Consider the following 216,190-nt stretch of genomic DNA (forward strand, 5'->3'; position numbering starts at 1 on the left):
CGCCGAGAAGCATCCGTTTCATGGGTCCGTCCTTTCGTCCCTAAAGAATATGGGGACTTTCTGGACCCGGTAGCGCGCGGGTTGAACTGCGCGTTTCGCCGCGCGTCAGCCTGCCGCGCGGCAGGCTGACGCAGGACGTTTTCAGGCTAGAAGTCGAGGACGAGCGCGGCCCGGAAATTCCGGCCCGGAAGCGGCAACTGGTCTTTCAGGAAGGAGGTGTGCAGACGCGCCTCCTCATCCGTCAGATTGCGGGCTTCCAGGATCAGGCGCAGGCCCCGGTCTTCGAACGGCTCCACCGAATAACGGGCATTGAAGAGCACATAGCTTTGCGTCTTGAACTCTTCCGCCGCGGTATCGTTCTGCACATCGGCCCATTCGGCGCCGAGATAGACGGACTGGCGCTCCGTGCTGGCAGTCAGGCCGGCCGACAGGGTCAGCGGGGGCAGGCGCGGCAAGTTGGATCCGTCATCCAGTTCACCCTGGACATATTCGCCCGTGAACTCGGCATCGAGATCCCAGTCCCCGAAAGTCCCTATCGGGCCTTCCACCCGGCCTTCGAAGCCGGACAGGGTCGCGTCATTCTGGCTGTATTGATAGACCGGCTGACCATCCTCTTCCGCACCGGTGGCAAACGCACCGATGAAGCCGTCATACTCGGCCCGGAAGACCGAAGCCTCCACGCCCCAGTCGGACACTGTCGTCCGGGCGGTCAGCTCGACGGATACGGCCCGTTCGATATCCATGGTGGCATCGCCGCGCTCATAGGAACTCGTCGCGACGTGCACACCGTCGGCAAACAGTTCCACATCGGTCGGCGCCCGCTCTGCACTGGACACGGTCACGGCCAGGAAGGTGTCGCGGACCGGACGGAAGAACACGGATCCGGACAGGCTTTGCGTGTCGAAATCACGGGAGTCCGTCGCCGTATCGAGTTCGCGGCGCTCCAGGCGCAGACCGCCTTCCAGACCCCAATTGTCGGCATCCCACCGCTCGACCACGAAGACACCCCAATCGGACGTCTCCGAAGGCGGCACATAGGCTTCATCACCGATGGCGGCGAAGTCACGACTGAAGGCCTGGAGACCGACCGCCCCTTCCCAGAGACCGCCCCAGATATCGCGCGGCGTGTGACGGGCTTCCAGGCGGCCTTCCCAGCCATCATTGGTGAATCGGGTCCCCACTTCATCGCCTTCCAGCTCGACATGCTCATAGCTGCCCGTGCCGAAGGAAAAACGGAGGCGTTCGATGTGCTCGCCCAGATCACGCCATTCACCGCGCAGATCATAACGGGTCTGTTCCAGATCGATGCGGACGCCCGCATGGCCGTGCGCGTCCTCCTCGTGATCCTCGTCCCCGTGTTCGTCGTGATCCTCTTCTTCGCCGCCATGCTCATGGCCGCCAGGCACACCGTAGAGCGAGGTGGAACGCCGGACACTGATGCCGATGAAGCCGTTCTCGCCGACCCAGGAGACCCCGCCCGACATCATGTCGAAGGTGAGGCCGGAATTCTCGACACTGCCGGAGGGGTGTTCGTCTTCCTCGTGACCGTCCTCCTCATGGCCCTCGTCCTCATGCGCCTCATGCTCGGCTTCCTCGAACATGCGGTAGAGGTCGGACTCGGCGTATCCGGGAATGTCGTAATCATCCGCCGTACGCGTCAGGGCTTGCAGGTTGAACACGAAGGCACCCGCATTGAAGCGGACCTGGCCGGCGGCGGTCTCGCCCGCATCGACCGATGTCAGCGCGGTGTAGAAACGTCCATCCAGGCCCTCTTCGGCCCGCTCTTCCGGGATACGCCCGTCGATCACATTGACCACACCGCCAATGGCGCCGCCGCCATAGGCAATGGCCGCCGGTCCCCGCAGGATTTCCACCTGCTCGGCTTCGAGCGCTTCGGAGGCCACGGCGTGGTCGGGTGAATTGGTCGAGGCGTCGATCAGGCCGACACCATTAGACAGGACCCGGACCCGGTCGGCGCCGAGGCCGCGAATGACGGGGCGGCTGGCCGCGGGACCGAAATAGGTCGTGGACACGCCCGGCTCATGGGCAATCGTGTCGGCCAGGGAGCCGGCCAGATTGTCTTCCAGATGACGGCGATCCACGACTTCGACCGCGCCGGCGATCTCGTCCGCGGCCACGCCGAGCGGTGCCGACGTGACCCTGATGACATCCACCGTTTCGTCTTCGGACGTCTGATTTGTCTGGGCCAGAGCGGCCGGGCCAAAACCGGCCAGCGCCCCGGCCATCGCCGTCGTCATGATCAATCCCGCACGCATGGGCATCCCCGTTATGAAATAACAAAACATTCACGGCGGGTGATATTATAACGTTTCCGGGCCCGCAAGCCCCCAAGGGTGTGAAATTCCGGAATCTCGGATTAAATAACCGTCAGATGCGACATGATTCTCTGAACCGGGCCCTCGAGGCCGCCGAAGCCCACTGCGTCGAACGCGGTGAGAAGCTGACCCCTGTGCGCAAGCGTGTTCTGGAACTCGTGCTGACCGCTGAAGGTCCGGTGAAGGCCTACGACCTGCTCGAAGCCCTCAAACCCGGACCCGGCGCCGCCAAACCGCCCACGGTCTACCGGGCCCTGGATTTCCTCATGGGGGCCGGTCTCGTCCACAAGGTGGAAGCGCTCAATGCCTTCGTCGGCTGCTCGCACGCCCATGATGATGGCGGAGCGGAACTCTACATCTGCACCGATTGCGGTAATGTGGAAGAGCGCCATGGCGTCCCCTCCCCGATCAACACACCGGAAGGCTTCGTGATCGAACGATCCGTGGTTGAGCATTTCGGCCATTGCGGTAAATGCCGTCACTGACCGGGACACACGGGGGACGGACATCATGATCGAACTCTGGCGCGGCAATGTGAATGCCTGGGAATGTGACGAGCTGGGCCATTTCAATGTCCGCTTCTATCTGGCCCGCCTGTCCGAGGCCGTTGCCAATCTGGCCGAAGCCGCCGGGCTCAATCCGATCCAGCGGCCCGACGCCTCCGCCACGCTGATCCCGCGGGACATCCATGTCCGCTTCCTCGCCGAGGCCCATCCCGGCGCGCCGCTCTATATCGAGGGCGGATTGCTGGGCCATGACGAGCGCACCGCCAACGCCATTTTCGTGATGCGCCATTCCGGCACCGGCAAGCCGGCCGCCAGTTTCCGCGTCTTGCTGGCGCATGCCGCTCCGCAGACCACGACGGATTTCCCCTGGCCGCAGCGTTTTCATGCGCGCGCCGAGACCCTGAAAGTCGACTTGCCTGGCTTCGCCGCTCCCCGTGGACTGAAGCTCGATGGTGTACCGGCCTCACCCGGCCTCGCGCGGGCCGACGAAATGGGACTGGAAACCATCGGCCGGGGCCGGTTCGGTCAGGCCGAGATGGACGGGTTCGGATCCATGCGGGCCGAATTCCTGCTGGGACGCGTCTCCGACAGTGTGACCAATTTCGCCGCGGCCTTCCCCGAGGAATGGGAGCAGCATGCCGGCGGATCCCCCGGCCAGGTCGCTTCGGCCCTGCTGGAATGCCATATCCGTCCGCGCGCCTGGCCGCGCTGCGGGGATGGGTATGTCATCCGCTCCGGGCTGAAATCGGTCAGCCCCAAGGTGCGCAATATCGTGCACTGGGTGATGGAACCGGCGACGGGTCGAGTCTGGTGGACGATGGAAGGCGTCGCCGCGCCCATGGACCTCACCGCCCGCAAACTCCTGGATGTCCCGGACGCGGTGCAGGCCCGGGTCCGCGCCGCCTGTGTCGACGGGCTGCGCGCCTGACATCGCCCAACGCCCTCCCCTGACCATCAGAATCGCCGCACTGATGACGCATGGCTCGCGCACGTGCCGTTGATCGACGGCTTTTCCTCCTGCTGGAAATCGCAGCCCGGCGGCTCGACCGGGAGGCCGATGCGCGTCTGCGCAAGGCTGTCGGCGTGTCGACGGCCCAGGCTGCGCTGCTCTTCCTGCTCGCCCGCCGCGGCGAGCGCCGGATGAGCGATATCGGCGACATGCTCTCCCTCAACCCGCCGGCCGTGACGGGACTGGTCAGCCGGATGGAGGCCCTGGGCCTGGTGGTGAAGACAGCGTCGCGGACCGACAAGCGCTCGGCCGTGGTTTCCTTGACCGAGAAGGGCCGCGCCCTGGGCGATACGGCGGACCATATCCTGCGCGACATGAATACCGACCTGGAAGCCCGGCTGGGCGAGGCGGACAGTGATGCGCTGTACCGCGTCCTGACCCGTCTCGCCACGGAATCCTGAGCCTGCGCTTACGTTTACGTCAACTGACGCAGGGTTTCCGTCCCGCCAGAACCGCGCTAGCATACCCCAAAATCAAAAATGGGAGGCTCGCGTGAGCGAACTGGTTCTGGTCGAAACGGCGGATCGCATCCGCACCATCACTTTCAATCGCCCCGAGAAGAAGAATGCCCTGACCCAGGACATGTATTCCGCGGCCGCCGACGCGCTCAACAGCGCCAATGAGGACCCGTCCGTTCGGGTCTGCATCCTGACAGGCACGCAGGGCGTATTCACTGCCGGCAATGACATTGTCGACTTCACCCAGCGCCCGCCGGAATTTGGCGAGCACGACACGCCGCCCGTGCGCCAGTTCATGATGGCCCTGCTCAATTGCCGCAAGCCGGTGATCGCCGCCGTGGACGGGCTGGCGATCGGCATCGGCGTCACCCTGCTCCTGCATTGCGATCTGGTCGTGGCTTCGGACCGGGCCGTGTTCAAGACGCCCTTCGTGGATCTGGCCCTGGCCCCGGAATATGCCTCCTCGCAGCTCATGCCGCGCATTTTCGGGCATGCCGTGGCCGCCGAACTCCTTCTTCTGGGCGACACCTGGGACGCCAACCGCGCCCGCGAGACCGGGCTGGTGAACCGCGTCACCCCGGCCGACAAGCTGGCCGAGACGGCGCAATTCATGGCCGGCATCCTGGCGGCCAAGGCGCCCAGCTCACTACAGGCCTCCAAGGCGCTGATGCGCCAGCCGGTGGAAAGCATCGAGGACCGGATGGACCGCGAAAACACGATCTTCGCCAACCAGCTACAATCGCCGGAATTCGCTGAAGCCGCCGCCGCCTTCCTGGAACGCCGCGCGCCGGATTTCGACAAGCTCGGCTAGACAACACGACAGCCCGGAACGGGTGGGGGGAAATGGCATGATCAAACGTCTGCTGGCGGGAACGGCCGCCGTGATCCTGGTCGGCGGCCTGGCCGCCCTCAATCTGTCACCGGTGGGGCGGGTCTACCTGCCCTCCGGCACCGGGATTGTCGCCAAACAGACCTGCTCCCTCACCTGGGTGTCCGGACTGGACAGTGAGTTCGCCCGCTCGGTCTATCTGGATCCGCTGCTGGGCGCTGCCGGTGCCTTGATCACCTCGGAGGTCGATGAAGAGGCTCGCACGGTAAGCGCCGGTGTTCTGGGTATTTTCTGGAAACAGACCGCGGTCTGGCGCGACGGGCTGGGCTGCACGCTGGTGCATGATTCCGACGCCTTTGATGCGGATCTGACCGTGCCCGCAGCACAGGATTTCCAGCCCATGGAGATCGACCCGGCCTTCCGGGATGCGCATTTCGACGGCACCGCCCTGGACGCGGCGATTGATGCGGCCTTCGGGGATCCGGAGACGGATGACCGCAATACGCTGGGTGTGGCAGTGCTCTATCAGGGCCAGCTGGTGGCGGAGCGCTATGCGCCACAAGCCAGCCGCGAGACGCGCTTCCATGGCTGGTCCATGACCAAGAGTGCCATGACGACGCTGGCCGGGCGTCTGCAATATCAAGGCGTTCTGGACATTGAAGCCGAGGGCGCCGTGCCCTCCCTGTCGGCGGTCAGTGCCGATTATGAGGATGTCACGATCGAGGCCCTGCTGCGCATGGCGGGCGGTTTTGCCATTGCCGAAACCAATACCGGTTTCGACCCGAACTCGGAAATGCTCTTCACCCAGTCTGACATGACGCAATACGCCGCAACGCGTGACCGCCTGCATGCGCCGCTGGAACACTGGCAATACATGAGCGGCAATACGATCATGGCCACCCACACCATGCAGCAAGAATTGGGTGACGATATTCCCTCACGGGTTCAAGGCCTTCGCGAGATCCTGTTCGAACCGCTGGGCATGTATTCGCCGATCCTGGAGATGGACGAGACCGGAACCTTCCAGGGCTCCTCCTACATGTATGCCACGGCTCAGGACTGGGCGCGGATGGGCTGGCTTTATGCCAATGAGGGTGTGTTCGACGGCGAACGTCTTCTTCCGGAGGACTGGAATGCCATCGTGTCGACGCCGACAGACGGGTCGAACCGGGCCTATGGCATGGGTTTCTGGCTGCCGGGTGAGCATGATGGCGTGCCCGAAGGCACCTTCATGATGAGCGGATTCCAGTCGCAATGGGGCTTCATCATGCCCGAACAGGACCTGGTTGTGGTCCGTTTCGGAGCCACCAATCGCGCCTCATCGCGCTCTTACGAACTCGCCGCCGCGGTCGTGAGTGCACTGCGACAGGATCAGGACGGTATCGAAACGGACCCGGCTACGCAGCCTGAATGAGACGCGGCGAGGTCGCCAGGCAGTTCTCACCGATGATGGAACGGATCAGGGCGCGCACCTCGCCGGCGGTCAGGGCATCGAGCCCCGCTCCCGCCTGCCCCGCACGCCGGCCGACAGACCAGGTCTCGAACTCGCGCCGGTCGACCGGACCGAATTCCAGCCGACGCAGACCGGTCAGGCGTGCATCCTGCCGGGCCGAGGCGAGATAGCGCAGAAGCGGCTGACGATCGCCTTCCAGAACCAGGAAGAAATGATCCCCCTGCCAGGCCATCTCACCGGTCAGGCAATCCTCGATACTGGCCTTCATGCATGCCGTGAGGAGAGAGCCCAGCGGACCACTGAGCGAGCCTGCGCCCAGATCGATGGCCGACCGGGCGGAGAGAACCATTCTGTGCAACATGAAGGGGTTTCCGGATACGCATCTACAAAGTCTGGACAGGCCAATAACCGACAACCCTGAAATCGGTTTCAAAACTGCGCGATAAATTTTCAGCAGTTTTGTCTCAAATACCGGGCATTGCCGGGCCTGTGTGACACGTCGTCCGCTGGACTTTCCGTCGCAAACTTGCAGTTTCTCCCCCACAGATATTCGGAGTGCCCGCATGGCGTACAAATCCCTGCGCGATTTCATCGACCAGCTCGAAGCCGAGGGCGATCTCGTCCGCATCACCACGCCGGTCTCGACCGACCGCGAAATGACGGAGATCCACCGCCGCACGCTGGAAGCCGGCGGGCCGGCCCTCTTGTTCGAGAATGTCCTCAATGAAAAGGGCGAGCCGAGCGAGATGCCCTGCCTGGTCAATCTGTTCGGCACGGTGAAACGCGTCGCCCAGGCGGTCACGCTGGGCGGGGAAGCCCGCACCACGGGCGAAGAACTGCGCGAAGTGGGTGAACTCCTGGCCTTCCTGCGCCAGCCGGAACCGCCGCGCGGCGTGAAGGATGCGCTCGACATGCTGCCCCTGGCCAAGACGGTCATGTCGATGCGGCCCAAGACCGTGAAGACCGCTCCCTGCCAGGAGGTGGTGCTGACCGGCGATGACATCGACCTCGACCGCCTGCCGATCCAGACCTGCTGGCCCGGCGAGCCGGCCCCGCTGATCACCTGGCCGCTGGTCGTCACCAAGGGCCCGGGCAAGGACCGCACGGATGATTTCAATCTGGGCATTTACCGCATGCAGAAGCTGGGCAAGACGCGCACCCTGATGCGCTGGCTCAAGCATCGCGGCGGGGCGCAGCACTATCAGCGCTGGAAGAAGGAAAAGCCGGAACCCCTGCCCGCCGCCGCGGTATTGGGTGCCGATCCGGGAACGATCCTGGCCGCCGTCACCCCGGTGCCGGACACGCTGTCGGAATACCAGTTCGCCGGCATTCTGCGCGGCAAGAAGGCGGAACTGGTCGACTGCAAGACCGTGCCCTTGCAAGTCCCTGCCGAAGCCGAGATCGTGCTGGAAGGCCATGTCCTGCTGGACGAGTACGGACCGGAAGGCCCCTATGGCGACCACACCGGCTATTACAATTCCGTCGAGCATTTCCCGGTCTTCGAGATTTCCGCCATCACCATGCGGAAGAAGCCGATCTATCTGACCACCTATACCGGTCGGCCGCCGGATGAGCCTTCCGTACTGGGCGAGGCGCTCAACGAGGTCTTCATCCCGCTGATCCAGCAGCAATTCCCGGAGATCGTCGATTTCTGGCTGCCGCCGGAAGGCTGCTCCTACCGCATCGCCGTGATCTCGATGAAGAAGGCCTATGCCGGCCATGCCAAGCGCGTGATGATGGGTGCCTGGTCCTATCTGCGCCAGTTCATGTACACGAAATGGATCATCGTCGTGGACGAGGACGTGAATGCGCGCGACTGGAAGGATGTGATGTGGGCGGTCTCCACCCGCATGGACCCGGCCCGCGACATCGTCACCGTCGAGAACACGCCCATCGACTATCTCGACTTCGCCTCCCCCGTCTCCGGCCTGGGTTCCAAGATCGGCCTCGATGCCACCAACAAGGTGGACGGGGAAACCCATCGCGAATGGGGCGAAAAGCTCGACATGGACGCCGAGACGAAGGCGAAGGTGGATGCGGTCTGGGGTGAGTTGGGAATTGAGCTGGGTTGACCTCCAAGGCCACCATCAACGGGCAATGATTTCCAGAGCGTCGTATTTGACCGCCGTCTCACGATCGACCGACCGTGTGCTGACACGGCTATCGACCCGGACAACACTTTCCCCCGGCGCCAGAACGACGGTTGCATAGCAGGTCTCTCCAAAGAGCTGCCGTCCATCCCGCTCGGCGATGAACCGACCGATGCCGAGAATGTTTTCACCATCAAATGCGCCGACATCTCTCAACTGTACGTATTGCTGATCGATGAGCTCGCCCAATTTGCCCTGGATGCTGGTCCCGACATCCTTCGAGTTCACCAGGAAACTGTCCATATCGGTGAAGGCACTCAATGCGTCGAGCCACACCTCTCCCTCCTTGACCCGCAGAAGGCCCGCAATGTTGGGGCATCGCTGGACGCTGAGGCGTTGGGCGCGAAGCGTAAGCTGGCGCTGAGACAGGCCGAAGCGTTCCTCGATCAGCGCCTGCATCGCCGGCTTGGGCACCGCAGCACCGCGCTCCCATTGCGACACCAGGCCCTGGCTAACCCCCAGCTGCGCCGCGAGGACGTCTTGCTTGAGATTCTCGGAGAACCGGATTTCCCGTATCCTGTCAGCCCAATTCATGCTCTTCCCCAAAAGCAGCAGATAATTCGAATTTTTCCGGAAACCGCAGGAGGCAACTCCTCATTACCCGGATTATCAAAAACATAGCTCGGACTGGCGCGCCGCCAAGTTCACAATCTGCCGACCCTTCTTCCCCAAACGCAGAGAACGCGAACATCTCGTAATTTGGACCCGAATCTAAATCATGCCAGTCTCGAGCCATGACCGAGCTCCTTACCCTCTCCCCCCGCGCCCGGGCCAACCGGGAGAAAATTTACCAGGCCGCCATCACCCTGATCGAGCGACAGGGGCTGGAGGCGACGACGATGGACGGGATCGCGGCGGAGGCCGGAATGGCGCGGGCGAGTGTGTTCAATCATTTCCCGTCCAAGCTTCTCTTTCTGGCGGAGTTCTTTCAGCGTTTCACGGATGATGTGATCCGCGCGGCGCGCTCGGCCCGGCTGACCGGTTTCCGCAACCGGCTGGAAGCCCTGTTCGCGGCGATTGGTCCGATTGCCCATGCCAACAAGGCCATGGTGCGCGAGTTTGCGTCGCTGGCCATGGGGCATGGCCCGCTGGCGGACGCGGAGAGCGAGGCGGATGACATCATGCGGACCTTCTTCCGGGAGCTGGTGGATGAAGGTCAGGCATCCGGCGAGTTGCGGGCAGATGTCGACCCGGATGTGCTGACCGACTTCCTGGTGGGCATTTTGACGGTCACGACCCATGACTGGGTGAATTCCGGTCAGAAGACCCCGTTACAGGCCGATTTGAGCGCGCGATTTGATTTGCTTTTTCAAGGCATTGAAAAAAGTTCAGCCTGACTCGCATCCAAACAGTCAGGCCTACGCATCTCAGGATCATCAAAATTTGGACTTAAGTCCATATAGGAGATGGAATGAGACGCAGGCTTTCAAACCGATGGACGCTGGCCACGGCGTCGGCCCTGGCGCTGGCCTGGGCCGTGCCCGCCCTGGCCCAGCCGGACGACGCTGACGCCTGGCGCGCCGATGCTGATGCACTGGTGGCCGTGCTGGAGGCAGAGCACGAGAACCCCTTCTTCCACACGCCGGAAGCGGAATTCCGGGCAGCCATAGAGGCCTACAAGGCTGACATACCGCAGATGGACCGGGCCGAGCGGATTGCCGGCCTGGCGCATATCCTGGCCCTGGTGGGTGACGGGCATTCCTGGATGCCCATGCACGCCCTGCCGTTTGACGGCCTGCCGCCGGGACCTGGCTTCCGCTCCCTGCCCGTGCGTTTCGAGCTCTTTGATGACGGGCTCTACATTGTCGGTGCCACGGGTGAGTGGGCCGGACTGGCCGGCGCGCGCGTCACCGCGATCGGCCATGTCGACACGGAACAGGCCGTGGCCCGCGCCATGACGCTTCTGCCGACCGATGCGGTGAATTTCGCCCGCGAATTTGTCGCCGAGTGGCTGATGCAGGCGGAGCTCCTGACCGCGCTGGACCTCGCCCTGAACGCCGGCAACATCTCGGTGACGGTGGAGCAGGATGGCCACGCCGCCACGGTGGTGATGCACCCGCTTCCGGCGGATGCGGTCTATGACTGGATCTTCTCCATGGACAGCGGTCCGTCCGGGATCGACGACTGGGTCACGGCTGCCGCACAGCAACCTCTCTGGCAACGCCCGGCCGCGGAACCCTTCACCGTGCAGCGGCTGCCCGAAGCCGCCTATCTGCGTATCGACCAGATCCAGAACGGGACCGAACTGAGTTATGCGGAAGCCGCGCAAGCGGCTGTCGAAGCCGCCGAAGAGCTGGACCGCCCGGCCCTGGTCCTCGACTTGCGCCGCTGCCTGGGCGGAGATGGGTCGCTGAACGCGGCCTTCATGGCGGTGATCACGGCCAGTGATGTCCTGATGCAGGAAGGCCGGATCCAGGTTCTAACCAGCCGCCAGACGCACTCCGCCGCCATCATGCTGGTCTCCGACCTGGAACAGCAGACCCCGGCCCGCTTCTACGGCCAGGCGACCGCCGACCGGCCCAATCATCATGGCGAGACGAATATCTTCGTGACGCCGAACAGCCTCCTGCCGGTCATCCACGCCAGCGAATACTACCGGACCTCTAACGCGGATGATGACCGCCGCTTCGTCACGCCGGACGTCGTCATTCCCTACCTGTTTTCCGATTACCAGACCGGCACGGACCCCGTCCTGGCTACCGCGCTGGCTGACCTTGAAGGACAAGACCCATGACCCGCCTCAATGCCTTGCTGGGCGCTGCCCTGACCCTCATCGCCACGACCGCCTGTGCCACGGCCCGTGTCCAGGCTGATGACAGCCAATGGGACTACCAGTCCGAAAACGCCGCGATCGGCCGCATCTACTATTATGAGCGGACCAATACGGATGGCTCGATGGATGAACGCGTCACCGTCTTCCAGCGCTCGGAAACCGAGCTGGAAGTCTACAAGGAGAACGGGTTGTGCAGGAATGCCGCCCTGGTGACCGCCGAGCTGGACCCGGAGACGCTGAGCACGACACGCCTGGTGGGCGGCCAGCTGCAACCGGAGGCCCGGCACATGGAGTTCGCCTTCATCGCGTGGGACGCCGCCACGGATGCGCTGAGCCTGGACGTCCGCCTGCCGAATGTCACCATCACGGATGAAGCCCGCACCGAAAGCCGGCCCTGGCATCTCTATGATTTCGACCTGGCCAGCCTGACCGTGATGACGCCGCACCTGGCCGACCCGGACGCGGTTTTCGGGTTCGGCATGGCCCTGCTTTGGGCCGATCCGTCCAATCCCGACCCGATGTTCTGGATGGGCAATGTCACCGCCACGCCGGATGCCCGTGAAACCCATCTGGGTCACCGGACCCGCCGCTATGCGCTCACCGGCTCAGCCCTGACCGGCGAGCGTGCCACAGGTGGCGAGGCCGTGCTGTGGCTGGATGCGGATGAGGGCTACATCGTCGATGCCGTTTTCCCGACACCGAACCATCCCGGCTATACGGATTTCCGCCTGCGCCTCGATCACGTCTCTGATGGGGGGCTGGCCGAATGGGACTCCCTGCTGACCGCGCATTTCGCCGATTGCGAGGAATAGCGCCTAGGTCTGCCCCGTCTTGATCCGGACATCGGCGGGCGGGGCGTCATAAGCCGCGAACATGTCGAGCAGGGCTTCGGCGTCATCGGAGACCAACAGCGCGCTGCGATGTTCAGGGGTCAGGAAGCCCTGTTCCGTCATCGTGTCGAGGAAAGCGACCAGGGCGTCGTAATAGCCATCGACATTGAGCAGGCCGACCGGATTGCGGTGCTGGCCCAGCTGGCCCCAGGTCCAGATCTCAAACAATTCCTCCATCGTGCCGATCCCGCCCGGCATGGCAATGAAGCCGTCGGAGAGGCTTTCCATCATCGCCTTGCGGGCATGCATGGATTTCACGACGTGGAGCCGGGTCAGGCTCATATGCGCGATCTCCTTCAGGGCGAGGAATTCGGGGATGACGCCTTCCACCTTGCCCCCCGCGGACAGGACCGCGTCTGCCAGCGTGCCCATCAGCCCCACCTGGCCGCCGCCATAGACCAGCTTCACCCCGCGTTCGGCGAGCAGGCGCCCGAGTGACTCCGCCGCCATCGTGAAGGCCGGCGACCGGCCCGAATTGGACCCGCAATAGACACAAATCGATTTCATGCTAACCCTGAACTCTCGGAAATGGATCGGAACGCCCCGCACCCGGCGCGGCTCCGGCAAGCAATGGGCGACCGGATGATGCGTTGGTTAAACCTCTTAGTCGCAGCCTGGCTGGCGGGCAATATTCCAGCCGCCGCGGACGCCCAGGACCCGCCCCGCGTCCATGACATTCCCACACAGATCTGCCGCGACTATTTCTTTGTTCCCATCACCCTGTCCGAACAGCCGGGCCGGCCGGACGACCGGACCCTGTGGTTCGTCTACGACACGGGCGCCTCATCCAGCATCATGGATCCTGACAGCCTGGAACGGGTCACCGGCCAGGTCTTCGATGCCGGCCAGCGGGTCAGCATCCGGGATGCCACGCTGGGCCCGGTCACCTATAACCGGCTCCCGACCCGCTTGCGGGAGCTCGACCATCTATCCATGGCCCTGGGTCGCGAGATCGACGGCATCCTGGCCTATGACTCATTTGGGGACTTCCTGGTCACGCTGGATTACCAGGCCGGCCAGATCCGCCTGGAGTCCGGCGAACTGCCACGTCCGGACGGTATCACCGTCTTCGATACGGACGGGCCCGACAGCCGTCCCTGGCTGGAGATCGGCTTTCCCGGCCGCACCCGCCGCATGCTGATCGACAGCGGCGCGGGCGGCACGGTGCTCGCCGTGAACGGGCTGCACCGGTATGACACGGTGACAGCGCCGCGGCCGACCGGCGCATCGATGCGGATCAACCGGATCGAGCGGCGCCAGGGGGCTCGTCTGAACGGCGTGGCCCGGCTGGGCCCGCACACCCTGTCGGCTCCCGTCCTGCAATCCACGCCGGGTACGGAACTGATCGGCGGTGTGGTGATGCGGCATTTCCGGTGGACCTTTGACGCGGACCGCGAACGCGTCCGGATCGAGCGGGTCACCGAGGGGGACATCAGTTTCGATCCCATGATCGCCCACGGCATGGTGCTTCGGGCAGACGGTGACGGCCTGCGGGTCGAGGGCGTGCTGGAGCAGACGCCCGCCGCCGATGCCGGGGTGCTGGAAGGGGATCTGGTCACCCATTTCAACGGACTGCCCATGCGGGACCGCAATTGCGACCCGGACGGCACGCGGACGGAACTCGTCCTGACGCTCTTGCGGGACGGACAGGTCATGGACCTGGCCCTGGCGCTCTATCCGCTGGTGGACTGAGCCTCCGCCGCGACAGCACCCATCACCCGGATGGCCTCGATGATGCGGTCCGGGTCTGCCGCCAGGGCCCGCTCCCCGATGGCAATCTCAAGCGCCGGCACCGGGTCCTGTTCGAAATGCCAGAACCGGTTGCCCAGCCAGACACGGGTTGCCTCGGCGGCCGCATCGCGGGCAGCCTCGGCGGTCTCCACATCGCAGTCCAGCCGGACATGCATCATGTTCACCTGTGGCGGGTTCGGCGTGATCGTCAGCCCGGCCAGCTCGCCGACGCCGGCCGCGATCTGCCGGGCGCGGGCGACGAAATCGGGCACCAGATCCAGTCTCGCATCCAGAACCCGCAAAGCGTCCGGCACCATCGGCCAGGCCGAAACCAGGCGGCCGCCCATGCGGGCCAGCCAGAGACGGGCTTCGACGACGAAGTCTTCCCCGCCGGCCAGAATCGCCCCGCCGGAGGCCCCCAAATCCTTGTAGAAGGAGGCATAGACCGAAGCGAATCCGTCACAGATCTCCGCAAGGTCGTGACCGGACCAGGCCGAGGGCAGCGCCCACAGGCGCGCACCATCCATGTGCAGGGTGAGGCCGGCATCCCGGGCGCGGGCCTTGATGGCGACCAGCGTGTCCCAGTCCGGCAAGGCGCCGCCATTATGGCGCTGCGGCAGTTCGATGAAGCAGCAGCCCGCCTGTTCGGGCAGGTCGTCCGGACGCATCGGACGGGACCAATCGCCGCAACTCACCGGCTCCAGCCCGTGCAAATGCGTGTGCCCGTCTTCCTCATGCAGGGCGAGATGCGAGGTCGGGTGCAGGCCCAGACGGGTATCACCGGCCTCGGCACAATGGATGCGCGCGGCCACGCCCTGGGCCATGGTCCCGGTCGGGAACCAGACGGCTGCCGGCTTGCCCAGCAGCTCTGCCATGCGCGCTTCCAGCCGCGTCACGCTCTCGCCGGTCAGATAGGCTTCCGGCCCCAGACCCTGCGCGCGCATATAGGCTGCCACGCGCTCCAGCCGGTCGGCCGGATCACCATCCGTGTGGAAAGGAAAACCCAGATCGAGATCACACTGTGCCCGGATCGAGGTGCTCATTCCGCAGCGACGGATTTGAGATCCTCGAGCGTCGCGGCATTCCAGCCGACGCGGACATCGCCGCCGGCTTCGATCACCGGACGCTTGATCAGGGTGGGCGAGGAAATCAGGGCCCCGGCCGGATCCTCTTCCGCCATGGCGCGCTCTTCCGCCGTCAGATTGCGCCAGGTCGTCGAGCGGGTATTCACCAGCGCCTTGGCCCCGACCGCATCCAGCCATTTGGGGACCTGAACGACATTGTCGGCCTCTTCGCGAATATCCACGAAACGATGTTTCAGACCGGCCGTTTCCAGCTCTTTCACCGCCTTGCGGCACGTGTCGCAATTCTTCAGTCCGTAGATCGTCACAGTCATGGTTCGCGTCCGCTCTCCCTCAGCGCGTGGCGGATTGGAAGGGCTTCTCCTCCGCTTTGCAAGAGGCCGTGCAGCATACTCTTATTCAGGTGTTACTCGGCCGCTTCGTCAGCCGCGCGCTCGGCCTGCAGCAGGGCGGCACGGGCCTCCACCATCTCGACGATATGGTCGATCATCTCAGCGTTGGACACATTGTGATCCGGCCGTCCGGAGACATACATCTTGCCGCGTCCGGCACCCCCGCCAGTAAAGCCCAGATCGGTCATCAGCGCCTCACCCGGCCCGTTCACCACACAGCCGATGATGGACAGGGAGATCGGTTCGGAGATGTGGGAGAGCCGGTTCTCCAGCGTCTCGACCGTGCGGATCACGTCAAAGCCCTGACGGGCACAGGACGGGCAGGCAATGATGTTCACACCGCGCGTGCGCAGGCCGAGGGATTTGAGAATGTCGAAACCGACCTTCACCTCTTCCTCCGGCTCGGCGGAGAGGGAGACACGGATCGTGTCGCCGATCCCGGCCCACAGGAGGGAGCCGATCCCGATGGCGGATTTCACCGTGCCGATGCGCTGGCCACCGGCTTCGGTCACGCCGAGATGCAGCGGCGCATCCGTCGCTTCCGAAAGCGCCTGGTAGGCCGCGGCCGTCAGGAAGGGGTCGGAGGCCTTCACCGAAATCTTGTAATCGCGGAAGTCCAGATCCTCGAGGATGCGCGCATGTTCCAGCGCGCTTTCCACCATGGCTTCCGGACAGGGCTCGCCATACTTCTCCAGCAAATGGCGCTCCAGTGAGCCGGCATTGACGCCGATCCGGATGGCGCAGCCATGATCGCGGGCCGCCTGAACGACATCCTTCACCCGGTCCATCGAACCGATATTGCCCGGATTGATCCGCAGGCAGGCGGCGCCCGCTTGGGCCGCTTCGATACCGCGCTTGTAGTGGAAATGGATGTCCGCGATCAGCGGCACGGTCGCGGCCTTCGCGATCTCGCGGAAAGCGGCGGTGGAGTCCTCGTCCGGACAGGAGACCCGGACCAGATCGGCGCCGGCCTCTTCACAACGCCGGATCTGGTCGATCGTCGCGCCGGCATCGGCGGTCGGCGTGTTCGTCATGGTCTGGACCGTGATCGGCGCATCGCCGCCCACCTCCAGGCTCCCGACCTTGATGGTGCGGCTCTTGCGACGTTCGATCATGCGCCAGGGGCGCACGGTGCGGGGGTCAGGACCGGTCTGCGACATGGGGGTCTCACTCCGTCAACGATGCCATCCACCGTTACCGGGCGGATATAGCGTTTTCGGGGCGATCTTGCGACCGGGGTGCGACAGTTTATTGCGGCTTATTGCGGCGAATTGGCCGGGTCTTCGGCGGGAAGATCCGCCGAGGCCAGGACCGGCAGGTTCTCGACCGGCGTGCCCGACGCGCCCAGCAGGCCCAGCGTCTCGCCGTTCCGTTCCAGACGGATCGCCCCGGCATTGGCCGCCGAGACGGTCAGGCCCGGTTCCAGCGCATGGAAAGTCTCACCCGCGCCCAGTTCACGGGCGAACAGGATGCGGCCGGAGGCATCACGCACTTCCAGCCAGGTGGGAATGATGGCGCGCATCACCACGGCCGAAGACAGGGTCGTGGCCTGGTTGAGCGGCAGATTGGTCCAGATGTCCTCAACGCTGGGCGCGCGGGCGGCGAGGTCGAAATCGGCGCGGGCCCATTCCGGTGCCGCATCCGGCGGGGATGGCGGATTGGACAGGAGGCCGCCCGAACCGGTCTGGCCGGAATACCACCAGGCCACGGCGGCAACGATGATCAGGATGAAGGCCACACCGAACACGCCCCGCGGCAGCTGGATCGGGTCCCGGCTCTTGGCCGCGGCGGTCGGCTGGGCGCGACCGGTCTCGGTATCGACCTCGCGCTTGAACTGTTCGACCAGGCCATGCGGTTCGATGGACAGGAAGCTGGCATAGGTGCGCAGATAGCCGATGGCATAGGCCCGGGCCGGCAGGCCGCGGGAGTCCATGGCTTCAAGCGCTTCCAGATAATCGGCACGGATCCGCGTCGCGTCGGCGGCCTGCTTCAGCGACAGGCTCATCTTCGCGCGCGCCTCGCGGAGCCGCTCACCCGCCGTCATGCTGACATAGCCAACGCCGTCATCGGCGTAGACGGCGTCAACGGGGACAAAAGAAGACCCTGACACTTGACCCGACATAACCACCTACCGCTCTCGCTATCGGAGCGACATTCCCCCAAGAACACGAATACAGGAATTAACCCTGACCGTCTCCCTATAAGATCAAATCGCTCGTCCGTTTTCAACTGCCTCGCGGGGCAATCCGGCGTCTTCTCCCGCTTCCAGCAGGAGCGGACGCAAGCTGTCCGCAGGGCTCTCGAGACGGCTCGCAAGCCAGGTGCCAAGTTTCTCCGCATCGAGTCCGGAGATGAGTTTCTTAACCGGCCCTATACTCCCCGACGCCATGGAAAGACTTCGGTAACCCAAGGCGATAAGGACCGCCGCCTCCAGCGGTTTGGCCGCAACCTCACCGCAAACGGAGACCGGTGTATCGTGCGCGACGCAGACATCATTGATCCGTTTCAGGAGGTCGAGTGCCGACGGAGACAGGACATCGTACCGATCCGAGACACGTGTGTTCTGGCGATCGGCGGCGAAGAAATACTGCATCAGGTCATTGGCGCCGACGGAGACGAAATCGACCGTATCGATGACATGTTCCAGCGCCCAAGCCATGCCCGGCGTCTCCAGCATCATGCCGACCTTCAGCTCTGACGGGATCGGATGACCGGCATGTTTGGCGTGGCGGATTTCCCGGTCCAGCATCTCGCGGGCCGCCCGCATTTCCCAGGGCGCGGCGATCATCGGGAACATGAGCTGCAGCGGCCGCCCCTCGGCCGCCTGGATCAGGGCCCGCATCTGGTAGCGCAGCAGGCCGGGACGATCGAGACCCATGCGGATGGCACGCCAGCCAAGGGCCGGATTGGGCTCTTTGGTCGAGGGCGCAAAGGGCGCCACCTTGTCGCCGCCCAGATCGAGCGTGCGGAACACGACCGGCTTGTCGCCCGCAGCGTCGAGCACGGACTTGTAGACCGCCGCCTGCGCCGACAGGCGCGGCAGGGTTTCCGACACCATGAACTGGAATTCGGTCCGGAACAGGCCGACCCCGTCCGCCCCGATCTCGTCCAGCCCCATCAATTCGATCAGCAGGCCCGCATTCATGTGCACGCCAACCCGGACCCCATCCTTCGTGACAGCGGGTCCACGCAGCTCGGCATAGGAGAGACGGCGTTCCGACAGGAGGCGGATGCGTTCCTCGTAAGTCTCGACCACATCCGGTTGCGGCCGGATGTGCAGGATGCCGAACTCGCCATCGAGGATGACCGGGTCGCCATTCTCCGCCCGGTCCAGCGCGCCTTCCAGACGGCCGACCAGCGGAATGCGCAGCGCCTTGGCCACAATGGCGGCATGGGAAGAGGCCGAGCCTTCCTCCAGCGCGATCCCCTTGAGCTTCTCACGGTCGAATTCGAGCAGTTCCGCCGGACCGATATTGCGCGCGATGATGATGGCATTGTCCGGCAGGTCGGACATGTGCACGCCATCGCCTTCCAGGTGACGCAGGAGGCGGTTGGCCAGGTCTTCCAGGTCGTGCAGGCGCTCGCGGAAGGTCGGGTCACTGGCCTTCATCAGTCGGGCGCGGTTCTCGTTCCGGACGCGTTCGACAGCCGCTTCGGCGGTCAGGCCCCGGCGGACGGCTTCACGGAGGCGTTCCATCCAGCCGCGGTCATGGGCGAACATGCGATAGGCTTGCAGCACATCCCGGGTCGGCCCACCGAAGGGGATGCGGCCACTGTCCAGCATCTCGTCGATCGAGGCACGCAGGGAATTGATCGCCGTGTCGAGGCGCTCCTCTTCCGCGCCGGAATCTTCCGCGATCAGCCGGGTGGATTCGACATGCGGTTCGAAAAGGACGGCCACGCCCTGGACCACACCACCGGAATAGGCCCCGCCCTGGAAGCGTTCCGGACGCGACTGGCGCACGTCCAGGCCCGCCATTTCCTCGGCTTCGACAATGTCACCGGAGGCGACAATCTCGGCCAGGACCATGGCCACCGTCTGCAGGGTCTCGATCTCGTCGACCCCGACCTGGCGTTCCTGTGAGGTCTGGGCGGTGAGCACCCCGACCATGCGGCCACCGCGCAGGATGGGCACACCGACGAAGGTGTTGAAGGGTTCTTCCCCGGTCTCCGGCTTGTAGGAGAAGGCCGGGTGGGCCCGTGCATTGGATGTGGAGAGCGGCCGGGCGCGGCGGGCGACCAGACCGACCAGGCCTTCACCGGGCTGCAGCCGCACCGAGTGGACCGATTCCGGCTTCAGGCCGAAGGTCGCGCAGAGCTCCAGCGCATTGGACTGACGGGCCAGATAGATGGAACAGACATCCCAGCCGGCCTCCTGGGCGATCATCGCGGTCAGGTGATCCAGGCGGGCCTGGGCGTTTTCCTGGACCGCCATGAGCTCGCGCATGCGCTTGAGCAAGCGGCGCGGATCGCGCGCTGAGGGAGTCTTCACGTCATCCATGCCTATACCTGATCCAATCCATAGGCCGCGTGCAAGGCTCGCACAGCACGTTCCACCGCATCATTCTCGATCAGTGCTGAAATCTTGATCTCCGATGTCGCAAGAACGCGCACGGGGATGGAGTGTTCCCCCAGAACCGCGAACAGGGAACGCGCAATATCAGCCCGCTGGCGCAATCCTGAACCCACGACAGAAACCTTTGCCAGACCGGTTTCACTGGTCATGTCGACCCCCGGCAACGCGGTTTCGAGCGCCGACAGGGCGCGTTCCAGATCCCGGTGGGCAACAGAGAATTCCAGTGTCACGGTGCCGGCAACCCGGGCCTGGGCCTGTACGATCATGTCGACCCCGATCCCGGCCTCGGCCAGGGCGGCGAAGGCGCGGGCCGGCAGATCGGACCGGCTGGACGTGCCGACCAGGGCCAGACGGGCCTGGTCGCGGGCATAGGCAACGCCGGACACGATGCGGCGCTCGGCGACATCCCGGGTGGCGACCACATCCGTGCCGCGGCTCTGCCCCGCCTCCAGGAAGGAGGACAGGACGCGCATGGGCACGCCGCGTGCCTTGGCGAATTCGACGGACCGGGTCTGCAGCACCTTGGCGCCCTGGGCTGCCAGTTCGAGCATTTCATCATGGCTGATCGCATCGAGCCGCCCGGCCCCGGGCTCGATACGCGGATCGGTCGTGTAGACCCCGTCGACATCGGTATAGATATCACAACGTGCGCCCAGCGCCGCCGCCAGGGCGGCCGCTGACAGATCCGTACCGCCACGCCCCAGCGTGCGCACATCCCCGTCCTGGGTAATGCCCTGGAAGCCGGCAAGAACCGGGATCACGCCCGCCTCCATCACGGTTTCAAGGGCGGCCACATCCATGCCGGCGATGCGGGAGGCCCCCGCCGGGCCGTCCGTGATGACCGGCAATTGCCAGCCCAGGAAGGAGCGGGACTGCAGGCCGGATTCGCGCAGGGCCAGTGCCATCAGGGCCGAGGAGACCTGCTCGCCGGCGGCCAGGGCGACATCGGTCTCGGCATCGCCCAGACCGGCGCCCAATTCCTGGGTCAGGCCGAGAATGCGATCGGTCTCGCCGGCCATGGCCGAGACCACGACCGCCATGACCTCGCCGCGCCGGACCGCGTCGGCCACCAGGCTCGCGGAATGGCGGATCCGCTCGATCGATCCGACCGAGGTGCCACCGAATTTGGCCACAACCCGTGTGCTCAAACCTGTCCCCCGCAGTTTTACTCTGGCCCGGTCCGGCCTAGATCATGTGCGCACAGTGTCGCACCGGGCTCGATTAGCGCGGCAGCCGGAGCCATATTATGGCCGGGCCGCCGGCGGTTAGGTAAGCGGACACGGACCGGCGCGCAACGCTTGAACGCAATCACAGGCGCACTCGCCTGCAGGGAGAATTCGCATGGCAACGGCATCTGCCCCGGAAACCTTGACCCGGCCGTCCATTGATCCGCTGGAAGTGGAGAAGTTCTCGCGCACTGCGGCGGAGTGGTGGGATCCGGAGTCCAAATTCAAGCCGCTGCACAAGTTCAACCCGGTGCGCCTGGGCTATATCCGCGAGGTGATCTGCGAGCATTTCAACCGCTCCGGCGACACGCCGCTGGAGGGTCTGCGCATCCTGGACATCGGCTGTGGCGGCGGACTGGTCTGCGAACCCATGGCACGCCTCGGTGCCAGCGTGACCGGGGTCGACGCTGCCGAAGCCAATGTGAAGACGGCCAGCGTCCATGCCGAAGAACAGGGTCTGGACATCGACTACCGTCACGGCGTGGCGGAGCAATTGCTCGAGAATGACGAACCGAAATTCGACGTCGTGCTCAATCTGGAAGTGATGGAGCATGTCGCCAACCCCCACACCTTCCTGGTCGATTGTGCCCAGCTGGTGAAACCGGGCGGGCTGATGATCTGCGCCACGATCAACCGGACATCCAAGGCCTTCGCCCTGGCCATTGTCGGGGCCGAATGGGTGATGGGCTGGCTGCCGCGCGGCACGCACCGTTTCGGCAAGCTGGTCAAGCCGGGTGAAATCCGCGCCGCCCTGCGCGAAGGCGGGATGAGCCTGCGGTCTCCGGTGGGCGTCGGATACAATCCGCTGACGGACCAATTCTCGCTGAATGAGGATGTCTCAGTGAACTATATGGTAGTCGCAGACAAAGCCTAGAACCGGCAAGCAACCGGATGCGGGCCCGGCATTAAAATATACGGACAAACGCCTGTAGAAACCCGCGTATTTTAAGAATTCATATACCAGGATGCGACCAATTGGCCTTGACTTGAAGCCAGGAGATCAAGGCCATGAGCGGAGCCGTTGCGCGCAAGGAAACCAGCCCGGCCACAAAGGGTATCTCGACGGAACTGCTGGAGCGTATCCAGGGCTTCCTGAACCCAAAGGATATCCCGGCTGCCGATTGCCTGGATGCCTGGAAGGCCATCGAACCGGCGCTGGACCCCATTCTCGACGACTTCTACGCTTCGCTCCTCAAGGATCCGGAACTGTCGGAGATTTTCTCCGGCTATGAGGGTCAGACCAAGGCGATCGCGGCCAAGCAGGTCAAGCACTGGCAGGGCCTGCTGACCCAGAAGCCCGGCATTGAATTCCAGGGGCGTTCGGTGCGGATCGCCGAAGCCCATGTCCGGATCGGCCTGCCCTCGCACTGGTATATCGCCGCCTATGGCCGGGTTCTCACCAGCGCCGTACCGGCCATTTTCGCCAAATACCGCCTCAACCCCAAAAAGGCCGAACGGGTCCTGTCCGCGCTGATCTCGCGGGCCTTCCTGGATATCTGCTCGGCCCAGGAAGGGTATGAGAACGGCATCCGCCTGCGGGTCGAGGAAGACAATCGCCGCGACACCAATCTGGCCAGCCTGCGCAGCGTCGCGGAGACGATTGCCTCCATCAATGACCTGTCCCTGAACATGGCCATGCTGCAATCGGCCACGGATGACGCCACCGACAACAGCCAGTCGATCTCGGCTGCTGCCGAACAATTGCTGACCTCGGTGCAGCAGATCGCCGAGAACTCCGACGGAGCCGCCGAACGGGCCCGAAGCACGAATACCACCGTGCATGAAAGCATTGACGCCATGGACAGTGTCGCGACCTCCATCGCCGACATTGCCCGGACGGCTGATGAAAGCGCCCAGAGTCTGAAGGAGCTCAACGAAGCGTCCGAACAGATCAGCGATTTCCTCTCGGTGATCCAGACGATCTCCGACCAGACCAATCTGTTGGCCCTCAACGCCACCATCGAGGCCGCCCGCGCCGGCGAGGCCGGGAAAGGCTTTGCCGTGGTCGCATCGGAAGTGAAATCGCTGGCGACCCAGGCCGCCAAGGCCACCGAGGACATCTCCACCCGGATTTCCGCGCTCAAGAACGGCATGGCCGTGATCGAGAATTCGCTCGCCGGTTCCCGCACGGCCGTGGAGAACGGACAAAGCACGATCGAGGGCGCCAGCTCCCTGATCCGCTCGGTCGGCGACCAGGTGTCGGACGTGACCGGCCGGATGGAAGAAATCTCCTCGATCCTGAACCAGCAGGAAGCCACGACGGCCGAGATCTCGACCAATATCACAGGCGTGGCCGACCGGGCCGGCGAGAACCGGACCCGTCTGGGTGAAATGGCGGCCTCGCTGCACAATTCCAACAATGGTTTCCTGGAAAGCGCCCAGTCCTGGTTTGTTGCGGACTCGCACCGCTCCTTGGTTCAGATGGCCAAGATCGACCACGTCGTCTTCAAGAAGAAGATCGTCGACACGGTGTCCGGCTATGCCCAGTGCCGGTCCGACGAGATCACCGATCACCATGATTGTCGCCTGGGCCAATGGTATGACAGCCTGAACGTGCCGGAAATCCGCAATCATCGCGCCTATCGGGAACTCGTGGAGCCGCACAAGCGCGTTCACGCCTCTGGTCGCGCCGCACTGGAAGCGCTGGAAGCCGGCGACCGCCGCACGGCCTTCGCCCAGCTGGCGGAACTGGAAGACGCCTCCAAACAAGTCCTCACCCTGCTCGACCAGATGGCCGAGGCCCTGGATGCGGAACTCAAGCATGCCGACAATCGCAGCCTGACACGCCGAAACATCGACAAGGTCAGCGCAACCGGCCGCAATGACCGCCAGCACTCGGCCATCCAGATCGAGAACATCTCCGAAGGCGGGCTGGGCATTGCCGCAGCCGACGCGGGCGAGGTCGGGGAAACCATCCAGGTCGAGCTCAATGGCGAGGTCGTGTTGGGCGAGATTGTCTGGAAGAAGAATGGCAAGGCCGGCATCCGCCTGCTCAAGGGCAAGCTGACGCTCTAGGCCGGCCTTCACAGGTCCTCACGAACAAGGCGGTCCTTTCGGGGCCGCCTTTTTCATGTCCGCTCAGTTCGCCTTCTTGGGCGGAGTGGGCGCGAAAGCGTCCGGCAGGGGTGTGACTTCGACCCCGTCCTCGAGCAGTTGACGCGTCTCGTCGGCGGAGGTCTCGCCATAGATCAGGCGGGCTTCCTTGCGGCCTTCATGCATGTCGCGGGCTTCGCGGGCGAAATCCTCACCGACATAGTCGAAATTCTGGCGGATATGGGCGCGGACCTTGCCGGCCATCTCGGCCAGCTGTTGCTGCTCCGAGCGCGCTTCCTTCGACCGAGAGGTCGACACGGCGGGCGCAGCCAGCGCCTTGCGGACCCGGGTGGAGCCGCAATGCGGACATTCCACCAAGCCTTTGGCCGCCTGCGCGTCATAACTGTCCGAGCTGGAGAACCAGGCCTCGAAGTCATGATCGGCGTCACACAGAAGGGCGTAGCGGATCATGCCGGCCTCACATCCCCGGTCCGGTCAGCTCGCGGTCATGGGTCAGGGCCGGCACACGCGTGCGGGCCTCATCCACGCGCGACAGGTCGAGCTGTGCCGTCAGGATGCCGGGTTCGTCATGGTCGAGTTCGGCCACCACCTTGCCCCAGGGGTCGACCACCATGGAATGGCCCCAGGTGCGGCGGCCATCGGCATGCAGTCCGCCTTGGGCCGGGGCGAGGACATAGCTGCCGGTCTCGATCGCGCGGGCCCGCAGCAGTACCTCCCAGTGCGCCTTGCCGGTGGTGCGGGTGAAGGCGGCGGGAACCGTTAGCACCTGCGCGCCGGCCTGGGCGAGACGGCGGTAGAGATAGGCGAAGCGGACATCATAGCAGATCGACAGGCCCAGCTTGGCGCCCTCGGCCTCGGCCAGGACCAGGCGCTCACCGGCCTGGTAATTGTCGCTCTCGCGATAGCTCTCGCCCTGTCCCAGTCCGACATCGAACATGTGGGCCTTGTCATACCAGGCCGTCAGCGACCCATCAGGGCCGAACAGGAAGGAGCGGTTCAGCGCCTTGCGGCCCGTCTCCTGTTTCAGCGCCATGGAGCCGATCAGGAGGGAAATGCCCAGCTCTGCCGCCAGGCCGGCAAAGGCCGGGATCACCGGATCCGCCTCGGGCGTGTGCATGAGCGGGACAGCCGCCGCCCAGTCCTTCTGGACAAGATGGGTGACTTCCGGGGTCAGGACCAGGCGCGCGCCCTCGCCCGCCGCCTGCCGGATCAGGTCCGAGGCGTCGGCCAGATTGGTCTCGGGGTCGATCCCCGAGCGCATCTGGATGAGGGCGATATCGAGCTTGGACATCAGGCCGACAGCAGGGCGTCCAGCTTGCCGGCGCGTTCCAGCGCCATCATGTCATCACAGCCGCCGACATGCATGTCACCGATGAAGATTTGCGGGAAGGTGCGGGCGCCGTTCGAGCGCGCGATCATTTCCTGCTTCTTGGTGACGTCGAAACCGGCATCGATCTCGTTGAAAGCGACGCCCTTGGATTTGAGCAGGGAAACGGCGCGGGCGCAGTAGCCGCACATGGGACGGGTATAAAGGGTGACTTCAGCCATGATCTTCAACTCCAAAACTGCGCTCTAGATAGTCGCATCACTCGTCCTGACAACGCGGCACAGTGTCATAAGGTATACCGATTTTGCACCGGCCCGCTTCAACTGGCGTGCACAGGCATTCGCCGTCGCCCCCGTGGTCAGCACATCATCGATCAGGATCAGTTGCCGATCCCTGACGGATTCCGGCCGGGCGACAAAGAAGGCCCCGGCCACATTGCGCCGCCGCGCCCCCGCCGACTGACCGGCCTGGCTGGGCGTCGGCTTGCGGCGCAACAGGCTGTCTGCCTCGACCGGCACGCCCGTCCGCTGTCCCAGCGCCCGGGCCAGCAGGAGGGACTGGTTATAGCGCCGCGACCAGAGCCGCCGCCAGTGCAGCGGCACCGGCACCAGCGCATCGGCTTCAGCCAGCCAGTCCGGGGCACACATCGCCATCCAGGCGGCAAACCGGTCCACCCATTCCGGCCGCCCGCCATGCTTGAAGCCCAGCACCAGGCCCCGGGAATGGTCGTCATAGGCCAGCGGTGCCCGGGCGCCGTCATGCAGCGGCGGGCGGGCCAGGCAGGGCGCGCAGGCATGCAGGGAGTCCGACCCGCTGGCACCGGGATAGGCAAAGGGCAGCCCGCAGACATGACAACAGGGCGCGTCCAGGAAGGTCAGGGCCGACCAGCCCGGCTCTGACAAAAGCCCGTGCCCGCTCACCCGCGTGCCGGTCAGCGGGCAGACCGGCGGCCAGATCAGGTCGGCCAGCCCGCTCCAGATGCCATCCATGCCGCCTCCCCTCTTTTCCTGACGCCGCCGAGGGGGCATATCCCGGCCATGACCGACACACCGCCCCGCCTGTTCGACCGCCAGCTCCTGGCCCGCCGCCGCAACCGGGCCGCGCCGAAATTGGCAGACTACAACTTTTTGGTGCGTCGCGCATTCGAGGATATGTGCGATCGTGTCGACAGCATCACGCGGGATTTCGACCGCGCCGCCATTCTCGGCGGCGGTCCCGGCTTGGTGGACGAGCTGGGCACGCACCCCGCCGCCGCCAAGATCGGCTGGCTGACCCAATCCGATCTGGCCGCCGATGTCGCCGCCTCACTGGAAGCGCCGGCTCTGTGCCTGGACGAGGAAGCCCTGCCCTTCGCCGAGGAAAGCCTGGACTTGGTCCTGGCACCCTGGGGCCTGCACTGGACCAATGACCTGCCCGGCGCACTGGTCCAGATCAACCACGCGCTCAAGCCGGACGGCTTCTTCGCCGCCGCCCTGCTCGGCGGCAACACGCTGACCGAGCTGCGCCAATGCCTGATGACGGCGGAGAGCGAACTGACCGGCGGCGCCGCGGCGCGGGTCTCGCCCTATGCCGGAACCTTCGACATGGCCGCCCTGTTGCAGCGCGCCGGCTTTGCCATGCCCGTGGCCGATGTCGACCGCGTCACCGTGCGCTATGACAATGCCTTCGCCCTGATGAATGATCTGCGCGGCATGGGGGAAACCTCCATCCTCGCCGACCGGCCGCAAAAACCGGCCAGCCGCGCCCTCTTCGTGCGCACCGCCCAGCTCTACGCCGAAAAATTCGCCGACCCCAATGGCCGCATCCGCGCCAGCTTCGACATCATCCACGCCGCCGGCTGGGCCCCACACCCGGACCAGCCCAAGCCCAAGCGCCCGGGGTCTGCCACGCACCGGCTGGCGGATGCTCTGGGCGTGAAAGAGAAGTCGCTGGGCGAGAAGGCAGGGAAGTAGGGGCTCAAGCTGAACCGCCCTCCTTCTCCCTGGGGAGAAGGTGCCGCGAAGCGGCGGATGAGGGGGGATGGCGAGGTCTTCGCGATTACTGGCGAGCACCGGGATTTCCCCTCTCCCGGCGCATGCGCGCCACCCTCTCCCCAGGGAGAGGGAGGATCGCGACGAGCCAAGAATTACGGAAAAACCGCCGCCCCTAAAACGCCGAACCCGCCTCATTGAACATGCCCATGACGGCCGGGCCGATGATGGAGAGGCCGGCGATGGCGGCGATGGAGACGATGACGCCGATCATGGCGTATTCGATGGCCGTGGCGCCGCGCTCGTCGCGGGCGAATGTGTTCAGCAATCCCATCATACCAGTCGATCCCTCAATTCGGCCGCCAGCGGGCGGTCGGCCGCCGGCATGGTGTAGTCGCCGAGGCGCTCCTTGCGGACCCAGGTGATCTCCTGGCCCTCGCGCGGTTGCGGGAAACCGTCCCAGGTGCGGCACAGGAAGAGCGGCATGACGATGTGGAAGTCGTCATAGGGGTGGGAGACGAAGGCAAAGGGGTGCAGGCACCGTTCACACGGTTCCACGCCCAGCTCCTCGCGCAGTTCTCGCACCACAGCCTGCTCCGGTGTTTCACCCGGCTCGATCTTGCCGCCGGGAAACTCCCAAAGCCCCGCCATCGGTTTGCCCTCGGGACGCTTGGCGATGAGGATACGGCCGTCCGTATCGATCAGCGCACAGGCTGCCACATGGATCACCGGTTTGGGGCCACGAGCCGTCATTATGCCTATACTCCCTTAAGGACGCGTGCAGAAAGCCAGTGAATGGCGGCTTAACCCGGTGAGTCCAAATTGTCCGATTCCGGCTGCAGTTCCAGCTCGGCCTCCGGACTGTCCTGGTCGGTCTCGACCTGCGGGACGGGTGGCAGTTCCGGACGCTCGATCTCGGCCTCCTGGCGCAGCTCGTCCACCAGGGCGGCCAATTGGTCATACATGTAGAATTCGGAGATCACCGGCCGCATCTGTTCCAGCGAGGGCGGCGGCTGCCGGCGGCGGTCGACCACTTGCAGGATGTGCCAGCCCGACTCGGTCTGGAAGGGCGCGGAAATCCCGCCCTCCGGCGTGGAAAAGGCGACCGCCCCGAAACTGGGCAGGATGCCCTGGCGGGTGAAATAGCCCAGATCACCGCCCTCCAGCCGGGTCGCCGGGTCCTGGCTCATGGCCACGGCCAGTTCGGCAAACTCCCGCCCATCGGCCAGCAATTGTGCGATCGCGTCGGCTTCCTCGCGCGTATCGACCAGGATGTGGCGGGCGCGGATTTCCTCATCCAGCGGGATCAGCCGCACCTGTTCGCGATAGATGCGCTCGATCGTGTCGTCCGAGACGGCATCGGCCAGCGCGGTCTCCAGCAGGACATTGCCCAGGATCCGCTCCTCCGCCTGGGCCAGTCGGCGGCGGGCCACTTCGGACTGGTGCAGGCCGCGGCGGCGCGCCTCCAGGGCCAGGAGGCGCTGGTCGATCAGTTCTTCCAGCAGGCTCTGGAAATGCGGGTCTCCCGGAGCCAGACCGGTATTGTTGTCCGGGTCCTGGGCCAGGGCCTCGCGCTCGACATCGGAGCGGCGGATCACCGTGCCATCCACCCGGGCCACCACCGGATCGGCTTCGTCCGGGGACAGGACCGGTGCGGAATCACCCGTGTCCGGGCTGGTTTGCCGCGGCGCAGGGCCGCAGGCCGCCACACTGCCAAACACCAAGAACAGTAGGGTCAAAGTGCGCAGATTCATCACGCCAACAATCCTTTAGGGGGTGATGCCGCGAACTGCATACGGTGCGGCTTGATTGACACCCATACTCCCCATCCTTAAGTCACCTAAACGTTTCAAAGCAATGCTGGCGTCCTTGGCAATCGGGACGGACCCGATGCCGGTGGCGTCGTAGTCGTACAAAAGCCAGAGCACATGCTGTCCATAGCCCGCAAGATTTTCGGTACCGATAACGATCGCAAACTCCGCCGCATGCGGCCCGTGATCGAAAAGATCAACGCGCTGGAGCCGGATTTCGAAGCGCTCAGCGACGCCGCGCTCAAGGCCAAGACCGACGAGTTCCGCGACCGGATCAAGCAGGGCGAGAAAGTCGACAATCTCCTGCCGGAAGCCTTCGCCGCCGTGCGCGAAGCCGCCAAGCGCGCCCTGGGCCTGCGTCCCTATGACGTGCAGCTGATGGGCGGCATGGTGCTGCATGAAGGCTCCATCGCGGAAATGAAGACGGGTGAAGGTAAAACCCTCGTCGCCACCCTGCCCTCCTATCTCAATGCGCTGACCGGCAAGGCCGTCCACGTCGTGACGGTGAACGACTATCTCGCCACGCGCGACAGTGAATGGATGGGCAAGGTCTTCGCCCAGCTGGGCATGAAGACCGGCGTGATCGCCCACGGCATGACCGATCCGGAACGCCGCGAAGCCTATGCCTGCGACGTCACCTATGCGACGAACAATGAGCTCGGCTTCGACTATCTGCGCGACAACATGAAATACTCCGTCGAGGAGATGGTGCAGCGCGGCCATGGCTTTGCCATCGTCGACGAGGTCGACTCCATCCTGATCGACGAAGCCCGCACACCGCTGATCATTTCCGGCCGCACCGAAGACCGTACGGAATTCTACCAGGCGATCGACAAGCTGATCCCGCTCCTGGACGAGGATTGCTACGAGATCGACGAGAAGGCGCGCTCCATCCTTCTCACCGAAGAGGGCAATGAGAAGATCGAGGAACTCCTGCGCGAGCGGGACATGATCAAGGAAGACGGCGACCTGTATGATGTCGAGAACATCTCGGTCGTGCACCACGTCAACCAGGCCCTCAAGGCGCACAAGCTTTTCGTCAAGGACAAGGACTACATCCTCAAGGACAATGCCGTTGTCCTGATCGATGAATTCACCGGCCGCATGATGCCGGGCCGCCGCCTGTCGGACGGCCTGCACCAGGCCATCGAGGCCAAGGAAGGCGCGGAGATCCAGCCGGAGAACCAGACGCTCGCCTCGGTCACCTTCCAGAATTATTTCCGTCTTTATGACCGTCTCGCCGGCATGACCGGTACGGCGCTCACCGAGGCCGACGAATTCTTCGACATCTACAAGCTGGGCGTGGTCGAGATCCCGACCAACCGGCCGATCGCGCGGATCGATGAGGAAGACAGCGTCTATCGCACGGCCCAGGAAAAATACGACGCCGTCATCGCCGAGATCAAAGACGCCGTGAAACGGGGCCAGCCGGTCCTGGTCGGCACGGCCTCGATCGAGAAGTCTGAACTCCTGTCAGACCTGCTGACCAAGGCGAAGATCAAGCACCAGGTGCTCAACGCCCGCTATCACGAGCAGGAAGCCTTCATCATTGCCGAAGCCGGTGTGCCGGGCGCCGTGACGATCGCCACCAACATGGCCGGCCGCGGCACCGACATCCAGCTGGGCGGCAATCTGGAAATGCGTCTGGACGCCTGGAAGGATGCGCAGTCGGAAAAGGGCAAGGAACCGACCGAAGTCGAGATTGCCAAACAAACCGAGAAGCTGAAGGCGGAAATCGCCGAGAAGAAGAAGCAGGCCCTGGATGCCGGCGGCCTCTTCGTGCTCGGCACGGAACGCCATGAAAGCCGCCGGATCGACAACCAGCTGCGCGGCCGGACCGGCCGCCAGGGTGATCCGGGCCGCTCCAAATTCTACATCTCCGTCCAGGACGACCTGCTGCGCGTGTTCGCGCCGGAACGTCTGGACGGCATCATGCGCACGCTGGGCATGAAAGAGGGCGAGGCCATCGAGCACCCCTGGATGTCCAAGGCCCTGGAGACCTCGCAGAAGAAGGTCGAACAGCGCAATTTCGACATCCGCAAGAACGTCCTCAAATACGATGACGTCATGAATGACCAGCGCAAGGCCGTGTTCGAGCAGCGCATCGACTTCATGACCTCCGACGATGTCTCCGATGTCATCAAGGACATGCGCCAGCAGACCGTCGAGGATCTGGTGGAAGCGCACATCCCGCCCAAGGCCTATGCCGACCAATGGGATGTGGACGGCCTGACGACCGAGGTGAAGGAACAGCTGGGTCTGGACCTGCCGATCGCCGACTGGGCCGCCGAAGAGGGCATTGCCGACGAGGAAATCCTGGAACGGATCACCTCGGCGGCCGACCGCGCCTTTGCCGAAAAGGCTGCCACGGCCGGACCGGAACTGATGCGCCGGATCGAGAAATCCATCCTGCTGCAGGCGATCGACATCAATTGGCGCGAGCATCTGCAAAATCTGGACGCCATGCGCTCCATGATCGGCCTGCGCTCCTACGCCCAGCGCAATCCGCTGAACGAGTTCAAGAGCGAGGCGTTCGCCCTGTTCGAACACATGATGGACAGCCTGCGCGGCGAAGTGACCCGCCAGCTCATGCTGATCCGCTTCGAGCGCCCGCCGGCCCCGCCGCAGCAGCCCGAAGGCATGAAGGAAACCCATATCGACCCGAGCACGGGCCGCAATGAGATGGCGCCGCCGACCGGCACGGCCCCGCGTCCGGGTGCCCCGCGCCTGGCACCGTCGCGCGCAGCGACGCCCGCTCAGAAGGTCGATCCGGCCAATCCGGAGACCTGGGGCCGCGTTTCGCGCAACCAGGCCTGCCCGTGCGGCTCCGGCAAGAAGTACAAGCATTGCCACGGCGCGGTCGGCGAGGCCTCGGCCTAGGCATGACCGGACCTGTCCTTCGCCCTGCCCGGCCGGGCGAGGAAGAAGCCCTGTCGCAGCTTTGCCTGAAGTCCAAGGCCTATTGGGGCTATGACGCTGCCTTCATGGCAGCCGTCTCGCCCTATTTGAAGATCACCTCCGAGGCGATTGCCGCCGGTTACACGACCGTGGCCGAGCGTAAAGACGGGACCCTGCTCGGCGTCTGCCAGATCGAACCGGGCAGCACCAAGGGCAATCTCGACCTCCTCTTCGTGTCGCCCGATGCCATCGGCACGGGTGCCGGCCGGGCCCTGTTCGACGACGCCGCCGACAAGCTCCGCGCCGCTGGCGACAAGGTGATGACCATCCTGTCCGACCCCTATGCCGAGCCGGCCTATATCCATATGGGTGCGCGCCGTGTCGCGATGCGGCCCTCCGACGTGTTCAAGGGGCGCGAACTGCCCTGGCTGGAAATGGACCTCTAGGCCATGGGGCGGCCGACGCTTCACCTGTTGTGCGGGAAGATCGCCTCCGGCAAATCCACCCTGGCCCGGGAACTGGCGGCGGGGCCGGAGACGCTCCTGGTCAGTGAAGACGCCTTCATGGCCGCCCTGTTTCCGGACGAAATCCATACGCTGGAGGATTTCCGCATCCGCTCCGCGCGGCTGGAGACGGCGCTGAAACCGCATATCGCCGCCATCCTGCAGGAAGGCCTCAGCGTGGTGCTCGACTTTCACGCCAATACCCGGGCCCGCCGGGACTGGGCGCGCACGATTGTCGAGGCGGCCGGGGCGGACGCGATCCTGCACTGGATTGATGTCCCCGATGCGGTCTGCAAGGCGCGACTGCGCGCCCGCAATGCGGCCGGCACGCATGAATACGCGGCCTCCGACGCCCAGTTCGACCAGTTCACCGCCCACTTCCTGCCGCCGCAGCCGGAGGAGAACTGGGTCGTGGATCATATCCGGGTCTCGAACGGCTAGCCCACCATCTCCACCAGTTTTCGGATCGTGTTGAGATTGCGGGCCGTGCCGGACCGTGCTGCCGGAATGACCAGTCTGGACTGGCCCATCCCGTCGCCATAATGGATGTAAATCTCCCGACCGATGGCCGCGATCTCCTCATCTTTGAGGTGCCGGATCTCGCTCTGCCAACCTTCGGGCGGCGGGGCATCGAGGAAGGTCACCAGACAGCGATTGCCCGGCGCATCGGGAAATGGGTTCGCGGCCAGAATATCGTCCAGCTCGGCCGGGGTTCGCAGGAAGACGGGAACCGGCTTTCCCGCCCAGGCGGCCAGTTCCGCCTCCAGCGCAACGCGCGCACCATCCGCCGTCGTGTCTGTCCGGAAAACCAGATTGCCGGACGCGATATAGGTCCTGGCATCGGCAAAGCCGCAGCGTTCCGCCATCGCCCGCAGCTCGGCCATGGGCAATTTGCCGGTCCCGCCGACATTGACGGCCCGCAGGAAGGCGATGAGCGTGGTCAGCGCTCCAGCTCGATATCCCAGTAGAGATAGTCCAGCCAGCTCTCATGGAGGAATTTCGGCGGGAATTTTCGGCCCTGGGATTGCAACTCATACATGGAGGGGCGTTGCGGCGGCCGGCGCAGGGGCATGCCCGCCTCGCGCGGCGTGCGCCCGCCCTTCTTGAGATTGCAGGGCCCGCAGGCGGCCACGATATTGTCCCAGCTCGTCTTGCCGCCGGCCCTGCGCGGAATGACATGGTCGAAGGTCAGCTGGTCGACCCCGTCCTTGCCGCAATAGGCGCACTGGAACCCGTCGCGGAGCCAGACATTGTATCGGGTGAAGGCGGGGGACCGGTCCTGGTGGATGTATTCGCGCAGCGCGACCACCGAGGGCACATGCATCTCGAAACTGGGTGAATGCACGACCTCGTCATAATGCGAGATCACCGCCACCCGTTCCAGGAAGACATTCTTGATCGCCTCCTGCCAGGGCCAGGTGGAAAGCGGCCAATAGCTCAGGGGCTGAAAGTCCGCATTCAGGACCAGACAGGGCATTCCCTGCGGTGCACGTTCAAGCACCTGCATGGCGACCTCCCTCATCAAGACCGGCCCGAACCGGTCGGTTGGGCCAGATCGAGAGGGGGTGTGTCTTTTGGACCAGCGTCCTGAAAGCGCACCTCCTGTCGCACGCAAGAGACGGATTCGCTTGTCCGAATCGATTCGCCTCCCGCGCTTGAAAGAAGGTTACTCCTGTTCGCGTGTCAGTCCTATGACGCTCTTGAGAATCTTGGGTGTCACACCAAACGCCCGGCCAGGGCCTTGCCGATGAAGCGCCCACCCAGGTCCAGGCCATCCTGGCCGATCGAGTGGGGAATGCCCTGGGAGATATGCCATTGGGCACCGTGTCCGGCGGCGGCGATATGCTCGAGCGCGTCGAACATGAAGCCCAGCGGCAGGACCTGGTCCTGGTCGCCATGGATCAGCATGATCGGCGGTTTGGACGCCATCTCCTCCTTCAGCTTCGCCCCGCCCGGCAGGGCGCCGGAAAAGCCCATGATGCCCGCCAGCGGCCGTTTGCGGCGCAGGCCGGCCTGGAGAGAAAGCATCGTGCCCTGGGAGAAGCCGCACAGGACGAGATCGGATTCGGACAGCTGATAGCGCGCCAGCTCCTGGTCGATGAAGGCATCCACGACCGGCCAGGCCATGGCCGCGCCTTCCTCGATCCGCTTGGGGTCGAGATTGGAGATCGGGAACCATTGAAACCCGTTCGGAGCGCCCGGCACCGGGTCCGGTGCATTCGGTGAAATCCACTGCACATGCGGCAAATCCCGCGCCCACATCTGCCCCAGCGAAATCAGATCATCCCCGTTCGAGCCGTAGCCGTGCAGGAAGATCACCAGTTTCTTCGGCGCAGATCCGCCATGCGGCGCCAACCGCGGACCATCAATCGGACGGGACATTCACATCTCCAGCTTGGTTGCAGACTGGATAGTGCGAGGCGGGGGATGCGGGCAAGAGGTGTTTCCCGGCGAGGCCCGACAAGGCGACAGGCCTACCCCTTCTCCCTGGGGAGAAGGTGGCGCGCATGCGCCGGATGAGGGGGGACGCCGAGGTCCTCGCGATTACCTGCCAGCACCGGGATTTCCCCCTCTCCCGGCGCATGCGCGCCACCCTCTCCCCAAGGGAGAGGGAGTGCTGAACCAGCGCAACTTATCCCCACCCACATAACCTGTGGGACACTTCCTGTGACTTCCGGGAAGAGAGGCGCGAGCTCAGTCCCTTGTGCCCGGAAGTGTGCGGAGCCTGTCCGCGCGAGGGGGTGACATCCTGAGCTCCGGCAGGGCCATCGCCAGGGGCACACGGCACAAGGTCCCGACCGTGCTGGCACCCAGGCGGTTTCGGTGCGTCGCCCGCAAGGGAAGACGATCAAATCTCCGCGTGCGGGAGACCGGTCAGGTCACTCACACTCACTACGAAAACAGACCCGTCAGGTCTCCCGCACACCTCTCATACCGCCAGCGTGGTCGCGCGTGGCGCTACGTCCGCTTCTTCAACCGCATCCCCTTGTCATCCCTGACACCCGCCTTCGCGGGCGCAGGCTTCTGCCCCGCGAAGGCGGAGCGCAGATCAGGGCCCCATACACGCAAGATCAGCCCGAAAGCAGGCGCGACCATTTCCGATCGCTAGATTCAAACCGGGATTATGGGTCCCGGACTTACGCCCGGCTCAAGGCCGGGCATCCATCCGGGATGACAATCACAAGCTCTTGTTCAGGAGAAAGAGAGCCCATGCCCCGCACAAGCAATTTTCCCGGGCGAAGTCCCGGGCCCCACCGAAGGTGCCGCATCCTCATCCGATGAAAAGACGGAACGTCCCGTCGGCCCCGGGACTTCGCCCGGGGGAAATGCAAATTTGGCGACATCAACGCCCCTCCCCATTCCCCGCGAACCCGCCTAAACCTGCCCCCATGATCTTCACCACGCGCTTTGCCCCCTCGCCCACCGGCCATTTGCACATCGGGCATGCCTTCTCGGCCTGGACCGCCTGGCAGGCAGCGTCCGAAAAAGGGGGGCGCTTCATCCTGCGGCTGGAGGATATCGATACGACGCGGTGCAAGCCGGAATTCGATCAGGTCATTTTCGACGATCTGATCTGGCTGGGCCTGGACTGGGAGCTGCCGGTGCGGCGCCAGTCGGAGCATTTTGATGACTATGCCCGGGTGCTGGAGCGACTGATCGCTCTCAGGGTCGTTTATCGCTGTTTCAAGACGCGCGCGGAAATCCTGGACGATATTGCCCGCGCGCCGCACGGGGCGGGCGAGGTCTATCGCGGGCCGGTTGATCCGATGAGCGCCGATGAAGAAGCCGAACGGGTGGCGAAGGGCGAGAGCTATGCCTGGCGCCTGTCGCTGGATCGCTGCCGGGATGTGCTGGGCCCGCGCTTTGCGGCGATGCAGTTCATCGAGGATGAGCGCGGCCTGCTGCCCGCCGACCCGGACCCGCTGGGCGATGTCATCCTGGCGCGCAAGGATGTCGGGACCAGCTATCACATCGCCGTCGTGCATGATGATGCCCTGCAGGGCATGACCCATATCATTCGCGGCGAGGATCTGTTCGAACTGACGCCCCTGCACGTCCTGTTGCAGACGCTGCTGGACCTGCCGACGCCGATCTACCGGCACCACCGCCTGCTGACTGACGAGAACGGCCAGCGCTTTGCCAAGCGCAATCTCTCGGTGACGCTCAAATCCATGCGCGAGGCCGGGATGAGTGCAGAGGATGTCCGCACGAAATGGGGCTTCTAGCGGCCGCCGCGCCGGGCTTCGGCGGTCTCGCTGTATTCATTGATCCGCACCAGAGCCCCGTCCCGCCAGGCATATTCCCGGACCAGGACCATGCGCCCGCCCGGCGCGCCGCGATCAATCTCGCGGACCTGTATCCGGGTCTCGCGATAATGCTCGATCGCGCGGACATGATTGCCCGACATCAGCTGCACGACCTGCCAGTCGCCACGCCGTGACACCAGCAGGGGAAAGGCGCAGGCTGTCGTGCCGCAGAAATAGGCGACAGCCGACTCGCCGCGCCGCGTCCGGCAATGCAGGGCGCGGGTCTCGATCACGAAGTCCGGTTCCGCATCATCATCAATGAAGGCCGTTGCGGCACGGGCGCTCTCCACCTCCGCCGGCTCGCAGGCGAGACTGCCTTCGCTGATTTGATCGAGCCAGGCGGCAAAGGCGGTCTGGGCCGCGGCCGGAAGCCGGCCGGTTTCCGGATGACCGGGCGGGGGCGGGGAGCAGTTCGCCACGCACAGCCCGCCCAGCGCTGACAGGGCGATGCGCCGCAGGGTCTGCAGCTTCATTCTCGCATCCTCGTTCACGCCCCAGCGCGGATGATCAGTCTAGGCAGGCGGCGACCGGTGCGGCAAGCCGATATGCCGCACTTTTAATGCGTCCTCCACGCTAGGCAGGGCGCGCCGGACACGCTATCAGGCGGACATGTTCGTACGTGATCTCTGGTATTTCGGCGCCCTGTCGAGCGAGCTGAAACCGGGTCAGCATCTCCACCGGGAGCTGCTGGGCCAGCCCATCCTGTTCGGCCGCGACCATCAGGGGCGCGCCTATGCGCTGAAGGATATCTGCCCGCACCGCGGCATTCTCCTGTCCGGCGGCGAGGCGCAGGAGCATGGCGGCGAGACCCAGGTGGAATGCCCCTATCATGGCTGGCGTTTCCGCACGGACGGGTCCTGCGCGGCCATCCCCTCCCTCACCGGCGACCAGGCCGAGGCCATGGATCTGTCCAAGATCCGCACCCGCGCCTTTCCGGTGCATGAGGACCAGGGCCTGATCTGGATCTGGTATGCGGGCGAGGAGGATGCCGACAATCCGCCCTCCATCGATCCGCCCAAGCTGGACATTCCGGAGGGCCACAAGCCGAAACTGGTCGTGCGGGACGTGTTCAACTGTCATGTCGATCATGCCGTGATCGGACTGATGGATCCGGCCCACATCCCCTATATCCACCGGCAATGGTGGTGGCGGTCGGCCAAGTCCGTGCATGAGAAGGAAAAGAAGTTCGGCCCGGTCGAGCGTGGCTTCTCCATGCTGCCCCACGTGCCGTCGAAGAATTCCTATCTCTACCGCCTGATGGGCGAGCCGCAGACGGAAATCCGCTTCCAGCTGCCCGGCCTGCGGACCGAATATGTCCAGGCGGGCGGCAAGCATTTCACCGGTTTCACCGCCGTGACGCCGACCAATGAGAACTCGACCGCGATCACCATCGTCGTCTACTGGGATCACTGGCTGCCCAGCATCGTGCCCAATCCGCTGATCAAGATGGGGATCGAGATTTTCGTGGGTCAGGACCGCGATGCGGTCAATGCCCAGCAGGTCGGCCTCGCCTATGACCCCAAACTCATGCTGATCCATGACAGCGATGTGCAGGCGAAATGGTATTTCGCCCTCAAGCGCGCCTGGGAGAAGCATCGCGAGACGGGTGAGCCCTTCAAGAACCCCGTGAAACCCGCAACCCTGCGCTGGAGAAGCTGATGACCCTCGACAACGCCCTCACTGGCTTCCTCTACATTGCCATGCTGGCCGTCGTGGTCGTGCTGATCACCGGCATCGTGAATCTCTACCGCGGTGACGAAAAAGCCCGCTCACGCTCCAACAAGCTGATGCGCCTGCGCGTGGTGACACAGTTCGTCGCGATCCTGCTGCTTCTGGTGATCCTCTACGTCCGTCAGAATTTCGGCAGCTAGTCGAGCACCGCACCGGTCGCAGCCCGCACGGCGGCTTCGACATCCGCGTCCGGGGCGGCATTCACACCGACCATGAAGACCCGGCCGGTTTCCCGGTCGAGCCCGATCTGGACCAGCCACATCGTGTTCGATCCGGCATGGAAGAGTCGCGCCTCCCGCACGCCCCAGCCCAGCGCGTAAGTGCCACCGAAGGGGGGCGTGTGCAGGTGCTGCCAGCTGTCCGGCGACAGGAAATCACCGCCCCGCCCGGCATCACCGTCCAGATGCGCGCGCAGATAGACCGCCATGTCGGGGGCCGAGATGTGGACTGTCCCCGCCGGCCCCATGACGGGCGGGTTGTCCGCCCGGGGGCCGGGCGCCACCGCATTGAGCCCGCCGAACAGGCCCCGCTTGTGACCGCGCGGCTGGTCAGGTGCATCGCCTGATCCGGGCGCCCCGAAACCGGCACTGTCCAGTCCCAGCGGTTCGAACACCTCGCGGGTGATCAGCGTTTCCCAGCTCGTGCCGGTGGCCTGTTCCAGCATGGCGCCGGCCACCACATAGCCGGCGTTGGAATACAGATAGTCCTGACCCGGTTCGCCCGTCGGGGACTGGGCGAGAATGTCCGCTGCGTAGCGCAGACGCTGGGCCGGCAGATCATCATCACCCGACGTGATGAAACCGAGCGTGGCCATCAGCCCGATATTGGCCGGCAAGCCGGACCGGTGGCTGAGCAGATGCTCGAAACTCGCATCGCGATACGCCGGATCGATCGTGTCGATCACATCGCCCAGATGATCCGCGACCGTGTCATCCCATCCGACAACACCCTGTTCCACCAGGCGCGCGACCAGCGTGGCCGTCATGGATTTGGTGTTGGAGCCCTGATGCCAGAGGTCGGACGTCTCGATGGCCGCATCCGTGCCGGCGGCCCGGACACCGGCGACGGCAAGGCTGACCCCGTCGGCGTTGCCCTGCATGACGACGGCACCGGGCGCGCCGCTGTCCTCGAGCAGGGTATCAGCGATCGATTGCAGGTCCGGCTGGGCCTGAACCGCCGGCTGGACCAGAAGACCAAGGGCCAGCACCCCGCCCCAGACATCACGCCACATCATGCTTCCCCTTCCCCGCTCTCCAGCCTGCGGCTACACAGGCAGAATGGTGAAACTGACCAAAATCTACACGCGAACCGGGGATGCGGGTCAAACCCGGCTCGGCGACATGTCCCAGACGGTAAAACACGATCTGCGGGTCGAGGCCTATGGGGATATCGACGAGACCAATTCCTCCATCGGCCTCGCCCGCGCCGCGCTCGGCTCCGGACATGGGCTGGATGAAACGCTCGCCCGTATCCAGAATGATCTGTTCGACCTGGGCGCTGATCTGTGCGTGCCGGAAAGCGACACGCCGCCGGACTGGGAACCCTTGCGCATGACCCAGACCCAGATCGATTTCCTGGAAAACGAGATCGACCGGCTCAATGCGAAACTGGAGCCGCTGAATTCTTTCATCCTGCCCGCCGGCAGCGAAGCGGCGGCCCGGCTGCACGTCGCCCGGACCGTGTGCCGCCGCGCCGAACGCAAGATTTCCGCCCTGGCCGCAACAGGCACCCGTCTCAATCCGCTGACATTGAAATACGCCAACCGTCTGTCCGACCTGCTCTTCGTGATGGCCCGCACGGCCAATCTCGACGCCGGCGGCGATGTGCTCTGGGTGCCGGGAAAGGACCGTTGAGCGGCGACGTCCACCTCTTCCTGCGTGGCCCGCTCAGCCAGTGGCATCCCTCACCTTTCCACTGGGAAGGCCGGGTTTATTCCTGTGCCGAGCAATTCATGATGGAGCGCAAGGCCCTGCTGTTTGGCGATACCGCTATGGCTGCGCGGATCATGGCGACCGACAAGCCCCATGAGCAAAAACTGATGGGCAGCCGGGTGTCCAGGTTCGACGAAACCATCTGGGCCGAGCATCGCGAGACCATAGTCTACACAGCCAATCGCGAGAAGTTCGGCCAGAATTCCGGGCTAGCCAAAAAACTCCTGCGGACCGGTGACGCCCTCCTTGCCGAAGCCAATCCGCGCGACCCCAATTGGGGGATCGGATTGGCCGAGGATGATCCCAGAGCCCTGGATCCAACCCAATGGCGCGGCAGCAATCTGCTGGGTAAAATCCTGATGCGAGTCAGGAATGAGATCGCAGACGCCGGTATTGTTTCCGCCGAGGAAACTTAAAAGTGATCCGGAACCCGTCGATTTCCGCGCCGTTTCACCTATGTGTACCGGTACGTTCACTTCATACGGAGATCCGCATGACCCGCCTTTTGATCGCGACCACTGCCCTTTCCCTGTTCGGCGCCGCTGCCGTCCAGGCCGAGCCGGTCGCCTACGAGTTCGACAAGACCCACACCATCATCGAGGCCAGCTGGGATCACCAGGGCTATTCCACGCAGAAACTCCAGTTCACCGATTATGACGGCACGCTGGAACTGGATCTGGAAAACCCGTCTGCCTCCACGGTCGACATCACCTTCAACCTGATCGACGGTTTCTGGGTCGGTGCCAATCAGGACCGCTTCATTGCCCACCTGAATTCCGACGACTTCTTCGGCACCGAGGCCAATCCGACCGCACACTTCGTCGCGACCGGGTTTGAAACCGAAGACGGGGAGACCGGTGTGATGACCGGCGACCTGACCATGAATGGCGTCACCGCCCCGGTCAGCCTGGACGTCACGCTCAACCAGGTCGGCGAGACCCGTGATGGCAACACCAAGCTGGGCTTCACCGCCACCGGCACGATCGTCCGTTCCGAATGGGATATGGGCTTTGCCGTTCCCTTCGTCTCCGACGAGATCGACCTGTTCATCTCGACGGAGCTGGTCGCCGCGGAATAGGTTTGTCGGCACGATGAACCACAAGAGGGGCATGTCCACCGGACATGCCCCTTTTTTGATCGCCTTTCGGGTTCAGCGCCGAATTTTCGGGCTGGACCAGAGGCACAGGGTCAGAAGGGCGAACAGGCTCGTCAGGGCCACAGACAATGTCTCCAGCTCATCCACCGGCACCTCGTCAATCATGATGGTCTCGGTGCGCCAGATCACGGAATTGGTCCAGAAGATCCAGATGAGAAACAGGGTCGCGGCAAAGGCAAGGAAGGCCAGAAAGAGACGCCCCCACAGGCGGAGGGGACCCCGGCCGACAGGCCGCAATGACAAAACCCGCTTGCCGGCCACACAGCCCGCCACCAGCCAGTAGACCCAGAACAGGCTGGCGGCGCCCAGCCCCGCACTGACCCAGGCGAGCTGGTGAGTCAGCGAGACCGCCTCATCACAGCGCGCGGCACCGTCTTCGCTTTCCATCAGACCCAGCCAAGCACAGCTCAGATCAAAGTCCAGCTGCGCACCTGATGTCGCATTGGTGAGGAAGTAAAAGCCGTCGCCGGTTGCAGGCTGGATGTATATTTGCCCATTCCATGAGGAGTTATTCCCGCCATGCCCGATCAGGATCCCCGTCGGGGTTTCCCAGCGCGAATAGCTCATGGCAAAGCGCGGATTGGGGTCGGTCGGCGCGAAGGCCTGTTCCAGGCTGTCGTTGGTCAGGACGCCACCGCCATCCATATGGGCCAGCAGAAAACGCTCGATATCAGCGCCAGAGGCGTAACCGCCCGCAGCCGTCAGCGCGACATCCCGCAAGTCCTCGATCGGCTGGCGATAATAATTGAAGGCCTCGGACACGGTCGGCAGTCTTGACGAGTCAAAACCGGCCGTCGTCATGCCGAGCGGGTCCAGCACGTGCTGGCGGGCGGCCGTGTCGAAATCCAAGCCGGTGACGGTCTCGACCAGCATTTGCAGCAGGACATATCCCCCACCGGAATAGCGTCGATGCTCACCGGGCTGATACGCGACCCGGAGGGGCGCAAAGTTTTCACTGAGGTCAACCGCGTCCTCGGGCTGCTCCTCATGGGCACCCCACCCGCCATAGCCCGGCTGATTGGTTCCTGCCGTGTGCTGGAGAAGGCGGCGGACCGTGACCGCGTCAGGCGAATGCTCGCCATAGTCAGGCTCGAAAGGCAGTGCATAGGTCGACAGCGGGGCATCCAGATCGATGAGCCCGTCCTGCACGAGGCTGAGAACAGTCCAGACCGTCAGGGGCTTGGAGATCGATCCGAGATTGAACGACGTCGCATCCGTCACCGGCGCGCCCTCGCTGGTCGAACGACCGGCACGTGCCCGCCATACAATCTCACCATCGCGTATCACGCCGGCCGCGACACCCGCGATCGAGTAACGCTGCATCGCGTGATCCAGAACCGCGTCCATATGCGTGGCGATTTCGGTATCCGAACTACCCGGCTCCAGGCCACGGATTTGCCGGAGCCCCATCGTGGTCAGGCCTGCCATCACAACAAGAATGGCCAGGCAAATAGCTCTCAATTTCACAAGGGGCGACATATCCGATCCTTCCCACCTCAACGTTGGCGATACCAACTACTATGCATTGCTATATATATTGCAAAGCCGATACACAAGCCATAGGAAGGGATGAATGATCAGCGAGGCGGAAATTCATGATCGGGACTGAGATGGACGAGATTCTCGACCGCTGGAGCTCCCAGGCCCGCAAAGGCTATTTCGAGATGCTGCTGCTGGCCCGGCTGAAGGCCGGTCGCGCCTACGGCTACCAGGTCGTGGCCGCCCTGAAGCAGGCGCCGGGATTCGAAAACCTCGCCGAAGGCACCGTCTATCCGGTTCTGACCCGGATGAAGAAGGACGGGCTTGTCACCGCCGAATGGGTGGCCGAGGACACGGGGCCACCCCGCAAATACTACACCGTGACCGAACTGGGCGCGCGCACGCTTGATGCCATGCAGACCATCTGGCGCCGCATGGACGACGTGCTGAAAGCGCAAACCGGAAAGGAACCCGATTGATGGATGTGACTGTGGATTTCGAAACCTCCGAGGCCCGTCGTCTCTGGTCGGACTTCCTGAAACGGCTGGACTGGTCCAATCGTCACCTCTCCCGTTCAGAACGGCGGGACGCGAAAGCGGAGGCCAAGGCCCACATGGCCGAGCTCATCGCCCATTCGAATCTGGAGACGGAAGCGGACCGTTTGCGGGAGGCGCTTGCCCGGTTCGGCCCGCTGCCATCGCCACCGCCCGCCTGGCGCCAGCCGCTCGCCATCGGCCTGCACTATTTGGCCATCATGGTCATCGGAGCGACCGGACTGGTGCTTCTGACCCTGTTGCACATGACCGTGATGGAACTCTTCAATCCGGCCGGAGTGGGCCTCTACATTTACCCCGGCGACCGGGTCCCCACCCTCTCCTACGAATCCCAGCCGGGCGCCCGCGAGGTCCTGGGCAGCTGGTTCATTCCGGCCATGCTCGCGATCATCCTGACCGTCAGTGCCGGCCTGTACGGGCTCTGGCGCATCGCCCTGGCACCGACCGGGCCGGTCTCCCGCTGGATGAAGCCCTGAAGCCCACGGACACGGGTCGGACGCAAACACGCCTTCGTACGCCTCAAGCCGGCGGTCCGGAAGAAGACAGGGACCGGTTTGGCCTTCCGCGGGTTCGACTGACCGCACCGCGACCACGCGCCGCAGCAAAACTTGCCGGAAAATAGGCATACCCGATACTCTAAACACACACCGAAGCCGGACCCCATTGAAACGGATAGCATTGTGAATTGGGCCTGCCGGAGCTTTGCGCCACAAAGATCAGCCCGCAGTCCAGACGATACCGCAACTGCGAATTGACGCGAACGTAAGCCAGCTCAGTGCATTGACTTACCGCACTGGCGAAGGCAGGTTCGCGGCCTATTTCTTTAGGTGCGCAGATTATCCAGCGCGCGGCCAACCGGAGCCCAAGCATGAAGATTCTCGTCCCCGTCAAACGGGTCGTCGATTACAACGTGAAGGTCCGCGTGAAGCCCGATCAAACGGGCGTCGACCTCGCGAACGTGAAAATGTCCATGAACCCCTTCTGCGAAATCGCAGTCGAGGAAGCCATCCGCCTGAAGGAAAAAGGCGTGGCCACCGAGATCGTTGCGGTCTCGATCGGCCCGGCCCAGGCTCAGGAAACCATCCGCACGGCCCTCGCCATGGGCGCGGATCGCGGCATCCTGATCCAGACCGACGAGACGGTGGAGCCGCTCGCCGTGGCCAAGCTCCTCAAGGCTGTGGTCGAGGAAGAGAGCCCGGAACTCGTCCTGCTGGGCAAGCAGGCCATTGATGATGACGCCAACCAGACCGGCCAGATGCTGGCCGCGCTGCTGGACTGGCCGCAGGGCACGTTCGCCTCGAAGGTCGAAATCGCCGACGGCAAAGCCACGGTGACCCGCGAGATCGATGGCGGCCTGCAGACGATTGCGCTGCAAATGCCGGCCATCATCACCACGGACCTTCGTCTGAACGAGCCGCGCTATGCGTCGCTGCCGAACATCATGAAGGCCAAGCGCAAGCCGATCGACACCAAGTCGCCGGACGATTACGGCGTCGACATCGCCAAGCGCCTGGAAGTGCTCAAGGTCGCCGAGCCGGCCAAGCGCGAAGCCGGCGTGAAGGTCGAGACAGTCGCCGAACTCGTCGACAAGCTGAAAAATGAAGCGGGAGTGATCTGATCATGGCTGTTCTCGTTTATGCCGAACACGACAATGCAACGCTCAACGACGCGACCCGCGCCGTTGTGACGGCTGCCAAGGGCCTGGGTGGCGACATCCACGTCCTGGTCGCCGGCAAGGATGCCGGTGCCGTGGCGGAAGCTGCCTCCAAGCTGGATGGTGTCTCCAAGGTGCTGCACGCCGAGAGCGATGTCTTCACCTCGCCGACGGCGGAAGCCCTCGACGCCCTCGTCACCCCGATGATGGACGAGTATGACGCCGTGCTGGCCGCTGCGACCACGATGGGCAAGAATTTCATGCCCCGCGTCGCCGCCAAGCTCGACGTGATGCAGGTCTCCGACATCACCGCCGTGGAAAGCGCCGACACCTTCGTGCGTCCGGTCTATGCCGGCAATGCGATGATGACGGTGAAGTCTTCCGACGCGAAAAAGGTGATCACGGTCCGCCCGACGACCTTCGAGAAGGCCGGCGATGGCGGCTCTGCCTCGATCGACGAGATCGGTGCCGGTTCCGGTCCGTTCAAGTCGGAATTCGTCTCCGAGGAACTGTCCAAGTCGGACCGTCCGGAACTGACCTCTGCCAAGATCGTCATCTCCGGCGGCCGTGGCATGCAGTCCGGTGACAATTTCCACCTGCTCGACACCATCGCCGACAAGCTGGGCGCCGCCGTCGGTGCCTCGCGCGCCGCGGTCGATGCCGGCTTCGTCCCGAACGATTACCAGGTCGGCCAGACCGGCAAGGTCGTCGCTCCGGAGCTCTACATTGCCGTCGGCATTTCCGGTGCCATCCAGCACCTCGCCGGCATGAAGGACTCCAAGGTCATCGTGGCCATCAACAAGGACGAGGAAGCCCCGATCTTCCAGGTCGCCGATTACGGCCTGGTGGCGGACCTCTTCTCGGCCCTGCCCGAACTGGACGAAGCCCTGGGCTAAGCCCGAGGCGACACGCCAAACGAAGACGCCCGGCTGGATCAGCCGGGCGTTTTTGTTTCCAGCATCACCGGATCGACCACAAATGCCGCCCCAGATTCCACCAGGTCCGGATCTGCGAGGTTTGGCGGCCGGCGGCCTCCAGGGCGTCCAGGTCATCCCGGCCCAACCAGCGACCGTCGCGAACCACCGCCTGCGGCTGATAGAGCAGACCGATGGACTGGCGCGGATCCCCCTCGACCAGAACGAAGTCCGCCGCGCAGCCCACCGCCAGACAACCGATCTCACCGCCCATCCCCAGCGCATCGGCCGGATTGAGCGTGGCCGCCCGGATCGCCTCGAGCGGGGTCAAACCCGCCTCCACCAGCAACTCCATCTCGCGCACCGTGGCGACGCCATGCGGGGTCGCCATGACGCCGGCATCCGTGCCCACCGTGAGGCGGACACCGGCCTCATGCATCATGCCGGTGAAGGCGACATAGAAGGCCTGCATCTCACTGCGGTCATGGCCCTGATAACTCGACCAGAAATCGAACGCATCCTGCTCGAAGCCGGCGACAACGGGATTATAGCCTTCCATGTCCGGACGGGTGAGGTGCGCGCCCTGGGTCTCGACAATCCGGGTCAGGTTTTCGTGCACGACCAGGGTCGGATCGACCGTCACGCCGGCCGCGGCCATGCGCTGCGCCAGGATCCAGGCGCGGTCCGGATCGGTGTCATCCTCCAGCCCGTGCCAGACGATGGATTCGGTGTGTTCGAGGGTGACAAAGCCGGCGCCCAGGGTGGGCATGATAGAGAGGGGATCCGCTTCCGTCCCCTCGACCGGGTGTCCGCTCATTGTCAGTCCCAGGGATGCCGCCTCCTCGCGGATGGCCTGGAAACTTTCGCGAGACAGGTTGGAATAGAGCTTGAGATCCCGGTAGCCGGCCGCGTATTGCCGGCGCACGGCTGCCTGTGCCTCGTCGGCGCCGGCGACCGAATGATGCAGGAGATTGCTATTGCGACCGCCCGTCTCGTTGAGAATGGGCCCCGTGGTCAGCAGGCGGGGCCCCAGAATCTCACCGCGCTCGATCCGGCGGGCCAGCGGGAGATGGAAGGGCATGCCCCCCATATTGCGCACCGTCGTCACGCCATGCGCCAGATTGGCGGCCAGGTCGACCGTATCGAAGACGTGGACATGCATGTCGATCAGACCGGGCATCAGGGTCAGGCCCTGACCGTCCACGCGTGGCAGGTCCGGCAGGGCATGGGAAACCGGACCGGTCCCGATGGCGGCGATCCGGCCCTCGCTCACCCGGACATGACCATCCGACCGCCATTCGCCCGACACAGGGTCGAGCAAGGCGACGTTCTCGATGAAATAGACCGCGTCAGATGACCGGTCGGGCGACAAGGCGGCAGGCAGCCGGACCCACCAGAACCCGACGGCGATCAAGACCGACAGGAGGAGGGCCAGGGGCAAGAGGCATTTTCGAGACATGTGTTTCTCCCGGTTGAGGACCGGGTCGAAGCATCATGTCCGGGAGCCGGCGTCGTCCGGAATCCGGATTTCGGACGTCCGGTATTCGTCAGCCGGCCGCATCGCCGGCCAGGCCGGCGGCATAGGCAGAGGGCGTCTGGCCGGTTTCCCGCTTGAACACGTCATTGAAAACGGACTTGGAGCTGAAGCCGGCCGTATAGGCCAGATCGATCACCCGGCGCTGGGTTCCGGAGACCGCATCCTCGCGCATCATGGCGCAGACATCCTCGATGCGGAGCCGGTTGATATAGTCGTTGAAATTGCAGCCGGTCGCCGCCTTGATGACCTGCGAGACGGCACGTTCGCTCAGCCCGGCGGCCTGCGCCACTTCCGACCGCAGGAGGCGCGGCTCGGTATAGAGCGCTTCGCCCCGCACCACCGCCTCAACCCGCCGGAAATTCGCCCGTTGCGTATCGGAAACCGCCTCGTCCGGCCCGCCGGCGCCTGCCTCCAAGGCCATGCCGCCCGGCGGCAATCCCTCGAACAGGCGCGTATGCCGCACGGCCAGGAAGATCAGCACGGACACGAAGACCAGCGACAGGAGAAGCTGGAAGAGATACGCGTCCTGACTGCCCAGCCAGGGCCAGTGCGGCCGCAGCCAGAGCGCATCCATGCGAACCGCATCGAACACGCTGTCGACGAAATAGAAGCCCACCAGCAGCATCAGCCCGTTGAGCTGGATCACCTGCGCATCGGAGCGGGTCTGGCGCGTGGCCCGGTGGAAGCGGTGGATCTGCCAGATCGCGGCGACGGAATAGGCCAGCAGGCTGATCCGGGCTGCATGCTCGACCAGGCCGATCTGGGGCGTCAGCAGCAGGGCCAGGAGCGGCGCCACGGCATGCGGCCAATCCCGCCAGGTCAGGGCCGGACCGGTACGGATCACGCCCCGTACGACCAGATAGATCAACGGCGGATAGGCCAGGCGGAAAGCCGGCGTCACCAGCCAGACATTCCGGAACCCGGCTGTCTCCTCCAGGAAGTTGAAGACCATCCAGCTCAGCGACATAACCAGAAGTGCACTCAGCGCGCGCAGGCGTGGCTGGCTGACGGTCAGGGCCAGGCCCACCGCGGCAACGGCGGCCAGAGCGACCTGAACGAGATGGACGGGCATAAGCGTCATGGCAGCAATCTAGCGGGCCCGGCGGGCCTGCCTAGGCCTTCCAGCCGCGAAATGCGCGATATTCCCGGATCACGGCCAGCGCCCGCCTTGCCTGATCCGGATCTCCTGCACATCCGGCCTGGATCGCATCATGAACATGCTGTGGCAGACCGTTCAGCGACGTATCGCTGAAATCCGGCGCGGTTGCCTGCCCGGCCAGGCGCGCCTCCAGCCCGGCCTCCAACTGGCCCAGACGGGCGCGCACACTGCCATCCCGGCCGCGGTGCAACAGGACCAGCGTCACCATGGCAACGACAAGGATGAGGGGAAGAAGGAGCGCCATGCGCTCCCCCTAGCAGCCTGTTACGGGGCTTCCAAGCCTTCGGTGCGGGCCGCTTCGATCTCGGCGAGCACATCGCGCAGATCGACGAATTTGAAGTTCTGGCCGCCCGTATCATTCTCATCATCCTGGGCGACCCAGATGCCCGCCGGGAAAAGCGGACCAAGATTGGCCGTGGACATGTCATGCCCGTCCGTATGCGACACGGCGTCGAATTCACCCTCGGCAATCTCCAAACGGGTGACGAAGCTGTGCGTGTCCAGATCATAGACGGCGAAGGTGTTGTCGCTCTGGCTGGACACGACCAGATAGCCGGACGTGTCACCGACCGGGATCAGGGCAGCCCCTTCCGCATCGGCGGCGATATGGATGCCGTCAGTCTCGGCGATCTGGACCGGTTCCGCCGGATCAGTCGGCTCGGCGCCCATCACCCAGACCCCGACATTCTCTTCATTCATGTAGATCTGGCCGGTGCGGTCGTCGGCGACACAGCCCTCGGCAATCGTGCCGAGCGTGACGCGACGGACTTCCGTGGCCTCCACGGAGGTACCGTTCCAGCCCAGCAGGAGCTGGACGAAAGTGCCCGGCTCCTTGTCCGACACGAAGGCATAGAGATCGTCAGTGCGACGGCTGCGGTAGAAGCAGAAACCATAGGGCTCCACGACACCCTCTACCGGCACCGCCCCGGCATAGCTCACTTCGCGGCTGGCGGGATCGATGAAGAAGAAGGCCACCCCGATATTGGAGCGGTCGGACGCGCCGGCGATGTCGACCTGGCGGTCGCCCAGATCAAAGCCATAGCGCACATCGACATTGTTCAACCGGCCTTCGGGCAGATAGGCGTGCTCGCTGCCGTCCATATTGTAGGCATAGACGCCATTATCCTTGTCGGTCCCGAAGACCAGGCTGTCTTCCGGCATCGGGGCGACCCAGATGGCCGGGTCATCGGCGGCATCACCGATTCCGGCCACGCTGGCGGTTTCCACCGAAGCGGACACCGAACGCGGCGGCAGACCGGACGGACTGCACGCCATCAGGGCCACGCTGAGCGACATTAGCGAAATCGAACGAACCGGAATCATGGACCAACCCCCAAAGGCAAAACTGGCGAGCCGATACCATAGCGAAACACACGGCACACCCGGGGTTTCGTGACGTTTCCCTGACAATTGATTGGCGATTTCGCGTTGTTGCGAAACTGACGCGCAATCGACACGAAACTGAGGGTCAAACGTCATCAGCGTGTCGCCGTTATCCCCCCATAGAGGCCGCGGACACGCCCATCCGGGCAAGCGTTTCTGCGTATCCTTTTTGTTGGGGGACCCAATGAGCAAGACACTCGCCATGCTTGGCACCGCGTCGGTGCTGGCACTTTCCGCTGCAGCCGCGGCCCAGGCCGGCACGATTGCCGGCCGCGTGACAGACGCTTCCGAAACGGTGGGCCTGGAAGGCGCCACGGTTCGCGTCGTTGAAACCGGCCAGACGACCACGGTCGCCTCGGACGGCAGCTTCCGCATCGTCGGCCTCGCCGCCGGCGACTACACGCTGCGCGTCACCTATGTCGGTACCGAACCGCGCGACATTCCGGTCACCCTGGCCTCGGTCAATGACACGATCTCCCCGGCCATCACGCTGGGTGATGATGTCGAATTCGTCGACAACATCCTGGTGATCGGTCAGCGCGGTGCGCTGAACTCCTCCCTCTCCCGCCAGCGCGCCAATGACGGCAATGTCGCGGTGCTGACCGCCGACGCCATCGGCCAGTTCCCGGACGAGAATGTCGCCGAAGCCGCCCGCCGTGCCGTCGGTGTCAACGTGCTCAATGACCAGGGTGAAGGCCGTTTCGTCTCCATCCGCGGTCTGTCCCCGAACCTGGTCTCCACCTCGATCAATGGTGTGCGCCTGACCTCGCCGGAAGCCGAAGACCGCCAGGTCGGCCTCGACGTCATCGACGCCGACGTCCTGTCCTCCGTCGTGATCAACAAGACGCTCCTGCCGAACATGGATGGCGACAGCGTCGGCGGTAATGTCGAAATCGAGACCATGTCCGGCTTCGACGTCGACGAGATGTATCTGCGCGCCCGCGCCGCCACCCTCTATTCCGACCTGGAACAGGAATTCGGCTGGCGCGCCAGCATCAACTTCGCCGACAGCTTCCTCGATGACCGTCTCGGCGTCGCGGCCTCCCTGTCCCACCAGGAACGCGTCTTCGGCTCGGAAAGCTTTGAAGTCGATGGCGGCTGGGAAACCGGCGAAAGCGTGCCCTTCCCGAACGAGGTGGAGCTGCGCAATTACGAAGTCACCCGCGAGCGCACCACCGCTACGCTGAACCTCGACTACCGTGTCGACAATGAGCTGAGCTTCTACCTGCGCTCGACCTATTCGGACTTCTCCGACCAGGAATATCGCAGCCGTGTCGAGATCAAGCTGGAAGACGCCGACTATGACGACGTCAATTCCTCCGGCGACCTGGCCGTCCTGACCACGTCGGACATGGATATCGACCGCGACATCAAGGACCGTCTGGAGACCCAGCTCATCTTCGCCACCGATTTCGGCGGTGAATGGCTGCGCGGCAATACGACGATCGACTGGTCGCTGTCCTACGTCCATGCCGAGGAAGAAGAGCCGAACCGTCTGGACGTCGACTTCCGCGGCACGTTCGAGGATGGCGAAACCATCGGCGTCAACGTGTCCGACCCGCTCATGCCGACCCTGCACTATCAGGGCGGCCTGACGACGCAGAACATTTTCGACGCGTCGAACTATGAGAATAACGGTTTCGAACTGACCAATGGCCTGGCCCAGGACCGCGAATATGCCGGTGCCCTGAACATCCGCCAGGACTTCACGCTGGACGGGGCTGCGGCCTATATCCAGGGCGGTCTGCGGGTTCGCCTGCGCGACAAGAAATATGCGCTGGACTTCGACGTCTATGACGACAGCGACCTGATCACGCTGGCCGATGTGACCCGCACGGTCGATTACGGCCAGTCCCGCATCGGTCCGGTCGCCAATCCCGATGCCGTCCGTGATTTCTTCTTCTCCAACCTGTCCGCGCTGTCTTATGAAGACCTCGACAGCAATATCGAGACAGCCGGTGCCTCTTACGGTGTGTCCGAGGACGTCACCGCCGGTTACCTGATGGGCAGCTGGGACAATGGCCCGATCCGCGTGGTTGGCGGTCTCCGCATCGAACAGACCGACGTCTCCGCCCGCGGTAATGAAGTCTACCTCGCCGAGGAAGACTCCACCTTCAACGGTGTGGTTCGGACCGAGGACGAGATCTTCGTCACGCCGCTGACCGCATCCGACGACTATACCGACGTGCTGCCGTCCATCCTGGGCCGTTTCGAACTGGCCGAGAATGTGATCGCCCGCGCCGGCTACTACGCCTCGATCCAGCGTCCGAACCCGGGCGAGTTCGCCCCGCGCGTCCTGGTCGAGCAGAATGATGATGACGAAGTGGAAGGTGAATTCGGCAATCCGGATCTGGAACGCCTTGAAGCCCAGAACTTCGACCTGTCCATCGAGTGGTATCCGAACAACGACGCCGTCGTGTATTTCGGCTACTTCTACAAGGATCTGGAAAACATCATCGCGCCGGTCCAGTACTCCGACTACACGCTGAACGGTCGCCTCTTCGACGAAGCCGACACCTTCATCAACCTGCCGGAAGGTGACGTGTCGGGTCTCGAGTTCAACTACCAGCAGGCCCTCGACTTCCTGCCGGTGGAAGGCTTCATCGTCGGCTTCAACGCCACCATGTCGGACAGCTCGGCCGTGCTGGCCGATGGCCGCGAGATTTCCCTGCCGGGTCAGTCCGACACGGTCTGGAATGCGGTGCTCGGCTATGACCAGGGTCCGTGGGATCTGCGCGCCGTCGTCTCGACCCGCTCGGAATATCTCGACGAGATCCGCGGCGATGCCGGTGAAGACCGGTTCGTCCTGGAACACACCCAGCTGGACCTCTCGGCCAAGTTCGAACTGTCGGACAATCTCCAGATCTTCGCCGATCTGAAGAATGTCACGGACGAACCCTACCGCGCCGTCACCCGGCCGGACGGTGTCGACCGGATCGAACAGCTCGAGGAATACGGCTGGTCGTCGGTCTTCGGTCTGCGCTGGACCTACTAGGCCTCCACGGCCAACGCCAAGAAGAAGCCCCGGATCACGCGATCCGGGGCTTTTTCTTTGTCGTATCCCGAGCCCTGCGGCTGACGTGAATCCGTTGCCAACCCGTCATCAATGCGTCGTGAAGCGCCGATAGACAGGCGCCAACCCGCTCCTCCCCGAACGGGCTCACGCCACGGCATCCCTCCGAGGCAAGCAAAACTCCCTGGCCGCCCGTGTTCGTGGGCGGCCTATTTTTTTGGGGGGTAGGGCGTACGCGATGTGGCACTCAACCGACAAGCTCGACCATCCGTCATCCCACGGTGACGGCAAGGCCGGCATCCGGGGGACCTGAGCTCACCCGCCGACCGGTTGGTCGAGGTCCCCCGGACAAGCCGGGGGATGACGGTTGAAAAGGGATGGATTTTGATGCCGAGGAAGAGGGAGTCTTCACCCTTTACCCCTCTCCCCGGCAGGGGAGAGGGGGTGCTGAAACCACTCAGACCCCGCGATTGATCGCCGCCTGGATCAGACGCATCGCGTCATCGCTGTCCCATTCTGCCGGCGCGGTCAGGCGGCCGATCTCGCGGCCCTGGCGGTCATAGAGGATGGAGGTCGGCAGGCCGGGCGTCTGGATGCGGGTGAAGCTGGCCAGATGGGTGTCGTGGATTATCGGCAATTCGGCCAGGTCATAGCGCTCGAAAAAACTGACCGCATCGTCGAGCGACCGGTCCAGGCTGATCGTCACGACCTGGAACTCATCCCCGCCCATTTCCGCCTGAAGACGGTTGAGGGCCGGCATTTCCTCGACACAGGGCCCGCACCAGGTGGCCCAGAAATTCACCAGGATGACCTGGCCGCGATAGTCCGACAGGCGGACTTCATTGCCCGACGCATCCGCATAGACCACATCGGGCTGGGCCGGGGGCTCATCCAACGAGGTGAAGGCCCGCATTTCGCCCTGGGCGTAGCTCGACAGGCTGCCCTGGTCGCCCGAATTGCTGCCGCTGATGAAGGCGATGGAGACAAAACCCACCACAAGGATTGCGGCCATGCCAAAAATGGCTATTCCAAGTGGTGATTTCATTTCGTCATCTCCTTGACCGCAGGAAGCCCATGTCTGACAAGCCCGCGTCCTCCAAATCCAGCGCCATGTGGGGCGGCCGGTTTTCCGCCGGACCGTCTGCCGTCATGGAAGCCATCAATGCCTCGATCGATGTCGACAAGCGGATGGCGGACCAGGATATCGACGGATCCCTCGCGCATGCGCAGATGTTGGGCGAAACCGGGGTGATTTCAAGCGAGGATGCTGCGGCGATCCGCGCCGGGCTGGAAAAGGTCCGCACGGAAATCCACGCCGGCGACTTTCCCTGGTCGGCAGCACTGGAAGACGTCCACATGAATGTGGAGGCGCGTCTCAAGGAAATCATTGGTGAACCGGCCGGCCGGCTTCACACGGGCCGCTCGCGCAATGACCAGGTCGCGACGGATTTCCGCCTCTGGCTGCGCGATGCCTGCGACCGGATCGATGCCATGCTGGCGGCCTACCAGAAGGCGCTCGTCGACCAGGCCGCCGCCCATGTCGACCAGGTCATGCCCGGCTTCACGCATTTGCAGACCGCCCAGCCTGTTTCGCTGGCCCACCACCTCCTCTCCTATGTGGAGGTCGCCCAGCGCGATCGCGGCCGTTTCGCCGACGCTCGCAAACGCCTCAATGAAAGCCCGCTGGGCTGTGCCGCCCTGGCCGGAACGGCCTTCCCGATCGACCGCGACATGACCGCCAGGGCGCTGGGCTTTGACCGGCCGATGGCCAACTCGCTGGACGGGGTCGCCGCTCGCGACTTTGCCCTGGAAGTCCTTAGCGCCGCGGCGATCTGTGCAGTCAACCTGTCCCGCTTTGCCGAAGAGATCGTGCTGTGGTGCACGCGCCGCTTCCAGTTCGCCACCCTGTCGGATGCCTGGTCGACCGGCTCCTCCATCATGCCGCAAAAGCGCAATCCGGACGCGGCCGAACTGGTCCGCGCCAAGCCGGGCCGCATCATCGGCTCGCTGACCGGTCTTCTGACTGTCGTGAAAGGTCTGCCACTGGCCTATTCCAAGGACCTTCAGGAAGACAAGGCGCCGGTCTTCCAGGCCATTGATGACCTGGAACTGGCCCTGCTCTCCATGGCCGGCATGGCCGCCGATCTGAGCTTCAATGGCGCCGCCATGGAAGAGGCCGCCGGTGAGGCCTATTCCGACGCCACCGACCTGGCCGACTGGGTCGTGCGCGAACTGGGCAAGCCCTTCCGCGACGCGCACCACATTTCCGGCTCCATCGTCAAACTGGCCGAGGCCAAGGACGTGCCGCTGGCCGCCTTGAGCCTGGAAGAGATGCAATCGGTCGATCCGGACATCGACGACAGCGTGTTTTCCGTGTTGAGTGCCCGGGCCAGCATGAACAGCCGCACCAGCTATGGCGGCACATCGCCCGTGCGGGTGCGTGAACAGGTCGAGGCCTGGCAGGCCCGCCTGCGTGAAAGGGAGACATCATGACCAGGAAATCCGGCGCCATTCTTGTGCTGACGCTGACATCGCTCGGCCTGACCGGCTGCGGTCTGCGCGGCGAGCTGGAACGCCCCGATCCCCTCTGGGGCAATCCGCAGGACTATGAATCCTCCGACACCGCCGACGAGGCGGATGAGGGCGAAAGCTGAGCCTGCCAGTTCTCAAAAACGTAATGCAGCCGGCTCTCGTCTAATCATGTGGGCGTGCTAGGCTTTTTCCATGCGTTTCGGTTCGCTCTCCACGGCGTGGCTTGCCCTCGTCTGGGAACGCTCGGTTCCCGTGCTCTGGCCTGGTTTGGCCGGGCTGGGCCTGTTTGCGATCCTCTCCCTGCTTGGGCTTTGGGACCAGTTTGGTGACCCTTGGCGCGCCCTGACAGCCGCCGCCCTCCTGGGCCTGGCCATCTGGCAGACGGGCCGGGGTGTCTCGCGCTTTGCCTGGCCGACACCGGATGACACGGCGCGCCGGGTTGAAATCGACAGCGGCATCGAAGCCCGCCCGCATGAAGCCCTGACCGATGCGCCGGTGGAAAGCGATCCGCCGGCCCTTCGCGTCTGGCAGGAACACCAGTCCCGCATGGCAGCCCGCCTCGCGGATGCGCGTGCCCGCCGTCCGCATGCCGCCTGGGCCTATGCCGATCGCTGGGCCCTGCGCGGTATCATCGCGCTTTTCCTGGCGACGTCCTGGTTCATTGCCGGACCGGCCGCCCGCGACCGTCTCGGCGAGGCCTTCAGTCCATCGCTCATCCTGGCCGGGGGCGAGACCCTGTCGATCGATGCCTGGATCGATCCGCCGGCCTATACCGGCCGCCCGCCGGTTTTCCTCGCCGAGGGCGACCGCACCGCAGAAATCCCCGCCGGCTCCACCTTCGTCACCCGCATTGCCGGCAGCCGCCGCGCGCCGCATCTCACCCTGCGCAGCGATGGTGATGTCACCCGGACGACCGGCTCGGAAATCGGCGCGGGTGTCTGGGAAGCGCGTCTGGAGATCACCGGGGATTCCACCCTGCGCCTCGCCGCGCCGGGCACACGGGAAAACTGGACGCTGACCGCCATTCCCGACAATCCGCCCCGCATCCGTCTTCTGGCTGTGCCCGACGCCACGGCCGCCGGAGAACTCGATCTGCGCTTTTCGGCCGAGGATGATTACGGCGTCACCGGCTATGCCATGGAATTCCGCCCGGAAGACGATGACACCGCCGAATGGGAACGACTGGAGATCGATCCGGTCTCCGTCACGCCGGCGCGCGAGGAAGAGGGCCAGTCCACCTTGCTGGAAACCGCCCGCCATCCGCTGGCCGGGTCTCGCGTCAACATCCGCCTGATCGCCAGCGATGCGGCCGGCAATGAAGGCGTCTCACCCGAACTGGGTGTCACCCTGCCCGAACGCGTTTTCCTGGACGCGCTCGCCCGGGCTGTGGCCGAACAGCGCCGCGGCGTGATGGACGCCGATGACGCCTATGCCCCCCTGGCCGAGCGCGCCGTCCGCTTCCAGGAAGACATTCCGCCCGGGCCACCCTATCTCGCCGAGGAACCCCAGCGCCGCATCGAGCGCGCGCCGGAGGGGCTGCAGCACGCGGCCCGGGCCCTGGATGCGATCTCCGATGCGCCGGTCTATTTCTTTGACGACCCCGTGGTCTATCTGGGTATTCGCGAGACCGTGCACCGCCTGCGCCGCAGCCGCGACCAGTCTGACCTGGAAGGCCTGGAAACCGATCTTTGGAATATCGCCTTGCGCGCCGAACTGGGTTCGCTCGCCGATGCCGAAGCCGCCCTGCGCGCCGCCGAACGGGCCCTGATGGAAGCCCTTGCCCGCGGCGCTGACGAGACCGAGTTGGCTGCCCTGTTCGAGGCCTATCAGCAGGCCATGGAAAATTACATGGCCGCCCTCGCCCGCGAAGCCGCCGAAGAAGGCAATTTCGCGGAAGGCGGCAATGGGCCGCAAATGGACAATGCCGCGCTCCAGGAAATGCTGGAAGCCCTGCGCGAGGCGGCCGAGCTGGGCGATACGGCCGATGCCCGCCAGGCCCTGGCCGCCCTGTCGGAAATGCTGCGCAACATGCAGATCCAGCTGGGCCAGGGATCCGGCGAAGGCGAACAGGACGATCCCGTCTCCGAAGCCATGCGCGAAGCCCTGGAAGAACTGGGCGAGATGATTGGCGAGCAGCGTGACCTGCAGGACCAGACTTTCTCGCTGAACCAGCAGCAACAACAATCCGGTGGCAATTCCCCGCCCTCCGGCGGTCAGCCGCAAGGCGGACAGACCGGCGAAGGCCCGCAAACCCTGGCGGAGAACCAGAGCGGCGGGGCCCAGTCCGCCCAGCAATTGGCAGACGCCCAGGGCCAGCTGGCCGAACGCTTCGGCCAGTCCTCCGAAAGCGTGCCCGGCGAAGGCAGCCAGGAGAATATGGACGGGGCCGGCCAGGCCATGGGCCAGGCCGAGGAGGCCCTGCGTCAGGGCGATACGGAAGGCGCGCTCGCCGCCCAGGAGGATGCGCTCGCCGAATTGCGCGCCGGTGCCGAAGCCCTGGCCCGTGAACTCCTGGAACGGATGGAAGACGGGCAGGGTCCCGGTGCCGAAGGCGAAGAGGAGCGCGACCCGCTCGGCCGCCCGGCCGAAGGCGCCTTTGCTGACGGGTCCGGTGTGGACGTCCCCGACGAGATGAGCCGGGCCCGCGCCCGCGAAATCCTGCAGCGCCTGCGCGATCGCGCCGCCCAGAGCGGCCTGACCCAGGAAGAGCTCGACTATATCGAACGCCTGCTCGACCGCTTCTGATCGCCCCATTTGTGGTTAATGGGCAACACCGCGATTTTTTAGCAACTTTGGGAGTTGATCCCGGCCGCGAGCTGGCGCATTACCCGCGCCCTTCGCTGAGCCGTGGCTCGTGAGACCACACCGGCGCGGTGGGCCCTGCCCGTCCCGTGTTCCGGATCGGCGAATTGCTTGGATAGCTAAACGGTAAAGCACATGATTGCGGTTCATGAATTTCGGGGTTCGAGTCCCCGTCCAAAATTCCAAACTCCTCAATTGGTTGCGAACCAAGTTGTATCCGGCTGCCAGGAGCGTTCGCGCCCCTGTTCGACCGTGACCGTGCGTGAGCCTGCTTACGCCCTGTCACACCCGTCAGCCCGGCAGACGGCACATGCGCTTTGCGGTGTGCAGGATACCGGCTTCGGGAAAGAGCCTGAGGGCTCGCTGACCGGGAGAGATCGCGCCGCCTGACGGCCATCTCTCCTCGCGGCGGGTCCCTCTAGGCCGGGACCCGTCGTCTGAATGCACACCCCGTGCGTGTTCCGTCGAATGGTCCTGGCAGTCCTGCCAAGCCCTTTTCAACGCCAACACAAGAAAGGCCTAGAACAATGATCTACAAGACGGCCGTTTTGGCCGAACATGAACGCGGAGTTCTGCTGCGCGATCAAACCGTCATCGACCTGGTGAAGCCGGGCCGGCACCGCTGGCTCGACCCGTGGGACCGCCTGCGCCTGGAAATCTTCGACACCGACCGTGTCGTGATGGACAGCACTTGGGCCAACCGCATCCTGCGCCAACATCCGGACCTGGCCGGCGACGACTTCGTCTTCGTCCGCCCGGAGGCCGGACAATTGGCGCTCATCATGCTGGACGGCGCGCCCTACACGGTCGTCGCCCACGGGATGAACCGGGCCTTCTGGACCGTGATGCACGATCTCGATGTGGAGATGGTGGATCTCGCCGAAGCGGACCGGATCGATCCGCGCCTGGCCGATCGCTGGGCTGTCGCCGCAGGCACGTCCATCGTTCGGGCCATGGTCGGAACGCGGGAATCCGGTCTGCTCTACGTGGACGGGGCGCTGCGCGAACAGCTCGCCCCGGGACGTCACGCCTTCTGGGCGGCGGACCGGAGCGTCCGGGTCGAGGTCGTCGATCTGCGGGAAACCGCCCTGGACGTGGTCGCACAGGAAGTCCTGACCAAGGACCGGGTCACCATCCGGCTCAACCTGACCGCCTTCACCCGGATCACCGATCCGGTGGCGCGGGCAACCGGGCTGAGCGATGCCGAAGGGCATGTCTACAAGCTGATCCAGTTCGCGGCGCGTGAAGCCGTGGCGGGCCGGACGCTGGACACGCTGCTGCGGGATCGCGTGGAGATCGACCGGGAGATCACGGCCCATGTCCGTGAGCGCCTGGCCGAAACCGGGATGGCCGTCTCCGATCTGCGGATCAAGGATGTCATCCTGCCCGGTGACATGCGCGAGATGCTGAACAAGGTGGTGGAGGCGGAGAAGGCCGCCGAAGCCAATCTGATCCGGCGTCGCGAGGAAACCGCGGCAACGCGGTCCCTGCTCAACACGGCGCGGCTGATGGATGACCATCCCGGCCTGATGCGCCTGAAGGAGCTGGAAGCGCTGGAACGGCTGACCGAGAAGGTCGGACGGATCGACGTCCACCAGACGTCCGAAGGGGCCGGACTGCCGGCCCTGCTGGAAACCCTGATGGGCCGCACCAAGACGGACACCGTCTAGACAGGGCGGGCTGGCCGAGGCCGGTCCGCCCTTTTGCCTGTCAGCGCGGGCTAGTGATGATCCGAACTGGCGTGCTGGTCTTCGGGCGCAGCAGCCGCCGGTGCGTCATGAGACGGTTCGGAATGGTCCGGCCCGGGCGCGTGCGCCTCCGGGTCCGCCTCAGGCTCTGCATTGCCGGTGGCGGCCCGTGCCATCAACAGGACCTCAACCTCGACCGCTTCCGGCGGCGGATCGGACACGACCGTGCTGAAGGTCCGGCGACGCCCGGCCAGGACATCCCCGGCCGGCATGGAAATCTGCCATTCCAGCAGGCTCTCGCCATGCTCGTCCCGCAGGATCGCCCGCAAGCCCGGGACAGCGCGGGCGCGTCGGTCGAAATTGTGGATGTCGCCCTCGACCACGAGCAGCGGCACACCGTGGGCGGTATCGCGGCGGATATCCAGTTCACCGACGGAAAAACCGTAGGGATTCACGGTGGCCCCGACTGCAGCATAGGCCGACGAGGCTCGCGGCCACAAAGTCACCACATCGACACGGAAAATCCACGCACAGACGAACAGGACCATGCAGGCCGCCAGCAATCCGCCCCAGGCGCCGCCGGCGGCAGCCATGGACAGGGTGTGACGCTTGCGCTCCTGACGGGCCCGGAAGGCCTTGTGCGGCATGCTTTCCGGTTCGGGCGCCGCAGGGGTTTCTGCTGCGGGCTCGACTTGCGGAGCGTCCTGAACCGTTGGAATCTCGGCTTCTGCGGTCCATACATGTCCGCAGGATGCGCAACGCACACGCCGGCCGGTCGCGCCAATCGACTCCGGATTGGCACGGTAGCGCGTGGAACAGGACGGGCAGCTCAGTACTATGCTCATTGCGAGTCTTCGACGTCCTACTTGGCTCACCCGCGTCAGTGGAGGTTCTCCATCAACCCGAGTATGACCGCTTCCCCGCACAGCGATCCCGAACCGGTCGTCCGCTTCGACAATGTCGGCATGCGGTACGGGCGCGGCCCGGAGATTCTGCGCGATTTGTCATTTGATTTACCACGCGGTTCTTTCCAATTCCTCACCGGACCGTCCGGTGCGGGCAAGACATCGCTGTTGAAACTCATCTATCTCGCCGCAAAACCGTCCCGCGGGCTGATTTCCTGCTTCGGTCGCGACGTCGCGACCCTGCCCCGCGACGAGCTTCCGGATTTGCGGCGGCGTATTGGCGTGGTTTTCCAGGAATTCAGATTACTCAATCATTTGAGCGTGTTCGACAATGTGTCCCTGCCGCTTCGGGTCGCCGGAAAGAAACGGTCGGAGTATGCCGAGGACGTCGCCGAACTGCTCGCCTGGGTCGGACTGGGCGACAAGATGTCGGCCCTGCCTCCGACCCTGTCAGGCGGTGAACAACAGCGGGTCGCCATCGCGCGGGCCGTGGTCGGACAGCCGGAAATCCTCATTGCGGACGAACCGACGGGCAATGTCGATCCGGAAATGGGCATGCGCCTGCTGCGTCTTTTTGCCGAACTGAACAAGCTGGGCACGACGATTGTCATCGCCACCCACGATCTCCAGCTCGTGCGCATGGTGGATGCCCCGGTCATGACCCTGGCCAATGGTCATCTCCATATCCGGCCGCCGCGCAGTCAGCGTCAGCGCGAGGCCGAACTGCGTGAAGCGGAGCGCCGTGATGCGGATGACCGGCCGACCGCGACCGTCCCGATGGGCCCGGAGCCGAGCGCGCAGGACGCGGCGGACGATCTCGATGACGAGGATCCCATGGACGCGGTCGCCCGGGCCATGGAAATGCCCGATGAAGACGATACAGATGACGGGGAGGATCGCGATGCATGACGATCTTCCGCGACCGCCATCGGGTGGGTCCGGCCGCCTTCTCCCGCCCGATGCCGGGCGTGACCGCCCGCTTTTCCTGGTCGCCGCCATCCTGGTTTTCCTGGCCTGTATTGCTGCCCTCGGCGCCCGGGGTGCCTGGCACCAGGCGCAGAACTGGACGACGGAGCTGGAAAGCAGCCTGACCATCCAGATCCGCCCCGTCGACGGGCGCGACACCGAAGCCGACACGCAACGCGCCGCCGAGATTGCGCGCGGCATGCCGGGCGTGCAGGCGGCCACGCCGCGGACCCGTGAGGATGCCTTGGCCCTGCTCACGCCCTGGCTGGGTGAAGGCAATCTGCCCGATGACCTGCCCCTGCCCCTGATGGTGGATGTGGAACTGGAACCCCGCGCCGCCCGCGATGACCGGGTCGCGATCAGCGATCTCCAGGCCCGCCTCGACGCCGAAGGCATGGCCGCCAGTGTCGATGACCATTCCCGGTGGGCCCGGGCCGTGCGCCGTGCGGCCGGGACCGCCCAGACGCTGGGCCTGTCCCTGCTTGCCCTGTTGACCGGCGCCGCAGCGGCCGTCATCGCCTTTGCGGCCCGGGCCAGTCTCGCCGCCCGCACGGATGTCATAGACGCCCTGCATCTGTGTGGAGCCGAGGACCGTTTCATTGCCGGCCTGTTCCAGCGCCGCTTCTTCATGCTGGGTGTGAAATCCGGCCTGGTCGGCGCCCTGTTTGCGGCGCTGGTCTCGATAGGGGTCAGTTTCAGCCAGTCACCCGCGGACATGGCGTTTTTCCTGCCACGCTGGGCGGCCAACCCGTTCGAGCTTATTCTTCTGGGAGCCGCGCCATTGCTGGCCGGCCTGACATCGGCCCTGTCGGCCCGGCTGGCTGTCGCCTCCGATCTGCGGGGGCGCTGGTAGGATGCGGCCACAAATCAGCCCCTTTCGCCGGCCCTACTGCCGCGCATGCCGGGACGGCGAGCCAGGGAGAGATGGATGAAACGCAGCTGGGATCTGGCCCGGGCGCTCGCCTTCTTCTTCGTTGTCATCCTGGCGACGGGCTTCATCCTGTTTGCCCTGCGCGTGACCGGTTTCGACCAAAGCCTCAGCGAAGAACCGGCCGATGCGATCATCGTGCTGACCGGGGATACCGGGCGTCTTTCGGCCGGAGCGGACCTGCTGAATGACGGGCATGCCCCGCACCTGCTGATCTCGGGTGTCCACCCGTCAGCCTCGCGCAATGACCTGCTGACCCAGACCGGGCTGAGCGAGGCGGAATTCGACTGCTGCGTCACGCTGGGCCGCCAGGCGACCGACACGATCGGCAATGCCCGCGAGGCCGGTGATCTGGTGCGTGATCGCGGCTATGACCGGCTGATCATTGTCACCTCGGACTACCATCTTCCGCGCAGCCTGCTGGAGATGAAAACCCTGATGCCCGGCGTGGAGCTGATCCCCTATCCGGTCCGCACGCAGCCGCCCTGGCGCAATGCGCGGGTGGCGCGGCTCTGGCTGCTGGAATACGCCAAATACACGACCGTTCAGGTGCGCTATGCCGTCTGGCCCGCACCGCGCAACAGCTAGGACGAAACCGGCCCGATGAAGACGCTGCAATCGCTGATTTTCTACATCTACATGTATGGCCTGATGGTCGTGATGGGCCTGCTGGGCCTGCCGCTCCTGCTGACGCCGCGCACCTGGGCCCGCGCCTGGCTGCGCGTCTATCTCCACATGCTGTGGTTCGGCATGCGCCTGATCTATGGCATCAAGTTCGAGGTTCGCGGCCGCGAGAACCTGCCCGAGGGCGGCGCCCTGATCGCATCCAAGCACATGAGCATGTGGGAGACCCTGGCCTATTGGGGCATTCTCGCCGACCCGGCCATCATCCTGAAGAAATCGCTGATCTATTTCCCCTTCTTCGGCTGGTTCGCGGTGAAGCTGGGCAATATCGCCATCGACCGCAAGGGCGGCGCCCGCGCACTCAAGAAAATGCTGTCCGATGCGGCCCGTCGGGGCGAGGAAGGCCGCCAGGTCCTGATCTTCCCGGAAGGAACCCGTGTGAAGCCGGGCGAAGCACCCGATTTCAAACCGGGCATTGCCGGCCTGTATCTGTCGATGAATGTGCCCTGCGTGCCGGTCGCCCTCAATTCCGGCGTTTTCCTGCACTCCTATTGCGGACTGAAACGCGGCGGCACGATCGTGGTGGAATTCCTCGAGCCCATTCAGCCGGGCCTCGACAAGCCGACCTTCCTGCGGCAATTGCATGAGCGTATCGACACGGCATCCCGTGCGCTCGAAGGCATGAATTAGGGGATGCGTGTTCTGTCGCCGGGCATGTTGGCACCGGCGCGTGTTTTGGGGTCCGGCGCGTCCGGATAGGGTATACGCTTATGGTACGGTCCAAACTGCTCTGGCCGATCTTCGCTATCGTGCTGGTTCTGGTGGCCTATTCGGCTTATTGGGTGTTCGCCAGTCAGCAACTCCGCAAAGGGGTGGATGACTGGATCGCGGAACAGGAAGCCGCCGGTTACACGATCGAGCATGACGGTGTCCGCATCGGCGGTTATCCCTATCGCTTCCAGATCCGCGTCATCAATTCGCGCATCCAGGCCCCCGCGAGCGATGGCGGCTGGCTGGCGCGGTTCGCCGATGTCCGGGCCAATGCGATGCCGCATGACTTCGCCCACTGGATTGTCTCCTTCTACGGCCCGCTCTTCCTTGAGAACCACACCGGCCCCGGCAGCGCGATCGAGGTCAATGCCAGCGATGCCCGGGTCAGCCTGGTCTATGACCGCGACGGCAATACCCAGCGCGTTGGCGCCGAAATCCGCGACTTCGTGGTGACCACCCATGCCGGACAGGCGCCGGACATCCAGTCCGTGGACGCGGTGCTTCTGAACGGATTGGTGGAAGAAGATGACCGTCTGCGCCTGCGCCTGTCGATGAGCGGTGTGACGGCGTCACCCGGCGTTCTGGACAGCGGCGTGGAACGCGAGTTCGGCGATACGGTCGGCACGGCGCGTATCGACCTGGAGGTCTCGCAATGGTCCGCCCTCGCGCGCGGCGCCAATGCCCTGGCCTGGCGGCAGGCCGAGGGCACGCTCCACATCGAGGACAGCGAACTGGAATGGGGCCCGGCCCATATCACCGGCACGGGCGACTTCATCCTGGACGACCAGGCGCGTCCGGATGGCCGGCTGTCCCTGCGCATCACCGATCCGGATGCGCTCGCCAATGCCCTGGTCGAATCCGGGGTCGTCCCGGAAGAGAATGAGCAGGCGCTGCGCCTGGCGGCCATGCTGGCCCCGCGCGGACCGGACGGTGTCTCCCTGCCGTTTCGCATCCACGATGGCGGGGTCTATCTCGGTCCGGTCCGGCTGGGCGGTCTCGACTAGGCCTTCATGAAGTCCGACAAGGCCTCGACCAGGCGGCGGTTCTCATCATCCTTGCCAACCGTGGCGCGCAATGCGTTGGGCAGGCCATAGGGCTCGACGCCCCGGATGATCAGGCCCTTGGAGGTCAGATAGGCGTCGGCATCCGCCGCCGTCTTGCCCGGGGTTTCCGGGAAATGGATCAGCACGAAATTGCAGACGCTGGGTGTCACTTCCAGGCCCAAGCCGCCGATCTGCTGGCGCAGCCAATCGACCCATTTCGCATTGTGCTCGGCGGAACGGCGCATGAAGTCGCGGTCCTGGATCGCGGCAGTGCCCGCTTCGATGGCGGGCAGGTTCACATTGAACGGACCGCGCACACGGTGCAGCACATCGATGATGGCCTTGTTCCCGTAGGCCCAGCCCAGACGGGCGCCGGCCAGGCCGTGGATTTTCGAGAACGTCCGCGTCACGACGACATCATCACGCTCGCGGGCCAGTTCCAGACCGGCAGTGTAATCGGCGGCATCGACAAACTCGGCATAGGCCGCATCGATCACCAGCAGGGTGGTGGCCGGCAGGGCATCGCGCAGACGGCGGATTTCCGCGTCGGAAATGTAAGTGCCGGTCGGATTGTTCGGATTGGCGATGAAGACGATGCGCGCATCATCCCCGGCCGCCTCGATCACCGCATCCACATCCGTGGTGTAATTCTTCTCGGGTGCCGAGACGAGTTCGGCACCACTCTGCATGGCCACGAGGCGATAGACCAGGAAGCCGTATTGCGACTGGACGACCTTGTCGCCCGGATTGAGATAGGCCTTGCCCAGCAGTTGCAGGATCTCGTCGGAGCCACAGCCGCAGACAATGTTTTCCGCTTCCAGACCCTCTTCCTTCGCAATGGCTTCGCGCAGCTTGGTGGCGCCGCCATCGGGGTAGAGGTGCAGGCGGGAAGCCGAGGCTTCGAAGGCCTCCGCGGCCTTGGGCGAGCAGCCCAGCGCGTTTTCATTGGAGGACAGCTTCACCGGGTTGGCGATGCCGGGCGCTTCCGACGATCCGGGCTTGTAGGGGCGAATGTCGAGAATACCGTCGCGAGGCTGAATACCCATAAAATGTCCTCAGGTGTTGGGCGTCCGGTTGGACTGGTTGCGGGGAGATAACGCGGGGCGGCTGCGTCCTTCAAGAGCCGGGGTCCGGGCAGGTGCAGCATGGCCCTTGGGACGCACGGCACCGGTATGCTTGACCGCCTCGGCCAGGATCACACCGCCCAGCCCCGCCCAGGCATGCTCGCCCGCCTCTTCCCAGAGCTTGGCGATGCGCGGATTGTGGGCCCAGTTCCAGGGCGGCGCGTAGAGCGCCCGCGACCAGGCGGAGGGCTCCAGCAGGGCATCTTCCAGGACACTGGATATCTGCTGGCGCGTGAAGGGACGGCCATGACCGAAGGGCGTCTTGTCGGACAAGGCCCAGACTCCGGTCCGCGAGGCCGTGACCAGCATGAGCCGGCCTTCCGGCGCCATGACCCGCCAGACCTCCCGCAAGAGCGTGGACAGGGAGTCGGCCTCCTCCAGGGCATGAACCAGGATGATGCGGTCGAACAGGGCTTCCGGGAAAGGCAGTCTCAACTCGTCGCCCAGCACCACTGGCGGCTCGTCCGCAGCGGGGATGATCGCACCTTGGCCAGCCGGCATGAAGGAGATGCAACGCCGGGCTTCGGCCTTCAGCGGCGCGAGATAGGGTGTGGCATATCCCAGACCCAGAACGTCCAGCCCTTTCGTGGCCGGCCACAGCGCGGCGATGCGCCGGCCAATCATGCGGCGGGCGGTCAGCCCTTTGCGGCTGGCATAGAAACGATTGAGTTCACTGGCATCATGGCGCACTGGCCATACTCCCGGTCCATGGCCTACACATCGAGGTCAGGCCCACACTAGCGAAACCGGCGGTTTGGACAATGAGCGCGCTTGAAATCCGGCAATTTCCTTGCCTGTCAGACAATTACGGCTTCCTCATCCATGATCCGGACAGTGGTGAAACAGTGGTGATCGACACGCCCGATGCCAAGGCCATCGAGGCCGAAGCCGCAGCCGCCGGCTGGACCATCACCCAGATCTGGAACACGCACCACCATTGGGACCATGCCGGGGGCAATACCGAACTGAAAGCAGCCACAAAAGCGCACGTGGTGGCCCCGAAAGCGGATCAGAACCGTATCGAAAGTGTCGACCAATGGGTCCAGGATGGTGACACGGTGATGCTGGGACAGCATCGCGCCGATGTCTATTTCACACCGGGACACACGCTCGGTCATGTCTGCTACCATTTCCCGGACCAGAAGATCGCGTTCGTCGGCGACACGCTCTTCGCGCTGGGATGCGGCCGGCTGTTCGAGGGCTCGCCACAGCAGATGTGGGAGAGTCTCTCACGCCTGATGGACTGGCCGGATGAAACGAAGATCTACTGCGCCCATGAATACACCCAGTCCAATGCCGCCTTCGCGCTGAGTGTGGACCCGGACAATCGCGACTTGCAGGCCTATGCCGCCCAGGTCGAGGCGGAACGGGCCCGGGGCGAACCGACCGTACCGACCACGATCGGCGCCGAGAAAGCCGCCAATCCCTTCCTGCGGGCTGCCGACCCGGCACTGCGGGCCCGGCTGGGCCTGGACAGTGCGGCGGATGCGGATGTGTTCGCGGAAATCCGCCGCCTCAAGGACAATTTCTGACCATGGACAGCACCGCCCGATCCATCATCGAGACCCTCAACATGCAGCCCCATCCGGAAGGCGGCTGGTATGTGGAGACCTTCCGCGACCGTCCCGGACCGGACGGACGTTCCCTGTCGACCGCGATCTATTTCCTGCTGCCGGAAGGCTCGGTGTCGCACTGGCACCGCGTCGATGCCGTGGAGACCTGGCACTGGTATGCCGGCGCGCCGCTGGAATTGTCGATCAGCGAGGATGCCCGGAGCGTGCGGACCGACCGTCTCGGGCCGGACATCACCAAGGGCGAACGGCCCCAGGGCATCGTACCCTTCATGGCGTGGCAGAGTGCCCGCTCGACCGGTGCCTGGACGCTGGTCGGCTGCACGGTGGCGCCGGGGTTCCAGTTTGAAGGGTTTGAGCTGGCCGAACCGGGCTGGGCACCGGGCCAGGCCTAGATTGGCCTAGATCGGGTTCAGGATGGCTTCGGCGATATAGGCCGAGCTCGGACGGCCGGCAAAGCCCAGTTCGGGCACGATGGTCACAACCAGGGCACCGCCATCACGTTCGGCACCGGGCTGGCTGCCGAGCACGATGTTCACATGCTCCACCTCACGCGTGCGCCGGCGGTCGGTGCCCGCCAGGGCAAAGGCGCGCTCGATCAGATTGAAGGCATCGAACTGGACACCCAGACCGGCGCGCGGGGCCGGCGAGTATTCCACCTGCAGATCCCGGTTGAGCGAATAGGCCAGATATTCGGCCAGCGCTTCGGCGCGGTCGCGCACTTCACCCGGCGCGCGCGGCGTGGGCGTCATGGCACCGGACGGGCTGGCGAATTCCACGATCACGCCATCCGGTGCATCCGCGGGGAAATAGGTGGCGCCGCCGAGACCGGTGATCCGGATCACTTCGCGACCGGTATCGGTGATGTAGGCCGTGCCGCCGCCGGGCGCACGATTGGGATAGAGGACCAGGACTTCGGCATCCTGCGCATCGCGCTCGCGCAGCAGGGCAGCCTCGCCGGAACGGTCGAAGAGGAAGAACTCCCCGGTATCGGCCCGCTGGTACCAGCCGGTCAGTTCTGCGGAGCGGTCATTGCGCAGCAACCGGTCCCGCAGCGGGTTGGGCTGCAGGGCGGAGACCGCACCGGCGAAAAGCACGGCGGACAATATGGCAACAAGAAATCGCGTCATCCCGGGACTCTTATTCTTCCGCAAGAGGGCAAATTTGGGGCAGGACCTGAAATTCCTCAGGTCATGTACTGCCCGCCATTCGCCGTCAGGGTCGAGCCCGTCATGAAGGCGGCAGCATCGGAACACAGGAAGGCGACCAGGGCACCGATCTCCTCGGCCTCGCCGAGGCGCCCCGCAGGGATGCCGGACACGATCTTTTCCAGAACGGCCTCGGGCACGGCGGAGACCATCTCGGTGGCGATATAGCCCGGGCAGATCGCGTTCACGGTAATGCCCTTGCTGGCATTCTCCTGGGCCAGCGCCTTGGTGAAGCCGATCACCCCGGCCTTGGCGGCGGAATAATTCACCTGGCCCATCTGCCCCTTCTGGCCATTGATCGAGGAGATGTTGATGATCCGGCCCCAGCCGCGATCCCGCATGCCCAGGATCACCGGGCGAGTGCAATTGAACAGGCTGTCCAGATCGACATTGAGCACCTCGCGCCATTGCTCCGGGGTCATCTTGTGGAACATGCCGTCGCGCGTGATGCCGGCATTGTTCACCAGGATGTCGATCGGCGCGCCGAGCATCTGTTCGGCCTCGGCCAGGCCGGTCTGGCAGGCGGCATAATCCCCGACATCGAACTTCACCACCGGTATGCCGGAGGCCTCGGAAAAGGCGCGCGCGGCTTCGTCATTGCCGGCGTAATTGGCGATCACCGCATGACCAGCCGCTTTCAGGGCCTGGCTGATCGCCGCCCCAATCCCCCGGGTTCCACCGGTCACAATCGCCGTGCGTGTCATTCCATCCCCCATCGTCTGCGGCTTTGACCGTCTGACGTTTTGAACCGATTTGCCTTCGCGCTTGCAGCACACCCTGTCATGGGCGTACACCTGTCATGAAATATCAACACGCCCGTGTCGAGCAAGAACCAAACGACACGAAAATAAAGGGCGTGCCACAGGGGAGTAAGCGGTGACCAAATCGAACGGGAAATCGTCGGAAATCGTCATCAAGAAGTATGCGAACCGGCGGCTCTACGACACGTCGACCAGTCAGTATGTGACATTGGATTATCTCAGGGACCTGGTGAAGAAGGGTACGGACTTCCAGGTCATTGACGCCAAGAGCGGGGAAGACCTCACCCGCGGCGTCCTCGCCCAGATCATTTTCGAGGAAGAAGCCCGCGGCGCCAATCTGCTGCCGGTGGACTTCCTGCGCCAGCTGATCGGCTTTTACGGCGACAGCCTGCAGAGCGTCGTGCCCGGCTATCTGCAGATGTCGATGAATTCCTTTTCCCAGCAGCAGGAAGAATTCCGCGACCGGATGACGGAAGCGATGACCTCGCCCCAGGCCTCCATGGCCATGATCGAGGAACAGACCCGCCGCAATATGGAAATGTTCGGCCAGGCGATGCGCATGTTCTCGCCCTTCACGGCGGCCTCCGGGGCTGCACCGGCTTCCGGCGAAACCGCCCCGGCCAGCGAGACCGAGGACAAGAAGGAGGGCGATGACGTCGCCGCCATGCGTGAAGAGCTGGACGCCATGCGTGCCAAGCTGGACCAGCTGCTCGACACCAAGAAATAGCCACGCCGGCCGCCCCGTTCCCGAACGGGCCGGGCCGCGTTAACACTTTCGTATCGATATGAACCAGCCGGCCCGGAAATCGGGCCGGCTGGTGTGTTTTTACAACCCGTAAACCGTGGTTTTGGCCCGAAAAGCCGGTTAACCTCTCATTAAGAGTTGGCATCCGGCTTGCGAAGACAAGGGCATGACCACGATCCGCAACGCATATCCTGTCCCGACCCCGACCAGCCGTCGCATTGCGCCGGCCGGCCGTACACGCGGATCGAATGATCGTCCGCCGCGGCAGGACGCAGCGATGTCTCCTGTCCCGACCCCGCATTCGACCGAGCGTGAAAGCGCCCGCTCCTATGTGCGCTCGCGTCCCGCCACGGCGGAAGTCATGGTCCAGATCATCGGCGACACGCCGCGCCGCGGCCTGAAGGCCGAGGCCAGTGAAGTGGAACGCTTCCGCCGCACCTATGAACAGGCCGCCCAGCCCCTGCGCCCGACGGCCCCCAAATGGGAGCGCTGCGCATGAGCCTCTCCAGCTTCACCACCCGCCGCACCGGTTTCTGGATCGATGTCAGCCTCGGCGCCGGATTATTGTTCGTGCTGCTGTAAGTGCCGAACGAGCCGCCCGATGGGCGGCTTTTTTGTGCGCAGCATTGAGTGCGGCACGGCCCAGCCCTTCCCTTGTCATCCCTGACGAATGCCCCCGACTTGATCGGGGGCGCAGATCAGGGACCCATTTGCGCCCCGTCGCACGATAGGTCCCGGCTCTATGCCCCGCTTTCGCGGGGAGAAAGCCTGCGCCCGCGAAAGCGGGTGGCCGGGATGACAATGCGGGGTGCTAATCACCGATCCGACTGACAACATCACGAGGCTCGATGCCACCCAGGGAAACATAGAGATCATCCCAGTCAGGATTGTCCTGTTCGATCAGCTCGATCTTCCAGTCCCGTCGCCAACGCTTGATCCGCTTCTCACGCGTGATGGCATTGTTCACCAGATCGTGGTGCTCGAACCAGACCAGGCGGGATACGCCATACTTGCGGGTGAACCCGTCCGCCTGTCCCAATTTATGCTCGTACACCCGGCGCATGAGATCATTCGTGACACCGCAATACAGCGTCCCCATGCGCCGGGACGCCAGCAGGTACACATAGTAGCTCCGCTCCATAATGCACTTATAAGTTGCGTTTTGTGGTTTGTCATCCCTGACGGATGCCCGGCCTTGAGCCGGGCGCAGATCAGGGACCCATTTCGCCGCGCGGCACAATAGGTCCCGGCTCTATGCCCCGCTTTCGCGGGGCGACCGGCCGGGATGACAAGAAGTAGTTCTGACTATACGTGCGCGGGTCCCCCGGATGCCCCACGGGCACCGGGGGATGACGGTGGGTTTGAACGGGTTGAAACAACAAAAAACGCCGCCCCAAACGGAGCGGCGTTTCTGTTACGCGCTATGTCAGTTCGGCTTATTCGCCGCCGACGGCCAGGTCGCGGCGGGCCGCGACGATGGTGACCACGAAGCCGGCCACGGTGTCCATGAGCGCCATGATGGTGATCAGGAAGAAGACCGAGGTGCCGAAACGGCCGACCAGAAGGAAGAGCGCCATCGCGATCACGAAGACCAGCATGGACAGGCCGTGATTGATGATGGTGGCCGTGCCGGTGCCGGCCGACTTCACCAGTTCGATGAACATCATGATCATGCCGATGATGATCAGAAGATCGCCCAGCTTCATCGCCCACGGTCCGGAGACCAGCGGGATCGAGAAGAGCGTGTTGTCCATCATGGCCGCGGCCGAAGCCGGATCGCCGCCGGCAAAGATGACAATCGCCGAATAGATGATCACCGGAATGATCAGCAATGGAACAATATTGAACATGGAACCTCCCCCATTTCCGCTGCCCCGCGCGCGTTGCGCCTGATTGGCAGCCGTCATACCCAACAATACGCCGTTATCTCCCCCGCCGGCCATATCGTGTCCTTTCAAACTATGGGCCAGACATGGCCCTTGAACCCTAGAACTCGTCGCTTCCGCGCGGATTGCGCGCCCGCGAATTTAACCACATTACGCCCATCATGTCTGTCAAAGAGGCGAAAAGACGGCCAAAATTCGTATATTTCGACGATCCGATCGTGCGATGGCGGTGTGTGACCGGCCGGAATTCGCACAAATAGCCCTCGCGATTCATCAGCGCCGGCAGGAAACGGTGCTGGTGGTCGAAGAAGGGCAGTTCCAGATAGGCCGCGCGTTTGAAGGCCTTCAGCCCGCAGCCGGTATCATTGCAATTATCGTTGAGCATCGCCTTGCGGATGCCATTGCCGAAGCGTGAGGCGAACTTCTTCCAGGCACTGTCCTGGCGATTGGCCGAACGGTCGCCGCCGACCAGGGCCAGATTGTCCGGCGCATCATCCCGGATCAGCGCATCGACCACGGTGGGCAGGTTTTCCGGCGGGTTCTGGCCATCCCCGTCCAGTGTGCAGATCACGGCGCCGCGCGCATGCATGACCCCGGTGCGCACCGAGCGCGACTGGCCGGCATTATGCCGGTGCGCGATCACGCGCAGCATCGGCAATTCCGTCTTGGCGTCGATCAATTCCTGGCGGGTCGTATCGCTGGAACAGTCGTCCACAAACAGGATTTCGAACTCACGGCCGCTCAGCGCCTCGGCAATCTCACGGGCCAGGGGCACCACATTTCCGGCCTCGTTATAGGCGGGGACGACAACGGAGATTTGGGGTTTGGTCATGACGGTCTGGCTTACAGGTGTCTGGTTGTGCTTGCGAAACAGGGGCTGCCCGTTACATACCGGTTCTGGCTCATGACGCGAGGGATTTCTCACCTCGCGCAGTCTCGGAGGCATCATGACCGAATTGGCCCGCGGCGTCCGCGCCTATGTCATCATCGGCCTGCTGGCGGCCCTGTCCGCCCTGGCGGGGATCTTCACCCTGCCGCCACTGGACCGGGATGAAAGCCGCTTTGCCCAGGCCACGGCGCAAATGCTGGAGACCGGGAATTTCGTCGAGATCAACTTCCTCGACACCGAGCGCAACAAGAAGCCGGTCGGCATTCACTGGATGCAGGCGGTGACGGTTGCCGCCCTCTCCGATGCCGAGGCGCGCGAGATCTGGGCCTATCGCATCCCCTCCCTTCTGGGCGTGATCCTAGCCGCGCTGGCCGCCTTCTGGGGCGGCTCGAAACTGATCGGGCGCGAGGCGGCCTTTGCCGGTGCGGCCCTGTTCGCCACCACCATCCTGCTGGGCATTGAAGGCGGGATCGCCAAGACCGATGCCATGCTCGCCGGGTGCACGACCCTGGCCATGGCCGCGCTCATGAATGCACGCGGCGGTGACAGTCCGGGCTGGAAAACCGCCCTCCTCTTCTGGTTCGCCATCGGGCTGGGTGCGCTGATCAAGGGACCGGTGACGCCCATGGTGGCCGGTCTGGCGATCATTGCCCTATTGATCTGGGAACGGGAGTGGCGCTGGCTGAAGCCCGTCCTGACCTGGTGGGGACCGATCCTCGCCATTTCCATGGTCGTGCCCTGGCTGGTCTCCATCCAGATTGCCACTGAAGGCAATTTCCTGCGCGAAGCGCTGGGCGATGACCTGGGCCCGAAACTGGTCTCCAGCCATGAACGCCATGGCGGACCGATCGGTTATCATCTCCTCCTCCTGCCGCTTTTGCTCTTCCCGGCAACGCTCTTCCTGGTGCCGGGCGTGGGACGCCTGGTCGGCGCGATCCGGCAGAAGACGGACATGGCCGGTGCGGCGCGCTTCCTGGTGTGCTGGGCCGTGCCGACCTGGCTGGTCTTCGAACTCCTGCCGACCAAACTCCCGCACTATGTCCTGCCCGCCTATCCGGCCCTCGCCCTGGCGGCTGGCTGGGGGCTGGTGGAGCTGGTCAAGGCGCAGGCCTGGCAGCGCTGGGTCAGCTGGGGGTTGTTTGCGTTTGCGGGTGTCGTGTTTGCCATCGTGATCCCAGTGGCGTTTGTGATGTATGGCAATAATGCCAGCTGGGATGCGGTCCGCCTCTCCCTCGCCGGTTTCCAGGGCGGGTTCGATCTGGGCCTCGACCCGGCCGTGGCCGCCCGGGTGTTCATCGCCAGCGCAATTTTCGTCGGCCTCACTGCCGCCGCCCTGGTCAGCGATAGGGTGAAGCCGGGCGTGCTCGCCCTGGTCTTCGCCGTGCTGGCCGGACTGGGCTGGCAACTCGCCGCCCGCGGGGCGGCCTTACCGAATGCTTTTGCGGTTCGGCTGGCCGATCAGGTGCGCGCGGCGCGGGAAAACTCGGAGACGATCACCGGCCTGTCGCCCGATGAGATCGTGACCGCCTCCAGCTATACCGAACCCAGCCTCGTCTTCTCGCTGGGATCCGATACGGTTCTGGGCTCGGCTGACGAAGTGCTGGCCTTCGCGGAGAGCCGTGAGGAGCCGACCATGGTGGTGCTGGACTTGTCGCGGGAGCCCGGTTTGCGCAATTTCTTGCTCTATCAACGCGGCTCTGACTCAGCCGACGGAACGGGTCTACCAGACTGGCTCATCGCTCGCGGACGCACTGCATTCCACGGTATGCGGGATGACCTCCAGAACAGCTTGCCTGAGGCCGGAGACAGCCAGCTGGCCAATGCAGGGTGGATGCTGACGCTTCGAGATCTCGGTGCTTGCCCCGCGCGAACGCTGGCGTCCGGAACCAATTATTCCCGCGGCGACGAGACCGTTTTGGTGATCCTCTTCACGCGATGCGCCCCATCAAATGCAAATGATGTCCGTGTGATGACGCGGATCCTGCCCAACCCCAATGCAACCGAGACCAACCCCAATGACCCGCAAGATTGAAATCGTTGAAGTCGGGCCGCGTGACGGTCTGCAGAATGATCCGGCGATGATGTCGACGGACACCAAGATCGAGTTTGTCGAGCGGCTGATCGCTTCCGGGGTTCGGCGGATGGAAGCGGCCAGCTTTGTCCATCCCAAACTCGTGCCGGCGATGGCCGACAGCGACGCCGTCATGCAGCGCGTGCCGCGTCAGGACGGGGTGAAATATATCGGGCTGGCGCTCAATGAGCGCGGCATGCGCCGGGCGCTGGAGGCGGGCTGTGACGAGGTCAATTACGTCATGGTGGCGTCGGAAGGCTTCGGCCTGAAAAACCAGAATGCCACGCCGGACCAGACCGCCGACCTGTTCGACCGGATCGCCGTGCTTGCCCATGATGAGGGCACCCCGGTCTCGGTGACCGTGTCGGTGGCCTTTGGTGATCCGTTTGATGGTGAGGTGGATCCGGCCGTTGTGGCGCGTCTCGCTGGCCGGGCGCGGGCGGCAGGTGCGGTCGAGTTTGCCATGGGCGACACGATCGGTGTGGCCGATCCCTGGGCGGTGCGGCGCATGCTGGATTTGGTGCGGGCCGAGAGCGGGGATATGCGCCTGCGCATGCATTTCCACAACACGCGCAATACGGCGATGGCGAATATCTATGCCGCCGTCGAGGCCGGTGTGGACGTCATTGATGCCTCGGTCGGCGGGATTGGGGGCTGTCCCTTTGCGCCGGCGGCGACGGGCAATGTGGCGACCGAGGATGTTGTCTACATGCTGGAGCGTGGCGGCTATGAGACGGGGCTGGACCTGGACAGTCTGATCGAGACGGCGAAATGGCTGGAGACGGAAGGGCTGAAACACCCGGTCGACAGCGCGCTCTCCCGCGCCGGCGGATTTCCGAAACCGGCCTGAGGCCTAGCTGCGCGCGGCGCGATGGGCCTTGAGGCGGCGCAGGCGACGGACCACGGCGCGGCGGTGCAGGGCGGCCTGGGCCCAGCCGCGCAGGCGCAGATAACTGGCGCGCCCCCACAGGGCCGCAAAGATCGGTCCGATCAGCGCCATCGTCGCCAGGCGCTGCACCGGACCGGGATAGTATTTCCAGAAATACTTCACGAAGCCGAGCCCCTTATGGGTCTCGACAAAGAAGGGCGAGGAATGGCTCGTCCCGCCATAATGCTTGATGTTGGCGCGCGGCTCGAACCAGACGGAGCCGCCCCGCTCGCGGATTTTCCGGCACAGATCGATATCCTCGACATGCAGGAAATAGCGTTCGTCGAACCCGCCGATCGCCAGGAAATCATCGCGCCGCATCATCAGGGCGGCGCCGGAGACGACCGGCATCGGCTCCATCGCTTCGGACAGGGGCCGGTTCTCATAGTGCAGATTGCGCATGCCCGGCAGGAAACGGTCGAGCGCGAAGAAGGTGGACAGGGCCGAGGCCGGGGTCAGCTCGCCGCGACGGCCGCCGCGCTGTTCGGTGCCGTCGGCATTGGTGATGCGCGCGCCGATCGCCCAGAGCGCCTCATCCTTGAGTTCCGCTGCCGACGCTTTCAGCCGGCTCGCCACGCCGGGCGCCAGGACCGCATCGGGATTGAGAAAGAGGACATAATCGCCATTGGTCCGCCGGGCGCCGATATTGCAGCCCTTGGCGAAACCCAGATTCCCGCCGGTCTCGATCAGCACGAATTTGTCTGTGTTGGAGGCCATGGCCCGCAGGGCGCGGATCAGCTCGGGCGGATTGCCGTGATTGACCAGGACAAACTCGTCGACACCGGGCGCGGCCAGGATCGAGGCCACGGCTTCCAGCAGGCGCGGACCGGTCTGCCAGGCGACCGTCACGACACTCAGACGCGCAGGCGCAGTCATGCCGGGCGCTTCGCTCCGAGGAAGAAGACCGACGTCGCTGCCAACGCTACTGTCCCTTGGTGCCATTCCTGCCAGACCCCGTAGGAGAATACGATCAGGGAAACATAGGCCACGAAGACCCAGACGACCCCCATAGCCTGAATACGTGACAGTTTTGGTGCGGCGGCGATACGGCCCCCCATGGCCACCAGTGCTGCAGCCAGCAGCACGGCACCAACTGCTCCGGTCTCAAGCCAGACATGCAAAGTGGCATTGTGCGGGTGCATCGGCAAGGCCTCCACGTTGAAACCTTGCAACACCAGCTCGCGATTCAAGGGGCGCGAGGCGTCCAGCCCGTAACCGAACCACGGGTTTTCCCGAATTAATTCACCCGCATAGCTCCATATCTCCAAGCGCCAGACCCAGGAGAGCGGCAAAGCGTCGCGAAGATCGTCCGGCAGGGCGGCAATGACCTCGGGAAGGGCCAGGGGCATCACGACCAGCATGCCGGCAGTCACGCCGAAGGCGCCCGCCACCACGGTGCGGGGCCAGAAAGCCGCCAGAAGCGTGGCGCCGCTGGCCAGGATGAAGGCCGCCGCATTGACCTCAATGCCATAGGAGAAAGCGGCCAGGGCGGCCATCGCGACAAAAACCGCACCGATCAGGACGCCCCCCTCGCGCCAGGCGATCAGTGCGGCCGGGACGGCCAGCAGGATGAGTGGAACGGCGGCATGGCCCAGATTGCGGTTCACGAACGTGGCGACATCGGCCGCCGGCATGCCGGAGAAGTCCTCTTCCGCCAGCTTGAAAGCCAACGTGTTCACCCCGTCGAACATCGCCTCATAGACCAAGAAGAGGCCGAGGGAGAGCAGCAGGAAGAAGATCGCCGCCTCGACCCGCCGCTGCCACGCCCCCTCCAGCGCCCCGATCCGGGCCGCGAAAAGGATGTAGAGCGGGATGCCCAGACAGGTCCGCCAGATCTGTCCGGGATCGTCATGCGGCGACCAGAGATAGCTCAGCGCCACCCAGACCAGGAAGAAGCCGCCGAAAACGGCGGCCCAGGGAATGCGGCGGATCTGCCAGAATTTGGGATCCACCGGCACCGCCGCCATGGCCAGCAGCGAGACCCAGGGCGCGATCAGGAGGCTGCCCGCAATCGCGAAGACGAGAGACAGGCCGAAACCGGCAATGCCGGCAATCCCGGCTCTCGTATCATCGCGCACGGTCGGGCGCCCTCCCTACCCGTCAGCCACGCTTCTGGTCAGGTGCCAGCGCATCCGCGGACAGGCGTTCGATCGCCGTATCCAGCGACAGGATTTCCTGTGTCTTGCCGTCCTCGCCCAGGAAGCGCAGGGCGAGCGTGCCCTCCTCGGCTTCCTTGCGGCCGACCACGGCGATCACCGGAACCTTGCCGACGGAATGTTCGCGGACCTTGTAGTTGATCTTCTCATTGCGAAGATCGGTCTCGGCGCGCAGGCCGGCCTTGATCATGGCAGCCTTCACCTCCTGGGCATAACCGTCCGCATCGGACGTGATCGTCGCGATCACGACCTGGCGCGGAGCCAGCCAGAAGGGCAGCTTGCCGGCATAGTTCTCGATCAGCACGCCCAGGAAACGCTCCAGCGAACCCAGGATGGCCCGGTGCAGCATGACCGGACGGTGCTTCTCGCTGTCATCGCCGACAAAGGTCGCGTCCAGGCGTTCCGGCAGGTTGAAATCGCACTGGATCGTGCCCGTCTGCCATTCCCGTCCGATCGCATCCTTCAACACGAAGTCCAGCTTGGGACCGTAGAAGGCGCCATCACCCGGATTGTGCTCATAGTCGAGACCGGAGGCCTCGGCGGCTTCCTTGAGCGAGGCTTCCGCCTTGTCCCAGACCTCGTCCGAGCCGACACGCTGTTCGGGACGGTCGGAGAATTTGATCCGCGGCTCCTCGAAGCCGAAATCGGCATAGACCGACTTCAACAGCTCACAGAAGGCTTTCACTTCCTCGGTGATCTGGTCGACCGTGCAGAAGATGTGCGCATCATCCTGCACGAAGCCGCGCACCCGCATCAGACCGTGCAGCGAGCCGGACGGTTCATAGCGGTGGCAGGAACCGAACTCGGCCAGGCGCAGCGGCAGGTCGCGATAGGATTTCTGGCCCTGGTTGAAGACCTGGACGTGGCAGGGGCAGTTCATCGGCTTCACGGCCAGGACTTTCTCTTCCTGGTCGATCGAGGAAATGAACATGTTCTCCCGGTATTTGTCCCAGTGGCCCGAGGCTTCCCAAAACTTGCGATCCATCAGCTGCGGCGTCTTGATCTCGACATAGCCGGCCGCTTCCAGACGGCGGCGCATATAGTCCTGCACGCCACGATACAGCGTCCAGCCATTGGGGTGCCAAAAGACCTGGCCCTGCGCTTCTTCCTGGAAATGGAAGAGTTCCATCTGCTTGCCCAGACGGCGGTGATCCCGCTTCTCGGCTTCTTCCAGACGGTGCAGGTGCGCCTTGAGCTGTTTGTCATCGGCCCAGGCCGTGCCGTAGATCCGCTGCAGCATGGCGTTGCGGTGATCGCCGCGCCAATAGGCACCGGCCACCTTCATCAGCTTGAACGCCTTGCCGATCTTGCCCGTCGAGGGCAGGTGCGGCCCGCGGCACAGATCGAACCAGTCGCCCTGGCGATAGATCGTGATCGTCTCGTCTTCCGGCAGGTCCTGGATCAGCTCGGCCTTGTAGGTCTCGCCCATTTCCTTGAACTTCGCGATCGCCTCATTGCGGTCCCAGACCTCACGCTCGAAGGGCAAATCGGCATCGACGATCTTCGCCATGCGCTTTTCGATGGCGTCGAAATCCTCCGGCGTGAAGGGCTCCTCACGGGCGAAGTCGTAATAGAAGCCTTCCTCGATGGCCGGGCCGATCGTGACCTGCGTGCCGGGGAATAGCTCCTGCACCGCCTGGGCGAGGATGTGCGCCGTATCGTGACGGATCACTTCGAGCGCCTTGTCATCCTTGCGGGTAATCAGGGAGACCGTCGCATCGCCTTCCAGCGGACGCGTCAGATCCCACTCCTGTCCATCCACTTCGGCAATAATGGAAGCCTTGGCGAGCGATTTGGAAATGCTCGTCGCGAGGTCGAGCGGCGTGGCCCCTTCGGGCAGCTCGCGTTTCGACCCATCAGGCAGCGTCACATTGATCATTGGTCTAAGTCCTTGTCGTCGGCGCGGTCTGCCGGCGGATGGGCGTGCATTCTGGTCTGGTTCGGCGGCGACCGGAAGGCCCAGACGCGCCACCAGGGGGTGTCATCGCGCCGCGGCGGAACCGGGTCGAAGCCGAATGTGCCCCCGGGCCGGCAGCGCAGCAGCCGCCCCAGTGTCAGCCAGAAACCCCGCCAGCCGCCCTGGTCCTTCACCGCATCAATGGCGTAGTGCGAACAGGTCGGCTCGTGCCGGCAGCGCACTCCCACCGCGTAGAAGACCGGGGAAATGACCAGCTGATAGGCTCGCAGGGCGAAGACCATCAACCAGCCCACCGGACCGGGTTTCGGCGTCTCGTTCGGTTCCGTCGAACGCATGTGAATCAAGCCTTTTAACGCCGTCATGCGAGCTGTCCACCATGGACATGAGGCACGCAATGCGGACCGCAGTAAAGAAATCGGTTCGGGAAGATGGGCTTGCGGACTGTCCGGGCAGCCCCGCCGGCGCGGCGGGGGCGGACAGCCCTAGCCGGTTGGCTCTGTCGCCTTGGCGGTCGAGCCGCCCACCTGGCGGGCCGCTTCGCAGACGGCCTCGAAGGCCAGCATCACCGATTGGTGCCGGGCCGGATAGGCACGGGCCCCTTCCAGGACAGACAGTTCGCCAAAGCGGCCGCGCGGAGACGGCTTGCCCTGTTTCAGCATGGCCAGAAGACTGTCCCGCGCCAGGGCCAGTTCCTGGGCGGAGGCGCCAATGACCTGGCGCGCCATGATCGAGGCCGAAGCCTGCCCCAGCGCACAGGCCTTCACCCGCAGCGCCAGATCGGCCACACGGCCATTCTGCATCACCAGATCCACTTCCACTTCCGAGCCACACAGGCGCGAAACCTTGCGCACGGACGCCTGGGGCCGAGGCAAACGCCCCACCCGCGGAACGTCCGCTGCGAGCCGGAGAACGGCGTTGGAATAAAGATCATCAGCCATGATGGGCTCTATGTAAGGGCTTTTGGAGCCGGATGGAATGGGCCATGATTGCTTCCCGGCTGGCGAATGGGCCGAACACCAAACGGGCAACCTATTGGTTGAAGACTCATTCTCGCCCTTATCAACAGCCTATATTGTGGTTTGAAACCGAAAACCGTCAATATTTGGTAGTTATTAAGGATGAAGTGCCGTTCGCGTTGATTCTGTCAGAATACGACGTTAAACCCTCCAGCCGCATGGAGCTGACAATGGCAAATGCAGAGGCGATCCCAGGAGACGAAGTGACGTATGGCGGTGCCAGCCTTGGCAACGCACCGTATCGCTACAAATTCTTCCTGGCCGCTCCGATGAGCTCGCTCAACAAGGACGAGTACGCGTCAACGCGTGACTGGGCCATGCGTCTCACTTGGGAGTTGGAGCGGGTGCATGGCGGGAATTCCGTCTACTATGCCGGACGCAACATCACGACGTCGAACGAGTTCACGCCCGCAGATGAAGCGGCCAAGACAGATGTCGACGCGGTTCTCAATGCTCGCCATTTTCTGCTCTTCTACCCCATCGCCTCTCATACCAGCGCCCATTTCGAACTGGGTCTGGCAGCCGGCCTTGGGCGGGACGTGACCATCATCACACCATCACGGGACACACTTCCCTTCCTGCTCCAACATCCCGAAGCACTTGCAAAAACGGGCTTGAGCAAGCCGATCAGAGTGATCGAATATGGCGATCACCTTCCGGTTGCAGGGGATATCGCCCTCACCCTATAGTGCCACTCGCTTCGAGGGCAAAAGGGGGTGTCGGCATGCCGGACGTCGGAACGAATGGGTTTTTGAAAGAACTGGGCCGGCTGATGCGGCTCCTGAGTGTAGAGGAGCGTCTGGCTGGCATTCTTTTTCTCGCCAGTTGGTTCGCCGTACTGGCCGCGCTTCCCTTTTTTGGAAGCTCACTCACATCCCAGCTTTTCTTCTACGGCTTCATCTTCCTTCAGGCCTTAGTTGGAGCTGGACTGCTCTTCACCAGATTTCGCCGCCTCAACAAGGCCAAGGCGTCCCTCGAACGGGGCCGAAAAGCAGCCGCTGAAACGCTGAAAGACGGCGATCAGACTCCCGCCAACGCCCCGGACCACGTGGACTTGTTTCTGGCGGTACCGATGGATGGGTTCGACGATTTCAACAAAAGCGAACTCTATAACGGCGCGCTGGACCCATTGTTGGTGGCGCTCAACCATTTCGTGGAAGCGAAAAACCTCTATTGCGGCTGCAAATTCATCAAGACGGAAGACAATTTCGACACGCCGCCAGCCGGTTACCGCCTCAGCAATGCGGCGAGCCTGACTTGCGAACGCTTCATGCTGATCTGGCCGAGCAGTGTCGCCACAAGCGCCCTCTTCGAACTGGGAATAGCCCGAATGCGCCAAATTCCAACGGTCATCTTCTATCGGAATGAAAAAGAGCTCCCTTACTTGCTGAGAGGTAAGAAGTCGGTCGGAAACTCAGACGGTTGGCCTGTGCATTTTCACCAGTTCAGCACGCTGGACGACATCTGTAGCCAGATCCAGGAAAAGGGCCACGATCTGTTTCCGGAGCGGCATACAAACTAGCTGCCGAAGCCCCGCATCTCGACGTCACGAGGCCAGTTCACCGCTGGCCTTGAGAGCCAGACACTCAGTCCGGCCTTTGCGCCTCGGCGAGGGCCCGGCCCTCCGCGATCGTGTAGGCTCCGGTCTCTTCGACGCAGTAATCATCCACGTATGCTCCATTGAACGTCCAGGTCGATTCTTCGAAATCCCCTTCCGATCCCGGCGTGGTCGCAAACTCCCATCGGCGGGTCCGCGCTTCGCGGGCATCACAATCGAATTCAGTGATCCGGATCAGATGGGATTGTTGGCGAAACAGGACAAATTCCTCGTAAAACGTATTCCCGCCCGTGCTTGTTCTCGCCTTGAATGAGCATCGGAATTCGGAACAGGAATGCACAGCGAGCTGACCATCGAGTTCGAGGTGTTCGGCGCCTGCGATGACGTCCGGCTCTGGAGCCTGGGGCGAAACTGGAGCCGGGGACGGAGCCTCGCGCCCGATCACCTCGCACATGCGCACGACACCATCCTCGCAGAAGAGCTCGGCCAAAGTCGTGGCGTGATCAAGAACCTCTCCTTCGCTCGCCGCAGTCATCACTTCGAACGGGTCGCACGCATCAGACTGACCCATGCCGCATGAGAGGCCGTAGAGGCGTAGTGCCCGGGCCGGCCATACTTCTATCCGCGGCTCGAATCCTACCTGGTGCACCCGGGCTTCCTGAAAGCAGGCATCTGCCGTCTGGGGATTTCCGGAGTTGCACAGCAAGAATGTGGTCTGGTAGGCGGCGAATTGCAGGGTCACCAGCTGTTCATAGAGCCTGGCCGCATTGGCCGCTGGCAGCAGGACCTCGCTGAGAGTCTGATCGGACTGGATGGACCGGATACAGCCGGACCCATCCCGGCACCGCACGCGCAAGGCGGGGATGGGCGCCTCGACGGTTCCGGTCAGCTCCGGCGCGAATTCCAGGTCCAGAAGCGGTTCGGAAATCTCGAAATTCTCGACGGACATCATGTCGCGGCGCGTGAAACGCAAGCTGAAGTCCAGACGCGGGGCCAATGATCGTGTCCCGCCCTGGAAGGACCAGCTGCGCCCCGCGCGCTCAGTGACCTGCAGCGCGTTGTCCGGATAAACCACGCCGACATAGATACTGCTGTCATACTGGCCGGGCTGCAGCCGGACTTCGGACAGATTGCCGTCCCGCCAGGCCTCCCCGCGCCGGATCATCTCGGTGTTCGGGTCGACATCATCGGGCAGCGCCACACCGGCATAGAGCTCGGTCTGGTCATCAACGCCGATACCGCCATTGAGCATTCTGCGCCCGCCGAAAATCCGGCCCGCCTGACGCGCATAAGCGTCGAGCTCTTCCTGCAGGCGCGCTTCCAGATCGCGGATGGAATCATGCGTTTCAATCAGCCCATCCAACATGGACAGATTGTGCGCATGATCGGCTGCCGTCGCCATCTGGCCGCGACAGGCATTGTCGAAATCACGGCGTTCCTCGCGCACCTCGGATGTGAGGACGTCGACCCGCCGCCGGACCGAATGCAATTCGCTCCGAATTCCGTAGATGCGGGACGACAGGTCAGCGCCTTCGCAGGCCGGGAAGGCGACACCGACATGATTCAGGCAAGCCTCGAACACGGGCCGCATACGGTCCGCATCCCTGGACGCCGCATTCACGCGATCGATCAGCGTGTCGTTTTCAGAAAAAACCTCGCTGTAGACATTGTCATGACTGCGCAGAGCATTATCGCAGGCATCCTGTGCCGAGCTTCCGAGCAGGCCGAGCCCCAGAGCCATAGCAACAAACGACATTTTCCCCTCCCACTACCTTGCCGCTGACAGGGTATCGGCTCGTATCTCTCGGAGCAAATACAGGAAAAGACGGGAAGAATGGTTGGGTGCGGTGATGGGATTGGGGCGCCCCCGACCAGAGGGAGAGGGTCAGAACACCCTTGTCATCCCGGATGGATGCCCCGCGAAAGCGGGGTGCAAGTCCGGGACCCATGCCTCAACACGCGCAGCTCTCGAAAATGGGTCCCTGATCTACGCCCGGCTCAAGGCCGGGCATCCGTCAGGGATGACAACAGAAAACAGGCTAGAAATCCTCTTTCCTCTTGATGGGAACGGAGGAGCTCAAGGACAGTCCGGGGGATTGTCCGACGTGTCGAAGCCGGCGAATGCTGGGCGGAAGGGGTGAATCCCGGTGGGATGAGCTTTTTTAGCCGGTCACCCACTCCACCGCGCGTGCGCGCGGCCCCCTCGCCCATCAAGGGCGAGGACAATCCGGAACTACTCCCAGTCCACCTCGTCTTCATCGAGATAGGTCGGTTCCGTCCGGCCCAGCACTTCGGGGATGTCGCCGAAGGGTTCATCGCCCTCTTCCGGCTCCGGTTCCCAGGCCTCGTCGACCTCGACAGACCAGAAGCCTTCGGCAAAGGCCGCGCCTTCGGCCAGCTTGATGGCGGCATCGGCATCGGCAGCGATGACGCCCCAGGTGATGAAACACTCACCTGTGGCGTCCTCGGCCTGCATCAGCACATTGAAGCCCTTGAGGGCCATGGCAATTACTCCGTCACCTTGCGCCAGGTCGAGCCTTCCGGTCCGTCATCGACCTGGACCTTGAGTTCATTGAGGCGATCGCGGATCTCGTCCGCCTTGCCCCAATCCTTGGCCTCGCGGGCGGCCTGCCGCTGGACGATGAGATCATCGATCTCGGCGCGTTCCCCGGCCGACAGGGCCGTCAGGCCGAACCAGTCATCCGGGTCGGCCTGGCCCAGGCCGAGCAGCGCCCCGGCGGCCAACAATTCTCCCTTGGCCTTGGCTTTCGCTGCCTCGGTTTCCGCCTTGTTGGCCTCGCCGGCGATCTGGAAGAGCTCGGACAGGGCCTTCGGCGTGTTGAGATCGTCCAGCACAGCGTCCAGGAAAGGGTCCGGTGCGGGCACGTCGGCGGCCTCGACATCGCCCAGGCGGCGCAGCACGCCATAGACCCGGTCCAGCGAGCGGCGGGTCTTGGCCAGCAGGTCGCGCGTCCAGGTCAGCGGGGCACGATAATGCGCGGTCAGCAGGGCATAGCGCAGCACCTCGCCCGGCCATTCCTCGATCAGCTCATGGACGAGCTGAACATTGCCCAGGGATTTGGACATCTTGTCCGTACCCATGGTCAGAAAGCCATTGTGGAGCCAGTAATTCGCCATCGAGGCCCCACCATGGGCGCAAACCGATTGCGCGATCTCGTTTTCATGGTGCGGGAAGACGAGGTCCGTGCCGCCGCCATGAATGTCGAAAGTCTCGCCCAGATGCTGTTCCGTCATGGCGGAGCATTCCAGATGCCAGCCCGGACGGCCGCGACCCCAGGGGCTGTCCCAGCCCGGCTCGTCATCCTTGGACGGTTTCCAGAGCACAAAATCGCCCGGCGCTTTCTTGTAGGGCGCCACTTCGACACGGGCCCCGGCGATCATGTCGTCCAGCGAGCGGCGCGACAGGGCGCCATAGCGCTCATAGGAGGAGACCGAGAACAGGACATGGCCTTCCGCCGCATAGGCATGGCCGGAATCCACCAGGGTCCGGATCATGGCGATCATGCCATCGACATGATCGGTTGCATGCGGCTCGATCGTCGGCCGGCCGACCCCCAGCGCGCCCATGTCGGCGCGGTAGATTTCAGCATAGTGCTGCGTGATCTCGGAGATCGGCTTGCCGCTCTCCTTTGAGGCCTTGATGATCTTGTCGTCGATATCGGTGATGTTGCGCGCATAGACGACCTGGTCGGCACCATAGAGGTGCTGCAGCACGCGGAAGAGCGTGTCGAAGACCACGGCCGGACGGGCATTGCCGATATGGGCATAGGAATACACGGTCGGTCCGCAGACATACATCGTCACCCGGTCCGGATCGATCGGTTCGAAAACCCGTTTGCGGCGGGCCATCGTGTCATAAAGGGTGAGCGAATTCATAATCTTGTCCGTATCCGACATAAGTCTGAACTGAAAAACATGGCTGGCATACGCGGCCATGAGTTGGAATGTGGCGTTTTAAGCCCTACATACGGCCTCGCGCGCAAGCGCGAACATTAGAGGATTTCAGGTCACAGCCCCAACGACGTGCTGTCATTTGCATCCTCGATCCGGAAACCGGAACTGCGGTGCCCTCGTATACCGAAGACACCGGCCCGACAACGAAAGGATCCACGAGGATGGACGCCGTGACCCCAGAAGCTGCGCGCCTTGCCGGCGCTGCCCGCACCAAACCCACACGCGAAGAAGCCGAAGAAGCCGTTCGCACCCTGATTTCCTGGGCCGGCGACGACCCGTCCCGTGAAGGCCTGCTGGACACGCCCAAGCGCGTCGCCAAGGCCTGGCAGGAATGGTTCTCCGGCTATGACGCCGACCCGCTCGCCGCGCTCGGCAAGACGTTCGAGGATGTGCAGGGCTATGACGACATGGTCATGCTGACCAATATCGATGTCGAGAGCCATTGCGAGCACCACCTCGCCCCGATCATGGGCGTCGCCCATGTCGCCTATCTGCCGCGCAAGGCCGTGGTCGGCATTTCCAAGATTGCCCGCGTCGTCGAGATTTTCGCCAAGCGGATGCAGACCCAGGAAACCATGACGGCCCAGATCGCCGATGCGCTGACCGAAGCCATGGATCCGCTGGGTGTGGCCGTCTTCGTCGACGCCAAGCACCAGTGCATGACGACCCGCGGTGTGCACCATCCGAATGTGTCGACCATCACGACCAGCTTCTCCGGCGCCTTCAAGACCGACCCGGATTTGCGCGACCGTTTCATGCGCATGGTGGAACGCGGCTAACCCGCTTTCCCATACCGCAACTGAAAAGCCCCGCAGTGTCTGCTGCGGGGCTTTTTCATGTGTGATGGCAGTGTTTCATTAAAATGCGCGACGATTGCGCATGTATTGCGTGAGACTTTCGCGCGGCAAACGCCGATAAAAAATCTCATTATCCAGACCTCAGCTCCCCCGGTGGACTCTGAATACATGCGTGTTACGCGTGGGGGATAGCGCCATGACTGGTGCTCCACTTATCCTCCCTACATTGACGAACGAAGGTGTGAGTAACATGCGTACAATCCTTTCTGCCGCCCTTGCTGCCAGCCTCTCGGTCGCCGCCGCGCCGGCCTTTGCCCAGGACACCGCTCCCGCCGATGCCGCGCCGCAAACCTTCGAGCTGACCGATGAACAGGTCGCGGACTTTGTCGAAGCCGCCCGCGGCATCAATGCCCTGACCCAGGAATTGCAGTCGGAATTCGAAGCGGCCGAGACCGATGCGGAACGCCAGTCCATCCAGCAGGGTGCCCAGGCCCAGCTGACTGAGATTGTCACCGACACCGGTCTGACCGTGGTCGAATACAATGCGATCGCGAATGCCGCCCGCAGCAATGAAAGTGTGGCCAATCGCATCCGCAACGCTGCCATGGCGAGCCAAGGCGCCCAATAATACAGCCCAACGCTCCGATACAAAAAAGCCCCGGACCATCGTCCGGGGCTTTTCTTTTGTCGTCGGTGGGGCCGGGTCAGGCCGGCATGTCCAGCGAATTCATGTCGATCACGAAGCGGTAGCGGACATCGGACTTCTCCATCCGCTCGAACGCCTCATTGATCTCGTCCATGCGGATCATCTCGCACTCGGGCAGGATGTTCATCCGGCCACAGAAATCGAGCATTTCCTGGGTTTCCGCGATCCCGCCGATCAGGGACGCGGCGATACGGCGGCGGCCCATGAGCAGCGGCGGCGACATGAATTCCCCCATCGGCCCCACCTGGCCCACGAGACAGATCGTGCCATCAACGTCCAGCAGCGGCACATAGGGATTGATGTCGTGCTTGACCGGCACGGTGTCGATGATCAGGTCGAGCGAGGCGGCGGCCTCCTTCATCGCAGCCCGGTCACCGGAGATCAGGAAGGCATCAGCCCCCAGCTCAATCGCATCCTTTTCCTTGTCGGCGGTGCGCGAAATCACGGTGACATGCGCGCCCAAGCCGACGGCCAGCTTGATGGCCATATGGCCGAGCCCGCCCATGCCGACAACACCGACGCGGGAGCCCGGGCCGACATTCCAGGTGCGCAGCGGCGAATAGGTGGTGATGCCGGCACACAGGAGCGGAGCCGCCTTGGCCATGTCCAGATTGTCCGGCATGGACAGGACGAATTCCTCGCGCACGACGATGTGCTTGGAATAGCCGCCATAGGTGATGTCACCATTGATGCGGTCCGGCGAATTATAGGTGCCGGTCATGCCGTTGCGGCAATACTGCTCCTCGCCACCATGGCACTGGTCGCAATGCTGGCAACTGTCCACCATGCAGCCGACGGCGACCTTGTCACCAACCTTGAAGCTCTCGACGCCCTGGCCGACGGCCGAGACGCGGCCGACAATCTCGTGGCCGGGCACATTCGGATAAACCGTGCCCTTCCAGTCCGAACGGGCGGTGTGGAGATCCGAGTGGCAGACCCCGCAATACTCGATATCGATCGCGACATCATTGGCGCGCAGTTCGCGGCGTTCGAAATGGAAGGGTTCGAGCGGGGTGTCGGCGCTCTGGGCTGCATAACCGATTGTTTTCATGGTGCAGGTCCGTCCTTTTGAGTGTCGTGGGCGGATGATCCGCGATCCGCCGTCGCGGCAGGCCAAGCCTGTCAGTCCCAGCGTTATATAGGGCATTCAAAGGCGAGGATTTAGCCCCCGCCTGTTCAAAACACTGATGAGTCCGCCTCATCAATCATGGATCAGGCGAGACGCTCGACCTCGGGTGCCACGGACAGGCTGCGCCGGGTCAGACGCCAATGGCTGTCCAGGCCGGGTTCGTAATCCCGCTGCAGAATGGTGGAGACAGTGATGTATTCCGCCTCCGCCGTTTCCGGCGTCAGGGTGAGCCGGACATAGCCGTGATCGACCATGTTGCAGTGACGCACATCCGCATTCGCCTCGACCATCATGCGGCCATAGTCCACACCCGGCGCCTTGAAGCCCGAGAAGGGCGACGGCGAGGTCACGGACGTGCCGACGAATTCCGTGCCGATCCGGTAACCGTCCGACGCCATGAGATCATTGGCCCAGAAGGAGTGGACATCGCCGGTGATGGTGATGACATCCGCCCCCGCTTCGCGCAGCGCACCGAACAGGCGTTCGCGCTCGGCCGGATAGCCGTCCCACATGTCCAGATTGAAGGGGATTTCGAAGCGCGTGCGCATGATGAAATTGCGCGCGAACTCGCTGTTGCGCGTCGCATACCAGCGCAGCCAGCCGGGCATTTCCGTCGAGAAATCCGGGAAGTTGACGCGGGACATGATCACCTGGTTGGCCAGGATCCGCCACGGCTTGCCCGCCGCCACACTGTCCGCACAGGCCCCGGCAATCCCGGCAATCTGCTCCCCACCGATCAGTTCACGACCCGGGTCGCCCACGACATCGCGTTTCCAGGCCGCCACGGCCTCGAGAACGGCGGGGTCCTCGGCATCCGCATCGGAGGCAACCGGGAAGCTGTCGAGCGAGACTTCCTGGTCCCGTGCGCTCAACCGGCTCTCGATCAGGCAGATCGTCGCCAGATTACCGATTTCGTAGACCCCGTAGCGATCCCGCAGGTCTTCCGGCTCCCGGCTCGGCGTCCAGTCATACCAGGCGCGCAGGGCCGCATCCCGGCGCTCGGTCCAGGGCCCCTCGCCTTGGTCGGGATTGTGGTTTTCCGCGCCGTCCATGTAGGCGTTATTGGCGGTCTCGTGGTCATCCCAGCTCATGATCCAGGGTGCCGCCGCGTGCAGGGCCTGCAGGTCCGGATCGGTCTTGTACTGGGCGTGACGGGTCACATAGTCGGAATAGCTGACGATCTCGTGCAGCGGATCCGGCACGCGATTGAGCGCTTCGGCATTGCCGGTCGCATAGGAACCCATCGGGTATTCGTAGAGGTAGTCGCCGAGATGGATGACCAGATCCAGCTCACCATTCACGGCACCTTCGCGATAGGCATTGAAATGCCCGGCCGGAAAGTTGGAACAGGAATAGATCCCGATCCGGTACTGGTCGATCGCGCCCAATGGCAGGGTGCGGGTCACACCGACCGGCGAATAGGTGTCATTGAGACGGAAGCGGTAGAAATAGGTCTGGCCCGGTTCCAGCCCGGTGGCGAGGACCTTGAGCGTGCCCAGCGGTTGGGGCTGGATGTAGGTGATCTCGCCGCCTTCCGCGAAGACGATATCGGTGAAGTCGGCATCACGCGCCACTTCAACACCACGGAAGCCGCCGCCATCCTGGGTCAACGCCGTCCAGAGCACGACGGAATTCGTGTCGGGATCGCCGGATGCCACACCGTGACGAAAGGCCCCCTCGCTCCCCGGAACAAAGCTGTCCGGCGTTTCCGAACAGGCGGTCAGCACCAGGCCTGTGCCCGCAGCCCCGATCAGGGCCGTGCGGCGCGTCAGCGACAATTTCGTCATGAGAACTCCCCGAACTCGTTTGGGGGATATCCCTAGCCCGAAACCGCGACGAGTTCACGACGGTATTTCAAGGTCATCGAAATGAACGCGCGCCGGGCTCCCCCGAACCCGGCGCGCGATGGCATCCGCTTGAGGCGGATATCAGAAGTCGACGCCGGCCCGCACACCGTAAAGGCGCGGCGAACCCGCAATGAAGGTCGGCATGCCGAAGGAGCCGCCCGTATTGCCGGCATCGATGAGGTAGTCCTCGTCGAACAGGTTGGAGCCGAACAGCTCGACATGGACGTTTTCATCCGCCGTCTCGAAACGGATACGCGCATTGAACAGGCCATAGGCGTCCTGGGCCAGGATGCCGCCAAACCGGTCATTGTCATTGTCGAAATAGATGTCCGACTGCCAGCTATAGGTCGGCAGGACGGAGATCGAGCCCCAGTCGCCGCTGGCGACATCCAGGTTGAGACCGAAGGAGACCGAATGCTCCGGCGCGTAGCGGAAGGTATTGCCCGCCAACAGGAGCGCATTGCCATTGGAATCCGTGTCGTCAAACGTCGCGGAGTTATAGGCGTAGCTGACATAGAGCTGGGCACGCTCGCCCAGATCGAACTGGCCCTGCATTTCCAGCCCGTACTGGGTGGCATTGCCGGCATTGTCGGTCACGTAGGAGATCGTGTTCGGATCGAACCGCGTGGTCTGGAAGTTCTCATACTCCGAATAGAAGACCGAGCCGGACAGCGTGCCATAGGCGAAGGTCCAGAAGGCCCCGGCCTCGACCGAGTCGACGATTTCCGCCGGCGCCGAAGAAAACAGGGTCGGTGAGGTCGTATCCACGGAGATGATGTCCGGGCGGCGACCACGGGCATAGCTGATCCAGGTGTTCAGCGTATCGGAGACCGCATAGCTGGCGGCAAAACGCCAGGTGAAGTCGTCAAACTCGCCGGACTGGCTGATCGTTTCACCATTCGGCGTGTAGGGCGTGACCAGGGTCGGCGCGAAAGTGATCAGGTTCGGACCGGCAATATTGCGGCCATAGCCCGACGAGGTCTTGTCCTCCGCCGTGTAGCGCAGGCCGGCCGTCAGCGTCAGGCGATCCGTCACCGCGAAGGAGGCATCGGCAAACACGTCCCAGGCGGTCTGCTCGCCGGAATTGGAGCCCTCTTCCAAGTAGATATCCCGCAGCGGAACCAGCTGCGACTGGGTCAGCAGGGCCGACACCGAGTACGGGAAAGGATTGAGCGGGTTGTCCAGATCGACACCCGGGAAACCGGCCAGGGCCAGGAGGCCTTCCAGCTGCGGCACGGTCGCGCCGAAGCCGGCCGCCAGCGAGTCGGCCAGCACGGCTTGGGCCACGGCCTCATTGATCCCCAGCGGAATGCGCTGTTCGCCTTCCTCGTCGAAATAGAGGGCCCCGATGGAGCCGGTCCAGGCGCCGCCATTGTCGTAGGAGAGGCGGAATTCCTGGCTGAACTGCTCGCCAGTAGCGTCTTCGCCGATCGTCAGGAAGGGCAGGAAGGAACCGTCCGGATCGAAAATCTCGACCGAGGTGAAGTCGCGCCAGCCCGTGATCGAGCTCAGCGTCCAAGCATCATTGATCGCGTAGTCGGCCAGCACGGTCAGGCCGCGCACTTCGCGGTCCAGGCCGAGCGGCGCGCCGCCCTCGAACCCACCAAACGTGCTCAGCGAGGCGGCGGTGAAGGGGTTGGTGTCGCCGTTGATGGCGGGGATGGTGCCGGATTTGAAGGACGTGCCCGGCGGGTTGTCCTGCTGATAATTGGCGATCACGTCGAAGGAGAAATCCGCGGTCGGCGTGCCGGACAGGACGAGGCGGACGGCCTGGGTGTCGCGCCCCTGCAGATCGCCGCCCAGCGTGTTGTCGATATAGCCGTCACGCTCGCGCGTCACACCGGCCAGGCGCAGACCGTAGCCGTCGGCGAGGCGCAGGTTCACATGACCGCGTCCTTCGCGCTGACCTTCATTGCCGAAGCCGATTTCCGCCGAGGCGGAGAACGCATCCTCGGCCTTGTTCTGGATGATGTTGATGCCGCCGATCAGCGCGCCCCGGCCGAACAGGGTCGGCTGCGGCCCCTTGGCCACCTCGATGCGCTCAATGTCGAACAATTCGATATAGGAGCCGCGCGAACGGGTGATGGAGACACCGTCCTGGAACACGGCCACCCGGGTCTCCGAAGTCGCCTCGCCACTGTCCGTTGTGATGCCGCGGATCGAGTAACCGGTATTGTTCGGGCTCTGCTCCTGCACGACCAGGCCCGGCGTGAAAGCGGCGAGATCCTCGAAGTCGGCGACATCGAGATCGTCCAGCAGGGCTTCATCGAAGGCCGACAGATTGATCGGCACATCAGCGACGGATTGTTCGCGGAACTGGGTCGTGACCGTGATCACGTCGACGCTGGCCTCCTCACCGGATTGCTGCGCATTTGCTGCGCCGCAAACACTGGCAAGCCCGATCAGGGCGGCGGCAGAAAGAAGGCGTGATTTCAAGGTCATCGGAAAACTCCCCAACACTGGCAGCCCCATGGCTGCGATCTGACATGCGCATCTAAGCGCTTCGCATGACGCTTTACCGACAAGTTCATGACAGAATATTGATGCACTGCAGCATCACGGCAGGCGTTGCATTCCTGCATCGCTTGGCGGATATCCCCGCCATGAGTGACACACACGACATCCGTGACCTGACGGTCGGCCCGGACCAGGCCGGCGAACGCCTCGACCGCTGGCTGGCCGGTGAGATCGCCGAGCTGTCACGCTCCCGCCTCAAGGCCCTGATCGAAGACGGCCAGTTGAGCCTGGATGGCACCGTGTTCACGGACCCGTCCGCGAAGATCGCGGCAGACCAGACCTACACGCTCACCGTCCCCGCCCCGCGCGCCGCCGAGCCGACGCCGGAGCCGATGGATCTGGATGTTCTGCATGAGGATGACGACCTGATCGTGCTGCAGAAGCCGGCCGGTCTGGCGGTCCATCCGGCGGCAGGCAATTGGACCGGCACGCTGGTGCATGGCCTGCTGCACCATTGCGCGGGCAGCCTGTCCGGTATTGGCGGGGTGGAACGGCCGGGTATCGTCCACCGGCTCGACAAGGACACATCCGGCGTAATGGTGGTCGCCAAGTCCGACCGGGCGCATCAGGGGCTGACGGCCCAGTTCGCCGCCCACACGGTGGAGCGCGCCTATATCGCCTTCACCCGCAATGCCCCGTCTCCCAAGGCCGGTCGCATCGAGACCCGGATTGTCCGCTCCACCCAGGACCGCAAGAAATTCACCGTGCCCCGGGACCCGCACAGCGAAGCCGGCAAGCACGCGATCACGAATTACGCGACCCTGGCCCGCTACGGCCAGGCCGAGGGCAAGGCTGTGGGAACCGGTCTGGCCGCCAAGGTGGAATGCCGGCTTGAGACCGGGCGCACCCACCAGATCCGCGTCCACATGGCCCATATCGGCTGCCCGCTCCTGGGCGATCCGGTCTATGGCCAGCGGCGTGGCAATCTGCTGGCGACCGCGGACAATGGCCGCGAGTTGAAGGACTTCCGCCGACAGGCCCTGCACGCGGCCATTCTCGGCTTCGAGCATCCGGTATCCGGCGAGATGCTCCGCTTCGAGACAGACCTGCCCAAGGATATGGCAAGGCTGGAGAAGTTTCTCGAACTTCTCTGATCCTCGCTTGCGATCTGCTGCGTTGCAGCAAGTCTGGTCCTTGATCAGGTCTTGCAGAAAACGAGTTTCGCGTGTCCGCCCACTCACAGATCAGTGTCATCAACCGGAGTGCGCCCTTTCTGGCCGCCTTCCGCAATCAGCTTGATGTCGGGGATTACGCCCCCGATTTCGACGCCCTGACCCCGCTGGGTCACCGGATCCGCCTGTTTGACGACGCCTTCGCCGGCCGCCCAATCCTGCTGGTCTTTCTCGGGGACCTCGACCGTCCGGATGTCTCGGAGGCTTTCACCGCCTTGGCGCAGATGGAGCCACGGATCGAGCAATCCGGCGCCCATCTTGTAATCGTGACCTCGCACACGGACGGACCGCGCCAGCGCGCCCTGTCGCGCGAACGCGGCCTGCATGCGCCCATTCTGGGCGATTGCAATGGCGCCCTCTTTGCCCGCTACGGGCTGGTGCGCGGCCAGGACCTGCATGGCGAGACCTGCGCCCGCTCCTTCCTGATCACGGCGCACGGCCAGATCCACTCCATTTCCGACCAACCCCGCACCCCGCTCGAGGACATCATGGACGCCCTTCAAGACCTGACTTCCGGCCAGACTGCCCAAACGGGCGCCGGCTGGATTCCGGGCCACGCGCCCATCCTGATCATTCCCAAGGCCTTCGAGGCGGAGGATTGCGCCACCCTGATCGAGCATTTCAACACATCGGACGGTTTCCGTGTGGCCAAGCCCGGTCCCGGTGAGAGCGGCGACTACAAATTCCCGGTCTCCGACTATAATCGCCAGGACCGGATTGATCATGTCATCCAGGACAAGGCCCTGCTGGCCCGCCTGGACAAGCGGATCAATGACCGGGTCCTGCCCCAGATCGCCAAGGCCTTTGCCTTCCAGGTGACGCGCCGCGAGACGCTGCACATCGCCCGCTATTCCGGTCCGCGCCAGGGCATTGAAATCGGCCATCGCGACAACACCAATCCGGCCACGCAATACCGCCGCTTCGCCCTCTCCGTTGCCCTCAATGATGATTATGAAGGCGGCGGCCTGGTCTTCCGGGAATTCTCCGACCGCGGCTATCGCGGCGAACCGGGCACGGCCTTCGTCTTCTCCTCCTCCCTGCTCCACGAGATCGAGGAAACCACGGCGGGCGTGCGCTACAACCTGATCAGCCATTTCTTCAACGACGCTGCCGCCCAGCCGCAACGCCGCTAGGGGCGGCTGCTTGCCTTCCCCCGCCGATCAGGCAAGTCTTTGACCTCAAAGACAGAAGCTGAGGGATCGAGATGCGGAGATGGAGCGTGAAGGCTGTGCTGGTCAGCCTGCTGGCGGCCGGGCAGGCGGCGCTGGCGCAGCCGCCCGTGCCGATCAGTGACGACCCGATCGATAACACCCTGCGCGTCATGGCCGAAAGCGCTCAGGCGGACCTCCTGTCCGACATCGACGCGATGGGCGATGCTCCGCCCCTGCCGACAGCCGCGGAGTTGCTGGAGGAAGCCGCGGCCCTTGCCATGCAGGACATCCAGCCGGTTCTGGACGCCGGTCGCGACGTGAACGGACAGGTCGGCGGGATATTCGGCTATCATTTCCTGCCGGAATTCCTGCCGCTCATTGCCGCTGAAGACCGGCGCGTCTGGATCGAGCGCTTTTTTGATGTCAGCGATCTGGACACGCGGGCCGACAGTCTCACCTGGCTGCGCGGTCAGGAGGGTGCCGTCCGGCTTGCGGAAAACGGGCTGCAGGACGAAGCCGTCTTCATGCTGGAACGGGCGGCAGACTATATCGGCGGTCCCGGCAATGATCCGGGTCTCATGGACCAGCACCTGGCCAATCTGGCCGAAGGCTGGATCGCCATCGGGGCGTATGAACGCGCGGCTGCGGTTCTGGAAACGCTCATCACGCTTGATCAGGAGAGCGGCCGCCTGCCCGAACTGACAGCGGATCAGCGCGCCGCCCTGCTGTGGGACTGGCTGTATCGCAATGGGCCGGATGAGGTCGATGAGGACATCCAGGCGCTGACGGAAACGCATCAGGATTTCCTGACGCGCCTGGCCGACGCCCGAACAGCCGAGTTCCGCCATTCGCGGCGCGAGCCTCTGCCGCCGGACGCGGCAGATGGAACTCTGTCGGCGGACATCCCGATCGCCCTGGCGATGGGGGAGGCGGACGCCGCCCGCTACTGGACCCAGCGTCTGCGCATCCACCATCTCAACCATTCCAGCGATCCGGACTGGCGCACACAGGCCTGGTTCGAGGCGGAGACGGGCGATTGTTTTGCGGCCAGCCGGGCTGCCAATCTCATGGTGCTGGAGGCGTTCGACGACGTCGCCCGTTCGGATTTGGAACGCGGCGAGCGGTTTGTGACACGGCAGGACCATAATGGTCACTCCAACTGGCCCGACTATATGGGCCGCCCCTTCGACTGGGCCTTGCTGGCCCTGATGGAGTGTGGCGCTGTGGCGGAAGCCGCCAATCTGGCCATGCTGCCCGGCCTGTCCCGAATTCCCTTTGACCGGGTTTTGTCGACCCGCCACAGGCGCCCGCTGGACGATATGTGGCGCCTGCAATTTCGCACTGTGTTCATGCCGTCGATCCGGCAGCGAAATCTGATGGGGCGCGCCCTGGCCTGTCATGTCCTCGCCCTGGCTCACTCGCAACATGACATGGTCGAATTATTGGTCGGCAGCGCGGATCTGGTGACAAATGGTCTCTACGCCGACACCGATGAAATGCGCATCCGGCTCGCCGAAGGCCTCCGAGCGGAAGGCCTGGGCGGGCTGGAGGCCCATATCCTGGAGCGCAGTGTGCGCAGATTGCGAACAGCGCCTCCGGCAAACCGGTACGGCACCACGGCCGCGCAACACCTGGAACAGGCCACAGCGCTGGCCCGGCTGGTCTACGCCCTGCCCGACACGCCCCTGCCAGCGGCCGCCCCGCCGAGCGTGAGTTGCGGGCACCGCGACTGGGTCGCCGACCCGCGCTGATGGTCCGCGCCCTGAAAAACCGGCTGGGCTTCACCCGTGGAGGGGGATAGGTCTGAAGCATGACGGTTCCGGCCCGCCCTGCCCCGCGTCGCCGCAATGCGGAAGAGACGCAGCAACGCCTGATGGAGGCGGGGGAAAACCTGTTTTCGGCCAAGGGGTTTGCCGCCACGACGCTGGATGCCATTGCCGAGACGGCGGGCGTCAACAAGGCGATGATCCGCTATTATTTCAAAGACAAGGACGGGCTCTACACGGCGATCGTGGAACACATCATTGATGATGTCCTGGACCAGTTCGAGAAGGCTCTGGAAGGCGATGGTGAGCCGGTCGACACGATGGGCGACTTCATCGAGGTCTTCGCCAATGCGATCATTGCCCGGCCGGCCTTCCCGCGCATGTTACTGCGGGACTATCTGGACGGCGACATCATGACCCGCGAGGGGCCCGCCGAGAAGTTACGCAACTTCCTGGAAACAACACGCAAATTCTACGAGGCCGGGCATGCTGCCGGGCGCTTCCGGGAGGTGGATGTGCACATGCTCCACCTGTCGATTGTCGGGGCCGCGATCTTTTTTTCGCTGACCGACCGCATCCGAACGCAGATCACAAGGCATCAGGGAATGGCAGACCTGGAGATCAAGTCTGCATCCTTCGCGCAGCATTTGCGCCGTCTTGTCCTTGGCGGGATCGAAACCTGACCCCGCGCCAGAACCGGGATTTGCAGAATGGCTATCCAGCAATCCGCCGGGTGCGGAAACGGGGACAAGCGACGTGATACACAACTATCTAACTGGATAGTTATTAGCGAAGGGATCGCGCATTTTAATGAAAAGGGGGAGAACTCCCATGACTGACGCAAACAAGACCACGACCCATCGCCGGGCAGCGCCACGCCGCCTGATTGAACAACTGGACCGGACAGGCTCGGCGCTGAGGACCGGCCTCCTGGCGCTGGCCGGCACCGCGCTGATCGGCGCAGCCGGCCTGGCCCAAACCCCGGACCTGCCACCCGCAGAGGCCGGTGCCATTCTCGACCGCTTCGCCGCCGACTACATGAACGACCCGACCTTCACCCGCGACTGGACCTTCGGTGTCGTCGTCGATGGTGACTGGTGGACGGTCGAACTGGACCGGGAGGCGACACGCTATGCGATCCGCCCCGGCGAGCCGGCAACGCCCAGCTTCTTCTACCCGGCGGAAGGACAAACGCTGGCCCAGATTGACCGCGGCGAGATGGCGGCCCTGACCGCCATGGGCAAGGCCTTCTCCACGGACTACGCCCCGATGGATATCGACCTGATGGACGGCGCGGACTTCGACCCGGCCATCCTGGCCTTCACCTTCCACTTCTTCACCCGCGGCACGCCGGAAATCATTCATTGGCGGGAACATGAGACACGCGAAGTGCATGGCGGCAATGCCGGCCTGATTTACTACCAGCCCGGCTTCCGGTCCGGCTTCGGCTATATCATGCCGGGTCAGCACGTGAACGCAGATGAGCGATCCCGCACCAATCCCTTTCCGACCCTCATCATCTTCACTGGCGAACGGGCCATTGCCCGGCTGGACGGCGTGGATCATGAAGTGGGCGACGGCGACATCCTCTTCATCCCGGCCGGGATGAGCCATGAATTCCTCAACCCGTTTGATGAGCCGGCCGAATTCCTGCTCTTCATGTTTGGTGAGGGGGCCTGAGCGGCGACCTGCAGGACTGGACGGCGGCCCCGCATCGCGTCATGCAAGAGGCAGATGCAAAGCGAGGCCGCCATGCCGGATACAGACCTGATGATCGGAACCCGTGGTGTCGGTGGATCAACTGCCGAGGCCGAACTGGGCAAACTCACCGATATGCTGGCCGGAAGCGAGCCGATCAGCGATGCCGAATACCGCGAGCGGATCGCCAGCCTTCAGGGGCGGATGCAACAGGCCGGCTATGACGTCATCTATCTCGATGCCTCCAGCAATCTGACCTATTACACCGGTACCTACTGGCCCAATTCGGAGCGCCTGGTCGGCGCGCTGATCCCGGCCCAGGGTGATCCGGTCTATGTCGGCCCGGCCTTCGAGACCGGCACGATCCGCGCCTATATGGGACTGGCCGGGGAGCTGGCCGTCTGGGAAGAGCATGAAGATCCGTATGAGTTGATCGCGACCCTGATCGGACCGGACAGCGCCCTCGCCCTGGACCCGACCACACCGCTCTTCCGTGTCACCGGGCTGAGCCGGGCGCGTCCCGGTGCGCTGACCGTGGATGGCGGCGACGTGATCCTGCACGGACGGGCCCGCAAATCACCGGCCGAAATCGCCCTCCTGCAGGCGGCCAAGACGGCAACGCTGGAAGTCCACAAGGCCGCCGCCCGCATCCTGCGCCCCGGCATCTCCACCCAGGAAGTCACCGCCTTCATCAACGAGGCGCACAAGGCCATCGGTGCGCCGCGGGGCTCGGGCTTCTGCATCGTCCTGTTCGGACCGGACACGGCCTTCCCGCACGGCGTCGCCCAGCCCAAGACGCTGGAAGAAGGCGACATGGTGCTGATCGATACGGGCTGCTCCAATCAGGGCTACCAGTCCGACATCACGCGCTCCTACGTCTTCGGCACGCCGACCGATGATCAGCGCCGGGTCTGGGAAGCAGAGAAAGCCTGTCAGCTCGCCGCTTTCGAGGCGGCGCAACTGGGCACGCTGTGCGGTGCGGTGGATACGGCGGCGCGGAAAAAGGGCGAGGCACTGGGCTTCGGACCGGACTATGCCCTGCCCGGCATTCCGCACCGGACCGGTCATGGCGTCGGCCTCGACATTCACGAAGCGCCCTATCTGGTCGCCAGCGACATGACCCCGCTGGATGTCGGCATGTGCTTTTCCAACGAGCCGATGATCTGCGTTCCGGGCCAGTTCGGCATCCGTCTGGAAGACCATTTCTACATGAGCGAGGACGGACCGCGCTGGTTCACCGAACCGTCGAAATCCATCGAGGATCCGTTCGGCTGATTCCTCCCCACTTCGTGGGGAGGTGTCTGGCCATCAGGACAGACGGAGGGGCCACCGCAGCGAAGCGAAGGTGGGTATTGGCGCTGGCGCGCCGCCCCTTCGACCCGCTGCTGCGCATCGGCCCACTTCCCCATGAAATGGGGAAGAAAGTCAGTGCCCCGAACTCGTCGCCTTCAGCCCGATGATCCCGATCAGGATGAGTGCGAGGAAACACACGCGCGCTACGGTCGCCGGTTCCTTGAAGACGAAAATGCCGATCGTGGCGACGCCGATCGCCCCGATCCCGGTCCAGACCGCATAGGCGGTGCCGGCCGGCAATTGGCGCATGGCGAGGAAGAGCGCCGTCATCGATCCGGCCAAGGCCAACGCGACGGCCGCCTTGAGCCAGAGCGCACTGTCGCGTCCGACATATTTGAAGCCGATCGCCCAGGCCATTTCCAGCACACCGCCAATCACCAGCAGGGTCCAGGGGCCCAGCAGCGCCGGCATCAGGACTTGCCCTTGCGGATCGCGGCCTGGACCTTGAGCGCCTGCACCGTCATGCGCACATCGTGCACACGGACCATGGCGACGCCTGCCTGGGCTGCGCGCAGGGCGGCGGCCAGCGAGCCCCCGAGACGTTCCGTCTCGTCAGCCCCGTCATCAAGAGCGGCAATGAAGCGTTTGCGCGAGGCGCCGAACAGGACCGGATAGCCCAGGCCGATCACCTCATCGAGATCATGCATGAGCGCCAGATTGTGATCGAGCGACTTGCCGAAGCCGATGCCCGGATCCAGCCAAATGCAATCGGCCGGAACGCCCTTGGCCATGGCGATGTCGGCGCGCTCGGTGAGAAAATCGCAAACCTCGGAGACCACGTCCTCGTATTGCGGATTCTTCTGCATGTTCTGGGGCGAGCCCGACATGTGCATGAGGATGACCGGCACGCCGAGCTCGGCAGCGGTCTCCACGGCGCCCTCATAGCGCAGCGCCATGACATCATTCCAGATATCGGCCCCGGCCTCGACGGCGGCACGGGCCACGGCGGGCTTGAACGTGTCGATGGAAATCTTGGCGGCGGTTTCCTCACGCAGGGCCTTGATCACCGGCACCACGCGGCGGAGCTCTTCGGCTTCCGGGACCGGGTCGGCCCCGGGCCGGGTGGACTCGCCGCCGATATCGATGACATCCGCGCCATTCTTCAGCATTTCCAGGGCGCGCTTGACCGCGGCTTCCTGGTCGATCCATTTCCCCCCGTCGGAGAAACTGTCGGGCGTGACATTGAGCACGCCCATGACGAAGGGGATGGAATTCTTTCGGCGCAACTGGATCTTCGGCATGACAGCTAGCTAGTCCCGCTGGCGGGCCTTGGCAAGCAGGAAGCGGTCCAGTTTCCGGCGACGGCCGCTCCCAAGGAAAAGGGCGCGACCGTCATGGCCGCGCCCTCTTCATGTCTGTCAGGCTCTAGGCGCCCTGCGGTTCCGGATCGCCGTCCGGTTCTTCATCCGTGGTCGGCACGGCACTGGAGGGCGGCGTGGCCGGCGGCGTGTCGTCCTCTTCCGGACGGGTCGGCGGCTTGCCATTGAGCAGGTCGGTGATCTCGTCGCCGGTCAGGGTCTCGAATTCGAGCAGGCCCTGGGCCAGGCGTTCCCAGTCATCCTTCTTCTCGTCCAGCACACGGCGGGCCGTCGAGTAGGCGTCCTCGATGAAGCGGCGGACTTCGCTCTCGATGAGTTCCTTGGTCGCCGCCGACACGGACCCGCCAAAGGTCTGGCCGTTATAGCCCTCATGGGTCTCCGCATAGTCGACATTGCCGACCTTGTCGGACATGCCCCAGCGCAGCACCATGGCGCGGGCCAGCTGGCTGGCCTGCTGGATGTCACCGGAAGGACCGTTCGAGACATGGTCCTCGCCATACTTGATGACTTCAGCGGCCTTGCCGGCCATGGTCATGGCCAGCTTCTGCTCGCACTCGTCCCGGTGCCAGTTCAAACGGTCCATCTCGGGCAGGCTCATCACCATGCCCAGGGCGCGACCGCGCGGAATGATGGTCGCCTTGTAGACCGGATCGCACAGCGGCATGTTCAGGCCGACGATGGCGTGACCGGCTTCGTGATAGGCAGTCTTTTCCTTCTGGTCCTCGGTGAGGACCATGGAGCGCCGCTCCGGCCCCATCATGACCTTGTCCTTGGCGTCCTCGAACTCCTGCATGGAGACCAGGCGCTTGTTGCGGCGGGCGGCCAGAAGCGCCGCTTCATTGACCAGATTGGCCAGGTCGGCCCCCGAGAAGCCGGGCGTGCCGCGCGCAATCACCTTGGCATCCACATCGGAGGCCAGCGGCACGTCGCGCATATGGACCTTGATGATCTTTTCGCGGCCGGTGATGTCCGGATTGCCGACATCGATCTCGCGGTCGAAACGGCCCGGACGGCGCAGGGCCGGGTCCAGCACGTCCGGGCGGTTGGTCGCCGCCAGGATGATGATGCCTTCATTGGACTCGAACCCGTCCATCTCGACCAGGAGCTGGTTGAGGGTCTGTTCGCGTTCATCATTGCCGCCACCGATACCGGCGCCGCGCGAACGGCCGACGGCATCGATTTCGTCGATGAAGATGATGCAGGGTGCGTTCTTCTTGGCCTGTTCGAACATGTCGCGGACGCGCGAGGCGCCGACACCGACGAACATTTCCACGAAGTCCGAACCGGAAATCGAGAAGAAGGGCACATTGGCCTCACCGGCCACAGCGCGCGCCAGCAGGGTCTTACCGGTGCCCGGCGGGCCGACCAGCAGTGCGCCTTTCGGGATCTTGCCACCGAGGCGTTGGAATTTGGACGGGTCCTTCAGGAAGTCGACGACCTCCTGGAGTTCTTCCTTGGCTTCATCCACGCCGGCGACATCGTCAAAGGTCTTGCGGCCCTGATGCTCGGTGAGCAGGCGCGCCTTGGACTTGCCGAAGCCCATCGCGCCGCCGCGGCCACCGCCCTGCATCTGGCGCATGAAGAAGATCCACACCCCGATCAGCAGCAGGAAGGGGAACCAGTTCAGCAGCATGGAGACGAAAATGTTGTTCTCGCCCGACTCTTCCTCGACCCGGATATCCACGTCCGCTTCGCGCAGGATGGGCAGGGTTTCCGTGTCCTGCGGCGGCAGATTGACGACCAGGGTCTGGCCGGTCGTGGTCTGCGCCTGCACGCGATCGCCCTGGATCACGACATTGGATATCTCGTTGCGCTCAACGCGGGAGAGGAATTGCGAATAGGTCACCTCGCTGGACGCGGCCGGAGCCTGCGACGAATTCTGGAGCAGCTGGAACAGGGCCAGCAGCAGGACCAGGACCAGAGCCCAGATTGCGAGATTTCTCATTTGCATGCGCTTTATTCCGTACAAGGGGCGGACAGTGTCCACCGGATATGGGCATTGTGACACGCCAATGCCAGTAGGGCCTACTGCAAAACCGGCTGCAGGCTTTCCGAAGTATCAAACCACACTGGCGGCTCTGCCGGTAGCAGGCGTGTGCAAAATCTGTGCAGGAATAGCGGCTGCGCTATCCCCCCTTCCCGGCTGTCCCCACCCAGGCCCGGCAGGGCGATCACCTCTCCGTCCCGGCGCAGGGCCAGCAGGCCCGGACGGGCCGCGGCGGGCACGCTGCCCAGGATGGACCGGTCCGCCAGCCCGTCATAGCCGCGGCCCAGAACCCCGGCCATGACCGGTGCTGACACATCGCGCAGGCTGAAACGTCCGTCCCAGACCGGGTCATCGCCCTCACCGGTGAGCCGGTTCGACGCGTGTCTGTCCACCCGGCCCAGCACCGCCCCCGGATCGCGAACCAGCCAGGCCTTGTCCCCGCCATCGAGCAGAACGCCAGCGGCAGTGGTCCGGACGCCGGAGGACAGTGCCCGGTCCAGTTGCATCAGCGCCTTGCGGTCGGGCAGGCCGGACTGGCCGGACACCGCCAAGGCCAAGGCATCCCAGAGCCGCAACCGCACGGCTTCCGGCGCAGCCCGGAAACACCGCCGGTCCAGACGGACACCGCCCCAGGGCGCGAACCGGACACAGCGCCGCGCCTGAGCCGCGGCGCACCGGTCCTCCTCGTCCTGAACGGCGCGCAGGTCTTCTGCCAGCCGCGCCAGTCGCTCCGGGCGAAACCCGCCGGCTTCCAGCGTTTCCAGATGCCGGCGGATCCGGATGCGGGTATAGGCCTCGTCCGCGTTGGACGGATCATCAATCCAGCTTTCCCCCTGTGCCGTCAGCCAGGCCCTCAGCTCCGCCCGGCGGTGGTCCAGCAGGGGGCGCAACAGGCGCAGATCCCGTCCTTGCGGCCAGAGCGGAGACGGGCCGACCGGGACCATGCCGGTACAGCTGCGCCAATTGCCGCCGGCCTCCAGACGCATCCAGACGGTTTCCGCCTGATCATCCAGCGTGTGGCCGAGCAACAATTCCCGGATACCCCGGCGGCGGCAGGCCGTTGCGAAAAGTCTGTGGCGCGCCGCACGGGCGGCGGCCTGCAAGCCCGTTTCCGGCTTGTCACCGGTCCAGGCGAGGATGTCACAGGACAGACCCAGATCGCGAGCACGGGCGGCGACGCTCTTTGCTTCCGAATGCGCTTCCGGGCGAAGGCCATGATCGAGGGTGAGAATGTGAAGACGGCGCCCGCGGGCCTTCGCCCAGGACGCCGCCATCAAAAGCAGGGCTGTGCTGTCGCTGCCGCCGGAACAGGCCAAGGCGACCGGACCGGTGTCCATGACATGCCGGTCAAGCCAGGAATGGACACGCGTCTCGGGCGTGGCCGTCACCCTATTCGCAGCCGGCGCGGACCGACTCGCGGCGGGCCCGGGCCCGCGACGCCGCGGAGGCGTTCGGGAATTGTCCGGCAAACCGGCCCAGCGTGGCACAGGCATCGGCCTGGCGGCCCATCCCGTTCAGCGACGCGGCCAGACGCACCAGGCTGTCCGGCGCCTTCTCGCCATTGGGCTGAGCGCGCAAGGCAGCGATATAGGCGTCCGCCGCTTCCGCGAAATCGGACCGGACAAAGAAGGTCTCGCCCAGCCAGTACCAGGCCTCACCGGCCATGGCGTGATCGGGGTTGTCGTTCACGAAGGTCTCAAAACCCGACTGGGCGCCATCGAAATCACCGTCGAGGAGCTGGCCATGGGCTTCGGAAAACAGTTCGGCGGGGTCGCGGGCTTCCGCTTCCGGCAGCGGCATGCCGTCCGCAATGCCCGACGGTGCGCCCAGCACACCCGTGGCGGCCGCGCGGGCTTCGCCATAGGGGTCATCGGGATCCACCACCGCGACGCTTTCACCGCTCTGCGGGTCCAGGCCTTCCTGCATCCAGGCCACGGCTTCATCATCCATCAGGGCCGGGTCCTCGACCGGGGCCTCGGCGACCGGACGGGCCTGGAGTTCCTCGATCTGCTGGCGCAGCTGACGGTTCTCGAAAGCGAGACGCTCGCTCTCGCTGGTCAGTTCACGCAGCTGGTATTCCATCTCGTCGAGACGGCGCATCAGGGTTTCAGCAACCGGGTCGCCGGCCATGAACTGGTCTTCCAGCTCACCGATACGCACTTCCGTCGCATCGATCCGCTCGGAGAGCTCACGCCGGGACTGGGACTGGGCGGGGCTGGTCAGCACAAGGGCGGCCAGCAGGACGGGAAGGGACAGGATTTTCATCATGGGACACGCAAATGGCAGAACAGGACGGCGAAAATACGGCGTCTGAGGAAATATGAAAACGCCCGCAGCCATGCGGCCACGGGCGTTGTCTGTCAAACCGGCATGAAAGCCTAGTTCGTGTAGCCGCCGACGAGCGTCGTGGTGGCGTTACGATTGATCGCCCAGCACTGCTCATTGGACTGCGTGCAGGTCGGGTTTTCCTTGCCGTAGGAGGTCGTGGAAATGCGCGAGGCATCCACACCTTGGCTGATCAGGTAATCCCGGGCCGCATTGGCGCGACGGGCGCCGAGGGCAAGGTTGTACTCCCGCGTGCCGCGTTCATCACAATTGCCGGCGATGAGGATGCGCGCGCCCGGATAGCTGGCCAGCCAAGCGGCCTGGCGGCGCAGCGTGGTGCGGGCTTCCGGCGTTAGGTCGTGGCGGTCCAGGCCGTAGAAGACACGGTCGCCAGCGGTCTGCGTGAAGTGCTCCGCGGAGCCTTCGGCCGGACCGGTCGGCGTGGTGTCGACGACAGCGCCGCCACCATTATCGGTGACCGGCGGTTCAATCGGCATGTCAGAATTGTCGTCAGGCGGCGTGGAGGCACACGCGGTGGCAAAAGCGCCGAGCACCGCAACAGCAAACAGTTTAATTTTCATAATGTTACACCCTCATCCAGCCGCAGCCGTGACGGCTGCTGGCCTACTCCCAATCACGACTCGCGTGACGCAACTGAATAAACGACCCCCCCAGTGGTGCCGCATTCCTGCGAAACGTTACGCAGAAATCCGTTACTCAATCAAGGGCGACCACGCCGGATCCGACGCCATTCCGCCGGTGGCCAACCGCCTTAGATTGAACCCGGCAAGGTCAACGCTCCAGATTTCGTAACGCGTACCATCCGCCCGCGGTTCCCCGCGCGTGAACAGCAAGACCCGTCCATTCGGCGACCAGGCCGGCGTATCCACGAAAAAGCCTTCGTAGAGAATGCGCTCAATGCCCGAGCCGTCCGCCCGCACCACACCGAGCGAGAACTGGCCACCGCTTTGTTTGGTAAAGGCAATCAAATCACCGCGAGGCGACCAGACCGGGGTCGTATAGAGGCCTTCCCCGAAGGTGATGCGCTGCACATCCGTGCCATCACGATTCATCGTGTAGAGCTGCGATCCGCCCCCGCGCGAGGAGGAGAACACAATGCGTTCACCATCGGGCGAGAAAGAGGGTTCCACATCATCAGCCGGATGCTGCGTCAGGCGCTGCAGGGCCCGCGTGCGCAGGTCGAACAGGTGGATGTCATGGCCCGACCGGGTCTCGATCGACACGGCGAGCTGGCTGCCATCCGGCGTGAAGCGCGCCGACAGGCTCTGCCCGTCCGGATCGAGCCCGGCCTCGCGCATGGCCTGGGTGAACAGGGCTTCCTGCCGGCCGGTTTCGAGATCGTAGAGATAGGTCGTCGCCTGCCCGTCGAGGAAGGAGACATAGGTGATCTCCTGGGAATTGGGCGAATAGTTCGGCAGCAGCGCCATGTAGGACCGGTCCGTCAGGAAGGAGGGGTTCGCCCCGTCCTGGTCCATGATGGCCAGCTGGCGCAGCGGCTCGCCTTCAATGCCGCGGCCTTCCGCGACATAGACGATCCGGGTGTTGAAATAGCCGCTCTCACCGGTCAGGCGCTGATAGACCTCGTCGGCGACGCGGTGGGCCACCCGGCGCCAGTTCTCCGGCGCGGTGCGGTATTGCAGGCCGAGCAATTGTTCTTCCAGCCGGGTATCCCAGAGCCGGAAGGCGACGACGAGACGGCCATCATCCTGGATGTGGACACTGCCGACCAGCAGCGCCGAAGAGCCGATCACACGCCAGTCGGAAAAGCGCGGACGCAGATCGATATTCTCGATGTCCTCGATATAGGCGTCCTGATCGATCGGGGCGAACAGGCCGGACGAGGCCAGATCATTGGTGACGACGCGCGTGATGTCCGTGCCGCGCGACATCGCTTCCTCGCTGCTGCCGACGAAATCCGGCAGGGCAACCGGCAGCGGATCGAGATTGCCGCGGGTCACATCGACGCGAAGCGGTTCCTGGGCCTGGGCCATGGCTGTGACGGCCAGTCCGGCAATCAGGGCCGCAAGGGCGGCAAGAAAACGGTTCATGCGGAAAACTCCAGCAGCAAACATCAGCGATTATAAAGTTCCGGCGAAAAATTGACCTCAATTTGACGCCACTGGGAATAGGCCTCGGGCGGCAGCGGATAAGGCGCACATTCAACGGCCGCGCGCATTGCCCGTTCCCCGGCAATCCGCAAATAGGGATTGGGCGAGTTGAGCACCCGGGCCTGATCCACGATACGCGGCGGCCCTGACAATTCGCCATCGCGGCTGAGGTTCAGGATGAGCCTGACAGCCAACTCATCCGGCTCCGGCGCGTCCAGCGAATTGCGCCAGCAGCGCGACAAATGGCTGGAAATCATGTCCTGGAGCGTGGCGGTCATGGCCGTGGCCTCACCTGCCGAACGACGGGTGTCGCCGGTGTCCGGCGTTCCGTTGTCACGGCGGCTCTCGGCGACCTGACGCTCGATATTGCCCAGCATGTCCTCCAGTGAAGGCTCGGCCGGACGGTCCGGTTCGCGTTGCGGGGTGACCGGCGTCTGCGGTTCAGGTTCAGGCTCCGGCTCGGGTTCCGGTTCGGGCTCTTCCTCGACCGGGTCGGGCTCGGGTTCCGGCTCAGGCGTCACCGGGTCGGGATCGATGAGTTCCGGTTCGGGCTCCGGCGCGACCGGTTCCGGCTCCGGAGCGGACACCGGGTCCTCAATCGCGTCCTCGATCGTCTCCTCCGGCAGCTCTTCCGGTTCGGGCTCCGGTTCCGGCGCGGCGGCACGCACATTGGTGCGTTCCGACAACGCGACCAGCTGCACCGGCACGATCGGTGTGTTCTCCACGACCTGGGACGCCTTAGGCAGATAGATCAGCCCAACGGCGATGATCCCGGCGTGGATCAGGAGAGAGACAAGGAGCGCACGCACAATCCGGCCTCGCTATTGCTCGATCGGATCGGTCACCAGGCCCAGATTGGTAAAACCGGCGGCATTGATGTTCGCCATCACCCGCGCGACATCGCCATAGGCCGCACCATCATCAGCGCGAATGAAAATCCGGGACTCATAGCCCGTGCCGGCAATCGCGGTCAGGCGCGGCGCCAGTTCGGCCAGTCCGACCTCGGTTTCCTGCAGATAGATGAGACCATCCGTCGTGATCGTGATGGTGAGCGGTTCCTCGTCGGCCGGCAGATTGCGGGCCTCGGTGTCGGGCAGATCAACCGGCACGCCCACCGTCAGCAGGGGCGCCGTGATCATGAAGACGATCAGCAGGACCAGCATCACGTCGACGAAGGGCGTGACATTGATCTCCGCCTTGGGCTTCCAGCGGGCGCGGCCGCGTCCGGACCTGCCGCTATCGAGAGACACAGCCATGACTAGAACGCGTCCCGGTCAGCCAGGGCGGACAGTTCGTCGACAAACCCGTCCAGCTTGGCACCGTATTTGGCGAGATTGGCCGACAGGGCGTTGAAGAATATGACGGCCGGGATGGCGGCCAACAGGCCCAGGGCGGTCGCGAACAAGGCTTCGGCGATACCCGGCGCCACAACGGCCAGATTGGTATCCTGCGACGCCGCGATGGAGCGGAAGGCATTCATGATGCCCCAGACCGTGCCGAACAGGCCGACGAAAGGCGCGGCCGACGCGATCGTGGCCAGGATGCCCAGCCCCCCTTCGCAATTCGTCATCTGGCGCCCGGCTTCGGCACCGGCGGCCTTGGAGACACGACCCCCGGCATTCTCGCCTTCCCACTCGCGCAGACCGGCGGCGAAGACCTTGGAGAAAGGCTCCCTGGCATTGCGGGTCAGCTTGTCCGCGAGGTCATCCAGCGGCTGGCCGGACCAGAATTCACGTTCGAAAGTGCGCGCCTTGGCGTGCAGGCCGCGCAGGTGGAAGACCTTGTCGATGGCGATGGCCCAGGACCAGATCGACATGAAGGCCAATATGCCCATCACGCCTTTCACGACCCAGTCGGCCCGCATGAAGAGATCGTAGAAAGAGAACCCGTCTACGGCCTGCGCCACATCAACAACACTCGATTCCATGAAGCTGACCCTCTGCTTCCGGCTGCGCACGCGTCCATGCGAACCGTTTTACTACACACGCCAAGCGCCTTGCATGAGCGATGCCTGACCCAAACAGGCGATCAGGCTTTCAGGCTCTCATGCACGGTGAATACGGCAAATTTGCGGGGATGAGACAGTACTTGCTCCGCACATTCAAGCTTCATCATTGTGAGCAACGGTGTGCGCGGCGACCGGTTCCACCACATCCCAGTGCTCGACGATGCGGCCATTGGTGAGGCGGAAGAGGTCGCAGGTGCGGAAATGCTGGCCGTCCTGGTCGTAGGCGGAAAACACCGCCACGAAACTGCCCTCGCCCACAAGGTCATCAACCCCGTGATAGCGAAGGCCGCTGCGCGGGCTTCGACGGCCGGCGAAATCGTCCAACCGGTCCGGGTCCATGCACCCACCCGGCGTGTGGGACACGAAGACCGACCGGTCGATGTATTCGTCCAACCGGTCGAGCCCGTCCGCTTCCGTGACCGCGTCGATGAAGTCCTGCACGCGGCGTTTATTGGCTTCGGTCTCGCTGTGTGCGCCATTGGGCAGCGAACAGGCCGCCAGGGAGGAACACAGGCAGTCCTTCTGGACATAGCGCGCGGAAATCTGGCGGCGGACCGACATCAGGCCGCGATCATCGGCCCGGATCAGGCTCATGGTCAGCCAGGAGGCTCCGCCACCGTCAGACTCGTTCACCGCCTTGATGAACATGCTGTCGCCATCCTGCAGGACACGCGTGACGGAAAATCCGAAATTGGGAGGGCGCTCCGGCGCTGCCGGTTGCGTTGCTTCCGCATTGTGACGGGAATGACGATGATCGTCCAAACCGGCCTCCCTTCCTGCAATCAGGGGTAAAGGAGCCCCCGGGGGTGGGCAAGCGAGCTTTTAAAATATCACGCAGTACCGTCCGGACGGTCAGTCAGGCTGGACAACATAATCCGCCCACTTGGCAGCCATGGATTTCGGCGGACGCTTGGCCCGGCCGCCGCCATCGATGCACACGGCCTGGACATCGGCTTCCGCGATCACCTCATCGCCGCGCAGAATGCGCTGGCCGATCATCAGACGGGCGCCTTTCTGCGGCTTGTAGAGCGTTTCCACCACCAGGATGTCATCCACTTTCGCCGCCCGGACGAATTCCACATTCATGCGGCGCACGGCGAAGGCCAGCGCGTCCTCCTGGGCGGCCAGTTCGGAATGATGGATCCCCAGCGCCCGCAGGCTTTCCGTCCGTCCGCGCTCGAAAAAGTGCAGATAACGTGCGTGATAGACGATGCCGGAAAAATCCGTGTCTTCATAATAGACCCGCACGGGCAGGCGATGGATCCGGTCGGAATGGAATTCGCCGGAAGCGGGAAGAAGCGGCGCTGTCATTGTTAATCCAATATCAGAGTCTGGGTGTTAGGAAACACTGTCAGGGGACGAGATCGGGGGCGTCACGGGTTAGCCCATGCGTGGTTTGAAAGCGTACATATGGCCTGCAGTCGAGGATGGCGACCATCTTCGCGCGGCGCAATTGCGCATCATCGGTGTGACGGCCCTGACCATTGTGGTCTTTGGCGGTCTGGCCGGTGCCCTCAATTTCATTGCCAATTTCGAGCGTTTCGCGCTCCAGGCCTGGCTCGGCCTGGTGACCCCGCTCTGCGTCGGGGGCCTGCCAGCCTTGGCGCGGTCGAGACTGAGCCTGCGCACGACCGGCCTGGTCACGGTCGGCTTTCTCTATCTCGTCCTGGCGGGTCAGGCCGCCAGCATGGGCGGAATGGCCTACCCCATCGTGATCTATCTGCCCGGCCTGCCGATCCTGGCCGCCTTCCTGATCGGCCCTCGCGCCGGCCTCGGCTTGGGACTGCTGATCAGCGCCACCATGGGCAGTCTGTTCGTGTTCCGGCAATGGGTCCCGACCCCGGCCGACTGGGACATCAATTACTATCTTCTGGGCTGGATCACGGTTTCGCTGATTCTGCTGACCCTCGCCGCGAGCGTGGTTTGCGCGATTTTTGCGCACCAGATGGCCGCCGCCGGGGCTGCCCTCGATGAGGCGCGCCGCCGGTCGGACGCCGCCAATGATGCCAAGACGGCCTTCCTCGCCAATATCAGTCACGAGATCCGCACGCCGATGAATGCCATGCTGGGCATGGCGCAAGCGCTTCAACAGGAAGACTTGGACGACGGGCAGCGCGACAAGGTCGAAACCATGACCCGGTCCGGCGATGTCCTCCTGCGCCTGGTCAATGAAGTGCTGGACATGGCCCGCATCGAGGCCGGCCGGCTGGAAATCGTGCCGCAACCCTTCCGCCTGACTGACACGGTCGCGATGCTGGAAGGCCTGTTTGCGGGCCAAGCCTTGGAAAAAGGTCTCGATTTCTCGGTTCGCCTGAGCGGGGAGAGCGAGCGCGTCTTCATTGGCGACCCGGTCCGGATCGGGCAAATCCTGGCCAATCTGACGGCCAATGCGATCAAGTTCACGAAACAGGGCCATGTGCAGATCAGCCTGCATGCCGATGTGCCGGACGAGACGGGCCAGACGCGGCTGACCCTGTCGGTCGAGGATAGCGGGATCGGGATCGCCGCCGAGGACGCGGCAACACTCTTCCAGCCCTTCGCGCAGGCGGGCTCTGCCGAAATGCGCGCCTATGGCGGCACCGGGCTGGGTCTGGCGATCTGCCGCCAGCTCTGCGAGCTGATGGACGGCGATATCACGCTGGACAGCGCGCCCGGCGAGGGCAGTGTCTTCACGGCCCATATCCGGGTCGCGATCGCGACCGGCGATGCCGCGACTGCCACCCGCCCGGCCTCCGGAACCGACCTGTCACCCCTGCAGCCCTTGCGGGTTCTGGCAGCGGACGACAATCCCACCAATCGCTTGGTCTTGCGGGCCCTGCTCGACAGCCTGGTGGGGACGCTCTGCCTGGTCGAAAACGGACAGGAAGCCCTGGACTTGCTGGAAGCAGAGCACTTTGACCTGGTCCTGCTGGACAGCCGCATGCCGGTCATGGACGGCATTGCGGCCGCCCAGGCGATCCGGAAAGGCGAAGCGGAAACCGGCAAACCGCCCCTGCCGGTCTATGCGCTGACGGCGAATGTCATGCCGGAACAGGTGGCAGAGTATGAAGCGGCCGGAATGACCGGCGTGCTGGCCAAGCCGATTGCCCGCGATGCCCTGATCGCGACCCTGCTGAAGCATGCGAACGACGAACCGGCAGACCGGGACACCCCGCCGGCGCGCTTTCTGGCAGAATAGTCTATTTTCCGAACAGACCGCCCTGCCCGCTGCCTGGCTGACCAGCCTGGCTTGGCGGCGGGGTGAGGCCGAGATGGTCCCAGGCGCGCGGGGCGGCGACGCGGCCGCGCGGGGTGCGCATGATGAAACCCTGCTGGATGAGGAAGGGTTCGACCACATCCTCCAGCGCATCGCGGGCTTCGGCGAGTGCGGCCGCGAGGGTCTCCACGCCGACCGGACCGCCCGCGAAGCTTTCCACCAGGGCCTTGAGATAACGGCGGTCCAGACTGTCCAGCCCCAGCGTATCCACCTCCAGCCGCATCAGCGCGCGGTCGGCGACCTCGGCGGAGATCACGCTCGCGCCTTCAGCCTCGGCAAAATCCCGGACCCGGCGCAGGAGCCGGCCGGCGACGCGCGGCGTGCCGCGGGCCCGGCGGGCAATCTCGTGGGCGCCATCGGGTGACGCATCAATGCCGAACTTGCGGGCGGCGCGGGTGACGATGAAGCCGAGCTCATCCTCATCATAGAATTCCAGCCGCACCGGCACGCCGAACCGGTCGCGCAGCGGCGTGGCCAGCAGGCCCGCGCGTGTGGTCGCGCCGACTAAGGTGAAGGGCGGCAAGTCGATCCGCACGGTGCGGGCGGCCGGCCCCTCACCGATTACCAGATCAAGGCAGAAATCCTCCATCGCCGGATAGAGGATTTCCTCCACTACCGGAGCCAGGCGGTGGATCTCATCGATGAAGAGAACGTCGCGCGGTTCCAGATTGGTCAGGATGGCGGCGAGGTCACCGGCCTTGGCGATCACCGGTCCCGAGGTCGCCCGGAAACCCACGCCCATTTCCCGCGCCACGATCTGCGCCAGCGTTGTCTTGCCCAGGCCGGGCGGGCCGGAGAGAAGGACGTGATCCAGCGCCTCTTCGCGGCGACGGGCGGCCTCCACGAAAACCTTGAGATTGGCGATGGCGGCCTTCTGGCCGACGAAATCGGAAAACTGCTCGGGACGCAGGGCGCGATCGCGACCGTCCCCGGCCTGTTGTTCACGGTCTACGAGGCGGTCTTCGCCGGAAGGATCAAGCGCGTCGGTCATGTCGCATCCGGGTTTAGACTGATTGGCGGGACGGCAAAAGCGCCACTCGGCGTCACGGTGCCAATTCCTTCAGGGCAAGGCGGATGACGTCATTCAGTCCGCCCTCACCGCCGGTGTCGCGCAAGACGCTGGCGACCGCCTGGCGGGCATGGGTTTCGTGATAGCCCAGATTGATCAGGGCCGAGACCACATCCTCGCGCAGGGCGCCGGACGTGTCGGCCGGTGCGGGAGCCGTTTTCGCCGGAGCTGTCCCGGAGACCGAGGGCATTTCGGTGTCGTGAACGGGCAGGCCGATGGAGAAGCTGCGGCCCTGGGGCGGCGCCTTGTCCTTAAGTTCGGTGGCGATGCGGGCGGCGAGTTTCGGACCGACCCCCTTGGCGCGCGAGAAGGTCGCCTTGTCACCGAGGACAGCCGCATTGGCGATCTCGCTGACCGGGCTGGTGTCGAGAATGGCAAAGGCCGCCTTGGCGCCGACGCCCTGGACGTTCTGGAGATGCACGAACCAGGCCCGCTCCACATCATCGAGGAAGCCGAAGAGTTTGAACGCATCCTCGCGCACATGGGTCTCGATATGCAGGGTCACCGTCTGGCCCGGTTCCAGCCGCGCGAGCGTGCCCGTGCCGACACCGACCAGATAACCCACGCCATTGACGTCCAGCACAATGCTGTCAGCACTCAGGGCCGCAACGCGGCCGGTCAGCATTCCGATCATGCGACACTCCCCAGACTGGCCGAACGGCGATGATGGGCATGGCAGACCGCCACGGCCAGCGCATCCGCCGCGTCCGCCGTGGCTTTCGTCCCCGGCAGCAAGACCCCGATCATGGCCGCGACCTGGTCCTTGTCGGCGCCACCGGTGCCGACGACGGATTTCTTGACCAGGCGGGCGGCGTATTCCGCCACGGGCAGGCCGGCCCGGGCCGGAGCCAGCAGCGCGGCGGCGCGGGCATGTCCCAGTTTCAGGGCAGAAGCGGCGTTGGCGGCCATGAAGGCCTCCTCGATGGCGGATTCCTGCGGCTGGTATTCCGAGACCAGGTCTGTCACCGCCTGGAAAATATGATCCAACCGGACCGACAGGGCGGCATTGACCGGCGGCGTGACCACGCCATGGCCGACCGCGCTGAGCCGGGTGCCGTCCGCGCGGATCACACCCCATCCCATGCGGCGCAAGCCGGGATCAATGCCAAGAATCGTAACCGGTGCCGTCATCTCGCCCCCTTGGTCTCCAGACTTAGCACCAGGACGGGCAACGGAACAAGTCGTGAACGTAAGCCGTATTCAGTTGCAACTGACTGTCAGGAACAGGCCGTATTGCGAGCGGGTCTCAAGATTGTTGAGATGCAGTCTCAACAAATCCCGTAAGTCCATGATTTTAAGACAAAGATTATTTTGCGAATACATTTGCACCGCCAAGGGGGCGCCCATAAACTCTTGAAGTGCTTCCGGAAATATACGCCTTCGGGCGAAAGGCCGGCAGACAGAGGGACATGCGGAATCCTTGGGGAAGGATTCTCGCCATCTTTTGGGAGGTCCAGATGGCCAAAAAGGGGACGCTCAGCCGTCGCTCATTTCTGACACGTGTCGCCGGTGCCACGGTTGCCACAGGCGCCGGTGCCGTGATCACGGGGGCCAGCGAGGCCCAGAACTATACCGGCCAGACTGATGCCGACACGGGCAGTTATGCCGACCGCGCCGGTTATGGCCGGACGGGCCGCACTGACAGTGATGGCGGTGCCAATGCCGACCGCGCCGGATACGGCCGCGGCGGGGGCTCCACCGGTGTGACCGACAGCGATACCGGCAATTATGCCGACCCGATCGGCAATGGTCGTGGTGGACGCACATCGGGCATCACCGACAGCGATACGGGCAGCTATGCCGACCCCGTCGGCAATGGCCGCGGCAGCCGGACGTCCGGCATCACCGACAGTGACACCGGCGCCTATGCCGATCCGGTCGGCAATGGCCGGGGCCGCTCCAACTATACCGACAGTGACAGCGGCGGTTGCGCCGATCCGGGTGGACGGGGCCGCGGCCCGGTGCGTTCGGGCACGACGGACAGTGACAGCGGCGGCTGCTCCGACCCGGTCGGGCGCGGTCGTCCCGGCTACTGAGCCGGGAGGGCTGAACCATGGCCAAGCGCGGAAAACTTTCCCGCCGCTCCTTCCTGATCCGAGTCGCCGGTGCGGCCCTGACGACCGGCGCCGCCGGCACCGTCGCGGGTTGCGCCACGACCGGCTATACGGACAGCGACCCCTATGATCCCGTCGGCGGCGGCCGCGGTGGCGGTGGCTATACCGACAGCGATCCCTATGACCCGGTCGGCCGGGGCCGCGGATCGCGCGGCGGATCCGGCGTCACCGACAGTGATACGGGCCGTTATGCCGACCCGGTCGGCAATGGCCGCGGCAATGGCTATACCGACCGTGATACGGGGACCTATGCGGACCCGGTCGGCGGCGGCCGTGGCGGCGGTGTGACCGACAGCGATACCGGCACCTATGCGGACCCTGTGGGTCGCGGACGCGGCAGTTCGGGCGTCACCGACAGCGATACCGGCAATTATGCCGATCCGGTCGGGCGCGGTCGCGGCGGCGGCTACCGGTCCGGTGTCACCGACAGCGACAGTGGTCGCTATGCCGACCCGGTCGGAAACGGGCGCGGCGGCAATCGTGGCTCGGGTGTGACCGACAATGATCCCTATGACCCGGTCGGCAATGGCCGCGGCGGGCGCCGGGGATCCTGCACCGACGCGGATACCGGCAGCTATGCCGACCCGGTCGGACGCGGCCGGCACTGCTGACCTCCTGACACACACCGGGCCGGGCCTCGAACCATCGACGCCCGGCCCGTTTTCCATTCCTGACTGTTTGTACTGGCGGGCGCGCGTGTCCGCCCCTTCCCCGGACCCTGTGACATGACCGAACCGCTCTGGCTGACCGACCCCATGCGCTGCATGATCGATCCGATCGATGCCGACACCTTCTTCCGCGACTATCACGAGAAGAAGTCCCTGATCGTCAAACGCGATGATCCGAAACGCTTCCTGGACCTGTTGAGCATCGAGCGGATCGACGAGATCGTCGCCAATCGCGACCTGCGCGCCGGCCAGCTGGACATGGCCCGCTCGGAACCGCCGGTCTCGCCGGACCAGTACACATTCGAGACCGGCTATATCGATCGCGGCGGCGTGGCCGAGCAATACCGCCAGGGCGCCACGATCATCCTGCCGCAATTGCACATGAATGACGCCGTGCTCGGCGAGTTCTGCCGCAATATGGAAAGCCTGCTCTCCTGTCAGGTACAGACGAATATCTACCTCACCCCGCCCCACAATCAGGGCTTTCGCACCCATTATGATGACCATGATGTCTTCGTGCTGCAGGTCTCCGGCGAGAAATACTGGCGCCTTTACGACACGCCGGTCGAGAACCCCTATCGCGGCGAAGGCTTCCGACCCGAAGATCATCCGGTCGGTGAACCGGTGGAGGAATTCGTCCTGAAGGCCGGCGAATGTGCCTATGTGCCGCGCGGCCTCATGCATGATGCCTCCACCCATGGCGACGAGGCCTCCCTGCACATCACGCTGGGCCTGATCGTGAAGACCTGGGCAGACCTCATGCTGGAGGCCGTCTCGGAAGTCGCGCTGAACCACAGCGCTTTCCGGCGCGCCTTGCCGGTCGGATTCGCGCAACCGGATTTTGATCGCCGCGAGGCCGAGGCCTATTTCAAGGACTTGATGGCTCTCGTCGCCAAGGATGCCCGCATGGATTCGGCGATGGACCTGTTCGTCGACACCTTCATCCGGTCACGCATGCCGGCCACCTCGGGCACTGTCGCGCAGTTCGACCTGCCCCAAAAGCCCGGACAGTCCTTCAAACTGCGCCGCTTTGCGCCCTGGCGCCTGGCCGGGACCGAGAAATCCGTTGTGATCATCACGGCGGGCGGCGAGGTGCATTTCCCGCTGACAGCCGAACCGGCCCTGCACACCCTGCTGGATGGCGGCGTCATCAGCCGCGCGGACCTGGCGGACTTGCCGGATGACGAGGCCCTCGACGTTCTGGGCAAGCTTCACGCCTTCGGCATCATCACCCCCGCCGGTTGTGCCGACAAACGGTTATAATTCAAAACCGCTGTTAACCTTGATGGGTCGGGGCAAGACCCCCTACATCCCCACGTAACGCCAGCCGGACGCATCCGGGTGGACGGGTTTGCTTTTCCCGACGTGAGATTCAATGCTTCTGAGAGCCCTGACATTCGGTTTAGGCCTGCTGGTCGTTTTTGGCCTGTTCTGGGTGATGTGGCCCTCGGCCATCCAGCCCGCCTATTGGGACGAACCCCAGCCGCCGGCGCTGACCGGCGCCCTGGCCCGCAATACGGCGCTCGATGCTGCGCGCCAGTATCGGATTGGCGAACCCGGCACAGCTGTCGGCCTTGTCCTGGCGCCCGATGGCAGTGTCTATTTCGGCACGCATGACGGCCATATCCACCGCTTTCTGCCGGGCCGTCCGGAAAATCCGGTTCAGGAAATCGCCCGCATCACGGACGCCCCGATTTTCGGTCTGGCCTGGGCCGGTGATGGCATGCTGGCAATTGCCAGTCTGAACGGGTTGTATGGACTGGACCTGGTCAATGGCAGTGTCGACCGGTTGAGTACCGGCGTTCCGGCCCACCCCTTCGGCTATGTGAATGACCTCACAGTCGGCCCGGACGGCACGATCTTCTTCACGGACTCCTCCGCACGCTGGCAGATGATGAATGAGGACTCCCGCTATTTCCGGGAAATGCTGGAGAACCGTCCGACAGGCTCCATCTATGCCTGGAACCCGCACATGGAACAGACCATCCTGCTGCGGGACCGCCTCTATTATCCCAACGGGATCACCCTGGCGCCTGACGGTCAGTCCCTGTTGATCGCGGAGACTTTCCGGCACCGGATTGTCCGGTTGCAGCTGACCGGCCCGCGGGCCGGCGACCTGGACGTCCTGGCGGAGAACCTGCCGGGCTATCCCGACAGTCTCACCCTGGACCCGCAGGGCCGGCTGGTCATTTCGATGCTGACGACCCGGGATCCGGCACTGCGCCTGCTGCACCGCCATCCGGCCCTGGCCGAGCTCTACACGAAACTCCCGTCATGGCTCCGCCCCAACCTGGGATCCGCCGACGGTTTTCTGCTGGTGATGAATCCGCGGACCGGTACGGTTCTGGAGACGCTCTATTCCGGCGATAGCCGCTTCTGCCTGCTTTCGGACGCGGAATTCGGGCCGGCGAACTCCGTCTGGCTGGGCTCGGTCAATTGCGGCTATATCGCCCGCCTGCCCGGGTGGAACACCGATCTGGAGACCCACCCGAACAATCCGGAAAACCTGTCACTCCCCAATGGGGTCGACTCGGACTTTCCCGGTTAGGCCTTCACCCGTTCCCGGGCGGCATCCGCCACAGCCTGAGCCGTGATGCCGAAATGCTCGTACAGTTCGGGACCCGGGGCGCTGGCGCCGAAGCCGGTCATGCCGACAAAGCCACCATCCAGGCCGATAATGCCATCCCAGCCATAGCGCAGGGCGGCCTCGACCGCGACGCGCGGTGTACCGGCCGGCAGGACCTGGTCGCGATAGGACGCATCCTGTCGCGCAAAGCGCTCCAGGCTGGGTGCTGACACGACACGTGCCGCGATCCCGTCCTTCGCCAGGATTTCGGCCGCCTCGACGGCCAGGCTGGTTTCGGTGCCCGTACCGATCAGGACGACATCAGGCGCACCCTCCGTGTCGACCAGCGTGTAGGCCCCGCGCTCGGACCGGTTGTCCCGGCCATCATCATCCCGCAAGTGCGGAACCTTCTGGCGGGAGAGGGCCAGAACGGACGGGCCGTCCAGGCGTTTCAGGGCCAACTCCCAGGCCTCAGCCGTTTCCAGAGCATCGGCCGGACGGAAGACGTCCACATTCGGAATGGCGCGCAGGGAGGCCAGCGTCTCCACCGGTTGGTGGGTCGGACCGTCTTCACCGAGGCCGATGGAATCGTGCGTCATCACATAGATGACAGGCTGTTCCATCAGGGCGGACAGGCGGATGGAGGGACGGCAGTAATCGGCGAAGACCAGGAAGGTCGCCACGTGCGGCCGGAATCCGCCATGCAGGGACATGCCATTGGCGCAGGCCGCCATGCCGTGTTCGCGGACGCCGAAATGGATGTACTGGCCCGCATAGTCGCCGGCTTTGACGACACCGACATCCTTGGTCTTGGTCAGGTTGGACCCGGCCAGGTCGGCCGAGCCGCCGGCCAGGGTCGGCCAGTCCGCAATGATCGCGTTCAGCGTTTCACCGGAGGAGGCGCGGGTCGCCAGGGCCGGCTTGTCCTCGGCCACTTTCTGGCGCCAGGCTTCCAGCGCCGTCAGCTCGCCCTGTCCCGGCTCGCCGGACAGCATGGCAACCAGGTCATCGGACTTGTCCGACGCGGCGAGGCGCTCGGTCCAGGCGGCGTGTTCATCGGCCGAGCCGGTGGCGCGCCAGGCTTCCAGGATGTCGGCGGGGATTTCGAAGGGCGGCGAGGTCCAGCCCAGCGCCTTGCGGGCCCCGGCGATTTCCTCATCACCCAGCGGTGCGCCATGGCTGGACGATTTGCCCGCCTTGGTCGGCGCGCCAAAACCGATCGTCGTCTTGCAGGCGATCAGGACCGGCTTGTCGCTGGTCTTGGCGGCTTCGATGGCAGCGTCGATGGCGGCGTAGTCATGACCGTCAATCCGCGACACAGCCCAGCCGGCCGCCTCGAAACGCTTCAGGACATCGGTGGACTCGGCCAGATCGGTCGGGCCGTCGATGGAGATGTCATTATCATCCCACAGCACGCAGAGCCGGTTCAGCTTGAGATGGCCGGCCAGCGATATGGCTTCATGGCTGATACCTTCCTGAAGATCGCCATCGGAGGCGATGACCCAGGTGCGGTGATCGACCAGCTCGTCGCCGAAACGGGCATTGAGCATGCGCTCGGACAGCGCCATGCCGACGGACATGGAAATGCCCTGACCCAGCGGGCCGGTCGTGGCTTCCACGCCCGGCGTGTGGCCGTATTCGGGGTGACCGGCGGTCAGCGAGCCGAGCTGACGGAAGCGCTTGATCTCATCCATCGTCATGTCCTCGAACCCGGTCAGGTGGAGGAGGGAATAGATCAGCATGGAGCCGTGACCGGCCGACAGGATGAAACGGTCGCGATCCGCCCAGCCCGGTGCGGCCGGGTCGAATTTCATATGGCGCGACCACAGCACCGTGGCGACGTCCGCCATGCCCATCGGCATGCCCGGGTGTCCGGAATTGGCGGCCTGGACCGCGTCCATGGACAGGGCCCGGATGGCATTGGCCATTGCGGACAGCTCGGTTCCGTTCGGTGCTTTCATTCGGCGATCTCCTGCGCACTGCCGAGGCCCGGCGCGCAGGGTGGGCGTCAGCCCCCGATCAGTCCCGTGCGCGCCAGCAATTGCTTTGTGGAGGCGTCATACTCGGTTATCTCGCCATCCAAAATCCCCTTGGTCAGAACTTTTCCAAGTTCGACCCCCCATTGGTCGAAGGGATTGATGCCATACATCACCGATTCCACGAAAACCTTGTGTTCTTGCAAGGCGATAAGGGCGCCCAGCGTGGCAGGTGTCAGATCATCAAGAATGAGCGTCGCCGATGGCCGGCCACCCGGCATGGACTTGTGCGCTGCGAGAATCGGTTCGTCGGCCGGATCGACCTGGCGACCATCGAGCAGGGCCGCACCCTGCGCCGCCATGTTCGCGGCCAGGGCCCGCTCGCGCGGGTCGGCACTGGCGAAATGACGGCCGATCCCGATGAAATCGACGGGCACGATATCCTTGCCCTGATGGAGCCACTGGAAGAAGGAGTGCTGGATCTCGGTTCCGCTACCGCCCCAGACCAAGGCACCACCCGGCGTTTGCCCGGGCTGACCGCTCGTGGTCACGGACTTGCCCAGCGATTCCATTTCCAGCTGCTGGAAATAGTCTGCCAGCTTGCCCAGGCGGGCTGAATAAGCCGCAACGCACCGACTGGGATAATTGAGGGCGACCCGGTTCCAGACATCGATGAGACCTTTCAGGATCGGCAGGTTCTGCTCGAGCGGCGCGTCGGCAAAGTGCCGGTCCATGGCCTGCGCCCCGTCACGGAAGGCCGCGAACACCTCCGGCCCCAAGCCGATTTCCAGGGACAGGCCGACGGCCGACCAGACCGAATAGCGTCCGCCGACCCAGTCTGGGAAGTCGAACACGCGCTCCGGGTCGATGCCGAAAGCCTTGGCCTTGTCAGGCGCCGCCGATGCCGCTGCAAAATGATCACCGGCCTTGTCGGCACCGATCTGGCCGGCCAGCCAGTCGCGGGCCGCCTCGCCGGACATCAGGGTTTCCTGGGTGGAGAAGGATTTCGAGGCGATGATGAAGAGGACCGCTTCGGGATCACAGCCAGCGACGGCGTGCTTGAGGTCGGACGGGTCCAGACTGGCGACGAAGCGCAGCTCCGGACCGCTTTCGACATGATCGGCCAGGGCATCAGCAATCAGACGCGGCCCCAGGTCGGATCCCCCAATGCCGATATTGACGACGCGCGTGATCGGCTTGCCCGAGGGCTGGAATGCCCCGCTGCGCACTGCCTCTGCGAAAGCACGGGTCTGGGCCTGGGTGCGATCGACCAGCTCCGCTTCCGGAGAGCCGGGAATATTGGCCCCGTGACGATAGGCCATGTGCAGGGCGGGCCGGTTTTCAGTGCCGTTGACGATGCCGCCGGAGAGGAGAAGGTCGCGCTTTTCCTCGATCCCTGCATCGCGTGCGGCGCCGATCAGGGCGTCCAGTGCGGCGACATCCAGACGCTGTTTGCTGGCATCCAGCTCAATCCCTGCCGCGGACCGGATCAGGCGCTCCGAGCGATCGCCACCCGTGTCGGCCAGCGCCCGCAGGCTTTCGGATTTCAGACGTTCGGCGTGATTGAGGTTTTCAGTCGTCAGCACAGTGTCACCCAGCGCAAATTGGTCGGTCGGAGGACCGTAAAGTTAGCGCTCCCACATGACAACTGGATTGCAGGCCCGGAGGGCCGGACATGTGCAGCGGCCCGCCAAGCGGGCCGCGCCCCGGGTGTTTAGCCCAGGGCCGCCATGTCTTCGTCGGAGATGTCGAAATTCGCGTAGACGTTCTGGACGTCGTCGCAATCTTCCAGCGTCTCCATCATCTTCATCAGCGTACCAACCTTGTCGCCGGTCACTTCGATCAGGTTCTGCGGACGCCAGATCAGCTTGGCGGAAGACGGGTCATCGAACTGTTCGGACAGGGCCGAAGCGACATCCATCAGGTCTTCGCGGGCCGTGTAGATGACATGTTCGCCTTCATTCTCGTCATCGCCCGGCTCAGAGGACACATCCTCGGCGCCGGCCTCGATGGCGGCTTCCATCATCGTGTCTTCATCGGCCTTGGACAGCGGGTAGCGGATCTCGCCGACATTATCGAACATGAAGGCGACCGAACCGGTCTCGCCCATATTGCCACCATTCTTGGCAAAGGCCGTGCGGACTTCAGCGGCCGCGCGGTTCCGGTTGTCCGTGGAGACTTCGACGATCACGCCGATACCGGCCGGACCGAAGCCCTCATAGCGGATATCCTCGAAATCATCGCCCTCGCCGCCGGAAGCCTTGTCGATCGCGCGCTGGATATTGTCCTTGGGCATGGATTGGCCCTTGGCATTCGCGATGGCGAGACGCAGGCGCGGATTGCCGTCAGGGTCGGGCCCACCCATTTTTGCGGCGATGGAGATTTCCTTGGACAGGCGCGAAAACAGTTTCGAGCGCAGCTTGTCCTGGCGCCCCTTGCGGTGCTGGATATTGGCCCATTTGGAGTGTCCGGCCATGGTCGGGATCCCTCTTCCTGCGGATTCAAGGCGCCTTGAATAACCAGAATGCCCGGCCAAGGCCACTGGGCAAGGCAGATCAGACGTCAAATCGGCAGGTTGCGGGCGGCTCAGACCGACACGGCACGCGGGGCGGCGGCATACTCCACCGGCGGCGGGAAATCACGCAGGGTCAGGAAGGCCAGGAGGCGGTCCAGCAAATGGGCGCTGTCCGTCTGGACCACGCGGACATGAGTGAAGTCCTCACGCAGGCTGACCGTGAACAGGCAGGCATCATTGGCCGCGTCTTCAGCGCCTTGATCGCACATTCGCAGGAAATCGATGACGTGTTGATCGAAATCAATCGCGTCCTGGGCTCTCTCGAACCGGATCGTCTGCTTGAACATGCCATCCCCCTTCAATACCGGGACGAAACATCCGCCGCTCCAATGCGCCTCCCCGGCGCGAATTCTCCCTGGCCCGCCCGGATCATTCTGATCCGGAAAACCATCCGGGCACGACCTTGTTTCGAGGATGAGGCCGTTTTGTCCCGGAAAGGGATGAACCCTGTCACGACAGACCGTGGCACTCAGGGCCACTCGTCCGACAGAGCAAGGCTAATGCCAGAATTGAGTCGATCAAGCGGACCCGGATGCGCCGTTAACGGATTCATGACGCACCGCAGCATTTTTGCCACATCTGGTTCGGAAATGAATTCAGTCGGGGATGGTTTCGGACAATTGGCCGCCAATGCGGATCGGTTCAACCCGGACGGCCAGCCCCGTGCTGTCGTCGGTTTCCACGAAAACACCGCTCATTGTCCCCTCACCCGTCGCCGGCTCGAAACGGCCGGAGCGCATGCGGGTGGTGAAACGGCGCAGGGGCTCTTCCTTGTCCATGCCGATGACACTGTCATAGTCGCCGCACATGCCCGCATCGGTCTGGTAGGCCGTGCCGCCCGGCAGGATGCGCGTATCCGAGGTCGGGACATGGGTGTGCGTGCCGACAACGAGACTGGCCCGGCCGTCGCAGAAGACACCCATCGCCATTTTCTCGCTGGTTGCCTCGCCATGAAAATCGAGGATCACCGCGTCGGCGACCAGGCCGAGCGGCGCCGCCGCCAGTTCGCGCTCCACGGCCGCGAAAGGATCGTCGAGCGTCTCCATGAAGAGATTGCCCATGGCATTGATCACCAGGACACGGCGCCCGTCCGGCAGGTCAAAGAGATTGGCGCCCGCCCCCGGGGTCGAGCCCACCGGGTAGTTCGCGGGACGCAAGAGGCGCGGTTCGCGATCGATATAGGTCAGCGCTTCACGCTGGTCCCAAGCATGATTGCCCAAGGTCAGGACATCAGCCCCGACATCGAAGAGCTGGTTGCAGATTTTCGAGGTCACGCCGAAGCCGGCCGCAGCATTCTCGGCATTCACGACGACAAAATCGAGCGAGAGCCGCTCACGCAGGGACGGCAGATGTGTCTCGACCGCGACGCGGCCGGTCTTGCCGACAATGTCTCCGAAAAACGCCAGGCGCATGGGGTATCCACTCCAACTCTCAGGGCGGTGGGTATGACCCATCCGCCCCGCAAAGTCCAAGTCATAGCTGATACTGCAGGCTGATCCCGATCAGGCCGCGTTGCTGTTCGCCCCGGGCGTGTAGTCGAGAATGGGGGCCAAAGCCCGCTCAGCCTCTTCCAGGGTCCAGCCCTTGCGCCCGGCATAATCCTCGACCTGGTCCCGCAGGATCCGACCGACCGCGAAATAGACGCTGTCCGGATGTGACAGGTAGAGACCCGACACGGAGGAGGCCGGCGTCATGGCAAAGGAATTGGTCAGGCTGATCCCCGCCCGTTCCGGCGCGTCGAGCAGGTTGAACAGGGTCCGCTTCTCGGTGTGGTCGGGCTGGGAGGGATAACCCGGGGCCGGACGGATGCCGGCATAGGCTTCCTCGATCAGTTCGCGATTGGAGAAGGCCTCGTCCGGTGCATAACCCCAGTGCTCGCGGCGCACCTTTTCGTGCAACCATTCCGCAGCGGCCTCGGCGAGACGGTCGGACAGCGCCTTGAACAGGATGGAATTGTAGTCGTCCTTGTCGGCCTCGAACCGGGCCAGGATCTCCGGATTGTCACCGGCCGTGACAGCAAAACCGCCGAGCCAGTCCGGCGTGCCTTCCGGTGCCAGGAAATCGAACTGGTTGAGGTGCGGATTGTCATTCGACTTGGCCGCCTGCTGTCGCAGACCGTAGAAGGTTTCCAGAACCTCCTTGCGGCTCTCATCGGTATAGAGCACCGCATCATCGCCGACCCGATTGGCCGGCCAGAAGCCGAACACGGCGCGCGGTTCGAGCCATTTCTCCGCGACGATCCGCTTGAGCATGGCTTGTGCGTCCTCGAACAGGGATTTCGCCGCCTCGCCCCGGTTGGGGTCGTCGAAAATGGCCGGATAGCTGCCCTTCATTTCCCAGGTGAAGAAGAAGGGGGTCCAGTCGATATAGTCGATCAGATCTTCCAACGAGGGCCGCAGGTCCTGAACCCCGAGCTGGTTCGGCTTGGGCGGTGTATGGGCGGACCAGTCGCAATCCCACGCCTTCTGCCGCGCCTGCGCGATCGGCACACGGTTCTTGGACGCCCGGGCGGCGAGACGCCGCTCCCGGATCTTTGCGAGATCGGCCTTCACATCGGCCGCATAACTGTCGCGCTGGTCCGACAGGAGTTTGGAGACCACGCCCACGGCCCGGCTCGCATCCAGCACGTGGACGACCGGCGCCACGGAGATGGACGGATCGATCTTCACAGCCGTATGCGCGGGCGAGGTCGTGGCACCGCCGATCAAAAGCGGGATATCGACCTTCTTGCGCTCCATTTCAGAGGCCACGAACACCATTTCATCGAGCGACGGCGTGATCAGGCCGGACAGGCCGATGATGTCGGCGTTTTCCTTGCGTGCGGTTTCCAGGATCGTCTCGCAGGGCACCATCACGCCCAGATCGATGACCTCATAGCCATTGCACTGGAGCACGACGCCCACGATGTTCTTGCCGATATCGTGGACATCGCCCTTCACCGTCGCCATCACGACCTTGCCAGCCGAGGAATGCTTCTGACCGGCGGCTTCCTTTTCCGCTTCCATGTAGGGAATGAGATGGGCCACGGCCTGTTTCATCACCCGCGCCGATTTGACGACCTGGGGCAGGAACATCTTGCCATCGCCGAACAGGTCACCGACGACATTCATGCCGTCCATCAACGGACCTTCGATGACATGGAGCGGGCGCTCGAAGGACTGGCGCGCCTCTTCGGTGTCCTCGACGATGAATTCATTGATGCCGTGGACCAAGGCATGGCGGATCCGGTCGGCAACCGGCGCGTCGCGCCATTTCAGATCGCGTTCCTTGGTCTTGCCGCCGCCCTGACCGCGATAGCCCTCAGCCGCCTCCAGCAAGCGGTCGGTCGCGTCATCGCGGCGATTGAGGATCACGTCCTCGACCAGGTCCCGCAGCTCCGGCTCGATATCATCATAGATGTCGAGCTGGCCGGCATTGACGATCCCCATATCCATCCCCGCCTTGATGGCGTGATAGAGAAAGACCGAGTGCATGGCCCGGCGCACCGGCTCATTGCCCCGGAAGGAGAAGGAGATGTTCGACAGCCCGCCGGAGACATGACAGCCCGGCAGGTTCTCGCGAATGCGGCGCGTCGCCTCGATGAAGTCGACGGCGTAATTATTGTGCTCCTCGATCCCGGTCGCCACGGCGAAAATGTTCGGGTCGAAAATGATGTCTTCCGGCGGAAAGCCGATTTCCTCGACGAGGATCTTGTAGGCCCGCTCGCAGATCTCGTACTTGCGGTCGGCCGTATCCGCCTGACCGGTTTCGTCGAAGGCCATGACAATCACCGCCGCCCCGTAGGACAGGCAGGCCCGGGCCTGGTGGCGGAAGATGTCCTCGCCCTCTTTCAGGCTGATCGAGTTGACGATGGCCTTGCCCTGGACATTCTGCAGACCGGCCTCGATCACCTCCCATTTGGAGCTGTCGACCATGACCGGAACGCGGGCCACATCGGGCTCGCCGGCGATCATGCGCAGGAAGGTGGTCATGGCCTCGACACTGTCGAGCAGGCCCTCATCCATGTTCACATCGATGATCTGGGCGCCGTTCTCGACCTGTTGCCGGGCGACGGACACGGCCTCGGCGTAGTCACCCTCGGTGATGAGTTTGCGGAAGCGGGCCGAGCCCGTGACATTCGTCCGCTCGCCGACATTGACGAAGCTGGGTACGGATAGGGTCATGGAGTGCGGTTCTCAGGCTGAGAGCTCAAAGGGTTCCAGGCCGGACAGGCGCATGGCCCGCTCCCGCTTGGCGGGGCGGCGCGGCTGCACGTCTTTCACGGCCTTCGCGATGGCGCGGATATGGTCCGGTGTTGTGCCGCAGCAACCGCCGAGCACATTCACCAGGCCGTGTTCGGCCCATTCGGACACGAAGCTGGCGGTCTGGTCCGGTTGTTCGTCATATTCGCCCATATCATTGGGCAGGCCGGCATTGGGATAGGCGATGATGCGGGTATCGGCGAGACGGGCAATCTCGGCGATGTAGGGCCGCATTTCTTCCGCTCCCAGCGCACAGTTGAGGCCAACGGCCCAGGGCCGGGCATGACGCACGGAGTACCAGAAGGCCTCGGCCGTCTGGCCGGACAGGGTGCGGCCGGAGCGGTCGGTGATCGTGCCGGAAATCATGATCGGCAGATCCGTGCCGGTCGCAGCGCGCAAATCCATCAGCGCCTTGATGGCCGCCTTGGCATTGAGCGTGTCGAACACGGTCTCGATCAGGAAGAAATCGACGAACTCCGCCATTGCCTCGGCCTGGTCGTAATAGGCCTGGCGGACAGTGTCGAAATCGATGTCCCGAAAGCCCGGATCATTGACGTCGGGGGAAATGGACAGGGTCTTGTTGGTCGGCCCGATCGCGCCGGCCACGCCGCGCGGCGAGCCGGTCTCCGCCTCGACTTCGTCCGCGGCTTGACGCGCCAGGCGCGCGCCTTCGCGCGCAATCTCATTGGCCAGGTCCTGCATGTCATAATCGGCCTGGGCAATCGTGGTCGCGGAAAATGTATTGGTCTCGACGATATCCGAACCGGCCTCAAAATAGGCCTTGTGGATCGCCTTCACGGCGTCCGGAGTGGTCAGGTTGAGGATGTCATTATTGCCCTTGATGGCGCTCGGCCAATCGGCAAACCGCTCGCCGCGATACCCGTCCTCATCCAGCTTGAGGTCCTGGATCTGCGTGCCCATGGCCCCGTCCAGGATCAGCACCCGATCCCGCGCCAAGGCTTCCAGCGCTGCGATACGTTCCGTGCGTGTCATGGCTATGCCGCCTTGGCTGCTTTGGGTTTGGCGCCGAGCAAATGGCAGGTCGACAGCGCCAGGCCAGCCCGGTTCAGCGTGTAGAAATGGAAGTCGCGCACGCCCTCATCGGACAGTTTCTGGCACAGCTCGGCGGCCACATTGGCAGTGACGAGTTCACGCGTCTCGGCATCCTCGTCCAGACCGGCATAAAGCTCGTGCAGCCAATCCGGCAGGCTTGCGCCGCACAGTCCGGCGATCCGTTTCAGACCGTTGAAATTGGGCTGCAACATGATGCCCGGAACGATCGGCATGGTGACGCCGCCTGCCCGCGCGCGCTCCAGGAAGGTCAGATAGACCTCCGGCTCGAAGAAGAATTGCGTGATGGCGCGGTCGGCCCCGGCATCCTGCTTGGCTTTCAGGAAAGCAATCTCGGCCTCCCAGCCGCGGCTTTCCGGATGAAGCTCCGGATAGCAAGACACAGAAACCTCGAAACACTTGCCCAGGTCGGTACGGTGGGCCCGCAGGCCTTCCACCAGCTCGATGGAATCCCGGAACCCGCCCGGATGCGGCTCGAACTTCGCGCCCATGCCTTCCGGCGGATCCCCGCGCAGGGCGACGATGTGCTTCACACCGGCCTGCCAGTAATCCTCTGCCACGGCGAGCACTTCTTCCTTGGTCGCCGAGACACAGGTCAGATGGCCGGCCGGACGCAAACCGGTTTCCTGGGCGATACGGCGCACGGTCCCGTGGGTGCGCTCCCGTGTGGATCCGCCAGCCCCGTAGGTCACGGACACGAAGGACGGTTCCATCGGCTCAAGACGCTGCACCGTTTCCCACAGCCGCTCCTCCATCTTCTCGGTTTTCGGCGGGAAGAATTCAAAGGACACGGACAGTCCGCTGTCTCGCTCAAAGGTCTTTTCAATGGCAGTCATGGCGCAATCCGGCAGCTCGTCTACACGGGGTTCATCATCAAACCCGGATACACATTAAGACATAAAGATATCTTTATGTCATGGGATTTCTGTGTGGCGTCAACGTTTTTTGACGGTTGAACTCCGCGCAGCGATCAAGACGCTTGCATCCGGGCCGCGTATCTGTTCTACCCGGGAAATGATATAAAGCGATCTTTATATGAGGTAACGCCTGTGAGCAGACCATCTTATATCTTTACGTCGGAAAGCGTTTCCGAGGGCCATCCGGACAAGGTGTGCGACCGTGTCTCGGACACGATTGTCGACCTCTTCCTGTCCAAGGACCCGGAAGCGCGCGTTGCGTGTGAGACCCTGACCACCACGAACCAGATCGTGCTGGCCGGCGAAGTCCGCTGCGCTGCCGAAATCAATGATGACGAGATCGAACAGGCGGCCCGCGAAGCGGTCCGTGACATCGGATACGAGCAGGACGGCTTCCACTGGCAGAAGTCCAACTTCCAGAACTTCCTGCACGAACAATCCGTCCACATCGCTCAGGGCGTTGACGCCTCAGGCGACAAGGATGAAGGCGCAGGCGATCAGGGCATCATGTTCGGCTATGCCTCGGACGAGACCCCGGCCCTGATGCCGGCTCCGATCCAGTACTCGCATGAAATCCTCAAGCGCATGGCCGCGCTCCGCAAATCCGGCGAACGCCCGGAATTCGAGCCGGATGCCAAATCACAGGTGACCCTGCGCTATGAGAACGGTGTTCCGGCCGGCGTGACCTCCGTGGTCGTGTCGACCCAACACCGTGAAGGCCTGACCCAGGCGGACATCCGCGAACTGGTCCGCCCGGTCGTGAAAGACGTCCTGCCGGACGGCTGGTTCCCGCCGGAAGACGAGTTCTACGTGAACCCCACCGGCACCTTCGTGATCGGTGGTCCGGACGGCGATGCCGGCCTGACCGGCCGCAAGATCATTGTCGACACCTATGGCGGCGCAGCGCCCCACGGTGGCGGCGCCTTCTCCGGCAAGGACCCGACGAAGGTCGACCGCTCTGCTGCCTATGCCTGCCGGTACCTGGCCAAGAACGTGGTCGCGGCCGGCCTGGCCAAGCGCTGCACCATCCAGGTCTCCTACGCGATCGGCATCTCCAAACCGCTCTCGCTGTACGTGGACTGCCACGGCACGGGCCAGATGGATGAAGCCAAGCTGGAGAACGCCCTGCGCGAGATGGTCGACCTGACCCCGCGCGGCATCCGGACCCGGCTTCAGCTGAACCGTCCGATCTATGCCCGCACGGCCGCCTACGGCCATTTCGGGCGCACGCCGGACAGCGATGGCGGCTTCTCCTGGGAGAAGACCGACCTCGCCGACGAGCTTCGCAAGCTCGCCTGATCCAGAGTTTTCCGGGGCCGGTCTGACCGGCCCCGTTCTTACCAGACCCCTAGACGAACAGAGGACCTGAAGGTCATGACGCAATTTGCTGCGGACAAGCCGTACATCGTGAAAGACATCTCGCTGGCCAAATGGGGCCGGACCGAGCTGGATATGGCCGAGATTGAAATGCCGGGCCTGATGTCCTTGCGCGAAGAGTTCAAGGACAGCCAGCCGCTCAAGGGTGCCCGCATCGCCGGCTCCCTGCACATGACCGTGCAGACCGCCGTGCTGATCGAGACCCTGACGGCGCTGGGCGCCGAAGTGCGCTGGGCCTCGTGCAACATCTTCTCCACCCAGGACCATGCCGCGGCCGCGATCGCCGAAACCGGCGTGCCGGTCTTCGCGACCAAGGGCGAGACGCTCGAGGAATACTGGGATTATGCCGACGCCATCTTCCATTGGCCCGACGGCGAAACCGCCAACATGATCCTGGATGATGGTGGCGATGCCACGCTTTACCTGATCCTGGGCGAGAAGGCCGAAGCCGACCCCTCCCTGCTGGATCACCCGAAATCGGAAGAGGAAACCGCCCTCTTCGCCCAGATCCGCAAGCGCTTCGAAGCAACCCCGGGCTGGTTCACCAAGGCCAAGAACGCCATCCAGGGCGTGTCCGAGGAGACCACGACCGGCGTGATGCGCCTGTACCAGATGTCCAAGCGCGGCGAGCTGCCCTTCCCGGCCATCAATGTGAATGACAGCGTCACCAAGTCGAAGTTCGACAACCGTTATGGCTGCCGCGAAAGCCTGGTGGACGCCATCCGCCGCGGCACGGACGTGATGATGGCCGGCAAGAAGGCCGTCGTCTGCGGCTATGGCGATGTCGGCAAGGGCTCTGCAGAGTCCCTCGCCGGGGCCGGTGCCCGCGTCTACGTGACCGAGATCGACCCGATCTGCGCCCTGCAAGCCTGCATGGACGGTTTTGAAGTCGTGCGCCTGGACGACGTGATCGACGACATGGACATCTTCGTCACCGCGACGGGCAATAAGGACATCATCACGGTCGACCATATGCGCGCCATGAAAGACATGGCGATCGTCTGCAATATCGGTCACTTCGACAACGAAATTCAGGTCGAGAGCCTGAAGAACTTCAACTGGACGAATGTGAAGCCGCAGGTCGACCTGGTCGAATTCCCGGACGGCAACCGCATCATCCTTCTGTCCGAAGGCCGCCTTGTGAATCTGGGCAATGCGACCGGTCACCCGTCCTTCGTGATGTCGTCGTCCTTCACCAACCAGACGCTGGCCCAGATCGAGCTCTGGACGAAGGGTGATCAGTACAAGAATGACGTCTACATCCTGCCCAAGCACCTGGATGAGAAGGTCGCCCGTTTGCACCTGGACAAGCTCGGCGCCAAGCTGACCGAACTGTCCACGGATCAGGCCGACTATATCGGCGTGCCGCAGGCTGGTCCGTTCAAGGCCGAGCACTACCGCTACTAGGCGGATAACCGAGTCCGAAATGACGAAGGGCGCCGCGATTGCGGCGCCCTTTTTCATGTCCGGCTCAAACGGTCAGCGCGCCGGAACCGCGTTGATCCAGTCCAGTGCGGCGCCAATATCCGTGAAAGCAATGACCCGGCGCCCTGACGAGTGCGCCACCGTGGTAACAATCATCGAGACAATGCCCTGATCCTCTTCCCGGGACACAAAGGCCAGCCGTGCGCCCGGCAGGAGATCGCCGACCAGCGCCTCGACATTGACGATGATATCAACCGGTTCCGCCTCGATCTGCGCCGCCCGGATATCGATGATGGCGCCCTTGGCATTATTGGCGTTGGCCACCGATTTGAGATCCACGCGCGAGGCGGCAATCTCGGCGGTGTCAACGGGCCCTTCATGGGTCAGCACAGAGGCCCCGTGACCGTTTTCATGATGAACTTTGTAGACCATGCTCACCCGCAGCCCGCTTCATTCGGGTTTTGAACTGATACCAAGAAATTCGACATCCGTCAGCACGGCGTCAAGAGGCTGGTCGTGCGGATCGGCAGGAAGCATCTCCAGGACCTGTTCGGCATAGGCCAAACCGACCGCCAGAACAGGGCGCGCCCGCCGCTGTGCCTCCAGCGTGCGATCATAATACCCCTTGCCGAAACCCAGCCGTGTCCCGGCCGGGTCGGCGCCGACCAGCGGAACGAGAATGATGTCGGGGTCGAGAATCTGCGCTTCGCGTCTCGGTTCGAGAACGCCGAAGGCCCGGCGTTCCAGGGCATCGCCGGGCGCGTAGGCGTGAAAGCGCAAGGCGCCCACCCCTTCGGGCATGACGGGCAGGGCCAGCTGCGCACCGGCCTCCGACAGCATCGCCATGAGCGGCCCCGGATCCATTTCACCCGGCAGGGGCGCATACCCCGCAACGGTCTTGCCCGCCACCATCAGATCGACGGGCCAGTGGTGCAGCAATGCACGCGGCGCATCCGGGCGGGCCCGGGCAGCCTCCTGCCGGGCAGCAATGAGGCGCCGGCGCAGATCGGATTTTCGATCAGGAGAAGGCAAGGTGTGGCGGCTCCACTTGCGCCGTCAGCGCGTGTGAATCCCCACAGACCCGACTAATCAGGTGGGCACCGCTTATCAGGGACCACGGTCCCAAACAGAGGCAGTTCCCTCGTGGAGAGTTACGGTCAGCGGGATTTACGCCCCAGTCGCACGCAGCAGATGACCGCCACATCCCTATGTGGCGCTTATCTGCGCCGTTCTCAAGCGCGCGCTTCTGCAAGATCTGCGTTCGAGGCATCGCCCGGTGTCGGTTCGCCCCCTTCTTCCAGACTGTCAGCCAAGCCTTCCAACCGTTCCGCAATGCGCAGGATATGGCGGGCAAGCCGGTCCCGGTCCGCCGCCTGCGTGCTGGCGCTGCCACTGCGCTCACGCCGCAAATGCTCGACATGGGATTCCAGCGCATCGACACGGCGCTCGGCATCCTTCTGCTCGTCCACCAGCATCAAGGCCGCCATCAGAAGAAGGCGCAGATCTCCGATCTGACCTACCTGGTCGGCAATGGTGCCAACCCGACGATCGAGGATCTGGGCGAGTTCCTTGAGATAGGCTTCCTGCCCGTCTTCACAGCCGATGGTGAATTCGCGCCCGTTCAGTGTGACGGAGACTTTGGACATTACTCCGCCTCCTCTTGCATCATCACGCGCAATTCACGGATCGCTCGGTCCAGTGCGTCGGACGCCTCTTGGGCGGCTTCGTGAAGAGCGGTCTCCCGCCCCTGTGCCTCATCCAGCGCCGCAGCCAGGCGCGACCGGTCATCATCGGCATCACGAGATTGAGCGGCTTCCAGTTCGGCACGTTCGGCGCGGGCACGCAATTGCCCTGCGACCCCTTCGACACGCGACATCGCTCCGTCGAGACGGGATATGGCCGCTTGAAGCGGATCCTCACTGACATCAGAGCGCACGTTCATACGCATAGAATCCACTGCGTTGCCCCAAAGTTCAAGCAATCTCTCAACTTCATCCACGGAGTGCCTGACTCCATGGCCATTGAGAGCGCAGAAAGGCGGCGAGATTGAGTCCGATCCGGCATTCCGTGCTGCATCCCGCCCGCCTCGATTGACCTGAAGCCCGGCACGGTCCAAACAGCTTTGGCATCCAACAGCCAGACACTGACCGGTTCCGACATGTTCAGCCTGCCCGACTGGGCCTTCTACCCCATAGCTGCCGCTGCCTGCGCTGCCATGATCGGCGGCGCGCTGAGCTTTGGTGAGTCAACGCACAGAGCCCCTGAACAGATCCGCGCCGAGGGCCTGACCTATGAAGGTGACCTTCTTTACGGACTGACGACCGCAAATGGTCTGACGGCGGAATTCCTGTCAGAGGGCGAAACCCAATTCATGCGCATCCGCGCCGAACGCGGCCCACTGGACGGCATGCACTCTGCCGGTGCCTTTTTCGCCCTGTCACCATCTGAACTCTCTGCCCTGCAGGGCCATCGGGTCCGCATCACGATCCGCGCCCGGCAATCCAGCATCCAGCCCGCGGAAGGGCTGCGTGTCAGCTTCTTCGTGCCCGGTGTCGGCCAGGACTCCTGGCAACGCATGCCGCTTTCCGACACGTATCAGGACATTGTCTTCGATGCGGTGCCGGTCAGCTGCGAATGGACCTTCGGCTTTGTCGGGCTGTGGCCGGACTGGGCTTTCGAGGCCGACACGGTGGAGATTGAACGCGTCGACCTGACTGCGCTGGAACCGCTGGACTGCTAGTCCCGGCGAGGCCAGGGCCGGATATCGGATTGCCGGGTCAGCAGGGCGAACGGATTCCACGTCATGGCCGATGCAATGGCCGACGGCGGCACCTTGGCCCTGGCCTGAAGCTCCCGCCGCGACCGGGCCAGCTCGGGCCAGGCTTTCAAAGCATCCCCGATGGCCTTCCCGAACAGGCCGAACTGACCGAACCGGGCGGCAGACAACCACAGCAGGAGCGTGATCCCGGCATGGGCTGGCGCCAGCAGCCAGAACAGCCAACCCGGCGTATCGCGCAGGAAGACCCAGAGGCGGTTCCGGGCCCCGTAATAGGTCGCGAAGGCCGAGCGGCGGCCCGATGACCCGTATCCCATATGATCGATCGCCGCATCGCGAAGCTGGATCGTCCGGTGCCCGAGAAGCCGCGCACGATAGGCCAGGTCGACGTCCTCATTGTAGCAGAAGAAGCGCTCGTCGAAGCCGTCCAGCTCGGCAAACACGTCCGCCCGGATCATGGCGGCGGCCCCGCAGGGACCAAACACCTCGCCTTCCGGCGGGAGTTCCGAGACCGGCCGATGATAAGCCGAGCGATAGGCCAGCCCGACGGCATGGTAGACATCACCGGCCCCGTCCAGCAGGTCAGGATTCTCTGCGGCATACTGCGTCGAACCGAACAGGGCGATGTCAGGGTAGCGCTGGGTGGCCGCCTGGAGCTGTTCGATCCAGTCCGGCCGGGCGAAGGCATCGGGGTTCAAGAGGGCGAGCCAGCGGCCAGACGCCTGGGCGGCCAAATGATTGCTGCCGCCGGCAAATCCCAGGTTTTCCGCGCTATCCACGAAGCGGACCCAGTCCGGCAGGTTTGCCGCATCAAGCCGCCGGTCTGCCGATGAGCCGTTCTCCAGCACCCAGACTTCACGCGGCTTCACGGTCTGCGCCTCCAGGGACGCCAGACAAGCCGGGATCGTGTCGCGACTGTTGTGCGCCACGATAAGCACGGAAATGTCAGCCGTCCCGGTCACACCGTCCTCCGTAAAGATTGGCATTGATTACGACCTAGCGTATCCAGTCGCGTTTGTGCAGTCGCACACACTGCGGGGACCAATTAAACACAGACGCGACGGGCTTGGCCCCACGACTGTGTCGAGCGGGTGGACGGGGATTTGATGCAATCCGTGCTGGATGCAGGCCTTGTATTGGGGCTGGGCGGGCTTCTGGTGTCCGGCCGCTTGTCGACGGCACGCTGCTTTGCTCTGTTCATCGTCGCCGTTCTGGCAACGGGCCGGATCAGCTTCGACGATGCCATTGACCGCCTGGTCACACCTGCCATCATCGCGGTGACGAGCCTGGTCGTGATCGCCGGCGCCCTGACCCGCCTGCCCGGTCTGCCGCAACTTTTCTTCGGCCGCCGCCAGCGCAGCCTGCGCACCACGCTCGCCCGCTTTCTCGGTCTGACGGCGGCGACTTCGGCCGTGACGCCGAACACCGCCGTCGTCGCAGCCCTGCTCGGGCCGGCGGCCCGGCGGCCGAACATGGATCCGCGCAGTCTTTTGCTGCCGCTCTCCTACATGGCGCTGGCCGGCGGCATGCTGACCCCCTTCGGCACATCGGCCAGCCTGATGGTAACCGGCGAGGCGGCCCGGCATGAGGTGACGCTGGGCGTGCTGGACTTTGCCCTGCCCGGCCTGGCCGTCGTCCTCGCGGTCTTTGCCACCCTCGTGCTGGCCGCGCCGATCCTGCTGAAACCCCGCCAGGACTCCTCGGAAGCCTCGGCAGACATATTCCATGTCGAAGCCCGGCTGGCCCCGGATTCCCCGCTGATCGGCAAGGCCGTCAGCACCAACCGCTTGCGACATCTGCACAGCTTCTTCCTCGCCGAAGTCGTCCGCGGCGACCGCCTGATCGCGCCGGTCTATCCCGGCCTCGTCCTGATGGCGGATGACCGGCTGATCTTCGTCGGCGATGTCAGCCATATCGACGAGCTGAATTCCATTCCCGGCCTGACCATCAACCCGGAAGCCCGCAAGGGGCCGCCGGGCGAACTCTTCCATGCCGTCATCAGCGCCCAGAGCCTGTTGCGCGGAAAAACCCTGCGCGAGGCGGCTTTCCGGGCGCGCTTCAATGCATCCGTGATGGCAGTCCGCCGCGCCGAGGGCCGCCTGTCCGGCAAGCTGGGCGATATCCGGCTGCGAACCGGTGATGTGCTGATCCTGGCGGCCGGACCCGATTTTGGCAGCCGGGACAATGTCCGGCCCAATCTGCATATCCTCGATACGGAAAGCCCGGGTGCCCAGACCATGCGCCCCCGCGACGCCTGGGCACTGGGCCTGTCCTTCCTGGCCTTCCTGGGCGTCGCCCTGGCCCAGCTCATCCCCTTCCATATCGCCGCGATGGGATTGGCCACCGTCACGGTCGGCCTCAACTGGGCCTCGCCACGCGAAGTCCGGCGGACCTTTCCCTTCGACCTGATCATCGCCCTGTGGGGTGCCGTTCTGTTGAGCGTGCTCCTGGAACGGTCCGGCGCAGCCGGTGTTGCCGGTACCTTCATTGGCGAGATCACGACCGGGCTGCCACCGGTCTTCGCCCTGGCCGCCATCTTCCTGTTCGCCTGGGGAATGACGGAATTGTTCTCCAATGCCAGCGCCGCTCTGACCGCCCTGCCGATCGGACTGGCCACGGCCGACCTGCTTGGCCTGGCGCCGGAGGCCTTCGCCCTGGCCTGCGCATTCGGCGCCAGTGCGAGCTTTCTGATGCCCTTTGGCTATCAAACCCACCTGATGGTGCTCACACCGGGGCAATATCGCCTTTCTGACTTTCTTCTGCTCGGCGGGACTGTCTTTATCGCCTACGCCGTGGCCTCATTGACCGCCCTGTCCCTGATTTACCTCTAGACGAAGAGTACATGCCCATGTCCGCACTCGACGACAAGAACGCCGTCGCCTTCGAATTCGCCCGGATCTGCAGCCTGGCCAGCGTCAAGATCATGGAGATCTACGAAACCGATTTCGAAACCCGCGGAAAGGACGACCGGTCACCGGTCACCGATGCCGACGAGCTGGCCGAGGAAATCATCCTTGCCGCGCTGGAAACCGCCTTTCCCGGCACGCCGGTCCTGGCCGAAGAGAGCTTCGCCGCCGGCTTTCGGCCCAAGACGGATGGCGCGTTCATCCTGGTCGACCCGGTCGACGGCACCAAGGAATTCATCAACAAGAATGGCGAGTTCACGGTGAATATCGCCCTGGTGGAGAACCGCGAACCGACAGCCGGCTGCGTCTATGCCCCGGCCCGCGAGCGCATTTTCATCGGCGGCACGAAAGCCTGGGCCGGTCCGCTGAAGGCCGGCGAAACCGTGACCTCCGGCGCCCTCACCCCGATCACGACGCGTGCGCGGCCGGACGGCGGCATGACGGCTGTGATGAGCCGTTCGCATGCCGACGAGACAACCCTGTCCTTCGCGGAAGCGCAGGGTGTCACCGAAAAGGTCTCGGCCGGCTCTTCCCTCAAATTCTGCCTGGTGGCGGAAGGCAGTGCCGACGTCTATCCGCGCTTCGGCCCGACCAAGGAATGGGATACCGGTGCCGGTCACGCCGTGCTGAACGCAGCCGGGGGCTGTGTGCTGACCCCGGAAGGCGAGCCCTTTCTCTACGCCAAGGAAGACACCGAATACCTCAATGGTGCCTTCGTCGCCTGGGGCAAGACGGGCTAGTTCAGTCTGGCTGTGAAGACGCGCTGCGGCCAAAGCGCGGCGCGATTTCCAGCGCGGTCACGGTGACGGGCCGGTTGGAGCGCACCGGATCCCAGCGCAGATTTTCGCCCGCCACCGATGCAGGCAGGACGAATGCGATTTCATTCGCACCTTCCTCAAGCGGGATGTGAAGCGAGCGTCCATTCACATAACGCGCGTCCGAAAGCAGCGCGCCCGGCACGAAGACCCAGGATTGCTCGTCCCGGGTCGCCGTCACGCTGGCCCGCACACAAACCGGCGCATCCCCCCACTCCGCCGGCGGCGTGAAATGGATACGGGCATTGGACCCCCGGGTCTGCATGCCGCCGGCTGGGAGATTCTCCATCCGACGGAAGTCGGCTTCGGCAGCGGTTCCGCCGGGCATGAGATCAAGCGCCTCGTCCCAGGCACATCTGCGCGCCGCAAGCGCACTGCGTTCGAGAAGCCAGGCATGAATGGCCGCCTCTCCGCCGACCTCGGCCCAGCGTCCGAACTGATCGTGCAGGTGACGCTCAACCCGTTCTACGATCAACAGGTCAGCCTCGGCCAGGGCTTCGGACAAATCCGGCATTTCAGGCAACCCCTGATGCACGAGAACGGGGGCCGCCATGCGCGCCTCCAGGATGTCCCGTATGGAACCGTAAAAGGAGTCATGAGAGACGACGATGCTCGCGAACCGCGCACGCTCCTCCGTCTCGTCCCAGTTGACCGGTGAGACAACAGGATACTCCGCCGCCTCCGTAACAGGCAGAGCCAGAATGCGTCGGGCAATATCCGGCCGCTGGCGCACCGTTTCGAATTGAGGATGTTCCAGGGGTAGTCCCGACGGATAGACGGGATGACCGGCGAGCTGGTTGAAGGCCTCCAGGGCAGCCCACGGCCGCCAATGCGTGTCATACCGGTAAAAGCGTCGCTCGGGACTGTCGAGATTCTGCAGAAGAGCCGTGTGGTCGACCAATCGACCGGTCTGGTCTTCGCGGGTCATGCGGCGGAGATCAGCTTCAACCTGATCATAGCAAGCGTCCATTTCCCGCGCTGCACGGCCGCCGACCCGGTCCCGTTCCACGCTGGCCTTGTTCGGGGCGATGGCGAAAAGCACCGGAAGGTCGCCAGCGGCGGCGAACTCGCTCTGGAAACGAAGCGCTTCCAGACCGTCCCTGACCTGGTCCACGGCCTCACAATTCCAGGCTTCAAATTGCGGCCGATAGAATAGCCAGCCATCCAGTCCGGACACCGCATTGTCCTGATCGGCCTGACCAAACAGGAAGAAGTCAAAGCCGGAGCGAAGTCCCAAGGCTGTCCGGCGCAACCAGCTGCGGTCCAAGACGGCATCGGTCAGTTGCGCACGGGCCTCCGCCCCGGGACCGATCACGTCTGCCACCTCCGGGAATTCCGCCTGGCGGCGCCCACCAAAGGATTCGACAGGCCCCGTCACCGCCCACGCCAAGGCTGGCCCCAGCAGGCACAGGGAAAAAACAGCAAGGCGGGCTCTGCGAAGAAGGCGGGAAGCGCTCATCATCAAGTCCTCAAAACTGGAAATAGAGGAAAGGACTGAAATCAGTCGCGAGAACGAGGACCGTCACCACCGAGACGGCGACGAGAAGGTAGGACAGCCGCCACGCCTCAACACCTGTACGCCCCGTCTGTGCCGCCCAAACACCCCCTGAAACGTCCTTCGGCATGACGAAAACCAGCCCTCCCAAGGTCAGGGCGATAAGGTTGAGCGGTGTCGCCAGCGCGTGAAGGGCTTCCGGAAGATGCCAGGCCGCCGGGTCGGTCAGGGACACCATGGCCAGCAGAACATGTCCGGCATCGGCGACACTGTCGGCCCGGAACAAGACCCAGCTGATGATGACAACCGGCAGGAGATAGACAAAACGCAGCCAGATGGCGTGAACGTCACCGGCCCGCGCTCCCACAGCCAAACGTTCGATGATCAGAAAGGCGCCGTGGAACAGGCCCCAGAGAATAAAGGTCCAAGCGGCACCGTGCCAGGCACCGGTCAGCAGGAAGACAATGGCGAGATTGCGATAAGTGCGGATTGTGCCCGCCCGGTTCCCGCCCAGAGGAATATAGAGATAGTCGCGGAACCAACCGGACAAGGAGATATGCCAGCGACGCCAGAATTCTGTGAGAGTGGCGCTGGAATAGGGACGGCAGAAGTTCTCACGAATGCGGATGCCGCACATGCGACCGATACCGATCGCCATGTCCGAATAGCCGGAGAAATCAAAATAAATCTGGATGGTAAAAGCCAGCGCACCGAGCCAGGCTGCGGCGAAGCTAATTTCGGCAGGTGCATTGAAGCACGCGTCGGCAAACCGCCCGGCTGTATCGGCGATCAGGACTTTCTTGAGCAGACCGTGAACGAAGCGGCTAGCGCCGCCAGCCAGATTGTCCAGACTGATTTGCGGCGCCCGGAAGTCATCACGAACATCGCGATACCGAACGATCGGCCCCGCAATGAGCTGGGGGAAGAAGGACAGGTAAGCGCCGAAGCGGATGAGGCTGGGTTCAGCCTCCACATCCCCACGACGGATGTCGATCAGGTAGGAAATGCCCTGGAAGGTGAAGAAGGAAATCCCGATCGGAAGGATGATCGTTGCAAACAGGCCCGACGCGTCCCAGCCGAGCAAAGCATCGATATTGCCTGCTATGAACCAAGCATATTTGAAATAGGCCAGAACAGCGAGATTGGCGCAGACACCCGCCCTGAGACTCCAGTCCCGCCATCGCCCCTCCGGCATGTCTTGCAGCTGACGTCCGAGCAGCCAATTGCCGAAGATGGACGCGGCCAGCAAGACGGTCAGGGCACCGGATGTCCAGTAGTAGAAGACCAGGCTGAGCGCCAGGATCGACAGGCTGTGCGCCTTGCCGGAGAGCAGAAGGATCAGGGCCAGACTGATCGGCAAGAAGGCGAACAGAAAAGCCGGGTCAGAAAAGACCATGGACGAGACTCCCCCAGACGACGCCCTTAGACCACGTCCAACTGGCAGAAGCCATGGCCTTCCTGGTTCAATGGTCTAGCCCAGTCGACCCAGCTCCTTGAGCTTGGCGATGACTTGGTCGGCGGCCTCTTCGGCAGAGATCGACGTGGTGTCGACGCGGATTTCCGGGGCTTCCGGCTCTTCATACGGACTGTCGAAACCGGTGAAGTTCTTGATCTCGCCAGCCTTGGCCTTCTTGTAGAGGCCTTTCGGATCGCGCTCCATGCAGACTTCGAGCGGCGTATCGACAAAGACCTCGATGAACTCGCCCTCTTCAACCAGTTCGCGGACCATGCGGCGCTCGGAGCGGAAAGGCGAGATGAAGGAACAGGTCACCAGCAGACCGGCCTCCACGAAGAGCTTCCCGACCTCGCCGATGCGACGGATGTTCTCCACCCGGTCCTCATCCGTGAAGCCGAGATCGCGATTGAGACCGTGGCGGACATTGTCGCCATCCAGCGAATAAGTGTGGTGACCGGCCGTGGCGAGCTTGCGCTCGACAATATTGGCGACGGTCGACTTGCCCGCACCGGACAGGCCGGTGAACCAGAGAATGGCCGGCTTTTGGGCCTTCAGCTGGGCCCGGTCGGCCTTGGTCACATCCATCGCATGATGGTGGATGTTGGAGGCGCGGCGCAGGCCGAAGCTGATCATCCCGGCACCGACCGTCTGGTTGGTGAAACGGTCGATCAGGATGAAGGCACCCATGTCCCGGATCGTGTGATAGGGGTCGAAGGCGATGGGACGGGCCGTCGACACATTGCACATGCCGATCCCGTTCATCTCCAGCTTGCGGCTGGGCTTCTTCTCATAGGTGTTGATGTCGACCTTGTGTTTCAGGGCCGAAATCGTCGCCGGGGTCGAGGCCGTACCGATCTTGAGCAGATAGGAGCGCCCCGGCAGGAGGTCGTCCTCCGCCATCCACAGGATCTCGGCGGCAAACTGGTCGGACACTTCCGGGCGTTCCTCGGCCGCGGCCAGGACATCACCGCGGGAAATGTCGATCTCGTGGTTCAGCACCAGGGTGACCGCGTCACCGGCCTGGGCCATTTCCAGGTCACCGTCAGCCGTGACGATACGCTCGACATTCGCCGCAAGGCCCGACTGGGAGACAACGATGGCATCGCCCGGCTTCACCTTGCCCGACACGATGGTGCCGGAATAACCCCGAAAGTTCAGGTTCGGTCGGTTGACCCACTGGACCGGCATGCGGAAGGGTTCGGACTCGATGTCCGTGGTAACATCCAGATCTTCCAGATGCTCGATCAGGGTCGGCCCCTTGTACCAGGACATGGACTCCGAGTGCCGGGTGACATTGTCGCCATAACGCGCCGACATCGGAATCGGCGTGATGGTCTCAAAGCCGAGTTCCTCGGCATTCTTCATGTAATCGGCAACGATCTCGTGGAAACGGGTCCGGCCATGCTCGACCAGGTCCATCTTGTTGACCGCCAGGACGATGTGGCGAATGCCCATCATGCGCGCGATATAGGTGTGTCGCAGCGTCTGGACGAGCACGCCCTTGCGCGCATCGATCATCATCACGGCGACATCAGCGGTGGACGCACCGGTCGCCATGTTGCGCGTATACTGCTCGTGACCGGGCGTATCGGCGACGACGAATTTGCGCTTTTCCGTAGCGAAGAAGCGATAGGCCACATCGATCGTGATGCCCTGCTCGCGCTCGGCTTCCAGACCGTCGAGCAGGAGCGCGAAATCGATCTCGTCACCCGCCGTACCGTGCTTGCGACTGTCGCGCTCGAGCACATTGATCTGGTCTTCGAACAGCAGCTTGCTGTCGAACAGGAGGCGGCCGATCAGGGTCGACTTGCCGTCATCGACGGAGCCGCAGGTCAGGAAGCGCAGCACGCCGTGCTGGCCCGACTGGGTCAGGCGGTCCATGACGTCGGTGCGGGAGTTCTGGGTGTCCATCAGAAATAGCCCTCGCGCTTCTTCTTCTCCATCGACCCGGCCTCGTCATGGTCGATCAGGCGGCCGGAGCGTTCCGACGTCCGGGCGGTCAGCATTTCCAGGACAATCTCCTCCAGCGACTGTGCGCTGGATTCGATGGCACCGGTAAGTGGATAACAGCCGAGCGTCCGGAAGCGGACCATGCGCAGATCCGGCTTCTCCCCGTCCTTCAGGGGCAGGCGTTCGTCATCGACCATGATGATCTGGCCGTCACGTTCCACGACCGGGCGGTGCGCTGCGTAGTAGAGCGGCACGATCGGAATGTCGTCTTCCAGGATGTATTGCCAGATATCCAGCTCGGTCCAGTTGGACAGGGGGAAGACCCGGATGGATTCACCCTTGCGGATCTTGGTGTTGTAATTGCGCCAGAGTTCCGGGCGCTGGTTCTTCGGATCCCAGCCATGATTGGTGTCACGGAAGGAGAAGATGCGCTCCTTGGCGCGGGATTTTTCCTCGTCACGGCGGGCACCACCAAAAGCCGCATCATAACCGTGACGGTTCATGGCCGCGCGCAGGGCTTCGGTCTTGAGCAATTGGGTGTGCAATTGCGAGCCGCTGTCCCAGGGATTCACGCCCCGATCGACGGCTTCCTGGTTGACCTCGACGCGCAGTTCCAGGCCGAGGGCTTCGGCAAGGGCGTCACGATAGGTGATCATGTCGCGGAATTTGAAAGTCGTGTCCACGTGCTGCAGCGGAAACGGCGGACGCGACGGATAGAAGGCCTTCAGGGCCAGGTGCAGCATGACCGCACTGTCCTTGCCGATCGAGTAGAGCATGACCGGATTGGAGAACTCGGACGCCACCTCGCGCATGATGTGGATGCTTTCCGCTTCCAGCGCCTTGAGGTGCGCAGACAGGGGGCGTTCGCGCAGCTTGGCCGATTTGAACCGCTCGGCATAATTGCGGACATCACTCTGGATCGACATGTCGTGGATTCCTTCCGCCCGTTGGCGATCAGGTATTGGAACGTTCGGCGAGCTTGGCGTCGGAATAATAGGAAGCGGTCTCGGAATATCCGCACGCTTCCATGGCCTCGCCACAGACTTCGCGGAAGATATCGATCTGCTCGGCCGACCAGTCCAGCTCGTCAATGCTGCGCGGGACCTCGTTCAGCGCACCGCTGGATTGCGGCCGGTCGCTGCGGAAGAAACCGAGCATTTTCTCGCTCTGCTCCTCGCTCAGCTCGAGGAAGGTCGACAGGCGGGCGGTCACCAGTTCGGGATAATGGTGCAAATCGAACTGATCGACCTCGAAGAAAGCACAACGCAAGCGCTCGCGGCTTTCCTTCCAGGACATCACACAATCACGCCAGATTTCGCAGTGCGTACGGAAATCGGCCTGGGGAAATTTGAGAACGGCAGAGCGGATCACTTCAAGACCCCGGCGCTGGGCGTAGATCACCCGCATCGTCGGGAAGACTTTCTGCATGTGCGGGATGGCGACGATCCCGTCCTTGCCCGGCGTCTTGTCGACGAAACCGTCACCGCCATAGAGGTTGTGGTAGACGGTGCGCACCGGCTCGACCAGAAGATTGCGGAATTCGGCGATGTCCACATGGTGCAGCATGTGGCGCTCGCTCTTCGCCTGGAATTTGTGCCGCTCGAAATACATGTTCGTGGCACGGTGAAGCGCGTGCATGATCGGGAAGAAATGCCCTTCACCATGGTGCGGCATTTCCAAAGTCTTGCGGACCGTATTGAGCATCACGCTGGTTCCGGAACGGCCGGAGCCAACGATGAAAATCGGCGATTCTACACTTTGATCAGACAAATCTGCGCTCTTCCGTAAGTTTCCAGTTGGTCCGCTCGCCCGAAAAACGGGCCAGACCTTGAAGTGGGCGCTTCCCCCGGCCCTGTCCATGTTAACACTGCGAATGTCCTGGTGTCAGTCACTCGCCGGCGTCAACGTCCCCGATTTCGGAACTTCATGCAGTCTCATTCCGAAATCATTTCCAGTATTCAACAAGAATGCTGCACTGCGCAATCAGCTTTCCGGGTCTCATAACGGGCATTGCGCCCGAAATGCCATGGCCGAGTGCACACTCCGTCGCGCTCTTTCCTATTTTTCGTAGCGGAATGGCGTGCTGAAGTCGGCCCAGCCCTTCGCCGCCTCGTCTTTCGCCGACAATTTGACGTCAGACGTCCCGATGGGCCAATCAATCCCGATGGCCGGATCATCATAGCGGACACAACCATCACACTCCGGCGAATAGAAATCATCCACCTTGTAGACGACATGCGTGTCATCCTCGAGCGTCATGAAGCCGTGCAAAAACCCCTGCGGCACGAAAATCTGGGTCCCGGTTTCGGCATCAAGCTCGGCACCGACCCAACGGCCAAAGGTCGGCGATCCGGCGCGCACATCCACTGCGACATCGAAAATCCGCCCTTGAAGAACGCGCACAAGCTTGGCCTGGGCATGCGGCGGCGCCTGGAAGTGCAGCCCGCGAACCGTGCCGCGGGCCACAGAACGGGAATGATTGTCCTGGACAAAATCCGCCGCAATGCCCGCCTCTGACCAGGCGCGGGCATTGTAGGTTTCGCTGAAGAAACCGCGATCATCGGCAAATCGGCGCGGCGTCACCAGTTTCACTTCGGGGATGTCGAGCGTTTCGACCTGCATTCCACTTCCTCACTGCTCCCGATTGCCTGCCGCTTCTAGCGCAGGAATACGGCGCACACCACCGCCTGCGACTTGCAAATTACAACTGCATTCCATCGGCTTGAAACCCGTGTCTCCTCTGGCCTTGAGCAGGGGGGACTGATATGTCCTGAAGCGGATAACAACCGGCGGCAAACGTCGTCAGGGCAGGGTTCCGGGGGAGTTTCATGAAGGGTATTGTTCTGGCTGGCGGCAGCGGTACGCGTCTGCATCCCATTACGCTGGCAACGTCGAAACAGCTTCTGCCCGTCTACGACAAGCCCATGGTCTACTACCCGATCTCGGTGCTCATGCATTCCGGGATCCGGGAGATTCTGATCATCACCACCCCGGAAGACCAGCCGGCCTTCAAGCGCCTGCTCGGCGACGGTTCCCAATGGGGCATCGAGCTGAGCTATACGATCCAGCCGAAGCCGGAAGGTTTGGCCCAGGCCTTCATCCTGGGCGCCGATTTTGTCGGCGACGACCAGGTCTGCCTGATCCTGGGTGACAATATTTTCTACGGCCACGGATTTGTCGACGTGCTGGCCAAGGCGCGCGCCCGCACTGACGGCGCAACCGTGTTCGGCTATCACGTGACGGACCCGGAGCGTTACGGCGTGGTCGAGTTCGATGCCCAGGGCCAGGCCCTGTCCATCGAGGAGAAGCCGGAAAAGCCGAAATCCAACTTCGCCGTGACCGGCCTGTATTTCTACGACAATGACGTTCTGCAAATTGCCAAGGACGTGAAACCTTCGCACCGCGGCGAACTGGAAATCACCTCGGTCAACCAGGCCTATCTGGAAATGGGCAAGCTCCATGTGGAACGCATGGGCCGCGGCTTCGCCTGGCTGGACACCGGCACGGTGGGCTCCCTGGTGGATGCAGCGGATTTCGTGCGCACGCTGGAACGCCGCCAAGGCCTGCAGATTGCCTGCTTGGAAGAAATCGCCTTTGCGCGCGGCTGGATCGACCTTGACCAGCTCAAACAGCGCGCCGACATGCTGAAAAAGTCCAATTACGGACGCTTCCTGAAGCGGCTCGTCAATCAGCACACGGGCAAGATCTAGCCTGTTTCACCGGGCACAGGAAAAGGCCGGACCTGCGGGCCCGGCCTTTTTAGTGTCGAGCGGTTGACCCGCGTCAGCTGACAGCGCGCAAATGCTCACCCTGCATCAGGGCCTCCAGCTTCTGGATGAAGTCATCCACCGGATTTTCCGGCAGGAAGTCCAGAACATGCTGGCGGGCCAGCTGACCGATTTCCTGCCAGTTTTCGCGCTGTGCCCAGGCCCGTTCGAGGGCATCCTCGAGATCTTCCACGCTCGGATTAGCGGCGATGAAGCCGGACGCATTATCCTGCACCACCTCGGCATGCCCGCCGACATCCGTGAGGATCGGCACCCGGGCTGACAGCATGGCACTGATCAGCATGATCGGCAGACCCTCCATGCGCGACGGCATGAGCAAAGCGTGATTGTCCCGCCAGATCACCGATATGTCATCGACCCGGCCGTGGAAGCGGAAATTCTCGATCCCCGCCTTTTCCGCCATCTCCTTCAGACGCTCCTCATCCGGCCCGATACCGAAGAAGTTGAAAGTGATCTTGCGCTCTTTCCATGCCGGTTTGGCTGCCACTTCGGCCAGCAGATCCTGGCCCTTGTGGATGAAAAGAAGCTTGGACGGAATGGCGACCTGGAGCCCTTCACTCTGATCCGGCCAGTCCGGCACGATCGTCCGGTCGATATGGTACGGATTGAAGTGCATGTCGGCATTCGGGATTTTTGATCCGAGCCGGCTTTCCATGACCCGGTGATTGTTCCAGCAGGTGAAGAAGGCGGTCCGGGCGCCGGCATAGCCGTCACGTACGGCCGGCGTGCGCTCCTTGCGAACCGGCCAGACGCGCGCTTCCTTGGTCAGCTGGTTGACGATGACATAGGGCAGCCCCACCTCGGTGAGGCGGCTGTAATACTCGATCCCCTCGTCCTGGTCGCCAATCGACACGATGGTCAGGTCCGGCTTGCGGTCCAGCAAGGCATCGAACCCGTCCTCATCCTTGAACAGGAGTTTGACGCCAGCGGCCTCGAACGCATCGAAGAAGTCCGGACGCGGCTCCCAGCGCTTGATCAGTGCAAACACGTCATGCCCGCGTTCGCGAAGCTCCAGCGCGGTCTCCCGCCAGAGCATTTCACTCCCACCGTAGAAGGAACCGTTATTGGTCGTGATGAAGGCGATACGGGCCCGGTTGAGCGTGTTCTCTTCGGCTCGCTTGAGACTGTCGGCGATCTGCGGCTCGGCCGAGTTTTTCGGCACACCCTCGATCTTGTAGTCCCGGTCCAGGAACCAGTTCATCCGCTCGATCTGTGCGGGCAGGATCGGGAAATTGCGGGTGAAATATTCGCGGATCCAGGCCAGTTCGATGAGATAATCCACCGTCTTGCCCTGGGTGCTGGTCACGGTCTGGGCATGGCGGCGGAAATGGTTGAGCGGCCGGGCCACGAAGGCGACCTTGCCGGTTCTCAGCAAGTGGCAATAGAGCAGCCAATCGCCGGTGAAACGCATGTTTTTGAGCGTGTCCTCGAACCCGGCGATGGCGGATTTGCGAAGCAACGCCGCACTGCCATTCGGGATCGTGTTCCGGTAGGCCAGCGCATCCGCGACTTCCCGCACGCCCAGCTCGATATAATCCTGGTTCCAGCGCGTCTTGGAAATATCATTGGAGTGGGCACGGTTGTCTTCCGCCGTGGTGTTGCCCTCACCGTCGATCTTCTTGGACTGCGCATAGATCAGGTTGACGTCGTCATGCGCGTAACCGAGCAGCGTCTCCAGGAAGTCGGGTTCACAAGAGTCATCGGCCTCAGCCACCCAGACCCAGGGCTGGCTCGCCAAGGAGAAGCCGGTCAGCCACTGCTTGTAGACCCCCTTGTTCGTTTCATTGGTGACGATCTGGAACGGGATGTCCTGCTTCTCGAGAATCTCCCGGGCCACCTCGACACTGCGGTCCTTGGAGACATCATCAAGGAAGATGATCTCGGCAGGCTTCACGGTCTGACGGAGGATTGAGTTGATCCGTTCCGGCAGATGGTTCTCGTAATTGTAGTTCGGGATGATCACCGAAACGGGCGCCGTCCCTGCCGGCGTCGACACGCGTCGCAGATCGCTGGTGACAGACGGGGCGATCCGGTCGCCATGGCCGGTTTCGGCCAGGATCTTGTCGAGCGCTTCATTGACCTTGTCGGCCAGGACTTCGGTCGAGAACAATTCCACGGCCCGTTCGCGGGCTTTCTCGCCCATCTGGCGCAGGCGCGCACGGTCATCATTCCACATCCGCAAATGCTCGAGTGCGGCCAGCGGCTGCTTGTAGGGAATGACGTAGCCGTTCTCTCCGGGAACAACGAGCTCTGGCAAGGCACCATGATCGTAGACGATCACAGGACGGCGTGCGGCAAACGCCTCGGCCACGGTGCGTCCGAACGACTCCGCAAAGTGCGAGAAGTTGATCACCACATCCAGACCCGACATGGCCGCGGAGATATCCGCAGCATAACCCGGGAACTCGACCATGGTTTCCAGACGGGTCCCCTTGATCGCCCTCTGGAGGCGTTTGACCTCCGCCGTTTCCGGCCCGATCAGGCGAACCCGGATATCCAGACCGGCCTTGTCCGCCGCCCGTGCCATGTCGACGGCATCAGCCAAGCCCTTCTTGGGGATATTGCTCGACAACATCCCGATAACGAGCGGCCCTTCCTCTCGATCAGGAGCGGCCATGTCGAACTTGTCGACGTCCACCGCATTGTAGATCTGGAAGGTCCGCCCCGGTGCCGTGAACTGGTCACCGGTATGCTGGGAATTGGCGATGATGAAATCAGAACGGCCGCACACATCGGCGATGATGTCATTGGCCGACTTTCCGACCAGTTCGCGCAGGTCCGGGTCGCTGACAATGGCTTCGCGAACGTGACAAACCGACGTGATGCCGCATTCGCGGGCGGCCAGCATCGGCTCACTGAGCATGATCGTATTGGCGTAGACGATGTCGACGCCTTCATTCTTGATCAGGTCCCGATAGCGAGCGAGCACGTCGGGCCGGTCACCGCGTCCTTGCTCCCACCAGGCCCGGCGGATGAAGTGGACCTGGTCGCAGACACCACTCATCAGATCGACATAGGCCGAACTCGGCGCCGGCAGCACGACGAGGACACGGTATTTCTCGCGGTCGATGGAAGAGACCACGTCATAGAAACTGCGTTCGCTGCCGAACAGGTGCTCTCCGGCCGAGTGTGCCACGGCCAGGATCGTGATCCGCGTATCGACCGGTCCGTCCACAATACCGCTCCGGGTCGCCATGCGGCGATGGCGTCCCACGGTGAGGTGATAGGCCAGCGGGCTGATCTTTTGATCATTGCCCAGATGGGTCTTGCGGTACCAGGCCGTGTCGAAACTGGGATGCGGTTTGCGATTTTCGGATTCACCGTGAACCGCATAGTGCAAGAGCGGACACAGTCCGGCCTCCGCAACATCCTTGTTCTGGTCGACATACCAGGCGCTGTAGAACCAGGGATTGGGATCCCGGGCCTCGCGGCAACCGCCGGACAGGTAGTGGCAAAGCGCGTTCACGCCGGCTGCGGCCACGTCCGGATTCTGCTCACGATAGTAGCGCGCATCAAAGAGCGGGTGCGGCGAGCGCCCCTCCTTGTCCCCGTTGCGCAGATAATGGTGCAGCGGGTTGAGGCCCGCCTTGCGGACATCCGGGTTCTGTTCCAGATACCATTGGACGTCGAAGAGCGGGTGCGGATTGATGCCAGCGTGCACACCGACATTGATGAAATGCCCCAGCGCGTCCTTGGGCGCGTCCAGCCCCAAATTCTGAAGCGCCCGCGCATAGAAAGCACTGTCAAAAGCCGCCACGCTCATCTGCTTGCGCATGGCATCCTGAACAGGGCGATTCCCTTGCAGGTGCTCCAGCGTCAGCACCATCTGGCGCTTGAGCTCGGCAACCTGATCACCCAACCGGTCGATATCGCGGGACTGCTTGTCTGTCAGCGAGCGGAATGTGTCTCGCTCCTCGCCCGCAGAACGAGCCCGCTCTGATGCGCGCGACGCCTGATCGGCCCAATGATCCCGCTCCCGGGTCAAGTCCGACACCTGCCGCTCGAACCGGGCCTGGACATCATCCGTCTTCTGGTCAAAGCGCAGCTGCTCTTCACGCGCAAAGAGACGCCGTTGAAGATTGCGTTCGCGATCTTCCGACTCGGCCAGCTTGGTGCGCAGCTCGGACAGTTTCGCGTTTAGCCGCTCACTCTCCGACGCCAGGGCCCGTTCGACTTCACCGGGCTCGGCCGACACGTCGCGCGGCAGGCGGCGGACCGCATTGGCCTCAGCCCGCTGGGCTGCTTCCTGAGCGTCTCGCAGATCGCGCGTCAAGGACGCACTCTCCTGCTCCAGGGTCGTCACCCGCGCCTGATAGGCCTCGATCCTGCGATCGAGTTCGGCCTTTTCCGTCCGGACAGCCTCGAGCGTGGCCCTTTGCTCGGATTGCTCGCCCTGACGATGGACCATCTCTTCGTGGAGTCTGGTCTTTTCCTGCAGCTCGTTTTCCAGTGCCTGGATCGTCTGGTCGCGCTGGGTGAGTTTTTCCGCGTGTTCCGCCAGCGCTTCACGGGCTGACGCCAATTCCGTCCGAACGGCCTCCAGCGCTTCGACTTCGGCCTTGTTCTGCTCGAGTTTGGCCGTCAGCGACGCCTCGCTTGCCTGCGCTTCGTTCCGAAGCCGCTCAAGGGCCGCTTCGCTTTCCGACCGGGTCTTGCTGTGAGCCTGGCGTTCTGCTTCGAGCAGCCGCTGAACATCATCCCGCGACTTCACGGCCTCCAGCTCTGCGATCTGCAAACGGGAACGTTCAGCCTTCAGGGCCTCCACCGTTTCACTGGCATTTGCACGCTCGGCCCGCAGCGCTTCCAGACCCTGCCGGGCTTCGGCGAGTTCAGCCTCGAGCTTGTCCGTTCGCGCCTTGGCTTCATCCACCGACCTGCGGCTCTGGGCCGCCTCATTGGTCGCCATCAGCGTGATGGGCGCAAAAACCTTGCTGGCCGCATTGAACTCGGTCCGGATTGTATCCAGTCGAGCCTGTTCAACCACGGACAGTTCGCCCCGCGCCGTAGCCCCCATCAGAATGCGGAAGGTTTCAGCCACCCATGGCTGAACCACGGCGCTGGAGTAAACCTCATCATCCGAGACGACCTGATGTCGCAGGGCCGACTCCAGGAATTCATCGACCTCCAGCTCCATGCTGGCCGACTGGCGGGGGAAGGACACACCCATGCGGTCCTCGAACTGACTGACGAGCTTGCGCCAGTCCTGCAGCAGCCCTGCATAGCTCACCACGACACGAGTACGGCTTCGTGAGGCCTCCTCGGCATCAAGAACGTGGCGCAGCCAGAGCAACAGACCGGCCTGGAGACTCATTCCGTCACGTCGGGTGAGGGAGCGCGCCACTTCCAGCGGATTGCGAACGATCAGAACGGTCTTGAGATCGATCTCCATCGCATCGACCGTCTGCAACCAGAATTCGGCGAAACGGCATACGCGCGGATCTTTGACGACAAAGAAGTCCTCCCCGTCGTACTCAGAGGTGACCGCATCACGGATTTCGGCACCGAAGCGCGCAGCAATCGCGCTCTTTTGCCAGGCCGGATTGAACCGGGACCAGTCATCCCAGCGGGAACCGGCCGATTCCAGCAAACGGTCATGCAGCTGCATGAACACGCGGGATTCGCCGTACCCTTTTACATTGAACTCATTAGGAGGGAGCTTGGTGTCCGGCCCGACAGCACCCAGGCGCTCCAGCACCCCTGTCAGAGCGGAAGTTCCACTGCGGTGCATGCCGAGGATGACAAGGGCCTGGCGGCGCGGGGGCGCCACGGTCTTGCGGGTGGACGCCGTCTTGGTCTTGCGGGCGGTGGTGGTTGGCTTTTTTTCGGTTGTCCTGGTGGACCGCTTGGCCGTTTCCTTCGTGGTCGGCTTTTTCGACGCCGACTTCGCTTCACCGCTTGTCGCGGATGACTTGGACATAAATTCCCCCAGACTTTCCCTGTCCGCACCCGACCCGATAGTGCGTTCAGTTCCGTACCACAACCAGCGCGCAGTGTACCTACTTCATTACCGGCTGATAACCATCGGCCGTTTCCTGAGCGAATTACCGACTAGCGTCAAGCGCGGGCGGCGAACAGTATGTCAGCCCGACTGCCGACAAGTGCGTGCACCTGGCACGCTCGCCTTGCATCTGTTCACCAGCAGATTAGAACCGAATCCTGAAAAGGGGAGACAGGACGCATGGTTGAAACGGCGGGCGTGTATTCGGGTCGCGATTTTCGCCCGGATATCCAGGGCATGCGGGCCATCGCTGTCCTCCTGGTCCTGATTTTCCACGTCTTCCCGAACACTCTGCCGGGCGGCTATGTCGGGGTGGATGTCTTCTTCGTCATTTCAGGCTTTCTGATCACCGGAATTCTGCTGCGCTCTGCAGAAAGCCAGGGCGGCGTCAGTTACCTCAAATTCTATGAAAGACGGGCCCGTCGCCTGTTGCCGGCCGCCAGTCTCGCCCTCGTCGCCTCGGGGGTGGCCGCCTTCTTCCTCCTGCCGGAGACCCGTTGGGGCAATACCGGCTGGGAAATCATCGCCAGCGCCGCCTATTTCGAGAATTTCTTCCTCTATTTCAAGTCGCTCGACTATCTGGCCGCGGACTACGCGCCGAGCCCCTTCCAGCATTACTGGTCGCTGTCGATCGAGGAACAATTCTACATTTTCTGGCCGATCATCATCGGCCTGATCGCCTGGCTGGCCCATAGACGCGGTCGCAAGGCAACGGTGACACTCGGCCTCGCCTTCGGCGTCGTATTTGCCGTATCGCTGGCAATATCCATCTACAGCACACCGCGTGATGGTGGCACCTACTTCCTGACCCAGGCGCGGGCCTGGGAACTCGCGCTGGGCGGACTGACAGCCCTCATCCGGCCCCATCTGACGCTGTCCGCAGCGTTGTCATCCCTTGTGCGCTGGCTGGCGCTGATCGGGATACTGGCCGCGGGACTGCTCTACACCACTCAGACGGCCTTCCCCGGCTATACAGCCCTGTTGCCAACCGTTTCGTCCGCACTCCTGCTGCTCACCGCCCACAGTCAGCGCTGGTGGGACCCCAGCGTCATCCTGTCCCTGCCCCCGATGCGGTATGTCGGCGATATTTCCTATTCGCTCTACCTCTGGCACTGGCCGGTCGTGGTCTTCGCAGCGGTCACACTGGGTGAAACCTTCACCCTTGTGGAAGGCGCGGTGCTGATCGGCATTTCGATCGCCCTGGCCCATTTCTCCAAATTCCTGGTCGAGGACCGATTCCGCGAACGCCCGCAGGGGACGGGCTCTGCGCAGAGCTTCATCGTGTGCGGCCTGTTTGTTCTGGCCTCGCTTGTGGTGGCCGTCAGCCTGATCGTTCCGGGATATTGGGCCCGACAACAGGCTGAGCGCCTGTCCCTCGATTTCGGCAATTATCCGGGAGCCATGGTGTCACTGAACCCCAGCCTGGAAGTCCCGGACGTTCCCTTCATCCCGTCGCTGCAGGCAGCGCTCCAGGACAATCCGCAGGCCTATGCGCTGGGCTGCCATGTAAGCCAGGAAGCCGTCGAACCCGATCCCTGCCGCTACGGACCGGATGATGCGGAGTTCGTGGTCGCGATCACCGGAGATTCCCATGCGGCGCACTGGATCCCGGCACTGCGCTTCCTGGCCGACCAGCGCGGCTATGCGGTCTACACATTCACCAAGTCCGCCTGCCCCTTCATCGGCATTCCCGTCGAGCGCGGCGGTGAGCCCTATCCGGAATGCACGGAATGGAATGCCAACACGCTCGCCGCCCTGATTGACCTGCAACCGGACCTGGTGATCACCAGCAAGTTTTCCAATACGCACACGGAAGGCCCTGGCAACAGCGAAGCCAATGACGCCCGCGTCGTGGAAGGGCTGGCCGCGGCCTGGCAAGCGCTCGGCGAGGCCGGGATCCCGGTCATGGCCATCGAACAGACCCCGCGCTTTGAGGTCGACATTCCGGAGTGCGTGGCGGGCCACACCGACAATCCGGAAACGTGCGGACTTCCGCTCAGTGAAGCCGCCCACCGCTATGATGCCCAGCTGGACGCCGCGCGACTTGTCGACACGGCACAGACCATCAATCTCAACTCGGTCATTTGCGGCGGCGATTTCTGTCCCCCGGTCCTCGGGAATGTCCTGGTTTACCGGGACCCGCACCACCTGACCGCAACCTTCTCCCGCACGCTGGCCCCGGCGCTGGCCACCCGGATCGTGGAAGTGCTGGAAGGCCAGAGCCTGGACTTCGTCGCACCATCCGGCGAATCCGTGGAGGACACGATCCTGCGGGCGACGGCCGATACCGGTTTCGCCCCGGGAGATCATCCGGGTGCCATGGTCCGGCTGGACCCGGGTCTGATGCCGAGCCTGCCAGCCCCGCTCCGCCCGGCGCCGGAAGATGCCCGTCGTGATTTCCCGGACATTCTGCGTACAGACTGCCATACGGCACGCCGGGCCAGCGAAATGGGCGGCTGCAGCTACGGACCGGAAACCGCATCCCACACCATCGTGCTGGCGGGAGATACCCAGGCGGCCCAATGGATGCCCGCCCTGCAGGATATCGCTGACCTGCATGACATCCGCATCCTGGTCCGCACCCGATCCCGCTGCCCGCTGATCGACGCCGACATCATGACCCCCAACGGAGCTGATACGCAGTGCCGGCAGAGCTATGAAACGGTGATGCGCGAGATCGAGGCATTGCAGCCGGACCTCGTCCTGACCTCCATCGGCTGGAATGTCCTGTTGAATGATGCCGGTCCACCTCCGGAGCAGCTGGCCCAGACCGAGGCGGGGCTGGTCCGCACCTGGACCCGGATCACGGATGCCGGCATACCGGTCCTGTCTTTCGCAGCCGTACCGGGCTTCGCGTATTTTCCAGCCGAATGTGTCGAGGAAAACGACGGAAACACGGACGCTTGCAGTCAGCCTCGCAATCTGGTGGTTCCCGAAACGGATCCCTCACAGCGTGCGGCGAGTCAGGTCGCGAATGTCCACCATGAAGCATTCACCGATGTGATATGCACGGGATCGACCTGCCCTGTGGCCATGGGCAATGTGTTCATGTATCGCGACCCTGCCCACCTGACCGTAACCTACGTTCGGAGCTTGGCACCCGTGGCGGCACCCGTCATCCTTGAAGCCCTCGGCATCAACCCGGCAGACGAGTCACGGGCGGAATAATGCAGGACACAACGGAGCAGGCGACTTGCTTTTAGGTCTGAGACACCGCGCGGCCCAAGCGCGCCAACGGCCCTCTCCAGTGGGTTCGCTGCTCGACTTCATGGTCTGGCTGCTGCGCCATGGACTGTCGCCCAAACGCAGCCGCCTGTTCTGGCTCGCCCTGTTCGGCGCGATCGCCGGTGCCGTTGCCCTGGTCTTTCTGCCCTACAAGATTTTCATTGCCTTCGGTCTTGTCGCGGCTTTCGGCCTCCTGACAGTCAGCCTGGTGCTGAGCTATTCACGGGCCCAAATCGCCGGACGCATGGCGGAATTGGGAAGTCTCCGGGTCGAGCTCAATCGGGCCGTCATGGCCACGCATGCCCTCCGCAAGGATTTGCAGACGGGTCTGGATGGCCTCGGCCAGCGGATCGATGCCGGTCTCAGCGAGGAGCACCGCTCCCTCTCCGCCAAACTCACGGCCCAGAGGGAGGCCCTGGATGCCCGCATGGACCAGTTTGATGGCCTTCTTTTGCAGGCCTCGCGGGAGAGTTCCCGGCGGCTGGACCAGCAACAGGACGATCTGCTCGCCCGGGTGCGCGAACACATGCAGGAACATCGCACCCATGTTCTTGAGGAGATGCAATCGCTGGAACGTCAAGTCACGCAGCTGGCCGATGACTCCAGCGAGAGCTCGCAGGCCATCCGCAAGGGCCTGATGGAAATGGCCGCCCGCTTCGACGCGAAAACCGCCGAGATCCGCTCGCTCGACAATCGGGTCGAGGAAATCAGCATCAGTTCCGACCACACCCGTCAGTTCACGCGACAGCAAATCTCCACGATGGAGCGAGAGCTGAGCGCGTTCACGCTGGATCAGGAGCGCCAGTCCGGCAATGATGCGCGCCTGCTGGAGCATATCGAACAGACGATCGGCGACCTGCAAAACCGGATCGCCGCCCTGGAAGAAGCCGAGGCCCGCAGCAAAGCCGACACATCGGACACCCCGCAATGACGGCCTCCGGATTGGTCACACTGGTCGGCGGAACCGGGTTTCTCGGACGCCATGTCTGCGAAGCGTTCGAATCCGCTGGAATTCCGGCGGTGAGCCTGTCGCACAATCCCGATACCGAATTCCTCAAACGACATGCCCCGTCCATTCGTGGAGTCAGCAATAACAGCGCCGAATTTGCAGCCGTCCTCAAGGAAAGCCGCCACGTCATCTATCTGGCCCACCGCTCACGGCCCGGCACGCATCCGGCGGACCTGCAGGCCGAGATCAACGACAATCTGACCAGCGTCTGCAACCTGGCGGAGACGATCTTCTCGACCAATCCAGGCATTCGGCTGACCTACCTGTCCAGTGGCGGCCAGATCTATGGCCAGGGTCACGATACGCCGATCACGGAAGACACCCCGACTTGCCCGACGACGACCTACGGCTTGGGAAAGCTCCTGATCGAGAACGCCTTGGGCTATTACGCCCGCGCCCTGAATGTGCCGATCCAGATCCAGCGCCTGGGCAATCCGGTCGGACGCTGGCAGCTCAACACCTCCCATGGTCTGGTTTCGGCGGCGGTGGTTTGCGCCATGAACGGGCGTAGTCTCCAGATCTACGGCAGGGGCCACAATGCCCGCGATTATTTCGACGCCGACGACTATGCTGCCTTTCTGGTTCGCCAGGTCCAGGCCGACACCTTCACCAGCGGCACATTCAATATCGGCTCCGGCATCGGACTGACCGAGTTGGACGTGGTCGACACGGTGAGGGACACCCTGCAAAAGCCGCTGGATTGCGAGCACCAGCCAGCTCGCGATTTCGACCTGCCCTACGCCGTTCTGGATGGCCGGGAAGCCGGCCAGACCCTTGGCTGGTCGGCTTCAACTCCACTCAGCCAGACCATCCGGAAACTGGCCGCTGCCAGTCTCGCCGACTGACGCGCTGAAAGGTCTTCACACCATGTACGCCTTGCAAGACTTTTTCGGCGCCCTGAAGGACATCCGGGCCTGGTCCTACCTGGCCATGAAACAGATCCAGTTCGACTACCGCCGCAACCTTCTGGGAACGAGCTGGATCATTCTGTCCTTCGCCCTGACCAGTGGCGGGCTGGGCTGGCTGCTGGCCCAATTGCAGGGCCGCAGCATTCCCGAACACGTGACCTATGTAGCCTTCGGCTTCGTGGTCTGGAATTTTGTTCTGGCCTGCGTGACGGAGGGCTGCACGGCGCTGACCCGAAACCGGAGTCTGCTGCTGCAATCTCCGATCGGCCGGTCGGGATTCGTATTCTCGCTGGTGCTCAAAAAGCTCTACCTGCTTGGATTCAATCTTCTCACCGCGGTCGTTCTGGCCCTGATCCTGGGCTGGCGGCCCAGCATGACGGTGATTGCGATCCTGCCGGGCATCCTCGTCTTGACCTACACGGCGGTCGGTACGGTGACCGCCTTTGCCGTGATCGGCACGGTCCTGCGCGACTTCTCGGAACTCGTCGCGGCCATCATGCGGCTGGCTTTCTTCTTCACCCCCATCATCTGGTACGCCAATGCCCGTTTTGACCGGGTTGGGGGTGACAGTCCGCTGAGCCTGCTGGCGCGCTATAACCCGTTTTCCCACTTCATCGAGATCGTGCGGGGCGGCGCCCTGGGTTACTGGCCGGCATGGGAAAGCTGGCTGATCACACTGGGGATCGGCACGCTGGCCCTGATCATCGGCCTTGGCGTGCTGCAGTGGCTGGGGCGCCGGCTTGTGTTCTGGCTATGAAACCATTTGGCTAGACGCAGTGTTGTCTTAACAATGTCAGACAGGTCCGATATGTGGATCGCTCCTGAGTAGTCATCATCCGTTCCAGGAAAGCAGGCTGGACATGAAAATTCTTGTTACCGGCGGTGCCGGCTTCATCGGTTCCGCAGTCGTGCGTCAGGCCATCCAGAACCGCGGTTATGACGTGGTGAATGTCGATTCCCTCACCTATGCGGCCAATCTGGACAATCTGACCGATATTGCCGACCACGCAGGATATGTGTTCGAGCAGGCGGATATCCGCGACGAGGCGGCGATGACCGCCCTGTTCAAGAAGCACCAGCCCGACGCCATCATGCACCTGGCTGCAGAATCCCATGTCGACCGCTCGATCGACGGGCCACTCGCTTTCGTCGACACCAATGTCATGGGCACGGCTGTCCTCCTGCATGTTGCCCGCCAGTACTGGGACACTCTGGACGCCGACCGGAAAGCGGCCTTCCGCTTCCACCATATTTCCACGGACGAGGTCTACGGGACCTTGGGCGAGGAAGGCTTCTTCACCGAAGAGACCCGCTACCAGCCCAACTCGCCCTACGCGGCGAGCAAGGCCAGTTCGGACATGCTGGTGCGGGCCTGGGGCCAGACCTATGGCCTGCCCATCGTGATCACGAACTGCTCGAACAATTACGGACCCTACCAATTCCCGGAAAAGCTGATTCCGGTGGTCATTCTGAAAGCCCTGTCCGGCAAGGACATCCCGATCTACGGGGCCGGCACGAATGTGCGGGACTGGCTCTTCGTGAACGACCATGCCGAAGCCCTGCTGACTGTGCTGGAAAAGGGTCGTCTCAACGAGATTTACAATATCGGTGGCGACAACGAGGCCCAGAATATCGAGCTGGTGAACATGCTCTGCGCCATTCTCGACGAGATCCGCCCGGATCCCGCCGGCTCCTATACGCGGCTCATCACCTATGTGAAAGACCGTCCGGGGCACGACATGCGTTATGCGATTGATGCCGCGAAAGTCCAGCGCGAGTTGGGCTGGAAGCCGTCGGTGACGCTGGAAGAAGGCCTGCGCCAAACCGTTCAGTGGTATCTGGACAATGAGGACTGGTGGCAGAACATCCTGCAGCGCGGCTTCAAACAGGACCGTCTCGGACTGAAGGTCGCCGAGCCTACATGAGCCTCAAACCGCTTCTGATTTTCGGCAAGTCCGGTCAGGTCGCCCAGGAACTGGCGGCCCGCGCCGGGCAGGCCGGTTTCAGCGCGCGCATGGTGGGTCGGGACGAGGCCGACTTCACAAATCCGGACAGTGTCGCGCTACTGGCGGAAACCGCCGACGCACAGGCAGTGATCAATGCCGTGGCCTATACGGCCGTTGACCAGGCCGAGAGCGATGAAGACACGGCTCGACGGGTCAATGCCGAAACGCCGGGCCGCCTGGCCGAGACCTGCGCCCGCCGCGACCTGCCCCTGATCCAGATTTCAACCGACTATGTGTTCGATGGCACCAAGTCCGGTGCCTATCTGGAAACGGACGAGACGGGGCCGGCCAGCGCCTATGGCCGAACCAAGCTGGCCGGCGAAGATGCCGTTGCAGCGGCCGGCGGGACCCACCTCATCGTTCGCACGGCCTGGGTCTATTCCGCCCACGGCAAGAATTTCGTGAAAACCATGCTGCGGCTCGGGGCCGAACGCGACGAGCTCAATGTCGTTGCTGACCAGACCGGATGCCCGACGCATGCCGGTGACCTCGCCGAAGGTCTGCTGACAGCGACCCGGTCCGTGCTCGAGGGCCGGGGGGAAAACGGCATCTACAATCTGGCCGGCCAGGGCTCGACGAGCTGGGCCGGATTCGCCGATGCAATTTTCGATCTCGCAGCACCGGTCTGGGGCCGGCGCCCGCAGGTTCATCCGATCCCGTCCAGCGCCTATCCGGTCCCGGCACCACGCCCCAAAAACTCCGTCCTGGACTGTTCGCGCTTTGCCAACACGTTCGGCTTTTCCTGCCCGTCCTGGGAAGCCTCCCTGGCCCGGGTTCTCGACGAGCTGGCTGTAACAAAGCGTGCGTAAGCGTTTGTTTGCGGCTGCGTTCACGAGATGTAGACAAAGCTTCGACAACCATCTGCCCGGGCGGATCACGGAGAAATCAACATGTGCGGAATCGTCGGTGCGGTCGGACTCGACACGGTCGAAAACTTCCTGATCGACGGGCTGCGCCGCCTGGAATACCGGGGTTATGACTCTGCCGGGATTGCAGTCCTGCAGCCGGATGGCGCCGTGCGCCGCGCACGCTCGGTCGGCAAGGTTGCCATGCTGGATGCCAGCCGCGACCGCGCGATCACCGGACATACCGGCATCGCCCATACCCGCTGGGCCACACATGGCGGCGCCACGGAAAACAACGCCCACCCGCACCGCGCCGGACGCGTCACTCTGGTCCATAACGGCATTATCGAGAATTTCCAGGAGCTCCGCCGCAGCCTCCAGGCCGATGGCTACAGTTTCCAGTCAGAGACGGACACGGAGGTCGTTGCCGGCCTCCTTGACCGGGCCCTGGCCCGGACCGGCAGCGCCAAAGCCGCCATGCTGGATGTCGTTCCGCAGCTCCAAGGGGCCTACGCCCTGGCCGTCCTGTTCGACACGGAGCCCGGCATGCTGTTCGGCGCCCGGCACGGAGCGCCGCTGCTGGCCGGCATGAAGGCCGGTGCCGGTTTCATCGCGTCCGACGCTCTCGCCCTGACCGGCTATGCCAGCCATGTCTGCTATCTGGAGAATGGCGACCTCGTCGCCGTCACCAAGGACGGCATCGAGGTCTTCGGCGTCGATGGTGTGAAACACCAGCGTGAGCTGCACAAGTCGAGCGGCTCCGCCATCCTGGCTGACAAGGGCAACTACAAATACTTCATGCTCAAGGAGATCCACGAGCAGGCGGAAGTCGTGGGCCGTACACTGACCGCCCATGTCGATGCCCTGGGCAGTACGGTCAAGCAGCATGAAGGCCTCGACCTCAGCCGCGCCAACCGGATCCTGATCATCGGTTGCGGCACGGCCGCCCTGGCCGGACGGGTCGCGGAATACTGGCTGGAAGGCCTGGCCGGCATTCCCGTGGACGTCGATATCGCCTCGGAGTTCCGCTATCGCGACCCGGTCCTGTCACCCGATGATGTGGCCATCTTCATTTCCCAGTCGGGGGAAACCGCGGACACGCTGGAAGCCATGCGCCTGTGCAAGGAAGCCGGGGCCAAGACCATCGCCCTGGTCAATACGCTGCACTCCACCATGGCGCGCGATGCCGACCTTGTCCTGCCGACCCTGGCCGGCCCCGAGATCGGCGTGGCTTCGACCAAGGCCTTCACCTGCCAACTGATCGTTCTGGCCAGCCTGGCCCTGCTGGTTGCCAAGCAACGCGGTCGCCTGACCGGCGAACAGGAAGTCGAGCAGGTGACCGACTTGCTGGAAGTCCCCGGGCTGATCTCTGAAGCGCTGGACATCGAGTCCCAGATCGCCGAGATGGCGGTCGAGCTGGCAACCAAGCAGACCGTACTCTATCTGGGCCGCCACCAATTCTTCCCGCTGGCCCTGGAAGGAGCACTGAAGCTCAAGGAGATCAGCTACATCCATGCCGAGGGATATGCCGCGGGCGAGCTCAAGCACGGACCGATCGCCCTGATCGAGCCGGGCGTCAGCGTCATCGCGATCGCCCCGCATGATGCGCTGTTCGCCAAGACCCAGTCTTCGATCGAACAGGTTCTGGCTCGCGGCGGCTCGGTGATCGCGATCACCGATGAGGCCGGCGCCAAGGCGCTGGCGTCCACGCCAGTGGACATCGTCAAACTGCCGAGCTCGTCGGGCATGGCGACGGCTTTTGCCTGCACGATCGCCATCCAGCTGATCGCCTATTATGTGGCGGTGGAAAAAGGCACCGATGTCGACCAGCCCCGCAATCTCGCCAAGTCGGTAACCGTCGAATAGCGAAACCAAAAGTGAGTTTTCACGAGCCGGGGACGCTGGCTAGAAGTGCCCCCCCGGACGATTTTATGCGCTGATTTCAAGGACAGTTTCATGGCTGACATGATGCCTTTCATCGACCTCGCCACCCAGCGGGACCGCATTCGCGACAAGCTTGAGCCTGCAATGGCCAAAGTGGTCGAGGAAGGCCGTTACATTCTGGGCCCGGAAGTCACCGAGCTGGAACAGCGGCTGGCCGCCTTCAGCGGGGCACCGCTGGCCCTGGGCTGCGCCAACGGCACCGATGCCCTGGCTCTCCCGCTGATGGCCTGGAAGGTCCGCAAGGGCGATGCCGTCTTCGTTCCCAGTTTCACCTTCGCCTCCACGGCCGAAGTGGTCCGCTGGGTCGGCGCAACGCCCATTTTCGTGGATGTCGATCCGGAAACCTACACGATGGATGTCGCGCACCTGGAAGCCTGTATGGACATGGTGCGCAAGGATCCCGAGCTCACGCCGCGCGCCGTGATCGCGGTCGACCTGTTCGGCCAGCCGGCCGACTACCCGGCGATCAAAGCCCTGTGCGACAAGGACGGTCTGAAACTGATCGCCGACTCGGCCCAGGGCTTCGGCTGCACGCTGAACGGCCAGCATCCCATTCATTGGGCCGATGTCGCCACGATCAGCTTCTATCCTGCCAAGCCGCTGGGCTGTTATGGCGATGGCGGCGCCATCGTGCTGAAGGATGAGGGCCTGTATGAATTGCTCCGTTCCCTTCATGTGCATGGGAGCGGCAAGGAGCGCTATGAGTATGCGCGCATTGGCCTGAACTCGCGCCTGGACACGATCCAGGCGGCCATTCTTCTGGCCAAGCTGGATATTTTTCAGGACGAGATCGACGCCCGGAACCGGGCCGCTGACGGATACGCGGCCGGATTTGGCGATCTGGTGCGCCCGCACAAGGTGATCGAGGGCGGCATTTCAACATGGGCGCAGTACACGCTGGAAGTCGAAGACCGCGACGGATTCCGCAAGACGCTCGCCGATCACGGCATTCCGACGGCGGTCTATTATCCCTGGCCGCTGCATGACCAGCCCGCCTATGCGGGCTCTCCGGCCAGCCCGGGCGGCTTGCCCGTCACGGAACGGATTTCCCACCACGTCGTGTCACTGCCGATGGATGCCTATCTGGAAGGCGAGCGCTTGGATCGTGTCGTCAAGGCCGTGCGGGCGGCACTGGGCTGACGATCAAACCGGCTAGAGCGTATTGAGGGTTTCGGCCTGGGCCAGATTCGTCCGGGCCGCCTCGATCTGGGATTTGCGGTCCTTGTTGTAGAAACGCACCGCTTCATTGATGTCGTCGTAATAGGTCGCCACGCCTTCGTTCAGGACCAGCGCCTGATCGCAGATGCCGCGCATCAGGTTCAAATTGTGCGTGGCCAGAACGAGAATGCCCGCATTCTCGACCAGTTCAAGCATGCGCAAACGCGCCTTCTCGACAAAGTCGACATCGCCGGCCCCGAGCCATTCGTCCAGCAGGAGGATATCCGCTTCCACACAGGTCGTGATGGAAAAGGCCAGGCGGAGCGTCATGCCGCTCGAATAGCGATACAAGGGTTGATGAATCCAGTCGCCCAGTTCTGAAAAGGCGATGATTTCGTCCAGCTTGGCCTCGATCTGCTTGAAGTTTAGACCCAGCATCGTGCCGCGCAGGAAGATGTTCTCATAGCCGGTCGCATTGGGAACAAAGCCCGACGTCTTGGAGAAGACGGAAGCCCGCTCACCGCGCACGACCACCTCGCCCGAACTGGGCGGAAACACACCGGCAAGCGTCCGCAGAAGCGTGCTCTTGCCGGACCCGTTGCGCCCTATCAGGCCCAGACGGGCACCGGGTTTGAGTTCAAACGAGACCCCTTTCAGCGCATCATACCCCGCCCCGTCGCGACCTTGCTGGAAGATGGACGCAATCGGATAGCGGACGACGACATCCTTGGCCGCCAGATAGGGAAAATCGTTCGAGGCTGACACGTTGATCCTGTCTCCGGCCTAGCCGCCGAGCTTCTGGTCGAACTCACCGACCTCCGGATACCCGGCCAGAACCGCTTCAATCGCCTGGAACACCGAGACCACGTCTTCATGGCTGTCCGGGCTTTCCACCACGACCACGAGATTGGGCGTGTTGGAGCTGGCGCGAACCAGCCCCCAGGCCCCGCCTTCCAGCGTGAAGCGGACACCATTGACGGTGTTCACATCGATGATCGGGCGTCCGGCGACAGCTTCGCCCGCCGCCTTCTTGGCCTCGAACTCGGCGACGATACGGTCGACCACACCATATTTCTTGTCGTCGTCGCACTGGGGCGACATGGTCGGAGAACCGAAGCTCACCGGCAGGTCACGGCGCAGATCCGCCATCGACTTGTCCGGATTGCGATCCAGCATTTGCAGCACAGCGCGCGCCGCGACGAGTCCGTCATCATAGCCACGGCCGATCGGCGGCTGCAGGAAGAAGTGTCCGGATTTCTCGAACCCGGCCAGGGCACCCAGCTCCTTGGAGCGGCGCTTGATATAGGAGTGACCGGTCTTGAAGTAATCGGTCTTGCAGCCATGCTCGTTCAACTTGGGATCGATGGCGAACAGGCCGGTGGATTTCACGTCGACCACAAAAGTGGAACCCGGATGCAGCGGCGCCAGATCGCGCGCCAGCATCAGGCCGATCTTGTCGGCAAAGATCTCCTCGCCCTCATTGTCGATGACACCGCAGCGGTCGCCATCGCCGTCAAAGCCCAGACCGACATCAGCGCCATGCTCCAGCACGGCGTCACGGATGGCATGAAGCATTTTCATGTCTTCCGGATTGGGATTGTAGCGCGGGAAGGTATGGTCGAGCTCGCAATCCATCTCGATCACCTCGACGCCCATGGCGCGCAGGACCTGGGGCGCATAGGCCCCCGCCGTGCCATTGCCGCAGGCCGCAACGACCTTGAGCGGACGCTTTATCGAGACACCTTCGGCGACATCGTCCATATAGCGCTGGGACACGCCGTCCTGGCGGACATAGCCGCCGCCGGAGCGTGCGACGCCTTCGCCGTTCAGGACGATCTCCTTCAAACGGCTCATCTCGTCCGGACCGAAAGTCAGCGGGCGATGTGCGCCCATTTTCACACCGGTCCAGCCATTGGAGTTGTGGCTGGCGGTGACCATGGCCACGCACGGGATATCCAGATCGAACTGGGCAAAATAGGCGACGGGCGAGAGCGCAAGACCGATGTCATGGACTTCGATTCCGGCCGCCATCAGACCGACTTCCAGCGCCTGTTTGACGCTCAGCGAATAGCCGCGGAAATCGTGGCCGACAACGATCTTCGGCTCGACACCGAGTTCGTGGATCAGGGTCCCCAACCCCATGCCCAGCGCCTGCACGCCGTAAAGGTTGAGGTCCGGAGCCACATCGGATCCGGGATGGCCGAACCACCAGCGCGCATCATACTCCCGAAAACCGGTCGGCTTGATCAGCGGCTCGTTTTCGAACGCCCAGCTGTTCGGTTGCAGTGATGCATGCGGTTTCGTCGCCATCTCATCCCCCTTCAGGCCAACAGACCTGTGATATTGCATTGCCACAAGGGCGCAAGCCCAATCTGTCCGGTCCGGACAAATCGGGCCAGAACCGCTTACGGACGACCGACGCTGGTATAGGTCAGGCCGGCCGCCTTGGCCTCATCCGGATTGTAGATATTGCGCAAATCCACCATCAGCGGAGCCTTCATCGTGTCCTTGAGGCGCTTGAGGTCCAGGGCCCGGAACTCGTTCCACTCGGTGATGATGACCAGCACATCCGCACCATCGGCGCAGATATAGGGGCCGGAGACGAAATCGACATTGTCGAGGAGCTTCTCGGCTTCCACCGTACCGGCCGGATCGAAAGCCCGCACCTTGGCACCGGCCGCTTGCAGCGCCGGAATGATTTCCAGGCTCGGCGCATCGCGCATGTCGTCCGTGTTCGGCTTGAAGGTGACGCCGAGAACCGCGACCTGCTTGCCGGCGACATCACCGCCACAGGCTTCGATCACCTTGTCGGCCATGGCCCGCTTGCGGGCATCATTGACCTGGACCGTGGTTTCGATCAGGCGCAGCGGCGTGCCGGCGTCCTGGGCGGTCCGGGTCAGGGCCAGCGTATCTTTCGGGAAGCAGGACCCGCCATAGCCGGGGCCGGCATGCAGGAATTTGCCGCCGATCCGGTTGTCGAGGCCGACACCCCGGGCGACTTCCTGGACATTGGCGCCGACCTTCTCGCACAGGTCCGCGATCTCGTTGATGAAGGTGATCTTCATCGCCAGGAAGGCGTTGGCGGCATACTTGATCAGTTCGGATGTCCGGCGCGCCGTGAACAGGATCGGGGTCTCGTTCAGATAGAGCGGACGATACAGCTCGCGCATGACGGCGCGGGCGCGCTCGTCATCGGTTCCGACAACGACGCGATCCGGACGCTTGAAGTCCTCAATGGCGGCGCCTTCGCGCAGGAATTCCGGGTTGGACACCACGGCGAATTCCGCATCCGGGCGGGTTTCGGAAATGATGCGCTCGACATCATCACCCGTACCCACCGGCACGGTCGATTTGTTGACGACGACGGTATAGCCGTCCATCACTTCCGCGACTTCCTTGGCAGCAGCGTGGACATAGCTGAGATCGGCATAGCCATCACCGCGGCGCGAAGGCGTTCCCACGGCAATGAAAACGGCATCGGCGGTGCGAACCGCTTCTTCCAGGTCCAGGGTAAAGCTCAGGCGGCCTTCACGGACATTGCGCTCGACGAGAAGGTCCAACCCCGGCTCGTAAATCGGGATCCCGCCTTCATTCAGCGTTTCGATTTTCGACGCGTCCTTGTCGACGCAAACGACTTCGTGACCGAAATCGGCAAAACAGGCACCGGACACCAGCCCAACATAACCCGTGCCAATCATTGTTACCCGCATGGAGGACCCCTTTATTCAACACCCCCGGTATCGCCGAGGAGCGGGTCCCACGCAAGGTCTCTGCTGGATATGATTCTGCGACAAATCCGGCTGTGGGACGGGCCTGCCCCGAAAGCCTGCAATCCATGCCCCCAAACAGGCCAATCCCGCTATACTCGGACGGGTTGTCGCACGAAGTGACATGATGATCTGGACGCCGCCCGGTTGATGCGGTAGCGAACGAGACGTTTCATCAAGGGGGATCAGGGATGAAGCCCATCCGCAAGGCGGTGTTGCCGGTCGCCGGTTTCGGGACTCGTGTCCTGCCAGCCACGAAAACCATCCCGAAGGAAATGCTGCCGGTTTTTGACCGGCCGGCCATCCAGTATGTCGTCGATGAGGCGATCGCTGCCGGCATCGAGCACTTCGTTTTCGTGACGGGCCGCAACAAGGGCGCGATCGAGGACTATTTCGACACCGCCTACGAGCTGGAAACCTCCCTGAAAGCCAAGAACAAGACCGCCATCCTGGAAGAGGTTCAGAAAACCTGCCCGGTGGCCGGCTCGATGAGCTTTGTCCGCCAACAGGCACCACTCGGCCTGGGCCATGCCATCTGGTGCGCGCGCGATATTGTCGGCGATGAGCCTTTCGCCATTCTCCTGCCGGATGTGCTGGTTCAGGCCGCGCCGAGCTGCCTCGCCCAGATGGTCGAGGCTTACCAGGAGACCGGCAGCAATATCATCGCCGTGGAACCGGTCCCGGAAGCCGAGGTCGACAAGTATGGTGTGATCGATCCGGCCGAGCGCAATGGCAACCGGATCCGCATGAATGGCATGGTGGAAAAGCCGCCCGTCGCCGATGCCCCGTCAAATCTGGCAATCACCGGACGCTATATCCTGCAAGGCAAGATCTTCGATTACCTGGCTGACCAGGCCGCCGGCGCCGGGGGCGAAATCCAGCTGACGGACGCCATGGCACGCCTGATGACGAGTGAGGACTTCTACGCCGTCGAATATGACGGCCAGTCTTATGATTGCGGCAGCAAGCTGGGCTATCTGCGCGCCCAGATCGCCTATGCCCTGGCCGATGCCGAACATGGCGCCGGAGCCCGCGCCCTCCTCGACGGTGAATTCTCCGCCTCCTGAGACCCGACCCGGTCAGCTGCGATTGCGCCAGTCCTTGTACCAGTCGGCAAAACGCTTGAGTCCCATCTCGATCGGGATCTGGGGCGCATAGCCGTAATCGGTCTGCAGGCGGGTCGTGTCCGCAAAAGTGCGGGTCACATCCCCCGGCTGCATGGGCAGCATTTCCTTTTCCGCGGTACAGCCGAGCGCCGTTTCCAGGGTCTCGATCATGTCCAAGAGGCGCACTGGCGACGACCCGCCGATATTGTAGACCGCATGGCGGCCCCGGCGCGGCTTGTCGCGCAAGATCCGGCAGAGCGGTTCGATGACATCATCGACATAGGTGAAATCCCGCTCCATATCGCCATTGTTGAAGACCTTGATCGGACGGCCATCGAGCATGGCGTCGGCGAACAGCCAGTAAGCCATGTCCGGCCGCCCCCAGGGGCCGTAGACGGTGAAGAAGCGCAGCCCGGTCGCCGGAATCCCGAACAAGGACGCATAGGACGCGGTCATCAACTCGTCCGACCGCTTGGTCGCCGCATAGAGTGAGGCCGGCGTCTCCGCCGCATCATTCTCGCGGAATGGCACGGAGGAGCGTTCGCCATAGACCGAGCTGGATGAGGCGTAGACGAGATGGGTGAGATGGTCCCCCAGCGCGCGAGCAGCCTCGAGAACGGACAAAAAGCCGACCAGGTTGGAGCGCGCATAAGCGAAAGGGTTTTCCAGCGAGTAGCGGACACCGGCCTGCGCCGCCAGATGGAGAATCCGGTCCGGTTTTTCCGCCCGGCACAGCTCCATCACGGCTTCATGCTCCGCCAGATCGAGCTTGTGGAAGCTGAAATTGGCGTACTCGTTGAGAATATCGAGCCGCGCCTGTTTCAGGGCGGGGTCGTAATAGTCGTTGAGGATGTCAACGCCAACGACCCGATCGCCGGCCTTGAGCAAGGCCAGGGATGCATGAAAACCGACAAAGCCGGCTGCGCCGGTGACCAATACGGTCAAGACTCACCTCCCCAATCGACGAGCAGTCTGTTCCAACTGAATAAATCAATTCGTCGAATTCGGGTCCGGTTTCAACAGTCCTGACCCATTTCCTCAAGTCGGAAATGCTGTTGGCGCCCGCGTCAGCCCGTCTTCACAGCCTCGACACCCCAGGCAATCCGATGAAAATTCCAAGCGTCCCGGATGATCGTCTCGAGGTCGGAATACTGCGGCTGGAAGTCCAGAAGCTGCCGCGACCGGGTCACGTCGGCATACAGGCGCGGCGGGTCGCCTTCGCGACGACCATGAATATCGTGCGGCACCGGAAGCCCGGTGACCCGCTCGACCGTATCGAGAACCGCCTTCACCGAATAGCCGGTCCCTGTGCCAACATTGCATTGAAAACTCCCCGCACCTGACAGAAGCCGGTCCAGGGCCGCCAAATGGGCCGCCGCCAGGTCCATGACATGGATGAAGTCCCGCTCGCAGGTGCCGTCAGCGGTGTCGTAATCCGTCCCGAACAGCTTCATCGGACCACCCAGACCGGCCGCTGCCTTCAGCGCATTCGGGATGAGATGGGTTTCCGGATCGTGTTCTTCGCCGATTTCGCCGTCCGGACTGGCGCCCGAGGCATTGAAATAGCGCAGTGCCGCATAGCGCAGGTCTTCGGCACTGGAGACGTCGGCCAGCAATTGCTCGACGGCCAGCTTGGTCCGCCCATACACATTGATCGGGGTCTGGGGCTCATCCTCGGTCAGGGGCAGGGATTGCGGCGTGCCATAGGTCGCACAGGTCGACGAGAAGACGAGCGAAGAACATCCGGCCCGTTTCATGGCCTGCAACAGGGACACCACGCCAGCGACATTATTGTCCCAGAAGGCCAGGGGCTCCTTCTGCCCCTCCCCCACTTCGATATTGGCAGCGAAATGCATGACGGCAGCGGGTTGGTGCGCCTCGAATGCCGCGTCGAGCTCTTCGGCATTCCGGATATCACCCCGGACCAGCGGTCCCCACTGCACAGCATGATCATGGCCTCTGGACAGATTGTCGAAGACGACCGGCTCATCGCCGCGCGCCGCCAGGGCCTTGCACACATGCGAGCCGATATAACCGGCACCGCCCACAATCAGAACACGCATATGGATCCCCCGATCACCCTCTACGCGAAGGTTAGATCGGAAGACCGGATATTCCTAGCCAGGCAAGGCCAAACCGGCCCAAGCGGCCGGGACCGTGACCCAACGGCCACGGTCCCGGCCCTTGGATCAGGCCCAGGTGCCGTCCGTGTCGGGCAGCACCGCGACCATGCTGCCATCATCGAGCGTGTCACCCTCGTTCCAGATGACCGTCGGCAATGTCGGGCCCTCGACCGTGCGCAGAACAGCACCGACATCATCGGAGAGGGGCTCGAACCCGGACGTGTCGCCATGGACCTCTGCCAGGCTGACCGCATCAATGACATCCTGGTCCAGCCCCGGCAGGACATCGTCCTCGGCTTCATGCTTTGCGAGCATCAGGGTCAGGTCGGTGTGACCGTCATTGCCCAGGGACTCCATGACCGGACGCGCCGTCTTGCCGCCGGAGGCAGACGCCACCGCGTGGTCGATGACATCCTGGGTCAGCGACGTCATGACCGGGAAGTCGGTTCCGGCCGCGGGAAGCTTGGACAGATCAATGGGCTCAGCACCCGACGTATCCGGCCCCGCTGCCCCGAAGAATTCCGGGAAGGTGTCGTCCGCATCATAGACGATGTTCTCGATACCGATCAGTTCCACGGTCCCGTCCGGAGATCCGGCCCGGTTGTCGGTCACGGTGAGGCTGCCACCATTGTCAATCACCGTGTAATCGGTCGACGCGCCCGAGAAATAGGCCGTGTCGGTGCCGGCACCCCCATTGAACGTGTCGTTGCCGCCGGAGGCAAAGAAGCTGTCATTGCCGCCATTGCCGGTGAGCACATTGTCCGCGGCATTGCCGATCAGATTGTCATCACCGCTGCCACCGATCGCATTCTCGATCACGGTGCCGGTGGCGATACCGATATTGCCGCGGATACCGAGAACCGACGAATAGGCTTCCTCGCGCAGATCGATCGTCTGATCGGAGCTGGAGCCGGAATAGTCGAACGTGTCGGTACCGCCCGCGTCATAGACCGCGAATGAGGTCGCGAATCCAAAGCCGTTGGTAGCGTCGAAGATCGTGTTTCCGGCGTTCGAATTGAAGCCGTAGGTCGTGTCACCGGACCGGGTCGTGGGATCGAGTCCGTACATGTCGCGGGCGGCGATGATATCGGCGACCTGGAGGCCGACCACATAAGCCGTCGACGCGTCGATTTCCGTGTTCTCGCCCTGCGAGAAGTAAGACATCACCGTCGCCTGCCAGCTGTCATTCAGATAGATGTTGTCGACACCGTAATCGGCAGACCCGTCATAGGGACCGGCATGGCCAAGGCCGAGTGCGTGGCCGATTTCGTGGATGTAGGTCTGGAAGGAATAGCTGTCGAGCGACGTGCCATAGGTATCCAGCCAGTTCGTGCCGACATTGACGCTGGCTGCCGTGAAGAAGCCGCCGATGACACCATCCGGACCGGCAAAAGCACCGTCTTCCTCGTCATCAAAGGTGATGTCGGCCGTGGTCGTGACTTCCTGGAAGATCAGGCCGGTCACATCTGACCAGATTTCCAGGGCAGCCCGCGCGAGCGTCTGCCCGTCCGCGGTCAGACCCGTGATATTGACCGTCAGCGTGTCGCCCGTGGAAGCGTTGAACTGGCCGCCACCAAAACCGGACGCCAGATAATCGCCGATTTCCTGGTAGGAGAAATTCCGCAACGGATCGGTGTGAGAAACCGTCAGCGTGTACTCACCCGTCCGCTCATCAACCGAGCCGCCGTCCCAGCTGTCGACCTCGATGTAGTAGGTGCCGGTCTCGGTCGCCGTGAAGGTCAGGCGGGAGTCCCGGTTCACGCCGAGGCTGATGTCATCATTCTCGCCGATCAGGCTTCCGGAATCGTCGAACAGCCGGATCAGGGGGTCACCGAGCGTGTCGGAACCGGTCCCGGCCAGGTCGAACTGATAACGCTGACCGGCGACGAGTTCCACGCGGACCCAGTCCTCATCCCCCGATGTTTCCAGATTGCCGACATAGGAGCCGCCGGAGACCATGTGGACTTCGGTGGTGTCATTGTCCGGTACATCACCGGCTTCATCCGTGATGTCAGAGACGGTGATCGCGACATCCTGGCTGTTGGAATTCGTGCCATCCGACGCCGTGACCGTGATGTCGTAGATATTGTTGCCACCACTGTCCGCAGGGCTCTCAAAGTCCGGTGCGGTCAGGAAGCTCACTTCACCCGTTTCACTGTCGACCGCAAACAGGGCCGCATCCGTGCCGGAGATGGAATAGGTGATGGTATCGCCTTCAGCATCCACGGCCCGGATGACATAGGCTGAGGTCTGGCTTTCGGACACATTGCCCGCTGCGGCTGACTGGAAGGTCGGCGCGCCGGTTTCGACCTGGTCCGTGACTGTCAGGGCAACCGTCAGATCTGTCGTCTGGCTGCCATCGCTGGCCCGGATGACCAGATCATAGACATTGTCGCTATCCGCATCGTCCGGGCTTTCGAAATCCGGAGCCGACACGAAGCTGACTTCGCCTGTCGCGGCATCAATGCTGAAGTCTGCCGCATCGGCGCCGCCCACGATGGAGTAGGTCACACTGTCGCCGTCCCCGTCGGTCGCCACAGCCGTATAAGCCACGCCCGTGGTGTTCTCCGCGACGTTCGCCGCCGTTGCCGACGAGAAGGCCGGCGCAAACTCGTTCACATTGGTGACCGTGATGGAGACAAACGCCGGGACCGGATTGGTTCCGTCCGTGAGCTGGACCTGCACGACGTAGACATTGTCGCCGTCATCATCCGTCGGGTTCTCGAAGTCCGGCGGCGTGATGAAGCTGAGTTCACCGGTATTGGCATCGATGGTGAAGAGGTCGGTGTCGCGGGTGGACAACAGGGACCAAGTGAGAGCGTTTCCTTCGGCATCCGTCGCCGTGAGATTGGCCGCGGTCGTGCTGTTTTCGGCAACGCTGAAAGCAGTTCCTGACGTCCAGACCGGTGCATCATTGCGGTCCGTGACCGTGATGAGCAGGGTCTGCTGGTCAGTCAGCTCGCCGTCACTGCCTTCAATGATGACTTCATAGACATTGTCGCTATTCGCATCGGTCGGGTTTTCGAAGTCTGGCGCGGTTCGGAAGACGAGCCTTCCGGAGCTGTTCTCATAAGGGAAGAACAGGTCCGCATCCGCACCACCGATGATCGTGTAGGTGATGGTCTGGCCGTCACCATCGGTTTCGGGCGGATCGAAGGCCGTGACGTTGGTGAAATCTTCCGCAATGGAAATCGACAGGGTGTCGGGCCCCATTTCCGGCGCAAATTCATTCAGGTCGGTCACCGTGACCGTCACGTCCTGGCTGACCGCATTGGTGCCATCGCTGGCGGTGACCGAAATGTCGTAGACATTGTCACCATTGGCGTCCGCCGGCGCATCATAGTCCGGGGCCGTGACAAAGCTGACTTCACCCGTATTCACGTCGATGGTGAACTGGCCGGCATCATCACCGGACAAGCTGTAGGAAAGCGGGTCGTTTTCCGGGTCGGTGGCCGTCGCCGTGTAGATGACACCGGTTGTGCCCTCTTCCAGCGAGACAGATGTCCCGGACGTCAGGGACGGAGACTCATTCACATCGCCGACATTGATCGTCACGGTGAGGTCGGTCGTGAGCTCGCCATCGCTGGCGCGGAATGTCACCTCATAGGTATTGTCGCCATTGCCATCGACCGGAGCCTCGAAGTTCGGCGGGTCCCGGAATTCGAGGCGGTTGGTGGACGCATTGAACACAAAGTCGGCCGCGTCGCCCGTGGCCAGGAGCTCATAAGTGACGGTACTCCCCGTATCCGCATCCGTCGCGGCCGGGCGGTAGACGAGACCCGTATAGTTCTCGCTGACCCCGACATTGGTTGCAGACGTGAAGACCGGCGCGGACTCATTCGCGTCCGTCACCGTGATGGTCACATCCTGTGAAGACGAATTCGTTCCATCCGATGCGGTGACCGTGATCTGATAGTCATTGTCGCCATCTGCATCACCCGGATTCTCAAAATCCGGAGCCGACACAAAGCTCACTTCACCGGTATTCGCATCGATCGAGAACTGGCCGGCATCGTCGCCCGACAGAGTGTACGTGACCGTGTCACCCTCAGGATCCGTGGCAGCAGCCGTGTACACCACGCCTGCGGTATTCTCTTCCGTGGAAGCCGTCGCGCCCGACGTGATTTCCGGCGCTTCATCCTCGTCCTCAACCGTGATGGTCACGGTCTGGTCCGCAGAAGCCGAACCATCCGATACACGGATGGTGACTTCATAGGCATTGTCACTGTCCGCATCGCCCGGGTTCTCGAAATCCGGCGAGTCGTTGAACGTCACGGCACCCGTCGAACTGTCGATGGAGAACAGGCTCTGATCCGCCCCACCGACGATGGAATAGGTCAGGCTGTCATTGTCGGCATCACTGGCCGTGGCCGTGTAGACCGTTCCGGTCACATTCTCGGTCACCGTCGCGCTGGTCTCGGACGTAAAGCTCGGCGGGTTGTTCGGCGCGGGCGGGGGCGGTGTCGTTCCGCCGCCACCACCACCGCCGCCGCCAGCGGCCGCGCCCAGAAGACCGGCACCACCGACGACACCCAGAATGGCGCCGGCACCGCCGCCACCACCGCCTGCTGCGGCCGCTGCACCAAAGTCGGCGCCGGCAATCGCGCTGTCGGCGAGATAGACATAGCCATCGACAATCGCCACTTCACTGGCTTCGAAGGTCAGGACGCGGCCATCTTCAAGCGTGATCCGGGCACCACCATCGGCGAGGCGCTCGACGCTGGATACATTCGGCTGGTCCGTCGCGGCACTGTAGCCATCGGGGACTCCGCCGCCCTGCGCCTGGGCCTGACCACTCATCAGCGCCACACCGCCCAGCGCCATGGCGCCGCCCATCAGGGCTGTTTTGGTCGCATTGCGGCGATCCGTCTTGTTCTCGATGGTCATGGCAATCCCCTTCTGCGAACCCGCAACGTCCATCATTGCGGGGGGAAGCAGGCCTGCGACAGCCTGCGTATGGAACAATCGGCGACCGTCTCCTGAGTCACCGTCTTGAAAGCGTGCCGGCGGGCGTTCAATCGCCCGTCGCGGCCGTTGGCGTACGCCCGGTCAGGCGCAGCAATTCCAGTTTTTGTCTCAGCCAGTCAAAGCGCGCGGAAATCACGTCGATCTGCGCCTGCTCATGCGCCAGTCGGGCGTCCACGAGGTCCGGCAAGGTCCCCAGACCATACTCGAACTCACCCTCGATCGCCTCGAAATATTCGGCCTGGCTCGCGGCCACCGCTTCGCGCCGGATCAGCTGGGCTTCCAGGGAAATAGAGCGGCGGAAGGCGATTTCCGCTTCTTCGCGCATATTCCTCTGCAAGGTCCGCAGGGCGCTACGCTCGGCCTCCAGCTGGGCCGCCGCCTGGTCGCGCTCGGCGGCCAGCGCCTGGCCTGTATAGAGCGGGACGGAAACGTCCACGCCCAGCCGGTCGCGGCCTTCCCAGTCCTCGCGCTGGTCATCATAGACGTAGGACGCGATACCGACGGCCTCGATCACGGGAAGCCGGTTGCGCCGGGCGCGGTCCAACCGCGCTTCCAGGCTGCGCACCGCGCTCAACCGCGCGCCGATCATCGGATTCTCGGACAAGGCCGCACGGACCAGAGTGTCCAGCGTCTCCAGTCCCGACATCTGCCCCGAAAGGTCCGCAGCAGCCTGCGCATCATCGCACAACTCGCCCACGACCACGCCGGCATATTCCCGGATTCGGGTCGCCGATTGTTCGGCCAGGAATTGAAGTTCCAGCGCATCGGCTTCGGCATTGGCCAGCTGTGCCTCGATCTGGGCCCGGTCAGCGCGCGTCGCTCCACCTCGCGCCAGAAGGTCCGCGACAGCATCGCGCTGACGGCCAAAATAGTCCCGGCGTTCCGACACCACATCCATCACGGCCAGGGTTTCCAGCCGGGTAAGATAGGCATCAGCCAGCATTTGAGCGGATTCGGCCTGCTGCGCCTCGATCTCGTAATTGCGTTGATCGACCTGATTGCGGGCGGCCGTCTCGGCCAGGCGGGCATCGCCGAAATCATAGATACGTTGCGAGACCTGCACGCCGATCTGGTTCTCGATCTGGCTGGACGTCAGACCGGTATCGCCCACGCTGGACCGGCCGAAGGTCGAGACCTGGGGCCGACGCAGGGAACGGGCCGCCCGGGCTTCCGCCTCAGCTTGGGCGAGACGCGCCTGCGCCCCGGCCACTTCCGGGGCCCGTGCCGCGGCGAGCCCCATGGCGTCGGTCAGGGCCAAACAGGATGAAGCCGGCTGCGCGACGGCGGCGGTCGTCAGGCCCGCCAACCCGAACACGGCCAGCAGGACCGGTCGAAACGGAAATCGTGGCATCGCCTACCCCGTCCTCGCGCCGCGGAAGAGCGATTCACTGATCGGCTCGAAAAAATAGTCCAGCGTTGTTCGGCTGGATCCGGAGAAAATGAAAACCTCGACCGGCATGCCCGGAATCACATCGAGATCTCCCAGGCGCTCGGCTTGCTCGACCGGAATGAGGACACGGACTTCGTAGTAATTGGCGCCGGTTACAGGGTCGGTCTTGAGGTCGGCGGAGACCGAGACCACCTCGCCGTCCAGCCGGGGCGTCATCCAGCTCTTGTAGGCCGTCAGCCGCGTCCGAACGGCCTGGCCTTCATAGACCGAGGCGCGATCCGCCGGCTGGATGCGGACAGACGCGGTCATCTGGCCGGCATCGGGCACGATCTCCAGGATAGCCTCGCCCGGCCGGACCACACCGCCTCGTGTCGCGAAATTGAGGTTGAGGACCTCACCGGCTTGCGGCGCATGAATGACCGCACGATTGAGAACATCCTGCGCCGTACCCAGCCGCTCCTCAGCCTGGCCGAGACGGGTCCGCACATCCAGCTGATCCGCGGACAATTGGCGCAGGAAAGCCGCACGGGTCTGATCGATCTGGCCATCCAGGTCCTGTTCCAGTGTCGCCGCATCCTGGGCTTCCGTGCGCAAACGGCCAATATCAGCCTCGAGCGACGCCACTTCACGTTCCAGGGACCGCAATTCATCGAGACGGGCCATCTGGCGCTCATAGCGGTCATTGAGCAGGGACAGCTGATCGCGTGCCGCATCGAGGGCACGGCGGGTGACCGTGATCTGCTGCGCCCGCAGGGTCTGCGATGAGCGCGCGCCGTCACGCCGGGCGGTCAGTACGGCAATATCCGCTTCGAAGGCCTGGCGTTGCTGTTCGAACAGGTCGCGCTGGCGGGTGATGATCTCGTCGCGCTCCTCGGTCGTCAGGTCGAACACGCCCAGGACAGTGAAATCCGGAGCTTCCGCATTGCTGCGCAGGGCATCCAGGCGCTGGATCGAAGCCGTCAGGGCGGCAATTTCGAGCAAAACCTCATTGCGGGCGGCCTGGGACGCCGTTTCCTGCAGGGTGAGCAGAGGCTGGCCGGCCTCGACATGATCGCCGTCGCGGACCAGCAGCTCCTCGATGATCCCGCCCTCAAGGTGCTGGACCACCTGCCGGTCATTCTCCACCACGATCTGACCCGTAGCGGGCACACCTTCCGCCAGCGGAGCCAGTCCGGCCCAGGCCAGAAACCCGCCCAGCCCGATGAAACAGATCAGGGCGGTATTGCGGACGGTCTTGTCGCGCAGAGGATTGATCGTGGGGCCATCAGAGGCTGTCGCGGCGGTCATGCAGCCGGACCTTTCGCGGCTGTCGTCGCAACGCCCGGCCCGGTTGCCAGCTTGATGAACTGGTCGGAGGGTGCGGCCATCACTTCACCATTGCGAACGAGCAGAACCGTGCTTGCCTTCTCGATCACGCGTCGATCATGCGTCGCCGTCAGGATGATGCAACCGGCCTCGGCGGCCTGCACCAGTGCGGACACCAGGCGGGGCGCCGCCGCCGAGTCCAGATTGGCGGTCGGCTCATCCAGAAGCAGAAGGACGGGATTGCCATAGAGGGCGCGCGCCAGACCGATAAGCTGGCGCTGGCCAGCCGACAGATGCACGCCGCCCGGACCAACCCGGGTGTCATACCCGTCGGGCAGCGACAGGATCACATCATGGGCCCCTGCCTGCTTGGCCGCAGCGACGATGTCATCAGAGCTGGCCGCATCCAGACGGGCGATATTCTCGGCAATGGTGGCGGGCAGGAGTTCGACATCCTGCGGCACATAGCCGACATAACGCCCGCGGTCGGTGGCGGCCCATTCATGCAGATTGCGGCCACCCAGCGAGACCTGGCCAGAGCCCGGCATCCAGGCGCCTGACAGGGTTTGGAGCAAAGTGGTCTTGCCGGCACCATTGCCGCCGGCGATGGCAATGATCTGCCCGGACTTCACGGACCAGGAAAAGGGTCGGATCAGGGGGTGTTCGGCGCCGGGAACGGCGACCGACAAACGGTCCAGTCCCAATTCGGCAGCCGGTCGCGGCATGGGCGTATAGGCCGGTTCGGTTTCGACATCGCCCAGCCCGTTGCGCAATTGCACCCAGGACGACCAAGCCTGGACCGAATTGCGCCAACCGCCGACGATCTGGTCGATCGGCCCCAGCGTCCGGGCCAGGATGATGGAGGAGGCGACAATGGCGCCGGGCGAAATCTCCTGCGCCAGGGCCAGGGCTGCACCACCCCCGAGCACACAGATCTGCAGGATCTGGCGGGCGGAGCGGGAAATGGCGGTGAACTTGCCGTCGGAACGCGCCGCGTCCATGGCCAGGTCCTGACCGATTTTCTCTTGCGCCTGCCAGCGCCGGAACGCCGCCGGAATCAGTCCCATGGCGACCATGGCCGAGCGCTGACGCTCTAGCCCGCCCGCGAAATCGCCGGCCTGACGGAGGGCCGCCTGGGAGACTTTGGCCGGTTCCCGCGTCGTCAGTTCCGCCGCCACGGCGACCCCGAAAACGAGCAGACCACCGGCCAGGCCGAGGAAGCCCAGCATGGGGTGAACCAGGAAGAGAACCACCAGGAAAATCGGCGTGAAAGGCAGATCCACGAAGGGCAGGACGGCGCCATTCTGGAGCGTGTTGCGGATGCGCGAGATCGCTGTCATGTCGCGGCTGAGCGAGGATTGCCCCAGCGTGTCCTGTTCAAAACGCGTGAAGACGCGGCGCGCGAGCAGGTTTTCCAGGGCGTCGCCGGCCAGGGTGCAGACCCGGCGGCGGCCGGCTTCGGCGGCGCCATAGACGGCGAGCAGGAAAACGGCCAGGACGGTGAGCCAGACGAGGGTATCGCGCGAGCCGGAAGACAGAACGCGATCATACACTTGCAGCATGTAGAGCGGGGCGACCAGCAAGAGCAGGTTCGACGCCAGCGTGAAGCCGGCCAAGACCACGACAAAGGGTCTCAGCTGTCGTTTGACCTGGAGGCTCAAGGGTGTCTGCATACTTACTCCAGGTTGCCAGGGCGATGTCACGGCAACCCATACCGGGGTCTGAACACGATCCGCCCGTGGTTCAAATCACAGACGGTACAGAACCATAACCGGATGAGAATAGGTGCGCCAGACTCGTTTCCGGGTACAACCTGACTAACTCAGCCCGACCCGCAACAGATCATGCAGGTGCAGGATGCCGGCCGGACGACCGGACTCATCCACGATGAAAAGCTGGCTTATTTTAATGTCACCGGCCGTCATCTGGCGCAGGGCGTCGGCGGCCAGCATGCCGGCCCGGCCGGTGCGCGGATCGCGGGTCATGATTTCGCGGGCCGGACGATTGACCAGGTCGGCCCCCATATGCCGGCGAAGGTCGCCATCGGTAATAATTCCCGCGAGCAGCCCCCCGTCATCAAGCAGGCCGATACAGCCGAAACTCTTGGAGCTCATCTCGATCAGGACTTCGCTCATCGCGGCATCCTGGCTGATGACCGGAACGGCATCGCCGGCGTGCATGATGTCGCCGACCGAAGCGAGGGCCGCGCCCAGGGCACCACCCGGGTGGAAGGTCTTGAAGTCGGAGGCGGTGAAACCACGGGATTCCAGGAGCGCCACAGCCACGGCATCGCCCAGCGCCATCATCAGCGTGGTCGACGTCGTCGGCGCCCGGGTTTCGCCACAGGCTTCCGGGGCATCCGGAACGGCGAGGAGATAATCGCCGGCCCGCGCCAGCGTACTGTCGGCCTTGGCGGTCATGGCGATCAGCGGAACCCCGAAGCGGCGGCAGTAGGCGATCAAATCGCCCAATTCCTTGGTTTCACCGGACTTGGACAGGGCCAGGACGGCATCGCCCTCCCCGATCATGCCCAGATCACCATGGCTGGCCTCGGTCGGGTGGACGTAATAGGAGGGCGTGCCCGTGGAGGCGAGTGTCGCCGCGATCTTGCGCGCCACATGTCCCGACTTGCCGACCCCGGCGCAGATCACCCGTCCGGTCAGCTCGCGCAGACGGTTCACCGTTTCGCTGAATGCGTCGCCGATGGAGTCATGCAAGGCATCCAGCCCGTCACGTTCCGTGGCGATGACATGGCGCGCGGAGCGGGCAGGGTCGAAATCGGGCATGGACATGTCCTTGGAATGGCTGGCCGTCGGGCGATCGAGACGCTCCCATACCAGAACCGCGCACGTCCGGGGAAGAGACGTGCGCGGCCAGAGCGGCTTTTCTGCGTGGTCCAAAAGGGGGACGGAGAGGACCAGGCATTCAAGTGCGCCGCAAATGCGGGGACGGGTCCTTTCCGGGTGAGGGCAGGCCCGTCCGTTTTGGGTCACGCACTGAGTGGGTCCAGTCTGGGACGCAAACCACTCGGTACGCTGACCCGAAACCTCCAACGGATGCATAATACCACAAGCCGCAACCGCTGGATACGTCAATCTTTGGCTTTCCGGATGGAATCTCGGGACTTGCAGGCCCGTTCGCCTGTCCTGCTTGCCCCGCGCGACCAGCCGGGCTATCGCTCGCGCAGCTTTCCAAGGGGAGAATCGCCATGCCGCAACTCGCACTCATCCGACACGGCCAGAGTGAGTGGAATCTGCAAAACCGGTTTACCGGCTGGGTGGATGTCGACCTGACGGATGAAGGCGTGGCGCAAGCGGAACGGGCAGGCACTTTGCTGGCGCAAGCCGGGTTCAAGCCGGTGCGGGCCTATGCCTCGGTGCTCAAGCGCGCGATCAAGACCCTGCACTACGCGCTGGAAGGCCTGGACCGGCTGTGGATCCCCGAGGAGAAATCCTGGCGCCTCAATGAACGGCACTATGGCGGACTGGCCGGCCTCAACAAGGATGAGACCCGCGAGAAGCATGGCGATGAACAGGTCCATATCTGGCGCCGCTCCTTCGACACGCCGCCGCCGGAACTGGCCGAGGATCACGAATATCACCCGGTCAATGATCCCCGCTATACGGACGTCGCCCGCGAATTGCTGCCCGGTGCGGAATCCCTGAAACTGACCCTGGACCGGGTCGAGCCTTACTGGACGAGCGATATCCTGCCGCATCTGAAAGCCGGCGAGGACCTGATCGTGGCGGCGCACGGCAACAGTCTGCGCGCCCTGGTGAAGCTGCTCTTCAAGGTATCGGACGCGGACATCATGGGCATCGAGGTTCCGACCGGAAATCCATTGCTGATCGATCTGGCTGATGACGGGCTGACCATCCGTTCGGCGCGCTATCTGGACGAAAGCCGCGCCAAGCCTCTGCCGCCCCTGCCCTGACCCATGCCGGCGGTCGATGATCTGCGCGCCATGAGCCTGGCTCTGGCGCTGGCCCGGAGCCAGCAGGGACGGACCGCGCCCAATCCTTCCGTCGGATGCGTCCTGGTCAAGGACGGTCATATCATCGCCACGGGTGCCACACAGGATGGCGGACGCCCTCATGCCGAGCGCGTGGCCCTGGAAGCAGCCGGCGAGGCTGCGCGCGGCAGCACCGCCTATGTCACGCTGGAGCCCTGTGCCCATCACGGGCAGACACCGCCCTGTGCCGACGCCCTGGTCGAAGCCGGGGTCAGCCGGGTGGTTGTCGCCTGCCAGGATGATTATGCCGAGGTGGCGGGCAAGGGACTGGCCATCCTGGAAGACGCCGGCATGGCCGTGGAACTCGGCCTTCTGGGCGACACCGCCCTCGCCCTCTATGCCGGGTTTTTCCATCGGCTGAAAACCGGCCGGCCGCTGGTCTATGCCGACCGCCGCCGCCACGGCTATGACGCGGAGCTGGATGTCGATGACGGCGCCATGATCGAACGGCGTCTGTTCGAGCTGGGCCAGGCCGGCAAGAACCGGGTTCGGGTGGAACCGGACACGCCCCTAGCCGAAACTCTGCTGCAGGCGGGGCTCGCCCGAATACCGCATGACAGCGGGCACACGCAGTATTAACTCTCTGAGTATAGCGTGGTTCTCTGATTTCTACCGACAGGAACCCGCCCATGAACGGTCGCAAGATCGAGTTCAAGATCCTCACCCAGGCCGAGCTGGATCTGGTGTGTGAGCGTCATGAACGCCTGTGGTCTGCCCAGTCCGGCGGCGCCCGGGCCAGCCTGTCCTATTGCATCCTGGAAAATCTGGACCTGTCCAATCGCGACCTGTCCGACGCCGATTTCTCCGGTGCCGTTCTGCGCGGCGCCAATCTGTCCGGTTGCACGCTGAACAGTTCAGTCTTTTTCGCGGCGGATCTGCGCCGCGCCAATCTGGAAGGTGCCTGCCTGCGCCGGGCCGATCTGCGTGGCGCCATCATGCGCGGCGCCAACCTGACCGGCGCCGATCTGACCGAGGCGGACATGCGCGAAGGCGCGATCGCCCAGGTCGACAAGGAAAAGGGCCTGTCGATCCTCTCGCACAAGACGCAGGAGAATGACGCAGGCACGGCGAACTTCACGGGCGCCAACCTGTCGCGCTCGAAAATGGCCGGCATCACGGCGCAAAAGGCCGACTTCACGGATGCCATGCTTCTGGGCACGCGGATGATCCGCGCCAATCTGCGCGGCTCCAGCTTCCAGGGTGCCAATCTGGAAGGCGCCGACCTGTCCGGCGCAGACCTGTCCGATACCGATTTCTCCCAGACCGTCCTGGTCGGCACCAAGATGATGATGGCCAAGAAGGACCGGATGAATACGGAGGGTGCCCTCACCGACAAAGCGGTCGGCATTGATGCGAAGGACCTGGAAAGCCCGGTGGCGGACCAGATCGCCGAGCATGTGAAATGGTGCGACACGAACGGTGCGGAGGGCAAACCCTCCCTGTTCGACGGGACCGATCTTCGCGGCCTGAACTCATTGGCCGGCAAGACGCTGACTGCCTTCCACGCCCGCGGTGCAACGCTGTACGGGCTCGACCTTGAAGGCGCACAATTGCAGGGCGCCCGTCTGGAAAAGGCTGATCTGCGCATGGTGTCCCTCCGCGGTGCCGATCTGCGCGGGGCCGACCTGACCGGGGCCAATCTGTCCAATGCCGATCTGCGCGATTGCCAGCTGGGACCGCTCCTTCTGGAAGGTGACCGGGTCTTCCCGGCCTCGCTGGCCGGTGTCCGGGCCCGGTATACCGATTTGCGCGGCGCGGATTTGCGCCAGTTGAAGGCCGCCGGCGCGGACTTCTCCTATGCCCGGCTGGACGGGGCGGATGCCCGGCGCGCGGTGTTCGAAGGCTCCTGTTTCACCGGCGCCAGCGTCGATGGCGAGTTCCGCGAGAATGCCGGCTCACTCGACGGCGCGGTGGATCTCGACGCGGCCTGAGCACGGACAGTCTCCAGACAGAAAAAAAGGCGGCGAACCGAAAGGTCCGCCGCCAGTTTTTTGAAGGGATACGTGAGAAGTGCGCCGGATCAGGCAGCTTTGGTCTTGCCGCCTTCGATCAGCTTGGCCTTGGTCTTGCCCGGACCGGACTGGATCGTGATCCGCTTCGGCTTAGCAGCCTCGGGGATCTCACGCACGAGACGGATCGCCAGAAGACCATTCTTCAGGCCCGCTTCCGTCACTTCGACATGATCCGCGAGATGGAAGCGGCGCTCGAAAGCGCGCTCTGCGATCCCGCGATGGACGAAACGGCGGTCGTCCTGACCGTCCTTTTCACCGATACGGCCGGAGACGGTGAGCACGTTCTCCTGGACTTCCACGGTGAGGTCTTCCTCACCGAAGCCGGCGACAGCGAGTTCGATCAGATACTCGTCTTCGTCGACGTGCTGGATGTTGTAAGGGGGGTAGCCTTGGGATTCGATCTTGGTGGCGGAATCCATCATGTCCGCAAGGCGGTCAAAGCCCACGATCGAACGGTAGAGCGGGGTAAAATCAACAGTACGCATGGTCAGTCTATCCTCTCTTGAGCGACAAACAGGCCCGAATTCGGGCGGTTTCAGCTTGGCTGTCCCACGAGGGCTACAGCCGGGTTTCCGGGCCCCGTAGCGGCGACCCGTGATCCACATTTGGGTAGCGATTTTGTGTTCCGCAAGTCCCCCGCTTCCGATTGCCTGAATCTTCGCACTTGGCTAGGACTGGGACGAGTTTGAGGGAGACACAATTCATGCGTTCCATTTTTCTGGGCAGTCTGTCCGCCGTTGCGCTTCTCGGCCTGTCGGCCTGCGGCAATCCCGCCGAAGAGCCGGCTGAAGAAGGCGTGACCGAAACCGCCGCGCCGGCCGAGACCGAGGCACCGGAGCCGGTCGTCGACTATTCCGACCTGAACACGGTTCTGGCCGGCGACTGGCGCGGCGAAGCGGCCGAACGGGATGCTTGGCGTCACCCGGCCGAAACGCTTGAATTCTTTGGCGTGGATCCGTCTTCCACCATTGTCGAGATCTGGCCTGGTGGCGGTTGGTATGCCGATGTGCTGGCGCCGTGGATCGCCGCCAATGACGGCACCTATGTCGCCGCCCACTTCCCGGCGGATTCCAGCAGTGATTACCGCCGCCGTTCGCGCGCCAATTTCGAGGCCCGGGTGTCCGATGTGCCGGCCTATGGCGAACCGGAGATTGTCGACTTCAATTCCGAAGTGGGCCTGGTCGTGGAAGCCGGTTCGGTGGACGCGGTCCTGACCTTCCGCAACATCCACAACTGGATGGCGGGCGGTGTGGCCGAACCGGCCTTTGCGGAGTTCTACACCGCGCTGCGTCCGGGCGGCATACTGGGCGTGGTGGAACACCGCATGCCCTCCACCCGGCAACAGGACCCGATGGCCCGCAGCGGTTATGTCCAGCAGGACTATGTCATCGCCATGGCCGAGGAAGCCGGCTTCGAATTCGTCGAGGCGTCCGAAGTGAACGCCAATCCGGCCGACACGGCCGACCATCCCTATGGGGTCTGGACCCTGCCGCCGACGCGCCGCTCGCCGGCCGAGGACGAAGAGGGTTTCGAGGATTTCGACCGCGCGCAGTATGATGCCATCGGTGAGAGCGACCGCATGACCCTGCTGTTCCGGAAGCCCGACGCCGAATGAGAATTCTGTTTGCCTGCCTTCTCCTCCTGACCGGGGCTTCGGCCCTGGCCCAGGAGGCTGAAGGCCGTGTTGCGGGCCCGGTCTCCATGCTGTTCCCGCACCGCACGGCCTATCTGGAGCTCGCGCCGGAGGACCGGTCGCATTTCCGTCTGGACTATGTCGTCCGGTCGTCCGCCGGTGTCCCGGCCGAGGATATCGGTCTGTGGTATCTGCAGGACGACACCCGGACACAGTTGGAGCTTCTGCCCAACGGACAAGTCTCCAATCCGCCCGATGCCGGAATCCTGGCTGCGGATCCCGATGTGTGGACGGATCAACCCGGCCAGACCATGTCCATGTCCCTGATGTTCGCCTATGCCGGCCCGGACTGGCAGACGCCGGAACGGGAGGATCTGGTCACGGGACTGGAACAGGCCAACCGGGCTGTGCGCCGCGCGGCCGGGGTGGCCGCCCTGTTTGCGCCGGAGTTCAAGACGGTGACATTCGTGTTCGACGGTCCGGCACCGCAGGCTTGGGCGATTGATGCTGACGGCACGCGCCAAGCCCTGACCGGTGAGGAGAACCGTGTCGACTTTCGGCCCCGGGACCGGTCCAACCGCTCGATTGTCCGCCTCGAATTCGAGGCAGAACCGCAGCGGGTCCTGTTCAACCGCTAGACCGCTGCGGCGGCCAGATGGGTCAGGGCGGCGTCTAGCAGATCGCGATTGGCGGCCGCCACGACCTGTCCGCCCTGGCTGGCATCGCCGCCGGACCAGTTGGTGACCACACCGCCCGCGCCCTCGACCACCGGGATCAGGGCCTGGACATCATAGATTTGCAGCCCGCTCTCTATGACGAGATCGACGCCGCCGGTCGCCAGCATGGCATAGGCATAGGCATCGAATCCGAAGCGGCACAGGCGCGCGCGCTCACGGACCGCGACGAAGGCCCGGGCTTCCGCGCCTTCAAAGAGATAGGGATCGGTCGAACTGAGAATGGCCGTGTCCAGCGTCACATCGGGCCGCACAGACAGGCGCCGGACACCGTCCGGGCCATGCAATTCCGTGCCGGAGGCTTGGCCGACGAAACGTTCCCGGATATGGGGCTGGTCGATCAGACCGAGACCGGGCCGACCGTCCATTTCCAGAGCGATCAGCACGGTCCAGCTGGGCAGGCCGGAGATGAAGGCGCGCGTGCCATCGATCGGATCCAGCACCCAGCGGCGCCCGGACCGGCCCGTGTGTTCGCCGAATTCCTCACCGAGAATGCCATCCTCCGGCCGGTGTTCGGCCAGGAGCTGGCGCATCGCCCGTTCCGACGCCTTGTCGGCGGCGGTGACCGGATCGAATCCGGTCTCCAGCTTGTTGACGATATCCGGTTCCGCCCGGAAATAGGGACGGATGGCCGCCCGGGCCGCATCGGCGAGGGCGTTGGCAAGCTTGAGGTCGTCTGACAGATCGAAACGGGTCATGACAAGCCGCCTAGCATGGCCCGCAAGGGCTTGCCAGACGGCCTGGCAATAACACCGTCAATCCGTCAGCCCGCCCTTTCAGGCCGCATCATTCGCCGCTTCTTCCGGCTCCAGCGACTTGGCCAGTTCCAGAAGGCGTTTACGGGGACGCTCGCCAAGCCGGTAATAGGCCCGGATCAGGTCCACGGTTTCCTTCTGGGAGAGGATGTCCGCCGCCAGGGCGCCTTCATTGGCCACCTCATCGCGCTGGGACAGGCCTTCATAGAAGTACTGCACCGGCACATCGAGCGACTCAGCCAATTCGAACAGGCGGCTCGCGCTCACCCGGTTGGCGCCGCACTCATATTTCTGGATCTGCTGGAAACGGATCCCGACAGATTCGGCCAGCTGTTGCTGGGTCAGGCCGAGCAGCCGGCGCCGACGGCGCAGGCGCTTGCCCACATGAAGGTCAATATCGTTGGTCATACTACTCGCCGCCTATCTTCGCGTCTCGAAATGCGTCGCGTTGGGACACACGCCTCACAGGAGAGCAAAGCACGTGCCGGGCGAAGGCTGCATCGAGTATTCGCTTATTATGGGCGTGATTGTGACGCGAGCTGCCTGTGCCAGTCGGTTTCGCACAACAGGCTGATAAAGCGGGAGATATTCTCCTTGAAGGAGTCGAATTCAGACAGTTTCACGACCCGACTTTCATCCATGTAGAGGCTGCGGTTGATCTCGATCTGGACAACATGCACCCCTTCCACGGGGCGTCCATAATGCTCCGTGGTATAGCCGCCGGCATAGGGAATGTTCCGAACTGCGACGTATCCCATCAGGGTCAGGATCTGTTCGACCCGGTCGGTCAGGGCGGGATGGCAGGACGAGCCGAACCGGTCCCCGATCACCATATCCACACCGCGCGCACTCTGGGCCGGCATGGAGTGCATGTCGATCAAAAGGGCGTGGCCGAAGCGGTCCCGGGTCTGGTCGATGAGCCCGGCCAGCGCGTCGTGATAGGGCGTGTAGCAGGCATCCAGCCTTTCCCGGGCTTCCGCGTAACGCAGGCGCGAGCGATAGATCGGCCGGCCTTCCACACCGATGCGGGGAATTACGCCCAGGCCCGACGAGGCCCGCCGCGATACCGTATCGGCTTCGCTGGGCAGACGGTCGGCAAACATGCCCGGATCCAGTTCCCACGGCCCGCGATTGGGATCGACATAGACGCGCGGGAACAGGGCCCGCAGCATGGCGCCGCCAAATTCCGGTGTTTGGTCAACCAGTTCGTCGACAAAGGCATCCTCGGACCGGCGCAAGGTGAGGCGGTCGAGACAGGCCTGTTCCGCGAATTCATCGGGATAGGCCTGGCCGGAATGGGGCGAGGCCACGATCAGCGGCACGGCCTGGCCGGACGCCGGCCGGTCGATCCGGATCATGCCAGTGCGCCCGATTGCATTTGCCGAAAGGCTCAAGTCGAGCGATGATGTGTCCGGAGCAGCCATGGACCAAGAGTGGTCAGCTGCACTCCACCGGTCAAGCGCTACAGCGCGTTCAGCAGGTTTTTACCAGACCGCTGTAGGATGCTCTCACTTTGACGAATCGAAGGGTGGGATCCACATGGCAAAGATTCTTCTGGCGGAAGATGATGACTCGATGCGCGACTTCCTCGCCAAGGCCCTGAAACGGGCCGGGCATGAGGTCCAGGTATGCGCGGATGGCGAGGAAGGTCTCGATGCGATCGGCGAACAGCCGGCCCTGTTCGACCTGCTGCTGACGGACATCGTCATGCCGGGCGTGGACGGGATCGAGCTGGCCCGCCGGGCCGCGGAAATCGATCCGGCCCTCAAGATCATGTTCATCACGGGTTTTGCCGCGGTTGCCCTGAACCCGGGTTCCGGCGCGCCGACCAATGCGAAAGTCCTGTCCAAGCCCTTCCACCTGCGCGAGCTGGTCGATGAAGTGGCGCGGGTCATGGCGGCCTGACCGCCCGTTTCGCCTGACGGCCAAGAAAAAGGGCCCGCCGAGTGATCGGCGGGCCCTTTCTCATTGTGATCCCGTGGGGATTACAGACCGCCCGGTCCGCAATCCTCTTCCAGGAAGCGGGCAATCGCCGACAGGCTCTCGCGATGATGGCGCGGATACCAGGGCAGCGAGTGCGGCATGTCTTCGATCACGAGGAGTTCCGCATCCACCCGGTTGCGGATGGCATTGTAGAAATCCGTCGAGTGGAAGAGCGGCACGCGGACATCCCGGTCACCATGATAGATGAGGATCGGAATATTGGCGTGCTCGGTGTTCTCGCTCGGATCCATACCGGTCACGGTCCGGCCCTGAACGACACGCTGCAGACGGTTGGTGCTCCAATTGCCGCCGATACGGCCCAGATTGGACACGCCGGCACCGGCAATGGCGCACTGGAAGGGACCGTTTTCACGGACCGTCGCCGCCATTGCGGCGAAACCGCCATAGGAATAACCGAAGATCGCGATCCGGTCCGGATCGGCATAACCGTTCTCGACCAGCCAGGCGGCTCCGTCATCCTTGTCGTCCTGCATGGCCAGACCCCACTGACCGTCACCGGCCAGCCAGAGCTCACGGCCCCAGTTCGTGGAACCGCGATATTGCGGCTGCAGAACCACATAGCCGCGCGAGGTCAGGAAGGGCACCCAGCCGGATGCATCCCACTGCGTGCTGTCACGCGACCAGGGACCACCGTGCGGCAGCACGATCGCCGGACGCGGGCCATCACTGGGTTCCCAGCCGGCCGGCGTGGACAGGATGCCCGGAATGCGCAGACCGTCACGGGCCTCGTAATAGATCAGCTCGCTGGTCGGCAGATCTTCCTGGTCAAGCCACGGACGGGCATTGCCCAGCAGGGTCAGACGGCTGTCGCGAAGAATGTAGTAGGACGGCGGCATGTCACTGCCGGAGACCTGGAACAACACCGTGCCGAAGCCTTCGGTCCAGTCCATGATCTGGGCCCCGTGCTCCGGGAATTGCTGGTCCAGTACGGCCTGGACCTGCTGCATGGTCGGGTCGACCCAATAGATTTCATTGCCGCGGGCACCGGCATAGCGGAAGCCCAGAACGTCGTTGAAATTGCTTTCATGCTGACCGCGGATCAGGCCGGTCACGTCGAATTGCGGGTGAGCGAGGATCGCCCCGTCCGAATACTGACGCGTGGCCGGGTCATAGGCATAGACCTGGACATGGTCGTTGAACTGGTCGGTCAGCACGAAGTACTGGCCCGTCGCCTCATCGCGGCCGACGACAGACACGGTGTAGCGGTCGGACACGTTGTAGGTCAGCGGATCGTGGACATCGAACTCACCTGTATCCTCATTGAGGATGTAGGTCAGGGCGCGATAATCCAGCTCACCGGACACCGGCTCCAGCTCGCTGCGGACCAGGACATCGCCATTGCGGCGATCGAACAGGCTCACATCGGTGCGGCCACCGGCACGCAGCAGAAGCTCGGCCTGATCGGTCGCCAGATTGTAGCGATAATAGGCAGAGCTGAGGGACGACTCATTGAGACGCTGGATGATGATGTTGTCGGGATCCAGCGGCAGATCGGACACGATATTGGTCGTACCGGAGATTTCGAAGCAGCGCTGGGTGGCCTGAGACACGCCCAGGGCGCGGCCGCTGCCTTCAAAGGCTTCGTCGAAATCGCTGTGCTCGGCGTCGGTCAGATAGACCTTCGTCACGAAGGTCGCGGTCGCACCGGTGACACGGCCTTCACCGCAACCGCCCAGCTGGCCGGTCCATTCCTGGCGGCCGACGACCAGGATCCGGTCGCGCTTCAGGGCGGCCGCACCAATGATCGACATGCGGTTATTGCTCGGCGTCACCACCGGCGGCTGGTTGGGATTGTCCAGATGCCAAGTGGCCAGCGCGGTGCGCTCATTGTCGGACCCGGGCGATGCCACCACGGCCACGACAATGTCGCCTTCCGCGCTCAGCGAGACGCTCTGGATATTGGGGATTTGTGCGAAAGCATCCGGCGAAATCGGGTCCGCCGTGATCTCTGCACCGGCCGGGGCGAGAAAGCCCGCTGCCACGGCCATCGAAAGCAGTGCCTGCTTCAACATGGGTGTCTCCTCCTACGTGCCGACCAGGCGGCACCCCTCCTTGGAAGATTGTAACGCGAATACGCCGCCTGCTCGAGTATCTAGGTCAGATTCGGGAGGCGGGAAGAAAAAGGGGCGATGGTTTCCCACCGCCCCGTTTCCTGGGTTCTAAACCAAAGGATTAGAACGTTTTCGTGACACGGACGAAGCCGGTGCGGCCGCGCAGGTCATACTGCGTGGCGCTGAGGGCAACGTTACCGCGGCGCGTGGCGCCCACACCCGTGGACAGCGTCGGCGGCTCTTCACCGAAGACATTCGACACACCGGCCAGAATTTGCAGGGTGTCACCCGTCCAGCGGACGGAGGCATCGTGGTAGAAGAGGCCTTCGATATCGCTGTCATAGTAGGCGTCAGCATAGCCAAAGTAGGACTGCGAGCTCAGGTCCGTGGAGTACAGGGACTGATTGCTCGTACCTTCGACGTAGTTGACGAACCAGTTATACGTCCAGTCGCCACGCGTGAACGCGATACGACCGTTCGCAACAAACTCCGGGTCACCGATGGTGCCGTTGAAGTCGTTCGTGGCGAAGTTGGTCGGCAGGGACGGATCAAACAGGTTGACTTCGTCAGTATTGGTCCAAGTTGCCTGGCCATCGAGGGTCAGGTCACCAAAGTCGAACTCGTGCTGGTAACGCACGGTCAGGTCGACACCATCGGTGATCTGGCTGTTGATGTTCAGGTAAGAGTCCCGAACTTCCGTGATAGCGAACGCGCTGACCGGGTTGGTGTTACCATTACGGTCGAACAGGTTACAGAAGTTGTTCGGGTACGTGTCGCCAGCATAGCAGCTGAACACGATGGAAGCGGCACCAAGCTGAGAAATTTGGTCGAAGACTTCGATTTCGAAGAAGTCGACAGCCACGCTCAGAGCAGCAAATTCCGGCGTCCACACCACACCAAAAGTGCGGGCGTCAGACGTTTCCGGCTCCAGCACGCCAGCACCACCACCGCTCAACACGGTCGCGGAGGACGCACCACCAGTGAAGTCGCCCGGGATGCCTTCAGCCGCACAGTTGGTGCGGATGTTGGCATTGGTCGAGTTCTGCCAGTCGATACACGGGTCGATCGCCAGTTGGTCGGCGAACGCCGACTGGTTGCCCAGGAAGAGTTCGTACAGGCCCGGAGCACGGTAGGACGTACCTTGCGTCGCACGAATGCGGACGGTCGGCGTGACCTGCCAGTTCAGGCCGGCTTTCCAGACTTCGTTCGAGCCAGCGGACTCGTAGTCGAACGTACGACCGGACAGAGACAGCGTGACGGATTCGGCCAGCGGAGCCCCTGCCAGAAGCGGGATTTCCAGTTCGCCATAGAATTCGTGCACGGAGTCTTCGCCAGCGGTGACCTGGGCGCTCGTGGAACCCCAAAGCTCACCATCGCGGGACAGTTGGTCCGGCGTGTCGTTGATCGAGAACTCACGATATTCGTAACCGAAAGCGGCACCGATCGGGCCGGCCGGAAGATCGAAAAGTTCACCCGTCGTGACAGCGTTCACAACCGTCTGTTCGTAGACCGTCGTTCCGAGGATATCCGCGGAGATCGAGTCGTAAATGGACTGGTCGTAATTGCCGCTCAGGAAGGTCGGGTCGTACGGATCATAGATCGGCGCATCGTCATCGAAGCGGGAGTCACCGGAGCGGGACGCCACGATCGCGTTGCCACCATACTCGGCGTCGGAACGCGAGTACTGGACAGATGCGGACCAGGACCAGTCAGACATCGGGCCAAACCACGGGCTGAAGCCGCCGTCCAGCTGGGTGTTGATCGCGGTGTAGTCCACGTGGGCGAAGGAGTTCGACGGCCACAGGACGACCGGCTGAACCAGGCCCAGCGGGTGGTCATAGGTCGGGTCATTGGCGTAACCATAGATCGCGCCAAACGGAGCCGCCTGAGCACCACCGACGAGCGGGAAGAACTGACGCCAGCCGTCGGACGTGGTCTCGCGGCGGGTGAACAGGAATTCCGAACCCCAGTCGACGCCGCCCAGGATATCCAGGGCGAAGTTGGACGTGGCGTAGAAGCTCATGCGCTCCTGACGGTTGATGGCATCCGTGGTCAGAACGCGCGGGTCAGCCAGCACGTCTTCGTAGAAAGCCGTCGCACCCGGTGCGTCGTCATAGCGGCCATTGGCGCGCGGACGATAGCCCGGGAAGTAGGACACGCCCGTACCCGTCGGGTCCGGAATGTAACGACCCGTACCATACAGGTTGTCGATCAGCGTGTTGGCGTAGATGTGGTTACAGCCAGAGAATTCCGTACCGGCCGTGATCGAGCGGTCTTCGCGGTCGAGGCGATTGCCGTTCGGCGCATCATAGACCAGGTCCTGCTGACAGCTCAGATAGTCACGATCGCCCAGCGAAAGGTCTTCGCGGAGCTGGTACTGAGCGGCCAACACGATGTTGCCACGGTCGAAGTTCAGGCCATAGGCACCGGAGATGTCGTAGGTTTCACCACCGCTCTCGAACGGCTGGTTGATCGCCACGGTCAGTTCCGGACGCTCGACTTCCGTGCGGGTGATCACGTTGATCACGCCGGCGACGGCGTCAGAACCGTAGATCGAGGACGCGCCGTCCTTCAGGATCTCGAAGCGCTGGACGACGGAGGACGGGATGACGTTCAGGTCGAACGCACCGACCTGACCGCGCACACCGGCCGGACCCGGACGGTGGCCGTTGAGCAGGACCAGCGAGCGCTGGGCGCCCAGGCCGCGCAGGGAGATCGAGTTCACACCCGTACCACCTTCAACGACGAAACCACCGAACTGGTTGTTCAGCTGGAAAGAACCCGAAGCGACACTGGCGGTCTGCAGCATTTCAGCCGCGTCAACCAGGCCTTCCAGGGTCGCGACCTCAGCGGTCACCACCTGGATCGGCGCAACGGACGTGAATTCGCTGCGACGCAGCAGGGAGCCCGTAACGACGATAACTTCTTCGTCGCTGGACTCATCCTCTTCCTCGTCTTGCGCATAGGCCGGCGAGATCGCCAGGCCGGCCGCGGCAAAACCAGCAAGGATAGTCGAGCGCAGCAGGCGCTCGCGTTCCCAGAAATTGCTCACGATTGTACCCCTTAGTGAGTGTTCAGATGCCCGCCTGATCCGTTCTGCCGAATCTAATACCGGACACGCCCGGTTTCCCGGAGCTGTGGCGAATATGTCGAAACTCCGCGCCCCATGGAAGGAGACGACGCTGAGCTTCTGTGATTCCGCCGGGCCATGTTGCAAAAAGGTCATAGTGCCTTCATGCAACGGACATGCTGAACCGCGAGAGCGGCAAAAGCACACGCACAACACGAATGGCACAGCTGCAATTCACCCCGAAACTGACAGACTCTCGACTTGAACTCCGCGTCAGCGGGCGCTAAGAACCGCGCTCCCAAGTGACGGATGGGCGATTAGCTCAGCGGGAGAGCACTTCGTTGACATCGAAGGGGTCACTGGTTCAATCCCAGTATCGCCCACCATCCACTTCTTCCTGAGATCGCAGACAGTCCGCCGCGCGGCGCAGGGCTTTTCGTGCTGCCCGACAGGTCATAAGTCTGCAGGTGGAATACTCAAACGCGATGCGGAGACAACACCCCTATGGAAGATGCCCTGCGCAAGGCTCTGAGCGGCGTGATCGAACGCCAGTCCGGCCGCAATCTGTTGGATGCGGGTCGCGTTGAATCCGCCGGTCTGATGAAGGATACCGCCACGATCGTGCTGGCGCCGCCGGTCGCCGGGGATCCCGATCTGGACCGTCTGAAGCCCGAGATCGAGGCTGCGGTCGGCAAGATCGAAGGCATCTCCCGGGTCCGCGTCGTCATGACCGCGCACCGCGAATCCAGCGCACCGGCCCGCAAGCCCGCCCCCCAGCAACAGCCAAAAGCCACACCGCCCGCCAAGCCGGCCAAGCGCATCATTGCCGTGGCTTCGGGCAAGGGCGGCGTCGGCAAGTCGACCGTCTCCGCCAATCTGGCCGTCGCCCTGGCCCGGCAGGGTCTCAAGGTGGGCCTGCTGGATGCCGACATTTACGGCCCGTCCGCACCGCGCCTGTTCGGCCTGACCGATGTGCCCGGTCTGCGCAAATCCGAGGCCGGTGTCGAGCCGGTCGAGGCGCATGGTGTGAAGATCATCTCCATGGGCTTTGTCGTGAAGCCGGGCGCCGCCGTGGTCTGGCGCGGCCCGATGGTCCAGGGCGCGATCCGGCAATTCATGACGGACACGAATTGGGGCGCGGCCGATGTGCTGATCCTCGACATGCCGCCCGGTACCGGCGATGCGCAGCTGGCCATTGCCCAGGACCTTCCGGTCGACGGGGCGGTCATCGTCTCCACGCCGCAGGACCTGGCACTGGATGATGCCCGCAAGGCGATGAGCCTGTTTGAACAGACCCATGTCCCGGTGCTGGGCATGGTCGAAAACATGAGTGTCTTCCTGTGCCCGCATTGCGGCGAGGCCAGCCATATCTTCGGCGAAGGCGGCGTGAAGGCCGAGGCCGATGCGCTGGGCCTGGCCTATCTGGGCGATATTCCGCTGCATCCGGACCTGCGGGTGCGGTCGGACGCGGGTGAGCCCATCGCGCTGGAAGACGGCCCGATCGGCAAGGCCTTTGGCCGGGTCGCCCAGGCGGCCCTGGAAGCCGCTGAAACCGCCAGCAAGCCGGCCCCGGACATCCGTTTCGTCGACTAGCCGTCCGCAGCACTGAGCGGGGTCGGCCGGATACCGCCCGGTGCCCGGATACCGAACACATCGCGCACCACGTCCTCCGACAAGGCCGTGCCGGGCGGACCGTCCGCGCGGACCTGTCCCGATTGCATCACGATGACCCGGTCGGCAAAGCGCGCCGCCAGGTCCAGCGCGTGCACGGCCACCAGGACATGACGTCCGGCCTGTGCCGCGCCGGACAGGATGCCCATCACACCGAGCTGGTGCCTGATATCGAGGGCTGCTGTCGGCTCGTCCAGGATCAGAACCTCGCCCTGCCCGGCCAAGGCCCGGGCGATCAGGACGCGGGCCTGTTCGCCGGAAGACAGGTTATCGAAGCGCCGCTCGGCCAGCGCCAGTGTATCGGTCTGGCGCATGGCGTCATTGATCGCCGCCCGATCATCATCCGACAATTGCCGCAGCGGCTTGCGCCAGGGTGCCCGCCCCAGCGCGACCACCGCACCGGCGCTCATCGGCCAGGCCGAGCGTCCGTCCGGTGGCAGATAGCCGATCCGGCGGGCCCGGTCGCGCGGCGACAGATCCGACAGGGCCTGACCGTTGAGGGAGACGGAGCCGGTATCGGGTTGCAGCAGGCCGGCGGCCAGTCGCAGACAGGTCGACTTGCCCGCCCCGTTGGGCCCGACAATCGCCGTCAGCCCGGGGTCGGAGAAGGACAGGTCCAAGCCATCGAGCAGGCGGCGCTCGCCATAGCCGAAGGAGAGGCCGGAGAGGATCAGACCGGTCATGGTGAAATCCTTTGTGACGCGCGGACCAGCCAGAGGAAGAAGGGCGCCCCGATCAGGGCGGTCAGCACGCCGAGATAAAGCGGCACGCCGGGTCCTGACATGAGCCGCACCGCCATGTCGGCAAGAACAACCAGCAAGGCGCCACCAAGCATGGAGGGCAGAACCAGCGCGCCCGGTTGATGTCCGGTCAGGGGGCGCAGTATGTGCGGCACGACGAGACCGACGAATCCGATGGCTCCGGCGACAGCGACACCGCCGCCGACGGCCAGCGCCGTCCCCGCCACCACGGCCAGGCGCAGTCGCCGCAGGTCGACCCCCAGGCTCCTCGCCGCATCTTCTCCCAGGCTGAGCGCGTCCAGGGAGGACACGGTCGACAGAAGAACCAGCAGACCGGCCAGGATAAGCGGGGCCGCAAACAGGACCTCGTTCCAGCTGGCATCCTTGAGCGAGCCCATCAGCCAGTAGGCAATCTCGGACAGCGCCCAGGGATTGGGGGCGAGATTCATCATCAGGGCGGTCAGCGCGCCGGCCAGGGCATTCACCGCCACGCCCGACAGGATCAGCGTTGTGGCGGATGCGCCCGATCCCGCGATCAGGAAGAGCAGGATCACGCCGACCGCTGCGCCGGTCACACCCGCCAGCGGCAAGGCCAGGGCAAACAGGCCGGACACACCGAAATACAAAGCCAGAACCGCACCGAAGCCGGCACTGGCGGACACGCCGATCACGCCGGGATCGGCCAAGGGATTGCGCAGGAAGCCCTGCAACACGGCCCCGGCCCCGCCCAACCCGGCGCCGAGTACCAGGCCGAGTACCAGTCGCGGCAGACGAATTTCCGACAGGATCAGAACGTCCAGCGAGGCGCTTCCGGACACGAGTCCGGCAAAGCTTCCCAGCGTGATTGGCGCCTGGCCGCAAAACAGGGAGAGCAGGGCCGCGACCAGGAGCAAGGCCCCCAGCGCAAGAGACAGACGGACCGGCATCATCGGGCAACCTCTTCTGCGTCCAGGGCCTGCGCGATGCGTTCCGCGGCCTCGATCAGGCGCGGTCCGGCGCAAGGCCAGTCCCCGGCCGGAATTTCCACGCGCGGCCTGCCGGCCAGGACATGCCGGTAGGCGGCGTGCTGGCGCGCATGATTGTCGGTGGAGGCATAACCGTCGGAGAAAAAGCTGGTCAGGATGAGGTCCACGTCGAGGTCCAGGAGAAGCTCGGGATCGGAGCGCGTCCAGCCGGCATGCCCGGCCTCGGCCATGACATTGATGCCGCCGGCCGCGCGGATGGCGGCATCGATATAGGTGCCCGCCCCGGCCGACCCGCCCGAGACATTGAGATAGAGGACGCGCGGACGGGCATCACGCGCCTCGCTGCGGGCCGTCAGACGGTCGAGCCGGATGTCCAGATCGGCGATCAAGATTTCAGCGGCATCGGACCGGTCCATCACCTGGCCCAAGGCCCGCAGATTTTGGCGCACGCCGTCGAAATCATCGGTCCAGGCCAGCTCATGCACCGGCATGCCGGCGCGCTCGACCAGGCGGGCCGTGCGTCCGCCGCCGCCCGGGTCGAACACGGCCAGGCGTGGTTCCAGCATCAAAAGTCGCTCGGCATCGGGCCAGGCTGTGGGCAGGTCACGCGCCCAATCCGGCGCGGCAGAGACGGGGTGGTCCACCTGCCAGGACAGGGCCCGGATCTGGCCCGGACCGGCCAGGGCGAGAACATAGGCGTCCGCGCACAGGGCCGTAGAGACAAGACCGCCCTGCGGCGGTCTTGTCTGGGTCCCGGCGAAAGCCGGACTAGCGATTGCGCAGACGCAGGCCGATAAACAGGCCACGGCCCGGCGTGTGATAGCCGACCACATCCTGATACTCCTCATCCAGCAGGTTCTCGCCGCGGACATAGACATCCATTTGCGGCGAAACGGCATAGCGCAGCTGGCCTCCGACCAGCGTGTAAGCCTCCAGCGTGACCGGCAGATAGGTGCCGAAATCCGTATCGGTCTGATCGCCGGTATGGTCGATCGAGACCGCCCCGGACCAGGGCCCTTCCGATGGGTGCCAGTCGAGGGTCAGCGAGGCGAGCTGTTCCGGGCGCCGCAATTCGGCCGACCCCGCCTCCTCGCTCTCCAGCCAGGTCACGGAGCCGAAGGCTGACCAGTCAGCCGCGATCTCCCAATTGGCGGACAGCTCGACGCCGTTACGGTCCGACCGGCCGACGGCGTTGAGGGCCGTGGACGGGAAGACGCTGAAATCGGTGTAGATCTCGTCTTCCAGCTCGGAGCTGAAATAGACCAGCGATGTCGCCAAGCGTCCGTCCAGGAAGGATTGGTCCCAGCCGATTTCCCAGCCGCGCGACCGCTCGGGCTGAAGGGCGGGATTGCCCTGGAAGGAGCCCGGGAAATAGCCGAACAACTCATAGATGCCGGGATTCTTGACCCCCTCACCCCAATTGGCGCGAAGGCGCGCGTCCAGGGGTTCAAAGGTCCAGCCGGCCCCGACCCGCCAAGTCGTCGCGTCCTCGAACAGATCGTGCTGGTCCTGGCGCAGCGACGCGGTGACATCGAGGGCTCCGGCATCCAGACCATAGTCCAGCGCAAAGGCGCGGGTCTCGATCTGGCGTGATTGATTCGACCCGGCACCCGGTCCGGCAAAAGCCTTGAGGCGGTCCTGCTCCTGTTCCACCAGTCCGGTGAGGCGATGCGACAGCCTCCCGGTTTCCCAGCGACCGGTCAGTTGATAGTGCGCCTGCAGGCGCTGGCCGAGGGACTCGCCGCCGAACACGCCATCGGCAAAGGTCTCGACCGCATCATCGGTGAGCTGCAGGGCCAGTTCATGATCGAGAGCGACCTCGCCTTGCGTGTGGGCTGCGGTCAAGGCAGCCCGGGCGAACACGGTCCGGCCTTCACTGACCCGGTCGACATCATTAAGCCGGCCGTCAAAATCCGTGTCGCTGTCATACTGGCTGTCATAATCCAGCCAGCGCACCGAGCCTTCCAGATTGATGATGTCCGTCAGGGCCCGGGCGCCCGCCAGATTGAAGGACGTATTCTCATAGCCGTCGGTTTCACCGTCCAGACCGGAGACGTCGATCCCGTCGCTGGAATAGCGGCTGCCGGACAGGGAGAACCAGCCAGCATCCGATGTCGAGGCGATACGGGCCGAGGCCTGATAGGATCCGAAATCACCGGCCTCCAGACGCCCCGATGCCTCGAGCCCCGTGTCCGGGCGGGCTGTCGTCAGGCGTATGACACCGCCAATGGCGTCGGCACCCCACAGGGCGGACTGCTCGCCCCGGGCCACTTCCACCGAGCCCAGGTCATCAAAGACAAAATGGGCGAAATCGGCTTCGCCGGTGAACGGGTTGTTGGCCTCCACACCGTCGATAAGGACCAGGACATGATTGGCTTCCGAGCCGCGGGCGCGGATCTGGGTCAGCGAGCCGGGCGCGCCGGACCGCGAAACGGCCAGGCCCGGCACGGCACGCAGCGTATCGGCCAGAAAGGGCATGCCGCGGGCTTCCAACTCTTCGGCGCCCAGACGGGAGACACTGGTCGTGGCGTCGGACTGCAGCACATCGACCCGGGCTGCAGTGACGAGCACCACATCATCGGACACCGGGTCCTCGGCCTGTGCGAAAGCCGGGAACAGCAAAGCGGGCAGCGCCACTGCGGACGACAGCCAAAGGGACTTACTCATGTATCACGCCTCCAAAGCGTTAGCGGCCGGCCTTTCGGGCCGGACGGTTGCAAGGAGTCGTCAAAAACGGGGATACCGCGCCGATCTCGTGTGAACCCGCACGAACGGACAGACGACAGCGGTGGCAGGTCTTCCGGCTTGCGGGTCCAGGCGGTCGATGCCCCTTCCCGGAGCTGTTGCTCCAGTGGGTCACTTGCATCGCCACTCACCGCTTACGGCTGCGGGCACAGCGCCGGACTAGGAGACCATCTCCGCACCGGCTTCCCGATTAATCCCGTGAGGGAACCATCGCGCGGCGGACGCTAGGGCGTACCGCCTGAAAACGCAATCCGCCGATCACTGCGATCAGTCGCGCGCAGCCAGTTGTTGCTCGAGGTTACGAATCCGCTGGTAGAGCGCCCGTTCCTTGACCTTCTCAGGCCGTGACAGGGCGTGCTCCAGCTTGCGCAGCTCTTTCTGCATGCGACGCCAGGAGAACCAGAGCTGGATCACCTTGGGACCATCCACCAGATAGCGGCGCCACATCCGGCCGGGTTCCTGAAGCAGGCGATGCAGCCATTCCAGGCGGGCCTGCTGCATCCAGACCGGTGCCCGGCGGGTCTTGCCGCCCAGAAAGTCCAGGGAGGCGCCGACGCACAGGCCGACACCCGTACAGCCGCCATGGTCCAGACAGGCTTCGGCCACCAATTCCTGTTGCGGAGACCCGACACAGAAGAAGGTGAAGCGTGACGGATTGTCGGCGACGAATTGCGCGCATTCGGCAATCGCCTCCGGATTATCCCGCAGCCCCATGGGCGGCTGATGCCAGCGCACATCCTTGAGACCATAACGACGGGTCACCGCTTCGATGACGCTTTCCGAGCCGCCGATGATGGTCAGCGGTTCAGCAGGATCGATGACCTGATCGAACAAGTGCGCCGTCAGGTCGGAGCCCGGCGACACATCAATGCTCTCTCCGGATATCCGGCCAATCATTTCCAGGACACGGCTGTCGCACACGGTCAGCCAAGCCTGGGCATAAAGACGGGCCAGGACCGTGTCGCGTTCCAGGCGGACCAGATGATCCACATTGGGCGTCACGACAAAGGCGAACGGTTTTTCCGGTGCGCGCTCGGTAATCCGGCGCATCGCGACATCCAGCCCGATCTTGTCAAAGGCCGAGTTAAGAAACCAGACATGACGCGAGCCGGAGCGGCGGTCGACGAAGGTCTCGTTGGAGGCGGTGTGCGCGTTCACTGACATGTCCCGATCTGTGCCATTACGGCGTTCTTGACCGAAACGCTGCAATCCGCGCGCCGAATTCGGATTTTTTCGATCGCCCTGCATCCAATCGGCGGAGGAGCGGCATCCAGAGGTCAAAAGCCAGTTCCTCGGTGACTTCAATGGTTCTCAAATCCCTCGCCCTCGCCGGCCTCGCCACATCGCTGATCAGCCTGCCGGTCACGCTGCCGGTCGTGGCGGGAACACCCGTGACACTGGCGGTCGGAGCCCTGGAAATCAGCTATGATCGCCGGGCCGGACTGGATGTGGATTTCAAGGCCAATTGCCTGCTGGACACCTGCCCGCTCGCCGAAGTCCGGTTTGAACGCCCCAAGCCGGCCAGCGAGGCCGAAGAACCGGTCCGCTTGATCAGAGCCTGACCGCACCGGGTCCGGATCAGCCCTCGCGACGCCGGCGTCGCATTTCGAAACGCCCTGGTTCCAGAACCTCAAGCCCCGCTTTCTCCAGCGCCGCGGCCTGGCCGCAAATCAGGCTGGCCAGCTGTTCCGCCAGAAGCGGGGCATGGGCAAAGCCGCGCGACCCCAGTCCCGACAGGATGAAGGTCCGGGCGTCCAGCGCCCCGGCGACGGGAAGGCGATCCGGTGTGGACGCGCGCACGCCCGACCAGGTTTCCACGACATCCCCCAGTTCCAGTTCCGGACAGTGGACGCCGCACGCCTCACGGAAGCTCTCAATGGCGGGCCCTGACGGGCCGGCATCCTCGCCGCGCACATGGGTCGCGCCGACCAGCACGCCCTGGGGCGCGGCACAGACATAATGCCCCCAGGTGACGGGCCGGGCCGGAGCTTGCCCCTTGAACACCGCAACTTGCCCCGCACTCGGCGAGATATCCGGGAGAACCATCCCGGCGCCCGCACCGGACGCATGGATCACAAGATCGGCCTCCAGTACGCTCCGGCCTTCCCCGTCACGCAGCGACACCCCGTCCGCCCCGGTCTCGACCTGTTTGATATCGGCCTTGATCAGCGGCGCATTCCCGGCCAGTTGGGTCACCAAGTGTGCGGGTTTGAAGCGACCTGAGTTTGTCAGGTCCAGCGCCCTGTCCCGCCAGACAACACTGTCATCCATCAGATCGGCAATGCCGGCAAAACGGGCCGCTTCCGCCTCATCCTTGGGCTGACGGATGACGCCACAGGCCTCATACCCGTCCAGGCCCGCATAGAGCCGCCGGGCGAAATCGAAGGCCGCGAGTGTGGCCCGCACATGGGGCCGGTCGGCGCGTTCCAGTCGCGGCGTCAGCAGGCCGGCGGGCGCCCCCGACGCCCCGCCCGCCAGACCGGCCTTGTCAATCAGAACGGGTTCACAGCCCCGCATCGAAAACGCATGCGCCAGCGCCGCCCCGGCAATGCCGGCTCCGATGATCGCGATCCGGCCGGGAGCGGGCTTCTCCGGCGACGCCTCGCCCGGAAAGATCGCCTCGAGCCGCTCCCGCTTGCGCCCGAAGCCGGGCTGTTTGGACACCGAGAATCCGGCCTCGGCCAGGCCACGCCGCACGAAGCCTGCCACGGTGAAGGTGCCGACCCGGGCCCCCGGGTTAGACAGACGCCCGATCGCATCCAGAACCGGCTGGGACCACATCGCTTCATTGCGGGCCGGCGCAAACCCGTCGAGGAACCAGGCATCCATGCGTGCCTCGATCTGCGCGAGCGCCGCCTCGGCTTCGTCGTGGAAGAGCGTGATCGCAAACCCGTCTTCAGGAAAGACAAGTCGGTGGGCGCCCTTGAGACGGGGCGGCCACTGGGCCAAAAGGCGCTCGCTCAGTTCTGACAGAGACGGCCACTGCGCAAAGGCCCGGCGGGCCTCCCCGGGCGACAGCGGATGTTTTTCGATAGAGACGAAATCGAGCCAGGCACCCGCCGGTCGCGTCTCCCGCCAGAGCTGCCACAGCGCCAGGGCATTGAGCCCGGTGCCAAAGCCCAGCTCGCCGACCGTGAAATGCCGCCGCCCCTGCCAGGCCTCGGGCAGATGACAGGCTTTCAGGAAGACCGCGCGGGTCTCCTCCAGCCCGTCCTCGGCAGAGAAATAGACGTCGTCATAGTCCGCCGCGCGGGGCCCGGACGCCGCGCTCCAGTCCAGCTTGGCCGGTTCGCAGACCAGGCTGCCGGTCATTGCAAACGCCTTGGCATGTCAGAGGCTCTGGGTGAATTTGGCGAAGGCCATCAGGCCCTCCGGCCAGGGTCCGTGGCCGCTTTCCGGCTCGAAATGGCCCGCCTCCCCGGCATTGCCGAAGCGGACATCCCAATCCCGCGCCCAGCTTTCCGCCTTGGTGATATGGCAGGTCGGGTCATTGCTGGAGGCCAGCATCAAACCGGCAAAGCCGAGCGGCTGGCGCGGCGCCGGATCGAAGCCATGCTCACCATACTTGTCCTTGAGCTCCGGCCGTTCCCAATCGGACGCCCCGACCAGGAAAGCCCCGGCGATCTTGCCCGTCATCTGCGGCGCGGCATGGGCGACGGTGAGAACCCCCAGCGAGTGGGCGACGAGAATGACCGGCTTGTCTGCTTCATCGACGGCTTCGACCAGGCGGGCGACCCAGGCATCACGCCGCGGCATGTCCCAGTCATCCTGTTCCAGCCGGCGCGCCGTCGACATCTTGTCAGCCCAGCGCGATTGCCAGTGGAAGGGCGAGGCATTGTGCAGCCCCGGCACGATGAGAATGTCGGCGTCCTTGATTTTCATGGCGCCCTTCTAGCGCCGAATGGCCGCCAATCCATCCCCCCAAACACAAAAGGCGCGGGTCCGGAAAGGACACCGCGCCTTGTCTGTGGGTCTGTGGCTCGCCTTAGCCGACTTCGGACGGGATCTGGTCGAGCGCCTGCTCCAGTTCGGCAAAGCTGGGCTGCATCTTGGTCGGCACGCCACCCCGGCCGATCTCGACGGAGATCTGGGCGGCATTGCCGTGCAGGTGCGCCACGAGAACGTCCTGGATGATCTTGTAGAATTGGTGTTCCTCGTCATAGACGGCCTGCAGATAGGCCGCGAACGGGCCAACAAAGCCATAGGCCAGGAACACGCCGAGGAAGGTCCCGACCAGGGCCGAGCCGATATAGCCGCCGAGAATGGCCGGCGGGCTCTCGATTGCACCCATCGTCTTGATCACGCCCAGCACGGCGGCCACGATACCCAGGGCCGGCAGGCCATCGGCCATGGTCTGCATGGCATGGGCCGGATCGGCGACTTCGTGATGGTGCTTTTCCAGCTGGTTTTCCATCGCGTCTTCCACCTGGTGCGGGTCCTCCAGGTTCATCGTCATCATGCGCAGCGTGTCGCAGATGAAATCGACGGCGAAGTGATCCTTCATGATGCGGGGATAACGCGTGAAAATCGCGCTGTCCTTGGGGTTCTCGATATGGGTTTCGAGCGCAATAACCCCTTTTGTCTTCATTGTTTTTGTTAGCAAAAACAAGAGTGACAACAGATCGGAATAATCCGAGGCCTTCCATTTGGGCCCGGTGAAGATCTTGGCCAGATCGCCCAGCGTCTTCATGACGGTCTTCGGCTTGTTGCCGATCAGGAAAGCCCCGACCGCCGCGCCGCCGATCATCATCATTTCAAAGGGAAGCGCCTTGAGAATAACGTCGAAATGGCCGCCCGCCAGCATGAAGCCGCCGAACACCATCGCAAACACAACCACGATGCCAATGATCTGAAACATATGTCCCGTCCACCACTCTGCCGGGCGGTTTCTCCACCCGTTAGAGCGGCACTATGACGGTTTAAGCTTAATGTTGGGTTGAACAGGCGTTATCCGGGCGTTTACGGATGCAGCCGGTCCCGCGACCCTCGATCCGGACATGACCGACCTTCGAAAATGACATTGGACGGCACTGAGTCCCGGGGTTAAATCAAGCAGATGTTTCCAACCCCGCCCCGTCTTGACACCCGCCCCAACCCTGAGCGCAGAACGGCTTTCCGGCTGCTCTTCCTGTGCCTTGTCGCCACAGGCATCGGCAACAACATGCTGTTCGCCATCCTGCCGCCACTGGCGCGCGGTCTGGCCGTACCGGAATACTGGGTCGGCGCGATCTACACGCTGTCGGCCGTCCTCTTCATGACGATGACCCCGATCTGGGGGGCCCTGTCAGACCGGCGTGGTCGCAAACCTTTCATCGTGTTCGGCCTGTGCGCCTTTGCCTGCTCCACCCTGATTTTCGCCGCCGCGGCACAGGCGGGCGAAGCGGGCTGGGTACCGCCTCTGGCCGCCATCTTCGCCATGGCACTGGCGCGGACCCTGTTCGGCTCTCTTGGCTCGGCCACCAATCCAGCCGCGCAGGCCTATATTGCCGACCGGACCAGTCCGGCGGAACGCACCGAAGCCCTTGCCGGCCTGTCGGCGGCCTTCGGTCTGGGAGCCGTGATTGGTCCGACCCTGGCCGCCACCCTGGTCGATCTGGTCGGCGTGCCGCTCTTCATGGTGATCATTTCCGCCACCGTGCTGGCGGGGGCCGTTGCCGTGGGCTGGAAACTGCCGGAGCAATCCCCGCCGAAACAGCAGAACCGGCCGATCAATCCCTTCACCCAATTCGCCTTCGGCGCCGATCCGCGGATCTTTCCCTTCGTCCTGTTCGGTTGTGTCAGCTGGGTGGTGCAGTCGCTGAGCCTGTCCACCCTCGCCTTCTACATCATGGACAGTCTGGGACTGGACGAGCGCATGGGTCTGCAAATGTCGGCGATCGCCCTGGCGGCGGGCGCCGGGGCGCTGATCGTTGCCCAGATCATCTTCATCCCGGCCATGAAGGCCAGCCCGCGCGTCCTGATGGCGCTGGGTGCGGGCATCACCGTGGCCGGTTTCGCCATCATGATCGCCGCACCGAACTATGCCGGCATCGTGACCGCCTATCTCCTGATCAGTTTTGCCTTCGGCCTGGCCCGTTCCGGTTTTACCGGCGGCGCCTCCATCGCGGTGGAGCCGGAGGAACAGGGCCGTGTCGCCGGCCTGACCACCGCCACGGCGGGGCTGGGCTTCATCATCGGACCGGTCGGCGGGCTGTTCATGTACAACCAGCTGGGCCATGTCGTGCCCTATTATGTGGCCGTTGTCCTCAGCCTGATCGCCCTCGCCCTGGCCTGGTACCATCCCGGCATCAAGCGCGTGCAGAACATCGTCGAGATGGAACCGGATACGTGAGGCCTAACCGCCCGCCGCTTCGATCACCGCCGCATAGGCCTGGCGGCCGACATAGCCATCTGCCAGGAGACCGCGGGAGCGCTGGAAGGCGCGCAGGGCGGCGCGGGTATTGGGGCCGGCAATGCCGTCCGGCGTGCCCGAATTGAAGCCGAGACTGTTGAGCGCTGTCTGGAGTTCGCGGGTCTGGGTCCGGTTGATCGGCGGATTGTCCTCCGGCCAGGGGCCTTCAAAGGCCGCGCCACCGGCGATCCGGTCAGCCAGATGGGCCACGCCGATCGCGTAGGATGTGGAGTTATTGTAGCGCTTGATCACCCGGAAATTGTCGAAGGTGAGGAAGCCGGGACCGGAACCGCCGGCGGGCAGTTCCAGCCGGGCCGAGCGCATCAGATGATCCGCCGACCATTCGCCGCGCGCCGGGGTCAGGCCCAGCTGCGCCCACTGGGAAACAGGGCGTGAGTCCTGCGGCTGCCAGGCGGCGAAGTCGAAGCCTTCAGGCAGATCGACTTCCAGAATGGCGGGAGCCCCCAGATCCCAGCCGGCCCGGCTGAGCAAGTTGGCGGCCGAGGCCAGGGCATCGCCTTCATGGGTCCAGATATTGCGGCGGCCATCGCCATCCCAGTCCTGGGCCCGTTCCAGATAGGTGGAGGGGATGAATTGCATCTGCCCCATTGCGCCCGCCCAGGAGCCGGTCAGCTGGTCGCGGGTGGCATAGCCCTCATCAATCATCTCGCCCACGGCAATCAGCTCACCTTCCGCCCAGGCGCGGCGGCGGCCTTCCCAGGCCAGTGTGGCGAGGGCCTGGACGATGTCATTATTGCCCGGAATGGCGCCATAGGAGCTTTCCAACCCCCAGATCGCGACCAGGATTTCCGGCCGCACCTCGAATTGCGCGGCGACCGCATCCACGGTTTCGCGATTGCGGGCATAGGCATCGCGGCCATTGCGGATGCGCAGATCGGAGGCGGCGATCTCCAGATATGACCAGATCGGGCGGACGAATTCCGGCTGGGAGCGATCGGATTCGATGATCCGCATCTCCGGCTCCAGATCATCCAGCATGGACGCAACGGTCTCATCCGATGTGCCCGCCGCACTCAAACGATCCCGAAAGCCCGCCTTCCAGTCAGCGAAGCTTTCTCCCTCGGGCTGGGCCAGGGCGCTGGTCGACATCAGGGCCAGGCCAAACCCGGCGGCCAGAATTTTGCGGATCATCCATTCCTCGTCATCACGGCTTCAGGGTCGAGCCCCGCAATCTCGATGATAAGCTTGCGGCGCAGCGCGTCCACGAAATCCTCATGCTCATTTGTGGGCGAAATGAAGGCACCGGGCCCGGTAATCACTTCATTTTCAAAATAGGCACTGACATTGATCGTCACGGACGGGCGGAAAGGGTGCTGGCGGCTATTGTCGATCGGCAGGCCGTTGACCGTGATCAGGGCATTGTCGGCCCGGTCACGGGCGGCGGACAGGCTCGGCCCGGCATTCTGGGGACCATCCCCCGACAAATCGATCACCCTGCGGCGGCCCTCATAGGCATTGCCCTCGATGAGGGAGACCGAACTGTCGATCGCCGCGCCGATGGCAGTGCGGCGCCCGGAAATGAAGGGCGAGGTCGCCAGGGTTGCCGCGAAGGCCTGGGCATCGGCCTCCGTGCCGATCACGGTCCAGGGCGCCACGACCCGCTGGAAATCGGCGTCCGCCCATTCCAGATACATGACGGCAATCCGGCCATAACCGCCGCTCTGGATGGCGGAAATCACCTCCGGATCGGCCAGGGCGGCGACATGGCCCTCACGCTGGCCGCGGGCTTCGGTTTCGTCGATGGAGGAGGACACATCAACCGCCAGGACGAGTTCCAGATCGACCTTCTCGCGGCCATCCTCGGTGTATTCGACCGGAGCGGGGTACCAGTCCGGTTCCTGGGCCCGGTCACCCGCTGACAATCCGCTGGTCGCACCGGCGCTGAGGGCCAGCACAAGCGCGCATGTCGCCGCCCCTCGCCTCATGGTGCCCGGCCCAGCTCCGGTCCGTTGAAGGGGGCCAGGCGCAATTCATCCCGGTCCGGCAGGGCACCGGCAATCTCGATGACAAGCTTGCGCAGGATGGCCTCGCGGAATTCGGCTTCGGTGCGGGCAGGCAGGACGAAGGAACCGGGGCCGGTGATCACATTTTCCTGGAAGTAATCATCCAGGTGCAGCTCGACCGGGCGGACCCAGCGTCCCTCATCCGAGGAAATCACCGGCAAACCGTTCACGACCACCCCGGCCGCATCGGCCTGGGCCCGGGCATCGGCCAGCGGCAGACCCTGGTTTTGCGGTCCGTCCCCGGAAATGTCGATGATCCGGCGCGGGGCAGAATGCGGATTGTTTTCAATGCGCTGGACACTGTCGGAAATAGCCGCACCAATGGCTGTATAATGGCCGCGCTCCAGTGGGGCGGCGGCCACCTGGGCGGCGAAATTGAGGGCGTCTTCTTCCGATCCGATGACGGTCCAGTCAGCGGCCGCGCGCTGGAAACCGCTATCGGCCCATTCCACATAGGTCACGGCAATCCGGCCCAACGGACCGCCCTGGATCGAGCGGATCACATCCTCCGAGGCCAGCGCGGCGACATAGCCTTCGCGCTGGCGGCGGGCCTCTTCCTCATCGACGGAATAGGAAATGTCCACGGCCAGGACGAGTTCGACATCCACGTCGTACTCATAGGAATCCAGCGCATGATCATAGGTTTGCTGCTGTGCCTGAGCACAGCCCGCAAAAAGGGCCGCCGCAGCGGCCACAGACAACAACCCCAAACCTTTCATGCCCGCACAGTATGAAGTGCCGCGCGTGCGAACAAGTTTCCATGCTGTAAGGCAAAACAACGTTTCGGATCAGGCCCAGACGCGATCATACAGCTCGACAATCTCGTCAGCCGTGGGAATGCGCGGATTATTGCCCGGAGATCCCGACGCCAGGGCCTGTTCGGCCATCAGGGGCCGCAATTGGCGCCAGCGGGCTTCCTCAATGCCGAAACCGGACGGGGTGGGCACACCCAGATCGGCGTTCAACATCTTCAATTCTTCCAGCAGGATGTCATTGGCCACGGCATCGGACGTCCCGTCCGCCGCCCAGCCCATGGCACGGGCGCATTGCGCATAGCGGGTTTGCGCAGATGGCAGGGACCAGGCGGTAATCTCCGGCAGGAGCATGGCGTTGGAAAGCCCGTGCGGGACATGGAAGAAAGCGCCGATCGGCCGGCTCATCCCGTGCACCAGCGCCACGGAGGCATTGGAGAAGGCGATGCCGGCCAGGGTGGAGCCGAGCAGCATGGCTTCGCGAGCGTCGGCGTTTTGCGGGTCCTCGAAAACCCGGCGGATATTCGGGCCCATCAGACGCAGGGCGGCCAGCGCCTGCTGGTCGGAAAACGGGTTTGCCTTGCGGGAGACATAGGCCTCCATGGCGTGCGTAATGGCATCAATACCGGTATCTGCCGTCACCCGTTTGGGTAGGGAATAGGTCAGTTCCGGGTCCAGAACGGCCCCAAAAGGCATATAACCCAGACCCATGCACAGCATTTTCTCGTCACTCTCCGGGTCGGTGATGACGGCGACCTTGGTCGCTTCCGATCCGGTGCCCGCTGTGGTCGGCACGGCGATGACAGGCAGACCCAGCTCGTCGACAATCCGCGGCACCTTGTAGTCGCGCATCCGGCCGCCATGAACGGCGAGAATGGACAAGGCCTTCGCGCTGTCGATGGCGCTTCCGCCGCCGACCGCGATCAGCCCGTCAAATTCTGCCCCCTCGACCCCGGATTTCAGACAATCCAGCCCGGCGATGATCGAGGTTTCGGTCGGTTCCGGCTCGGTCCCGTCGAACACGGCAGCAGCGACACCGGCCTCCGACAGCGCGGACAAGGCGCGTTCGACATAGCCGAGCTGGATCATGGTCGCGTCGGTAATGATGAGCGCCCGGCTGATCCCAGCCTGCCCGGCCACCGAACCAAGGCGGGACAGGCTGCCCGGACCGGATTCCAAGATGCGCGGAAGAACTAGTGTGGACATGGATCACTCCCCAGACTGCGCCGGAGGAATTCCCCTCCTGATTGAAGGCGAGGATAGGCCGCTCACCTCATGAGGCAATTGCCTTGCAGGATTCGCCCTTTCTGCGAGCCTTGTATAGAGTTAACGCATTGGTGGATGCCAGCGCGACGGACCGGGACAGGACCGCGCGCCGGCCGGTGTTTCGAGGGGACAGACATGTTGAGCGTTTTGACCGGCCTGGGGGTCGCAGGCTGGAGCGGTATTGCCGCGATTATCGGGCTTCTGGGTGGCCTGGCCATCTGGCAGCAATCGCGGTCCTCTGACGGCGAGGATGAGATGCCGATCCCGGTTCCCCTGCCCAAGCCGGCCCCAGCCGTCCGCAAACCCGCCGCCGCGCAAACGGGTGTCGCCATGGCCGGCGGGCCGGGCACGGACGGTCAGGCGACGATGCTCAATGATGGCAGTGGCGGTCCGATCGACCATTCCCACCTCTCCCCATGGGAAGCGCACAAGCTGGCGGTGGAACGCCGGTCCGAGGCTTTCGCCAAACAGCGCGGCAGTGTCGTCCTCAAGGTCGTCCACCATGAGTTCGATGAATATGTGGATGGCGACACCGCCATCGAGACCATCGACATCATCCGGACCGCCCCGGAAGACGCGAAGATCGACGTCATTCTGCACACGCCGGGCGGTATTGCGTCGGCCACGCAGCAGATCCTGCACGCGCTGAAAAACCACAAGGGCCCCAAGACCGCCTTCGTGCCCTATCGCGCCAAGTCCGCCGGCACGATGATCGCCCTGGCCTGCGACGAGATCGTGATGGGCTCCAGCGCCGTGCTCGGCCCGATCGATCCGCAATATGCCTGGATGCCGGCCCCGATCCTGGCCGAGCTGACCCAGCAGAAATCCGCCGACCGTATTTCCGACGAGATGATGATCCTGTCGAAAATGGCGCAACAGGCCGTCAGCGAGGCGCGCCGCTTCTCCTGCGACTATATCAATGACGCCCACAAGACGGACGGGACCTGCGACCTCACCAATGACCTGATCAATGGCGGCCGCAATCACGATTATCCGATCCTGCCGGAAGAGGCGAAGAAGTTCGGCTGCAAGATCCGCACGGACATGCCCGACCTCGTCTTCGGCATCTGCCAGCCCCCGCCCAAGGACGATCCGGTCCTCGTTGTGTCGATGTTCAATTCACAACAGAAAGAGGGCGAGGCCCCGGCGCCGGCACCTGCACCGACGAAACCGCCTGTGTTCCGGTAGGGGTTCTGGTTGGCCGCTGACGCGGCCGCCCCTCACCCGGCGCTGCGCGCCACCCTCTCCCGCGAGGGGAGAGGGAGTTTGCCAACGAGCTTAACGTCCTCCTTCTCCCCTCGCGGGAGAAGCAACTATGTCGTTTGCATTTCTGATTGCCATGGTGTTTGGCGTTTCAGGACGAGGTTTGCAGCCTCGATGAGCTTTCGCATGACGGCGACGTTGACGAGTT

192 protein-coding genes, 2 tRNA genes, 1 other RNA gene, 1 pseudogene and 1 riboswitch (1 of these 197 running past the window's edge) are annotated in these 216,190 nt (G+C 63.7%); of the genes and pseudogenes, 84 read left to right on the forward strand and 112 right to left on the reverse strand.

Annotated elements, in window-relative coordinates:
* On the reverse strand, positions 1–22 hold the beginning of the coding sequence (locus FCS99_RS10155) for an OmpW/AlkL family protein (RefSeq protein WP_138512140.1). The gene continues 596 nt to the left of window position 1, outside the view; only the first 22 of its 618 coding nucleotides appear in the window; the start codon lies at positions 20–22; its stop codon lies beyond the left edge, outside the window.
* Between the two features lie 124 nt (positions 23–146).
* Entirely contained in the window at positions 147–2,276 is a 2,130-nt protein-coding gene (locus FCS99_RS10160) for a TonB-dependent receptor (protein WP_233352749.1), read from the reverse strand.
* Between the two features lie 116 nt (positions 2,277–2,392).
* Between FCS99_RS10160 and FCS99_RS10165 the strand changes: the two genes are divergently transcribed.
* From FCS99_RS10165 to FCS99_RS10185, 5 genes are all read left to right on the forward strand, one after another.
* Positions 2,393–2,821 carry a transcriptional repressor gene (locus FCS99_RS10165; protein ID WP_138512144.1) on the forward strand — a complete coding sequence of 143 codons (429 nt, stop codon included), beginning with the start codon at positions 2,393–2,395 and terminating at the stop codon, positions 2,819–2,821.
* 25 nt (positions 2,822–2,846) lie between these two features.
* Complete coding sequence (locus tag FCS99_RS10170; protein WP_138512146.1) at positions 2,847–3,770, forward strand: thioesterase family protein; 924 nt, start codon at positions 2,847–2,849, stop codon at positions 3,768–3,770.
* Positions 3,771–3,820: 50 nt separating this feature from the next.
* Positions 3,821–4,252 (forward strand): MarR family winged helix-turn-helix transcriptional regulator, encoded by a 432-nt coding sequence (locus FCS99_RS10175; protein WP_138512148.1) that lies wholly within the window; start codon positions 3,821–3,823, stop codon positions 4,250–4,252.
* A 91-nt stretch (positions 4,253–4,343) separates the two neighbouring features.
* On the forward strand, positions 4,344–5,120 hold the full coding sequence (locus tag FCS99_RS10180) for an enoyl-CoA hydratase (protein ID WP_138512150.1): 777 nt from the start codon (positions 4,344–4,346) through the stop codon (positions 5,118–5,120).
* A gap of 37 nt (positions 5,121–5,157) precedes the next feature.
* Positions 5,158–6,552, forward strand: coding sequence for a serine hydrolase domain-containing protein (locus FCS99_RS10185; protein ID WP_138512152.1), 1,395 nt, complete (start codon positions 5,158–5,160; stop codon positions 6,550–6,552).
* On the opposite strand, the gene FCS99_RS16120 is transcribed toward FCS99_RS10185, so the two are convergent.
* Positions 6,536–6,952: a BLUF domain-containing protein gene (locus FCS99_RS16120; protein ID WP_171036326.1), complete on the reverse strand. Its 417-nt coding sequence runs from the start codon at positions 6,950–6,952 to the stop codon at positions 6,536–6,538. The genes FCS99_RS10185 and FCS99_RS16120 overlap by 17 nt on opposite strands.
* 202 nt (positions 6,953–7,154) lie before the next feature.
* Here FCS99_RS16120 and FCS99_RS10195 point away from each other — a divergent pair, with 202 nt between their 5' ends.
* Entirely contained in the window at positions 7,155–8,663 is a 1,509-nt protein-coding gene (locus FCS99_RS10195) for a UbiD family decarboxylase (protein WP_138512156.1), read from the forward strand.
* 15 nt (positions 8,664–8,678) lie between these two features.
* On the opposite strand, the gene FCS99_RS10200 is transcribed toward FCS99_RS10195, so the two are convergent.
* The gene (locus FCS99_RS10200) at positions 8,679–9,275 is read right to left on the reverse strand and encodes a helix-turn-helix domain-containing protein (protein WP_138512158.1); all 597 of its coding nucleotides are present in this window, start codon (positions 9,273–9,275) and stop codon (positions 8,679–8,681) included.
* Between the two features lie 200 nt (positions 9,276–9,475).
* Between FCS99_RS10200 and FCS99_RS10205 the strand changes: the two genes are divergently transcribed.
* The 3 genes from FCS99_RS10205 to FCS99_RS10215 all read left to right on the forward strand — a co-directional run bounded on the left by FCS99_RS10205 (position 9,476) and on the right by FCS99_RS10215 (position 12,326).
* The gene (locus FCS99_RS10205; protein WP_138512160.1) at positions 9,476–10,078 is read left to right on the forward strand and encodes a TetR/AcrR family transcriptional regulator; all 603 of its coding nucleotides are present in this window, start codon (positions 9,476–9,478) and stop codon (positions 10,076–10,078) included.
* 74 nt (positions 10,079–10,152) lie between these two features.
* Positions 10,153–11,475, forward strand: coding sequence for a hypothetical protein (locus FCS99_RS10210; RefSeq protein WP_138512162.1), 1,323 nt, complete (start codon positions 10,153–10,155; stop codon positions 11,473–11,475).
* Positions 11,472–12,326 carry a hypothetical protein gene (locus tag FCS99_RS10215; RefSeq protein WP_138512164.1) on the forward strand — a complete coding sequence of 285 codons (855 nt, stop codon included), beginning with the start codon at positions 11,472–11,474 and terminating at the stop codon, positions 12,324–12,326. Before FCS99_RS10210 ends, FCS99_RS10215 begins: the two co-directional genes overlap by 4 nt.
* A 3-nt stretch (positions 12,327–12,329) precedes the next feature.
* Here FCS99_RS10215 and FCS99_RS10220 read toward each other — a convergent pair whose 3' ends face one another.
* Entirely contained in the window at positions 12,330–12,911 is a 582-nt protein-coding gene (locus FCS99_RS10220; RefSeq protein WP_138512166.1) for an LOG family protein, read from the reverse strand.
* 75 nt (positions 12,912–12,986) lie between these two features.
* Between FCS99_RS10220 and FCS99_RS10225 the strand changes: the two genes are divergently transcribed.
* Entirely contained in the window at positions 12,987–14,096 is a 1,110-nt protein-coding gene (locus FCS99_RS10225) for a hypothetical protein (protein ID WP_138512168.1), read from the forward strand.
* On the opposite strand, the gene FCS99_RS10230 is transcribed toward FCS99_RS10225, so the two are convergent.
* From FCS99_RS10230 to FCS99_RS10255, 6 genes are all read right to left on the reverse strand, one after another.
* Positions 14,078–15,178, reverse strand: a complete 1,101-nt coding sequence (locus tag FCS99_RS10230; protein WP_138512170.1) for a threonine aldolase family protein — start codon at positions 15,176–15,178, stop codon at positions 14,078–14,080. The two genes, FCS99_RS10225 and FCS99_RS10230, sit on opposite strands and share 19 nt — an antisense overlap.
* On the reverse strand, positions 15,175–15,531 hold the full coding sequence (locus tag FCS99_RS10235) for an arsenate reductase family protein (RefSeq protein ID WP_138512172.1): 357 nt from the start codon (positions 15,529–15,531) through the stop codon (positions 15,175–15,177). Before FCS99_RS10235 ends, FCS99_RS10230 begins: the two co-directional genes overlap by 4 nt.
* Positions 15,532–15,623: 92 nt before the next feature.
* Positions 15,624–16,769 (reverse strand): flavodoxin-dependent (E)-4-hydroxy-3-methylbut-2-enyl-diphosphate synthase, encoded by a 1,146-nt coding sequence (ispG, locus tag FCS99_RS10240; protein WP_138512174.1) that lies wholly within the window; start codon positions 16,767–16,769, stop codon positions 15,624–15,626.
* A 98-nt stretch (positions 16,770–16,867) separates the two neighbouring features.
* Entirely contained in the window at positions 16,868–17,719 is an 852-nt protein-coding gene (locus FCS99_RS10245; protein WP_171036327.1) for a helix-turn-helix domain-containing protein, read from the reverse strand.
* Between the two features lie 96 nt (positions 17,720–17,815).
* Positions 17,816–20,110: a phosphoenolpyruvate--protein phosphotransferase gene (gene ptsP, locus FCS99_RS10250; protein ID WP_138512178.1), complete on the reverse strand. Its 2,295-nt coding sequence runs from the start codon at positions 20,108–20,110 to the stop codon at positions 17,816–17,818.
* Positions 20,111–20,112: 2 nt separating this feature from the next.
* Complete coding sequence (locus FCS99_RS10255; protein ID WP_138512180.1) at positions 20,113–21,333, reverse strand: aspartate kinase; 1,221 nt, start codon at positions 21,331–21,333, stop codon at positions 20,113–20,115.
* A 193-nt stretch (positions 21,334–21,526) separates the two neighbouring features.
* Here FCS99_RS10255 and ubiG point away from each other — a divergent pair, with 193 nt between their 5' ends.
* Together ubiG and FCS99_RS10265 are read left to right on the forward strand one after the other, a co-directional pair.
* Positions 21,527–22,285 (forward strand): bifunctional 2-polyprenyl-6-hydroxyphenol methylase/3-demethylubiquinol 3-O-methyltransferase UbiG, encoded by a 759-nt coding sequence (gene ubiG, locus FCS99_RS10260; protein WP_138512183.1) that lies wholly within the window; start codon positions 21,527–21,529, stop codon positions 22,283–22,285.
* A gap of 134 nt (positions 22,286–22,419) precedes the next feature.
* Positions 22,420–24,426: a methyl-accepting chemotaxis protein gene (locus tag FCS99_RS10265; protein ID WP_138512185.1), complete on the forward strand. Its 2,007-nt coding sequence runs from the start codon at positions 22,420–22,422 to the stop codon at positions 24,424–24,426.
* Between the two features lie 63 nt (positions 24,427–24,489).
* Here the strand turns inward: FCS99_RS10265 and FCS99_RS10270 are convergent, their stop codons facing one another.
* Genes FCS99_RS10270 through FCS99_RS10285 form a run of 4 tightly spaced genes read right to left on the reverse strand, consistent with a single transcriptional unit; the run spans position 24,490 to position 26,781 of the window.
* Positions 24,490–24,915 (reverse strand): DUF1178 family protein, encoded by a 426-nt coding sequence (locus FCS99_RS10270; RefSeq protein ID WP_138512187.1) that lies wholly within the window; start codon positions 24,913–24,915, stop codon positions 24,490–24,492.
* Between the two features lie 7 nt (positions 24,916–24,922).
* A complete protein-coding gene (locus tag FCS99_RS10275) occupies positions 24,923–25,756 on the reverse strand; it encodes a carbon-nitrogen hydrolase family protein (protein ID WP_138512189.1) in 834 nt (277 codons plus the stop codon).
* Complete coding sequence (gene grxC / locus FCS99_RS10280) at positions 25,756–26,013, reverse strand: glutaredoxin 3 (protein ID WP_138512191.1); 258 nt, start codon at positions 26,011–26,013, stop codon at positions 25,756–25,758. Before grxC ends, FCS99_RS10275 begins: the two co-directional genes overlap by 1 nt.
* Before the next feature lie 24 nt (positions 26,014–26,037).
* Positions 26,038–26,781 carry a ComF family protein gene (locus FCS99_RS10285; protein WP_233352751.1) on the reverse strand — a complete coding sequence of 248 codons (744 nt, stop codon included), beginning with the start codon at positions 26,779–26,781 and terminating at the stop codon, positions 26,038–26,040.
* A 48-nt stretch (positions 26,782–26,829) separates the two neighbouring features.
* On the opposite strand from FCS99_RS10285, the gene FCS99_RS10290 reads away from it, so the two are divergent.
* Positions 26,830–27,744 carry a methyltransferase domain-containing protein gene (locus FCS99_RS10290; RefSeq protein WP_138512193.1) on the forward strand — a complete coding sequence of 305 codons (915 nt, stop codon included), beginning with the start codon at positions 26,830–26,832 and terminating at the stop codon, positions 27,742–27,744.
* Positions 27,745–27,937: 193 nt separating this feature from the next.
* Here the strand turns inward: FCS99_RS10290 and FCS99_RS10295 are convergent, their stop codons facing one another.
* The 3 genes from FCS99_RS10295 to FCS99_RS16330 are packed head-to-tail and all read right to left on the reverse strand — an operon-like array spanning position 27,938 to position 29,516.
* Complete coding sequence (locus FCS99_RS10295; RefSeq protein WP_138512195.1) at positions 27,938–28,099, reverse strand: Flp family type IVb pilin; 162 nt, start codon at positions 28,097–28,099, stop codon at positions 27,938–27,940.
* The gene (gene mutT / locus FCS99_RS10300; RefSeq protein WP_138512197.1) at positions 28,096–28,515 is read right to left on the reverse strand and encodes an 8-oxo-dGTP diphosphatase MutT; all 420 of its coding nucleotides are present in this window, start codon (positions 28,513–28,515) and stop codon (positions 28,096–28,098) included. The genes FCS99_RS10295 and mutT overlap by 4 nt, the downstream gene beginning before the upstream one ends.
* A gap of 50 nt (positions 28,516–28,565) precedes the next feature.
* Positions 28,566–29,516 (reverse strand): peptidylprolyl isomerase, encoded by a 951-nt coding sequence (locus tag FCS99_RS16330; protein ID WP_267899621.1) that lies wholly within the window; start codon positions 29,514–29,516, stop codon positions 28,566–28,568.
* 174 nt (positions 29,517–29,690) lie between these two features.
* Here FCS99_RS16330 and secA point away from each other — a divergent pair, with 174 nt between their 5' ends.
* The 3 genes from secA to FCS99_RS10320 are packed head-to-tail and all read left to right on the forward strand — an operon-like array spanning position 29,691 to position 33,415.
* A complete protein-coding gene (secA, locus tag FCS99_RS10310) occupies positions 29,691–32,453 on the forward strand; it encodes a preprotein translocase subunit SecA (protein WP_138512202.1) in 2,763 nt (920 codons plus the stop codon).
* A gap of 2 nt (positions 32,454–32,455) precedes the next feature.
* Positions 32,456–32,917, forward strand: a complete 462-nt coding sequence (locus FCS99_RS10315) for a GNAT family N-acetyltransferase (RefSeq protein WP_138512204.1) — start codon at positions 32,456–32,458, stop codon at positions 32,915–32,917.
* 3 nt (positions 32,918–32,920) lie between these two features.
* Complete coding sequence (locus FCS99_RS10320) at positions 32,921–33,415, forward strand: AAA family ATPase (RefSeq protein ID WP_138512206.1); 495 nt, start codon at positions 32,921–32,923, stop codon at positions 33,413–33,415.
* Here FCS99_RS10320 and FCS99_RS10325 read toward each other — a convergent pair.
* From FCS99_RS10325 to FCS99_RS10335, 3 genes are all read right to left on the reverse strand, one after another.
* Positions 33,412–33,918, reverse strand: a complete 507-nt coding sequence (locus tag FCS99_RS10325) for a DUF1697 domain-containing protein (RefSeq protein ID WP_138512208.1) — start codon at positions 33,916–33,918, stop codon at positions 33,412–33,414. The genes FCS99_RS10320 and FCS99_RS10325 overlap by 4 nt on opposite strands.
* Positions 33,915–34,481, reverse strand: a complete 567-nt coding sequence (locus tag FCS99_RS10330; protein ID WP_138512210.1) for an HNH endonuclease — start codon at positions 34,479–34,481, stop codon at positions 33,915–33,917. The genes FCS99_RS10325 and FCS99_RS10330 overlap by 4 nt, the downstream gene beginning before the upstream one ends.
* A gap of 209 nt (positions 34,482–34,690) precedes the next feature.
* Entirely contained in the window at positions 34,691–35,356 is a 666-nt protein-coding gene (locus FCS99_RS10335) for an alpha/beta hydrolase (protein ID WP_138512213.1), read from the reverse strand.
* A gap of 1,007 nt (positions 35,357–36,363) precedes the next feature.
* On the opposite strand from FCS99_RS10335, the gene gluQRS reads away from it, so the two are divergent.
* A complete protein-coding gene (gene gluQRS, locus FCS99_RS10340) occupies positions 36,364–37,200 on the forward strand; it encodes a tRNA glutamyl-Q(34) synthetase GluQRS (RefSeq protein ID WP_138512215.1) in 837 nt (278 codons plus the stop codon).
* On the opposite strand, the gene FCS99_RS10345 is transcribed toward gluQRS, so the two are convergent.
* A complete protein-coding gene (locus FCS99_RS10345; protein WP_138512217.1) occupies positions 37,197–37,754 on the reverse strand; it encodes a hypothetical protein in 558 nt (185 codons plus the stop codon). The two genes, gluQRS and FCS99_RS10345, sit on opposite strands and share 4 nt — an antisense overlap.
* Positions 37,755–37,890: 136 nt before the next feature.
* Between FCS99_RS10345 and FCS99_RS10350 the strand changes: the two genes are divergently transcribed.
* Both FCS99_RS10350 and FCS99_RS10355 read left to right on the forward strand, forming a co-directional pair.
* Positions 37,891–38,940 carry a Rieske 2Fe-2S domain-containing protein gene (locus tag FCS99_RS10350; protein ID WP_138512219.1) on the forward strand — a complete coding sequence of 350 codons (1,050 nt, stop codon included), beginning with the start codon at positions 37,891–37,893 and terminating at the stop codon, positions 38,938–38,940.
* Positions 38,940–39,152, forward strand: coding sequence for a twin transmembrane helix small protein (locus FCS99_RS10355; RefSeq protein WP_138512221.1), 213 nt, complete (start codon positions 38,940–38,942; stop codon positions 39,150–39,152). The genes FCS99_RS10350 and FCS99_RS10355 overlap by 1 nt, the downstream gene beginning before the upstream one ends.
* Here FCS99_RS10355 and FCS99_RS10360 read toward each other — a convergent pair.
* Complete coding sequence (locus FCS99_RS10360; RefSeq protein ID WP_138512223.1) at positions 39,149–40,246, reverse strand: serine hydrolase domain-containing protein; 1,098 nt, start codon at positions 40,244–40,246, stop codon at positions 39,149–39,151. The genes FCS99_RS10355 and FCS99_RS10360 overlap by 4 nt on opposite strands.
* Positions 40,247–40,289: 43 nt before the next feature.
* On the opposite strand from FCS99_RS10360, the gene FCS99_RS10365 reads away from it, so the two are divergent.
* From FCS99_RS10365 to FCS99_RS10375, 3 genes are all read left to right on the forward strand, one after another.
* Complete coding sequence (locus tag FCS99_RS10365) at positions 40,290–40,865, forward strand: cob(I)yrinic acid a,c-diamide adenosyltransferase (RefSeq protein WP_138512225.1); 576 nt, start codon at positions 40,290–40,292, stop codon at positions 40,863–40,865.
* Positions 40,862–41,359 (forward strand): NADAR family protein, encoded by a 498-nt coding sequence (locus FCS99_RS10370; protein WP_138512227.1) that lies wholly within the window; start codon positions 40,862–40,864, stop codon positions 41,357–41,359. Before FCS99_RS10365 ends, FCS99_RS10370 begins: the two co-directional genes overlap by 4 nt.
* A 77-nt stretch (positions 41,360–41,436) precedes the next feature.
* Positions 41,437–42,021 (forward strand): YceI family protein, encoded by a 585-nt coding sequence (locus FCS99_RS10375; protein WP_138512229.1) that lies wholly within the window; start codon positions 41,437–41,439, stop codon positions 42,019–42,021.
* Between the two features lie 72 nt (positions 42,022–42,093).
* Here FCS99_RS10375 and FCS99_RS10380 read toward each other — a convergent pair whose 3' ends face one another.
* Entirely contained in the window at positions 42,094–43,566 is a 1,473-nt protein-coding gene (locus tag FCS99_RS10380; protein ID WP_171036328.1) for a serine hydrolase domain-containing protein, read from the reverse strand.
* Positions 43,567–43,694: 128 nt separating this feature from the next.
* On the opposite strand from FCS99_RS10380, the gene FCS99_RS10385 reads away from it, so the two are divergent.
* The 4 genes from FCS99_RS10385 to FCS99_RS10400 all read left to right on the forward strand — a co-directional run bounded on the left by FCS99_RS10385 (position 43,695) and on the right by FCS99_RS10400 (position 46,682).
* Positions 43,695–44,057: a PadR family transcriptional regulator gene (locus tag FCS99_RS10385; RefSeq protein ID WP_138512233.1), complete on the forward strand. Its 363-nt coding sequence runs from the start codon at positions 43,695–43,697 to the stop codon at positions 44,055–44,057.
* Positions 44,057–44,608 carry a hypothetical protein gene (locus FCS99_RS10390; RefSeq protein WP_138512235.1) on the forward strand — a complete coding sequence of 184 codons (552 nt, stop codon included), beginning with the start codon at positions 44,057–44,059 and terminating at the stop codon, positions 44,606–44,608. The genes FCS99_RS10385 and FCS99_RS10390 overlap by 1 nt, the downstream gene beginning before the upstream one ends.
* A 392-nt stretch (positions 44,609–45,000) precedes the next feature.
* On the forward strand, positions 45,001–45,750 hold the full coding sequence (locus FCS99_RS10395; protein WP_138512237.1) for an electron transfer flavoprotein subunit beta/FixA family protein: 750 nt from the start codon (positions 45,001–45,003) through the stop codon (positions 45,748–45,750).
* 2 nt (positions 45,751–45,752) lie between these two features.
* Positions 45,753–46,682 (forward strand): electron transfer flavoprotein subunit alpha/FixB family protein, encoded by a 930-nt coding sequence (locus FCS99_RS10400; RefSeq protein ID WP_138512239.1) that lies wholly within the window; start codon positions 45,753–45,755, stop codon positions 46,680–46,682.
* A gap of 64 nt (positions 46,683–46,746) precedes the next feature.
* On the opposite strand, the gene FCS99_RS10405 is transcribed toward FCS99_RS10400, so the two are convergent.
* The 4 genes from FCS99_RS10405 to FCS99_RS10420 form a co-directional block, all read right to left on the reverse strand.
* Positions 46,747–48,159: an amidohydrolase family protein gene (locus FCS99_RS10405; RefSeq protein WP_138512241.1), complete on the reverse strand. Its 1,413-nt coding sequence runs from the start codon at positions 48,157–48,159 to the stop codon at positions 46,747–46,749.
* A gap of 88 nt (positions 48,160–48,247) precedes the next feature.
* Positions 48,248–49,318 carry a helix-turn-helix domain-containing protein gene (locus FCS99_RS10410; protein WP_138512243.1) on the reverse strand — a complete coding sequence of 357 codons (1,071 nt, stop codon included), beginning with the start codon at positions 49,316–49,318 and terminating at the stop codon, positions 48,248–48,250.
* Between the two features lie 31 nt (positions 49,319–49,349).
* Positions 49,350–49,640, reverse strand: coding sequence for a hypothetical protein (locus FCS99_RS10415; RefSeq protein WP_138512245.1), 291 nt, complete (start codon positions 49,638–49,640; stop codon positions 49,350–49,352).
* Between the two features lie 20 nt (positions 49,641–49,660).
* Positions 49,661–50,719, reverse strand: coding sequence for a phytase (locus FCS99_RS10420; RefSeq protein ID WP_138512247.1), 1,059 nt, complete (start codon positions 50,717–50,719; stop codon positions 49,661–49,663).
* 244 nt (positions 50,720–50,963) lie between these two features.
* On the opposite strand from FCS99_RS10420, the gene FCS99_RS10425 reads away from it, so the two are divergent.
* A complete protein-coding gene (locus FCS99_RS10425; protein ID WP_138512249.1) occupies positions 50,964–53,774 on the forward strand; it encodes a TonB-dependent receptor in 2,811 nt (936 codons plus the stop codon).
* 475 nt (positions 53,775–54,249) lie between these two features.
* Here the strand turns inward: FCS99_RS10425 and FCS99_RS10430 are convergent, their stop codons facing one another.
* Positions 54,250–54,837 (reverse strand): TlpA family protein disulfide reductase, encoded by a 588-nt coding sequence (locus FCS99_RS10430; RefSeq protein ID WP_138512251.1) that lies wholly within the window; start codon positions 54,835–54,837, stop codon positions 54,250–54,252.
* A 29-nt stretch (positions 54,838–54,866) separates the two neighbouring features.
* Here FCS99_RS10430 and argH point away from each other — a divergent pair, with 29 nt between their 5' ends.
* From argH to FCS99_RS10450, 5 genes are all read left to right on the forward strand, one after another.
* A complete protein-coding gene (gene argH, locus FCS99_RS10435; RefSeq protein ID WP_138512253.1) occupies positions 54,867–56,285 on the forward strand; it encodes an argininosuccinate lyase in 1,419 nt (472 codons plus the stop codon).
* Complete coding sequence (gene lptM, locus FCS99_RS16125) at positions 56,282–56,446, forward strand: LPS translocon maturation chaperone LptM (protein WP_171036329.1); 165 nt, start codon at positions 56,282–56,284, stop codon at positions 56,444–56,446. Before argH ends, lptM begins: the two co-directional genes overlap by 4 nt.
* 70 nt (positions 56,447–56,516) lie before the next feature.
* The gene (locus tag FCS99_RS10440; protein WP_138512255.1) at positions 56,517–59,069 is read left to right on the forward strand and encodes a DUF4175 domain-containing protein; all 2,553 of its coding nucleotides are present in this window, start codon (positions 56,517–56,519) and stop codon (positions 59,067–59,069) included.
* Positions 59,070–59,232: 163 nt separating this feature from the next.
* A tRNA-Arg gene (locus FCS99_RS10445) sits at positions 59,233–59,311 on the forward strand.
* A gap of 342 nt (positions 59,312–59,653) precedes the next feature.
* A complete protein-coding gene (locus FCS99_RS10450; RefSeq protein WP_138512257.1) occupies positions 59,654–60,796 on the forward strand; it encodes a slipin family protein in 1,143 nt (380 codons plus the stop codon).
* A gap of 50 nt (positions 60,797–60,846) precedes the next feature.
* Here the strand turns inward: FCS99_RS10450 and FCS99_RS10455 are convergent, their stop codons facing one another.
* Positions 60,847–61,659: an MJ0042-type zinc finger domain-containing protein gene (locus FCS99_RS10455; protein ID WP_138512259.1), complete on the reverse strand. Its 813-nt coding sequence runs from the start codon at positions 61,657–61,659 to the stop codon at positions 60,847–60,849.
* A gap of 63 nt (positions 61,660–61,722) precedes the next feature.
* On the opposite strand from FCS99_RS10455, the pseudogene ftsE reads away from it, so the two are divergent.
* The 5 genes and pseudogenes from ftsE to FCS99_RS10480 form a co-directional block, all read left to right on the forward strand.
* Positions 61,723–62,406 (forward strand): annotated as a pseudogene (gene ftsE, locus FCS99_RS10460) (cell division ATP-binding protein FtsE); the annotation flags it as partial.
* A gap of 214 nt (positions 62,407–62,620) precedes the next feature.
* Positions 62,621–63,538, forward strand: a complete 918-nt coding sequence (locus FCS99_RS10465) for a cell division protein FtsX (protein WP_138512260.1) — start codon at positions 62,621–62,623, stop codon at positions 63,536–63,538.
* Positions 63,539–63,613: 75 nt separating this feature from the next.
* A complete protein-coding gene (locus FCS99_RS10470) occupies positions 63,614–64,201 on the forward strand; it encodes a YdcF family protein (RefSeq protein ID WP_171036330.1) in 588 nt (195 codons plus the stop codon).
* A 15-nt stretch (positions 64,202–64,216) separates the two neighbouring features.
* Positions 64,217–64,927: a lysophospholipid acyltransferase family protein gene (locus FCS99_RS10475; RefSeq protein WP_138512264.1), complete on the forward strand. Its 711-nt coding sequence runs from the start codon at positions 64,217–64,219 to the stop codon at positions 64,925–64,927.
* Between the two features lie 80 nt (positions 64,928–65,007).
* Positions 65,008–66,012 carry a DUF2125 domain-containing protein gene (locus tag FCS99_RS10480; protein ID WP_138512266.1) on the forward strand — a complete coding sequence of 335 codons (1,005 nt, stop codon included), beginning with the start codon at positions 65,008–65,010 and terminating at the stop codon, positions 66,010–66,012.
* Here the strand turns inward: FCS99_RS10480 and hisC are convergent.
* Positions 66,009–67,097, reverse strand: coding sequence for a histidinol-phosphate transaminase (gene hisC, locus FCS99_RS10485; RefSeq protein ID WP_138512268.1), 1,089 nt, complete (start codon positions 67,095–67,097; stop codon positions 66,009–66,011). The two genes, FCS99_RS10480 and hisC, sit on opposite strands and share 4 nt — an antisense overlap.
* Before the next feature lie 9 nt (positions 67,098–67,106).
* Positions 67,107–67,865 (reverse strand): class I SAM-dependent methyltransferase, encoded by a 759-nt coding sequence (locus FCS99_RS10490; protein WP_233352754.1) that lies wholly within the window; start codon positions 67,863–67,865, stop codon positions 67,107–67,109.
* A 71-nt stretch (positions 67,866–67,936) separates the two neighbouring features.
* Between FCS99_RS10490 and gloB the strand changes: the two genes are divergently transcribed.
* Complete coding sequence (gene gloB, locus FCS99_RS10495) at positions 67,937–68,707, forward strand: hydroxyacylglutathione hydrolase (RefSeq protein ID WP_138512270.1); 771 nt, start codon at positions 67,937–67,939, stop codon at positions 68,705–68,707.
* A gap of 2 nt (positions 68,708–68,709) precedes the next feature.
* Positions 68,710–69,141, forward strand: a complete 432-nt coding sequence (locus FCS99_RS10500) for a cupin domain-containing protein (protein ID WP_171036331.1) — start codon at positions 68,710–68,712, stop codon at positions 69,139–69,141.
* 6 nt (positions 69,142–69,147) lie between these two features.
* Here the strand turns inward: FCS99_RS10500 and FCS99_RS10505 are convergent, their stop codons facing one another.
* A complete protein-coding gene (locus FCS99_RS10505; RefSeq protein ID WP_138512274.1) occupies positions 69,148–69,876 on the reverse strand; it encodes a DUF4908 domain-containing protein in 729 nt (242 codons plus the stop codon).
* A gap of 56 nt (positions 69,877–69,932) precedes the next feature.
* The gene (gene phbB, locus FCS99_RS10510; protein WP_138512276.1) at positions 69,933–70,658 is read right to left on the reverse strand and encodes an acetoacetyl-CoA reductase; all 726 of its coding nucleotides are present in this window, start codon (positions 70,656–70,658) and stop codon (positions 69,933–69,935) included.
* Between the two features lie 172 nt (positions 70,659–70,830).
* Between phbB and phaR the strand changes: the two genes are divergently transcribed.
* The gene (gene phaR, locus FCS99_RS10515) at positions 70,831–71,442 is read left to right on the forward strand and encodes a polyhydroxyalkanoate synthesis repressor PhaR (protein ID WP_138512279.1); all 612 of its coding nucleotides are present in this window, start codon (positions 70,831–70,833) and stop codon (positions 71,440–71,442) included.
* Positions 71,443–71,737: 295 nt separating this feature from the next.
* Entirely contained in the window at positions 71,738–71,959 is a 222-nt protein-coding gene (locus tag FCS99_RS10520) for a hypothetical protein (RefSeq protein ID WP_138512281.1), read from the forward strand.
* A gap of 312 nt (positions 71,960–72,271) precedes the next feature.
* Here the strand turns inward: FCS99_RS10520 and FCS99_RS10525 are convergent, their stop codons facing one another.
* The 3 genes from FCS99_RS10525 to FCS99_RS10535 form a co-directional block, all read right to left on the reverse strand.
* Positions 72,272–72,601: a GIY-YIG nuclease family protein gene (locus tag FCS99_RS10525; RefSeq protein WP_138512283.1), complete on the reverse strand. Its 330-nt coding sequence runs from the start codon at positions 72,599–72,601 to the stop codon at positions 72,272–72,274.
* A 295-nt stretch (positions 72,602–72,896) separates the two neighbouring features.
* Complete coding sequence (locus tag FCS99_RS10530; protein ID WP_233352755.1) at positions 72,897–73,310, reverse strand: hypothetical protein; 414 nt, start codon at positions 73,308–73,310, stop codon at positions 72,897–72,899.
* A 136-nt stretch (positions 73,311–73,446) separates the two neighbouring features.
* Positions 73,447–74,178, reverse strand: a complete 732-nt coding sequence (locus FCS99_RS10535) for a glycosyltransferase family 2 protein (protein WP_138512287.1) — start codon at positions 74,176–74,178, stop codon at positions 73,447–73,449.
* A 115-nt stretch (positions 74,179–74,293) separates the two neighbouring features.
* Between FCS99_RS10535 and FCS99_RS10540 the strand changes: the two genes are divergently transcribed.
* Together FCS99_RS10540 and FCS99_RS10545 are read left to right on the forward strand one after the other, a co-directional pair.
* Positions 74,294–76,267 carry an ArnT family glycosyltransferase gene (locus FCS99_RS10540; RefSeq protein WP_138512289.1) on the forward strand — a complete coding sequence of 658 codons (1,974 nt, stop codon included), beginning with the start codon at positions 74,294–74,296 and terminating at the stop codon, positions 76,265–76,267.
* Positions 76,251–77,156: a hydroxymethylglutaryl-CoA lyase gene (locus tag FCS99_RS10545; RefSeq protein WP_138512291.1), complete on the forward strand. Its 906-nt coding sequence runs from the start codon at positions 76,251–76,253 to the stop codon at positions 77,154–77,156. Before FCS99_RS10540 ends, FCS99_RS10545 begins: the two co-directional genes overlap by 17 nt.
* A gap of 3 nt (positions 77,157–77,159) precedes the next feature.
* Here the strand turns inward: FCS99_RS10545 and FCS99_RS10550 are convergent, their stop codons facing one another.
* The 5 genes from FCS99_RS10550 to FCS99_RS10570 form a co-directional block, all read right to left on the reverse strand.
* Positions 77,160–78,110, reverse strand: a complete 951-nt coding sequence (locus FCS99_RS10550; RefSeq protein WP_171036332.1) for a glycosyltransferase family 2 protein — start codon at positions 78,108–78,110, stop codon at positions 77,160–77,162.
* Positions 78,107–79,312 (reverse strand): O-antigen ligase family protein, encoded by a 1,206-nt coding sequence (locus FCS99_RS10555; RefSeq protein WP_138512294.1) that lies wholly within the window; start codon positions 79,310–79,312, stop codon positions 78,107–78,109. The genes FCS99_RS10550 and FCS99_RS10555 overlap by 4 nt, the downstream gene beginning before the upstream one ends.
* A 22-nt stretch (positions 79,313–79,334) precedes the next feature.
* A complete protein-coding gene (gene thrS, locus FCS99_RS10560) occupies positions 79,335–81,269 on the reverse strand; it encodes a threonine--tRNA ligase (protein ID WP_138512296.1) in 1,935 nt (644 codons plus the stop codon).
* On the reverse strand, positions 81,266–81,643 hold the full coding sequence (gene yidD, locus FCS99_RS10565; protein ID WP_138512298.1) for a membrane protein insertion efficiency factor YidD: 378 nt from the start codon (positions 81,641–81,643) through the stop codon (positions 81,266–81,268). The genes thrS and yidD overlap by 4 nt, the downstream gene beginning before the upstream one ends.
* Before the next feature lie 147 nt (positions 81,644–81,790).
* On the reverse strand, positions 81,791–82,246 hold the full coding sequence (locus FCS99_RS10570; protein ID WP_138512300.1) for an iron-sulfur cluster assembly scaffold protein: 456 nt from the start codon (positions 82,244–82,246) through the stop codon (positions 81,791–81,793).
* A gap of 44 nt (positions 82,247–82,290) precedes the next feature.
* Between FCS99_RS10570 and FCS99_RS10575 the strand changes: the two genes are divergently transcribed.
* A complete protein-coding gene (locus tag FCS99_RS10575; RefSeq protein ID WP_138512302.1) occupies positions 82,291–83,013 on the forward strand; it encodes a hypothetical protein in 723 nt (240 codons plus the stop codon).
* 35 nt (positions 83,014–83,048) lie between these two features.
* Entirely contained in the window at positions 83,049–83,846 is a 798-nt protein-coding gene (locus FCS99_RS10580) for a hypothetical protein (protein WP_138512304.1), read from the forward strand.
* A 64-nt stretch (positions 83,847–83,910) separates the two neighbouring features.
* Here FCS99_RS10580 and FCS99_RS10585 read toward each other — a convergent pair whose 3' ends face one another.
* The 3 genes from FCS99_RS10585 to cysS all read right to left on the reverse strand — a co-directional run bounded on the left by FCS99_RS10585 (position 83,911) and on the right by cysS (position 87,779).
* Complete coding sequence (locus FCS99_RS10585) at positions 83,911–85,638, reverse strand: hypothetical protein (RefSeq protein WP_138512306.1); 1,728 nt, start codon at positions 85,636–85,638, stop codon at positions 83,911–83,913.
* 477 nt (positions 85,639–86,115) lie between these two features.
* The gene (locus FCS99_RS10590; protein ID WP_138512308.1) at positions 86,116–86,385 is read right to left on the reverse strand and encodes a hypothetical protein; all 270 of its coding nucleotides are present in this window, start codon (positions 86,383–86,385) and stop codon (positions 86,116–86,118) included.
* Positions 86,386–86,390: 5 nt separating this feature from the next.
* Positions 86,391–87,779, reverse strand: coding sequence for a cysteine--tRNA ligase (cysS, locus tag FCS99_RS10595; RefSeq protein ID WP_138512310.1), 1,389 nt, complete (start codon positions 87,777–87,779; stop codon positions 86,391–86,393).
* Positions 87,780–88,018: 239 nt separating this feature from the next.
* Between cysS and folE the strand changes: the two genes are divergently transcribed.
* Positions 88,019–88,636 carry a GTP cyclohydrolase I FolE gene (folE, locus tag FCS99_RS10600; RefSeq protein ID WP_138512312.1) on the forward strand — a complete coding sequence of 206 codons (618 nt, stop codon included), beginning with the start codon at positions 88,019–88,021 and terminating at the stop codon, positions 88,634–88,636.
* Positions 88,637–88,904: 268 nt separating this feature from the next.
* Positions 88,905–89,282, forward strand: coding sequence for a DUF4168 domain-containing protein (locus FCS99_RS10605; protein ID WP_171036333.1), 378 nt, complete (start codon positions 88,905–88,907; stop codon positions 89,280–89,282).
* A 76-nt stretch (positions 89,283–89,358) separates the two neighbouring features.
* Here the strand turns inward: FCS99_RS10605 and FCS99_RS10610 are convergent, their stop codons facing one another.
* The 3 genes from FCS99_RS10610 to FCS99_RS10620 form a co-directional block, all read right to left on the reverse strand.
* Positions 89,359–90,411 (reverse strand): NAD(P)-dependent alcohol dehydrogenase, encoded by a 1,053-nt coding sequence (locus FCS99_RS10610; protein WP_138512316.1) that lies wholly within the window; start codon positions 90,409–90,411, stop codon positions 89,359–89,361.
* Positions 90,412–90,572: 161 nt separating this feature from the next.
* The gene (locus tag FCS99_RS10615) at positions 90,573–92,276 is read right to left on the reverse strand and encodes an alkaline phosphatase D family protein (RefSeq protein WP_138512318.1); all 1,704 of its coding nucleotides are present in this window, start codon (positions 92,274–92,276) and stop codon (positions 90,573–90,575) included.
* Between the two features lie 141 nt (positions 92,277–92,417).
* On the reverse strand, positions 92,418–94,778 hold the full coding sequence (locus FCS99_RS10620; RefSeq protein WP_138512320.1) for a TonB-dependent receptor: 2,361 nt from the start codon (positions 94,776–94,778) through the stop codon (positions 92,418–92,420).
* A gap of 161 nt (positions 94,779–94,939) precedes the next feature.
* On the opposite strand from FCS99_RS10620, the gene FCS99_RS10625 reads away from it, so the two are divergent.
* The 6 genes from FCS99_RS10625 (at position 94,940) to FCS99_RS10650 (ending at position 101,915) form a co-directional block, all read left to right on the forward strand.
* Complete coding sequence (locus tag FCS99_RS10625; protein ID WP_138512322.1) at positions 94,940–95,947, forward strand: RluA family pseudouridine synthase; 1,008 nt, start codon at positions 94,940–94,942, stop codon at positions 95,945–95,947.
* Between the two features lie 71 nt (positions 95,948–96,018).
* Positions 96,019–97,158, forward strand: a complete 1,140-nt coding sequence (locus FCS99_RS10630; protein WP_138512324.1) for a redoxin domain-containing protein — start codon at positions 96,019–96,021, stop codon at positions 97,156–97,158.
* Positions 97,159–97,244: 86 nt separating this feature from the next.
* Complete coding sequence (locus FCS99_RS10635) at positions 97,245–98,927, forward strand: hypothetical protein (RefSeq protein WP_138512326.1); 1,683 nt, start codon at positions 97,245–97,247, stop codon at positions 98,925–98,927.
* A 59-nt stretch (positions 98,928–98,986) separates the two neighbouring features.
* A complete protein-coding gene (locus tag FCS99_RS10640; protein ID WP_138512328.1) occupies positions 98,987–99,625 on the forward strand; it encodes a TetR/AcrR family transcriptional regulator in 639 nt (212 codons plus the stop codon).
* Positions 99,626–99,773: 148 nt separating this feature from the next.
* Complete coding sequence (locus FCS99_RS10645; RefSeq protein ID WP_171036334.1) at positions 99,774–100,622, forward strand: cupin domain-containing protein; 849 nt, start codon at positions 99,774–99,776, stop codon at positions 100,620–100,622.
* A gap of 72 nt (positions 100,623–100,694) precedes the next feature.
* Positions 100,695–101,915: a M24 family metallopeptidase gene (locus FCS99_RS10650; protein ID WP_138512332.1), complete on the forward strand. Its 1,221-nt coding sequence runs from the start codon at positions 100,695–100,697 to the stop codon at positions 101,913–101,915.
* A gap of 150 nt (positions 101,916–102,065) precedes the next feature.
* On the opposite strand, the gene FCS99_RS10655 is transcribed toward FCS99_RS10650, so the two are convergent.
* The 12 genes from FCS99_RS10655 to ybgC all read right to left on the reverse strand — a co-directional run bounded on the left by FCS99_RS10655 (position 102,066) and on the right by ybgC (position 113,072).
* Positions 102,066–102,404: a DMT family transporter gene (locus FCS99_RS10655; protein ID WP_138512334.1), complete on the reverse strand. Its 339-nt coding sequence runs from the start codon at positions 102,402–102,404 to the stop codon at positions 102,066–102,068.
* Complete coding sequence (folP, locus tag FCS99_RS10660) at positions 102,404–103,234, reverse strand: dihydropteroate synthase (protein WP_138512336.1); 831 nt, start codon at positions 103,232–103,234, stop codon at positions 102,404–102,406. The genes FCS99_RS10655 and folP overlap by 1 nt, the downstream gene beginning before the upstream one ends.
* Positions 103,235–103,358: 124 nt before the next feature.
* Positions 103,359–105,263: an ATP-dependent zinc metalloprotease FtsH gene (ftsH, locus tag FCS99_RS10665; protein WP_138512338.1), complete on the reverse strand. Its 1,905-nt coding sequence runs from the start codon at positions 105,261–105,263 to the stop codon at positions 103,359–103,361.
* 74 nt (positions 105,264–105,337) lie between these two features.
* Positions 105,338–106,687 (reverse strand): tRNA lysidine(34) synthetase TilS, encoded by a 1,350-nt coding sequence (gene tilS / locus FCS99_RS10670; protein WP_171036335.1) that lies wholly within the window; start codon positions 106,685–106,687, stop codon positions 105,338–105,340.
* A gap of 1 nt (position 106,688) precedes the next feature.
* Positions 106,689–107,567 carry a tol-pal system protein YbgF gene (gene ybgF / locus FCS99_RS10675; RefSeq protein ID WP_171036336.1) on the reverse strand — a complete coding sequence of 293 codons (879 nt, stop codon included), beginning with the start codon at positions 107,565–107,567 and terminating at the stop codon, positions 106,689–106,691.
* A 110-nt stretch (positions 107,568–107,677) separates the two neighbouring features.
* The gene (pal, locus tag FCS99_RS10680; RefSeq protein WP_138512344.1) at positions 107,678–108,205 is read right to left on the reverse strand and encodes a peptidoglycan-associated lipoprotein Pal; all 528 of its coding nucleotides are present in this window, start codon (positions 108,203–108,205) and stop codon (positions 107,678–107,680) included.
* A gap of 132 nt (positions 108,206–108,337) precedes the next feature.
* Positions 108,338–109,693 (reverse strand): Tol-Pal system beta propeller repeat protein TolB, encoded by a 1,356-nt coding sequence (tolB, locus tag FCS99_RS10685; RefSeq protein WP_233352757.1) that lies wholly within the window; start codon positions 109,691–109,693, stop codon positions 108,338–108,340.
* 23 nt (positions 109,694–109,716) lie between these two features.
* Positions 109,717–110,562: a hypothetical protein gene (locus tag FCS99_RS16130; RefSeq protein ID WP_171036337.1), complete on the reverse strand. Its 846-nt coding sequence runs from the start codon at positions 110,560–110,562 to the stop codon at positions 109,717–109,719.
* A 12-nt stretch (positions 110,563–110,574) separates the two neighbouring features.
* A complete protein-coding gene (locus FCS99_RS10700) occupies positions 110,575–111,009 on the reverse strand; it encodes an ExbD/TolR family protein (RefSeq protein WP_138512350.1) in 435 nt (144 codons plus the stop codon).
* A gap of 2 nt (positions 111,010–111,011) precedes the next feature.
* Entirely contained in the window at positions 111,012–111,680 is a 669-nt protein-coding gene (tolQ, locus tag FCS99_RS10705; protein WP_138512352.1) for a protein TolQ, read from the reverse strand.
* 174 nt (positions 111,681–111,854) lie between these two features.
* Positions 111,855–112,523: a nuclear transport factor 2 family protein gene (locus FCS99_RS10710; protein ID WP_138512354.1), complete on the reverse strand. Its 669-nt coding sequence runs from the start codon at positions 112,521–112,523 to the stop codon at positions 111,855–111,857.
* A gap of 90 nt (positions 112,524–112,613) precedes the next feature.
* A complete protein-coding gene (gene ybgC / locus FCS99_RS10715) occupies positions 112,614–113,072 on the reverse strand; it encodes a tol-pal system-associated acyl-CoA thioesterase (protein ID WP_138512356.1) in 459 nt (152 codons plus the stop codon).
* 76 nt (positions 113,073–113,148) lie between these two features.
* Between ybgC and FCS99_RS10720 the strand changes: the two genes are divergently transcribed.
* Positions 113,149–114,939 carry an ATP-binding protein gene (locus FCS99_RS10720; RefSeq protein ID WP_138512358.1) on the forward strand — a complete coding sequence of 597 codons (1,791 nt, stop codon included), beginning with the start codon at positions 113,149–113,151 and terminating at the stop codon, positions 114,937–114,939.
* A 1-nt stretch (position 114,940) separates the two neighbouring features.
* Here the strand turns inward: FCS99_RS10720 and ruvB are convergent, their stop codons facing one another.
* The 3 genes from ruvB to ruvC are packed head-to-tail and all read right to left on the reverse strand — an operon-like array spanning position 114,941 to position 117,217.
* Complete coding sequence (ruvB, locus tag FCS99_RS10725; RefSeq protein ID WP_138512360.1) at positions 114,941–116,008, reverse strand: Holliday junction branch migration DNA helicase RuvB; 1,068 nt, start codon at positions 116,006–116,008, stop codon at positions 114,941–114,943.
* A gap of 52 nt (positions 116,009–116,060) precedes the next feature.
* Positions 116,061–116,720, reverse strand: a complete 660-nt coding sequence (gene ruvA, locus FCS99_RS10730) for a Holliday junction branch migration protein RuvA (RefSeq protein WP_138512362.1) — start codon at positions 116,718–116,720, stop codon at positions 116,061–116,063.
* A complete protein-coding gene (gene ruvC / locus FCS99_RS10735) occupies positions 116,717–117,217 on the reverse strand; it encodes a crossover junction endodeoxyribonuclease RuvC (RefSeq protein ID WP_138512364.1) in 501 nt (166 codons plus the stop codon). The genes ruvA and ruvC overlap by 4 nt, the downstream gene beginning before the upstream one ends.
* A gap of 326 nt (positions 117,218–117,543) precedes the next feature.
* Here ruvC and FCS99_RS10740 point away from each other — a divergent pair, with 326 nt between their 5' ends.
* The 4 genes from FCS99_RS10740 (at position 117,544) to FCS99_RS10755 (ending at position 121,416) form a co-directional block, all read left to right on the forward strand.
* Positions 117,544–118,122, forward strand: a complete 579-nt coding sequence (locus tag FCS99_RS10740; RefSeq protein ID WP_138512366.1) for a hypothetical protein — start codon at positions 117,544–117,546, stop codon at positions 118,120–118,122.
* Positions 118,123–118,139: 17 nt separating this feature from the next.
* Positions 118,140–118,811 carry a hypothetical protein gene (locus tag FCS99_RS10745; protein WP_138512368.1) on the forward strand — a complete coding sequence of 224 codons (672 nt, stop codon included), beginning with the start codon at positions 118,140–118,142 and terminating at the stop codon, positions 118,809–118,811.
* Positions 118,812–118,925: 114 nt separating this feature from the next.
* The gene (locus FCS99_RS10750) at positions 118,926–120,131 is read left to right on the forward strand and encodes a cupin domain-containing protein (RefSeq protein ID WP_138512370.1); all 1,206 of its coding nucleotides are present in this window, start codon (positions 118,926–118,928) and stop codon (positions 120,129–120,131) included.
* 112 nt (positions 120,132–120,243) lie between these two features.
* Entirely contained in the window at positions 120,244–121,416 is a 1,173-nt protein-coding gene (locus FCS99_RS10755; protein ID WP_138512372.1) for an SMP-30/gluconolactonase/LRE family protein, read from the forward strand.
* Here FCS99_RS10755 and tkt read toward each other — a convergent pair.
* The 8 genes from tkt to metF all read right to left on the reverse strand — a co-directional run bounded on the left by tkt (position 121,413) and on the right by metF (position 132,133).
* The gene (gene tkt / locus FCS99_RS10760) at positions 121,413–123,395 is read right to left on the reverse strand and encodes a transketolase (protein WP_138512374.1); all 1,983 of its coding nucleotides are present in this window, start codon (positions 123,393–123,395) and stop codon (positions 121,413–121,415) included. The two genes, FCS99_RS10755 and tkt, sit on opposite strands and share 4 nt — an antisense overlap.
* Before the next feature lie 47 nt (positions 123,396–123,442).
* Complete coding sequence (gene pgi / locus FCS99_RS10765) at positions 123,443–124,996, reverse strand: glucose-6-phosphate isomerase (protein WP_138512376.1); 1,554 nt, start codon at positions 124,994–124,996, stop codon at positions 123,443–123,445.
* Positions 124,997–125,124: 128 nt separating this feature from the next.
* Entirely contained in the window at positions 125,125–125,886 is a 762-nt protein-coding gene (locus FCS99_RS10770) for a YebC/PmpR family DNA-binding transcriptional regulator (protein ID WP_138512377.1), read from the reverse strand.
* A gap of 110 nt (positions 125,887–125,996) precedes the next feature.
* Complete coding sequence (locus FCS99_RS10775; protein ID WP_138512378.1) at positions 125,997–126,272, reverse strand: hypothetical protein; 276 nt, start codon at positions 126,270–126,272, stop codon at positions 125,997–125,999.
* A 309-nt stretch (positions 126,273–126,581) separates the two neighbouring features.
* On the reverse strand, positions 126,582–127,397 hold the full coding sequence (locus FCS99_RS10780) for a TIGR00282 family metallophosphoesterase (protein ID WP_138512380.1): 816 nt from the start codon (positions 127,395–127,397) through the stop codon (positions 126,582–126,584).
* Positions 127,398–127,487: 90 nt separating this feature from the next.
* Positions 127,488–130,148, reverse strand: coding sequence for a methionine synthase (gene metH / locus FCS99_RS10785; RefSeq protein ID WP_233352759.1), 2,661 nt, complete (start codon positions 130,146–130,148; stop codon positions 127,488–127,490).
* Between the two features lie 12 nt (positions 130,149–130,160).
* On the reverse strand, positions 130,161–131,219 hold the full coding sequence (locus tag FCS99_RS16285) for a homocysteine S-methyltransferase family protein (protein WP_233352760.1): 1,059 nt from the start codon (positions 131,217–131,219) through the stop codon (positions 130,161–130,163).
* Positions 131,220–131,221: 2 nt separating this feature from the next.
* Positions 131,222–132,133 carry a methylenetetrahydrofolate reductase [NAD(P)H] gene (metF, locus tag FCS99_RS10790; RefSeq protein ID WP_138512381.1) on the reverse strand — a complete coding sequence of 304 codons (912 nt, stop codon included), beginning with the start codon at positions 132,131–132,133 and terminating at the stop codon, positions 131,222–131,224.
* Between the two features lie 213 nt (positions 132,134–132,346).
* Here metF and metK point away from each other — a divergent pair, with 213 nt between their 5' ends.
* Together metK and ahcY are read left to right on the forward strand one after the other, a co-directional pair.
* Complete coding sequence (gene metK / locus FCS99_RS10795; RefSeq protein ID WP_138512382.1) at positions 132,347–133,513, forward strand: methionine adenosyltransferase; 1,167 nt, start codon at positions 132,347–132,349, stop codon at positions 133,511–133,513.
* A gap of 75 nt (positions 133,514–133,588) precedes the next feature.
* The gene (ahcY, locus tag FCS99_RS10800; RefSeq protein WP_138512384.1) at positions 133,589–134,998 is read left to right on the forward strand and encodes an adenosylhomocysteinase; all 1,410 of its coding nucleotides are present in this window, start codon (positions 133,589–133,591) and stop codon (positions 134,996–134,998) included.
* Between the two features lie 72 nt (positions 134,999–135,070).
* On the opposite strand, the gene FCS99_RS10805 is transcribed toward ahcY, so the two are convergent.
* From FCS99_RS10805 to FCS99_RS10825, 5 genes are all read right to left on the reverse strand, one after another.
* Positions 135,071–135,448, reverse strand: a complete 378-nt coding sequence (locus FCS99_RS10805) for a hypothetical protein (RefSeq protein ID WP_138512385.1) — start codon at positions 135,446–135,448, stop codon at positions 135,071–135,073.
* An 18-nt stretch (positions 135,449–135,466) separates the two neighbouring features.
* Positions 135,467–136,048 (reverse strand): 5-formyltetrahydrofolate cyclo-ligase, encoded by a 582-nt coding sequence (locus tag FCS99_RS10810; protein ID WP_138512387.1) that lies wholly within the window; start codon positions 136,046–136,048, stop codon positions 135,467–135,469.
* A gap of 5 nt (positions 136,049–136,053) precedes the next feature.
* Positions 136,054–136,213, reverse strand: a non-coding RNA gene (ssrS, locus tag FCS99_RS10815) — 6S RNA.
* A 35-nt stretch (positions 136,214–136,248) separates the two neighbouring features.
* A complete protein-coding gene (locus FCS99_RS10820; RefSeq protein ID WP_138512389.1) occupies positions 136,249–136,662 on the reverse strand; it encodes a cell division protein ZapA in 414 nt (137 codons plus the stop codon).
* Positions 136,662–136,958, reverse strand: coding sequence for a DUF4164 family protein (locus tag FCS99_RS10825; protein ID WP_171036338.1), 297 nt, complete (start codon positions 136,956–136,958; stop codon positions 136,662–136,664). Before FCS99_RS10825 ends, FCS99_RS10820 begins: the two co-directional genes overlap by 1 nt.
* A gap of 180 nt (positions 136,959–137,138) precedes the next feature.
* Here FCS99_RS10825 and FCS99_RS10830 point away from each other — a divergent pair, with 180 nt between their 5' ends.
* A complete protein-coding gene (locus tag FCS99_RS10830; RefSeq protein WP_138512391.1) occupies positions 137,139–137,756 on the forward strand; it encodes a hypothetical protein in 618 nt (205 codons plus the stop codon).
* Here the strand turns inward: FCS99_RS10830 and FCS99_RS10835 are convergent.
* Positions 137,753–138,778 (reverse strand): glycosyltransferase family 2 protein, encoded by a 1,026-nt coding sequence (locus FCS99_RS10835; RefSeq protein ID WP_138512393.1) that lies wholly within the window; start codon positions 138,776–138,778, stop codon positions 137,753–137,755. The two genes, FCS99_RS10830 and FCS99_RS10835, sit on opposite strands and share 4 nt — an antisense overlap.
* Before the next feature lie 120 nt (positions 138,779–138,898).
* Here FCS99_RS10835 and FCS99_RS10840 point away from each other — a divergent pair, with 120 nt between their 5' ends.
* Together FCS99_RS10840 and cysQ are read left to right on the forward strand one after the other, a co-directional pair.
* Complete coding sequence (locus tag FCS99_RS10840; protein ID WP_138512395.1) at positions 138,899–140,623, forward strand: SLC13 family permease; 1,725 nt, start codon at positions 138,899–138,901, stop codon at positions 140,621–140,623.
* Between the two features lie 17 nt (positions 140,624–140,640).
* Complete coding sequence (gene cysQ, locus FCS99_RS10845; RefSeq protein WP_233352761.1) at positions 140,641–141,438, forward strand: 3'(2'),5'-bisphosphate nucleotidase CysQ; 798 nt, start codon at positions 140,641–140,643, stop codon at positions 141,436–141,438.
* Position 141,439: 1 nt separating this feature from the next.
* Here cysQ and FCS99_RS10850 read toward each other — a convergent pair whose 3' ends face one another.
* From FCS99_RS10850 to rfbC, 6 genes are all read right to left on the reverse strand, one after another.
* Positions 141,440–142,891 (reverse strand): alginate O-acetyltransferase AlgX-related protein, encoded by a 1,452-nt coding sequence (locus FCS99_RS10850; protein ID WP_171036339.1) that lies wholly within the window; start codon positions 142,889–142,891, stop codon positions 141,440–141,442.
* 91 nt (positions 142,892–142,982) lie between these two features.
* Positions 142,983–144,404 carry an MBOAT family O-acyltransferase gene (locus FCS99_RS10855; RefSeq protein WP_138512401.1) on the reverse strand — a complete coding sequence of 474 codons (1,422 nt, stop codon included), beginning with the start codon at positions 144,402–144,404 and terminating at the stop codon, positions 142,983–142,985.
* Between the two features lie 75 nt (positions 144,405–144,479).
* Positions 144,480–146,375, reverse strand: coding sequence for a sulfate adenylyltransferase subunit CysN (gene cysN / locus FCS99_RS10860; RefSeq protein WP_138512403.1), 1,896 nt, complete (start codon positions 146,373–146,375; stop codon positions 144,480–144,482).
* Positions 146,375–147,340 carry a sulfate adenylyltransferase subunit CysD gene (gene cysD, locus FCS99_RS10865; RefSeq protein ID WP_138512405.1) on the reverse strand — a complete coding sequence of 322 codons (966 nt, stop codon included), beginning with the start codon at positions 147,338–147,340 and terminating at the stop codon, positions 146,375–146,377. The genes cysN and cysD overlap by 1 nt, the downstream gene beginning before the upstream one ends.
* Positions 147,341–147,368: 28 nt before the next feature.
* Entirely contained in the window at positions 147,369–148,184 is an 816-nt protein-coding gene (locus FCS99_RS10870) for a sulfotransferase (protein WP_171036340.1), read from the reverse strand.
* A gap of 288 nt (positions 148,185–148,472) precedes the next feature.
* Complete coding sequence (gene rfbC / locus FCS99_RS10875) at positions 148,473–149,036, reverse strand: dTDP-4-dehydrorhamnose 3,5-epimerase (RefSeq protein WP_138512409.1); 564 nt, start codon at positions 149,034–149,036, stop codon at positions 148,473–148,475.
* A gap of 206 nt (positions 149,037–149,242) precedes the next feature.
* Between rfbC and rfbA the strand changes: the two genes are divergently transcribed.
* Positions 149,243–150,124 carry a glucose-1-phosphate thymidylyltransferase RfbA gene (rfbA, locus tag FCS99_RS10880; RefSeq protein WP_138512412.1) on the forward strand — a complete coding sequence of 294 codons (882 nt, stop codon included), beginning with the start codon at positions 149,243–149,245 and terminating at the stop codon, positions 150,122–150,124.
* 73 nt (positions 150,125–150,197) lie between these two features.
* Here rfbA and FCS99_RS10885 read toward each other — a convergent pair whose 3' ends face one another.
* Positions 150,198–156,119 (reverse strand): glycosyltransferase, encoded by a 5,922-nt coding sequence (locus tag FCS99_RS10885; RefSeq protein ID WP_138512414.1) that lies wholly within the window; start codon positions 156,117–156,119, stop codon positions 150,198–150,200.
* A 261-nt stretch (positions 156,120–156,380) separates the two neighbouring features.
* Between FCS99_RS10885 and FCS99_RS10890 the strand changes: the two genes are divergently transcribed.
* The 8 genes from FCS99_RS10890 to FCS99_RS10925 all read left to right on the forward strand — a co-directional run bounded on the left by FCS99_RS10890 (position 156,381) and on the right by FCS99_RS10925 (position 167,277).
* Positions 156,381–159,368 carry an acyltransferase family protein gene (locus FCS99_RS10890; RefSeq protein WP_138512416.1) on the forward strand — a complete coding sequence of 996 codons (2,988 nt, stop codon included), beginning with the start codon at positions 156,381–156,383 and terminating at the stop codon, positions 159,366–159,368.
* 79 nt (positions 159,369–159,447) lie between these two features.
* Positions 159,448–160,356 (forward strand): hypothetical protein, encoded by a 909-nt coding sequence (locus tag FCS99_RS10895; RefSeq protein ID WP_138512418.1) that lies wholly within the window; start codon positions 159,448–159,450, stop codon positions 160,354–160,356.
* Positions 160,353–161,279, forward strand: coding sequence for an NAD-dependent epimerase/dehydratase family protein (locus FCS99_RS10900; protein WP_138512421.1), 927 nt, complete (start codon positions 160,353–160,355; stop codon positions 161,277–161,279). Before FCS99_RS10895 ends, FCS99_RS10900 begins: the two co-directional genes overlap by 4 nt.
* Before the next feature lie 22 nt (positions 161,280–161,301).
* Positions 161,302–162,099: an ABC transporter permease gene (locus tag FCS99_RS10905; protein ID WP_171036341.1), complete on the forward strand. Its 798-nt coding sequence runs from the start codon at positions 161,302–161,304 to the stop codon at positions 162,097–162,099.
* Positions 162,100–162,202: 103 nt separating this feature from the next.
* Positions 162,203–163,267: a dTDP-glucose 4,6-dehydratase gene (rfbB, locus tag FCS99_RS10910; RefSeq protein WP_138512425.1), complete on the forward strand. Its 1,065-nt coding sequence runs from the start codon at positions 162,203–162,205 to the stop codon at positions 163,265–163,267.
* Positions 163,264–164,157: a dTDP-4-dehydrorhamnose reductase gene (gene rfbD, locus FCS99_RS10915; protein WP_138512427.1), complete on the forward strand. Its 894-nt coding sequence runs from the start codon at positions 163,264–163,266 to the stop codon at positions 164,155–164,157. Before rfbB ends, rfbD begins: the two co-directional genes overlap by 4 nt.
* A gap of 81 nt (positions 164,158–164,238) precedes the next feature.
* Positions 164,239–166,059, forward strand: a complete 1,821-nt coding sequence (glmS, locus tag FCS99_RS10920; protein WP_138512429.1) for a glutamine--fructose-6-phosphate transaminase (isomerizing) — start codon at positions 164,239–164,241, stop codon at positions 166,057–166,059.
* 90 nt (positions 166,060–166,149) lie between these two features.
* A complete protein-coding gene (locus FCS99_RS10925) occupies positions 166,150–167,277 on the forward strand; it encodes a DegT/DnrJ/EryC1/StrS family aminotransferase (protein WP_138512431.1) in 1,128 nt (375 codons plus the stop codon).
* A 12-nt stretch (positions 167,278–167,289) separates the two neighbouring features.
* Here FCS99_RS10925 and FCS99_RS10930 read toward each other — a convergent pair whose 3' ends face one another.
* The 3 genes from FCS99_RS10930 to FCS99_RS10940 all read right to left on the reverse strand — a co-directional run bounded on the left by FCS99_RS10930 (position 167,290) and on the right by FCS99_RS10940 (position 171,005).
* Positions 167,290–168,060, reverse strand: coding sequence for an ABC transporter ATP-binding protein (locus FCS99_RS10930; protein ID WP_233352762.1), 771 nt, complete (start codon positions 168,058–168,060; stop codon positions 167,290–167,292).
* Positions 168,061–168,078: 18 nt separating this feature from the next.
* Positions 168,079–169,605 carry a phosphomannomutase/phosphoglucomutase gene (locus FCS99_RS10935; RefSeq protein ID WP_138512435.1) on the reverse strand — a complete coding sequence of 509 codons (1,527 nt, stop codon included), beginning with the start codon at positions 169,603–169,605 and terminating at the stop codon, positions 168,079–168,081.
* Positions 169,606–169,700: 95 nt separating this feature from the next.
* Entirely contained in the window at positions 169,701–171,005 is a 1,305-nt protein-coding gene (locus FCS99_RS10940) for a UDP-glucose dehydrogenase family protein (RefSeq protein ID WP_138512437.1), read from the reverse strand.
* Between the two features lie 248 nt (positions 171,006–171,253).
* On the opposite strand from FCS99_RS10940, the gene galU reads away from it, so the two are divergent.
* Positions 171,254–172,129, forward strand: a complete 876-nt coding sequence (gene galU, locus FCS99_RS10945) for a UTP--glucose-1-phosphate uridylyltransferase GalU (protein ID WP_138512439.1) — start codon at positions 171,254–171,256, stop codon at positions 172,127–172,129.
* Between the two features lie 12 nt (positions 172,130–172,141).
* Here the strand turns inward: galU and FCS99_RS10950 are convergent, their stop codons facing one another.
* The 7 genes from FCS99_RS10950 to FCS99_RS10980 all read right to left on the reverse strand — a co-directional run bounded on the left by FCS99_RS10950 (position 172,142) and on the right by FCS99_RS10980 (position 184,740).
* The gene (locus tag FCS99_RS10950; RefSeq protein WP_138512441.1) at positions 172,142–173,113 is read right to left on the reverse strand and encodes an NAD-dependent epimerase/dehydratase family protein; all 972 of its coding nucleotides are present in this window, start codon (positions 173,111–173,113) and stop codon (positions 172,142–172,144) included.
* 122 nt (positions 173,114–173,235) lie between these two features.
* Complete coding sequence (gene galE / locus FCS99_RS10955; RefSeq protein WP_171036342.1) at positions 173,236–174,231, reverse strand: UDP-glucose 4-epimerase GalE; 996 nt, start codon at positions 174,229–174,231, stop codon at positions 173,236–173,238.
* 126 nt (positions 174,232–174,357) lie between these two features.
* Entirely contained in the window at positions 174,358–179,178 is a 4,821-nt protein-coding gene (locus FCS99_RS10960) for a cadherin domain-containing protein (protein ID WP_138512445.1), read from the reverse strand.
* 127 nt (positions 179,179–179,305) lie between these two features.
* A complete protein-coding gene (locus tag FCS99_RS10965; RefSeq protein WP_138512447.1) occupies positions 179,306–180,610 on the reverse strand; it encodes a TolC family protein in 1,305 nt (434 codons plus the stop codon).
* Positions 180,611–180,613: 3 nt separating this feature from the next.
* Entirely contained in the window at positions 180,614–181,936 is a 1,323-nt protein-coding gene (locus FCS99_RS10970; protein ID WP_138512449.1) for an HlyD family type I secretion periplasmic adaptor subunit, read from the reverse strand.
* Entirely contained in the window at positions 181,933–183,627 is a 1,695-nt protein-coding gene (locus FCS99_RS10975) for a type I secretion system permease/ATPase (protein WP_138512451.1), read from the reverse strand. The genes FCS99_RS10970 and FCS99_RS10975 overlap by 4 nt, the downstream gene beginning before the upstream one ends.
* A gap of 144 nt (positions 183,628–183,771) precedes the next feature.
* Positions 183,772–184,740, reverse strand: coding sequence for a KpsF/GutQ family sugar-phosphate isomerase (locus FCS99_RS10980; RefSeq protein ID WP_138512453.1), 969 nt, complete (start codon positions 184,738–184,740; stop codon positions 183,772–183,774).
* Between the two features lie 422 nt (positions 184,741–185,162).
* Here FCS99_RS10980 and gpmA point away from each other — a divergent pair, with 422 nt between their 5' ends.
* The 3 genes from gpmA to FCS99_RS10995 are packed head-to-tail and all read left to right on the forward strand — an operon-like array spanning position 185,163 to position 187,897.
* Positions 185,163–185,888 (forward strand): 2,3-diphosphoglycerate-dependent phosphoglycerate mutase, encoded by a 726-nt coding sequence (gene gpmA, locus FCS99_RS10985; protein ID WP_138512455.1) that lies wholly within the window; start codon positions 185,163–185,165, stop codon positions 185,886–185,888.
* A gap of 3 nt (positions 185,889–185,891) precedes the next feature.
* On the forward strand, positions 185,892–186,545 hold the full coding sequence (gene ribD, locus FCS99_RS10990; protein WP_138512457.1) for a bifunctional diaminohydroxyphosphoribosylaminopyrimidine deaminase/5-amino-6-(5-phosphoribosylamino)uracil reductase RibD: 654 nt from the start codon (positions 185,892–185,894) through the stop codon (positions 186,543–186,545).
* Between the two features lie 50 nt (positions 186,546–186,595).
* Complete coding sequence (locus tag FCS99_RS10995) at positions 186,596–187,897, forward strand: pentapeptide repeat-containing protein (protein WP_138512459.1); 1,302 nt, start codon at positions 186,596–186,598, stop codon at positions 187,895–187,897.
* A gap of 89 nt (positions 187,898–187,986) precedes the next feature.
* Here FCS99_RS10995 and FCS99_RS11000 read toward each other — a convergent pair whose 3' ends face one another.
* Positions 187,987–188,463, reverse strand: a complete 477-nt coding sequence (locus FCS99_RS11000) for an Hsp20 family protein (RefSeq protein WP_138512461.1) — start codon at positions 188,461–188,463, stop codon at positions 187,987–187,989.
* Between the two features lie 218 nt (positions 188,464–188,681).
* On the opposite strand from FCS99_RS11000, the gene FCS99_RS11005 reads away from it, so the two are divergent.
* Both FCS99_RS11005 and FCS99_RS11010 read left to right on the forward strand, forming a co-directional pair.
* Positions 188,682–189,593, forward strand: a complete 912-nt coding sequence (locus tag FCS99_RS11005) for a class I SAM-dependent methyltransferase (RefSeq protein ID WP_138512463.1) — start codon at positions 188,682–188,684, stop codon at positions 189,591–189,593.
* The gene (locus FCS99_RS11010) at positions 189,590–190,249 is read left to right on the forward strand and encodes a hypothetical protein (RefSeq protein ID WP_138512465.1); all 660 of its coding nucleotides are present in this window, start codon (positions 189,590–189,592) and stop codon (positions 190,247–190,249) included. Before FCS99_RS11005 ends, FCS99_RS11010 begins: the two co-directional genes overlap by 4 nt.
* Here FCS99_RS11010 and hisN read toward each other — a convergent pair.
* From hisN to FCS99_RS11025, 3 genes are all read right to left on the reverse strand, one after another.
* The gene (gene hisN / locus FCS99_RS11015) at positions 190,246–191,043 is read right to left on the reverse strand and encodes a histidinol-phosphatase (protein WP_138512467.1); all 798 of its coding nucleotides are present in this window, start codon (positions 191,041–191,043) and stop codon (positions 190,246–190,248) included. The two genes, FCS99_RS11010 and hisN, sit on opposite strands and share 4 nt — an antisense overlap.
* A 78-nt stretch (positions 191,044–191,121) precedes the next feature.
* Positions 191,122–191,508 (reverse strand): helix-turn-helix domain-containing protein, encoded by a 387-nt coding sequence (locus FCS99_RS11020; RefSeq protein WP_138512469.1) that lies wholly within the window; start codon positions 191,506–191,508, stop codon positions 191,122–191,124.
* 107 nt (positions 191,509–191,615) lie between these two features.
* A complete protein-coding gene (locus FCS99_RS11025) occupies positions 191,616–192,458 on the reverse strand; it encodes an N-formylglutamate amidohydrolase (RefSeq protein ID WP_138512471.1) in 843 nt (280 codons plus the stop codon).
* A gap of 181 nt (positions 192,459–192,639) precedes the next feature.
* On the opposite strand from FCS99_RS11025, the gene cpdR reads away from it, so the two are divergent.
* On the forward strand, positions 192,640–193,005 hold the full coding sequence (gene cpdR / locus FCS99_RS11030; protein WP_138512473.1) for a cell cycle two-component system response regulator CpdR: 366 nt from the start codon (positions 192,640–192,642) through the stop codon (positions 193,003–193,005).
* 80 nt (positions 193,006–193,085) lie between these two features.
* Here cpdR and FCS99_RS11035 read toward each other — a convergent pair whose 3' ends face one another.
* Both FCS99_RS11035 and FCS99_RS11040 read right to left on the reverse strand, forming a co-directional pair.
* The gene (locus FCS99_RS11035; protein WP_138512475.1) at positions 193,086–195,116 is read right to left on the reverse strand and encodes an alpha/beta hydrolase family protein; all 2,031 of its coding nucleotides are present in this window, start codon (positions 195,114–195,116) and stop codon (positions 193,086–193,088) included.
* Between the two features lie 160 nt (positions 195,117–195,276).
* Positions 195,277–198,207, reverse strand: coding sequence for a TonB-dependent receptor plug domain-containing protein (locus FCS99_RS11040; RefSeq protein WP_233352764.1), 2,931 nt, complete (start codon positions 198,205–198,207; stop codon positions 195,277–195,279).
* A gap of 329 nt (positions 198,208–198,536) precedes the next feature.
* On the opposite strand from FCS99_RS11040, the gene FCS99_RS11045 reads away from it, so the two are divergent.
* Positions 198,537–198,611: transfer RNA gene (locus tag FCS99_RS11045), tRNA-Val, on the forward strand.
* A gap of 118 nt (positions 198,612–198,729) precedes the next feature.
* Positions 198,730–199,818 carry an Mrp/NBP35 family ATP-binding protein gene (locus tag FCS99_RS11050; protein ID WP_138512479.1) on the forward strand — a complete coding sequence of 363 codons (1,089 nt, stop codon included), beginning with the start codon at positions 198,730–198,732 and terminating at the stop codon, positions 199,816–199,818.
* Here the strand turns inward: FCS99_RS11050 and FCS99_RS11055 are convergent.
* The 5 genes from FCS99_RS11055 to FCS99_RS11075 form a co-directional block, all read right to left on the reverse strand.
* A complete protein-coding gene (locus tag FCS99_RS11055; protein WP_138512481.1) occupies positions 199,815–200,579 on the reverse strand; it encodes an ABC transporter ATP-binding protein in 765 nt (254 codons plus the stop codon). The two genes, FCS99_RS11050 and FCS99_RS11055, sit on opposite strands and share 4 nt — an antisense overlap.
* Entirely contained in the window at positions 200,576–201,565 is a 990-nt protein-coding gene (locus tag FCS99_RS11060; RefSeq protein ID WP_138512483.1) for a FecCD family ABC transporter permease, read from the reverse strand. Before FCS99_RS11060 ends, FCS99_RS11055 begins: the two co-directional genes overlap by 4 nt.
* Positions 201,562–202,434 (reverse strand): ABC transporter substrate-binding protein, encoded by an 873-nt coding sequence (locus FCS99_RS11065; protein ID WP_171036343.1) that lies wholly within the window; start codon positions 202,432–202,434, stop codon positions 201,562–201,564. Before FCS99_RS11065 ends, FCS99_RS11060 begins: the two co-directional genes overlap by 4 nt.
* On the reverse strand, positions 202,370–204,268 hold the full coding sequence (locus FCS99_RS11070) for a TonB-dependent receptor plug domain-containing protein (protein WP_138512487.1): 1,899 nt from the start codon (positions 204,266–204,268) through the stop codon (positions 202,370–202,372). The genes FCS99_RS11065 and FCS99_RS11070 overlap by 65 nt, the downstream gene beginning before the upstream one ends.
* A 107-nt stretch (positions 204,269–204,375) precedes the next feature.
* A riboswitch (cobalamin riboswitch) is annotated at positions 204,376–204,573 on the reverse strand.
* 40 nt (positions 204,574–204,613) lie between these two features.
* Entirely contained in the window at positions 204,614–205,504 is an 891-nt protein-coding gene (locus FCS99_RS11075; RefSeq protein WP_233352766.1) for a WecB/TagA/CpsF family glycosyltransferase, read from the reverse strand.
* Positions 205,505–205,650: 146 nt separating this feature from the next.
* Between FCS99_RS11075 and FCS99_RS11080 the strand changes: the two genes are divergently transcribed.
* On the forward strand, positions 205,651–205,908 hold the full coding sequence (locus FCS99_RS11080; RefSeq protein WP_138512491.1) for a hypothetical protein: 258 nt from the start codon (positions 205,651–205,653) through the stop codon (positions 205,906–205,908).
* A 16-nt stretch (positions 205,909–205,924) separates the two neighbouring features.
* Here the strand turns inward: FCS99_RS11080 and mnmD are convergent, their stop codons facing one another.
* The 3 genes from mnmD to motA form a co-directional block, all read right to left on the reverse strand.
* Positions 205,925–207,658 carry a tRNA (5-methylaminomethyl-2-thiouridine)(34)-methyltransferase MnmD gene (gene mnmD / locus FCS99_RS11085; RefSeq protein ID WP_138512493.1) on the reverse strand — a complete coding sequence of 578 codons (1,734 nt, stop codon included), beginning with the start codon at positions 207,656–207,658 and terminating at the stop codon, positions 205,925–205,927.
* Positions 207,659–207,676: 18 nt separating this feature from the next.
* Positions 207,677–208,228, reverse strand: coding sequence for an RBBP9/YdeN family alpha/beta hydrolase (locus FCS99_RS11090; protein ID WP_138512495.1), 552 nt, complete (start codon positions 208,226–208,228; stop codon positions 207,677–207,679).
* A 103-nt stretch (positions 208,229–208,331) separates the two neighbouring features.
* The gene (gene motA / locus FCS99_RS11095) at positions 208,332–209,204 is read right to left on the reverse strand and encodes a flagellar motor stator protein MotA (RefSeq protein WP_138512497.1); all 873 of its coding nucleotides are present in this window, start codon (positions 209,202–209,204) and stop codon (positions 208,332–208,334) included.
* A 303-nt stretch (positions 209,205–209,507) separates the two neighbouring features.
* Between motA and FCS99_RS11100 the strand changes: the two genes are divergently transcribed.
* Positions 209,508–210,677, forward strand: coding sequence for an MFS transporter (locus tag FCS99_RS11100; RefSeq protein ID WP_233352767.1), 1,170 nt, complete (start codon positions 209,508–209,510; stop codon positions 210,675–210,677).
* Between the two features lie 3 nt (positions 210,678–210,680).
* On the opposite strand, the gene FCS99_RS11105 is transcribed toward FCS99_RS11100, so the two are convergent.
* The 4 genes from FCS99_RS11105 to FCS99_RS11120 all read right to left on the reverse strand — a co-directional run bounded on the left by FCS99_RS11105 (position 210,681) and on the right by FCS99_RS11120 (position 214,719).
* The gene (locus FCS99_RS11105) at positions 210,681–211,889 is read right to left on the reverse strand and encodes a lytic murein transglycosylase (protein WP_138512501.1); all 1,209 of its coding nucleotides are present in this window, start codon (positions 211,887–211,889) and stop codon (positions 210,681–210,683) included.
* Entirely contained in the window at positions 211,886–212,653 is a 768-nt protein-coding gene (locus FCS99_RS11110) for a DUF1194 domain-containing protein (RefSeq protein ID WP_233352769.1), read from the reverse strand. Before FCS99_RS11110 ends, FCS99_RS11105 begins: the two co-directional genes overlap by 4 nt.
* Before the next feature lie 26 nt (positions 212,654–212,679).
* Positions 212,680–213,456, reverse strand: a complete 777-nt coding sequence (locus FCS99_RS11115; protein WP_233352774.1) for a DUF1194 domain-containing protein — start codon at positions 213,454–213,456, stop codon at positions 212,680–212,682.
* A 93-nt stretch (positions 213,457–213,549) separates the two neighbouring features.
* A complete protein-coding gene (locus tag FCS99_RS11120) occupies positions 213,550–214,719 on the reverse strand; it encodes an iron-containing alcohol dehydrogenase (protein WP_138512506.1) in 1,170 nt (389 codons plus the stop codon).
* A 195-nt stretch (positions 214,720–214,914) separates the two neighbouring features.
* Between FCS99_RS11120 and FCS99_RS11125 the strand changes: the two genes are divergently transcribed.
* Positions 214,915–215,967, forward strand: coding sequence for an SDH family Clp fold serine proteinase (locus FCS99_RS11125; RefSeq protein ID WP_171036345.1), 1,053 nt, complete (start codon positions 214,915–214,917; stop codon positions 215,965–215,967).
* Positions 215,968–216,190 lie beyond the last annotated feature (223 nt).

The organism is Maricaulis alexandrii (assembly GCF_005871165.1).
Classification (GTDB): domain Bacteria; phylum Pseudomonadota; class Alphaproteobacteria; order Caulobacterales; family Maricaulaceae; genus Maricaulis; species Maricaulis alexandrii.

Coding starts and splice junctions, on each gene's coding strand:
- FCS99_RS11005 (WP_138512463.1), top strand. CDS start 188,682: ATGCGTTCCATTTTTCTGGGCAGTCTGTCCGCCGTTGCGCTTCTCGGC.
- FCS99_RS10805 (WP_138512385.1), bottom strand. CDS start 135,448: ATGGTCTACAAAGTTCATCATGAAAACGGTCACGGGGCCTCTGTGCTG.
- rfbA (WP_138512412.1), top strand. CDS start 149,243: ATGAAGGGTATTGTTCTGGCTGGCGGCAGCGGTACGCGTCTGCATCCC.
- FCS99_RS10415 (WP_138512245.1), bottom strand. CDS start 49,640: ATGGCGCTCCTTCTTCCCCTCATCCTTGTCGTTGCCATGGTGACGCTG.
- metH (WP_233352759.1), bottom strand. CDS start 130,148: ATGACCCTATCCGTACCCAGCTTCGTCAATGTCGGCGAGCGGACGAAT.
- lptM (WP_171036329.1), top strand. CDS start 56,282: ATGACCAGGAAATCCGGCGCCATTCTTGTGCTGACGCTGACATCGCTC.
- FCS99_RS10275 (WP_138512189.1), bottom strand. CDS start 25,756: ATGTCCAAGCTCGATATCGCCCTCATCCAGATGCGCTCGGGGATCGAC.
- FCS99_RS10605 (WP_171036333.1), top strand. CDS start 88,905: ATGCGTACAATCCTTTCTGCCGCCCTTGCTGCCAGCCTCTCGGTCGCC.
- FCS99_RS10905 (WP_171036341.1), top strand. CDS start 161,302: ATGTACGCCTTGCAAGACTTTTTCGGCGCCCTGAAGGACATCCGGGCC.
- FCS99_RS10170 (WP_138512146.1), top strand. CDS start 2,847: ATGATCGAACTCTGGCGCGGCAATGTGAATGCCTGGGAATGTGACGAG.
- FCS99_RS10840 (WP_138512395.1), top strand. CDS start 138,899: ATGCAATCCGTGCTGGATGCAGGCCTTGTATTGGGGCTGGGCGGGCTT.
- FCS99_RS11065 (WP_171036343.1), bottom strand. CDS start 202,434: ATGTGGTCGGCTATCACACGCCGGGCCGTGGCCTGTTTATCGGCCTGC.
- FCS99_RS10650 (WP_138512332.1), top strand. CDS start 100,695: ATGCCGGATACAGACCTGATGATCGGAACCCGTGGTGTCGGTGGATCA.
- FCS99_RS11025 (WP_138512471.1), bottom strand. CDS start 192,458: ATGATCCGGATCGACCGGCCGGCGTCCGGCCAGGCCGTGCCGCTGATC.
- FCS99_RS11035 (WP_138512475.1), bottom strand. CDS start 195,116: ATGTTGAAGCAGGCACTGCTTTCGATGGCCGTGGCAGCGGGCTTTCTC.
- FCS99_RS10160 (WP_233352749.1), bottom strand. CDS start 2,276: ATGCGTGCGGGATTGATCATGACGACGGCGATGGCCGGGGCGCTGGCC.
- FCS99_RS10385 (WP_138512233.1), top strand. CDS start 43,695: ATGATCGGGACTGAGATGGACGAGATTCTCGACCGCTGGAGCTCCCAG.
- FCS99_RS10780 (WP_138512380.1), bottom strand. CDS start 127,397: ATGCGCCTGGCGTTTTTCGGAGACATTGTCGGCAAGACCGGCCGCGTC.
- FCS99_RS10900 (WP_138512421.1), top strand. CDS start 160,353: ATGACGGCCTCCGGATTGGTCACACTGGTCGGCGGAACCGGGTTTCTC.
- folE (WP_138512312.1), top strand. CDS start 88,019: ATGGACGCCGTGACCCCAGAAGCTGCGCGCCTTGCCGGCGCTGCCCGC.
- FCS99_RS10740 (WP_138512366.1), top strand. CDS start 117,544: ATGGCCAAAAAGGGGACGCTCAGCCGTCGCTCATTTCTGACACGTGTC.
- ybgC (WP_138512356.1), bottom strand. CDS start 113,072: ATGACAGCGCCGCTTCTTCCCGCTTCCGGCGAATTCCATTCCGACCGG.
- hisC (WP_138512268.1), bottom strand. CDS start 67,097: ATGGGTATTCAGCCTCGCGACGGTATTCTCGACATTCGCCCCTACAAG.
- FCS99_RS11105 (WP_138512501.1), bottom strand. CDS start 211,889: ATGATCCGCAAAATTCTGGCCGCCGGGTTTGGCCTGGCCCTGATGTCG.
- FCS99_RS10225 (WP_138512168.1), top strand. CDS start 12,987: ATGATGCGTTGGTTAAACCTCTTAGTCGCAGCCTGGCTGGCGGGCAAT.
- FCS99_RS10365 (WP_138512225.1), top strand. CDS start 40,290: ATGGTGAAACTGACCAAAATCTACACGCGAACCGGGGATGCGGGTCAA.
- cysS (WP_138512310.1), bottom strand. CDS start 87,779: ATGAATTCGCTCACCCTTTATGACACGATGGCCCGCCGCAAACGGGTT.
- FCS99_RS10165 (WP_138512144.1), top strand. CDS start 2,393: ATGCGACATGATTCTCTGAACCGGGCCCTCGAGGCCGCCGAAGCCCAC.
- FCS99_RS10430 (WP_138512251.1), bottom strand. CDS start 54,837: ATGAAATCACCACTTGGAATAGCCATTTTTGGCATGGCCGCAATCCTT.
- FCS99_RS10620 (WP_138512320.1), bottom strand. CDS start 94,778: ATGACCTTGAAATCACGCCTTCTTTCTGCCGCCGCCCTGATCGGGCTT.
- FCS99_RS10330 (WP_138512210.1), bottom strand. CDS start 34,481: ATGCAGGTGCTTGAACGTGCACCGCAGGGAATGCCCTGTCTGGTCCTG.
- FCS99_RS10210 (WP_138512162.1), top strand. CDS start 10,153: ATGAGACGCAGGCTTTCAAACCGATGGACGCTGGCCACGGCGTCGGCC.
- FCS99_RS10590 (WP_138512308.1), bottom strand. CDS start 86,385: ATGGCCCTCAAGGGCTTCAATGTGCTGATGCAGGCCGAGGACGCCACA.
- FCS99_RS10230 (WP_138512170.1), bottom strand. CDS start 15,178: ATGAGCACCTCGATCCGGGCACAGTGTGATCTCGATCTGGGTTTTCCT.
- FCS99_RS10700 (WP_138512350.1), bottom strand. CDS start 111,009: ATGGCTGTGTCTCTCGATAGCGGCAGGTCCGGACGCGGCCGCGCCCGC.
- FCS99_RS10745 (WP_138512368.1), top strand. CDS start 118,140: ATGGCCAAGCGCGGAAAACTTTCCCGCCGCTCCTTCCTGATCCGAGTC.
- FCS99_RS10200 (WP_138512158.1), bottom strand. CDS start 9,275: ATGAATTGGGCTGACAGGATACGGGAAATCCGGTTCTCCGAGAATCTC.
- yidD (WP_138512298.1), bottom strand. CDS start 81,643: ATGCGTTCGACGGAACCGAACGAGACGCCGAAACCCGGTCCGGTGGGC.
- gluQRS (WP_138512215.1), top strand. CDS start 36,364: ATGATCTTCACCACGCGCTTTGCCCCCTCGCCCACCGGCCATTTGCAC.
- FCS99_RS10655 (WP_138512334.1), bottom strand. CDS start 102,404: ATGCCGGCGCTGCTGGGCCCCTGGACCCTGCTGGTGATTGGCGGTGTG.
- ptsP (WP_138512178.1), bottom strand. CDS start 20,110: ATGGATGACGTGAAGACTCCCTCAGCGCGCGATCCGCGCCGCTTGCTC.
- FCS99_RS10640 (WP_138512328.1), top strand. CDS start 98,987: ATGACGGTTCCGGCCCGCCCTGCCCCGCGTCGCCGCAATGCGGAAGAG.
- FCS99_RS10355 (WP_138512221.1), top strand. CDS start 38,940: ATGACCCTCGACAACGCCCTCACTGGCTTCCTCTACATTGCCATGCTG.
- FCS99_RS10470 (WP_171036330.1), top strand. CDS start 63,614: ATGAAACGCAGCTGGGATCTGGCCCGGGCGCTCGCCTTCTTCTTCGTT.
- FCS99_RS10855 (WP_138512401.1), bottom strand. CDS start 144,404: ATGGTCTTTTCTGACCCGGCTTTTCTGTTCGCCTTCTTGCCGATCAGT.
- FCS99_RS10755 (WP_138512372.1), top strand. CDS start 120,244: ATGCTTCTGAGAGCCCTGACATTCGGTTTAGGCCTGCTGGTCGTTTTT.
- FCS99_RS10350 (WP_138512219.1), top strand. CDS start 37,891: ATGTTCGTACGTGATCTCTGGTATTTCGGCGCCCTGTCGAGCGAGCTG.
- motA (WP_138512497.1), bottom strand. CDS start 209,204: ATGTTTCAGATCATTGGCATCGTGGTTGTGTTTGCGATGGTGTTCGGC.
- FCS99_RS11020 (WP_138512469.1), bottom strand. CDS start 191,508: ATGACCAACGATATTGACCTTCATGTGGGCAAGCGCCTGCGCCGTCGG.
- FCS99_RS10980 (WP_138512453.1), bottom strand. CDS start 184,740: ATGCCCGATTTCGACCCTGCCCGCTCCGCGCGCCATGTCATCGCCACG.
- FCS99_RS10375 (WP_138512229.1), top strand. CDS start 41,437: ATGACCCGCCTTTTGATCGCGACCACTGCCCTTTCCCTGTTCGGCGCC.
- FCS99_RS11090 (WP_138512495.1), bottom strand. CDS start 208,228: ATGAAAATCAAGGACGCCGACATTCTCATCGTGCCGGGGCTGCACAAT.
- FCS99_RS10825 (WP_171036338.1), bottom strand. CDS start 136,958: ATGAACGTGCGCTCTGATGTCAGTGAGGATCCGCTTCAAGCGGCCATA.
- hisN (WP_138512467.1), bottom strand. CDS start 191,043: ATGACCCGTTTCGATCTGTCAGACGACCTCAAGCTTGCCAACGCCCTC.
- FCS99_RS10540 (WP_138512289.1), top strand. CDS start 74,294: ATGACCGAATTGGCCCGCGGCGTCCGCGCCTATGTCATCATCGGCCTG.
- cysQ (WP_233352761.1), top strand. CDS start 140,641: ATGTCCGCACTCGACGACAAGAACGCCGTCGCCTTCGAATTCGCCCGG.
- FCS99_RS10450 (WP_138512257.1), top strand. CDS start 59,654: ATGATCTACAAGACGGCCGTTTTGGCCGAACATGAACGCGGAGTTCTG.
- secA (WP_138512202.1), top strand. CDS start 29,691: ATGCTGTCCATAGCCCGCAAGATTTTCGGTACCGATAACGATCGCAAA.
- FCS99_RS10775 (WP_138512378.1), bottom strand. CDS start 126,272: ATGTTCAAGCAGACGATCCGGTTCGAGAGAGCCCAGGACGCGATTGAT.
- FCS99_RS10440 (WP_138512255.1), top strand. CDS start 56,517: ATGCGTTTCGGTTCGCTCTCCACGGCGTGGCTTGCCCTCGTCTGGGAA.
- FCS99_RS10345 (WP_138512217.1), bottom strand. CDS start 37,754: ATGAAGCTGCAGACCCTGCGGCGCATCGCCCTGTCAGCGCTGGGCGGG.
- FCS99_RS10925 (WP_138512431.1), top strand. CDS start 166,150: ATGGCTGACATGATGCCTTTCATCGACCTCGCCACCCAGCGGGACCGC.
- gpmA (WP_138512455.1), top strand. CDS start 185,163: ATGCCGCAACTCGCACTCATCCGACACGGCCAGAGTGAGTGGAATCTG.
- folP (WP_138512336.1), bottom strand. CDS start 103,234: ATGCCGAAGATCCAGTTGCGCCGAAAGAATTCCATCCCCTTCGTCATG.
- FCS99_RS10820 (WP_138512389.1), bottom strand. CDS start 136,662: ATGTCCAAAGTCTCCGTCACACTGAACGGGCGCGAATTCACCATCGGC.
- glmS (WP_138512429.1), top strand. CDS start 164,239: ATGTGCGGAATCGTCGGTGCGGTCGGACTCGACACGGTCGAAAACTTC.
- FCS99_RS10455 (WP_138512259.1), bottom strand. CDS start 61,659: ATGAGCATAGTACTGAGCTGCCCGTCCTGTTCCACGCGCTACCGTGCC.
- rfbC (WP_138512409.1), bottom strand. CDS start 149,036: ATGCAGGTCGAAACGCTCGACATCCCCGAAGTGAAACTGGTGACGCCG.
- FCS99_RS10320 (WP_138512206.1), top strand. CDS start 32,921: ATGGGGCGGCCGACGCTTCACCTGTTGTGCGGGAAGATCGCCTCCGGC.
- FCS99_RS10290 (WP_138512193.1), top strand. CDS start 26,830: ATGACCGACACACCGCCCCGCCTGTTCGACCGCCAGCTCCTGGCCCGC.
- FCS99_RS10995 (WP_138512459.1), top strand. CDS start 186,596: ATGAACGGTCGCAAGATCGAGTTCAAGATCCTCACCCAGGCCGAGCTG.
- FCS99_RS10405 (WP_138512241.1), bottom strand. CDS start 48,159: ATGTCTCGAAAATGCCTCTTGCCCCTGGCCCTCCTCCTGTCGGTCTTG.
- cysN (WP_138512403.1), bottom strand. CDS start 146,375: ATGGACACCCAGAACTCCCGCACCGACGTCATGGACCGCCTGACCCAG.
- pal (WP_138512344.1), bottom strand. CDS start 108,205: ATGAAAATTAAACTGTTTGCTGTTGCGGTGCTCGGCGCTTTTGCCACC.
- FCS99_RS11010 (WP_138512465.1), top strand. CDS start 189,590: ATGAGAATTCTGTTTGCCTGCCTTCTCCTCCTGACCGGGGCTTCGGCC.
- FCS99_RS10610 (WP_138512316.1), bottom strand. CDS start 90,411: ATGAAAACAATCGGTTATGCAGCCCAGAGCGCCGACACCCCGCTCGAA.
- FCS99_RS10400 (WP_138512239.1), top strand. CDS start 45,753: ATGGCTGTTCTCGTTTATGCCGAACACGACAATGCAACGCTCAACGAC.
- FCS99_RS10465 (WP_138512260.1), top strand. CDS start 62,621: ATGCATGACGATCTTCCGCGACCGCCATCGGGTGGGTCCGGCCGCCTT.
- ruvC (WP_138512364.1), bottom strand. CDS start 117,217: ATGACGGCACCGGTTACGATTCTTGGCATTGATCCCGGCTTGCGCCGC.
- FCS99_RS11055 (WP_138512481.1), bottom strand. CDS start 200,579: ATGACCGGTCTGATCCTCTCCGGCCTCTCCTTCGGCTATGGCGAGCGC.
- FCS99_RS10295 (WP_138512195.1), bottom strand. CDS start 28,099: ATGATGGGATTGCTGAACACATTCGCCCGCGACGAGCGCGGCGCCACG.
- tkt (WP_138512374.1), bottom strand. CDS start 123,395: ATGAAAGCACCGAACGGAACCGAGCTGTCCGCAATGGCCAATGCCATC.
- FCS99_RS10615 (WP_138512318.1), bottom strand. CDS start 92,276: ATGACGAAATTGTCGCTGACGCGCCGCACGGCCCTGATCGGGGCTGCG.
- FCS99_RS10570 (WP_138512300.1), bottom strand. CDS start 82,246: ATGGCTGATGATCTTTATTCCAACGCCGTTCTCCGGCTCGCAGCGGAC.
- FCS99_RS10425 (WP_138512249.1), top strand. CDS start 50,964: ATGAGCAAGACACTCGCCATGCTTGGCACCGCGTCGGTGCTGGCACTT.
- FCS99_RS10265 (WP_138512185.1), top strand. CDS start 22,420: ATGAGCGGAGCCGTTGCGCGCAAGGAAACCAGCCCGGCCACAAAGGGT.
- FCS99_RS11120 (WP_138512506.1), bottom strand. CDS start 214,719: ATGTCCACACTAGTTCTTCCGCGCATCTTGGAATCCGGTCCGGGCAGC.
- FCS99_RS10195 (WP_138512156.1), top strand. CDS start 7,155: ATGGCGTACAAATCCCTGCGCGATTTCATCGACCAGCTCGAAGCCGAG.
- thrS (WP_138512296.1), bottom strand. CDS start 81,269: ATGATCAATGTGACGCTGCCTGATGGGTCGAAACGCGAGCTGCCCGAA.
- FCS99_RS10215 (WP_138512164.1), top strand. CDS start 11,472: ATGACCCGCCTCAATGCCTTGCTGGGCGCTGCCCTGACCCTCATCGCC.
- mutT (WP_138512197.1), bottom strand. CDS start 28,515: ATGACGGCTCGTGGCCCCAAACCGGTGATCCATGTGGCAGCCTGTGCG.
- gloB (WP_138512270.1), top strand. CDS start 67,937: ATGAGCGCGCTTGAAATCCGGCAATTTCCTTGCCTGTCAGACAATTAC.
- FCS99_RS10885 (WP_138512414.1), bottom strand. CDS start 156,119: ATGTCCAAGTCATCCGCGACAAGCGGTGAAGCGAAGTCGGCGTCGAAA.
- FCS99_RS10580 (WP_138512304.1), top strand. CDS start 83,049: ATGCCGGACGTCGGAACGAATGGGTTTTTGAAAGAACTGGGCCGGCTG.
- FCS99_RS10575 (WP_138512302.1), top strand. CDS start 82,291: ATGATTGCTTCCCGGCTGGCGAATGGGCCGAACACCAAACGGGCAACC.
- FCS99_RS10480 (WP_138512266.1), top strand. CDS start 65,008: ATGGTACGGTCCAAACTGCTCTGGCCGATCTTCGCTATCGTGCTGGTT.
- FCS99_RS10520 (WP_138512281.1), top strand. CDS start 71,738: ATGTCTCCTGTCCCGACCCCGCATTCGACCGAGCGTGAAAGCGCCCGC.
- FCS99_RS16120 (WP_171036326.1), bottom strand. CDS start 6,952: ATGTTGCACAGAATGGTTCTCTCCGCCCGGTCGGCCATCGATCTGGGC.
- FCS99_RS10835 (WP_138512393.1), bottom strand. CDS start 138,778: ATGCCAATCTTTACGGAGGACGGTGTGACCGGGACGGCTGACATTTCC.
- ruvB (WP_138512360.1), bottom strand. CDS start 116,008: ATGACCGACGCGCTTGATCCTTCCGGCGAAGACCGCCTCGTAGACCGT.
- argH (WP_138512253.1), top strand. CDS start 54,867: ATGTCTGACAAGCCCGCGTCCTCCAAATCCAGCGCCATGTGGGGCGGC.
- FCS99_RS10315 (WP_138512204.1), top strand. CDS start 32,456: ATGACCGGACCTGTCCTTCGCCCTGCCCGGCCGGGCGAGGAAGAAGCC.
- mnmD (WP_138512493.1), bottom strand. CDS start 207,658: ATGACCGGCAGCCTGGTCTGCGAACCGGCCAAGCTGGACTGGAGCGCG.
- FCS99_RS10625 (WP_138512322.1), top strand. CDS start 94,940: ATGAGTGACACACACGACATCCGTGACCTGACGGTCGGCCCGGACCAG.
- FCS99_RS10960 (WP_138512445.1), bottom strand. CDS start 179,178: ATGACCATCGAGAACAAGACGGATCGCCGCAATGCGACCAAAACAGCC.
- FCS99_RS10360 (WP_138512223.1), bottom strand. CDS start 40,246: ATGATGTGGCGTGATGTCTGGGGCGGGGTGCTGGCCCTTGGTCTTCTG.
- FCS99_RS10545 (WP_138512291.1), top strand. CDS start 76,251: ATGACCCGCAAGATTGAAATCGTTGAAGTCGGGCCGCGTGACGGTCTG.
- FCS99_RS11050 (WP_138512479.1), top strand. CDS start 198,730: ATGGAAGATGCCCTGCGCAAGGCTCTGAGCGGCGTGATCGAACGCCAG.
- FCS99_RS10525 (WP_138512283.1), bottom strand. CDS start 72,601: ATGGAGCGGAGCTACTATGTGTACCTGCTGGCGTCCCGGCGCATGGGG.
- ispG (WP_138512174.1), bottom strand. CDS start 16,769: ATGTCGCAGACCGGTCCTGACCCCCGCACCGTGCGCCCCTGGCGCATG.
- FCS99_RS16330 (WP_267899621.1), bottom strand. CDS start 29,516: ATGAATCTGCGCACTTTGACCCTACTGTTCTTGGTGTTTGGCAGTGTG.
- FCS99_RS11125 (WP_171036345.1), top strand. CDS start 214,915: ATGTTGAGCGTTTTGACCGGCCTGGGGGTCGCAGGCTGGAGCGGTATT.
- FCS99_RS10890 (WP_138512416.1), top strand. CDS start 156,381: ATGGTTGAAACGGCGGGCGTGTATTCGGGTCGCGATTTTCGCCCGGAT.
- rfbD (WP_138512427.1), top strand. CDS start 163,264: ATGAGCCTCAAACCGCTTCTGATTTTCGGCAAGTCCGGTCAGGTCGCC.
- FCS99_RS10505 (WP_138512274.1), bottom strand. CDS start 69,876: ATGACGCGATTTCTTGTTGCCATATTGTCCGCCGTGCTTTTCGCCGGT.
- FCS99_RS10175 (WP_138512148.1), top strand. CDS start 3,821: ATGGCTCGCGCACGTGCCGTTGATCGACGGCTTTTCCTCCTGCTGGAA.
- FCS99_RS10535 (WP_138512287.1), bottom strand. CDS start 74,178: ATGACCAAACCCCAAATCTCCGTTGTCGTCCCCGCCTATAACGAGGCC.
- FCS99_RS10975 (WP_138512451.1), bottom strand. CDS start 183,627: ATGCAGACACCCTTGAGCCTCCAGGTCAAACGACAGCTGAGACCCTTT.
- FCS99_RS10205 (WP_138512160.1), top strand. CDS start 9,476: ATGACCGAGCTCCTTACCCTCTCCCCCCGCGCCCGGGCCAACCGGGAG.
- FCS99_RS10530 (WP_233352755.1), bottom strand. CDS start 73,310: ATGTTCAATATTGTTCCATTGCTGATCATTCCGGTGATCATCTATTCG.
- FCS99_RS10410 (WP_138512243.1), bottom strand. CDS start 49,318: ATGACGCTTATGCCCGTCCATCTCGTTCAGGTCGCTCTGGCCGCCGTT.
- FCS99_RS10395 (WP_138512237.1), top strand. CDS start 45,001: ATGAAGATTCTCGTCCCCGTCAAACGGGTCGTCGATTACAACGTGAAG.
- FCS99_RS10500 (WP_171036331.1), top strand. CDS start 68,710: ATGGACAGCACCGCCCGATCCATCATCGAGACCCTCAACATGCAGCCC.
- rfbB (WP_138512425.1), top strand. CDS start 162,203: ATGAAAATTCTTGTTACCGGCGGTGCCGGCTTCATCGGTTCCGCAGTC.
- FCS99_RS10335 (WP_138512213.1), bottom strand. CDS start 35,356: ATGTCCCGTCCGATTGATGGTCCGCGGTTGGCGCCGCATGGCGGATCT.
- FCS99_RS10550 (WP_171036332.1), bottom strand. CDS start 78,110: ATGACTGCGCCTGCGCGTCTGAGTGTCGTGACGGTCGCCTGGCAGACC.
- tolB (WP_233352757.1), bottom strand. CDS start 109,693: ATGAACCGTTTTCTTGCCGCCCTTGCGGCCCTGATTGCCGGACTGGCC.
- ybgF (WP_171036336.1), bottom strand. CDS start 107,567: ATGATGAAAATCCTGTCCCTTCCCGTCCTGCTGGCCGCCCTTGTGCTG.
- FCS99_RS10720 (WP_138512358.1), top strand. CDS start 113,149: ATGCGTGGTTTGAAAGCGTACATATGGCCTGCAGTCGAGGATGGCGAC.
- FCS99_RS10585 (WP_138512306.1), bottom strand. CDS start 85,638: ATGTCGTTTGTTGCTATGGCTCTGGGGCTCGGCCTGCTCGGAAGCTCG.
- ribD (WP_138512457.1), top strand. CDS start 185,892: ATGCCGGCGGTCGATGATCTGCGCGCCATGAGCCTGGCTCTGGCGCTG.
- FCS99_RS11000 (WP_138512461.1), bottom strand. CDS start 188,463: ATGCGTACTGTTGATTTTACCCCGCTCTACCGTTCGATCGTGGGCTTT.
- FCS99_RS10220 (WP_138512166.1), bottom strand. CDS start 12,911: ATGAAATCGATTTGTGTCTATTGCGGGTCCAATTCGGGCCGGTCGCCG.
- FCS99_RS10970 (WP_138512449.1), bottom strand. CDS start 181,936: ATGACCGCCGCGACAGCCTCTGATGGCCCCACGATCAATCCTCTGCGC.
- FCS99_RS10770 (WP_138512377.1), bottom strand. CDS start 125,886: ATGGCCGGACACTCCAAATGGGCCAATATCCAGCACCGCAAGGGGCGC.
- phbB (WP_138512276.1), bottom strand. CDS start 70,658: ATGACACGCACGGCGATTGTGACCGGTGGAACCCGGGGGATTGGGGCG.
- FCS99_RS10185 (WP_138512152.1), top strand. CDS start 5,158: ATGATCAAACGTCTGCTGGCGGGAACGGCCGCCGTGATCCTGGTCGGC.
- FCS99_RS10940 (WP_138512437.1), bottom strand. CDS start 171,005: ATGCGGGTAACAATGATTGGCACGGGTTATGTTGGGCTGGTGTCCGGT.
- ubiG (WP_138512183.1), top strand. CDS start 21,527: ATGGCAACGGCATCTGCCCCGGAAACCTTGACCCGGCCGTCCATTGAT.
- grxC (WP_138512191.1), bottom strand. CDS start 26,013: ATGGCTGAAGTCACCCTTTATACCCGTCCCATGTGCGGCTACTGCGCC.
- galE (WP_171036342.1), bottom strand. CDS start 174,231: ATGCGTGTTCTGATTGTGGGCGGTGCCGGTTATATCGGCTCGCATGTG.
- FCS99_RS10235 (WP_138512172.1), bottom strand. CDS start 15,531: ATGACTGTGACGATCTACGGACTGAAGAATTGCGACACGTGCCGCAAG.
- FCS99_RS11070 (WP_138512487.1), bottom strand. CDS start 204,268: ATGAGTAAGTCCCTTTGGCTGTCGTCCGCAGTGGCGCTGCCCGCTTTG.
- FCS99_RS10645 (WP_171036334.1), top strand. CDS start 99,774: ATGACTGACGCAAACAAGACCACGACCCATCGCCGGGCAGCGCCACGC.
- tolQ (WP_138512352.1), bottom strand. CDS start 111,680: ATGGAATCGAGTGTTGTTGATGTGGCGCAGGCCGTAGACGGGTTCTCT.
- FCS99_RS10270 (WP_138512187.1), bottom strand. CDS start 24,915: ATGATCCGCTACGCCCTTCTGTGTGACGCCGATCATGACTTCGAGGCC.
- cpdR (WP_138512473.1), top strand. CDS start 192,640: ATGGCAAAGATTCTTCTGGCGGAAGATGATGACTCGATGCGCGACTTC.
- FCS99_RS10475 (WP_138512264.1), top strand. CDS start 64,217: ATGAAGACGCTGCAATCGCTGATTTTCTACATCTACATGTATGGCCTG.
- FCS99_RS11080 (WP_138512491.1), top strand. CDS start 205,651: ATGGTTCTCAAATCCCTCGCCCTCGCCGGCCTCGCCACATCGCTGATC.
- ruvA (WP_138512362.1), bottom strand. CDS start 116,720: ATGATCGGAATGCTGACCGGCCGCGTTGCGGCCCTGAGTGCTGACAGC.
- FCS99_RS11100 (WP_233352767.1), top strand. CDS start 209,508: ATGCTGTTCGCCATCCTGCCGCCACTGGCGCGCGGTCTGGCCGTACCG.
- FCS99_RS10285 (WP_233352751.1), bottom strand. CDS start 26,781: ATGGATGGCATCTGGAGCGGGCTGGCCGACCTGATCTGGCCGCCGGTC.
- metF (WP_138512381.1), bottom strand. CDS start 132,133: ATGACTGCCATTGAAAAGACCTTTGAGCGAGACAGCGGACTGTCCGTG.
- FCS99_RS10965 (WP_138512447.1), bottom strand. CDS start 180,610: ATGCCACGATTTCCGTTTCGACCGGTCCTGCTGGCCGTGTTCGGGTTG.
- FCS99_RS10750 (WP_138512370.1), top strand. CDS start 118,926: ATGACCGAACCGCTCTGGCTGACCGACCCCATGCGCTGCATGATCGAT.
- FCS99_RS16285 (WP_233352760.1), bottom strand. CDS start 131,219: ATGACACGCACGGAACGTATCGCAGCGCTGGAAGCCTTGGCGCGGGAT.
- FCS99_RS11060 (WP_138512483.1), bottom strand. CDS start 201,565: ATGATGCCGGTCCGTCTGTCTCTTGCGCTGGGGGCCTTGCTCCTGGTC.
- FCS99_RS10390 (WP_138512235.1), top strand. CDS start 44,057: ATGGATGTGACTGTGGATTTCGAAACCTCCGAGGCCCGTCGTCTCTGG.
- ftsH (WP_138512338.1), bottom strand. CDS start 105,263: ATGCAAATGAGAAATCTCGCAATCTGGGCTCTGGTCCTGGTCCTGCTG.
- ahcY (WP_138512384.1), top strand. CDS start 133,589: ATGACGCAATTTGCTGCGGACAAGCCGTACATCGTGAAAGACATCTCG.
- FCS99_RS10420 (WP_138512247.1), bottom strand. CDS start 50,719: ATGATTCCGGTTCGTTCGATTTCGCTAATGTCGCTCAGCGTGGCCCTG.
- cysD (WP_138512405.1), bottom strand. CDS start 147,340: ATGTCGATCCAGAGTGATGTCCGCAATTATGCCGAGCGGTTCAAATCG.
- galU (WP_138512439.1), top strand. CDS start 171,254: ATGAAGCCCATCCGCAAGGCGGTGTTGCCGGTCGCCGGTTTCGGGACT.
- FCS99_RS10935 (WP_138512435.1), bottom strand. CDS start 169,605: ATGGCGACGAAACCGCATGCATCACTGCAACCGAACAGCTGGGCGTTC.